At 55.6% G+C, this 181,128-nt stretch carries 176 protein-coding genes, 2 pseudogenes and 1 other annotated feature; of the genes and pseudogenes, 153 read left to right on the top strand and 25 right to left on the bottom strand.

All coding sequences use genetic code 11. From position 1 onward, the window contains the following. The 15 genes from HMPREF1207_RS07085 to HMPREF1207_RS07015 all read left to right on the top strand — a co-directional run. On the top strand, positions 1–1,240 hold a 1,240-nt coding region (locus tag HMPREF1207_RS07085), incomplete at its 5' end, for a WIAG-tail domain (protein WP_016423539.1). A 257-nt stretch (positions 1,241–1,497) separates the two neighbouring features. Further along, on the top strand, positions 1,498–2,220 hold the full coding sequence (locus HMPREF1207_RS07080) for a sugar phosphate nucleotidyltransferase (protein ID WP_036739843.1): 723 nt from the start codon (positions 1,498–1,500) through the stop codon (positions 2,218–2,220). After that, on the top strand, positions 2,220–3,236 hold the full coding sequence (rfbB, locus tag HMPREF1207_RS07075) for a dTDP-glucose 4,6-dehydratase (RefSeq protein ID WP_009674016.1): 1,017 nt from the start codon (positions 2,220–2,222) through the stop codon (positions 3,234–3,236). The genes HMPREF1207_RS07080 and rfbB overlap by 1 nt, the downstream gene beginning before the upstream one ends. Beyond that, a complete protein-coding gene (gene rfbD, locus HMPREF1207_RS07070; protein WP_009674012.1) occupies positions 3,233–4,102 on the top strand; it encodes a dTDP-4-dehydrorhamnose reductase in 870 nt (289 codons plus the stop codon). The genes rfbB and rfbD overlap by 4 nt, the downstream gene beginning before the upstream one ends. Then, entirely contained in the window at positions 4,095–5,207 is a 1,113-nt protein-coding gene (locus tag HMPREF1207_RS07065; RefSeq protein WP_009674010.1) for a CgeB family protein, read from the top strand. The genes rfbD and HMPREF1207_RS07065 overlap by 8 nt, the downstream gene beginning before the upstream one ends. Positions 5,208–5,235: 28 nt before the next feature. After that, entirely contained in the window at positions 5,236–6,354 is a 1,119-nt protein-coding gene (locus HMPREF1207_RS07060) for a CgeB family protein (protein ID WP_009674015.1), read from the top strand. A 136-nt stretch (positions 6,355–6,490) separates the two neighbouring features. Then, positions 6,491–6,871: a hypothetical protein gene (locus HMPREF1207_RS29685; RefSeq protein WP_036739561.1), complete on the top strand. Its 381-nt coding sequence runs from the start codon at positions 6,491–6,493 to the stop codon at positions 6,869–6,871. A 280-nt stretch (positions 6,872–7,151) separates the two neighbouring features. Next, on the top strand, positions 7,152–8,792 hold the full coding sequence (locus HMPREF1207_RS07050) for a glycosyltransferase (RefSeq protein ID WP_016423538.1): 1,641 nt from the start codon (positions 7,152–7,154) through the stop codon (positions 8,790–8,792). A gap of 73 nt (positions 8,793–8,865) precedes the next feature. Further along, positions 8,866–9,960, top strand: a complete 1,095-nt coding sequence (wecB, locus tag HMPREF1207_RS07045; protein ID WP_009676952.1) for a non-hydrolyzing UDP-N-acetylglucosamine 2-epimerase — start codon at positions 8,866–8,868, stop codon at positions 9,958–9,960. Then, entirely contained in the window at positions 9,950–10,936 is a 987-nt protein-coding gene (locus HMPREF1207_RS07040; RefSeq protein WP_009676948.1) for a polysaccharide biosynthesis protein, read from the top strand. The genes wecB and HMPREF1207_RS07040 overlap by 11 nt, the downstream gene beginning before the upstream one ends. Further along, a complete protein-coding gene (locus tag HMPREF1207_RS07035; RefSeq protein ID WP_009676958.1) occupies positions 10,933–11,775 on the top strand; it encodes an SDR family oxidoreductase in 843 nt (280 codons plus the stop codon). The genes HMPREF1207_RS07040 and HMPREF1207_RS07035 overlap by 4 nt, the downstream gene beginning before the upstream one ends. Further along, positions 11,745–12,767, top strand: coding sequence for an NAD-dependent epimerase/dehydratase family protein (locus HMPREF1207_RS07030; RefSeq protein ID WP_016423537.1), 1,023 nt, complete (start codon positions 11,745–11,747; stop codon positions 12,765–12,767). The genes HMPREF1207_RS07035 and HMPREF1207_RS07030 overlap by 31 nt, the downstream gene beginning before the upstream one ends. Positions 12,768–12,804: 37 nt before the next feature. Continuing rightward, positions 12,805–13,650, top strand: a complete 846-nt coding sequence (locus tag HMPREF1207_RS07025; protein ID WP_009676953.1) for a glycosyltransferase — start codon at positions 12,805–12,807, stop codon at positions 13,648–13,650. Between the two features lie 31 nt (positions 13,651–13,681). Continuing rightward, positions 13,682–14,425, top strand: a complete 744-nt coding sequence (locus HMPREF1207_RS07020; RefSeq protein WP_009676960.1) for a glycosyltransferase — start codon at positions 13,682–13,684, stop codon at positions 14,423–14,425. A 44-nt stretch (positions 14,426–14,469) separates the two neighbouring features. Then, positions 14,470–15,552 carry a glycosyltransferase family 4 protein gene (locus HMPREF1207_RS07015; RefSeq protein WP_009676941.1) on the top strand — a complete coding sequence of 361 codons (1,083 nt, stop codon included), beginning with the start codon at positions 14,470–14,472 and terminating at the stop codon, positions 15,550–15,552. Positions 15,553–15,631: 79 nt separating this feature from the next. Here the strand turns inward: HMPREF1207_RS07015 and HMPREF1207_RS07010 are convergent, their stop codons facing one another. Further along, complete coding sequence (locus tag HMPREF1207_RS07010) at positions 15,632–16,828, bottom strand: glycosyltransferase family 2 protein (protein WP_009676936.1); 1,197 nt, start codon at positions 16,826–16,828, stop codon at positions 15,632–15,634. Positions 16,829–17,034: 206 nt separating this feature from the next. On the opposite strand from HMPREF1207_RS07010, the gene HMPREF1207_RS07005 reads away from it, so the two are divergent. The 3 genes from HMPREF1207_RS07005 (at position 17,035) to HMPREF1207_RS06995 (ending at position 20,028) form a co-directional block, all read left to right on the top strand. Continuing rightward, complete coding sequence (locus tag HMPREF1207_RS07005; protein WP_009676943.1) at positions 17,035–18,261, top strand: sialidase family protein; 1,227 nt, start codon at positions 17,035–17,037, stop codon at positions 18,259–18,261. A gap of 25 nt (positions 18,262–18,286) precedes the next feature. Next, positions 18,287–19,507 carry a sialidase family protein gene (locus tag HMPREF1207_RS07000; RefSeq protein ID WP_009676937.1) on the top strand — a complete coding sequence of 407 codons (1,221 nt, stop codon included), beginning with the start codon at positions 18,287–18,289 and terminating at the stop codon, positions 19,505–19,507. A gap of 149 nt (positions 19,508–19,656) precedes the next feature. Further along, complete coding sequence (locus HMPREF1207_RS06995) at positions 19,657–20,028, top strand: hypothetical protein (RefSeq protein ID WP_009676946.1); 372 nt, start codon at positions 19,657–19,659, stop codon at positions 20,026–20,028. 134 nt (positions 20,029–20,162) lie between these two features. Here HMPREF1207_RS06995 and HMPREF1207_RS06990 read toward each other — a convergent pair whose 3' ends face one another. Further along, a complete protein-coding gene (locus tag HMPREF1207_RS06990) occupies positions 20,163–20,516 on the bottom strand; it encodes a hypothetical protein (protein ID WP_009676938.1) in 354 nt (117 codons plus the stop codon). Between the two features lie 199 nt (positions 20,517–20,715). Here HMPREF1207_RS06990 and HMPREF1207_RS06985 point away from each other — a divergent pair, with 199 nt between their 5' ends. Genes HMPREF1207_RS06985 through HMPREF1207_RS06975 form a run of 3 tightly spaced genes read left to right on the top strand, consistent with a single transcriptional unit; the run spans position 20,716 to position 23,252 of the window. Further along, the gene (locus tag HMPREF1207_RS06985) at positions 20,716–21,942 is read left to right on the top strand and encodes a glycosyltransferase family 4 protein (RefSeq protein ID WP_016423536.1); all 1,227 of its coding nucleotides are present in this window, start codon (positions 20,716–20,718) and stop codon (positions 21,940–21,942) included. A 31-nt stretch (positions 21,943–21,973) separates the two neighbouring features. After that, on the top strand, positions 21,974–22,156 hold the full coding sequence (locus HMPREF1207_RS06980) for a hypothetical protein (protein ID WP_009676939.1): 183 nt from the start codon (positions 21,974–21,976) through the stop codon (positions 22,154–22,156). Between the two features lie 55 nt (positions 22,157–22,211). Continuing rightward, the gene (locus HMPREF1207_RS06975) at positions 22,212–23,252 is read left to right on the top strand and encodes a glycosyltransferase family 4 protein (RefSeq protein WP_009676947.1); all 1,041 of its coding nucleotides are present in this window, start codon (positions 22,212–22,214) and stop codon (positions 23,250–23,252) included. 245 nt (positions 23,253–23,497) lie between these two features. Here the strand turns inward: HMPREF1207_RS06975 and HMPREF1207_RS06970 are convergent, their stop codons facing one another. Further along, the gene (locus HMPREF1207_RS06970) at positions 23,498–24,409 is read right to left on the bottom strand and encodes an NAD-dependent epimerase/dehydratase family protein (protein WP_009676963.1); all 912 of its coding nucleotides are present in this window, start codon (positions 24,407–24,409) and stop codon (positions 23,498–23,500) included. A gap of 255 nt (positions 24,410–24,664) precedes the next feature. Between HMPREF1207_RS06970 and HMPREF1207_RS06965 the strand changes: the two genes are divergently transcribed. After that, positions 24,665–25,897, top strand: a complete 1,233-nt coding sequence (locus tag HMPREF1207_RS06965; protein WP_016423535.1) for a glycosyltransferase family 4 protein — start codon at positions 24,665–24,667, stop codon at positions 25,895–25,897. 212 nt (positions 25,898–26,109) lie between these two features. Here the strand turns inward: HMPREF1207_RS06965 and HMPREF1207_RS06960 are convergent, their stop codons facing one another. Together HMPREF1207_RS06960 and HMPREF1207_RS06955 are read right to left on the bottom strand one after the other, a co-directional pair. Beyond that, positions 26,110–26,574, bottom strand: a complete 465-nt coding sequence (locus HMPREF1207_RS06960; RefSeq protein WP_009676954.1) for a hypothetical protein — start codon at positions 26,572–26,574, stop codon at positions 26,110–26,112. A 108-nt stretch (positions 26,575–26,682) separates the two neighbouring features. Next, the gene (locus HMPREF1207_RS06955; RefSeq protein ID WP_009676962.1) at positions 26,683–27,078 is read right to left on the bottom strand and encodes a hypothetical protein; all 396 of its coding nucleotides are present in this window, start codon (positions 27,076–27,078) and stop codon (positions 26,683–26,685) included. A 174-nt stretch (positions 27,079–27,252) separates the two neighbouring features. Here HMPREF1207_RS06955 and HMPREF1207_RS06950 point away from each other — a divergent pair, with 174 nt between their 5' ends. The 7 genes from HMPREF1207_RS06950 to HMPREF1207_RS06920 all read left to right on the top strand — a co-directional run bounded on the left by HMPREF1207_RS06950 (position 27,253) and on the right by HMPREF1207_RS06920 (position 32,164). Continuing rightward, on the top strand, positions 27,253–27,882 hold the full coding sequence (locus HMPREF1207_RS06950) for a DUF1796 family putative cysteine peptidase (protein WP_009676944.1): 630 nt from the start codon (positions 27,253–27,255) through the stop codon (positions 27,880–27,882). Positions 27,883–27,910: 28 nt separating this feature from the next. Then, positions 27,911–28,519: a DUF1796 family putative cysteine peptidase gene (locus tag HMPREF1207_RS06945; RefSeq protein ID WP_009676965.1), complete on the top strand. Its 609-nt coding sequence runs from the start codon at positions 27,911–27,913 to the stop codon at positions 28,517–28,519. 239 nt (positions 28,520–28,758) lie between these two features. Further along, the gene (locus HMPREF1207_RS06940) at positions 28,759–29,586 is read left to right on the top strand and encodes a glycosyltransferase family 2 protein (protein WP_009676961.1); all 828 of its coding nucleotides are present in this window, start codon (positions 28,759–28,761) and stop codon (positions 29,584–29,586) included. Further along, positions 29,567–30,829 (top strand): hypothetical protein, encoded by a 1,263-nt coding sequence (locus HMPREF1207_RS06935; protein ID WP_009676942.1) that lies wholly within the window; start codon positions 29,567–29,569, stop codon positions 30,827–30,829. Before HMPREF1207_RS06940 ends, HMPREF1207_RS06935 begins: the two co-directional genes overlap by 20 nt. Positions 30,830–30,965: 136 nt before the next feature. After that, entirely contained in the window at positions 30,966–31,256 is a 291-nt protein-coding gene (locus HMPREF1207_RS06930; RefSeq protein WP_009676955.1) for a hypothetical protein, read from the top strand. Positions 31,257–31,385: 129 nt separating this feature from the next. Beyond that, a complete protein-coding gene (locus HMPREF1207_RS06925; RefSeq protein ID WP_009676935.1) occupies positions 31,386–31,715 on the top strand; it encodes a hypothetical protein in 330 nt (109 codons plus the stop codon). Further along, on the top strand, positions 31,712–32,164 hold the full coding sequence (locus HMPREF1207_RS06920) for a hypothetical protein (RefSeq protein WP_009676956.1): 453 nt from the start codon (positions 31,712–31,714) through the stop codon (positions 32,162–32,164). The genes HMPREF1207_RS06925 and HMPREF1207_RS06920 overlap by 4 nt, the downstream gene beginning before the upstream one ends. Before the next feature lie 202 nt (positions 32,165–32,366). On the opposite strand, the gene HMPREF1207_RS06915 is transcribed toward HMPREF1207_RS06920, so the two are convergent. Continuing rightward, positions 32,367–33,350, bottom strand: coding sequence for a ketoacyl-ACP synthase III (locus HMPREF1207_RS06915; RefSeq protein ID WP_009676964.1), 984 nt, complete (start codon positions 33,348–33,350; stop codon positions 32,367–32,369). Between the two features lie 264 nt (positions 33,351–33,614). Here HMPREF1207_RS06915 and HMPREF1207_RS06910 point away from each other — a divergent pair, with 264 nt between their 5' ends. After that, entirely contained in the window at positions 33,615–34,922 is a 1,308-nt protein-coding gene (locus HMPREF1207_RS06910; RefSeq protein ID WP_009676959.1) for a purine/pyrimidine permease, read from the top strand. A gap of 320 nt (positions 34,923–35,242) precedes the next feature. Here HMPREF1207_RS06910 and HMPREF1207_RS06905 read toward each other — a convergent pair whose 3' ends face one another. Together HMPREF1207_RS06905 and HMPREF1207_RS06900 are read right to left on the bottom strand one after the other, a co-directional pair. After that, positions 35,243–36,991 (bottom strand): sensor histidine kinase, encoded by a 1,749-nt coding sequence (locus HMPREF1207_RS06905; RefSeq protein WP_009676951.1) that lies wholly within the window; start codon positions 36,989–36,991, stop codon positions 35,243–35,245. Further along, positions 36,988–37,746: a response regulator transcription factor gene (locus HMPREF1207_RS06900; RefSeq protein WP_009676945.1), complete on the bottom strand. Its 759-nt coding sequence runs from the start codon at positions 37,744–37,746 to the stop codon at positions 36,988–36,990. The genes HMPREF1207_RS06905 and HMPREF1207_RS06900 overlap by 4 nt, the downstream gene beginning before the upstream one ends. A gap of 238 nt (positions 37,747–37,984) precedes the next feature. On the opposite strand from HMPREF1207_RS06900, the gene HMPREF1207_RS06895 reads away from it, so the two are divergent. Beyond that, positions 37,985–38,983 (top strand): M23 family metallopeptidase, encoded by a 999-nt coding sequence (locus HMPREF1207_RS06895; RefSeq protein WP_009675443.1) that lies wholly within the window; start codon positions 37,985–37,987, stop codon positions 38,981–38,983. A gap of 138 nt (positions 38,984–39,121) precedes the next feature. Then, complete coding sequence (locus tag HMPREF1207_RS06890) at positions 39,122–40,042, top strand: S-layer homology domain-containing protein (RefSeq protein ID WP_231392021.1); 921 nt, start codon at positions 39,122–39,124, stop codon at positions 40,040–40,042. A gap of 588 nt (positions 40,043–40,630) precedes the next feature. On the opposite strand, the gene glpX is transcribed toward HMPREF1207_RS06890, so the two are convergent. Beyond that, entirely contained in the window at positions 40,631–41,605 is a 975-nt protein-coding gene (gene glpX / locus HMPREF1207_RS06885; protein WP_009675444.1) for a class II fructose-bisphosphatase, read from the bottom strand. A 271-nt stretch (positions 41,606–41,876) separates the two neighbouring features. Between glpX and HMPREF1207_RS06880 the strand changes: the two genes are divergently transcribed. The 8 genes from HMPREF1207_RS06880 to HMPREF1207_RS29135 all read left to right on the top strand — a co-directional run bounded on the left by HMPREF1207_RS06880 (position 41,877) and on the right by HMPREF1207_RS29135 (position 48,322). Then, positions 41,877–42,068, top strand: a complete 192-nt coding sequence (locus HMPREF1207_RS06880) for a GapA-binding peptide SR1P (RefSeq protein WP_009675441.1) — start codon at positions 41,877–41,879, stop codon at positions 42,066–42,068. Continuing rightward, complete coding sequence (gene ppdK, locus HMPREF1207_RS06875; protein WP_009675439.1) at positions 42,037–44,727, top strand: pyruvate, phosphate dikinase; 2,691 nt, start codon at positions 42,037–42,039, stop codon at positions 44,725–44,727. Before HMPREF1207_RS06880 ends, ppdK begins: the two co-directional genes overlap by 32 nt. A 90-nt stretch (positions 44,728–44,817) precedes the next feature. Beyond that, a complete protein-coding gene (locus HMPREF1207_RS06870; protein ID WP_009675446.1) occupies positions 44,818–45,429 on the top strand; it encodes a helix-turn-helix transcriptional regulator in 612 nt (203 codons plus the stop codon). A gap of 20 nt (positions 45,430–45,449) precedes the next feature. Beyond that, entirely contained in the window at positions 45,450–46,268 is an 819-nt protein-coding gene (locus HMPREF1207_RS06865) for a pyruvate, water dikinase regulatory protein (RefSeq protein ID WP_009675440.1), read from the top strand. 192 nt (positions 46,269–46,460) lie between these two features. Next, entirely contained in the window at positions 46,461–46,805 is a 345-nt protein-coding gene (locus HMPREF1207_RS06860; RefSeq protein ID WP_009675435.1) for a DUF3139 domain-containing protein, read from the top strand. 166 nt (positions 46,806–46,971) lie between these two features. Then, positions 46,972–47,310 carry a DUF3139 domain-containing protein gene (locus HMPREF1207_RS06855; protein ID WP_009675445.1) on the top strand — a complete coding sequence of 113 codons (339 nt, stop codon included), beginning with the start codon at positions 46,972–46,974 and terminating at the stop codon, positions 47,308–47,310. Positions 47,311–47,412: 102 nt separating this feature from the next. Next, the gene (locus HMPREF1207_RS06850) at positions 47,413–48,045 is read left to right on the top strand and encodes a hypothetical protein (RefSeq protein WP_009675447.1); all 633 of its coding nucleotides are present in this window, start codon (positions 47,413–47,415) and stop codon (positions 48,043–48,045) included. 136 nt (positions 48,046–48,181) lie between these two features. Then, the gene (locus HMPREF1207_RS29135) at positions 48,182–48,322 is read left to right on the top strand and encodes a hypothetical protein (protein WP_155977422.1); all 141 of its coding nucleotides are present in this window, start codon (positions 48,182–48,184) and stop codon (positions 48,320–48,322) included. A gap of 257 nt (positions 48,323–48,579) precedes the next feature. On the opposite strand, the gene HMPREF1207_RS06835 is transcribed toward HMPREF1207_RS29135, so the two are convergent. Then, entirely contained in the window at positions 48,580–48,936 is a 357-nt protein-coding gene (locus tag HMPREF1207_RS06835; RefSeq protein WP_016423531.1) for a hypothetical protein, read from the bottom strand. Positions 48,937–49,166: 230 nt separating this feature from the next. After that, positions 49,167–49,265 (bottom strand): annotated as a pseudogene (locus HMPREF1207_RS30160) (helix-turn-helix domain-containing protein); the annotation flags it as partial. Between the two features lie 193 nt (positions 49,266–49,458). Here HMPREF1207_RS30160 and HMPREF1207_RS06830 point away from each other — a divergent pair. Together HMPREF1207_RS06830 and HMPREF1207_RS06820 are read left to right on the top strand one after the other, a co-directional pair. After that, positions 49,459–50,322: a helix-turn-helix domain-containing protein gene (locus HMPREF1207_RS06830; protein ID WP_009675442.1), complete on the top strand. Its 864-nt coding sequence runs from the start codon at positions 49,459–49,461 to the stop codon at positions 50,320–50,322. Between the two features lie 519 nt (positions 50,323–50,841). After that, entirely contained in the window at positions 50,842–52,161 is a 1,320-nt protein-coding gene (locus tag HMPREF1207_RS06820; protein WP_016423529.1) for a hypothetical protein, read from the top strand. 371 nt (positions 52,162–52,532) lie between these two features. Here HMPREF1207_RS06820 and HMPREF1207_RS06815 read toward each other — a convergent pair whose 3' ends face one another. Further along, on the bottom strand, positions 52,533–52,757 hold the full coding sequence (locus HMPREF1207_RS06815) for a helix-turn-helix domain-containing protein (RefSeq protein WP_009672290.1): 225 nt from the start codon (positions 52,755–52,757) through the stop codon (positions 52,533–52,535). A gap of 431 nt (positions 52,758–53,188) precedes the next feature. Between HMPREF1207_RS06815 and HMPREF1207_RS06810 the strand changes: the two genes are divergently transcribed. From HMPREF1207_RS06810 to HMPREF1207_RS06795, 3 genes are all read left to right on the top strand, one after another. Beyond that, complete coding sequence (locus HMPREF1207_RS06810) at positions 53,189–53,992, top strand: hypothetical protein (protein WP_009672306.1); 804 nt, start codon at positions 53,189–53,191, stop codon at positions 53,990–53,992. A gap of 1,086 nt (positions 53,993–55,078) precedes the next feature. Next, positions 55,079–55,366, top strand: coding sequence for an HNH endonuclease signature motif containing protein (locus HMPREF1207_RS30730; RefSeq protein ID WP_082211300.1), 288 nt, complete (start codon positions 55,079–55,081; stop codon positions 55,364–55,366). A 143-nt stretch (positions 55,367–55,509) separates the two neighbouring features. Beyond that, on the top strand, positions 55,510–56,088 hold the full coding sequence (locus HMPREF1207_RS06795) for a hypothetical protein (RefSeq protein ID WP_016423528.1): 579 nt from the start codon (positions 55,510–55,512) through the stop codon (positions 56,086–56,088). Positions 56,089–56,559: 471 nt separating this feature from the next. Here HMPREF1207_RS06795 and HMPREF1207_RS06785 read toward each other — a convergent pair whose 3' ends face one another. After that, complete coding sequence (locus HMPREF1207_RS06785; RefSeq protein WP_170318612.1) at positions 56,560–56,889, bottom strand: helix-turn-helix domain-containing protein; 330 nt, start codon at positions 56,887–56,889, stop codon at positions 56,560–56,562. Positions 56,890–57,220: 331 nt separating this feature from the next. On the opposite strand from HMPREF1207_RS06785, the gene HMPREF1207_RS29125 reads away from it, so the two are divergent. The 4 genes and pseudogenes from HMPREF1207_RS29125 to HMPREF1207_RS30155 all read left to right on the top strand — a co-directional run. Continuing rightward, the gene (locus HMPREF1207_RS29125; protein WP_016423527.1) at positions 57,221–57,586 is read left to right on the top strand and encodes a hypothetical protein; all 366 of its coding nucleotides are present in this window, start codon (positions 57,221–57,223) and stop codon (positions 57,584–57,586) included. Beyond that, the gene (locus HMPREF1207_RS06780) at positions 57,573–57,881 is read left to right on the top strand and encodes an HNH endonuclease (protein WP_231392020.1); all 309 of its coding nucleotides are present in this window, start codon (positions 57,573–57,575) and stop codon (positions 57,879–57,881) included. The genes HMPREF1207_RS29125 and HMPREF1207_RS06780 overlap by 14 nt, the downstream gene beginning before the upstream one ends. A 183-nt stretch (positions 57,882–58,064) precedes the next feature. Next, positions 58,065–58,331, top strand: a complete 267-nt coding sequence (locus HMPREF1207_RS06775; RefSeq protein ID WP_016423526.1) for a P27 family phage terminase small subunit — start codon at positions 58,065–58,067, stop codon at positions 58,329–58,331. After that, positions 58,318–58,512, top strand: a pseudogene (locus HMPREF1207_RS30155) (terminase large subunit); the annotation flags it as partial. The gene HMPREF1207_RS06775 and the pseudogene HMPREF1207_RS30155, both read left to right, overlap by 14 nt. Before the next feature lie 99 nt (positions 58,513–58,611). On the opposite strand, the gene HMPREF1207_RS06770 reads toward HMPREF1207_RS30155, so the two are convergent. Then, positions 58,612–58,836 carry a helix-turn-helix domain-containing protein gene (locus HMPREF1207_RS06770; protein ID WP_009672290.1) on the bottom strand — a complete coding sequence of 75 codons (225 nt, stop codon included), beginning with the start codon at positions 58,834–58,836 and terminating at the stop codon, positions 58,612–58,614. A 233-nt stretch (positions 58,837–59,069) separates the two neighbouring features. Between HMPREF1207_RS06770 and HMPREF1207_RS06765 the strand changes: the two genes are divergently transcribed. After that, entirely contained in the window at positions 59,070–59,795 is a 726-nt protein-coding gene (locus tag HMPREF1207_RS06765; protein WP_009672292.1) for a stalk domain-containing protein, read from the top strand. 275 nt (positions 59,796–60,070) lie between these two features. Beyond that, the gene (locus tag HMPREF1207_RS06760) at positions 60,071–62,041 is read left to right on the top strand and encodes an S-layer homology domain-containing protein (protein WP_016423525.1); all 1,971 of its coding nucleotides are present in this window, start codon (positions 60,071–60,073) and stop codon (positions 62,039–62,041) included. Positions 62,042–62,152: 111 nt separating this feature from the next. On the opposite strand, the gene HMPREF1207_RS30545 is transcribed toward HMPREF1207_RS06760, so the two are convergent. The 3 genes from HMPREF1207_RS30545 to HMPREF1207_RS06750 all read right to left on the bottom strand — a co-directional run bounded on the left by HMPREF1207_RS30545 (position 62,153) and on the right by HMPREF1207_RS06750 (position 63,514). Beyond that, positions 62,153–62,281, bottom strand: a complete 129-nt coding sequence (locus HMPREF1207_RS30545; protein WP_009672300.1) for a hypothetical protein — start codon at positions 62,279–62,281, stop codon at positions 62,153–62,155. Positions 62,282–62,357: 76 nt separating this feature from the next. Next, positions 62,358–63,041, bottom strand: a complete 684-nt coding sequence (locus tag HMPREF1207_RS06755) for an LrgB family protein (protein ID WP_009672315.1) — start codon at positions 63,039–63,041, stop codon at positions 62,358–62,360. Further along, the gene (locus HMPREF1207_RS06750) at positions 63,038–63,514 is read right to left on the bottom strand and encodes a CidA/LrgA family protein (RefSeq protein ID WP_009672308.1); all 477 of its coding nucleotides are present in this window, start codon (positions 63,512–63,514) and stop codon (positions 63,038–63,040) included. Before HMPREF1207_RS06750 ends, HMPREF1207_RS06755 begins: the two co-directional genes overlap by 4 nt. 132 nt (positions 63,515–63,646) lie before the next feature. Between HMPREF1207_RS06750 and HMPREF1207_RS06745 the strand changes: the two genes are divergently transcribed. The 6 genes from HMPREF1207_RS06745 to HMPREF1207_RS06720 all read left to right on the top strand — a co-directional run bounded on the left by HMPREF1207_RS06745 (position 63,647) and on the right by HMPREF1207_RS06720 (position 68,360). Then, entirely contained in the window at positions 63,647–64,540 is an 894-nt protein-coding gene (locus HMPREF1207_RS06745) for a LysR family transcriptional regulator (RefSeq protein WP_009672295.1), read from the top strand. 118 nt (positions 64,541–64,658) lie between these two features. Beyond that, a complete protein-coding gene (corA, locus tag HMPREF1207_RS06740) occupies positions 64,659–65,609 on the top strand; it encodes a magnesium/cobalt transporter CorA (protein ID WP_009672298.1) in 951 nt (316 codons plus the stop codon). Between the two features lie 55 nt (positions 65,610–65,664). Continuing rightward, entirely contained in the window at positions 65,665–66,420 is a 756-nt protein-coding gene (locus HMPREF1207_RS06735; protein WP_009672302.1) for a class I SAM-dependent methyltransferase, read from the top strand. Then, positions 66,417–67,403 (top strand): MBL fold metallo-hydrolase, encoded by a 987-nt coding sequence (locus HMPREF1207_RS06730; RefSeq protein ID WP_009672291.1) that lies wholly within the window; start codon positions 66,417–66,419, stop codon positions 67,401–67,403. Before HMPREF1207_RS06735 ends, HMPREF1207_RS06730 begins: the two co-directional genes overlap by 4 nt. A gap of 323 nt (positions 67,404–67,726) precedes the next feature. Next, positions 67,727–67,927: a helix-turn-helix transcriptional regulator gene (locus HMPREF1207_RS06725; protein WP_009672314.1), complete on the top strand. Its 201-nt coding sequence runs from the start codon at positions 67,727–67,729 to the stop codon at positions 67,925–67,927. A gap of 28 nt (positions 67,928–67,955) precedes the next feature. Then, a complete protein-coding gene (locus HMPREF1207_RS06720) occupies positions 67,956–68,360 on the top strand; it encodes a hypothetical protein (protein WP_009672310.1) in 405 nt (134 codons plus the stop codon). A 303-nt stretch (positions 68,361–68,663) separates the two neighbouring features. Here HMPREF1207_RS06720 and HMPREF1207_RS06715 read toward each other — a convergent pair whose 3' ends face one another. Continuing rightward, on the bottom strand, positions 68,664–69,191 hold the full coding sequence (locus tag HMPREF1207_RS06715; RefSeq protein WP_009672297.1) for a phosphatidylglycerophosphatase A family protein: 528 nt from the start codon (positions 69,189–69,191) through the stop codon (positions 68,664–68,666). A 308-nt stretch (positions 69,192–69,499) separates the two neighbouring features. Between HMPREF1207_RS06715 and HMPREF1207_RS06710 the strand changes: the two genes are divergently transcribed. The 8 genes from HMPREF1207_RS06710 to HMPREF1207_RS06675 all read left to right on the top strand — a co-directional run bounded on the left by HMPREF1207_RS06710 (position 69,500) and on the right by HMPREF1207_RS06675 (position 76,339). Continuing rightward, the gene (locus HMPREF1207_RS06710; RefSeq protein ID WP_009672294.1) at positions 69,500–70,555 is read left to right on the top strand and encodes a GerMN domain-containing protein; all 1,056 of its coding nucleotides are present in this window, start codon (positions 69,500–69,502) and stop codon (positions 70,553–70,555) included. 386 nt (positions 70,556–70,941) lie between these two features. Further along, the gene (gene rph, locus HMPREF1207_RS06705) at positions 70,942–71,691 is read left to right on the top strand and encodes a ribonuclease PH (protein ID WP_009672305.1); all 750 of its coding nucleotides are present in this window, start codon (positions 70,942–70,944) and stop codon (positions 71,689–71,691) included. Then, complete coding sequence (locus HMPREF1207_RS06700; RefSeq protein WP_016423523.1) at positions 71,684–72,436, top strand: non-canonical purine NTP pyrophosphatase; 753 nt, start codon at positions 71,684–71,686, stop codon at positions 72,434–72,436. The genes rph and HMPREF1207_RS06700 overlap by 8 nt, the downstream gene beginning before the upstream one ends. Positions 72,437–72,690: 254 nt before the next feature. Continuing rightward, positions 72,691–73,587, top strand: coding sequence for an ABC transporter ATP-binding protein (locus HMPREF1207_RS06695; RefSeq protein WP_009674224.1), 897 nt, complete (start codon positions 72,691–72,693; stop codon positions 73,585–73,587). 16 nt (positions 73,588–73,603) lie between these two features. Then, on the top strand, positions 73,604–74,359 hold the full coding sequence (locus HMPREF1207_RS06690) for an ABC transporter permease (protein ID WP_009674210.1): 756 nt from the start codon (positions 73,604–73,606) through the stop codon (positions 74,357–74,359). Next, positions 74,360–75,511: a sensor histidine kinase gene (locus HMPREF1207_RS06685; protein ID WP_009674218.1), complete on the top strand. Its 1,152-nt coding sequence runs from the start codon at positions 74,360–74,362 to the stop codon at positions 75,509–75,511. Next, positions 75,508–76,110: a response regulator transcription factor gene (locus HMPREF1207_RS06680; RefSeq protein ID WP_009674235.1), complete on the top strand. Its 603-nt coding sequence runs from the start codon at positions 75,508–75,510 to the stop codon at positions 76,108–76,110. The genes HMPREF1207_RS06685 and HMPREF1207_RS06680 overlap by 4 nt, the downstream gene beginning before the upstream one ends. A gap of 40 nt (positions 76,111–76,150) precedes the next feature. Continuing rightward, the gene (locus tag HMPREF1207_RS06675) at positions 76,151–76,339 is read left to right on the top strand and encodes a hypothetical protein (RefSeq protein ID WP_009674227.1); all 189 of its coding nucleotides are present in this window, start codon (positions 76,151–76,153) and stop codon (positions 76,337–76,339) included. A gap of 36 nt (positions 76,340–76,375) precedes the next feature. Here HMPREF1207_RS06675 and asnB read toward each other — a convergent pair whose 3' ends face one another. After that, a complete protein-coding gene (asnB, locus tag HMPREF1207_RS06670; protein ID WP_009674228.1) occupies positions 76,376–78,220 on the bottom strand; it encodes an asparagine synthase (glutamine-hydrolyzing) in 1,845 nt (614 codons plus the stop codon). Between the two features lie 241 nt (positions 78,221–78,461). Here asnB and HMPREF1207_RS06665 point away from each other — a divergent pair, with 241 nt between their 5' ends. The 17 genes from HMPREF1207_RS06665 to ispG all read left to right on the top strand — a co-directional run bounded on the left by HMPREF1207_RS06665 (position 78,462) and on the right by ispG (position 97,828). After that, positions 78,462–78,815 (top strand): hypothetical protein, encoded by a 354-nt coding sequence (locus HMPREF1207_RS06665; RefSeq protein ID WP_009674233.1) that lies wholly within the window; start codon positions 78,462–78,464, stop codon positions 78,813–78,815. A 28-nt stretch (positions 78,816–78,843) separates the two neighbouring features. Continuing rightward, a complete protein-coding gene (locus HMPREF1207_RS30725; RefSeq protein WP_442950128.1) occupies positions 78,844–79,089 on the top strand; it encodes a DUF4023 domain-containing protein in 246 nt (81 codons plus the stop codon). Between the two features lie 89 nt (positions 79,090–79,178). Next, entirely contained in the window at positions 79,179–79,307 is a 129-nt protein-coding gene (locus HMPREF1207_RS30540) for a hypothetical protein (RefSeq protein WP_256123684.1), read from the top strand. Between the two features lie 273 nt (positions 79,308–79,580). Further along, entirely contained in the window at positions 79,581–80,780 is a 1,200-nt protein-coding gene (locus HMPREF1207_RS06660; RefSeq protein WP_009674194.1) for an ROK family transcriptional regulator, read from the top strand. Positions 80,781–80,811: 31 nt separating this feature from the next. Then, positions 80,812–81,900, top strand: coding sequence for an extracellular solute-binding protein (locus HMPREF1207_RS06655; RefSeq protein WP_009674225.1), 1,089 nt, complete (start codon positions 80,812–80,814; stop codon positions 81,898–81,900). Positions 81,901–82,043: 143 nt separating this feature from the next. After that, entirely contained in the window at positions 82,044–83,126 is a 1,083-nt protein-coding gene (locus HMPREF1207_RS06650; protein ID WP_009674234.1) for an ABC transporter ATP-binding protein, read from the top strand. 52 nt (positions 83,127–83,178) lie between these two features. Beyond that, the gene (locus tag HMPREF1207_RS06645; protein WP_369994055.1) at positions 83,179–84,885 is read left to right on the top strand and encodes an ABC transporter permease; all 1,707 of its coding nucleotides are present in this window, start codon (positions 83,179–83,181) and stop codon (positions 84,883–84,885) included. A 160-nt stretch (positions 84,886–85,045) separates the two neighbouring features. Then, positions 85,046–87,571 carry a PIG-L family deacetylase gene (locus HMPREF1207_RS06640; RefSeq protein WP_170318668.1) on the top strand — a complete coding sequence of 842 codons (2,526 nt, stop codon included), beginning with the start codon at positions 85,046–85,048 and terminating at the stop codon, positions 87,569–87,571. Between the two features lie 165 nt (positions 87,572–87,736). Continuing rightward, positions 87,737–88,483 (top strand): creatininase family protein, encoded by a 747-nt coding sequence (locus HMPREF1207_RS06635; protein ID WP_009674203.1) that lies wholly within the window; start codon positions 87,737–87,739, stop codon positions 88,481–88,483. 58 nt (positions 88,484–88,541) lie between these two features. Then, positions 88,542–90,053 carry an argininosuccinate lyase gene (gene argH / locus HMPREF1207_RS06630; protein WP_009674223.1) on the top strand — a complete coding sequence of 504 codons (1,512 nt, stop codon included), beginning with the start codon at positions 88,542–88,544 and terminating at the stop codon, positions 90,051–90,053. Continuing rightward, the gene (locus HMPREF1207_RS06625) at positions 90,050–91,012 is read left to right on the top strand and encodes an N-acetylglucosamine kinase (protein ID WP_009674231.1); all 963 of its coding nucleotides are present in this window, start codon (positions 90,050–90,052) and stop codon (positions 91,010–91,012) included. Before argH ends, HMPREF1207_RS06625 begins: the two co-directional genes overlap by 4 nt. 24 nt (positions 91,013–91,036) lie before the next feature. Next, positions 91,037–91,774 carry a PIG-L deacetylase family protein gene (locus HMPREF1207_RS06620; protein ID WP_009674207.1) on the top strand — a complete coding sequence of 246 codons (738 nt, stop codon included), beginning with the start codon at positions 91,037–91,039 and terminating at the stop codon, positions 91,772–91,774. Between the two features lie 247 nt (positions 91,775–92,021). Continuing rightward, positions 92,022–92,936 carry a hypothetical protein gene (locus HMPREF1207_RS06615; RefSeq protein ID WP_009674220.1) on the top strand — a complete coding sequence of 305 codons (915 nt, stop codon included), beginning with the start codon at positions 92,022–92,024 and terminating at the stop codon, positions 92,934–92,936. A gap of 154 nt (positions 92,937–93,090) precedes the next feature. Next, positions 93,091–94,458, top strand: a complete 1,368-nt coding sequence (tig, locus tag HMPREF1207_RS06610; RefSeq protein ID WP_009674213.1) for a trigger factor — start codon at positions 93,091–93,093, stop codon at positions 94,456–94,458. A gap of 202 nt (positions 94,459–94,660) precedes the next feature. Continuing rightward, positions 94,661–95,254 (top strand): ATP-dependent Clp endopeptidase proteolytic subunit ClpP, encoded by a 594-nt coding sequence (clpP, locus tag HMPREF1207_RS06605; protein ID WP_009674201.1) that lies wholly within the window; start codon positions 94,661–94,663, stop codon positions 95,252–95,254. Positions 95,255–95,266: 12 nt separating this feature from the next. Beyond that, positions 95,267–96,532, top strand: a complete 1,266-nt coding sequence (clpX, locus tag HMPREF1207_RS06600) for an ATP-dependent protease ATP-binding subunit ClpX (RefSeq protein ID WP_009674211.1) — start codon at positions 95,267–95,269, stop codon at positions 96,530–96,532. Between the two features lie 147 nt (positions 96,533–96,679). Beyond that, positions 96,680–97,828, top strand: a complete 1,149-nt coding sequence (ispG, locus tag HMPREF1207_RS06595) for a flavodoxin-dependent (E)-4-hydroxy-3-methylbut-2-enyl-diphosphate synthase (protein ID WP_009674222.1) — start codon at positions 96,680–96,682, stop codon at positions 97,826–97,828. A 186-nt stretch (positions 97,829–98,014) separates the two neighbouring features. Here ispG and HMPREF1207_RS06590 read toward each other — a convergent pair whose 3' ends face one another. Further along, positions 98,015–98,938 carry an N-acetylmuramoyl-L-alanine amidase gene (locus HMPREF1207_RS06590; RefSeq protein WP_009674205.1) on the bottom strand — a complete coding sequence of 308 codons (924 nt, stop codon included), beginning with the start codon at positions 98,936–98,938 and terminating at the stop codon, positions 98,015–98,017. A gap of 165 nt (positions 98,939–99,103) precedes the next feature. On the opposite strand from HMPREF1207_RS06590, the gene lonB reads away from it, so the two are divergent. The 42 genes from lonB to HMPREF1207_RS06385 all read left to right on the top strand — a co-directional run bounded on the left by lonB (position 99,104) and on the right by HMPREF1207_RS06385 (position 145,413). After that, positions 99,104–100,828 (top strand): ATP-dependent protease LonB, encoded by a 1,725-nt coding sequence (gene lonB / locus HMPREF1207_RS06585; protein ID WP_170318667.1) that lies wholly within the window; start codon positions 99,104–99,106, stop codon positions 100,826–100,828. Positions 100,829–100,977: 149 nt separating this feature from the next. Then, entirely contained in the window at positions 100,978–103,317 is a 2,340-nt protein-coding gene (lon, locus tag HMPREF1207_RS06580; protein ID WP_009674232.1) for an endopeptidase La, read from the top strand. Positions 103,318–103,386: 69 nt separating this feature from the next. Then, positions 103,387–104,028 carry a ribosome biogenesis GTP-binding protein YihA/YsxC gene (gene yihA, locus HMPREF1207_RS06575; protein ID WP_009674209.1) on the top strand — a complete coding sequence of 214 codons (642 nt, stop codon included), beginning with the start codon at positions 103,387–103,389 and terminating at the stop codon, positions 104,026–104,028. Between the two features lie 251 nt (positions 104,029–104,279). Beyond that, complete coding sequence (locus tag HMPREF1207_RS06570; RefSeq protein ID WP_231392019.1) at positions 104,280–104,972, top strand: hypothetical protein; 693 nt, start codon at positions 104,280–104,282, stop codon at positions 104,970–104,972. Between the two features lie 76 nt (positions 104,973–105,048). Next, a complete protein-coding gene (locus tag HMPREF1207_RS06565) occupies positions 105,049–105,342 on the top strand; it encodes an autorepressor SdpR family transcription factor (protein ID WP_170318666.1) in 294 nt (97 codons plus the stop codon). Further along, a complete protein-coding gene (locus HMPREF1207_RS06560; protein WP_009674236.1) occupies positions 105,323–105,991 on the top strand; it encodes an SdpI family protein in 669 nt (222 codons plus the stop codon). The genes HMPREF1207_RS06565 and HMPREF1207_RS06560 overlap by 20 nt, the downstream gene beginning before the upstream one ends. A 304-nt stretch (positions 105,992–106,295) precedes the next feature. Beyond that, complete coding sequence (locus tag HMPREF1207_RS06555) at positions 106,296–106,883, top strand: hypothetical protein (RefSeq protein ID WP_009674206.1); 588 nt, start codon at positions 106,296–106,298, stop codon at positions 106,881–106,883. A gap of 409 nt (positions 106,884–107,292) precedes the next feature. Continuing rightward, positions 107,293–107,694, top strand: a complete 402-nt coding sequence (gene speD / locus HMPREF1207_RS06550) for an adenosylmethionine decarboxylase (RefSeq protein WP_016423520.1) — start codon at positions 107,293–107,295, stop codon at positions 107,692–107,694. Positions 107,695–107,835: 141 nt separating this feature from the next. Beyond that, positions 107,836–108,369 carry a hypothetical protein gene (locus HMPREF1207_RS06545; protein WP_009674208.1) on the top strand — a complete coding sequence of 178 codons (534 nt, stop codon included), beginning with the start codon at positions 107,836–107,838 and terminating at the stop codon, positions 108,367–108,369. A 145-nt stretch (positions 108,370–108,514) separates the two neighbouring features. Then, the gene (hemA, locus tag HMPREF1207_RS06540; protein WP_009674215.1) at positions 108,515–109,912 is read left to right on the top strand and encodes a glutamyl-tRNA reductase; all 1,398 of its coding nucleotides are present in this window, start codon (positions 108,515–108,517) and stop codon (positions 109,910–109,912) included. A gap of 36 nt (positions 109,913–109,948) precedes the next feature. After that, positions 109,949–110,791, top strand: a complete 843-nt coding sequence (locus HMPREF1207_RS06535; RefSeq protein ID WP_009674204.1) for a cytochrome c biogenesis protein — start codon at positions 109,949–109,951, stop codon at positions 110,789–110,791. Next, positions 110,788–111,543 (top strand): precorrin-2 dehydrogenase/sirohydrochlorin ferrochelatase family protein, encoded by a 756-nt coding sequence (locus tag HMPREF1207_RS06530; RefSeq protein WP_009674216.1) that lies wholly within the window; start codon positions 110,788–110,790, stop codon positions 111,541–111,543. The genes HMPREF1207_RS06535 and HMPREF1207_RS06530 overlap by 4 nt, the downstream gene beginning before the upstream one ends. Before the next feature lie 81 nt (positions 111,544–111,624). Next, entirely contained in the window at positions 111,625–112,578 is a 954-nt protein-coding gene (hemC, locus tag HMPREF1207_RS06525; protein WP_009674202.1) for a hydroxymethylbilane synthase, read from the top strand. A gap of 315 nt (positions 112,579–112,893) precedes the next feature. Next, entirely contained in the window at positions 112,894–114,456 is a 1,563-nt protein-coding gene (gene cobA, locus HMPREF1207_RS06520; RefSeq protein ID WP_009674198.1) for a uroporphyrinogen-III C-methyltransferase, read from the top strand. Positions 114,457–114,552: 96 nt separating this feature from the next. After that, positions 114,553–115,548 (top strand): porphobilinogen synthase, encoded by a 996-nt coding sequence (hemB, locus tag HMPREF1207_RS06515; RefSeq protein ID WP_009674217.1) that lies wholly within the window; start codon positions 114,553–114,555, stop codon positions 115,546–115,548. Positions 115,549–115,843: 295 nt separating this feature from the next. After that, on the top strand, positions 115,844–116,908 hold the full coding sequence (gene hemE / locus HMPREF1207_RS06510; protein ID WP_009674237.1) for a uroporphyrinogen decarboxylase: 1,065 nt from the start codon (positions 115,844–115,846) through the stop codon (positions 116,906–116,908). Positions 116,909–116,911: 3 nt separating this feature from the next. Next, positions 116,912–117,856 carry a ferrochelatase gene (hemH, locus tag HMPREF1207_RS06505; RefSeq protein ID WP_009674200.1) on the top strand — a complete coding sequence of 315 codons (945 nt, stop codon included), beginning with the start codon at positions 116,912–116,914 and terminating at the stop codon, positions 117,854–117,856. A 98-nt stretch (positions 117,857–117,954) separates the two neighbouring features. Next, positions 117,955–119,448 (top strand): protoporphyrinogen oxidase, encoded by a 1,494-nt coding sequence (hemY, locus tag HMPREF1207_RS06500; RefSeq protein WP_016423518.1) that lies wholly within the window; start codon positions 117,955–117,957, stop codon positions 119,446–119,448. A gap of 96 nt (positions 119,449–119,544) precedes the next feature. Further along, entirely contained in the window at positions 119,545–119,799 is a 255-nt protein-coding gene (locus tag HMPREF1207_RS30720; RefSeq protein ID WP_442950127.1) for a hypothetical protein, read from the top strand. 70 nt (positions 119,800–119,869) lie between these two features. Then, the gene (gene hemL / locus HMPREF1207_RS06490; protein ID WP_009675067.1) at positions 119,870–121,171 is read left to right on the top strand and encodes a glutamate-1-semialdehyde 2,1-aminomutase; all 1,302 of its coding nucleotides are present in this window, start codon (positions 119,870–119,872) and stop codon (positions 121,169–121,171) included. Between the two features lie 292 nt (positions 121,172–121,463). Next, on the top strand, positions 121,464–121,607 hold the full coding sequence (locus HMPREF1207_RS29670) for a hypothetical protein (protein ID WP_009675069.1): 144 nt from the start codon (positions 121,464–121,466) through the stop codon (positions 121,605–121,607). Further along, positions 121,576–122,439, top strand: a complete 864-nt coding sequence (locus tag HMPREF1207_RS06485; RefSeq protein WP_009675063.1) for an RluA family pseudouridine synthase — start codon at positions 121,576–121,578, stop codon at positions 122,437–122,439. Before HMPREF1207_RS29670 ends, HMPREF1207_RS06485 begins: the two co-directional genes overlap by 32 nt. Before the next feature lie 102 nt (positions 122,440–122,541). Then, on the top strand, positions 122,542–124,047 hold the full coding sequence (locus HMPREF1207_RS06480) for a LysM peptidoglycan-binding domain-containing protein (protein ID WP_231392018.1): 1,506 nt from the start codon (positions 122,542–122,544) through the stop codon (positions 124,045–124,047). A gap of 968 nt (positions 124,048–125,015) precedes the next feature. Beyond that, on the top strand, positions 125,016–125,783 hold the full coding sequence (locus HMPREF1207_RS06475; protein WP_009675061.1) for a tyrosine-protein phosphatase: 768 nt from the start codon (positions 125,016–125,018) through the stop codon (positions 125,781–125,783). 147 nt (positions 125,784–125,930) lie between these two features. After that, positions 125,931–126,686 carry a YveK family protein gene (locus HMPREF1207_RS06470; protein ID WP_009675062.1) on the top strand — a complete coding sequence of 252 codons (756 nt, stop codon included), beginning with the start codon at positions 125,931–125,933 and terminating at the stop codon, positions 126,684–126,686. Next, positions 126,670–127,353 carry a CpsD/CapB family tyrosine-protein kinase gene (locus HMPREF1207_RS06465; protein ID WP_009675056.1) on the top strand — a complete coding sequence of 228 codons (684 nt, stop codon included), beginning with the start codon at positions 126,670–126,672 and terminating at the stop codon, positions 127,351–127,353. The genes HMPREF1207_RS06470 and HMPREF1207_RS06465 overlap by 17 nt, the downstream gene beginning before the upstream one ends. A gap of 84 nt (positions 127,354–127,437) precedes the next feature. Next, positions 127,438–129,273, top strand: a complete 1,836-nt coding sequence (locus tag HMPREF1207_RS06460) for a polysaccharide biosynthesis protein (protein WP_009675059.1) — start codon at positions 127,438–127,440, stop codon at positions 129,271–129,273. A 30-nt stretch (positions 129,274–129,303) separates the two neighbouring features. Then, positions 129,304–130,656, top strand: a complete 1,353-nt coding sequence (locus HMPREF1207_RS06455) for a flippase (RefSeq protein ID WP_231392017.1) — start codon at positions 129,304–129,306, stop codon at positions 130,654–130,656. A gap of 1 nt (position 130,657) precedes the next feature. Continuing rightward, positions 130,658–131,881 carry a polysaccharide pyruvyl transferase family protein gene (locus tag HMPREF1207_RS06450; protein ID WP_009675068.1) on the top strand — a complete coding sequence of 408 codons (1,224 nt, stop codon included), beginning with the start codon at positions 130,658–130,660 and terminating at the stop codon, positions 131,879–131,881. After that, entirely contained in the window at positions 131,871–133,004 is a 1,134-nt protein-coding gene (locus HMPREF1207_RS06445; protein ID WP_009675064.1) for a glycosyltransferase family 1 protein, read from the top strand. Before HMPREF1207_RS06450 ends, HMPREF1207_RS06445 begins: the two co-directional genes overlap by 11 nt. 49 nt (positions 133,005–133,053) lie before the next feature. Further along, entirely contained in the window at positions 133,054–134,316 is a 1,263-nt protein-coding gene (locus HMPREF1207_RS06440; protein WP_009675055.1) for a hypothetical protein, read from the top strand. Next, a complete protein-coding gene (locus HMPREF1207_RS06435; protein ID WP_009675065.1) occupies positions 134,228–134,830 on the top strand; it encodes an acyltransferase in 603 nt (200 codons plus the stop codon). The genes HMPREF1207_RS06440 and HMPREF1207_RS06435 overlap by 89 nt, the downstream gene beginning before the upstream one ends. Then, positions 134,808–135,995, top strand: a complete 1,188-nt coding sequence (locus tag HMPREF1207_RS06430) for a glycosyltransferase (RefSeq protein WP_009675052.1) — start codon at positions 134,808–134,810, stop codon at positions 135,993–135,995. Before HMPREF1207_RS06435 ends, HMPREF1207_RS06430 begins: the two co-directional genes overlap by 23 nt. A 4-nt stretch (positions 135,996–135,999) precedes the next feature. Beyond that, complete coding sequence (locus tag HMPREF1207_RS06425; protein ID WP_016423516.1) at positions 136,000–137,007, top strand: NAD-dependent epimerase; 1,008 nt, start codon at positions 136,000–136,002, stop codon at positions 137,005–137,007. Between the two features lie 36 nt (positions 137,008–137,043). Then, the gene (locus HMPREF1207_RS30650; protein ID WP_009672962.1) at positions 137,044–138,837 is read left to right on the top strand and encodes a sugar transferase; all 1,794 of its coding nucleotides are present in this window, start codon (positions 137,044–137,046) and stop codon (positions 138,835–138,837) included. Beyond that, positions 138,834–139,469, top strand: a complete 636-nt coding sequence (locus tag HMPREF1207_RS06415) for an acetyltransferase (protein WP_009672979.1) — start codon at positions 138,834–138,836, stop codon at positions 139,467–139,469. The genes HMPREF1207_RS30650 and HMPREF1207_RS06415 overlap by 4 nt, the downstream gene beginning before the upstream one ends. A gap of 291 nt (positions 139,470–139,760) precedes the next feature. Then, on the top strand, positions 139,761–140,999 hold the full coding sequence (locus tag HMPREF1207_RS06410; protein ID WP_009672967.1) for a DegT/DnrJ/EryC1/StrS family aminotransferase: 1,239 nt from the start codon (positions 139,761–139,763) through the stop codon (positions 140,997–140,999). Positions 141,000–141,037: 38 nt separating this feature from the next. Next, positions 141,038–141,949 carry a UTP--glucose-1-phosphate uridylyltransferase GalU gene (gene galU, locus HMPREF1207_RS06405; RefSeq protein ID WP_009672971.1) on the top strand — a complete coding sequence of 304 codons (912 nt, stop codon included), beginning with the start codon at positions 141,038–141,040 and terminating at the stop codon, positions 141,947–141,949. A gap of 1 nt (position 141,950) precedes the next feature. After that, the gene (gene tuaD, locus HMPREF1207_RS06400; protein ID WP_009672974.1) at positions 141,951–143,303 is read left to right on the top strand and encodes a UDP-glucose 6-dehydrogenase TuaD; all 1,353 of its coding nucleotides are present in this window, start codon (positions 141,951–141,953) and stop codon (positions 143,301–143,303) included. A gap of 22 nt (positions 143,304–143,325) precedes the next feature. Continuing rightward, on the top strand, positions 143,326–143,817 hold the full coding sequence (locus HMPREF1207_RS06395) for a VanZ family protein (RefSeq protein WP_009672960.1): 492 nt from the start codon (positions 143,326–143,328) through the stop codon (positions 143,815–143,817). Continuing rightward, positions 143,814–144,494: a hypothetical protein gene (locus tag HMPREF1207_RS06390; protein ID WP_009672980.1), complete on the top strand. Its 681-nt coding sequence runs from the start codon at positions 143,814–143,816 to the stop codon at positions 144,492–144,494. The genes HMPREF1207_RS06395 and HMPREF1207_RS06390 overlap by 4 nt, the downstream gene beginning before the upstream one ends. A 43-nt stretch (positions 144,495–144,537) precedes the next feature. Continuing rightward, positions 144,538–145,413: a hypothetical protein gene (locus tag HMPREF1207_RS06385; RefSeq protein ID WP_009672976.1), complete on the top strand. Its 876-nt coding sequence runs from the start codon at positions 144,538–144,540 to the stop codon at positions 145,411–145,413. Positions 145,414–145,485: 72 nt separating this feature from the next. On the opposite strand, the gene HMPREF1207_RS29665 is transcribed toward HMPREF1207_RS06385, so the two are convergent. After that, positions 145,486–145,650 carry a hypothetical protein gene (locus HMPREF1207_RS29665; protein WP_009672975.1) on the bottom strand — a complete coding sequence of 55 codons (165 nt, stop codon included), beginning with the start codon at positions 145,648–145,650 and terminating at the stop codon, positions 145,486–145,488. Between the two features lie 498 nt (positions 145,651–146,148). Between HMPREF1207_RS29665 and HMPREF1207_RS06380 the strand changes: the two genes are divergently transcribed. The 3 genes from HMPREF1207_RS06380 to murC all read left to right on the top strand — a co-directional run bounded on the left by HMPREF1207_RS06380 (position 146,149) and on the right by murC (position 151,665). Continuing rightward, on the top strand, positions 146,149–148,815 hold the full coding sequence (locus HMPREF1207_RS06380; protein ID WP_009672968.1) for a valine--tRNA ligase: 2,667 nt from the start codon (positions 146,149–146,151) through the stop codon (positions 148,813–148,815). 79 nt (positions 148,816–148,894) lie between these two features. Then, positions 148,895–150,271 (top strand): bifunctional folylpolyglutamate synthase/dihydrofolate synthase, encoded by a 1,377-nt coding sequence (locus HMPREF1207_RS06375; RefSeq protein ID WP_009672987.1) that lies wholly within the window; start codon positions 148,895–148,897, stop codon positions 150,269–150,271. A gap of 8 nt (positions 150,272–150,279) precedes the next feature. Continuing rightward, the gene (murC, locus tag HMPREF1207_RS06370; RefSeq protein ID WP_009672961.1) at positions 150,280–151,665 is read left to right on the top strand and encodes a UDP-N-acetylmuramate--L-alanine ligase; all 1,386 of its coding nucleotides are present in this window, start codon (positions 150,280–150,282) and stop codon (positions 151,663–151,665) included. A 135-nt stretch (positions 151,666–151,800) separates the two neighbouring features. Here the strand turns inward: murC and HMPREF1207_RS06365 are convergent, their stop codons facing one another. After that, a complete protein-coding gene (locus HMPREF1207_RS06365; RefSeq protein WP_009672963.1) occupies positions 151,801–152,118 on the bottom strand; it encodes a hypothetical protein in 318 nt (105 codons plus the stop codon). 152 nt (positions 152,119–152,270) lie between these two features. On the opposite strand from HMPREF1207_RS06365, the gene HMPREF1207_RS06360 reads away from it, so the two are divergent. Further along, a complete protein-coding gene (locus HMPREF1207_RS06360) occupies positions 152,271–154,109 on the top strand; it encodes an SPOR domain-containing protein (RefSeq protein WP_009672965.1) in 1,839 nt (612 codons plus the stop codon). A gap of 61 nt (positions 154,110–154,170) precedes the next feature. Here HMPREF1207_RS06360 and HMPREF1207_RS06355 read toward each other — a convergent pair whose 3' ends face one another. Beyond that, on the bottom strand, positions 154,171–155,379 hold the full coding sequence (locus HMPREF1207_RS06355; protein WP_009672983.1) for an N-acetylmuramoyl-L-alanine amidase: 1,209 nt from the start codon (positions 155,377–155,379) through the stop codon (positions 154,171–154,173). A gap of 148 nt (positions 155,380–155,527) precedes the next feature. Here HMPREF1207_RS06355 and HMPREF1207_RS06350 point away from each other — a divergent pair, with 148 nt between their 5' ends. From HMPREF1207_RS06350 to obgE, 18 genes are all read left to right on the top strand, one after another. Next, positions 155,528–155,770 carry a DUF4321 domain-containing protein gene (locus HMPREF1207_RS06350; protein ID WP_009672966.1) on the top strand — a complete coding sequence of 81 codons (243 nt, stop codon included), beginning with the start codon at positions 155,528–155,530 and terminating at the stop codon, positions 155,768–155,770. A gap of 52 nt (positions 155,771–155,822) precedes the next feature. Next, positions 155,823–156,449 (top strand): Maf family protein, encoded by a 627-nt coding sequence (locus HMPREF1207_RS06345; protein ID WP_009672981.1) that lies wholly within the window; start codon positions 155,823–155,825, stop codon positions 156,447–156,449. A gap of 86 nt (positions 156,450–156,535) precedes the next feature. Further along, entirely contained in the window at positions 156,536–156,991 is a 456-nt protein-coding gene (locus HMPREF1207_RS06340) for an RrF2 family transcriptional regulator (protein ID WP_009672969.1), read from the top strand. Positions 156,992–157,847: 856 nt separating this feature from the next. Next, a complete protein-coding gene (radC, locus tag HMPREF1207_RS06335) occupies positions 157,848–158,537 on the top strand; it encodes a RadC family protein (protein WP_009672984.1) in 690 nt (229 codons plus the stop codon). A 149-nt stretch (positions 158,538–158,686) separates the two neighbouring features. Next, complete coding sequence (locus HMPREF1207_RS06330; RefSeq protein ID WP_009672964.1) at positions 158,687–159,718, top strand: rod shape-determining protein; 1,032 nt, start codon at positions 158,687–158,689, stop codon at positions 159,716–159,718. Positions 159,719–159,754: 36 nt separating this feature from the next. Continuing rightward, positions 159,755–160,633 carry a rod shape-determining protein MreC gene (mreC, locus tag HMPREF1207_RS06325; protein WP_009672970.1) on the top strand — a complete coding sequence of 293 codons (879 nt, stop codon included), beginning with the start codon at positions 159,755–159,757 and terminating at the stop codon, positions 160,631–160,633. A gap of 2 nt (positions 160,634–160,635) precedes the next feature. Beyond that, positions 160,636–161,163, top strand: coding sequence for a rod shape-determining protein MreD (gene mreD / locus HMPREF1207_RS06320; protein ID WP_009672985.1), 528 nt, complete (start codon positions 160,636–160,638; stop codon positions 161,161–161,163). A 54-nt stretch (positions 161,164–161,217) separates the two neighbouring features. Further along, positions 161,218–161,886, top strand: a complete 669-nt coding sequence (locus tag HMPREF1207_RS06315; RefSeq protein WP_016423514.1) for a septum site-determining protein MinC — start codon at positions 161,218–161,220, stop codon at positions 161,884–161,886. Between the two features lie 63 nt (positions 161,887–161,949). Further along, the gene (gene minD, locus HMPREF1207_RS06310; protein WP_009672982.1) at positions 161,950–162,744 is read left to right on the top strand and encodes a septum site-determining protein MinD; all 795 of its coding nucleotides are present in this window, start codon (positions 161,950–161,952) and stop codon (positions 162,742–162,744) included. A gap of 7 nt (positions 162,745–162,751) precedes the next feature. Further along, positions 162,752–163,900: an FtsW/RodA/SpoVE family cell cycle protein gene (locus tag HMPREF1207_RS06305; protein ID WP_009672977.1), complete on the top strand. Its 1,149-nt coding sequence runs from the start codon at positions 162,752–162,754 to the stop codon at positions 163,898–163,900. Between the two features lie 95 nt (positions 163,901–163,995). Continuing rightward, positions 163,996–164,931 carry a M23 family metallopeptidase gene (locus tag HMPREF1207_RS06300; protein ID WP_016423513.1) on the top strand — a complete coding sequence of 312 codons (936 nt, stop codon included), beginning with the start codon at positions 163,996–163,998 and terminating at the stop codon, positions 164,929–164,931. After that, a complete protein-coding gene (locus HMPREF1207_RS06295; protein ID WP_016423512.1) occupies positions 164,924–165,799 on the top strand; it encodes a site-2 protease family protein in 876 nt (291 codons plus the stop codon). Before HMPREF1207_RS06300 ends, HMPREF1207_RS06295 begins: the two co-directional genes overlap by 8 nt. Positions 165,800–165,941: 142 nt before the next feature. Next, on the top strand, positions 165,942–167,105 hold the full coding sequence (locus HMPREF1207_RS06290) for an Rne/Rng family ribonuclease (RefSeq protein ID WP_009675457.1): 1,164 nt from the start codon (positions 165,942–165,944) through the stop codon (positions 167,103–167,105). 410 nt (positions 167,106–167,515) lie between these two features. Continuing rightward, positions 167,516–167,609: a sequence feature (ribosomal protein L21 leader region), on the top strand. A gap of 13 nt (positions 167,610–167,622) precedes the next feature. After that, positions 167,623–167,934, top strand: coding sequence for a 50S ribosomal protein L21 (gene rplU / locus HMPREF1207_RS06285; protein WP_009675460.1), 312 nt, complete (start codon positions 167,623–167,625; stop codon positions 167,932–167,934). Positions 167,935–167,945: 11 nt separating this feature from the next. Beyond that, positions 167,946–168,293, top strand: coding sequence for a ribosomal-processing cysteine protease Prp (locus HMPREF1207_RS06280; protein ID WP_009675459.1), 348 nt, complete (start codon positions 167,946–167,948; stop codon positions 168,291–168,293). 4 nt (positions 168,294–168,297) lie between these two features. Continuing rightward, a complete protein-coding gene (gene rpmA / locus HMPREF1207_RS06275; protein ID WP_009675465.1) occupies positions 168,298–168,609 on the top strand; it encodes a 50S ribosomal protein L27 in 312 nt (103 codons plus the stop codon). A gap of 168 nt (positions 168,610–168,777) precedes the next feature. Continuing rightward, the gene (locus HMPREF1207_RS28445) at positions 168,778–169,551 is read left to right on the top strand and encodes a Spo0B domain-containing protein (RefSeq protein ID WP_016423510.1); all 774 of its coding nucleotides are present in this window, start codon (positions 168,778–168,780) and stop codon (positions 169,549–169,551) included. Positions 169,552–169,556: 5 nt separating this feature from the next. After that, positions 169,557–170,864 carry a GTPase ObgE gene (gene obgE / locus HMPREF1207_RS06265; RefSeq protein WP_009675450.1) on the top strand — a complete coding sequence of 436 codons (1,308 nt, stop codon included), beginning with the start codon at positions 169,557–169,559 and terminating at the stop codon, positions 170,862–170,864. Positions 170,865–170,948: 84 nt separating this feature from the next. Here the strand turns inward: obgE and HMPREF1207_RS06260 are convergent, their stop codons facing one another. Together HMPREF1207_RS06260 and HMPREF1207_RS06255 are read right to left on the bottom strand one after the other, a co-directional pair. Continuing rightward, on the bottom strand, positions 170,949–172,319 hold the full coding sequence (locus tag HMPREF1207_RS06260) for an aldehyde dehydrogenase (protein ID WP_009675453.1): 1,371 nt from the start codon (positions 172,317–172,319) through the stop codon (positions 170,949–170,951). Between the two features lie 29 nt (positions 172,320–172,348). Next, positions 172,349–172,855, bottom strand: coding sequence for an NUDIX domain-containing protein (locus HMPREF1207_RS06255; RefSeq protein ID WP_009675466.1), 507 nt, complete (start codon positions 172,853–172,855; stop codon positions 172,349–172,351). 382 nt (positions 172,856–173,237) lie between these two features. Here HMPREF1207_RS06255 and HMPREF1207_RS06245 point away from each other — a divergent pair, with 382 nt between their 5' ends. From HMPREF1207_RS06245 to HMPREF1207_RS06215, 7 genes are all read left to right on the top strand, one after another. Beyond that, positions 173,238–173,711, top strand: a complete 474-nt coding sequence (locus HMPREF1207_RS06245) for an ACT domain-containing protein (RefSeq protein WP_009675461.1) — start codon at positions 173,238–173,240, stop codon at positions 173,709–173,711. A 54-nt stretch (positions 173,712–173,765) separates the two neighbouring features. Further along, positions 173,766–175,055 carry a homoserine dehydrogenase gene (locus HMPREF1207_RS06240; protein ID WP_009675463.1) on the top strand — a complete coding sequence of 430 codons (1,290 nt, stop codon included), beginning with the start codon at positions 173,766–173,768 and terminating at the stop codon, positions 175,053–175,055. Between the two features lie 37 nt (positions 175,056–175,092). Beyond that, positions 175,093–176,163 (top strand): threonine synthase, encoded by a 1,071-nt coding sequence (thrC, locus tag HMPREF1207_RS06235; RefSeq protein ID WP_009675449.1) that lies wholly within the window; start codon positions 175,093–175,095, stop codon positions 176,161–176,163. Then, positions 176,163–177,125, top strand: coding sequence for a homoserine kinase (thrB, locus tag HMPREF1207_RS06230; RefSeq protein WP_009675456.1), 963 nt, complete (start codon positions 176,163–176,165; stop codon positions 177,123–177,125). The genes thrC and thrB overlap by 1 nt, the downstream gene beginning before the upstream one ends. Before the next feature lie 2 nt (positions 177,126–177,127). Beyond that, a complete protein-coding gene (locus HMPREF1207_RS06225) occupies positions 177,128–178,069 on the top strand; it encodes a prephenate dehydratase (protein ID WP_009675464.1) in 942 nt (313 codons plus the stop codon). A 9-nt stretch (positions 178,070–178,078) separates the two neighbouring features. Continuing rightward, positions 178,079–178,960, top strand: a complete 882-nt coding sequence (ilvE, locus tag HMPREF1207_RS06220; RefSeq protein ID WP_009675462.1) for a branched-chain-amino-acid transaminase — start codon at positions 178,079–178,081, stop codon at positions 178,958–178,960. A gap of 303 nt (positions 178,961–179,263) precedes the next feature. Beyond that, on the top strand, positions 179,264–181,128 hold a 1,865-nt coding region (locus tag HMPREF1207_RS06215), incomplete at its 3' end, for a LysM peptidoglycan-binding domain-containing protein (protein ID WP_016423508.1).

Genomic DNA, 181,128 nt, shown 5'->3' with positions numbered 1-181,128 from the left:
CGGATCGGTGACGAGTAAAGCGCTGGCGTACGGATCGGTGACGAGCAAAGCGCTGGCGAGCGGATCGGTGACGAGCGAGGCGCTGACGAGCGGCTCGGTGACGAGCGAGGCGCTGGCGGCGGGCGCGGTAACAAGCGAAGCGCTGGCGGCAGGATCGGTGACGAGCGAGGCGTTAGCGGAAGGCGCGGTGACGAGTGAAGGGCTGGCGGCAGGAGCCGTGACAAGCAAAGCGCTGGCGGCAGGAGCCGTAACGAGCGAAGCGTTGGCGTACGGATCGGTGACGAGCGAGGCGCTTGCCGAAGGATCGGTAACGGGCGAAGCGCTGGCGCACGGATCGGTGAGGAGCGAAACGCTGGCGGAAGGAGCCGTGACCGGCGAAGCGCTGGCAAAAGGAGCCGTAACCGGCGATCACGTCCAACCGGGAACTATCACGCTGGCGCACCTTCATCCGGACGCGCTTTCGATTCGGGAGCTTGCCGATCAACGCGGCGCCCACTTGGCTCCGAAGAGCGTCACGGAAGATCACCTGGCGATGGGATCTGTGGCGAGCGGGCATTTGCAGGCTTCCTCGGTTCTGTCTCTCCTTATCGCAAATAGGGCGGTGACCGGTGAAAAGCTTGCGGACGAAGCGGTATCTTCCGCTAAACTGGCGCCATCGGCCGTGGGAAGCGTGCATTTGCAAGCCGATGCCGTGGACACGAATCATCTCGCAAACGGTTCTGTCACGGAAGACAAAATCGCTTCGGATTCGATCGGGGCGGGGCATCTCCGGAGCCAATCCGTCGAGAACGGCCATTTGGCCGAGGGCAGCGTTACTTTCAACAAAATTTCCGCAGGCGCGGTCCAGCCGATCCATCTGGCGGAAGCTTCCGTAACGGAAGCGAAGCTGGCCCCGGAATCGGTGCATGCCGAGCACCTGGCGGCAGGGGCCGTAGAAGAGAGCAAACTGGCCTTCCGGCCGGTGCAGGCTCCTTCGGGCAAAAAGGCCGTGCTTCAGCAGTTCGGTCTGACGGACTTCCGTTTCCAGGAGCAGGACGACGTACTGGAAATCGGCATCTCCTTCGAGGAACCTTTTGCGAATGCCTCTTACGTGCTTGTGGCGACAGGTAGCCATCCGGCCTGCTATGCGGTATGCAAACAGAAAACGGTGAAGACGGCCGTCCTCTCGATTGTCCGGACACAGCCGGGACTTGCGTTTGACGTTGTTCTAAACTGGATTGCGGTCGGCTCCAAGGGCTGATTGCGGCAGACGGAGTTTTTAAATGGCGTTCATTGAAAACCTTCCTTTAACGGGAAGGTTTTTTCTTTTACCACCGGGATAAATAGCGCCGTACAAAAGCCAATTTTGAGCAGAGTGGTTGGGAGTCCTTATTCGCGGAATGGGGAAAAGCATATGATTTACCATGTGATCTTCAGGTGTGAACTGGAAATTAAATCGTGAAGTTCGGCAGCGGCTTTCTTATTTTCCGGAAAGCATGCGGGAAAGGGGTGTGCCTGGTGAAAGGAGTTATACTGGCGGGTGGAACGGGAAGCAGACTGCGTCCCCTGACGAACCTGATGAATAAGCATCTTCTGCCTGTCGGGAAATATCCGATGATTCATTATTCCGTGATGAAGCTGAAGGAAGCGGGCGTGAAAGAAATTTTGCTGGTCACGGGCAAGCAATCCGCCGGTCTGTATACGGAATATTTGGGGAGCGGCTCGCAGTGGGGCGTTTCCATTACGTACGCGGTCCAGGAACAGGCCGGGGGGATTGCCGAAGCGCTTGGCCTCGCGGAGCGTTTTATCGGGCGGGATAAGAAATTCGTGATGCTGCTCGGGGATAATCTCTTTCAGGATTCTCTGGAGCCTTTTCTTCGCGATTTCGAAAGCCAGTCTGAAGGAGCCATGGTGCTGCTGAAAGAAGTACCCGACCCCGAACGGTACGGCGTGCCTGTTTTGACGGACGGAAGGATTGTCCATATTGATGAAAAACCGGCAAGGCCGAAATCCTCTTACAGTGTGACGGGGATTTATTTCTATGACGCCGAGGTGTTCCATGTTCTGAAAACGTGCCGTCCCTCCAAGCGGGGAGAGCTGGAAATTACGGACGTAAACAATGCATATGCCCTCAAAGGACGGCTTGCCTACAGGATATTGAGCAATTGGTGGGTGGATGCGGGAACTCACGAATCCCTGTATGAAGCGATCCGCCACATGTGGAAGGAGGAGGAAGGATAATGGCCGTTCTCCTTGTAACAGGCGGTATGGGGTTTATCGGAAGTCATTTTATTCGGTTCTGGCACAACCGTCATCCGCAGGACTCGCTGATTAATCTGGACCTGCTTACGTATGCGGGCAACCCGTATAACCTGACGGATCTTCAGGATTCGCCCCGTTACCGGTTTATTCGCGGAGATATCGCGGATGCCCCGTTTCTTGAGCGGCTGATGGGCGGAACCTCCATAGACGCTGTCGTTCATTTCGCCGCCGAATCTCACGTGGACCGGAGCATCCGGGAACCCGCCGCTTTCGTGCAGACGAATGTGCTGGGGACCCAGCAGCTGCTGGAAGCCGCGCGCCGTGAGGGTGTCCCGAAATTTGTCCATGTCTCCACGGACGAGGTATACGGGACGCTCGGGACCTCCGGCGTTTTTACCGAAGAGACTCCCCTTGCGCCCAACAGTCCCTATTCGGCTTCCAAAGCGGGCTCGGATCTGCTGGCGCGGGCTTACCACGAAACTTACGGATACCCGGTTGCCGTCACACGCTGCTCCAACAATTACGGGCCGATGCAGTTTCCGGAAAAACTGATCCCCACTCTCATCATCCGGGCGCTGCGGGATTTGCCGCTGCCGCTCTACGGAGACGGGGAACATGTGCGCGACTGGCTTCATGTCGGAGATCATTGTGCGGCCATCGCCGCCGTGCTCGAATCCGGCAGGCCGGGTGAAGTTTACAACGTCGGGGGAGGCAGCGAGCGCACGAACCTGGAAGTCGCCCGGACCGTCCTGAAGGCGCTTGGCAAGCCAGACACTCTGATCTCCTTTGCTCCGGACCGGCCGGGTCATGACAAAAGATACGCGATCGATGCTTCCAAGCTGACCGGCGAGCTGGGTTGGAAGCCTGCTTATACGTTTGAGGAGGGACTGCGCTCTACAGTGGACTGGTACGTCCGGAACGGGACCTGGTGGGAGCGGATTTTAAGCGGAGAATATCGGGGCCATCATCTCTTGAAAGGAGGCGGTCCCGCATGAAAATACTGATTACCGGAGCGGGCGGACAACTCGGGAGCGATCTTGTCCGGGTACTGTCCCCGCGGCATAAGCTTGCCGCATTGACCCGGCACGAGCTGGATGTGGGAGACGGAGCGGCCGTGGACGCGGCCGTATTCCGGGAACAGCCCGAGATTATTATCCATGCGGCGGCTTATACGGACGTGGACGGGGCGGAACGCGAGATCGACCGGGCCTACCGTGTAAATTCCGCAGGCACCTGGCATATGGCGGAGGCGGCTGAACGCATCGGAGCGAAGTTCGTCTACGTCAGCACGGATTACGTGTTCGACGGCTGTAAAGGCGCTCCTTATATTGAGCGGGACAAACCGAATCCGCTCAGTGTTTACGGGACCTCCAAGCTGCACGGGGAAAAATTCGCGTCGATGCTGTGCGAGCGTCATTTTATCGTCCGGACTTCCTGGCTGTACGGCCGCGGAGGCAACAATTTCGTCGCCAAAATCGTGGAGAAGGCGAGGAGGGGAGCCGAACTGAGCCTGGTGGACGATGTATTCGGATCGCCGACCTACAGCCACGATCTGGCCGTCTTTATCGGCTCGCTCCTTGAAACGGAGGAATACGGGACTTATCACGGTTCGAACGGGGGCGTCTGCACCCGGTACGAATTCGCCCGCGAGATCATCCGGGTTCTCGGGATGGAAGGCGTAAAGCTGCGCCGGGCCAAGGCCGACATGTTTCCTCTCCCGGCGGCAAGACCGGCACACTCGGCGCTGGCCGACACGGCTGCTGGGGCGATCGGCGTCAAACCGCTCCGGCCGTGGAAGGAAGCGCTCCGTCACTTTCTTCTGACGGACCTGGCGGACGGGAGAGAAGCCAGTCATGCGTGAACGGATTAAACGCGGCCGGCAACCCGTGAAAACGCCGGAGAAAGCCCGGAGCCGAGGCTACACCCGAGGCTGGGAACAAGGCTGCCGCTACGGCAGCTGCCAGGCGGTTCTGAACCGGCTTCCCGCTCCGGCCTTCGGCTTTATCGAGAAGCGGGTTCTGTTTGTCCTGCAGGGTTTCGAAGCGATCGATGCGGGAATCCAGCAGGGGCTGGCAAGCTTGACGCGGGAGCTTATCGTATGTAAGCCGGAGCATATGCTCCAGACGGCTGCCGCCTCCAGGCCGGATATGATGCTGGTGCTGAACGGACTCCATGTGTTCCCGGAGGATCATCTGGCCCAGGCGGACGGAGTCCGGAGGCTCGGGATCCAGACGGCTATCTGGTTCGCGGACGATCCGTATTTTATGGATCTCACGCCGGCGATTGTGCCTCATTACGACTACATTTTTACCCATGAGCGCAACGCGGTCGCGTACTACCGGTCCCTGGGGTGCGAGCGTGTGTTCCATCTGCCTCTGGCGGCTGCCGGGCATATTTATTACCCGCAGCCGGCGGAACCGTCCTATCTCAGCGATGTGTGCTTTATCGGGAATGCCTTTCCGAACCGTATTGATTTTATCGACGCGCTGGCTCCCGCGCTGGCGGGGAGAAAAGTGGTGCTGATCGGGGCGCTCTGGGACCGGCTGAAGCATTACAAGCAGCTGCGCGGGGGCATTCACCTGGGATGGAAGCCGATGGACGAGGCGGCGAAGTATTATAACGGCGCCAGAATCGTATTAAACCTGCACCGGGCTCCCCTCGATCCCGTGTACAGTAAAAATAAAATCGGGCTGCCCGCGGGTTCGATCAACCCGCGCACCTATGAAATAGCGGCCTGCGGCGCGTTTCAATTAACGGACCTGCGGGGGGATCTCGCGGAATTTTATGCTCCGGGTGCGGAAATAGAGACGTTCCAGTCGCCCGAAGACTGCGCAGGCAAGCTGCTGTATTATCTTCGGAATGAGGAACGAAGAAGAGAGATAGCCGTCCGGGGGATGATGAAGACGCGCGCAAGCCACAGCTTCGAGGCAAGGCTTAGCCAACTGCTTCAAATCGTTTTCGGCTAGACGGAATTTGCAGAAGGAGGTGGAGCAGATGGCTGCTCTGTCCAAAAGAGGCCGTTCTCTCGCGGTAAAACAAGCGGAAGGTTGGCAGAACGGGTACACCCTGGGCGCCCAGGCCGGTTACCGGCTGGGCCGGTGCGAATCGATTATGAACCGGATTTCTCTTGCGCCCACGGCTTTTTGGGATAAAAAAGTGCTCTATGTAACGTCCGGGAAGGGACTTCCTTATTCCCCTCTGGATACGGGGATTATCGAAACCATCCGGCCGATGGTGCGGGAACTCGTCTTTGCCCAGCCGACTCATGACTTGGCTTTGACGGCGGCCCGGGAAATGCCCGACTTTGTACTGGTGCTCGATGCGATGATGCTGCCCATGGACCAGTTGGAGCTGATCCGCAATTGGGGAATCAAAACGGCCGTCTGGCTGCTGGACGATCCGTATTATACGGACGTGACGCTGAAACTGGCTCTGTCTTTCGACTACGTGTTCACGATAGAGCTGAACTGCGTCAGCTTTTATACCGAAAGCGGGTGTCCGAACGTTCACTATCTGCCCCTTGCCGTGGATTCTTCCGTGTACCGTCCCAAAGCCGTTGCGGCAGGGAACAACAGGGGAGCCTGTTTCGTAGGGTCGGGGTATTGGAACCGGGTCCAGATTTTCAATTCCTTAACGCCCACGCTGCTCAGACACGACGTTCACTTTACGGGTTTATGGTGGGATCGGCTCGCCGCCTATTCCAAACTGTCCGGGAGAATCAATCTCAACAAATGGATGGGTCCCGAGGAAACGGCCGATTACTACAACGGTTCGAAAATCGTTATCAATCTGCATCGGGCCTACGATGATGAACAGTTCAACAACAACAGCCGCGGAATCCAAGCCGTGTCTCCCAACCCGCGCACGTTCGAAATTTCGGCCTGCGGTGTGCTTCAACTGACGGATATCCGGAACGATCTGTCCCGTTTTTACGAGCCCGGCACGGAAATCGTGACCTACGGATCGGCGGAAGAGCTCCGCGATAAGCTGGAGTATTACCTGACCCATGAGGAAGAAGGCAGGGAAATTGCCCTGCGCGGACTGAGCAGGACGATGAGGGAGCATACATTTACGAACCGGCTGACGGACTTGTTCCGGGTCGTATTCGGTTGATTTTTCCCGGGATTCCCCGCGTCAATAGGGGCGCGAGCGGAAAGCGGCGGGGACGGCAGCGGCATATAGTGAAGGAAGCGCGTAGGCGCGGCAGCCGCCTGCCCGTATCACTTACGGGGAAGGGACGAGAACTACCATGAACAAGAAGACAGGGGCCAAATCGGCATCGGTAAAAAAAAGGCGGACGGCCGGAACGGCCGCCGCAGCTTCATCGGAACCGTCGGTAAAACGGAAGGCCAGGCTAAAGAAAGCGTCCGGATCGGGAGCCGTGAAAAGCAGGAGAGCGGGGGCTGTTTCCCGGAAGGGGACCGGCGGCAGGAAGAAAAGCGCGAAAGCCGCCCGGGGAAAAAGGCTGAGGAAAAAACGCCCCTTGTCCGCTTCCGGGAGACGCAGAACCACGGTCGATGCCGCCTATAATCAGGCATTTAACGAAGGGTACGATTCGGGCTTCCAGGCCGGCTTCTCTCAGGGCGTCGCGGACGGAGAGCATGTTCTGGCAGAGGCGGCGGCCGGGTAGCGTTCCGGTGCGGATACCCGCCAGGGACTTCCTTAGGGGAAGTCCTTTTTTTGCGGCCGGATTTCGCCAACCCGCTCCGTTTCCGCGCAGGCACGGGATGTCCGCCGGGGCACTTGGGATGAGGAAGGCCGATTTTTCGTGAAAACGTCCTGTGTTTTTCCAAATTGTACGAATGCTAGGGGTTCAACTGTCGTGCCGTGTAGAATGCCCCGCTAATATATTGTACTACCCACACAGATAAGGAGGTGAACACCATATCTGATCCGCAGGTATGTATCCGATGAATGCACGAAGGATCATGCTGTTCTCGCATTTGTGCTCCAGACAGCATATAACCGGAGCCGAGAAGCTGCTGCTTTTCATGGTCCGGGAACTGAAAGAACGGCATGACTGCATCCTGGTCGTACCGGGCGAAGGTGTTCTTTCCCGGGAGGCGCGGGCGGCCGGCATTTATACCCTGGTTGTACCGTTCCCGCTCGTGTGGGAGGTGTACACCCCGGATGCCGGTCTTACGGGACAGCTGGATGGGCTGCCGGTCACGGAGCCGGGAGCTTTGGTGGAATTGCTGCGCGTGCTCGGTCAATATCGGCCTGATCTGGTCATCTCTAATACATGTGTCAACGTGCTGCCCCCTGTGGCGGCCAAGGCTCTCGGGATTCCGGTGCTCTGGATGATTACGGAAAAAATGACGGACACGGCCTTCACGCCAGTTTCGACGGAGTTTATCCACCGGCATGCGGATCTGGTAGCGGGCATCTCGGAAGCGACTTTAGCCCCCTTCGGCGTCCGGGAAGCGGAATCGCAGATCGTGATGTATCCGTCCTGGCATGCGGAAACAATGGAGAGCGGTGACTGGAGTGTGCTGCGCGAGCGGCGCAGAGCCGGGTCCGGCATCGGCAGCGGCGAAGTGCTGGCGGGCTATATCGCTTCGGACATTTATCCGCTCAAGGGATTGGATCACTTTATCGGGGCCGCGCTGGAGCTTTGTCCCGCTTACCCTCACGTTCATTACCTGATTGCGGGCAAACCGACGGACGCCGCTTTTTACCGGCAGTGCCGTAATTTGACGGTCCAATCGGGATACGGCGGAAGATTTCATTGGACCGCTTTTGAAAAAGAAGTGGCCTCGCTCTATACGGCCATGGATTTCGTTGTCGTTCCGAGCTTGACGGAAGAGGGCTTCGGCATGACCGCATTGGAAGGCATGATGTTCGGCAAGCCGGTGATCGCTTTCGATTCCGGCGGACTGCGGGAAATTCTTGGGCATACCGGGAATGCCCGTTTTCTTGTGCCGAAAGGAGATACCCGGACTCTCGCGGCACGGATGAGAGAGCTGGTCGAGGACCCGCTTCTGCGGATGCAGACCGGGGAAGCGAACCTCTCCGCAGTTCGGAGCGTCTTCGGCATCGGGGCTTACCGGTCCAGACAAGAGCAGCTTCTGGCAAGGCTGGAAAACAAGCTGGCGGTCCGTCACAACGATCCGCAGCCGCAGGTCCCGCCCGTCCTTGGCGGCGTGCCCGGGCCCCTGGTCATCGTCAGGGGCGTGCGGCCGGGCTTCTACCTGCTGCGGGACGGCATCCGTTACCCGGTGACCGAAGCGCAGCGGCTGCGGCTCGGGGCGGGCGTGGTGCGGGTTCCGGAGGGGCTCTTGGCTTCCCGGCCTGTCGGCGCGGTCCTGAGCTTCCCGGACGAAGCTGCACCGCCGCCTTGGACCGGCGCCAAGCCTGCCCGCCGCAAGAGCGTGCATGTGGCGCGCAAGAGGCGCTCCGGCGCCAAGCCGGCCCGCCGCAAGAGCGTGCGTGCGGCGCGCAAGAGGCGCTCCGGCGCCAAGCCGACTCGCCGCAAGAGCGTGCGTGCGGCGCGCAAGAGGCGCTCCGGCGCCAAGCCGGCCCGCCGCAAGAGCGTGCGTGCGGCGGCCTGACAGCCCGACCGCAGCCGGTCTGCGGTTCAAGGACTGAAGGCAATCAGCCTATCACGGAAGGAAGGTGGCACCGTTGAAAATCGTGACGTTGCTCGGCACACGGCCGGAAATTATCCGGCTGAGCCTGATCATGCGCAAACTTGACGAATTGGCGGAGAAACATGTCGTGGTGCACACGGGCCAGAACTTTACGTATACGCTCAGCGACGTGTTCTTCCGGGAACTCGGATTGCGGCAGCCTGATCATGTGCTCCAGGACCGGCAGCAGTCTCTGGGTGCGCAGCTTGCGACGATGTTCGGCGAGCTGGAGACGATCCTGAACACGGAGCGGCCCGACCGTGTCCTGCTGCTGGGCGATACGAACAGCGCCCTGGGCGCGGTACTGGCCGAGAGAATGGGCATTCCCGTCATTCATATGGAGGCGGGCAACCGCTGCTACGATCTGACCGTACCCGAGGAGAAAAACCGCCGCATTATCGATGCGGTGTCCACGATAAACATGCCGTACACGAAACAGAGCAAAGAACATCTTGTCAGGGAGGGCGTGCCGAGCCAGCGCATCGTCCGTACCGGCAATCCGATCTACGAGGTGCTGCGGCACTACAGCGGCCAAATCGAGCAAAGCGACGTGCTGGAGCGTCTGAACCTGACGCCGGGCGGGTATTTCGCGGCAACCATCCACCGGGCGGAGAATGTGGATCATCCCGTTCATCTGCGCGAAATCATGAACGGCCTGAGCGGGGTGGCGGAACGCTTCGGCAAACGCATCCTGTGCAGCCTGCATCCCCGCACCAAGTCCCGCCTGGAGGCGGAAGACAGCTTGAGCATTCATCCGCTGGTCGAGTTTCACGAGCCTTTCGGATTTTTCGATTTCGTGAAGCTGGAGAAGAATGCGGACTGCGTCCTGACGGACAGCGGGACGGTTCAGGAAGAATGCTGCATTTTCCACGTGCCTACCGTTACCGTGCGCCGGACGACCGAACGGCCTGAGACGATTGACTGCGGCAGCAATGTGGTGTCGGGACTGGATGCGAAACGCATTGTATCCGCCGCCGGCCTAATGACGCGTATGCCCCGGGAATGGGAATGCCCGGAAGGCTATCTGGACACGGACGTATCGGCAAAAGTCGTGAAATATGTACTGGGAGGGAATCTTCATGTTTCGTAATACGAGGATATTGGTAACCGGAGGAACCGGTTCTTGGGGCTATGAATTGATCCGGCAGCTTCTTCCTCAAGAGCCCAAGGAAATCATTGTGTTTTCCCGGAACGAATCGACTCAGGTGGCGATGCAGCGCTCTTTTGAAGATAACCGCCTCAGTTTCTGCATCGGGGATATCCGCGACCGCGAAGCTTTGATCCGCGCGACGGAGGAGGTGGATTATGTGTTCCATCTGGCCGCCCTCAAGCACGTTCCCGTTTGCGAGGAACAGCCCTACGAAGCGCTCAAAACCAACGTAGTCGGCACCCAGTATGTTATCGAGGCGGCTATCGAGAACAAGGTCAAGAAAGTCATCTACATCTCGACGGACAAAGCGGCGAATCCTTCCAACTTCTACGGCATGACCAAAGCGATCGGAGAGAAGTTGATCGTGCAAGCCAACCTTTTGCGGACGGATACGAAGTTTGTCTGTGTCCGGGGCGGCAACGTGCTGGGAACCAACGGCAGCGTGATTCACTTGTTCCACAAGCAGATCCACGAGAAAAATCAGATTTCGATTACGGATAAGGCCATGACCCGCTTTTTCCTGACGCTCGAAGAGGCGATTTCCCTGCTTTTCAAAGCCTCGGAAGAAAGTGTGGGCGGCGAGATATTCGTCATGACGATGCCGACTTGCAAGATTCTCGATCTGGCCGACGTGCTTATCGAAGCTTCCGGCAAGACGGGAGTGGCAATTGTGGAAACCGGAACGAGACCCGGCGAGAAGATCCACGAGATTTTGCTTACGGAATTCGAAAGCCAGACGACGGTGCTGTACGACGAGGTATATCTGGTCATTCTGCCGACTCTGGAAATTCCCGGGCTCAAGGATCACTACGCTCCGTATCCCAAGGCGGAAATCAGCAGCTTCTCGTCCAAAGACAATGTGATGGAAAAAGAGGCGATCCGCGCCCTGCTCGTTAAAGGAGGTTTTCTTGCATGAAGCTGCTCGTCACCGGCGGGCAGGGGATGGCGGGACATGTGATGGTCCGGTATCTGCGCCGTCTGCCCGGATTTCAGGTCGCTTATACAACACGGGACGGGAGCGACCGGGAAGGGCTGCTTGCCGATGCCAGGGATACGGTCCGGATCCGGGGCATTATCGAAACGTTCCGTCCCGATGCCGTCATTAACTGTATCGGTGTGCTAAACCAGTTTGCCGAAGCGGACCCCGTTAACGCCTATCGCGTCAACGGGATTTTCCCGCACGATCTGGCGGAAGCGGCCCTCGGGGCCGGGGGCCGGCTTATTCATATCAGCACGGACTGTGTCTTCTCGGGCCGCCACGGGGACCATACGGAGGATGACGTGCCGGACGGCACCAGTGTATACGGGCGGTCCAAGGCGCTTGGAGAGGTCCGGGAGGCCCCGCACCTGACGGTCCGCACGTCGATCATCGGCCCTGAAATCCGAGAATCGGGCATCGGGCTTCTCCATTGGTTCCTGAGTCGGGAGGGGGAAGTGGGCGGCTACACGAGAGCTTACTGGAACGGCGTCACCACGCTGGAGCTTGCCAAGTTTGTCGAGCACGCGCTGCAGCGTCCGGAGCTAACGGGCCTCGTACATTTGACGGCACCCGTCAAGGTGAGCAAATACGAGCTGCTGAATCTGTTCCGCAAGCAGTTCGGGCGCACGGATATAGAGGTGCGCAAGAACGCTTCCGTCCGCTTGAACCGGACGCTTAAAAATACGCGCAGCGATCTGAACTACGCCATTCCGGGGTATGAAACGATGCTGAAGGAACTGGATGAATGGATGTGTGCGCAATGCCTCGAATCCTGATCACCGGGGCGGGCGGCTTTACGGGCCGCGCCGCCTGTGATTATTTTGTCTCCAAGGGCTACGAGGTCGCCGCCGTGGTCCGGAACGCGGGAGCGGCGCACGTCAAGCCCGGAAACGGGGAGGCGCCGGTCGTGCCGGATCGCGCGGATGCTTCGGGCGTCCCGCCCGGGTCAAACGGGCCAAGTGCGGCGCAAGAGTCAGAGTCCGCTAAGCCCGGCACCGGCATGCCTGCCGGAAAGCTCTATTCCTGCGATTTGACCCGGCAGGAGGACGTGAAGGCGCTGGTCGCGGAAACCGGCCCGGACTGGGTGCTCCACCTAGCCGGGCGCAATTCCGTAGCCGAATCGTGGAAGGACCCGGCTGCGTTCCTGCAGGCGAACGTGATGGCTTCCGTGTATCTGCTGGAAGCGCTGCGTACGCGGCCCGGCACGCGGGTTCTCGTCGCGGGCTCCATGCTCGGCGCGGCCGAACCCGGCGAGCCGCTCCCGCATCCGTACGGCTTCAGCAAAATGCTGCTGCTGTACGCCGCCCGCTCCTGGCACCGGTGGTTCTCGCAGCAGATCATGGTGGCGCTGCCGTCCAACCTGATCGGCCCGGGCCCTTCCGGTGGCATCTGCGGGCTGCTTGCCCGCAAAATCGTGGCCCTGGAGAAGGGCGGTCCGCCGGAACCGTTCCGGCTGTCGTCCCTCGGCGAGGAGCGCGATTATCTCGATGTGCGGGACGCGGTCACGGCCTACGAAACCATTCTCGGCCACGGAGAGCCGGGGGCGGTCTACCGCATCGGATCGGATCGGCTGCGTCCGCTCGGCGAGATCGTCTCGGTCTTCCGCTCACTGACTCCGGCGGCGCTGCCTCTGGAGGTCGAGAACAAGCCGCGTCCGGAGCCTGCCAGGCCGATGGATGTCTCGGCCCTGAAGGCGCTGGGCTGGTCGGCGCGGATTCCGTTCGAAACGTCCCTGTCGGATGCGCTGGATTATTACAGGCGGAACTGACGACCGCTCCCACCTTTGAAGGAAAAGAGGTGAATGCATGCTGCCGAAAGTAACGGTCGTGATTCCCTTCTACAACTGTCCGTACGTGGATCAGGCGGTTTCCAGCGTGCTGAACCAGACCTATACCAACATCGAGCTGATTGTAGTGGATGATGGCTCCACGCTGCACAAAGAAAAACTGGAGCCCTATATGGACCGGCTGATTTATATCGGAAAAGAAAACGGGGGAGCCGCATCCGCTCTGAATATGGGTTTCGCTCTCGCCACGGGGGACTATGTAGCCTGGCTGAGCTCCGACGATCTTTTTTACCCGGATAAAATCGGGCGTCAGGTGCAGTTCATGCTGGAACGGAGCTCGATCTTCAGCCATACGGCCTTCGACCAGATCGACGAGGCGGGAGCCGTCACGCAGGCGAATGTGGCATCCAGATACCGGTATCCCCATGAATTTACGCGCGCCTTCCTGTCGATCTGCCCCGTCAACGGCTGCACGGTCATGATGCGCCGGGATCTGTTCGGGGCGGTCGGATATTTTGACGAGACACTCCGGTATACCCAGGATTACGAGTTCTGGATCCGCGTGCTGCTGACCGGTTTTCCGCTGGATTTCCTGGATGCCCCGCTTACGCTGTACCGCCTTCACGGCGGCATGGGAACCATGCTCTACCAGCCTGCCATCTGGGAGGAAGTATTAAGCGTCCGCAGCCGTTACCGGCCGTATTTGCTGCGGTATTCGCGAAGCCAGAGGCGGCTTCTGTCCGGAAGAAGGCACCCGGCATTGCGGCCTCGCAAACGCCCGGCTGCACGGCCTCGCAAGCGTCCGGCTAACACGCTCAAATCCCGCAAGGTGAAGGCCGGCAAAGGGGTTAAAAAGCGCAGATAACGGGCAGGCGACTGCGGAAAGGAGGTGGGAAATGCCGCCCCGGGTGAGCATCATAATCCCTTTTTACAATTGCGCCTATGTGGATCAGGCGATCGTCAGCGCGCTAAGCCAGACGTATCCCGACCGAGAAATCATCGTCGTGGACGACGGTTCGACCTTGCATCAGGATAAAATAACGCCGTACTTGCCGTGGATCCACTATTTGGGGAAAGCAAACGGAGGAACGGCCTCGGCGCTCAACCACGGAATCCGCCACGCATCGGGCGATTATATCGCCTGGCTCAGTTCGGACGACCGTTTTCACCCGCATAAGCTGGCGGTTCAGCTTAACGGGCTGGCCTCGGCGAATGCGGACATCAGCTTTACGAACTACGAGATTGTCGACGAGCACGGGCGCGTCCTGTACGCGCCTAATTTTCCTACCGATCCGGGAAATACGCAGTATTTCAATACGTCCACGAAGCTGTACACCTACATGCTCCAGTACAACCCGATCAACGGCTGCACCGTCCTGATGCACAAAAATCTGTTCCATCGCTACGGGTATTTCGATGAGACGTGCAAGTACACGCAGGACCTGGAGATGTGGCTCCGCCTTGCCGCAGCCGGGGTCCGGATCGAGTTCGTGAACGAGAAACTGACCCAGTACCGGCTTCACGGGGAGATGGGCAGCCGGAATCACCAGCCGGCAATCCAGCGCGAGGTGGATAGGCTGCGTGCCCATTACAACCCGCTGCTGGCCGCCCGCATCGCTTCCTTGGGAGCCGGGGGATAGGGGCCCCGTCCCGTCTTTTGCATCAGCTTGAAAGAAGGTGTGCCATGAAGCTTTTATTCGTGTTCTATATCCCGAGCGGAGGGATGGAGACTCTGAACCGCCAGCGGGTTATCGCGCTGAAGAAGATCGGCATCACGTGCAGCCTGCTGTACTTGCATGAAGGAACGGGGATGCAGAACCTGGACGGGGTGCCCGTTTACGTGACAAAAGACGAGAAAGAGATTACGGAGCTCGTCAACCGGGAACGGTTCGAGGCGGTTATCATCTCTACGGTGGCCGAACTGATTCTTCCCCTGCGGTCAAGCGGCTACACGGGCAAAATCATTTACGAGGCGCAGGGACTGGGGAGCGTGGAGGAGGCGGAGTTTATTCTGAAACGGATTATCCCGCTGCTCACCCTGCACGCCGATGCCGTGCTGTATCCCCGCACCCCGCACCTGATCCGGATGTTCGAGACGTACTACGCCCGGATGAAGAGGTTCAGCTTTCATAATTGTATCGATATGGAAAGCTTCCGCTTTGAAAGGCATCCCGTCGCTCCGGTTCCCATCATCGGGTGGGTAGGAAGGATCGAGCCGAACAAGAACTGGCGAAGTTTTCTGGAGGTCGGACGCTTGTTCAAAACGCGGGGCCGTCCGGTCGAAATCCGCATGTATGTGGATAATACGCTCGGATCGGAAGAGGGGGAGTTCCGTAAGCTGGTTGCGGATTACGAGCTGGGTTCCCGTTTGACGGTGCTGGCGAACCTTCCGCACAAAGAAATGGCACGGCAGTATTCCGTCATCGGCGATTCCGGCGGCGTGCTGCTCTCGACCTCGCGCGTGGAAGGATTCGGCTATGCGGTGCTGGAAGCCATGTGCTGCCGGTGTCCCGTCGTCTCGACGGATTCGGACGGAGTCAGGAGCTTTATCGCGGACCGCGTAACGGGAAGGTTCTATCCCCACGACGACCATGAAGAGGCGTTCCGCCAAATTTCGGAGCTCATGGACAACGTCCCGCTGCGGGAGGAAATCCGCTTCAGAGCGAGCCGGCATGCGGCGGAACAGTTTTCTCCGGGCCTGTACGCCCGGCAGTTTTCCTGCATGCTGGGCGCGCTTGGAATCGGGCTCGTGAAGCAGCATGGTTAAAAACGCTTGGCGGACTCCGCCAAGCGTTTTTTCGCGTACGCGCACGATAGAGACAGAGGCGGATGGAGACTGCGGCCGTCTACCGGAGCAAAAGCTCCTTCAGCTTCGCTGAACGAAACAGCTCGGTTGAGGGCATGCCCGCACGAGGATCGAAGCGGTACGCGAGATCGCTCCGGTCGCCGTTGTAGCAAACGGAATAAGCGCCTTCGGGAGCGCTGCGCAGGGCGGTCGTTAGGACTTGCAGATCCATGTATTCAAAATCCCGCTCCCGGTATGCGATCGCGGCGAACGGGGTCGCAAGCTTTTTCAGGCAGGTATGAACGGCTTCGATAGGCGGCATGCCGGGAAAGAAGCGGGTGCTAAGCAGAGGGTCCCGTATCCCGTGAAGAAGGCCGGTTGACGCTCGCTCCGGCGTCACGTCGACCACGACCACCTGAAAGTTGCTGTAGTATTGGTCCAAAAGGTGGTCGAGCCGGTCGGGAAGGCTTCCCGACGCATCGGCCACCGGTAAGTAAACGGTCGTTTCCAGAGGAATGCTTTGTCTTTCCCTGGCTTGCTTTTTGGTCAAACGGAATGCGTGACGCCAGCGGCGGTGCTGCTCGACAGACCCTTTGAGCTTGGCGGAAATGCTGAAATCCGAGTCGACCCGGTATTCGACGAGTTCTACGGGAATGTACCGCAGCTCGCACAGATGAGATAATCTCAGCCAATATTCGTAGTCTTCGACGGGTTCCATGTGGTATCCGCCGATTTTCCGGGCGTAGCACGATTTGTACATAAAAGATACGCCGACAATGCATACGTCGAGAAGTTCCTCTTTCGGCTTATTCTGATACCGGCGGAATTCCTCCTGAAAAGCCTCGTCGCGAAGCGGCAGTCCGTCCGCGTCTATCTCACGGAAACAGCTGTAGACCAGCCCGACTTCCTTAGGCGCATGCGCAAGCTCATGCCGCAGAAGCTCGATAAAATAGGGGTGGGTGCGGTTGTCGCTCGACACCCAGGTCACATAGCGGATGTCGGGATCTTCAAAAAGCCGCCGGAATCCCCGGTTCAATGAAGCGGATACGCCCAGGTTCCGTTCGTTCTCCACAATCTCCACACGCGTGTCGTGAGCGGTCAATTGCCTGATTTGCGGTCCCATTTGTTCGGATACTCCGTCGATGACGATGATAAAGCGGAAATCCGCATACGTCTGGTTAAGGATGGTTTCGATCGCTTCTTGCAAATAAGACGGCCTCTGCAAATACACCGGCATAACAATGCCGACATCACTCATGTAAAGCTCCCTTCTTTCCTGGCTGATTGCTCGGACAGACAAACTCACCGCCGTCGCGCCGGATGTTTACTTCAGTTTATTCCGCCGCATTTGACGGGTGTGGACATTGGCAGGGGAGAGGGATAATTTCCGAATTGTCCATTGCCGAGACCAATCTCCGGCATACATTGGAGTACAAGATTATTCGCATTCGTCAGGAGGCCCCTATGCCTAACTTTCAAGTGAACGCTTCGGGCAATCCGAAGCAGGAACCGTCTATCGCCGTCAATTTGCTGGATGCCAATATCATGATCGCAACGGCGACCGATTTTACGCTGGGACCGCCGCTTACCGGCGTATACCGGTCGCAGGATGCGGGAGTGAACTGGACGAATTCCTTTCTTCCCCTGCCGCCGGGGTTTACGGGAGCGGAGGCCGCCTTTGCGGCTTACGGGTTTCCGAATCTGTTCCTGATCGTGGCCCATGTTTTCCCCGGCAACTCCAGCGGTACGATTGCGGCTTACAGGTCCACGGACAACGGGCTCAGCTTCTCGGCGCCGATTATCGTGAATCCGGGATACGGCACCTTCATTAACAACGATTGGACCAAAGTGTTCTTCGACAATTCCCAATCCAGTCCGTTTCTCGGCAATGCTTATGTCACTTATAACCGCCAGTACAATGTCGACTCGGGCGGATTCTCGGTGGCCGCTTTCCAGCGCTCTCTTGACGGAGGCGTCACGTGGGAGGCCCCACTGGTTCTCTCGAATGTCAGGAGAGACACGGAACGCGCCGATATCGGCATCGATTTACAGGGCGGCCTTCATTTCGGCTGGATCGACACGACGTCTGCCCAGCCCGCGTTTTTTGTGAGGCGTTCCCTGGATGGCGGGGCGACCTTCGGTTCCCCGATCCTGGTTTCGGATGTGACGCTTGTGCCGAACGTCCTCCCTGTTCCCGGTTACGGGTTCCGGGTCCTGAACTTCTCCAACGTCATGGCGGATACCGCGCTTGTGTCCCCCGGGCGGGGCAACATTTATGCGGTCTGGCAGGATAACCGGCAGGGGTATGCGGATGTGTATTTGTCCCGATCCGCCGATCAGGGGCTGACCTGGAATACGCCGATACCTATTACGGACAGCCCGGCTGGGGCGCAAAATTTTTTCCCGGCTATAACGGTATCGCCCAAAACAGGCACCATTACCGTGATTTACTACACGAACCGTCTGAACGGCTTCGACCTCGACGTTTATGCGGCCCAGTCCAGGGATGGAGGCAGCACCTTCACGAATATTCGCGTGACGACGACTTCCTTTAACCCGAACGGAGACAGTCCGGTTCCGGTACCGCTGATCGGAGATTATATCGATGTCGATACGGTTCCGCCGGATAATTTCTATGGCGTCTGGACCGATACAAGGACCGGTTCGCAAGTAACGTGGGGCGGATTTTGACATTCACAAAAGGAGGCGGACACAAATGGCAAATTCGCAGGTATCCCCCGCCGGAACGCTTGCCCAGACACCCAGCGTGGCGGCCAATTACCTGACTGCGCTCAATATCGTGGCGTCTGCGACGGATTTTACGACAGGGGCGGCCCGGGTTGCCGTCTATCGCTCGGTTGATCAAGGCATCTCATGGGGACCTCTTATTCTGCCGCTTCCGGCAGGATATATCGGCGGCGAGTCCAACGTCGTGGCTTACGGGTTTCCGAACATATTCATCGTGGCGTCCCATGTTTTCGATGCGGCGGGCAACGGCTCGATTGCCGTCTACACGTCGACGGATAACGGAATCACTTTCGGATCGCCGGTCATTGCGGCTCAAGGGTTTACGACGTTCATCAACAATGTGCAGGTGAACGCGGTCTTTGACAATTCCCAGGTCAGTACGTATCAGGGCAGCGTTTACCTGGTCTATGTCCACCAATTCAATACGGACTTTGTGGGCGGGTCCGTAATTTTCTTTCAACGTTCGCTGGACAACGGGCAGACTTGGCTACGGCCCGCGCTTGTGTCTCCGGACGCCGATTTTGTGACGCGTGGGGACGTGGTTGCAGGGCTGACGGGAATTGTCTATGTGGCTTACATCTCGTTAACTCCGTTTACACGCTTTGAGGTAAGCCGTTCGCTGGATGGCGGGGCCACTTTCCAGACACCGGTAATCGTTTCGCCCGTCACGCTGGTACCCAGCGTCCTGCCGGTTACGGGGTACGGCTTCGAAGTGCCGACCGGCGCCAATATCGCCGTTGATAATTCGGCGCTGTCGACAAGCGGGACTCTTTACGCGGTGTGGCAGGATAACCGGCAGGGTTACGCGGACGTATTCCTTTCCCGGTCCTTCGATCAGGGACTGACCTGGACGGCTCCCGTCTCTGTTACGTCGGCTCCGGCCGGGACTCAGAACTTTTTTCCTTCTATAGATGTGTCCCCAAAAAGCGGACTGGTCACCATTCTGTACTATTCCAATCAGATTGACGGGTTTGATTTGGATACGTATGTGGCCATATCGGCGGACGGGGGGGCCACGTTTTTTAACCGGAGGGAATCCACCGCCTCCAGCAACCCGAATGCGGGCAGCGCCACACCGGTGCCGTCCATCGGAAATTACACGGACATCAGCACCATCCCGCCTTTCGGGTTTATCGGCGTCTGGACGGATACGAGAACAGGGGCGCAGGCGATTTTTTCGGGCAATTAACCGGTATGCAAGCCGAGCGGGAGATACATTCAGAAGAATCCGGGAGCAGGCGTATATCCAAAAATTCGGGCGACCACATGGTCGTCCAATCTTTTTATATCAATGAAGAATATACTGCTTGAGAGATTGACAGAGAGGGGGTGAAGAGAATGGCTTTTACGACAGGAATGCTTATTAATACGAGGGATTTCGGGACAGCCTCCGCTAATGCGGCCGTTATCATCAACAACGAAGACGCTGTGAATACGGCCCAGATTGCCGTTGAAATCTTCTATACGCTGAGCACGGGGGTTGCCAAGACGCCGCTCTATTTCCAGACGTATACGGTGCCGCCGAAATTTGTGGATATCCGCACGTTTTTTATCTCCGGTGTTCTGGCTTATGAAGTCCAGATAGCCGTCGTCGCCCCTCAGCCGGGTCTCGTCGTAGCTTCCGTATTCGGTTTGGACACTTTCAACAATATCGTGCCTGCGCATCGTGTTCTTCAATCGGAGCTGACCCCTATTCCGGCGTTGGGATGAAGTTGGTTGGTGAAGTGATTCGAACGCTTGCAACCGCCGTATCGGCAACTGCAAGCCGCTAAAGAAAACAACCCTAAAAGGCCGCTTCCGAAAGAAGGGCCTTTTTTTTTACCGGCAAATCCCGGCACTCCCAGTCAGAGCGGATCGATGACCGTCAATTCATTCGTTGTGAAGGTCGCGACAAGAACCCCTTCGTTTTTAGCGTACATAGCCATCGTCAGGGGATAAGGATTGGTCAGATTCGTGTGAATGTGGAGGGTAAAGGGCCGGTTGTGATTATATACCGTCGGCAGATGGGCAATCGAACCGGGCAGCGGAGCGGGATCGAGATGATAGAGCCCCAGGAGAAAACGGTTCTGGCCTTGATAGCCCTGTATAAGAACGTCGAAATGCCGCTGGGCGATGTTTTGAAAGACAAGATCGAAACACTGGATATAACGCGAGTCGTAAGGTCCGAACTCGTAGGCGTCAAAAAGGTAAATGGACATGGTCACCTTCCCTTCCGTTCAATCCGGCATAGTTCAGTATATGAAATTGCCGCGCAGACGTATGGACACGTACACATTTTGAGCCCGGTGAGGCAAACGACCCGTGAAGGAGGAGAATAGCCGCATATAGTGTAGGGATAAAGGCATGCCGGTGCTGAACGCAGCTTTGTGAGTCTCACGCAGAAAAGAGGGGACATTCTTGAAGATACTGCTTGCTACCTACTGGCGGTTACCGCATTTGGGCGGAGTATGGCCGCTTATGGTCAAAATGAAAGAAAAGCTGGAGGCGCTCGGCCACGAGGTCGATGTATTCGGCAACAGCGAAGATGAGAGTGTGTTTCATATGCCGTTCAGCGGCCGTGTTTTTCATAAAGAGGCGGTAAGGCCTTTTCTGGAAAAGAAAATAAGCCCCGAGCTGTATCCGGTCCTTCACTCCAGCTCCTGGCTTTCGCATTTTGAAATGAACACCTTGTGCATGGAGCTGGCCGCCGCCTATTTCGGGCTGGAGCAATATGACGTGATTCATACGCAGGACGTCCTGGCCACGCGTTCTTTCCGGCGGGTCAAATCTCCGCGGACGGGACTCGTCGCCAGCCTGCACGGCTCGGTGGCCCACGAGATCAAGCTGCATCTGGTGGAAAATAACGTCAACCTGGGGGAGTCGCTCATCTGGCGGTTCCAGTCGGCTATCGAGCATCTCGGCGCCACGAGCAGCGATATTACGATCGCCTCCTCCCAGTGGCTGAAACGCCTGCTGACCACGGAATACTCCGTTCCCGAACAGCAGGTCGAGGTGTTCCAGTACGGGTACGCTACGGGCGATTTCTATGCGCAGATGGAAAGCTCCGCCACCCCGATCTATAAACCGCCGGGGAAAAAAGCCATTATTTTCACCGGCCGCCTCATCCCGATCAAGGGCGTGTCGCTGCTTATCGAAGCGGTCGGCCTGCTCCGGACGGTGCGGGACGATTTCGTCTGCTGGATCGTGGGAGAAGGCGACCTGGAGGCGGAGCTTAACCGGCAGTGTACGGAGCTGGGGCTGCTGGACACGGTCCAGTTTCTGGGCAGGCGGAGTGACGTGCCTTATCTGCTTGCCCAGTCCGATATCTTCGTGCAGCCGAGTTATGTAGACAATCAGCCGCTGTCGTTGATTGAAGCGCAGCTTGCAGGGAAGCCGTCGGTCGTCAGCGACGCCACGGGCGTACCCGAGATGGTCGAGCACGGCCGTACGGGCCTTATCTTCCCGTCGGGCAACAGCCAGCAGTTGTTCACCCACTTGTACACGCTGCTGGAGAATACGGCTATGCGGGAAGCGATGGGCAGGGAAGCCGGGCAGTGGGGGGCCGTCCACTGGTCCATGGATCTGATGGTTCAGCGGCTTCTCGATGTATACGGTAGGGCGATCGCCAAAGCCGCTCAAGCCTGATTTTCCCTGCGGGGCAGAAAGGAGAAGGAACATGAGCGAGAAAGTGTATGTGATGGGCGACCTGTATAATTCGCTTTTTTCCGTGCAAGTGTCCAACCCCGAGTATCTCGTCGATTACAAGCTGTGGAACCAGATTAGAGCCGGACTCCCGGACAACTACCGGATGCCGGACCCGGTTATCCAGCATATTTTGAACAGCCACCCGAACGGGTAGGCGCCGGTTCGCAGAGAACCGGTGCGGCTGGCGTGTCCATGAAAGGAGGAAAAGCATGAGGCTGGTGTTTCCTATCCTCACCTTGAATTTCGGCGGGGCCCAGCGGATGCTGGCGGAAATTACGAACGGATTGGCGGACCGCGGTTATGACGTCACCATCGTGATGCCCGCTCATGCCGAAGTCAAGTTCGATATCCGGGCCCGGATTGTCCGGGGCCGTCACAGTATTACGCTGGACGCGGATGATATCCCGCCCGGAGACGTGGTGATCTCCAACTTCTACACGACCGTGCCCGCATGCGTGGAAGCGAGCGCGCGAGACCGGAGCGTTCATGCCCGGTTCAGTCTTTGCTACGAACCGACTTTTCTGCCGGACGATCATATCACGTTCCCCACGTATCATACGACGCCGCATCTTATCGTACTGTCCGAGTGGCAGCAGAAGCTGATCGAGCTCAATCACGGCATCCGCGGACATATCGTTCCGATCGGACTCGGGCCGTTCATGCAAAATCTGAACCTCCGGGAATCCACCCCGCCCGCTGTCAAAATTTCCGCTGTCGTCCGCAATTCGGAGGGAGGGATTGCCTGGCACCGCGACCAGGATTATCTGGTCAGCCAGCTCGCGTTCGTCAAACACCATTATCCCGATACGGAAATCAATCTGATCTGCCCGCCCGACGAATTTCATACCGCACCGAGTCTGCAGCGCCTTCGCGATACGGGCAGTTTTCAATTCTGCCTGCCCAATAACGACGAGGAGCTGCGCTACCTCTACAACAAAACCGATATCTACGTCAGCTCTTCGCTCTACGATTCCGGTTCGCTGCCCGGCCTGGAGGCCATGAGATGCGGGGCGGCGCTCGTCACGACGTATTCGGGCGGGAATGCGGATTATGCGCGGCACGAGCGCAACTGCCTCCTTTCCTACCGGTACCAGAACCGACTGGCGGCAGACATCGTCCGGCTGATCCACGATAAGGAGCTGCGGGCCCGTCTGGCTCTCCAGGGCCAGTATGATTCTTATCAATGGCCGTGGGCCAGAAGCGTGGATGCGTTCGCCCAAGCTATCCACGATATCTGGAACAGCCGCTGACTGTTTCGCAAAAAAGCAAGCCCCGGTATTCCGGATTATCCGGAATAGACCGGGGCTTTTTTTTCGGGCAACGACGCGGTATCGGCACCGGACCGAGACGGCATGGCACCGGTACGGGACCCCTGCGAGACATGGCAGGCACCGGTACGGGACCCGCGAGACATGGCAGGAACGACGCGACACGGCGCAGGCACGGCGCAGGCACGGCGTCGGCTTCCGTCCGGTGCCTGCAAATCGCGGCCGGCTTAAGGCAGGAACGCGGCGCAGGTTTCCCGCAGCCCGTCGGCGATGCGGTACCGGGGGCTCCAGCCCAGCTCTTCCCGTATCCGGCGGTTGTCCAGACAACTGTGCCGGATATCGCCGGGCCGGGCTTCGCCGAACAGGACGGGAACAGGCGCTGACCGGGTCTCGCGGATGAGCTCGGCCAGCTGCCGGATGGTCGTGCTCCGGCCTGTGCTGACATGGTAGAGCCCGCAGCCCGTAGATGCGGCGGCCGCCAGATTGGCCTCCACCACGTCCCGGACATAGACGAAGTCCCGGGTCTGCCCGCCGTCTCCGTGAATCGTGATGGGCTGCCCCCGGCGCAGCTGCTGCAGGAACACGGCGACTACGCCGCCCTCCCCTTTGGGCGTCTGCCTCGGGCCGTACACGTTTCCATAACGGAGAATCGTATAAGGCAGTCCGTACAGCTTGTGAAAAATCCGGATATATCCTTCCGCTGCAAGCTTCGACTGACCGTAGTACGAAATGGGCGCGGCCGGGATATCCTCCGTTAATTTTTCGTGCACGCTGTCTCCGTACACCCCGGACGTCGAAGCGAAGACGAACCGCCGCACAGCCGATTTCCGGCAAGCATCAAGGAGCGACACCGTTCCGGTAATGTTGACCTGCGCATCAAAAGCCGGATCGGCTATGGATCTCTGAACGTCGGCTTGAGCGGCCAGATGGAACACGACTTCGGGGCGGATACGTTCGACAAGCTCGTGAAGCTCCGGGCTGTTTAGTTCCAGGACATGAAGAACGGCTTGGCCGGGCACCCATTCGGCCCTTCCGCTCGACAAGTTGTCGAGCACATGGACTTCATGGCCCCCGTCCGCGAGCGCTTGCGCCAAGTGGGAGCCGATAAAGCCCGCCCCTCCGGTGACTAAGGCTTTCATAACGCACCTCTTTTCTCTGTGCTTGTATCCTCCATATGGTATGAAAGCAGGGGGGCGAAGGTCCGGGCGCAAGCGGACGAATCGGCCGGTCCTGCACGTTTCCGCCGCCTTTTTTATAGGATAGAGGCCGCTCTCCATGTCAATCCCGTTATCCCGTCCATATGATAAAAGAAGATGCTTGTTCTCCGCGCAAACGGTGCGGGCTGCAGGGACGCCGGTAAAGAAGGAAACAGAGGCGAAACGGGGGGAAGGCTCTTGAAAATATTGCTCGCGACCTATTGGCCGATTCCCCATATCGGCGGGGTATGGCCGTTCATGCTTCAGCTCAAGAACCGGCTGGAAAACTGGGGGCATCAGGTCGATCTGATGGGAAACGGACCCGACGAACCCAAATATTACATCTACGGAACCGGACAAAAGGTGATGAAAGACGATCTGATGCACATGCTTCAGGCAAAATTAAACCGGAACACGCTGCCGGTCCTCCATCAGGACCCGCTCGTGCGCCGGGTGGAAATGGACCGCTACTGCATGGAATTGGCCGCAGCTTCATTCGGACTTCAGCAGTACGACGTCATCCATGCCCAGGACGTGATTGCCTCGCTCGCATTAAACCGGGTAAGGCCCCCAAGCACCGGTCTGGTGGCGAGCCTTCACGGATCTCTGGCAAGGGAAATCAAAATCTTGTTGGATGAGGACGGCAGACTGGATTCCGAGACGCTGCGGCCGCTTGCGCACCTCTATTACCGCACGCTTGAATATCACGGCGCTATGGCGGCGGAGAAGGCGGTAACGGCCTCCCACTGGCTGAAAAACGTCCTCTCCCGGGAATACGGCGTACCCGCCGGGCATATCGAAGTATCGCCCTACGGATTCGATATGGAGCCGTTCGCGCGCAAGCTCGCCGCCGGCACCCCCCTGGTCCGTCCGGAAGGAAAAAAACTGATTGTGTGCCCGGCGCGTCTGGAAACGATCAAGGGTATTCACTTTCTGATCGGTGCCCTGGCCAACTTGAAACAAAGACGCTCCGACTGGCTCTGCTGGCTGATCGGCGACGGCGACAAACGCGATGAGCTGATCGCTCAGGTGCAGGCTGCCGGTCTTGAGGGCGATGTCCTGTTCCTGGGGCACCGGGAAGACGTGCCGGCCATCCTGGCGCTCTCGGATATCTTCGTGCACCCGAGCGTGCAGGATAACCAGCCCTTTGCCGTCATGGAAGCGCAGACGGCAGGCAAGCCGGCCGTCGTCTCCAATGCGGGCGGGCTGCCGGAAATGGTCGAGCACGGCGAGACGGGGTTTGTCTCTATGGTAGGCGACACCGATACGCTGGCCTACCACCTGGAGCTGCTGCTTGCCGACGACGAACTCCGGCTGAAGATGGGCGAAGCCGCCCGTCTATCGGGCTGTGAGCGCTGGTCCCTGGACCGGATGACGGAGCATTTCGTAAAGGCCTATCTGGAGGCCGGACACAGCCGGGGACGATTTTAGCGGACGCGGGTAATCGCCGATTGTCGCCGACAACGCCGACAAACGCAGAGAACGCCGATAATGCCGACAAACGCCGATAACGGCGATAAATGCCGATAAACGCCAAAAAACCTCGCGTTAAATGTGAGGTTTTTTTGTGTAAGCCGCAGCGCTAGATACAAAAAAGGGCAGACAGGATAGCTTCCTGTCTGCCTTTGCCGCAAAAGATTCCGTTACGGAGCGATAACGAATGCCCCGAAGTGAACGGGTCCGCGAATCGATATACTGCCCAGTCCGCGAACGGCAACGGTCAAGAAATAGGACTGCGAACCGGCCGGAACGACCGAAGCTTGAATCGAATGCTGGAACGAAACCGTCAAGATGTTGTCCGTGATGGTCGTCAGCACGCCTGTACCGATCAGGGCCGAATCGTCCGTCTCGTAAATGACGGTTCCCGTCGGACTGCCTACGCGGATTCTGACCTGCAGAATCGGGAGCAGCGGAGTGGCGAGAAGAAGGTCGGGCTGCCAGCCGATCGTTCCCTCGAAACGGAGAAGATTGGTAGTCGCCGCAGGCGTCAGGTTAATGGTGGCGACTTCGAGCTCGACGCCGCCCAGCAGCGGATTCGTCACCGGAAAAGGCAGGGAACCTCCGCCTATGAGAGCATCATTAGTCTGATAGTCCAAAATGGTAGCCATGGTATGTCATCCCCTTCTGAAAAATTATACTTACAAGATTAGTAAATTCACTTACCGGCTCTTTCGAAATGGACAAGTAGACTGATAAAAACAACCAATTCACGGGAGTCAGTTTTCTTCCAGAACAAATCCCTCGAACACAATCGGGCCTTCGATCAGCGCTTTGCCTCCGGGCGAGCGCACGGTCAGGTAATAAACCGCGATTTCGGCCGCGCCCCCTTCGTCCTCCCCTTCCATCTTGGCTGTCCCCCCGCGGAAGCGCGAATCTTCGCTGCTCTCGACAACGGGTCCGCCCGGATGGTCGCGCCGTATGTTGATTTCCAGCTCACCGATGTCGTAAGTGACGGGGTTGCTCCAGGCGATGCTCACTTTAAAAAGAATCCGGCTGCCCGGCGTAATTCCGTACAAATAGAGGGGGCACAGGAACACTTCCTGATCGCCCGCTTGAAGCGGCAGCGCATGGGTATGCGGATCTATTTCCACCTTCTGATAGTACTTGTACATGACGTTTACCTCCGTGTTCCGGATGCTCGCAGCTCACATCCTTTCTACAGAATATGCCGGGACGCGGCGGGGGATTGGATGTGCGCGTCCATTTTTCCGGGCAAGGACGGGGGTCCACGCTGAACGTCTCCTTCGCGCATTGTATACAAAAGGATGCCAAAAGGAGGGGGTACGATGCGTTTACAGGACTTGGCGGGGAGCTACGACTCCGTATTCAGCCTTGGACAAAACTGCCTGCCGGCGATTCAAATGGAAAAGCACGGCCTACGCTCTTCCGCAGGGGTGCTGGATTGGATGATGTCGGATTCGCTCGCGGACGTGAACCGGCTGCTGGGCAGACGGTTTGACGGATTTATGGAGCTTGCCCATATGAGCGTGGTGGAGCCGGTTACCCTTCAGCCTAATTATCAAGTGAAGGATTCCGCATACGGCGTCATATCCGTCCACGATTTCCCGGTGAACCGCAATTCGCCGGAGCATCTTTTCACCTACGGAGAATTCAAGGAAAAGCTGAACCGCCGGATTAACCGGTTTTTAAAAAAATTAAGCGAGGAAAAGCGTATCCTGTTCATTCGCATGCATGGAACGTACGAGGAGACGGCCGAACTGGAGCAGGTGCTGAACGGGCTTGTGACGCATGAATACAAGATCCTGCTGGTGGAATATGAACAGGTACCGGGCCTGGTCGAACTAGACTGGCCGCTGCCGCATACGTGCGCCGTCCAGGTCCCCTATGCGGATATCTGGAATTTTAACAGCGACCGCTGGTGGGATACTTTTTTTGCCGATATCAGCTTGAAATAAGGCGCGGTAGAAGGGAGAAGGGGCGTCCATGGACTTAAGCGGAATAGCCGGAAAGTACGATTTGATTTACAGCCTGGGAGAGAATTGCACCCCTTCCATTCAGTTGAAAAGAATGAACCTGCGTTCGTATTCGGGTGTATTCGACTGGATGATATCCGAATTGGAAGACATAAGCGGGGTATTGGAAAACAGATTCCAAGGCTTTATGGAGCTCCCCAATCTGAAAGCGATCGGGGTCGATTACGCAGGCGGCAATTTTCTGGTTAAGGATCGAAAATCCCGGATTATTTCAGCGCATGATTTTCCGCAAAATCAAAATCATATTTTCCATCTGGCTTCATATCCGGAATTCAGGAGCAGGCTTGACCGCCGCATCTACCGGACCCTGCATTACCTGACGTACGGCAAACGGCTGCTGTTTGTCCGCACGAACGCGTCTTACGAGGAGGCGCGGGAGCTGGAGCGGGTGCTGAACGGGCTGGTGAATTACGATTACCGGGTATTGGTGATCAATCACAGCAACGCCGACGGCATCACAGACCTGCAGTGGCCCCTCCCCCGGACGTGTGCGGTCGGCTGCTACAGCATCAACCCGGATTGTTGGGATACGCTTTTCAAAGACGTCAGCCTCGGCTAAACCCGGGGACGGGCGGTCCCTAAAGAGCCGTCCGCTCTCCGGGGGTTGTGCCGGCAGTTCGCTGCCGGTTCCGCAAGACGGGTGTCCAGGCTCATTTCAAAAGGCAGGGTCACGCTTACTCCGGCGGAAAAGACAGCCTTTTTTTTGCGCGTCTCCACATCCGCCCTCCCGATCCGGCGACCCGGCCCATACGATATGACAGAAGATGCCGCAGAGAAGAGGACGGAGGTGAGCGGCAGGTGAAGAAGAGACGGAAGACACCGCTTGCGCAAAGCAGGGGCGGAAGAAGCCTGCACACGTACCGCAACGATCCCGCTCCGAAAGTGTCCGTGGTGATTCCGGTCTATAACGAGCGGCGGTCTCTTGCGGCTGTCATAAGGGAAGCGTATCGCGTTCATCCAAGCGTGGAGGTGATAGCCGTAGTGAACGGCTCTACGGACGGTTCCCGCCGCATCGTGGAGAAAATGGGGCCGAGAATGATCGCGTTCGATACGGCGCTCGGCCATGATGTCGGCAGGGCCGTCGGAGCGCGGGCGGCCCGAGGCGATATTGTTCTTTTTACGGATGGGGATATCGTGATTCCCGCCGCAAAGCTCTCGGCTTTCGTCAAAGCCGTGGAGAACGGGGCCGATGTGGCCATGAACACCTACATCGGCCCGGTCAAGCGCGACAGCGTCCACCGCGTTGTCCTTGCCAAGCATGCGCTGACCGCCATGCTGGACCGGCCGGACCTGGCGGGAACGTCGCTGACGACGATTCCACACGCGTTAAGCCGCAGGGCGATAAGCGATATCGGGGCGGAGGCGCTCGCCGTCCCGCCCAAGGCGCTTGCGCTTGCGCTGCGTAAGGGGCTGAACGTCAAGGCCGCGGTATATGCGGCCGTGGGAGCCAAGAATCCCAGGAGGAGAAAAAGCGCCGGAAGCGATCCCGTGGGGGATCTGATCCTAGGCGATCACCTGGAAGCGCTGCATGCCTGGATCGAAGCCGCGGCGTTTTCGGAAGGGGCGGCGGAGCCTCTCCCGACAGAGATAGGGAAGGAGGGAGCGGATGAAGCGGATGACGACTAAGAAGAAGCCGTCCGGCACAGCGAGAGGGCAGAAGCCGCGAAGCCGGATGCGGACCCGCAGCGGAAATCCCGGGAAAACCGGCGCGAAGACAAAGGCGGGAACGTCCCTGAAGGGACGGCGGATTGCCGAGCTTGCGGCAGCCGGACGGAGACTTGGAGGTCTGCTGGCCGCAGGCTTACCGGTCCGGTCCGCTTCCGTAGACGGAGACGAAGCGGGCTCCTGCCGGACGGATGAAGCGGCGGCGCGCAGACAGATGAACGATCTCTGGGCCCGCCACGGCGGAGTGCTGAACGGTCTGAATCCCGCGGGACCGGAATATGCGGCTGCCGCGTCGGCTTTTGCCCAGGGCTATTGCGAGAGAGCGGGGCTGCCGGACAAGGGCTGGTTTCCGTTTCCTTCGGATCAGCGGGTTTCCGCCGTCATTCTTTTACACGGCTCGGGACCGGAAGCCTTCGCTGTGCAGGATTCGCCCTTGCTGAGACTGCTCGGGGAGCTGGAGAGGCTGGCTCTGCACGAGGTTATCCTCGCTTCGCGTGACGAGGCGGTTACCCCGCAGTTGGTTCAATCGTTTGCGGCCCCGCGCCTGGGAGCGGAAGTGAAGCTTGTTGGCGCGGGAGGCGTGTCCGCCGGGACCGTATCCGGGGGCGGAGAAGAAAGACCGGCGGCAGCGGAAGCGGCGGAAGGCGATATCCTGGTGTTCCTGGATGCGTCCGTGTCTTCTGCGGCGGAGGAAATAGCGGCGCTTGCCGGTGCGATCGCCAGAGGGAGCGATGCGGCCTTGTGCGGCATTTCCGCGCAGCTGCCTCTCTTTCACAAGCGCCCGCCCGAAGTCATGGCGAAGCAGTTCGTCAACTACGCGCTGGGCCGCCGGGATTTGCAGGCGGACAGCTTGACCGTGCTGCCCCACGCTCTGTCCCGTCAGGCGGTGACGAAGCTCGGCGCGGAGCTTGCCCATCCCGCCAAAGCGCATGGAGCCGCACTGATCGAAGGCCTCGCGGTTTCTTCCGTGCGGCTTTCCGGCGGGGATACGCGGTCCGCGAGGGGCGTCCGGCCTTTCGCCTGGCTGGACCGGAGCCGGGCGTCCGATCACCTGGAAGCGCTCGGGCTCGCCATGGAAAGGCTCGGTCCGAGGCTTTTCTATCCGGACAACTGGCGCCGCCGGGGTTACGCTGCGGGTGCGGACTCTCCGGGTATAGCGGAGGAGCCGACCGTTTCGGGAGATTTTTCACGGGAAAGCATCTGAGCGGGAATTAAGGAAGCGGGGTCCGCCGAGTCCGGTCCGACTGCAAGCGCCGTCGCTTGTCCGCGGACACCGGCGGTTCTCCGTGCATATACTTTTGAATAAAGAAATCCGGACGTTACAGGAAAGGAGGTACGGGATGGAGCGCGAAAAAGACACGCTGGTGCGGCATATTTCCAGATCCCATCTGGAGCTCGCCAAAATTCTTCATTATAAAAGCGAGGTAGCCGCGCATATGGCGGGATTGATCGGTCAAATTCCGGATAAGAACCCGGCGTTTGCGGATATCGAAACGCTTATGAACCAATCGGTTAACGTCACACGGAATGTGACGAGTTACTTGTCCTCGCTCGCGGATCTGGAGGAAGCGCTGGCGACCAACCTCGGGCTCGCCGTGAAGGAATTGGAAAGCCGCGAAGAGCACGAATAGCCTCCGGAAGACGGGAGCCGTAAGCTGAAAGACGGACGTCGGAAGGATGCCGAAAGCCGAAGCGGGAAGAGGCGGAGGACGGATACGGCAGAGTACGCAAGGCATGAAAAAGAAAGGCGGGCGGAGCTTGTGAGCAGGGAAGTCTCCTATGTACGGATTCTCCAGTCCGTGGCGCAAATGCAGGTGAGCATCGCGTCCATACTGGAAGCGAAGGCGGCGGAAGCCGAGAAATCGAAAGCGTGGATATGCAGTCATCTGACGGCGCAGCAGTTTGCCACGCATCAGGATCAGGTGCAGCAGCCGCTGGAAGTTCACGACGGTTTGATCGAGCTGATCGAGGCGATGACGAGAATGGAACAGTCGCTTGGCAAGCATCTGCAAATTGTAATCGGGGAACAGGAAAATCAGGGCGGTGGTATGGGCGATTACTCCGATTTACTCGGAGGCGGAAACAAATGAACCCGCGCCTGACGGAGGATGCCTGGAAGCTCGAGATGCTGCAGGCTCTGGCCCGCAGCCAGCGGGCGATGATGCGCGTAACCGAGGCGGCCGCCGCACTGCCGGTAGCCGCTGTGCCGGACGCGGGCTCCTCTTGCGGAGAATCGGGTACGGCGGGCGTCAATCAGCCCGCCGATCTGCTGCTTCCGCCGGAGGAGTTTCCCGGCGGCCGGCGGCCCGATTCCGCGGCCAGCGGGCTTCTTCAGACGCTGGCCGCCTATCATTTCGTGCTGCAGCGCAAAATCGACCTGCTGCTGCAGCCGCGCCGCCGCCGGTCGAAGACCGCCGCGAAGCCGTGGCTGAACACGCGGCAGCGGGTCCGTTCGGGCACGCGGGCGCTTGTCTGCCCCGGCGGGGAAGAGCCCGGGGGAAACGCTGAAGGAGCGGCGGCTTCCGCGCCGGCCGGTTGAGCCCGGCGGTAGCGGGATCCGCCGCTTGCGTCGGCATATGCGCGCCGGTGTGAGCGGGAAAGCGGGGGCGGAAGCTGGAGCGGGAGCAGGCGGATGCGCAAGCAAAAGCGCTAGAGCATGAGCTGGTGCGGAAGCGGGCGCTGCGCCGATCTGGCGGCAGATGAGAATGCAGAAGGGGCAGATGCGGCAGGCAGCGGGTTTCTCATCCCCAGCGCACGAGCAGTCCGCCATGTACCAGTCCGCCGCCGAAGCCATAAAGAAGCAGCAGATCGCCCGGTTTGATTTTGCCTTCTTTCAACCCCATATGGAGCGACAGCGGAATGGTGGCCGCCGAGGTATTGCCGTAATACTCCAGGCTGTACAGCGTTTTCTCGACAGGGAAATCCATGCGCTCGCAGACGGATTCGATAATGCGCAGATTAGCGCTGTGCGGGATAAACCAGTCTACCTCGGACATCGCCATACCGGCCGAATCCAGCAGTGCGCTTACCCCCTTGGGGACCGTGCCGGCGGCGAATTTGTACACTTCCCGGCCGTTTTGGACAAGCTTCCCGGCACCTTCCAAGATCTTCTCCCCGAGACGGTCCGCCAGTCCGGACCGGTACAAATGCACGCCGCCCGTACCGTCCGATCCCAGATGGTGCCCAAGGAAAGCGCCGGGAGCCCCGCCCTCCGCAGCCTCAACGAGAGCGGCCCCCGCACCGTCGCCGAGCAGAATGCACGTGGTACGGTCCGTATAGTCGGTAATGGCCGACATGTGATCGGCGCCGAGCACGAGAATTTTGCGGTGCAGGCCCGCCGTAATAAAAGCGTTCGCCGTATGAAGCGCGTAAACGAAGCCCGCGCAGGTCGCGTTCAGGTCGAGAGCGCCCGTCGACGGGATGCCGAAATGCGCCTGTACGAGACAGGATACCGTAGGGAAAGGAAGATCCGGCGTGTTGGTCGCCGTCAGGATCAGATCCACATCCTCCAGAGAAACCCCATATTCGGCGATCATGTTATCGATGGCGGAGATGCACATGTGACTCGTATATTCTCCGGGAGCGGCAATCCGTCTTTCCCGCATGCCGGTTCTCTGGACGATCCATTCGTCGTTCGTTTCTACCAGGCGCTCCAAGTCGGAGTTCGTCAATCTTTTCTCGGGAACATAGCTGCCGACCGCGGAAATTCGTGCTTTCGAGTTCATCCGATCACCTCATCAAAATATAGTAGTTGATATTAGTACCAGGTACTAAAATTAATGTACACTAAAAAAGACCCCTCTGTCAATCGGCTAACTTCCCGTGAAATTTCTATTTCAAATGCGGACGGATTCGTTTATTACCCGGCAAAAAGTTTTTTTCCGATTTCTTGCCAAACTTTGTCCGGGTGGGATATGATTATTTTTTTAACATACCTTAAGACTGTAAAGATTTGTTTATAGTCGAGCCCGACAAGGAGTCTTGTTCCGATGAAATTGTTTTTTTCTACGATTCAGTGGCTGGCCTTTATTCTGGCCGGGAGCCTGGTCGCTCCGCTTGCCGTAGGCAATGCGCTGCACCTGCCGCCCGCGGATATCGCGACGTTTATGCAGCGGACTTTTCTGCTGATCGGCGTCTCCGCCCTGCTGCAAACGCTTTTTGGCCACAAACTGCCGATGATGGAAGGCCCCGCCGGCCTGTGGTGGGGTATTTTCGTTGTGTACGCGGGCCTGATCTCTTCGGGTGCCCTGGCGCTCGCGGACGGTCTTCGCCAGCTTGAAATGGGCATGCTTCTGACGGGGGCGCTGTTCCTGCTGCTCGGTGCCTTGGGGTGGATCGGAAAAATCCGCAAGCTGTTCACGCCTCTCGTTACAGGCACGTACCTGCTAATTCTGGTCGCCCAGCTCAGCGGCTCTTTTATGAAAGGACTGCTTGGAATCGGCTATCTGCAGGATGCCGTGGATTCTCGGGTTGCCCTGCCGGCTTTCGCCGTGCTTCTGCTTTCGATGCTCCTACCGCGGACCCGCAGCCGGTTTCTCCGGAATTACTCGATTCTGCTTTCGCTGCTGACGGGGTGGGTCCTGTTTATGCTGCTGGGTATCGCGCCGGACGTACCGGCTTCGGATGCGGCGTTCGCCCTGCCGGGAATTTTCGAGTGGGGACTTCCCCAGTGGGATGCGGGCATTCTGCCGACGTCCGTCCTGATCGGTCTGCTGCTGCTCGCGAACCTCATTGCAAGCATTCAGGTCGTGGAAAAAGTATCCGGCGACAAAAACGCGGCCGCAGCCCCCGTGAACTACAACCGCACCAGCCTGATGATGGGCGTCTCGACGGCGCTCGGAGGCTTGTTTTCCGCGATGGGCTGCGTGCCGATTTCCGGAACCGCGGGTTTCATCCTGACGACGGGGCTGGTTCAGCGGCTGCCGTTTGTGCTGGCCTCCGCCGGCATGGTGCTGATCAGCCTGTTCCCGCCGGTCACGGCCATTTTCACTTCCCTTCCGATGCCGGTAGGCTATGCGGTCATCTTCGTGCCGTTCGCTTCGATGATCGGCCTCGCGCTGCGCGAATATCATTCGCTCAAGGGCGGCGACCGCGATTATTTTATTATCGGGGTGTCGCTTATGATCGGCATCGGCAGCTTGTTCGTCCCCGCTTCGGCGATTGCCCAGCTTCCGGGTCTGATCCGCACAGTAGCCAACAACGGGCTTGTGCTGGGTATGCTCGTCTGTATCGTCCTGGAGCAGTTTTTTCTTTACCGGGAACGTTCCGCACGTAAAAAAGACGCCACCGCGATGTAAGCCGTGCGTATGTAAAAAAGCCTCTGACAGGCCGATGCGTTGTATGCGCATCTCCTTTGTCAGAGGCTTTTTTGCTTGCCGCGCGTCAACGGCTGCGGCTCGCGCGGCCGCCCGCCTGCGCACCATCGTCCAGCCTGCGTACCATCGCCGACGCGAGAGCCGCAGGCATGTCGCCCGGGAGTGTCTGCCGCGGCGGCGCGGTCCTGCGCCGCCCGCTTGCGCCGCTGTCGCGGCCCCGCGGAGCCAGGCGCGCAGCTCCCGCCGGCTGGCGTGCAGCAGGCGGGCGACTCCAGCGCACCGCTCAGCCGCGGCAGCCGCTCCTACAGCGTCACCGTTACGGCCGTCCCCCGTCCCGGCTCGCTTTCCGCCGCAATGGAGCCGCCGAGCCGCAAAGCCAGCTGCCTGGCGATCGCCATGCCGAGGCCAGTCCCGCGGGTGGTGCCTTCCGTGTTCGTCCCGCGATAATAGCGGTCGAACAGCTTACCCAGGGTCTGCTTATCCATGCCGACTCCGTTATCTTCGACCCGAAGGGTGAAACCCCTTGGCGAGGAAGCGGCTCCCTCCGGCGCTTCCTGAAGGATTACCCGGATCTGCGTGGACGAAGGGTTATGGCGGACGGCATTGGCCACGAGGTTGTCTAGGATGCGACGGAGCGCCTGCCGGTCAACGGAACGGACAAGCGCTTCTTTTTCCGGCTCGAACGACACGTTGGCGTGGGCGAACTCCGCATCGTTCACAACCCCCAGAATGCAGCGGCGCACGAATTCGTTGAGTTCGGTTTGTTCCGCGGCCTGGGGCCTCTCGCCGTTGCTGAGACGGAAAGTCAGACTGAGATCGCCGATCAGCTCATCCATAAAATCCGCCTTATCTTTGATGATAGCCGCAAATTCCCGGATTTCCCGTTCCGTCCACGTGTAGTGGGGCGTTTCGAGCATATGGGCATACCCCTTGATGGAAGCCAGAGGTGTCTTTAAATCGTGCGAGATGCCGGAGATCCACTCGTCCCGCGTCCGCTCCAGATGCTCGCGGGCTTCCTCGGCGGAGCTTAAAGCGCCGGACAGATGCTCCATTGACTGCATCACATCGCCGTAAAGGCGGTAGCGCCGCTTCAGGCGCCCGTCCCTGCGCCGGCTCCCCGATCTCCCTTTCGCCGCGCCCGGCTCCGTATATTCTCCCCGGCTGAGCCGGTGCAGCCAAGCGAGGATATGCACGATCGGCGTGCCGAAGCGGTGACCGTACCAGAACGCCGCTCCGACGAGCAGCACAAGCAGCCCGGCGGCCAGGCCGACGAATGCCGTGAGCATGACCTGCGCTTCCGTAGCCGGGAAGACGTTCTGCTCCGCGCCGCGCGCGGGGGCATGGACGATCCAGGTGCGGCCGTCCTCCAGGCTGCGAGAAGCGGAGGCGAACCCGTAACGCTCGCTGTATTGGCGGCGGAGCGCGAGATCCTGCAGCGTATAGACCGCGGGGATCGAATCCGGCCGGTTGTACGAAGCGAGCTCCTTGCCGCTGCGGTCGAGAAGCTGGAGAACGGCGCCGGATCGGTCCAGCCGCTCCCGGATGGAAGCGGGTATCTCCGGCTGCTTGTCTCCGGGCGGACCTGCGGCGAGAATCTCGTCCAGCAGAACGTTTTCGGTGCTGCGTTTTCCGTAGAGCAGCGTATAGGTCCGGCCGTCTTTTTCTTCGATCCAGAGAAAAAGAGAATAAGGGAACGGCTTATTCCCCGTCCAGTAATCGATAAATTGCCCGGGCTCGTACTGTGCCGGAACGTCGGCAGGCGTCCCGTAGGACTGGATAACCGCCCCGGTTTCGTCCACCGCCTGCAGCCAGCCGCCGAACCGGAGCGTTTTGTCCAGCAGAGCCTCGTCGAAGATCAGCTTCCCGTTCTCTGTCCGGACCGATTGGACGAGCATGGACATGCCGGCTTTGCTGAAATCACGGTTCATTTCGAGCTTCGCCATGCCGGTGAGCATGTAGGCGACGGCTCCGCCGATCAGCAGCAGAATAAAACCGCTCACAGTGACAAGCTGGATGACAAAACGGAGAATCAGCCGTTTTCGGACCGTCACGGTACGCGTACCTCCTGCGGGGCCGCCGGGCGTACAAGCTTGTAGCCGAGTCCGCGCACAGTCACGAGAAAGCGGGGATCGCCGGGATTTTCCTCGATTCTTTCGCGTATGCGGTGAATATGCACCATCACGGTATTGTCGTCCCCGTAGCTGTCCGTTCCCCATACCTGCTCATACAGCTGCTGCTTGCTGAATATCCGGTTCGGATGACGGCACAGAAACACTAGCAGTTGGAACACGAGCGCAGGACACGGCAGGCTTTGACCCTGCACCCGGAGTTCCCCGGCCTGCACGTGAACTTGGAAACGTCCGTAGTCATAGTGTTCGGGAGTTTCTTCCGCCGACGAATAGGCAGCTCCCGGACCCCCGGCTTCCGGCGCGGTTCGGACATTTCGTCTCAAGCGGGCTTTGACGCGTGCCGCTACTTCCAGAGGGTTGAACGGCTTCGTCACATAATCGTCTCCCCCCAGGGCGAAACCGGTCAGTTTATCGAGATCCGAGCCCCTGGCGGTCAGAAAAAGAATCGGCGCATCCGTTTCGGCCCGCAGCAGCGGGCAAATATCGAAACCGCTTTTTCCGGGGAGCATGACATCCAGAACAATCAGATCATAAGTCTGCCGCTTGCAGGCCTCCAGAGCCTCCTCAGCGGTTGAGACGGTATTAATCCGCGTAAAACCTTCTTTGGCAAGAACTTTCTCCAGCATATGCAAGAGAGCCGGTTCGTCGTCGACGATCAACAGCCGGGCTTCTTTCATACAAAACCGCTCCTTTATTCCATTCTTGTTCCCATCATATCACGATCGGGTGAACCCGTCTGAAACAACACCTTAACGGAACCTTAACGAAAGAGGAAGAGGAAGGCTTTGAAAATAAGCTTCCGGTAATGCGGCATTTCGGCTGAGGTAATGTCCGCATGGTACGCTAAACGTGCCGGAGCAGACAGACGAGACAGAGGCTCCGCGTTCTTAAAAAAATCGTAAAGGAGAGGGAGAAATGAAACGAACAACGACGATCTGGGGGATGGCAGCGGTACTGCTGCTGCTTCCGGGACTTGCGGGCTGCGGCAGGACGGAGCCTTCCTCAGCCGTTTCACCTGCGCCCCCGGCAGCTTCGCCGGATGCGGAGAAAGAGGCGAAGTTTGAGCCGGAGAACCTTGCGGCCCTATTTTTGCAGGGGAAAATCAAAGAGATTTACAGCCGCTTCAGCCCTGAATTCAAGAAAGACGTGAGTCTGGAGCAGTTAAGCGAACTGGCAGGGGGCTTCAATAAAGACGTACGCGCGTATAAGCTGCAGAGCAAATTGCCTCTCGGGGAGGGGGATCGTTACGTATGGACGGACGAGTCCGGGCAAAAAGGGCTGACGGCCGCTATCGACGGCAAGGGGATCATCCGGGGGCTTCAATTCGTGCCTCTCAAGACGTATCCGGCTTCGGACGAAGCATTCAGCCGCACGGAATTTTCTCTTCCTTTCCGGGGGGAGTGGACCGTGTTCTGGGGCGGAACGAACGTGCTTCTGAATTATCATTACGAGCATGAATCCCAGCGGTACGCCTACGACCTTGTGCAAATCAAGGGAACTTCCAGCTACACGGGCGATCCGGGCAAGCTGGAGAGTTACTACGCGTACAACCAGGAAGTGATCGCTCCGGCTCCCGGAATCGTGAAGGCGGTGGAGAACGGCAATCCGGATAACGAAATCGGCAAGACCGACGAGAACAATCCCGCCGGCAATCACGTGGTCATCGATCACGGGAACGGAGAGTACAGCTTTCTGGCCCATTTCAAAAAAGGCACGATCACGGTAAAACCCGGGGACAAAATCGAACGGGGCCAGCTGCTCGGGCGTGTCGGGAACTCGGGCAATACGAGCGAGCCCCACATCCATTTTCACGTTGCGGACGGGGCGGATTTGTCCGCGTCGAAGTCGGTCCGCATCCGTTTCGAGGGGGGAGCCGCGCCCAAGCAGGGCGACGTCATAAAGGGAGTCCGTTAAGAGCCGGATGTCCTCCATTCTTTTTGTCGAAAGCCGCTCCTTTATCTATAGAAGGAATTTATGAAATCGGTTAAAATAGGTAAAAGAGATGCAACATATCGCATGAACGGCTCGTCAGAAAGAGTGGAGGTGAACATTATGAAAAAAATGACGAATATCGTCCTGTTGGCCTCGTTGCTCGTGTTCTCGCTCGGTTCCTCGGCCTTCGCGTTTTCCGATTTGAAGGGCAGTCCCGATGAGGCGGCCATTCAATCTCTGCAAGAGAAAGGAATCGTTGAAGGAATGGACGGCGACCGATTTGCACCGAATACATCGATGACGGCGGCTCAGGGCGTACAATTGATCGTTAAAGCACTTGATTTGAATCTGGGAAAAATCCGTTTCGTCCGCGCGCCCAAAGCGAGCGACAGCTTCACGAAAGCCAAGGATGACGTCTGGTATTCAGATTCTTTCATCATTGCCGCTATGAACAGTCTTCCGATCGGCCGGGATATCGATCCCCAGCAGACGCTGACACGGGAGCAGTTCGCCGAATGGCTTCATGCCGCGGTGGAGAAAACAGGTCCTTATCCGGTTGTGAACATGTTCGTGAACATCGCGGATCAGGCAGAAGTAACGCCAGGCAGCATGAACGCGATTCAGGTTCTGCTCCTGACCAAGATCGCCAAGCTGGACGATGCGTCGAAATTCAATCCGAAGAAGCCCGTTACCCGCGCCGAAGCGGCTGTAATGGCTTATAACGCGATGGAATTCGTTGCCAAGCACAGCAAAGCGGAGGAGCTTGCGACAGCTCCTTCCGAGGAAGAAGGCGTTAAGATCATCGTGGAGAAACAGAGCGATGAGCTTAACAAGGTAACCCTCTCCCGCGGTCTTCAGCCTAACCCGGGCTACAGCATTACCATTGACCGGGTTGACTACGTGTCGGATTCGGAAGCCGTAGCCTACTACACGCTGCGCAAGCCCGACCCGGACAAAATGTATCCGGCCGTCATGACCGAAGCGAAAGCTTCCGTCACGGTCAAAGCCGGTTATAAGGTAACGGCTAAGCCGTCGAAGTAAACGGCCGTGGCATAAAGTCCCGCAGGTCGGGCAGAAGGGGAGTGAAGCTCCTCAGCTGTCTCGGACTTAGGGCGATGCCTGGCATCCCGAACACCTCCCTGAAATCGGATTCCTGATTTCAGGGAGGTGTTCGGCGTTTATAAGCAGGGCGTGGTCAGCGGCGGCAGTAGAAGATAATAGAAAGGTCGCTTGGGCGGAAGCTGCGGCGGTTCTATGACGGATGAGAAACGGGGATTGATTTCGCCTGGATCGAACAAGAAAAACGGCCGATTTTTTCGCTGGCAGCAGCCGGACACACCAAGAAGGACGCGGATCATCTGATCGCGTCCTTTTTTGATGTTTATTGGTGCAAGGGAGGGGCGCTCCTGTCAGGAGTAGAGGGATTGCACCGGCCACCGGGAATCGGAGAGAGCCATCGTCAAGCTTCCCGTATCGTTGTTTCGCTTCCGGCACCGCTGCCGGGCATCCTCACCTGGAGAGTCGTGCGTCAGCCGGGAGCGAAAGTGCAAACCTGCAAACCAGTAAGCTTTGCAAACCCGAAATCGGTAACCCGAAACCCGAAACCCGAAACCCGTAGCCCGTTTAAACCTAGCCCACCACCGCCACGGCCACCGGCTTGCTCGGCAGATGGTGAATCGAGCGGACGTACCGGATCGTCCGCGTTTTCGCGCGCATGACGATGGAGTGCGTCTCGGCCCGCTCCGCGGAGAGAAAGCGCACGCCGCCCAGGAAATCGCCCGGCGTAATGCCCGTTGCGGCGAAGATGACATCGTCGTCGCCGATCATATCCGGCAGGCGCAGCAGCTTCGCCGGATCGTCGATGCCCATCGCGCGGCAGCGCGCCGCGTCTTCTTCGCCGGACGGCATGAGGCGGCCCTGCAGCTCGCCGCCCAGACAGTGCAGCGCGGCCGCGGCCAGCACGCCTTCCGGCGCACCGCCGGAGCCGATGTAGAGATCGACGCCGGATTCCGGGAACGCCGGCGCCATCGCCCCGGCCACATCGCCGTCGCTGAGCAGCTTGAGCCGGACGCCGACCCGGCGCAGCACGGCGATATGCTCCGCATGGCGTTCGCGGTCGAGAATCGACACCGTCAGATCGGCGATGTTCTTGTCGAGCAGGCGGGCCGCCGATCGCAGCGTCTTCTCCAGCGGCTCGTCCAGGCTCAGCTTTCCGCAGAGCGCGGGTCCGACGGCCAGCTTCTCCATATACATGTCGGGCGCGTGCAGGAGTTTGCCTTTATCTGCGGCCGCGATAACCGCGAGCGCGTTGTTGAGCGCCTTGGAAACGAGCTCCGTGCCTTCGACGGGGTCTACGGCAATGTCGACTTCCGGTCCGTCCCCGCTGCCTACGCTCTCACCGATATAGAGCATGGGCGCCTCGTCCATCTCGCCTTCGCCGATCACGACGGTTCCTTTCATGGAAACGGAACGGAACGACTCCCTCATAGCGGCAGTTGCGGCGCCGTCCGCCTCGTTTTTATCCCCGCGTCCCATCCAGCGGGCGGCCGCAAGAGCGGCGGCTTCCGTCACACGTACGATTTCCAAAGACAGTTCTCTCTGCATCTTCTGTTTTCCCTCCACATGTTTAATATGACTCATATATAAATTAATGTGTTGTACTAAATACTAATATATGATATAAAATAAGTGAAATCAATCCTTGTTTGAGGATTATTTTGAAATGTGCAGCCCAAATGCTGCATGTTATGCTCACGATGGGACGAACTTTCCTCTTTTTTAAAAAGAATGAAAGGGATTTCATCATGAACGGGATTATGACGTCATATATCTTCATTAAGAACCAACAACCAATCACAGAGGAGCGATGAAAACAATGAGCAAGGCGAAATCGGACGTCATGCTGGGAACTCTGCTCTGCAAATGGTGCAACGAGATCGTCGGGGAATTGGATACGGAGAAAGTGACCTTGTATTACACGCAATGTAAAGATGGCGCCTGTCGGGCAGCCGTAGACAAAGAGGGAGTGGGACACAATGAGCAAGCAATGGCTGATGCATTTTTATGAGGGAAATCAATCACTAGCGGGACTTCTTGGCGGCAAGGGCGCCAATTTGGCCGAAATGACCCGGGCGGGGCTTGCCGTTCCCCCGGGGTTCACTCTGACTACGGAAGCTTGCAGAGCTTACTATATAGAAAGCCGGCTGCCGGACGGTCTGCTCGCGGAAGTGCGCGAAGCGATGGCGGAGCTTGAACAGCGCAAAGGACAACGTTTCGGGGACGCGGCTTCGCCGCTCCTCGTCTCGGTCCGTTCGGGTTCGGTCACGTCCATGCCGGGCATGATGGATACGATTCTAAACCTTGGCCTTAACGACGACACGGTGGAAGGCTTGGCCGCCGCCACCCAAAACCCGCGTTTCGCCTATGACTGCTACCGCCGCCTGATCCAGATGTTCGGCAGCGTCGTTTTCGGAATCGAGGGAGCCTGGTTCGAGAAAAAACTTCACGCGCTGAAACAGGCCGCCGGGACGGAATCCGACCAGGATATCCGGGCGGAGGACTGGCAGGAGCTGATCGGCACGTATAAAGCGCTTATTTTGAAAAGAGCGGGCGTTTCGTTTCCGCAGGACGTTTACGAGCAGCTCCGGCTGGCCGTCGAAGCGGTTTTCCGCTCCTGGAATAACCAGCGCGCGCAAATTTACCGCCGGTTGAACGGAATCCCGGACGAACAGGGAACCGCCGTCAACATCCAGGCGATGGTGTTCGGCAATCTTAACGAAGAAAGCGGCACGGGCGTTGTGTTTACACGCAATCCGAGCACGGGAGAGAGAGTCCTGTTCGGCGAATATTTGACGAATGCGCAGGGGGAAGACGTCGTCGCGGGCGTACGTACGCCTCAGCCGATCGCCAAGCTGGCGGGGGACATGCCTGCCGTTTACGAGAAGCTTGTCGGGATGGCGGAGCTGCTGGAGCGGCATTACTCGGATATGCAGGACATCGAATTCACCGTTGAAAACGGGACGCTTTACATGCTCCAGACGCGCAACGGCAAAAGAACGGCTCAAGCGGCCATGAGAATCGCCGTGGAGCTCGTCCAGGCGGGCATCCTGACGAAGGAAGAGGCGCTGCTCCGCGTAGAGCCTTCGCACCTGGATCAGCTCCTTCATCCGAGCCTGGATGAAAGCGAAGCTCCGGCCGCGCTGGCGACGGGCCTTCCGGCATCGCCGGGGGCGGCCTGCGGACAGGCCGTCTTCACGGCGGACGAAGCCGACGCCTGGGCCCGTGCGGGCAAAGCCGTCATTCTCGTCCGCACGGAAACGACGCCGGAAGATATCCACGGCGTGCTCGCGGCGCGAGGCGTGCTGACGTCCCGCGGCGGCATGACGAGCCATGCGGCGGTCGTGGCGCGCGGCATGGGCAAGCCGTGCGTATGCGGCTGCGAGCTGCTGGCCATCGACAGCGAGGAGAAGCAGGCCTCCATCGGCGGGGTAGCGATCCGCGAAGGCGACTGGCTCACGATCGACGGCGCCACGGGGCGCGTCATGATCGGCGAAGTGCCGCTCAAGGAAGCGGATATGTCCGCCGAGCTCCAACTGATGCTGGAGTGGGCGGACGACGTGCGGCAGATGAAGGTGTACGCCAACGCGGACAATCCCGAAGACGCGGCGAAAGCGCGCAGCTTCGGAGCGGAAGGCGTCGGCCTATGCCGCACGGAGCACATGTTCCTCTCCCCGCAGCGGCTGCCGATCGTCCAGGAGATGATTCTGGCCGACTCGGATGCGGCCCGCGGAGCCGCGCTGGAGAAGCTGCTGCCGATGCAGCAGGGCGATTTCGACGCCATCTTCCGCGCGATGGCCGGCCTGCCCGTGACGATCCGGCTGTTGGACCCTCCTCTGCACGAGTTTCTCCCGAACCTGGAGGAGCTTGTGGCGCGTCATGCGCAGCTGACGGCCGCTCGCGCCGGGACTTCGGTTCCGGATGCCGAACTGCAGAAGCTGGAGTTCCTGATCCGCAAAGTCCGCGGCCTGCACGAAGTGAACCCGATGCTGGGGCAGCGGGGCTGCCGGCTGGGCATCCTGTTCCCCGAAATTTACAGCATGCAGATCGAAGCGATTTTCGGGGCGGCCCTGGCCTGCCTGAACGACGGCGTCGACGTATCGCCGGAAATTATGATCCCGCTCGTGGGTCACGCCAACGAGTTGCGCATTATGCGCGGGCTGGTCGACGAGGTCGCGGACCGCATGCTCGGCGACCTGCGCGCCCAGGTCAATTATCGTGTCGGCACGATGATCGAGGTGCCGCGGGCCGCGCTGACCGCGCCGCAGATCGTGCAGCACGCCGACTTCTTCTCGTTCGGCACGAACGATTTGACGCAGATGACGTTCGGATACAGCCGCGACGACGCGGAGGGCAAATTCCTCACGCATTACGTCGACAGCAAGCTGCTGCCGGACAATCCGTTCCAGGTGCTGGACCGCGACGGCGTCGGCCAACTGATCGAACTGGCCGTTACCCGCGCGCGCGCCGCGAAGCCGAAGCTCAAAACCGGCGTCTGCGGCGAGCACGGCGGCGATCCGAAGTCGATCCGGTTCTGCCGGGAAACCGGGCTCGATTACGTGTCCTGCTCCCCTTACCGCGTGCCGCTCGCGCGCATAGCGGCCGCGCAGGCCGAAATCGAGATGGCCGCGGAAAAAGCCGCCTCCGGGCAGCAAAGGATTGTATCCTGACCGCATTTTATATATCATGGAGATATACCCGATTCACCTGCGGGAATCCGCCCGTGAGGAGTGAGAGTCATACAGCTGTCTCAGCGCCAGATGGAAATTCTGGAATTCATTCATAAGCAAGCGCCCATAACCGGGGAGCAGATTGCCGAACAGCTTGGCGTAAGCCGTCCGACGATCCGTTCGGATCTGTCTCTTCTGGTGATGCTCGGCCATATTAACGCGAAGCCGAAGGTCGGTTATTTTCCGAACCAGTCGTTTCGCGAAGAACAGGCGGGCGGGCTGAAACTGAAAGTCAAACAGGTGCAGTCCATGCCTGTCATCGTACGCAAAACCGCTACCGTGGGCGACGCCGTCGTCGCCCTTTTTGTAGATAACGTGGGCGGGCTTGTCGTAGCGGATGAAGAAGGCATGCTGCTTGGCGTGATTTCGCCGAAAGATCTGCTCAAAGTGACGCTGGGCAACCCTGCGGCCGCCTCCATGCCGGTTTCGCTGGTCATGACGCGCAAGCCGCAGCTCGTTACGGTGACTCCCGATGACGACGTCATCGAAGCCGCCCGTAAAATGGCGGAGAACCAGGTCGATATGCTGCCTGTGGTCGTGCCGCATGAGAACGGCAGCGATACGCCGTCTCTGGAAGTGGTAGGGCGCATCTCCAAAACAACAATGACCAAAGTGCTGCTCGACGCAGCGAGGAAGTGGTAAGGAAGGGGAACACATACCGGATGGTTCAGGATGCACATGAGGCGCAACAAACGATCACAATCTGCTCCGATTCTGTCGGAGAGACGGCGGAGACGGTCGTACGCGCCACAATCCGCCAGTTTAACGGCCACAACGTCAAGATGCGGCGCATCGGACACATTAAGCATGAAGATGAAATCCGCGAGATTATGGAGGAAGTGCACCGCGAAGGCGGCTTCGTCGCTTACACGCTCGTCCAGCCTGAACTGCGGGAAATGATGAAAGAAGAGGCGATCCGCCTGGGCGTCCGCGCCATCGACATCATGGGGCCCATGATGCAGGCGTACATCGACACGTTCGACGGGGCGCCGAGCCGTAAGCCCGGCCTCATGCACGAACTTGACGACGCCTATTTCCGGCGGGTCGAGGCCATTGAATTCGCCGTCAAATGCGACGACGGGCGCGATACGACTTCGATGATGAAAGCCGACATCGTACTCATCGGCGTGTCCCGCACTTCGAAGACGCCTCTCAGCATCTTCCTGGCGCACAAAGGCTACAAAGTCGCGAACTTCCCGCTCGTGCCCGAAGTGAAGCTTCCGAAGGAGCTGTTCGAGTTCCCCGGCAGCCGCATCGTGGCCCTCACCATGAACGCGGAGAAGCTGTTCAAGATCCGGATCGAGCGGCTGAAGACGCTGGGCCTGCCGTTCGGCTCCCAGTATGCCACCATGAACCGGATCAACGAAGAGTTGGAGCATGCCAGCAGCATTGCGAAGCGGCTCCGCTGCCCGGTCATTGACGTGACGGACAAAGCCATCGAGGAGACGGCAGGTCTGATCATTGAGTTTTTGCAGGCGTAAACAAACCACCGCTTGAGCGGTTGGGTGAAGCTCCCCGGTTATGGACCGGGGGGCTTTTTTTTGTTGGGATTTTTTGTAGACAGCAAGTAGAAGGGGGAGTATTGGCTTATCCAATATTTGACATTACTTAGTTGTACCATTAGCATGAAATTATCTTGACCTGGCCCTATTGGGCGAAAAGGAGTGAAGTTCATGCCTTCTGTCCGAATCAAAAAATCCTCTGTGATCATCGGGACCGCTATCCTGCTGCTTGCGCTTTCCCCCTTTGCTTATTCCCGGTACACCCTTTATAAACTCGAAAGAGGAATTCTGGCTTATTTAACCGAAACGAAACACTACCAGGAGGAGGAAATCCTCAGCATTGAGGCAAAAATCAGCAAGATGCCGAAGTATCCGATCTATGTAAAATTCACGGACGAACCCGATGTCACGTATCTCTACATATACAGGGACGATAAGTACATTCAAGCTCCACCGGGTTTGGATAGCAATTGGCACCTGATTCTGCGCAAGCATACCGACAAAGAGACGCTATAATCCTTTTTTTTGCTTGCTTACATATGAATGGGTGGGGCTCGTCTACTTCCCCCCGCTTTTGTAGTTAGTTAGCATCTTATATCAGTGAGAAACAGTGAGAAACCATATCTTGAAGGCATTACCTTTTGAAAATTCCTTATGGTAATTGTGAAATAGGAGGCTTTTCGTGAAAAATAGAAAAATCTTTTACTTTCTAGGAGTAATAGCAGTTCTCCCGGCCTGGTATTTTATAGACATTAGAATGAATATCAACAATTACGAAAAAGAGTTAAGAAAGTACCTGATTGAGACCAAGAAGTATGCCGATGAGGAGATTTTAAGTATCAAGGGGAAGCATAGTAAAACTCCTGCGTACCCCGTCTACGTTAAATTTAAAGATGAACCCGACATAACCTATGTGTACAGCCATAACGGAGAAAAATGGAATCAACTAGAAGGGGCTCGTGATCAATATGGAAATTTGCCTAAGTACAAACATGATGAAAACCCGAGCTTGATAAAATAACAAATCAACCGGAATTATCAAAGCGGCACGGCATCACCGGGAGCAAGAGCGCGCATGCTTGACCGGAGAAAGGCTAATAGGGAGGAGATGAACTAATCTGTCATGGTCGTGTTTACTATAGATATTAGAAAAGTATACGTGCACACCCATCGTCTTCAAAAGGACGGCACATTTAAAGAGGTTAATCAAAACTTGTCCATACAAGATGGGGATGCGGTATTTAGGGATTACGATCTTGCCGAACAATGGATGAAGAACAACCCCGTAGTTTACGTGGATGATGAAAAAATTTATAACGAGTCTGAATCCTATTCGTATGGTTCACCGGCTTTCACCATCAGGCAGCATCGCACGTCCCTTCCCCAAAATATTTTCTTCACGAAAGAGGAAGTCATGAACGTTCTGGAAAATGGCGATGACGAAGTTAACCATGTTCTGGTTGTGGATTACGACGGAGTTGTACATTTACTACCGGAATGCAGCAATTTGCGCGGATACGCTGTAAGGTTTGAGACTTTTATAGCCGGAAAAGGTTATGTGGGGTCCACGGGTAATCTCCGTCATCTGGATGTAACTTACCGGGCTTTGTTAGATGCCTGGGTCGAGCATCTGCATCACGGAGATGAGGCTTACAGGGATTATGACATCGGGAAGATCACGGTAGAGGAACTGCAAAAAGAGGCGGAAGCTTTAGTTGCTAAAATGAGGACCCTGGGTTCTGAGAATGAGAGTTGATTAACTTTTGACCTATTTTATTATTTTGATACTTAACTTTATAGTAGCTTACTTTATTTATGACGATTCCAGTTTTCTTAAACCTTTAATCCATTCTATCTTTTTACTGATTTTGATGGCCGGGATGGATTTAATTTTGAAAAACAAAAAGAAAAGAAAAGAAAAGACCATTCAAGTGAAAGCACAAATAAGAAATAAACAAAGAGCCTTAACTCAAACCTCTAGCTATTCGACTCCACAGAAAGTTATGACCGAGTTCATGGGATGGGCTGATTAATTTGATAATCTTCAGGAGGTGTTCTTGTATGAAAGACATAATATATAGTGTGCTAATCGCCATCCTCATAACAATAGCCGCCTCTTACGTCGAAAGACCAGTTAGCCTTTATTTTTTCGTGATTTGCCTAGTTATCTGTTACGGTGTGGGCTGGATTGTTGAAAAGGTAAGTAAATATATTTCGAAAAATAAAAAGAACAAGCAATTTAAAAGTTAATGGAGGTTGACGGATTAAATTCAGGGAATTTATCATCCGGTCACTTTTGTAAATGACAAATAGAGAACTCGCCTTCGTAAATAGAAACATTCAATAAGGTTCCGTCTGATTTCTTAAACATGTAAGTTGCGCCCATACTTAGATCCCCTGCATAAGTCCAGCCATGTTTTTCAATTTGTCTCTTATAGCTACTTTTCAAGCCATCTGTTTGATGAATGTCCGGAGCTCTATAAACGTGTATGGTGCCTGCTGATTCCGGAATGGTTTTTTTGAGAACGGCGTTACGTGGGACTGGATATCCTTCTGGTGAAATCGTGTATTGAGCTGTTCCTGACCAAAAAAGGTAACCAACACACAAAAGAACCAAAAGTAAAGCTGACATAAAAATTTTTCTCATAGTCTACCGCCTTCTTGATTTTGTCACTATTTTTAATGCTTGTGGACATGCAACTAAAAAGAACACAGGTAAGAAGACTCTTACAAGCGATACTCCTTTAACAGCAGAAAGTTACGATTTTCATGTTTTTTTGTGCGTTATACGAAAACCACCCCCAAACAAGAAAAGACCTTCCGTTATCCCCAAAGGATGACCGGAAGGTTTTCTGTGCCTTGGCAAGGGTGGCTGCGTCAGATTTTTAGCTCCCCGAGCTTGATTAGCTCGACTACCGCCTGTGAATGACCTTTTACATTCAATTTTTGCATGACATTCGTAATATGTTTTGTAACACGCATAGTTAAAACCCAGTAACGGCGCGGTTTTGACGGTTTCAGCGTGTCCCCCGCCCGCTTCCCTACAACGTGACTTTCCTATAACGTTAACAATTCTTCACTTCATTCGTCACACAACACATTCCCCCGGCGACATATTGATTTGCGCAAGACAAGCGCAACGAAACTACATTCAATGGGGGACAATCAAATGAACACTAATGAACTACGAAACAAACGGCACGACGAGCAGCGTATTTTCTTCAAGGTTGATGTATTGGCGGTTCGCGGCGGCATAATCGCCAAGATCGGGGCAGACGGTTTTGCAACGCTTGCAACGATCGCTTCGTTTATGGACGAAGACGGCGTATGCTATCCGACGCAAGAAACACTTGCCGAAATGATGGGTGTTACCCGCTTCACCGTAATTAAGCGTATCCGCACGTTGTTAGAAACGAAGCTTGACGACGGTACACCTGTCCTTGAACGAGCGTGGAGAAATCGCACAGGCGGTGGCGTTGGGAGACAGTCTGTATATAAAGTCAACATGGCTTGCGGCGTATCAATGGGGCGCGATTCTAAAGACGTTAAAAGTATTGACGTTAAAGAATCGCACGTTAGCGAAATACACGTTGAAGAAAAGCACGCGCTAATGTTGAAAAACGGTACGAATAATGTGAACAATTTCAACGTCTCGGATGTTGTCGCAGCTTCACACAAAGAAGAACCAGTATTTAAGAAGAACCAAGAAGAAGAACCAATAAAAGAAGAAAGAAAGGACAAGCTTTCTTATCTATCTATTCCTTCGGAAAATGCCAACGACAACAATATACACTTACCCCAGGTCGTTGAGGAAGACGTCGAGCATAAATCCTTTAATTGGGGTGAGGAATGGGAAAAGGATTTCGGCGATGCAGACCGAGAACGTAGACGTAAATCCGAACGCCCATTAACCGCAAAAGAAAAGGCGGATATTGAAGAAATTCAGAATAGCCGAACGGTGACTTATTCGCTATCAGACGAAATGTTCGAAGCAGCATTCGGGGTTAAAAATAATACTTCGACTTCTTGTTAAAGTCACAATTAGTATAACTGTATATATGACAAGACGTGTACTCCTACGGGTTCGGGGTTCACGTCTTTTTATTTACCCGTAGCGTCACAAATTTTATAACGCGAGGTGACATAATGAATGCAATTGAACAATGATACAGCCCGCCTTATCCGGGCGAACACGCAAATGAACCAAGTACAATTTGCTAAAATTGTCGGGATTTCACGCGCACTACTTGCAAAGATCGAAACGAATGCGAAGCCGATTTCGAATAGCGTCGAAAGGCGTATTCGTACCGCATTCGGGCTAGACGACGAGAAAATAAGTCAACTACTTAACAATGCACTTTACAGCGTACCGGGGAGGAATTAACCAATATTACCAGACTGCCCCCCGCCAATATGAAGAACATTTTGAATGACTTTATGTAGGACTGCAATGAAACTTAATGAATTTGTTTTTGGAATCGGAGTTAACTATTTACTTATTACGCCGATATATTACAAATAACATATACTTCAATGAAGAGAGAGGTCCGCGATGCAAACGAATGGTATTTACGCATTATCAACTCCAAGCACTATAGTAGCAAAGAATAACCAGCTTGCTACTAAAGTGCTTGTCCCTGCAAGTAATAATGCTTCTGATGCAGTAGAGATGTACACCCCGAGTGTGATTGATGAAGGACAACAAGGGCTTCGTGCATTGGGAGGCCAGTGGATTGTTGGAAGGGAATTTACATCAGTTCAAGGTACGGACTACTCAAAGAATTTTCTGGATGATGTAAGTGGGTTTCTGGTAAAAAGCGCATATGAGCGTGATCTACTGCTTCAGCGTTACACAGGAGACGAATTGAGTCAGCATCTTGAGCAATACGATAAGCAAGTTCAACTCAAAATAGAGGATATCGCGCAGACAACAGTGAGCACTTTGTCTCAATATTTGAATTTTGAAAATGATTCTATTTTTGGAGGTAGCAAGGAGACACAAGGAGAGTTCCTCTCCACCTATAAGCCGATCTTCGACAAGGATGAGTTGACCGATCGTATTAAGAATATGCTACAGGAACAGTCCCGGCTTCTGGGCAAGTTACAGGAGGAGCAGGGGGACCAGTGGAAGCAGATCATGGAACAAGGCGGCAAGGGGATTACAGACTTTCGGGATTTACTGAAGGAGGAGGCAAGTAAAGCCTCTGTAGGAGAATCTACCTCTTTTCAAGATATTAGTTACCGTGATGTAGCAGGAGTATTCGATGCACTGGTACACACAACAGCTAAAGCTATGAACACGTTTACTTTTGATACGGAATGGATGGCTAACAATTTAGGGACCGCACGTCTCAAGCTGGATCTTTATTTGCAACAATCGCCTATGTCGTCAGCGATTAAGGAGCAACTCACGCAGTCCGTAGATAAGGCAATGAGTACCAAGATGGGAATCGCAGAATATGACGACTATAAATTCTCTCTTATCTCAACGCCTTCCTTCCGCAAACAATTTGCTTCACATCAAGAAATGTCATTGGAAATAAAGCGAAAGTACAGCGCCCATCTACAAGACCTTAATGCCAAGAAGTCTGTAGGAACGATCATGTGGGAGAGCATGAAGGGATTATTGAATCAGAAGCCGGAAGATCTTCTCAGTGGCCTGATGAACGCCTTCAATAGTCTGCATCACAGCCTCATATCAGCACCGAGTATGCAAGGGGATGTAGGTCCAAAGGCCAAGCTTGAATTTGCAAACCAGGTACGAGATGCGAATCTAGAGGACTGGAACAGCTTCATTTCTTCTCTGAATATTGGTCAACAGCAGAAGAGCGCGCTTACGATACCCAAGAATAGTATTGATATTAAAGTATAGTCGTGAATAACGTAGAACTTCTGTCCGGAATTCAGCCGGGTAGGGGCTCTTCATATGTGTTCTAGTTCGCAGCTTCAATTCCCGATAAGGGGAATATCAAGCCGAATATTGCGAATGAACCTGAAAATGGGTAAGAGCTAACCGTCATCAGCAGTGGACCGTGGGCATTGGCGCCATTTTCAAAAGTGAGTACGGTCTCGAGAAAATAGGGGAAACAATATATGTTAAAGTTCACGTAAGACGAAAGCGTCTAAATATATTACATACACGGTAGTGTGGGTTTTTTATAAAAATCCAAACAAGAAAAGACCTTCCGTTATCCCCCAAAGGATGGCCGGAAGGTTTTCTGTGCCCTGGCAAGGGTGGCTGCGTCAGATTTTTAGCTCCCCGAGCTTGATTAGCTCGACTACCGCCTGTGAACGACCTTTTACATTCAATTTTTGCATGACATTCGAGATATGGTTACGCACGGTCTTCTCGCTGATAAAAAGCTGCTGTGCGATATCCTTCGTCGTTTTGTCCTGTACGAGTAATTCAAAGACTTCGCGTTCACGATTTGTGAGTAAGAATTTGTTTTTATGGTCGCTGCCCTTCAAGGGCAAATATTGTTGTTCACTTACTTTCACTCCTAGTCACTCCATATCACTTATAAACACTTACTGTAACTGGGTTTGTCCTATTTTTCTTTCACTTATTTTCACTTCTCTTCACTTCGTTTCACCTGCTGTATTCTGCTCTTTTTGCATCAAAATTGCATCAAGTGCATCAATCATTCTCGTTATGAAATACAGGGCTATTTTGGACTGTATTTTCGTTCATTTGCTCATTTAATTATCCGTTGAAAATCATTCGAAAATCAAGTCATAACCGTGCGGCGTTTGCCTTTGAACGTGTTATATTTATAGCATAGGAAATAAAGAGAGCAGCCCGATGTGATCGGAGCTGCTTTTTGTTTGTCGTCAAATAAAGGAAATTTGCACAGACCCAAGAAATTAACTGTATAAATTTTCTTGGGGTGAATGTAGGTATGGAATGGTTAGATGTTGCTTGGACATGGATAGTTACTGATGGTTGGCAATTCATTGTATCTATATTAGCTGGAACGGGCGCAGCAAAATTATTCGTTGATTATAGTTTCAAAAAAAGGCTTGAACAAGATAAGCAGGTTCTAAATAAGGAGTTAGAAAGCCACAAGAAAGAATTGAATATTGAGCTAGAGAGTCACAAACAAGCTTTATCGGTTATGACTGAAAATAGCAAGTTTGATTATCAAAGGATGATGCTTGATTTTAGTTTATATAGAAATAAAAAACATGAGATATATCCTGAATTATTCAAAAAGTTATATGTTGCTGTCCGGGAACTCAGTCATCTCAGCGTAAGTTGGGATCAAGAAAATTTGGATATGTATTCCATAGTAAAAATCGAAAAATACTTGTTTGAAGAAGAGGAAATTCGTCATGTTAGTGAAGATTGTGACGAGAAGGATGTAGGTAAAATAAAAATTAAAATGATGGTGGAAGAGCTAAAGGAAGCTCAGCAAAAATTTCAAGATGCTCTAGATTACTTTACTTCCTCCCAACTCTTTATTCCTGCAGAGATAAGTAAAGATATAATTAACCTCTTAAGTTTAGGAAATGATCTCGCAACTATGAGGACACATCAAATTTTTGTGAAAACAACAAACAATAAGATTGAGCATACATCTAGTGAGGCGAAAATTCAATTTCGTTTAAATGAAATTTCAAAGATTATGTGGAGAATTGAAAGGAGCTTTAAGAAGGAACTTTCCTTGGCCGAATATGATGAAAATTTTTTGAAAAAAGCATGAAAGTATAGCTTCGTGATCGCTCAAATATCTACTCAAAAATTAACAATATAATAAACAATGTAGCCAACAAAGCTAGAAAACGCTACAATTCTTGATAAATAAAGGTTTACCGTTCCTTTCTTAAATAACCAACAAAGAGATCAACAATCGAATTAACAGGCTTCTAACAACTAACCAGAATGATCTAAGAAATACATATAAAAACATATGTGCATTTTGCACTAAATCAAATTGCACAATGATTAGAAGTCACAAAACATATTAGTTTCTGCTAACATTAACTAGGGTTTCTGCATACATTAACTACACTGCAACAATGGTTTCTGTACTGTTTTTGCTACACTAACTCGCTTCAACTGGCATTAATGTATACATTAACTACACAAAAGAAAAGAAATTAAATTAAATAAAACATACATAGTCATGACCACTCGGATCATGACTTTTTGTCATGCCTTTTAAATTGATTCTAGGACGTTTTAAGTACTGGACATGTAAATGGTCGTTTAGAGATAGAAAATGTCAAATAGACAGCATTCTGTTCGTCTAATGACGTGCTAAAGGATATGTTTGGAAGGGGAGTGAGGATATTCCACCAAAAGCGAGAAAACCGTGTTCCGTGGTAATATGAGATTAGAAATGGCGAGAACGAGACCCCGGCTCAAACGTTCGGTAAACACGGGCGGATCTCTTCCCGCCTTTCTTGTTGGGGTGATTAAAAGTCTGATGAAATAGTTACGCGCAAGGGTGCTAGGCTATGGAACGCATGTGCCGGATTTTAAAGAGAGTTCTTTTTCATGAACCCTCTATCTCCGTCTCCTGGTTCCGGCCCGCTTGGTCCTCCACCGCCACTATTTCCACCAGCTCCAGGATTGTCTCTTGGATTGTCTGGGTCTGCTGGTCCACGGGGATCGTCGTGAGGACTTTCACCGCCAGGTCCTTGTGGGTCCATATGGGGGGGGCCTTCGTTTGACTCGCCGCCGCCCTCTCCTGGGTCTACTCCTGTAAATTGAGCTGTTTTCTTTTTCATGAAAGGGTCCTCCTTGTTTAATTAGTTTCAGATAGTATTCATCATTAGGGACGGGGATATTCAAGGAATCGCAACTTCACTGGCAGCTAGTGGAGCGGGCCTCCGCTAGAGGATACGGACATAAGTGGAGGCAGGCAAGATTACAGTTCCTGCAGCAGAATCCACTATGTGGACATTGCATGGATAAGGGGAAACTTGAACCGGCTACTGTCGTTGATCATATAACGCCGCACAAAGGTGATATGGGTTTGTTCTGGGATCAAGGGAACTGGCAGCCATTATGTGCGACGTGTCATAGCATTAAAACTGCTAAAGAGGATGGAGGGTTTGCATGTTCAAAGTAACGCAGCATACAACTCCACAGTCATACGGAATGTTTACTCCGTTCAGCAGCTTGAAAAAAACGGTCGCCTCCCCTTCGCAAAATTGTTTCGTGTTAACATATATGGTAAAATTTATATGAAGGACATTGAATAGGGAGGCTTTTATGAAAAAATTGTTTGTAGGAGTATTATCGGCAAGTATCTTTTTAACGTCAGTAAGTCCGCTATATGCCAACAACGATACACAAAGTCAGAATACGGATACAAAAGTTGAAACGTCTTGGGTGGAGAATGGTGTAGAAATAACGGTCAATGATCGTCATTCTCTTAGTGAAGAGGAAAAAGCAACTTTTTCGAATTTTGCTTTACCCAATGGAAACGGAACAAATTCTATCCCTCTACCAGATCTCGGAGATGGGGATGTTATTGAAGGGCCGACAAAGCATGTATTTGATAGGAGAGTGGACAGATACATCATGGAAGGTGCCCTCAGAGGGGTTTCTCTATATGTAACTAGTAGAATCGGAAATAATTGGTTGACTGGATTGACGCAGGTTTTTTTAGGTGACGTAACTAGTAGCTTAAAAGACAAACAATATGAATACGCGACAGTTCTTACTAGAAAAGTATACACTAGCCCCGATAATAGATATGCATATTATATGACTATGGTTTATTACAGGGACTCCAGCTTTTCGACCCCATATAGAGTTAAGACCGAGTTCATGGGCTGGGCTAATTAATTCGATGATCACTAGGGAGGTGTTCTTGTATGAAAGACATAATATCTAGTATGCTAATCGCCATCTTCATAACAATAGCCGCCTCTTTCGTCGAAAGACCTGTTAGCTTTTATTTTTTCGTGATTATCATGGTTATCATTTACGTTGTGGGCTGGATCGTTGAAAAGATAAGCAAATATATTTCGAAAGATAAAAAGAGTAAGCAATTTAAAGGTTGATGGAGGGTGACGGCCGCCATTGTTTAAATGCAGCTCAAAACACGTCAATCGCATATATCAAACCAAAGTCGTCCAATCTGGCGGCTTTTTTATTTACTGCGGTGACGGAATAGGTAGACGTACTTTCGCTATGGTATACAGTACGCTGATGGGCTTGCGGGTATAAGGCTCCAGGTTGGCACGGGTCCACGCTAAAAACCCGTTAGTGAGAGGAAGCCATCATGTAGGGTGCAAATCCCTACCCGCAGATATATCACTCACCGCTTTTTGGTATCAGGTTAATTATCTGCAGAATACGCCGTTTGTCTTCTGTGCTTCTGTCCCGAAGGGCGGCAGTAACGGCAACGATAATATCGTCATCTTCTGTTCCGCTGCTATTAAAGTTTAAAAGCTCCATGACTTCAACGTTAAGAGCTTGAGCTATTTTGGCAAGGTTCTCGAGAGTGATATTACGTTCGCCTCTCTCCATGCCGCCGAGGTAAACCATGTGTAAGCCAGCTCGTTCAGCAAGAGCTTCTTGAGAAAGTCCTTGAAGCTTACGTAATTCCCTGATACGGGCTCCTGTTAGTTTTAAAATGTCCAAGTTGCTAACCTCCCTGTAGGCTAGTGTAGACAAAAGCTAAGGGGAGCATAAGCATCCTATGAGTTTTAAACGTTGAAACGTATAAGTTTATGTTGTACAATTGGGAAAAAGTTCCATGAAAGGTGAAGCCATGAACTATGATCCCAATGTATTCAGGAATAACCGATATACACGCCGTAAGCCCCCTAACTTCCGGTATTACATAAAGCTCGGCCTGTTAATTGGTTACATGATTCTTGTAATCTGCGCAGTCGTCTATTTTGCTTTCACAAGTATATGAGCAGGTCACCCGAAAGGGTGGCTTTTTATTTTGTAAGGAGGCGAAGCAAGGATGATTAAGGCAAGGGTAAAAGAACTTGCTGAACTGTTGGTCTTCAGTGAGAAGTATGAAAACATGGAGCAAGCTGAACAAGCGATATGGGATTTGGTAAATGGGCCTATGGATAAGGTAAGAGACGACATAAAGTACAAGTATCTCATCAGCGCCCGTACATACAGCGTAGCTGCAAGTATTGCGCAAGAACGAGGACTGAAACGAAGCCAGTGGCATTACGTGTCCGATCCAAGAGGTAGGTCGTCCGCACCTGGTGGCGTGAGAACAACAAGGGATAGGTTAATCGGCAGGTTCAATGAGCAGGAGATATGTAGTCTTACTGGATGGGCAGAATCCAGAAAAGTGTGCGATGAAGAAAGTTAACCCATTCTACAAGACCTCGGCATGGCTCAAGTGTAGAGAAGTAGCATTGATTCGGGATAACTATCTATGCCAGTCGTGTTTGAAGAACGATCGTCTTGTATCTGCTGAGGTTGTCCACCATATCAAAGAGCTGGAGCTATACCCGGAGCTTGGGCTAACACTGGATAACCTAGAGAGTATATGTGCATCGTGCCATAACAAGCTGCATCCAGAGAAGGGAAGAGGGAAGAAGCCTGATGTTAAGAAACGCAGGGCAAGAGTGATCGAAGTGAAAGCAAACATTGAGAGGTGGTGACCAGATGTTCGACGCTCAGAATTGATTTGTAAGGCGCTCTGATGTTCAGAGGAATAAATACCATTCCCATAACGTTGCAAGTCCCCCTGTCCCTAATTCTGGAAGCGAGGGGCCCTAGGGACCGGGGGCGGTGCTTCGTTCGTTACGCGGACCATTTTTTCATGAAAGGGGGGGGGTAAGCCGGTGGCTGTACCTACTGCAAAACGGATTCGCGAATACTTGGGCGACTCATATAAGGAGTCAGATGAAGAGTTGATCAAGCTCTATCTGGAGACTCATCAGTTTTACAGGCGACTTCAAGCTGAGGTGAAAAACTCCAAGCTCATGTATGAGTATACGAACAAAGCAGGGGCCACAAATTTGGTGAAAAACCCCCTGTCAATTGAGCAAGCTAAGACCGTTCAAACGCTTAATAATCTGTTAAAATCCCTGATTCAGAGAAAATCATAAAGGTATCTTCCTTGCCAAAACATTTAGTCAAATGGAGCCATGAGCTTCAGACAGCGAGAAGCCTAACGGTGTGAATAAGCATCTTAGAATCTTTGACGAGATGCACGAATTTAAGGATTTCAAGCTTATCAATGTCAACAAAAACTCATTGGGTTTCCGACAGCAGCCCTTAATCATGTTTTAAAACTATATATGCCCACACCCCCAAACAAAAAAAGACCTTCCGTTATCCTTAGAGGATGACCGGAAGGTTTTCTGTGCCCTGGCAAGGGTGGCTGCGTCAGATTTTTAGCTCCCCGAGCTTGATTAGCTCGACTACCGCCTGTGAACGACCTTTTACATTCAACTTTTGCATGACATTCGAGATATGGTTACGCACGGTCTTCTCGCTGATAAAAAGCTGCTGTGCGATATCCTTCGTCGTTTTGTCCTGTACGAGTAATTCAAAGACTTCGCGTTCACGATTTGTGAGTAAGAATTTGTTTTTATGGTCGCTGCCCTTCAAGTTGTCATCCCTCCTTGCTCGGGTTTTGGAGTAATTACAAGGGTAAGGGATACAGTCAACTTAGTGTATGAAGGGCGCTTACCAATGGTGCGATGGCGGGGGAAAAATAGGCGAGAACAGGGCTGTTTTAATATCAGTGATTCCGCATCCCGATTTTGATAATCGTTTGTAACAAATCCCGGCCGTCTCTGCTGTAAAATGTTCTGTAGAGCATTAGGGAGGAGATTCAAGCCATGCGGAAAAGTTGGGCAGCAGCGGGAATGACGGCGGCGCTTCTGGTCGGCATTACGGCCGGAGCTTACGCGACGAGTAATCTGAAGGAGATCAAAGCTTTTTTAAACCCCGATTTGCAGGTGGATTTGAACGGCGTTACGTTTACGCTGAAAGATGAGCAGGGGAACGATCTGGTCCCTATCACGTACGAAGGCAATACGTACCTGCCTCTCCGCGATCTTGCGCAGCGGCTTGATTTGAGTGTGACTTGGGACGGCACCAACAATAAGGTCTTTCTGAAAAACAAGCCATACATGGAATTTTCCGCAGAGGACGAGGCCTTGCTTGAGAAATACGGATACGGAGTCCGGGTTCCGAGATGGCTGGAGAATGTGATGGTGAGCGTCATACCGGAGGAAAACGTGAAAACGTCCATCGAAGAGGGCCGTTTGGATAAACGGGCGCAGGCGTTGACGCTGATCCATTATATGGTTCAGGATGAGGATTTGCACCGTCTGCACGACGTGGTGGCCCGGATTGAAGTGTACAAGAAAGAAGACTGGCCCGAGGTGAAGAAAACGGCAGCGGGTGTGGAAGTTCTCGGCGAGAACGACCGGTACGTTTATATCGCGAAGAAGGCCGCGGAGAATCCCTACGAGCCCGGAACGCTGGATGCGGAAGGTTTCGGGGATTTGCGGGACTGGCTGGATCTGCACGACTATTACTTTACTTTGAGCGGCAAATAAGCGGGCAAGCACTTATTTTATAGGCGGAAAATGAAACGTCTCCGGGAGGGGGCGTTTTTTTGGTTTTTCCATATGGAAATTTTACCATGCGGCAAGAAAGTAGTTCTATAGTAATAGTTATCAAAGGGAGAATCAAACAAATATATACAAATATTTCCCTTTAGGCTATATAATATAGGAGTAATTACCTATATAAATCAGAAGGAGAAGAGAAACGAGCCCGACAGAAACGGGCAGCCAGGTCATACTATTCATTCGGGAAAGAAGGCATTTTTTTGAGACACTTACATAAGCTGTTGAGTTTAATGATGATCGTCTGCTTGCTGCAAATCAGTCCTTTGGTGCACGCGGAAGCGATTCTCCAGAATCAGGCGGTGAACGGCGGGACGATTAACCAGAATATCGTTTTCATTGATGTAAACAATCATTGGGCGAACGACGCTATCTACGATATGGCGAAGAAAGGCATCATCAGCGGTTACGAGGATTCCTCCTTTAAACCGGAGAAATCCATCACTCGCGAAGAATTTGCCAAACTGATCGCGCTGACGTTTTCGATCAATCTGCAAACACCGGCCGAGCCGACCTTTGCGGATTTGAATCCGGACAAGTGGTCGTTCGGTTACGTCGAATCCACGAAAGAATTTTTGACCGGCTATTATCCACCGAAAGGCAAGCCGTTCTTCAGCCCGGATACCAAGGCAACTCGTGAAGATGTTGCCGTTGCGCTCGTCAAAACGATGGGTTACACGACCGACGATTTGCGGAGCAGCAGTACGCTCGGAAGAAATTTCAGCGATGTGGACGAAATTTCCTATAACCTTCGGGACTATGTCGCCATTGCGACGGAAAAGCAGCTGATCGGCGGCTACGAGGACAGCACGTTCAGACCGCAGAAGCCGATCACAAGGGCGGAGGTAGCCACTCTTCTTTTCCGGGTCATTAAATCTTCCGCTCAGGATCAGGCCGACGGACCTTCCCTGGAAGTGACCGTACCGGAGAAGACGGAAAGCGGCACGTTCTATGTTTCGGGCAAAACACATCGCGACGCCAAGGTTCAGATCAACGACAAGGCGGTATCGACCGACGAAGGCTCTTTTAAGGAAGGCTACCGTCTGGAGAAGGAAGGCGCGTATGAGATCCGGGTTACGACCAAGCTTCCGAGCGGCAAAACGACAACCGTAACCAAAAAAGTAACGTACCAGGTGAACGGTCCGGACTTGAAGGTGGACAACACGCCGGACACGGTTACGAAGGGGTCTTTGACCATTTCGGGCAAGGTGAAAAAGGATACCAATTATTCGTACCCGACCGTCTATCTCAACGATGAGAAAATGTACGTCAGCAGCTGGGACGGCACCTTCTCCAAAGATGTAAAGCTGGCGGAAGGCGAAAACACGTTCACCGTTAAAGCGGAAAACGAAGCGGGAAAAGAAACCGTCGTTACGAAGAAAGTCACCTTTAGCTCCGGTGGTCCCGAGCTTAAGGTAAACTCCATTCCGGACAGCTCGCAGGTCGCTTCGATCAAGGTTTCGGGTACCGTTAAGGATGCCAACGATTCCTATCCTATCCTGTATATCAACGACAAGAAAGTATATATGTACGGCGGTTCTTTCAGTGAGTCCATCAGATTGGAAGAAGGCGAGAACACGCTGACATTCAAGGCGGAGAACCAGAACGGAAAAGTGACGGTCGTGACCAAAAAAGTGACCTTTAACGTCAACGGGCCGACCCTGAAGCTGAATGCAACCCCCGAGAAAACCGCCTCTAAAACCTTGACGGTTTCCGGGTATGTAACGGATAAGAACGACAGCATGCCGACTCTCAAGATTAACGGGAAGAAAGTGTACTACACCTCCTACGCCAGCGGATCGTTCTCCGAAGAAATCACGTTGTCGGAAGGCGAGAACACGCTCGTTTTTGAAGCGACCAATTCAACGGGAAGAAGTACGACCTTGACCAGAACGGTCACCCTGGAAACCGATGCGCCCGTTATTCAGGTCAGCTATCATCCGGGCAGCACGACGCTCAGCTACATGACGATTTCGGGAACCGTAAAGGATAAGAACGACAGCTATCCGGTGGTTTACTTGAATGACCGCAAAATTTATTGTTCTTCTTATGACGGGACTTTTTCGGAATGGTTGGATTTGAAAAAAGGCGCCAATCCGTATACGATCGTCGTGTCCAATAAATACGGCAAAACGGCGACGGTAACCGGAAATGTTTACCGCGTCGATCGGTAGGCCCATTTGGGCGAGGCATTTGCCGCTCTCTGACGAACGTTGCGAAATAACCTCTCTCGTGGTTACATGAGAGAGGTTATTTTTGTTCTTCCGGCAGGGTAAAGCTGCCCATTAAACGAGCTCGGCCGCGAAGGAAGCGACCCCCTGCGGCCTTGCGGCATCTTCTGCCGCTCCGATTGCGGAAAAAGCGCAATTGCGGGCCCCCCACTCGCCCGCGGGAAAAGCGCCGCTGCCGGTCACCCGCCGGCCGCCGACCCGTCGCCGGAACCAAAACAGACCGCCTCCCGAAGGAAACGGTCTGTAACCGGCGCCGCCGTCACAGGAACGGCGCCATGATCGGCTGGATCAGCCCCAGCGAGAACAGCGCGGCCAGGATCATCGCGACGCTGGCGATGGCCCCTTCCTCGCTGCCGAGCTCGTGGGCCTTGCTCGTGCCGGCGCCGTGGGCGCCCATGCCGAGCAGCAGGCCCCGCGAGATGCCGCTGCGGATGCGCAGCGAGCGGATGACCAGCGGCCCGATCACCGAGCCGCAGATGCCCGTCACGACCACGAACACGGCCGTGATCGAAGGAATGCCACCGAGCGAACGCGACACCTCCATGGCAATGGGAGTCGTGATGGAGCGCGGCGCCACGCTCTCGATCATCTGCGGGCTGGCGTGAATCCAGCCCGCAGGCAGCACCGACGTGAGCACGGCGACGACGGAGCCGCACAGCACGCCCGCCACAAGCACCATGGCGTGCTTGCGGAGCAGCTTGAACTGCCGGTACAGCGGGATCGCGAACGCCACGGTGGCGGGCTGCAGCAGATCCGTCAGCGGCTTCGTGCCGGCGTTGTAGGCTTCAACCGGCGTATCGGTGAAGAACAGACCGGCGATAAGCAGAACCGGCGCGACGACGAGCGGCGACAGGTAGGCTTTGCCTGTCTTCCGGTACAGCCGGTTGGCCGCCCAGAAGACGACGATGGTGATCAGCAGGTACAGAAGTCCGGTTCCGGTCATGAGGCTGCTTCCTCCTTCTTGTCTTTGCCGGCGCGTCTGCGCCCCAGAAATTCCGCTACGAGCCCCGTGCTAGCCATAACGAAGAACGTGCTGATAATGATGATGAGCAGGTACCCGCTCCCCGATACCGAGAACATTTCCTTATACTCCAAAATGCCGACGGCAGGCGGGACGAAGAAGAGCAGCAGCATCGACAGCAGAAAATCGGCGCCCTTCTCGATCCATTCCAGCCGGACCCAGCCGAAGTGAAGCGCGGCGAAGACGATGAGAATGCCGACGATGCTTCCCGGCACCGGCAGGTGCAGCCGCTCGGACACGAGGCGTCCCAGATAGGCGAACGCGATCAGCAGGCCGATCTGGCCGCAGGTGACGAGCGCCCGCCGGACGTGAACCGGGGCAAACCGGTCCGGCGGCCAAACGAAACGTAGTTTTTTATGAGGACCGCTTAAAGGTGGTGCGGGTTGTTTGTTCATCCGGATAATCCCCTTCCATAATTCCGAGTATACGTAGGGGACAAGGATAGGTAAAATACATATATCGAATAGTTTTCATTCCTTTTCTCTATGGAAGGGGAACCAATGCAGAAGGCTAAAGGAGGCGATGACTTGGACGTTCGGCATCTGCAATATTTTCTGGAGACGGCTAAGCGCAGAAGCTTCACCAAAGCGGCGGAAGCTCTGCACGTCACTCAGCCCACCATCAGCAAAATGATCCGCATCCTGGAGGAGGAACTCGGCGTCGAGCTGTTTGACCGCACGGCCCGTCAGATTGTATTGACGGATGCGGGTGAAGCCGTAATGATCCAGGCGCAGCAGATTGTCCGCTCTCTGGAAAATCTCTCCGTCGATCTCGAGGACGTGACTTCCATGCGCAAAGGGCAGATCCGGATCGGCCTGCCGCCGATGACCGGAGCGCCTTTCTTCCCGGAGCTGATCGCCGCTTTCCATAAGCTGTATCCCGGGATCGGGATCCGGCTGATCGAGGAAGGGGCCCGCACGGTCGAACGCGAGGTGGAGAGCGGGAGTCTCGATCTCGGCGTCGCGGTGCTTCCCGTCGATGCGGAGCGCTTCGAGATGTTTGCCTTCGTCAAGGAAGAGCTCCGGCTTGTCGTGCATCACGGGCACCGGCTCGCACACAGGCAGACCGTCCGCCTTGCGGAGCTCAGCGGCGAGAAGTTCCTTATGTTCCGCGAAGGCTTCACCCTGCACGAGAGCATTCCCGAAGCCTGCATCCAGGCGGGATTCAAGCCCGACATCATCTACGAAAGCTCCCAGTGGGATTTTCTGAGCGGGATGGCGGAAGCGGGCCTCGGCGTCGCCCTGCTGCCCGAAACGATCTGCCGCAAGCTGAGTCCGGACAAAGTGGCCACGATTACCCTGGTTTCTCCGCGGATTCCGTGGCATCTTGTTATGATTTGGCGCAAAGAGGGTTACTTATCTTATGCCGCCCGCGAATGGCTGCGGTTTTCGAAGGAGTGGCTGTCCCGGCCGAACCGCTAAGGAGACAAGGAGGCCGGCTCCAATCGCTTCCGCGCCAAGCACCGTTTTGTTTCCAGGCAAAACATGGTACGATATACCCAATGCTTTCACCCTGATCACGGACGAAATGAGGACCTTTATGATTCGCACGGTCGCCGTTACCCGCAGCGGAGAACTGGTCTTGGACCTGCCTTTGCAGGAGCTGGACAGAGATTCTATCGACTGGTACTGGGTAGACTTCAACAACCCGACTCACGAAGAAGCTTTGCTGCTCGATACCCATTTTCATTTTCATCCGCTTGCGGTTGAAGACTGCTTTCATCTGCTGCAGAGGCCGAAGCTGGACCACTATGAGGATGTCCATTTTTTCGTGCTGCACGCCATTCATCCACAGACGCTGGAAGCCGATGAGGTCGATCTTTTCGTCGCGCCCCGCTTCCTTGTTTCTTTCCATTTCACCGAGCTCAAAGAGATCAACGACGCCTGGCAGAAGCTTCAAGCCGAACCGGACAACTGGAAAAGAGGCTCTTCCTTCGGCGCGTATCTCGTCATGGACAAGCTCGTGGATGAATATTTTCCTTGTATACATATGCTGGAAGACGAGATGAACGATTTCGATTCCGACCAGAAAGGCACGTCCATTCACGCGCTTATGCGCGGCGTGTTCGACATCCGCTCCAAGCTGGCGCATCTGAGGCGGTCGATCATTCCCATGCGCGACCTGCTCTACCGGGTCGTCAATTCGGACAAGCTGCCGAACGTGCGTGAGCAGCAGATTTATTATGCGGACATTTACGATCATCTGCTGAAGCTGGCGGAAATGATCGACTCGATCCGGGACACGACCGCGGACATGCGGGAAAATTTCATTTCATTGAATTCTTACCGGATGAATACCATTATGAAAACGCTGACTGTCATCACGACGATTTTTATGCCGCTGACGTTTCTCGCGGGAATTTACGGAATGAACTTTGACAACATGCCCGAACTTCATTGGCCCTACGGTTATTTTATTGTTCTTTTGATTATGTTCGGAATCGGGTTTGCCATGTATGTCTGGTTTAAGCGCAAAGGCTGGTTCGATTGAGAAACCGGCCGCTTATTTATAATCCGTACTAAAAAAAGATCGGGAGGATGCGGGCATGAAAGTTAAAAGCGCGTGGTACCGGGAAAGCTTCGGAAAAGACTATCTGCTGGTGTACAAACACCGCAATTTCGAAGGAGCTTACGCCGAGGTCAAACGGATGATGAACTGGCTTCATCTACCCGAAGGCGCCCGTGTGCTGGACCTGTGCTGCGGCATGGGCCGCCATTCGCTGGCGCTCGCCGATTTCGGCTATACGGTGACGGGTATCGACTTGTCGGATACCCTGCTTGGGGAGGCGCGGAAGCAGGACCCGGAGGAGCGGGTAACCTGGCTGCACGGAGATATGCGGCGGGTTCCGAGCGAGGAATCTTTTCACGCCGTGGTCAATTTGTTCACTTCCTTCGGATACTTCGAGCAGGAGGAAGAAAACCGCCTGGTGTTGTCGGAAATCGAACGGCTTCTGCGGCCGGACGGGAAATTTATTATTGACTATTTAAATCCCGCTTATGTCAAAACGAACCTCGTTCCCCATTCAAGCCGCGAGGAGAACGGCCTTTTTATAGAAGAGACACGCTCCATCGAGAACGGGTATGTCCGCAAACAAATTTGCATCACGGATGAACAGGACGGCCCGCGGCATTATTCGGAACAGGTGCGCCTGTACAGCTGCGAGGCTTTTGTCGATATGCTGTACGCGGCGGGTTTGCGGGTCGACCGGATCTACGGCAGCTATGACGGTAAGGATTACGACCGGGAGTCGTCTCCCCGGATGATTTTTGTCGGAGGAAGGGAAGGAGAAAGCCTGCAATGAGTCATTCAACAACGGTCATCGCTTTACGGGAGGGGCTTTGGCAGATCAAAGTCCCTCTGCCTTTTCCCCTGCGATGGGTCAACAGCTATCTGCTTAGGGAGCCGGACGGGAGCCTGACGGTGATCGATCCGGGCCTGCGCACGGAAGCCGCGGAGGCGCTGTGGAACGAAGCGCTGGAGGGGCTCGGCTTCGGGTACGACCGCATCTCGCAGGTCGTACTGACCCACCACCATCCCGACCACTACGGGATGGCGGGCTGGTTCCAGGAGCGCACGGGCGCGCCGGTTTACCTGTCGGAAACCGGCATCGGTCAGGTGCGGCTCCTGTGGGGCGACGGTCAGCCGATGACATCGCTGCTGACCGGACTTTTCGCGCGGCACGGCATGGATGCCGCGCTGTGCGGGGAGCTGGCGAAGCATATGGACAGCTTCGTCCCGCAAGTTTCGCCGCAGCCGCAGCTGACCGCGCTGCGGGCGGGAGACCGCGTGCGTCTGGGCGGCGCAGTGTACGAAGCGATCGAGACGCCCGGACATGCGGCCGGGCATCTGTGCTTCTACGACGCACAGACGCGCGAGATTTTCTGCGGCGATCATGTGCTGCCGCAAATTTCGCCGAACGTGAGCTTTATGCCGGGCGTCGAAGACGACCCGCTCGGCGCGTACATGGGCAGCCTGCGGGAGATCGCCCCGCTGCCCGTCGAAATGGCGTACCCGGGCCACCGGTCGCCCTTCGCCGCCTTCGGCCAGCGGGCGGAAGAGCTTGTCCGCCATCACGAGGAGCGGCTTGCGCTCATGGCGGACAAGCTGCACGAGCCGATGACGGCTTACGCGCTCTGCCGCGATACGTTCGGCGACCGGCTTACGCTGCATCAGCTCCGCTTCGCCATGGCGGAGACGATTGCGCATACGGTGCGCCTTGCGCTTGACGGCCGAGCGGCCGAGAGCGAGAGGGAAGGGATCATCGTGTACCAGGCGCGGTTTTGAGCGGTCGCCCGTCCCTCGCGTTTTCTCGCGGAGTTCAAGCGTGGCGATGCGATGCTTCGTGAGGCTTCGTAAAGACGGAGCTGATCGCGGACGGTGCCTATGCCGTACAAGCTCGTTTCTGGTTTCACTGCGAACCCTCGCATCGGGGGCATTCCTATTTAGGTGTTTCCAGTGCCCAAACAAACAACCATACAGCGGACTCTCCGGTAAGGGGGTCCGTTTTTTATGCACCGCTGTACATGCTTTATGTAAAAAATATTTGACATTTCCAACGCTTCTTTTTACAATCAAGATGTAAAAACATTTTGACATTGGAGTCTGCTATGGAAAATCGGATTCATGAGCTGCGCAAACGAATCAGGCTGTCTCAGGAAGATCTCGCCAAAGCGTGCGGCGTGTCCAGACAGACCATTAATGCCATTGAAAACAACAAGTACGATCCGAGTCTCCAACTGGCTTTTCATCTGGCCCGTACGCTGGGCGTCACGGTGGATGACTTGTTCCAGGCAGACAAAGACACGTAAAACGGCAGTATACAAGGAGGCGGAAACTGTGACCGGACGGAAAACATCGAAGCAGCGGCTCATTGCTGCGGGTTTCGGACTTACCTCACTGGTTGTCATCGGATTTACGCTTAAAAAGTACGCGTCCGGAGAACCGGTCGGAACGAGCGAATTAACGAGCATAGCGGCTGCCCTGGCCGCGATGTTCGGCGCTCTGACCTGGGGGAACAAGGAGGACGGGGAAGGCATTACGCAGGAGGAAGAGATGGGCAGGCACATTACTTTCGTTAGCGCCAAAGCGGCCTATTTCATTATGCTTGCCGCTTCCCTAATCGTCTGTATAGTGGAAAAACTGGCTTTCGGCCGGGATAATATGGCTGTGCTGATTTTACTGGGACTGGGTATCGTGCTCCTTCCGGCGGCGGAATATATCGTTGCCCGGAGATACCGGTGACCGGACAGGAAGCTGCATGCTGCGTATGTAAGGGGAACGGACAAGAGGGAAGCCTCGGCAATCTTGGGATGAAAAAGGGAAATGGAAAAGGGAACCGCCGTCATGGGGTTCCCTTTTTGTGTCGGCTCCTCTATTCGGAGCGTCCTTGACGACAGCCGGAAAACAACTCTGACGGACTGTTCGTCCGCTCTATTCCGTTTCCCCCTAAGCTGTTCGTCTTCTCACACTGCTCGCGGCTCCCCGCAGCGCACGGTGTTTGGCGCCGTATAACGGGGGAACACATCCCGGTTTAGGAAAGGCCTCTCAGCTCCCGGGAGCGTCGCCTTTCTTTTCGGCTTCCGATTGCTTGCGGTGGGCAATGCGGGAGCTCGCGGCAGCGGCGATGGCGCCGACGATATCGTCGAGAAACGTATGCTTTTCGTAGGTGCTTTTATCATTGAGCTTTTTCAGGATGCCCGGTTTCAGCTTGTCGATATAGCCGAAATTCGTGAATCCGATGCTCCCGTAAACGTTCACGATCGACAAGGCAAGGATCTCGTCGCAGCCGTACAAGCCTTCGTCATGCTGAATCATCTCCTGCAGAGGGGAGATCAGCTTGCCTTCTTCCGCAAGCATGTCCAGCTGAATGCCGGTCAGGACGGCGTTTTGTACTTCCCTTTTGGCCAGGACGGATTCCACGCTCGCCAGACACTGCTCCAGGGTCAGCGATTCGAAATAATCTTTTTGCAGAAAATAGGTCAGTTCGGCGATTTGAGACGTTTGAACGCCTCTTTTTTCAAGCAGCTCGCGGGTAGCCGAAGCTACTTTTTCACTATCCAGGGAATATTTCACGATGGGCTTCTCCTCCGTTGTCAAATGAAAGCAGATACCCTAGTATACCCTTTTTTTAGGAAAGAGTATCGCTTTGGAACGGATTTGTCTTTGGAAAAGGTGGACGGAAAGGGAACAAGCCCGGAAATTGTCCCGTTTTTTCGGACAACTCGGGCATAAAGCAGGCAGGCCCCCTGTATACATAGGAGTACGAAGGACAAACGTCATCCGGACCGGCAGGAAACTCCCGAAAGAAGGCGCTGCCGGCGGCGGGCCCCAGGTCATGCCGAACCTTTGCGCAAGGCACATACGAACAGGAGGGGATGGAAATGAGAAAGGTACGCTGGCTTCAGGCGGCAGCCATGACAGGAGCGATCGCGATTCTCGGGACGGGATGTGGTATGTGGGGGTCGGAGTCCAAACCGATCGACGCTCCGCCGCCCGGTACCGAAACCGCGATGGAGACGGGAACCGGTACGGGGGGAACCGGAGCGGACGCAGGCGCCAAAACGTCGCAAACCGCCAAAATGACCGTCTATGCGAAAGATCCGAAAGGCTTCGTCGTTCCGGTCAGTCTGGATTTGCCGAAGACACAGTCGGTGGCGAAGACCACGCTGGAATATATGGTGGCCAAAGGCCCGGGCGAAAGCCAGCTTCCCGCCGGGTTTGCCTCTCTGCTGCCCGAAGGGACTACGCTGACGGTGGACATAAAGGATAAACTGGCCACGGTCAATTTCAACCAGGCCTTCAAAAAATACGACGCCAAGGAAGAACGCAAAATCATGGAGGGGATCACCTGGGCCATGACCGGTTTTTCAACCGTCGAGCAGGTGAAGATCAAAATAAACGGGCAGGAGCTTAAGGAAATGCCGGTGGCCCGCACGCCGCTGGACGAACCGCTTTCGCGCAAAATCGGCATTAACCTGGAGAAGCAGGAAGGGGTCGATTACGGCCAGTCCACGCCGGTGACGCTGTACTTTACGAATGCAACGGCGCAAAACGGCAAATATTATGTACCGGTTACACGCCTGGTAAAAAGGACCGATGACGTCGCCAAGGCGGTCATGGACGAACTTTTGAAAGGCCCCAACACGTCGAAGGGCCTGCAGCCGGTATTGAACGCTTCCGCCAAGGTGCTGGATGTGAAGAAGACGTCGGACACGGTGCTGACGGTAAACTTCTCCGACCAGCTTCTGGACGGTAACAAAAAAGCGCCCGCGGACGGGCTCCAGTCGGTTATTTTGTCTCTGACGGAAAATACGAACGCCGCCAAAGTTCAAATAACGGTGAACGGCAGTCCGAAGGTGGAAACCTCCGATTCCCAAACCTACAGCCAGCCCGTCTCCCGGCCGCTTCATTTGAACCCGAACCCGGAAAAACTGTAAAAGGTTTAGCCGAGGGGGAGTCCGCCGCGTGACAGGCCGAAACGCGGGGCTTCGTGAAGCCCAAGCGTAAACGGAGGGTGCAAAGCGGTGTGGCCTGCCGTTATGCGACGCCTTAACCCACATCGGGAGATCCGGGGGCAAGCGCCGTTATGCGGCTCCTAACCCCTCTAGGGGGAACTTCCGGGCAAAGCGGGGCGGACGTTTTTAAAACTTGGCTTCCGGTCCTTAGGTCGGGAAAGCCGCATTGTCGGACCTTACGGAGGTTTGAGGGGAGAGAAGAGCTCTCCCTTTTTTCGTCGAAACCCGCGGTGCTTTTGCTCGGCTCCTTTGTTTGCTACAATAGGAAGGATAGAAATGGATGCTATGATCGTACAGGAGGATACAGAATGCGAGCCGATGGAAGACAGAATGACCAGCTAAGACCGATGAAAATTACGCCGCACTATATCAAACATGCCGAAGGTTCGGTTCTAATAGAAGTCGGGGAGACGAAAGTCATTTGTACCGCAACCGTGGAAGAGCGTGTTCCTCCCTTTATGAAAGGCCAGGGCAAAGGCTGGGTAACCGCCGAATATTCGATGCTCCCGCGCGCTACCCAGGTCCGCAACCAGAGAGAAGCGGCCAGAGGAAAGCTCGGCGGCCGCACGATGGAAATCCAGCGGCTGATCGGACGCGCGCTGCGCTCCGTCGTTAACTTGGAAGCGCTCGGAGAGCGTTCCGTAACGCTCGACTGCGATGTGATCCAGGCGGACGGCGGGACGAGAACGACTTCCATCACGGGAGCCTTCGTAGCAATGGCGCTTGCCATGGAGAAGCTGGTGGCCAGCGGCAAGCTGAGCAAGCTGCCGATTACGGATTACCTTGCCTCCGTCAGCGTCGGGATCGTGAACGGCAAGCCCCTGCTGGACTTGATGTACACGGAAGATTCCCAGGCGCACGTCGATATGAACGTGGTCATGACCGGAACCGGGAAGTTCGTGGAAGTACAGGGGACGGGAGAAGAGGCGCCTTTCTCGCGCGAGGAGCTGAACACCCTGCTGGCCTTGGCCGAAGGCGGCGTCTACACAATGGTCGAGGAGCAGAAAAAAGCGCTTGGACGCGTAAGCGGCCTGATCGGAGCGGGTGTCCGTGCCTGATCTTTCCGCTTCCGGCGTCGTGGTGATCGCCACGCGCAACAAGGGTAAAGTGCGCGAGTTTGCCCATTATTTCGCCCGCTTCGGCAAGGAAGTGCGCAGCCTCGACGATTTCGACGATATGCCCGACATCGTCGAGGACGGCGCGACCTTCGCGGCGAATGCCCGGATCAAGGCGTCGGCGATTGCAGGCAGGCTGAACCTGCCGGTACTGGCCGACGACTCCGGGCTGTGCGTCGACGCGCTCGGCGGCGATCCGGGCGTATACTCCGCCCGGTATGCGGGCGAGCACGCCGCCGACGCGGCGAACAACGCCAAGCTGCTGCGCGAGCTTGGCGCGGTCTCGGCCGCAACCGGACGGCCCGGGCCCGGCGCTGCCGGGCAGGCGGCGTCCGCCGGCGAGCCGTCCGCGGCGGACCGCGGCGCCGCACGGGCGCCGGGCCTCCCGGACGGCCCGAAGGCCGCGGACGCGGCTGCGCCGCAGGTGCTGAGCACCGCGCGCTTTGTATGCGCGCTGGCGCTGGTCGACCCGCTCCGCGGGGACACGCTCGAGGCGGAGGGGACCTGCGAGGGTGTCATTATCGCGGAGCCGCGCGGCACGGACGGGTTCGGCTACGACCCGCTGTTTTATCTGCCGGAGCGGGGAGTGACGATGGCGGAGCTGCCGCTCGAAGAGAAAAACGCGATCAGCCACCGGGCTGCGGCGCTCGAGCAGTTTTTCGAGCGCCATTCCGGCCGCTTGACTTAACCGAATAAACAACGTGTCCGCTTGGCGGACACGAACCAAACCGGTTTCCGATTCGATTCGGAACCGGTTTTTTCGTTGTTTCACATGTCATAGCGGGTCCGGCGGACGAAGGTGACAATTGTCATCCGGAAAAGGTTACGGTTGTAGGTAGGGAGGAAATCCGCCGCGCGGTATGATGGATTCAGGTTAAAGAGCTTAACGAAACGATGAACGATGAAACGGAAAGACCACATAACAGAAGGAGCTGAACCCCTGTGACAACAGCTATCGAATTGATGCAGGTTACGAAACAATTTAAAGGCAAAAAGGCGGTCGACGGGTTAACGCTGACCGTGGAACAAGGAACGGTGCTCGCACTGCTCGGTCCGAACGGGGCGGGCAAGACCACCACGATTTCGATGATTCTCGGCCTTCAGGAGCCTACGAGCGGGACCGTCAAGCTGCTGGGAGGCCATCCGAAAGACCAGCGGGTTAGGGACCGGATCGGAGCCATGCTTCAGGATGTCAGCGTGATCGACAATCTGAAAGTAGCCGAGACGATCGACCTGTTCCGCCATTATTACGCGAATCCGCTCTCGCTGGAGCAGCTTCTGCTCATCTCCGGCCTGGAAGCCGAGCGGAATAAGATGGCCTCGGCTCTTTCCGGCGGACAGCAGCGCAGATTGGGCTTCGCAATGGCCGCGGCGGGAGACCCGGAAATTATTTTCCTGGACGAACCGACCGTCGGCATGGACGTGACATCCCGGCAGTTGTTCTGGGATACGATCCGCGCCATGGCCGCAAGAGGAAAAACCGTCGTTCTGACGACTCATTATCTGGAGGAAGCGGATCAGTTGGCCGACAGAGTCGTCGTGATCAATAACGGCAAGCTGGTTGCGGACGGGACGCCGAGCGAGATTAAAGCGGAAACGACGGGGAGAGTCATTTCTTTTACAGCGGGCGCGGGGGTTACGCATGATCTGCTGAGGGCTTTCCCGGGAGTCAGCGATATCAAGTGGAACGGACGGCGCGTCGAAATGTTCGGACCGGACACGGACCGGCTGCTTACCGCGCTGATCGACAAACGCATCGATATGAAAGATATCGAAGTTCGAAGCGGCGGACTGGAAGACGCCTTCCAGACTTTAATTCAAAATACGAATGCAGGCTGAAGGGGAGATAACGAATATGAATGCGACGATTCTGAAAGCGACTATGGCCCAGTGCCGCGCGGAGCTGCTGCGCACCTTCCGTAACAAACGATTTATTTTCTTTTCGATCGTTATGCCGGTGGCCTTTTATTTTCTGTTTACGAGTACGATGGGAAGCGATACGAAGATCGGCAGTGTGGACTGGACATCCTACTATCTCATGTCCATGACGGTATATGGCGTTATCGGCGCCAGCCTGACTTCCTTTGCCCAGCGGATTTCAAGGGAACGCACCCAGGGCTGGGTCCGCCTGCTCAGCATTACGCCGCTGCCTTCCTGGTCTTACATGGTATCGAAGGTAGCCGCTCAAGGCGTTATTAATTTATTTATCATTCTGATGATGTTTATTATCGGAGGGCTCGGCAAACAGGTTGATCTGCCGGTTTCCGTATGGATCGAAAGCTTCCTCTGGATTTGGATCGGCGGTTTCTCGTTCATGGCTCTAGGTACGCTGCTCGGTTCCATGCGCAACCCCGATGTGGTTCAGGTGCTGACGATGATTCTGTATATGGGTCTATCCATTTTGGGCGGGTTATGGTTCCCGACCGCGTCCATGTCCGGGACTCTTCAGACGATCGCCAAGTTCACGCCGACCTACCGGTTGGGGCAGGGAGCCTGGAATTTGATCGGAGGCGGTTCGATCGACTGGACGGGCGTGCTTATTCTGGCTGTGTACGTCGTCGTATTTGTGATATTATCTTCCTATATCATCAAGAGACAGGAAGCGGTTTAAATGTTTCGTCGGCAACCGGCAAGGCCCCGCGAGGGGCCACCTTTTATTTTTACGATCATCTGGCTGGTGTATCTGATCTTTCCGGTCGTTTCGGTTCTGCAGCTTCCTTTTCCGGAAAAAATACTGGGTTCGGGACTGCTTATCGCCTTTGTGGCGGCTTATTTGACTTCTTTTAACCAGGCGGCGGGAAGGTACTGGTTCATTCTGTTTCAGACTATCGTTATCGGCTTTCTGGCGATCCGGTACAACGAGAACTTTATTTACCTGGCGTTTTATCCGTCACCGGTGATCGGGATGCTGCGGAGCGTCAGGCAGATGGCCGCCGCGATAGCGGGTTTGTTTCTGATGTTCGTGGCGGTAGGCTGGCACTACAAGTTAATGAACGATGTCGATTTGTTTTTGCAGCTTCTTCCGGCTCTTATCATTATCCTGATCATGCCGGTTGCGATGCGCATCGGACGCAGGTCGAAGGAGCTCCGGGGCAAACTTCAACTGGCTAACGAAGAAATTGCCCGTCTGTCCAAAATCGAGGAACGCCAGCGGATATCCCGCGATTTGCACGATACGCTCGGGCATACTTTGTCTCTCATCACGCTCAAGGGCGAACTGGCGGAGAAAATGATTCCGAAAAATCCGGAGAAAGCGGTCCGGGAAGTTCAGGATATCCAGGCGACCTCGCGGGCGGCGCTCAAACAGGTGCGCGAGCTTGTATCGGATATGAATATGGTCACGATCCGGGAAGAATTCGACCGGGCCAAGCAGATTCTTGCGGCGGGCGGCATTGTGCTGGAATTGAAAGCCGGAGAAGGCGCCGAAGACGAAGCTCCCCCGCTGATCGGCAACATTCTCGGCATGTGCCTGCGGGAAGCGGTGACGAACGTCGTCAAGCACAGCAAAGCGAAGGTGTGTATCGTGGAATGGGCCTCCGATGAGGAGGGGTACAGGCTGATCGTGTCGGATAACGGAGTCGGCTTCGAGAGGGACGAAAGGCAGCCGGACTTGGGTACGAACGGGCTCAGAGGCATGAAAGAGCGGCTTAAGCTGGTGGACGGGCACTGCACGTTCGAATCGGCGGCCGGCCGGGGCACCCGGGTCGTTTTTACGATTCCTAAAGTGACCAAAAAGGGAGAAAAGGAGGCGGGCGGCGAATGAAGGTCATTGTCGCGGAAGATCAGGGCATGCTCCGGGGAGCGCTGAGCGCCCTGCTGGATTTGGAGGACGATATCGAAGTGATCGGCCAGGCGGCGGACGGCGCGGAAGCGCTGGAGATGATCCGTACGCTCCGGCCGGATCTTTGCATCATGGATATTGAGATGCCGAAAATGTCGGGCCTTGATGTGGCCGAGGCGCTCCAGAAAAGCAAGGATCCGTGCGGAGTCGTTATATTGACGACCTTTTCCCGATCCGGCTATTTTCAGCGGGCCATGCGTGCGGGAGCGCGCGGCTTCCTGCTCAAAGATTCGCCGGTAAGCGAGCTTGCTGCCGCGCTCCGCGATGTGCAGGCGGGCAGGCGCGCGGTCAGCCCGGAGCTGGCGCTCACGTTCTGGGAAGCCGAGAATCCGCTGACGGAACGGGAGCGCGAGGTGCTCAAGCTTGCCAGAGAGGGGCTTTCGTCCGGGGAGATTGCGTCGCGTCTGTTCCTTTCGGGCGGCACGGTCCGCAATTACTTGTCGGAGGCGATCCAGAAGCTGGAGGCCAAGAACCGGATCGACGCCATTGCCGCGGCCGAGAAGAACGGCTGGCTCGATTAGGCCGGAGATTCGGCGCTGGGACCGGGAGCACGGACTCGGAATGCGGACACGAAGGCGTGGTCCGGCAACGGTTGCGGAAGAGGCTGCGGCAGAGGAAGAGGAAGAGATACAGAAACTCCCGAGCTCGGGTGAAACGTTCAAAACCTCCAGTGCCATTGAGATGGGGGCTGGAGGTTTTTTTGAAGTTCCCGGTGCGCTTGGAAACCGGTTTGCGTTTAAACAGATGTAAGTTTAGACACGCATAGACAGACGTGCGGGAAGAACCTTAACGGATCGATACCTTATATTCGCGCAGCCACGTGTCCACCTGGATCAGATACGCGAACATTTGCGGACCGGACATGAGCTGGCCGAACCAGGGGAACTCGGTCGATTCGGCTCCCGGAGCCGCCATGGCGCGCAGCGTTTTGGCATCCACAAAAGGAAGAAGCGGCGACGAGGGATCGCTTAAAATTTCAAGCGCCTGTTGTTTGACCGCGGTCGCATAATTCGGGTTGTGCGTTTTGGGATAAGGGCTTTTTTTGCGGGCCAGCACATCTTCCGGCAGTACGCCTACGAGCGCCTTCCGCAGGATGCCTTTTTCACGCTCACCCGCCGTTTTGATATCCCACGGGATGTTCCACACGTATTCCACGAGCCGGTGGTCGCAGAAGGGAACCCGGACCTCGAGCCCGACGGCCATGCTCATCCGGTCTTTGCGGTCAAGCAGGGTCGGCATGAAGCGGGTGATGTTCAGGTAAGACATCTCCCGCATCCGGTTCTGCTCCCGCGTTTCCCCCGCCTGACGGGGCACCTCGGCCAGCGCCTGCTCGTAGCGGCCGCGGACGTATGCCTCGGGCTTGATCCAGTCGGCGAAATCGCGCGACAGAATACCGACCCGCTGAGGCAGCGAAAGCGACCACGGGAACGTGTTCGCGTTAAGGGCGTCTTCCCGGTGGAACCAGGGGTAGCCGCCGAAGATCTCGTCGGCCGCTTCGCCGGAAAGCGCCACGGTGGCGCCTTTCTTGATTTCGCGGCAGAACAGGTAAAGAGAGCCGTCGATGTCGGCCATTCCGGGCGTGTCGCGGGCGAGTACGACGGTGCGGAGCGATTCGAAGAGTTCAGGCGTGTCGAACTCGATGTAATGATGCTCCGTGCCGAGGTACTCCGTCATCCGCTTGATCCACGGGGCGTCGGAGTTGGGCTGGAACGCGTTCTCCTTGAAGTTCTTGTCGTTGTCGGCATAATCGACGGAGTACGTATTCAGCACGCCGCTGCCGCTGTCCCGGTAATGATGGGCGGCGAGTGTCGTCAGCGCGCTGGAATCCAGCCCGCCCGAAAGCAGGGTGCAGACCGGGACGTCCGAGACGAGCTGGCGCCGGGCGGTGTCGGCCAGGAGCTCGCGGATATGGAGCGCCGTTTCCTCCACATTTTCCGTATGGGGCCGGTTTTCAAGCTTCCAGTAAGGACGGATCGTCAGCCCGCTGCGGTCGTAAACCATAAAATGGCCCGGCTTCAGTTCGGCCAGGTTGCGGTAAATGCCGTGACCGGGCGTGCGCGCGGGTCCGACGGCGAAAATCTCGGCAAGGCCTTCGGCGCCTACCTCGGTTTTGATATCCGGATGGGCGAGTATAGCCTTCGGCTCCGAGCCGAACAGGAAGGCGCCGTCCGTGTGGCTGTAGAATAGAGGCTTGACGCCAAGACGATCCCGGGCAAGGAACAAGGTCTGCTCCTGTTCGTTCCAGGCCGCGAACGCGAAGATGCCGTTCAGCCGCTCCACGCAGCTCCGGCCCCATTCGACGAAAGCGGCCAGCAGAACTTCGGTGTCGCAGGAGGTCGCGAACCGGTGGCCCCGGTGTTCCAGCTCGCTGCGCAGCTCGGGAGCGTTATACAATTCCCCGTTATATACGATGGAGTACGTCCGGTCCCCGTCCTTGCGGATCATGGGCTGAGCGCCGTTAAGCGGGTCCATGACACTCAGCCGTCTGTGCCCCAGGGCGCAGTGGCCGGATATCCACGTGCCGGAAGCGTCAGGACCGCGGTGGACCAAGGTTTCCGTCATATTTTCGAGAATGGATGAAGATGTGGTCAGATCTTTGCGCCAGTCTATCCATCCTGTAATTCCGCACATGATATTCACCCTTTCGAAATACGTTCTAAGCGAGCCTTTCGAGAAGACTGCCGAATGCGATGATTAAAGGGTATGCGGCGCCGGCAGCGAAAATGTCTGTCCACCCCGGAAGGACCGGAAGAACTGGAAGGGCGAAATCGGTTTTGTTTCCAGAAAAATTTTGTTACAATAGAATCTGGTAGAAGAAAACTCCCCCTGCAAGCGCTATCGGGGAAATCATGCTAAAGGTGGACTGTTATTGATGAAACGTAAATACGCCAGGGCGCAAATCGATTATTTGGCGGCCAAAGAACAATTTCTCGCAGCCAGCCAGCAGGCTGACAAGAAACTGAACGACATGAGACAAAACGGTGCGGAAATCGGTCAGAAAGAAATGGAAGATGCGATTGAACGCAGCGGTTTCCATAAAGCTTTCAATGAGCTTCGCCATGCGGAGAACCGTCTGATCGAGTGGAGTCATTTCACGATCAAGAACGAAGGCGAGTTCAAAGAAAACAAAGCGGCTTTCGAGAAGCTTTACAACGAAGTGAAAACGAAGCCGGAAGCGCGCGCGGTTCTGGTTGACATGGCCATGAGACTGGAAGCGGAAGCTTAAGATCTTTCCTAAACGGACAAGCACTTATATGTATAGAGAACCGAGGAGCGCCGGGAGGTGCTCTTTTTCTTTTTTTCGCGGGACCCGGCATGCTTCCCCCTTAAGCCCGGACATACTAAGACGGCTTCACGAAACTTATTTCTCGGGGAGGCTTGCGGAGATGGATAGTCACTTCATCAGCAAACTGCATGACACTCAGCGTAAAGACGAACGCAACCGGAGGACACAAGGCAAAAACCGCCCGGAAAAACGGCTCCCGAACAAACAGCACTGAGCAGTGCCGCTTTAAGTATTCCGGTTCACCGTCCGTTTGCGGCGGAGGCCGGAACAGAGGAAATCGACAACCGGGCGGGGGTGATGAACATGGCGAAGGTTTCGAAAGCGACCAAAGGCAAAAAGTACGAAGTAAACGCGGAATTTGCCGAGGAGATGGAGGCCAAAAACGTCAAGCACACGGCCCAGAACAACCTCAGTCACGGTACGGAGAAGTAAGCGTAAGGAAGACGAAAGCCTGCTGCGGCTGCAGCGGGCTTTTTGACGCGGACGCATAAGGAGGCGGAAAAGGAAATAAACTGAAGGGAAGAATAAGCGCTTTTTAAGGTTGAAAAGGGATAAAAATATATGAAATTATTAATAATAATACGATTAAAACTTATTTTCTATGACTAATTTCACTTTTTATATTGACATCATGTAAACGTATACATATACTTGATTTAATTAGTTTGTTAGTCATTTTAACTAAGTAAGGTGGTGATTGGGCTTGTGATCGGCAAGGGGAAAACGGGAAATACGAAATTAGTAAAGCAAATGAACCGGGAAGGCATTCTGTACCAACTGCGCCAGCATCCCCGCTTGTCGAGAGCCGAATTGTCGGTCCGGACCAAGCTGAGCAGACCCTGCGTCTCCTCTCTCGTGGACGAAATGATCCATGAAGGACTTATTCATGAAGTGGGAACCGGGGAGTCGAAGGGCGGGCGCAAGCCGATTCTCCTTGAATACAACGTTCAGGCGTATACGGTCGTCGGGGCCGTTTTTGAAGGCAGTGAGCTGGAAATGGCCATTGCCGATATGAAAGGCGAGCTGCTGCATCATGTGCATACCCGCCTGGAGCAGCCGGTTGACGGCGATTCCGCTCTGGAAGCGCTCAAGACTAACCTGGATACGCTGCTTGAGAAAAGCGGGTTCGGCCGCGACCGCGTTATCGGGATCGGCGTCGGCCTGCCGGGTATTACACAGAAGCGCAGCGGCACCGTCAGCTACGCGCCGAGCACGGGTTGGATGAACCTGCCGGTCGGGAAGGAAATCGAAGAACGGCTCGGCATTCCCGTTATTCTCGACAACGACGTCAATATGATGACGATGGGCGAATTTTACGAGGGCGCCGGCTCGGGGGTTTCCAGCCTGGTCTACATGTATGTGGGCACCGGGATCGGGGCCGGGATTATCATCGACAAGCAGTTTTACAGAGGCAGCAAAGAGGCTGCCGGCGAAATCGGCTACATGCTTATCGGCGGCGACCGGCTCCGCAGACAAGGCGAATTCGGCGTTTTCGAGAAGAACTACTCCGTTATCGGCATCGGCGACAAAGCGAAGGCTGCCGGTCTGACCGTCGATCCGGGGCGCAGCATCCTGCGGCAGTTGGGCGAACAGGCGGATCAGGGAAGCCGCCAAGCCCGGACGCTGCTCGAAGATGTTTACATCCATTGGGCGTCCGGGATCGCTAATACCGTCAGTGTGCTGGACCCGGAGCTGCTCATTCTGAGCGGCGAAATGGTTCATCTGAGCGAAAGCGGCCTGGCCCGCATCCGCGAGCTGCTTGCGCAGTGGGTTCCGGTGCTGCCGGACATCCAACTGGCGGGGCTGAGGGAGCGGGCAGGTTTGCTGGGGGCCGTCCACAGTGTGCTGGAAGCGTTTCCGTCCGCCCAGCCGGCCAGATCCTCCGGATCTGCCGGCGCGGATTAAACGATACAATCTAGAACTAGGGGGAGTACAAGTGAAAAAGAAGATGACCAAATGGACCAGTTTGACTCTTATCGCGGCAATGGCTGTCGGCCTGTCGGCCTGCGGCGGCGGTGACGACGGTGCGAAGAAGGGTGCCGAAGGCGCCGGCGGAGGAGCCGCTTCCGGTTCCCAGAAGCTCGTGATTTACACCGCCCGCGACAAGAACGTGGTAGACGAAATTTTGCCGAGATTCAAAGAAAAGAATCCGGGCATCGACGTGGAAGTCATGACGATGGGCGGCCAGCAGGTTCTGGAGCGTATCCGCGGCGAGAAATCGAATCCCCAGGCGGACTTCTGGTGGGGAGGCACACAGTCCTCTTTCATAACCGGAGCCGAGGAAGGTCTTCTTGAGCCGTATAAGCCGACCTTCGCGGATAACGTCGCGGCCGAGAACAAAGACGCCCAGGACCGCTGGTACGGCGAAATGCTCCTGCCCGAAGTGATCATGTACAACTCCCAGGCGCTGAAGAAAGAAGATGCTCCGAAGGACTGGGATGAGCTGCTGGACGCGAAATATAAAGATAAGCTTCTGATCCGCGGCGTTATGGCGTCCGGTACGATGCGCACGATCTATTCCTCTATGATTTACCGCCAGGACCCTGCGGATCCGCAGAAGGGCTACGACTGGCTCAAGAAGCTGGACGCGAACACGAAGGAATACACGCAGGATCCGACCAACCTGTATCTGAAAATGGCTCGTCAGGAAGGTACGCTTTCCCTCTGGAACCTCCAAGATATCCTGATTCAGAAGGAAATGAAAAAGCAGCCGTTCGATTTCATTTATCCGGCCAGCGGCGCTCCGATCCTCGTAGACGGAGTGGGTATTGTCAAAGGCGCCAAAAACATGGACGCCGCCAAGAAATTTTACGAGTTCCTTTTCGATAAAGAAGAACTGAAGAAGAAAGCGGAAAAGCTGTTCCAGATCCCGACTCGGACGGACATCAACAAGGATGAATTCCCGGCTTGGCTGAAAGGAATCGAAACGAAACCGCTGCAGCTCGATTGGAAAGTACTGGCCTCCAAAGAAAAAGAGTGGATGCAGTACTGGGATGAAAACATTAAGGGCAAAGGCAAGAAATAAAGCCCGAAGCCTGACAGATCCGGGTGGGGGAAGCCCCATCCGGGCCCGTTTAGGCCGGGCACATGATACGATTTGTGCCTTTGTGCCGGCGGGAGAGACGTACGGATAGGTAGGGAAGTTTTACTTTCTAGGAGGGATTCCACTTGATAGAAGTCAAGCTCGATAAAGTAAGCAAACAGTTTAACGGCGCACGCGGCGTTGAAAACGTCGACATCCACATCCAGCCGGGCGAATTCTTCACGTTTCTCGGACCCAGCGGCTGCGGCAAAACGACAACGCTCCGCATGATCGCCGGTTTCTATTATCCGACGGAGGGACGGATCATGTTCGGCGAGAACAACGTGACGTATACGCCTCCGAACAAACGCAACACCGGTATGGTGTTTCAGAACTACGCCTTGTTTCCGCACATGACCGTGTTCGAGAATATTGCTTTCGGTCTCCAAGTCCGCAAACAGTCCAAGGCGGAAATTATGGATAAGGTGACGCGCGCCCAGAAGCTCGTCCACCTGGACGGATACGGCGACCGCAGAATCGACCAGTTGTCCGGCGGGCAGCAGCAGCGGGTGGCACTGGCCCGAGCCTTGGTGATCGAACCGAATATTCTCCTGCTTGACGAGCCGCTGTCCAACCTCGACGCGAAGCTGAGGGAAGAGACGCGCCTCGAAATTAAGCGCTTACAGCTGGAGCTCGGCATTACGACGATTTATGTCACGCATGACCAGGCCGAGGCCATGTCCATGTCCGACCGGATCATGGTCATGAAAGACGGCGTCGTGCAGCAGATCGGCACTCCGCACGACATTTACAACCGTCCCGTCAACCGGTTCGTCGCTTCCTTTATCGGGGAGTCGAATCTGTGGGAAGGGACCGTGGAGCGCCTGGAAGGCGACACGGTGTACGTCCGAACCTCGTCCGACACGCTTATCACGGGATTTGCCGCCAACGCTTCGCCCGAGTGCCGGTTGGCACAGGGCAGCAAGGTGACGGTTTCGGTCCGTCCGGAATCGATCCGCGAGGCCGCGGCTTCGGAGAGAGGCCTGGAGAACATTCTGGCCGGCAAAGTGCTGATGTCGGAATTTACGGGCGTGAGCGTCAACTACGTCGCGCAGGTCGGCACGCTGCCGATTAAAGCGATGTTTATCGGCCCCGGCCAGCGCATGCGCCACCGTGATGAGGATATCGCTTTTGCCGTCCCGAAGGAAAGCGTCTATTTCGTAGAATAAGGAGGGTGCGCCCGTGCAGACGAACAAACCGCAAGCCAAGCAGCAGCCGGCCATCCGTCCGAACAGCCGATGGACCACGATCACGACGTCGCCTTACTTCGTCTATGTGCTCATCGCGCCGTTGTTTCTGATTTTGCTTGCCTATGTCATTTATCCGTTTTTTCAGACGTTTTTACAGAGTGTGAAGCTGGAAGGGGCTTTTTCGTTCAAAAATTATGCCCGCTTCTTCAGTCTTGATCATACATCGAATCTGGAAGCGCTGTGGAACAGCGTTTACATCTCCGTACTCAGCGTGATCACCTGCGGTATCGTCGGTGTCGCGATGGCGTTCCTGCTGGAGCGCTACGAGTTTCCGGGACGCAAAATTTTGTCCGTCCTCGCGATTGTGCCGATGGCTCTTCCGCCCCTGATCGGGGTGCTGTCCTTCTCGTTCCTGTACGGGGACAGCGGCATTATCCCGCGCGCGCTGCAGAAGCTTTTTGACCTGGATCACGCGCCGCTTGCGCTTAAGGGCATCTGGGGGGTCATCGTCGTCCATACGTTCACGATGTACACCTATTTCTATATGACGGCGTCCACCGCTATCAGAGGTCTGGACCCGTCGCTGGAAGAAGCGGCGGCCAATCTGGGCGCCGGACGCCTGCTTATCTGGCGCAGAGTCATCCTGCCGATGCTCACGCCGGCCATTATCGCGGCTTCGCTGCTCGTCTTCATGATCTCGATGGCGTCCTATACGGCGCCGCTCGTGTTCGGGATCGACCGGACGCTCACCATGCAGATTTACTTGTCCCGAACGAACGGGGACCTGGACATGGCGGCGACTCAATCGACCCTGCTGTCGATCGTGTCGATCCTGTTCCTGATCATGATGCGCTGGTACCAGAACGCGCGGAACTATCAGAACATGAGCAAAGGCGTCAGCGTCCACCGGACCGAAGTGAAAAGCAAGGCGGGCAAGTACACGGCGATGGTGCTGTCCTTTATCGCCACTCTTGTGCTGATGCTGCCGATTCTCGTCATCGTCCTGCTTTCCTTCTCCGAAGACAGTACATGGACGGTCCAGGTCCTTCCGCCGGAGTATACGCTCCAGCACTTTAAAGACCTGTTTACCGATCCGAAAACATGGCGCCCGATCGCCAACAGCTTCAAGATGAGCTTCGTGGCGACCATCGGCAACCTGCTCTTCGGCGTTGCGGCGGCTTACGCTATCGTCCGGATGAAATTCAAGGGCAAAACGCTGCTCGACATCCTGATCATGCTGCCATGGGCGCTGCCGGGTACGGTCGTAGCCGTCAACCTGATCACGGCCTTCAGTGAGCCGAACGTATTCTCGTTCAACCAGGTACTGATCGGCAGCTTCTGGATTTTACCGCTCGCTTATTTCGTCCGTCATCTGCCGCTGATCTTCCGGTCGACATCCTCGACTCTGATGCAGATGGACAGCTCGGTAGAGGAAGCGGCGCGCAACCTTGGAGCGTCCTGGTGGTACAGCTTCCGGCGGGTTGTCTTCCCGATGGCCCTGAGCGGTATTCTCGCGGGAACGCTGCTGGCCATGGTGGAGGGCCTCGGCGAGTTCGTAGCGTCGATCCTTCTGTACACGAATAACACGACACCTATGTCGGTTGAAATTTTCCAGCGCATGTACGCGTTCGAATTCGGTACGGCATGCGCCTACGGAGTCTTGCAGATTGTCATGATCATTCTCGTTCTTTTCGTTTCCAGGAAGCTGACCGGCGGCAACGCCGGGTCCGCTATCTGACCCGAGCTACGGTTCATTATCGTAAGGTCGCGGCCGTTCCCCCGCGGAACGCCGCGTCCGCCGCGATTTTGATAAAGGCAGGGAGTCATGCAGGATTCCTGCCGCCACTTTTACGCCTGAGGAGGAGAAGCGATTGAGTCAAGCAAGTGCAAACAGATGGATGAAAAAGTGGGTGGCAGCCGCCGTCTCGCTGACGGTTGTCGGAACCGTCGCCTTACCGGCGGCGCCGCAGACAGCGTCGGCCGACAGAGGGGTTGTCGATCTCTGGAAATCAATCAAGCCGCTCACCACAATCGCCAGTGCCATGAATACGGGGGCTCACCCCGACGATGAGCACAGTGCTACACTCGCGTATGTATCTCTCGGTCAAGGGGTCGACACCTCCAGTGTCATCGCCAACCGCGGAGAGGGCGGACAGAACGAAATCGGCAGCGAGCTCGGCAATGCCCTCGGCATTATCCGGACCCGGGAACTGCAGGAAGCTTCCAAAATCACGAACATTACGCTGGCGAACCTTAGCGTGAAGCTCGACGATCCGATCTACGATTTCGGCTTTTCCAAAAGCCCGGACGAAACGCTGGAGAAGTGGGGCGAATCCGTCGCCTACGAACGGTTGATCCGCCAAATCCGCCAGAAACGGCCGGACATCCTGATTCCCGCTTTCCTGAACGAAGATTCCACTCACGGTCATCACCGGGCCATCAACGTTCTGACGGTACGGGCGTTCAAAGACGCGGGCAATCCGGCTATTTTCCCGGCGCAGCTTAAAGAAGGCCTCGCCGTATGGCAGCCGAAGAAACTGTACCTGCCGGCCACGGACAAGGATTACGATGTCGCCCTTCCGGTCGGTGACTATAACGAAATTTACGGAGCTTCCTACTCGCAGTTGGGGGAAGAATCGCGTTTTATGCACAAAAGCCAAGGCATGGGCCGCCATGTAGATGAAGGTCCCGGCAATTCTTATTACAAGCTGGCAGGGACCGCCGGGGATAACAAGACAGCCGTTTCAAAAAGCAGCTCGCTCTTCGACGGCATTTCCTTTACGTTCGAAGATCTTGCCAAAGAGCTGGACACCAAAGGCAAAGACAACAAGATCGTCAAAGATCTGAAAACCCTGCAGCAGGATGCCAATGAAGTCATCGCCGCCTATCCTAAATTCGCGAACGTCGCACGCGAGGTTCATGAAATGAAGGCGGACGTGAAGTCAGCGATTGAAAATGTGGAAAAATCCACTTTAGATTCTTCAGTTAAAACTGATCTCCTTCATAGGCTGCAGGTGAAAACCGATCAGCTTAACAAAGCGAGCATGGAAGCGGCCTCTCTGACCGTTAAAGTGAAGCCCGTATCGGGCGAGCTTGTAGCCGGACAAACGGCGAAGGTGGCAGTCACCGCACACAGCGGCGGCAGCGTGGATATCTCGGACATCGCGATGAAGCTGAATGTTCCCGAAGGCTGGACAGCCAAGCCGGCGGGCGACGCCGAGTTCAAGAAACTGGGTTACAACCAGACGGTCAAAACCGAGTTCGAAGTGACCGTTCCGGCGAAAGTCGCCGACTTCAACCCGTACGCCCTGCCGCTCATCAGCGCTGATGTTACATACACAGCCTACGGCACGCAGGCAGCGGTCCATGCGGTACCGGACAATGCGGTTGCCGTTCTTCCGGCAACGTCCTTGACCCTCAGCCCGGAAGCGGCCGTGTTCAACACGCTTAAGCCGGACGAAGCCGTACCGGTTAAAGTAACCGCCCGCAATTACGCGCCGGGAGCTTCCAAAACGACCGTTGCGCTGAAAGCTCCGGAAGGCTGGACGGTCGAGCCCGCTTCCCAGGACGTAAGCTTTGCGGCGAAGAACGAAACGAAAGCCATCGAGTTTACCGTTAAAGCGCCGAAGGGCGTGAAACCGGGCAAGGTGGACATTTCCGCCGTGGCCAAAGAAGGCCAGACCGACACAAGCCGGACGGTGCAGGTCATTACGTACCCGCATATCGGAACGACTTATTACGTGAAACCGGCGACTTTAACGATTCAAGCTTTTGACCTTAACGTGTCGAAGGATCTTAAAGTCGGCTATGTTTCCAGCGGTTTTGACAATATCGACGCCGTTCTGCGCCAGGTAGGCGTTAACGTGACGAACCTGGATGCGAAAGCGATCCAGTTCGGGGATCTGTCCCAATACGATACGATCGTGCTCGGCATTCGCGCTTACGCGTTCCGTCCGGAACTGATTCCGAGCAACCAGCGTCTGCTTGATTACGCGAAAAACGGCGGCAACCTGGTCGTTCAGTATCACAAGCCGGAAGACAAATGGACGCCGGACCTCGCGCCGTACCCGATCAAAATCGGCCAGCCTCTCATTCAATGGAGGGTAACGGACGAGAATTCGAAGGTAACCATGCTGGCGCCGGATCACAAGATCTTCAATACGCCGAACAAAATTACGGACGCCGACTGGCAGAACTGGATTCAGGACCGTTCGGCCTACAATCCGGCTGAGTGGGGTAAAGAATACACCGAACTGATTTCCAACGGCGATCCGGGCGAAAAAGAATTTACGGGCACCTTCCTGTCCGCCGATTACGGCAAAGGCACGTATACGTACAGCTCGCTTGTCTGGTACCGTGAAATGCCGAGCCTTGTTCCGGGTTCCATCCGGATGTTCGTGAACATGATCAGCTTGAAGCAGTAAGCTTGGCAATTGAACTTATACCGTTCTTTTATTTCAAAAAGCCCGATGATTCACTCCTTATTTAAATGAAGAAAGACCGCAGCGGGGGATCTTCCGATCCTCCGTTCTATCGCGGTCGGCTTGATCCGGCAGCAGGAACAAACCAAAGAAACCGGAGGGGACAACATGAAGGCCCTAGATATCCACGGAAGGCATGCCGAGTCCGCTTTCAGGAATGCCGCCTTTGCGGTCGTTCCGCTGGGAAGCTTCGAGTACCACGGTCCGCATTCTCCGCTGGGGACGGATTTTTTTCTCGCCCAAGGCTTCGCGGGACTTATTGACCCGGGGTTAAAACCCCTCGTTTATCCGGCCATTCCTTACACGGCATGTCCGGGCAAAACGGGGGATTATCCCGGCACCATATCCATCGATCCGGCCGTGTTTCACCGGTATTTGAGCGATGTGCTGGAAGGCATCTGCCGTTCGGGATTCAGACGAATCGTGCTGCTCAACGCCCATGACGGCAACATTGGAGCCTCCAGGACGGTTGCCGAGGAAGTAACTTCCCGCTGGAAGGATGCAAGCTTTCTCCTGATCAACTGGTGGCAGCTGGCTGCTGCGGACGCTCCGGAAAAGCTCGGATTTTTTCAAGGGACGACAGGAAGAGGACACGGCGGGCCTTACGAAATGTCCGCTGTCAAAGCGTTCCGTCCCGACCTGGTTCATGTATCGGAAGAAGATGCGGAATTGACTCCGCCTCCTCCGCTTTCCCCGATGCCTTACGTATTGGTGGAAGGCACGCCGGAAGGCTGGGCGGGCTACACGGGTCACATCCGTCAGACTTCTCTTCAAGCGGGCGATTGGATTGTAGGCGAGGTCACGGCCAACATGAACGCCCTCATTGCGAACTGGCTAGGCCGGCCCGCTCCCTGAACCACACCGCTTGCCTGTCATAAACATATAGAAAGTACCACTAGGAGGAATGGACCGCATGAGAAACCGCGAACAGATTTTACAGGAAGAAGGCGCCGTCTTTCCCGGGCTGACCTATACGGAAGCTGTGCTTAAACCCGCTTTCAATGAAGCGAAAGCAAGTCTTCTCGGCCCGATGATGGCAATCAATAAAGCGCACCTGATTATGCTTAAAGACCAGGGGCTCGTTACCGAAGAGGAAGCGTCGCAAATTGCGGACGCGATCCGCGGACTGAATCTGGAAGGGCTGCGTCAAGCCGAGTACACGGGACAGTTCGAGGACCTGTTCTTCCAAGTGGAAAGCGACCTGCTGGAAGCGGCCGGAGACATCGCCGGCAATCTCCATCTGGCCCGCAGCCGCAACGATATGGGCATCTCGATTTACCGGATGGTGCTCCGGGAGAAGCTCCAGACGACGATCCGGGGAGCGCTTGCCCTCAAAAGCCAACTGCTCGCATTCGCCGAGGAACACGCCGAAACGATCATGATCGGCTACACGCACACCCAGCAGGCGCAGCCGACAACGCTCGCTCATTACATCATGGCGGTGGCGGATTCGCTCGACCGGGATGTGCGCCGTCTGCAGGCCGCCTACGCCAACTGCAACCGCAGCAGCATGGGCTCCGCCGCTTTGACCACTTCCGGGTTCAATATCTCCCGGGAGAGAATGCAGGAACTGCTCGGCTTCGACGAGCTGATCTATAACTCCTACGACGCCATCGGCGGGGCCGATTATGTCGGTGAGATTGCGACGGCCGTACAGCTGGCCGCCATTAATCTCGGCCGCTCTTCCCAAGATTTCCTGCTGTGGTGCACACAGGAATTCGGTGTGCTGCGCGTAGCCGACCCGTACGTCCAGATTTCGTCGATCATGCCGCAAAAACGCAATCCCGTCTCGTTCGAACACATGCGCTCGCTTCTTTCGAGCTGCGTGGGGAACACCCAGACCGTACTGACGATGATGCACAACACGCCGTTCGGCGACATCGTCGACACCGAAGACGACATGCAGCCGTACGCATGGAAAGCTCTGGCTGTCCTCGATCAGATGTACCGCCTTCTATCCTGCGTCATCGGTACGATTCACGTGGACAAAGATGTGCTGCGCAAGCGGACGGAAGGCAGCTTTGCTACGGTGACCGAACTTGCCGATACTCTGGTGCGGACCGACAACCTGTCTTTCCGCAAAGCCCACCACATCGTCAGCGGAGTCGTGAAACGCGCGGTATCCGAAGGGCTGGCCGCCAACGAAATATCGCTGGATATGGTTAACGAGATTGCCCGTCAGGTGATCGGCCGCGACTTGTCGATTACAGAAGAAGCGTTCCGCAGCTCGCTGGACCCTGTCCATTTCGTCTACATCCGCACCCTGCCCGGGGGACCTGCCCCGGACGAAATCCGCAGCACGATCGCAGACCGCCGCAGCCGTCAGCAAACCCAGGAAGCCTGGCTCCGGGATTCGCAGAGCAAAACGGAAGAGGCGCTGTCGCACCTGGATGCGGCGCTTGAAGGATGGAGCTCCGGTCAATGAAGGGGCGCAGCATTCCGCTGCTTGCCGTAGACGGCGGTGGAACCAAGTGCCTGGCTGTTTTTACCGATAGGCAGGGAAAAATAGAAGGAACCGGCCGGGGAGGCTCCTGCAATTACCAGACGACAGGCAAGGAAGCCGCCGTGGATGAGCTGGTGCGGGCCATGAAGATCGCCAGGGAGGATCTGACGGAACCTCCCGCTCCGGACGAAACGCTGCGCGTCGAATGCGCGGTCTTCGGGATGGCCGGGCTCGATACCGGCTACGACCGGCAGATCATTGAAGGGCTCGTCCGTGAAGCCCTCTCCAGGGCGGAGATTCAGGCGGACCGGGTCGTCGTGGAGAACGACGGACTTGCCGCGCTGCTCGGAGCGACGGACGGCAAGCCGGGCGTCCTGCTTATCGCGGGCACCGGCTCCATCGTTTACGGCGTCAACGGACAGGGACGCAGCGCCCGGGCGGGGGGCTGGGGCTACCGGGTCGGGGATGAGGGGAGTGCCTACTGGATCGGCAAACAGGCCCTCACCGCTATCCTGCAGACCCTGGACGGCAGGCAGGGGCCGACGATTCTCGCCCGCAGAGTCCTGCCCTATCTCGACCTCCGTTCGGAGGAGGAGCTGTACAACTGGGTGTATTCGGCCGACTACCGGGTAGACACCGTTGCGGAACTGTCGCTGCTTGTCAGCGATTCCGCGCGGGAGGGAGACGCATCCTCCCTGCGTATTCTAGAAGCCGCCGCGGATGAGCTTGTTTACGGGGGACGGGCCGTTATCGAAAAGCTTGGAATGAAAGACACTTCCTTCACTTTGATCCTCCAGGGAGGGGTTCTCCAGAATAATGAGTTTGTGCGGAGCCGTTTGACGAAAAAATTGCGCGAATTCGCCCCTTCATGTAATCTGGAAGAAATAAAAAAAGAACCGATTTACGGAGTGATCGCCCAGGGACTCAGCCTGCTGCCGTAAATCCGGGGGAGGGTGGGGGACGTTATGAGGAAAACGCTGCTCTTTGTGTTTGCGCATCCGGACGACGAATCGTTTGCCTGCGGAGGCACGATGGCCAAATATGCGGAGCGTGGACATGCTGTCCATTTGGCCTGCGCCACATCCGGCTGCAAGGGCAAAACGGGGGAGTACACGTTTACCTGCAGGGAAGAAATCGCGCTGTACCGGGAAGGGGAGCTCCGCCGGGCCGCCGCCGTTCTCGGCGTCGAGCGGGTTCACTTCTACCGTTATCCGGACGGAGGCCTGGCCGAGGTCCGTGAAGATCTCCTGGCCGCCCGTGTGGCCGCGACGATTCTGGACCTGCAGCCTCATCTCGTCGTCACGTTTCCTCCGGACGGAGTAACGGGGCATCCCGATCATATCGCCATCTCCAAGGCGGTGCTGCGGGCGGTCGAGGAATTGGACGCGGACGGCGGGGCGGCGCCTGACCTTTATTACGCCTCCATTCCGAACTATTACGACCACTGCGGCGACTGCGGCCCGTCCGAGTGCTGCCCCATTACGTCACGCGTGAATATTTCGGAATTCCGCAGCCGCAAGGGAGAAGCGCTCCAGGCGCACAAAAGCCAGGTGTATTCCGTGGACCGGGCCTACCCCGGCGTCATGCACGGCGACTATTCGGTGATCGGGCGCTACGAATACTTTACGCTTGTGCGGCGGGGCGGACAGCCAACGGGATTAAACAAATGCGCTGGTGAAATTCCGGTCGTTGAACTGGTCTGATATTCTTTTTTATTAAGCAGCTCAATAAACGAGGTCAGCTTTCCTTCGACAGGAGGCTGGCTTTTTTTACGTGTCCGGCCGTACGGAAAGACGCCGGAAGCAGCGAGGGCGAGGGGACCCGCCCAAATCCCGTTCTTTGATTTCCTCTCGCTAATCCGGTACACTTTATGGATGATCTTTTGCAGGAGGAACTGCGGGAGAATATTTCAAAATCAGCCGGGACGAGTCCGGCTTCGAGGTGGAACCTTTGACTCATTCCTACGATAATGTAGTTTTATTTCCCAAAACGGCCGCTTCCTACGAGAAGCAGATGACCCAACTGCTGGAGCAGGAGCGCTATGAAGAGGCGGTGCGCCTGCTTCGTTATCTTCTGCAGTTCGCCAGGGACGATGCGGAGAAACAAGCCCAGTGGAGAGCTCTTCTACAGTGGCTGGAAACGATGTTCCCGGAAACTCTGTACGACGATGCCGTCATGCAGGAGGGCGGTGAAGAGGAGGAAATTACCGAGGAAGACCTCAAGCGCCAGTCGGTGGCCGGGAAGTCCGCGGAAGGCCGGCAGTATGTCGGGAGTCTGCTGGACATGCTTGAGGACGGTACGGATATGGAGCGTCAGATGATCGCTCTGGAGCAGCTTGCTTTTGCGGAGGACGACCGGATCGACGAGTTTGTAAAAGAGTGGCTCCATACGGCCCCGAGCCATCCGTTCGTCCAATTCAGAGCCCTGCAGATGCTGAAGCAGCGGGGAGGCAAGGGCCCTGTCGTGCTTGCGCGCGCGCAGAACAAAATGGTGCTCCGCATCGAGGATACGCCCCTGAAGCTCGAAGAATTCCCGGACCGGATACGCGAAATGGTATACCGGGTTCAGCAGATCAGCGAGTCGGAGCAGCCGGACTTCGGTTTTTTCGCCGAGCAGACGTGGCTGGAATTTCTCAAAACGGTGTACGGCACGGAATTGTACACGTCCATGAGCAGCTGCCGGGAAGAAGAGGTGGACGTCTGGGCGAGCGCGCTGCATACCGTTCTTCACGAATCTTTATTCGGGAGCGCGGACAGGGAGCATCTGCGGGAGCAGTACGGAATCACCGCTTCCATGCTGCAGGCGTGGGGCGAAGCTTACGCTTGTCTGCAATCTTTTATCCAGGCTTTGTACACGGGCGGCTAAAATAAAGCCATTCCAGTCATTCGCTTGAAAAAGCAAGGGTTTGTGGTATACTAGAATGGTTATAATGGCCACTAAAAGGCTTACGGGCTTAATTATGAGGTCAGAACGTGAAAAAATACTTGTCAGGGTACATTTTTGGAGGGGAAAGCATAAAATGAAAGCAAGCTGGGAAAAAATAGAGAAGAACACTGCAGTTCTTGATATCGAAGTGGAAGCGGAGCAAGTTGCCGACGCTCTCGACAGAGCTTTTAAGAAAGTCGTAGCCAAAGTAAACGTTCCGGGATTCCGTAAAGGTAAAGTGCCGCGGTCCATCTTTGAAAAGCGCTTCGGCATCGAAAGCCTGTACCAGGATGCGCTGGACATCATTCTGCCGGAAGCTTACATGCAGGCCGTTCAAGAAACGGGCATCGAGCCTGTTGACCGTCCTGAAGTGGACGTTGAACAATTCGGCAAAGGCCAAGCCCTGAAGTTCAAAGCGAAAGTAGCCGTGAAGCCGGAAGTGGAACTCGGCGACTACAAAGGCATCGCGATTCCTGCAGCGGACAGCGCGGTAACTCCGAAGGAAATCGACGAAGAGCTGGAACGCCTGCAGCAAAGACACGCTGAGCTTGTCGTGGTTGAAGAAGGCGCGGCGGCAAACGGCGACATCACGATCATCGACTTCGAAGGTTTCGTGAACGGCGAAGCGTTTGAAGGCGGCAAAGCGGAGAAGTACTCCCTTGAGCTGGGCTCCAACAGCTTCATCCCTGGTTTCGAAGAGCAAATCGTCGGCATGACCAAGGACGAAGAGAAGGACATCGAAGTGACATTCCCGGAAGAATACCACTCCGAGCAGCTTAAAGGTCAAGCGGCTACTTTCAAAGTGAAGCTGCACGACATTAAGCGCAAGAACCTTCCTGAGCTTGACGACGAGTTCGCTAAAGACGTAAGTGAATTCGACACGCTCGAAGAGTACAAGCAGGACATCGCGAAGAACCTGGAAGAGAAGAAGAAGCAGGATGCTGAAGTTCAGCGCGAAACAGCTGTGGTCGAGAAGGCCGCTGCCAACGCGAACGTTGAAATTCCGGCTTCCATGATCGAAACCGAACTCGACCAGATGGTAAGTGAATTCGAAAGACGTCTGCGCATGCAGGGCATGACGCTGGATCTGTACTTCCAATTCTCCGGCCAGAACGTGGACGTGCTGAAATCTCAAATGAGAGAAGACGCCGAGAAACGCGTTCGCAACAACCTGGTTCTCGAAGCGATCGCGATCGCAGAGAAAATCGAAGCGACGGACGAAGACGTGAACGCCGAGCTGGATCGTCTTGCCGAGCAGTACCAGAAATCCGTTGAAGAGCTTCGCTCGATCTTCGAAGCTAACGGCAGCCTGGAAGGCATCAAGCAGGATCTGGCTGTTCGCAAAACCGTAGACTTCCTGCTCGCCAACAGCACGGAAGAGAAAGAAAAGCCGGCTAAGAAAGAATCGAAAGCTAAAAAAGCAGCGAAAGAGGAAGCCAAAGAAGAAGAAGCGGCCGAGTAATCGCTTCGCCTTCCCAGGCACTGCACGATCCCGACAAAAGCTGTATAATAGGACACATACAAAGGCACGTAATCCAAAGCGTGCCTTTGTTTTACCCGAAAACAGCCGCGGAAGCGATATTTAGCGGGATTTATCCTAAAAATGACTTTACCTTTTAAACATGGTAAAATGAAAAGTAAGTACCCGCAAAGGAGTTGGTCCAATGAGTCTTATCCCTATGGTTGTGGAGCAAGAAGCCCGTGGTGAGCGTTCCTACGACATCTATTCTCGCCTGCTCAAAGACCGTATTATCTTTATCGGCAGCGCGATTGATGATGATGTGGCTAACCTTGTCATTGCCCAACTGCTGTTTTTACAGTCCCAGGACGCAGAGAAAGACATTCACGTATACATTAATTCTCCGGGTGGCTCGGTAACGGCCGGACTCGGAATTTACGATACGATGCAGCACATCAAACCGGACGTGTCGACGATTTGCGTAGGCATGGCAGCGAGCATGGGTTCCCTGCTTTTGACGGCCGGTGCGCCCGGTAAACGTTTTGCCTTGCCGAATAGCGAGGTTATGATCCATCAGCCGCTGGGCGGTGTCCGGGGGCAGGCGTCGGACATCAAAATTCACGCCGATTGGATCATCAAAACGAAGCAGAAGCTGAATAATATCTATGTGAAGCATACCGGCCAGCCGTATGATAAAATAGATCGCGATACAGATCGCGATAACTTTATGAGCGCGGAAGATGCGAAGGCGTACGGATTGATCGACGAAGTCATCACTCGAAGCGACCTGAAATCTTAAAGGAGTGATCCAATGTTTAAATTCAACGATGAAAAAGGTCAGTTGAAATGTTCTTTCTGCGGAAAGTCCCAAGATCAAGTCCGCAAACTCGTTGCGGGTCCCGGCGTTTATATCTGCGACGAGTGCATTGAATTGTGCACGGAAATCGTGGAAGAGGAGCTCGGGCACGAGGAAGAGCTGGATCTCAAAGACATTCCGAAGCCGAAGGACATTTGCGGCATTCTCGATCAATATGTAATCGGCCAGGATCAGGCGAAGAAATCCCTGTCCGTTGCCGTTTACAATCACTATAAGCGGATCAACTCCCAAAGCAAGCTGGAAGAAGTGGAACTGCAGAAGAGTAACATCATTCTTGTAGGTCCTACGGGAAGCGGGAAAACCCTTCTTGCCCAGACGCTTGCCAAAATTCTCAACGTTCCTTTCGCCATCGCCGATGCGACTTCCCTTACGGAAGCCGGCTACGTGGGCGAGGATGTCGAGAACATTCTCTTGAAGCTGATCCAAGCAGCCGACTACGATGTGGAGAAAGCCGAACGCGGCATTATCTACATCGATGAGATCGATAAAGTAGCCCGCAAGTCCGAGAACCCGTCGATTACACGCGACGTGTCCGGCGAAGGCGTACAGCAGGCCCTTCTGAAAATTCTGGAAGGTACGGTCGCTTCCGTACCGCCGCAAGGCGGACGCAAGCATCCGCATCAGGAATTTATCCAGATCGATACGACGAACATCCTGTTCATCTGCGGCGGCGCGTTTGACGGCTTGGAACAAATCATCAAACGCAGAATCGGGAAGAAAGTCATCGGCTTTAGCTCCGATGGTCTGAAAACCGATTTGAAGCCGGGCGAGTACCTCTCCATGGTACTGCCGGAAGACCTGCTGAAATTCGGATTGATTCCGGAGTTCGTAGGACGTCTGCCGGTTGTCTCCACGCTGGAACCGCTGGACGAAGCCGCTCTCGTTCGTATTCTCACCGAACCGAAGAACGCCCTCGTGAAGCAGTATCAGAAGATGCTGGACATGGATAACGTCAAGCTTGAATTCGATGCGGAATCGCTGGATGCTATCGCCAAAGAAGCCATTAAGCGCAACACCGGCGCCCGCGGTCTTCGTGCTATCATTGAAAGCATTATGCTTGATGTGATGTTCGACGTGCCGTCCCGCACGGATGTAACGAACTGCACCGTTACGAAAGATTCGGTTCAGGACAAATTGACCCCTATTCTTTCCTCTCAGGAAGGTCAGGAAGTCAACAAGAAGAAAGAAGAAAGCGCCTGATCTCGGTTGAGACAGGAGCTCATACTATAGAGTAACCGACAGCCTCCAAGCTGCCCGGCCTTGGCTGCCCGCTTCATCATTTGAGGCCGGCGCGGCTTATGCCGGTGCGGCGCGGAGGATGTTTGGTTCATGGGAGAGAAGACACGTATGTTTCACAGAAAAGATACGAGACCCGTTCGTGTCGGAGATTTAACGATCGGCGGCAGCGACGAGGTTATCATTCAAAGTATGTGTACGACGAAAACGGCGGACGTCAAAGCGACGGTAGCCGAAATCCACCGGCTGGAAGAAGCCGGCTGCCAGCTCGTTCGTGTGACCGTCAACAATATGGAAGCGGCGGACGCCGTCAAGGAAATCAAGAAGCAGATTAACATTCCGCTTGTATCCGATATCCATTTCGACCATCGCCTCGCACTGGCGGCCATTGAGAACGGCATCGACAAAGTCCGGATCAACCCGGGTAACATCGGCCGCCGTTCGAAAGTCGAAGCCGTTGTGAAGGCTTGTAAAGAGCGGGGAATTCCGATCCGGATCGGCGTAAACGCGGGTTCTTTGGAAAACCACCTCTTGGAGAAGTACGGATATCCGACGCCTGAAGCGATGGTGGAAAGCGCCTTGTTCCACATCGGCATTTTGGAAGAACTCGATTTCCACGACATTATCGTGTCCCTGAAGGCGTCCGATGTGCCGATGGCTATCGCCGCGTATACCCAGGCTGCTCAGGCATTTAATTACCCGCTTCACCTCGGCATTACCGAAGCCGGAACACTGTTCTCCGGCACGGTGAAGAGCGCTGCGGGGCTCGGTGCGCTGCTCAGCATGGGCATCGGCTCCACGATGCGGATCTCGCTCAGCGCGGATCCGGTCGAGGAAGTGAAAGTCGCCCGCGAGCTGCTTAAAACGTTCGGCCTCATTACCAATGCCGCGACGCTTATTTCGTGTCCGACCTGCGGACGTCTGGACATCGACCTCTTTTCCATCGCGAACGAAGTCGAGGCCTACATTGCCAACCTCAAGGTGCCGATTAAAGTTTCCGTACTCGGCTGTGCCGTGAACGGACCGGGCGAAGCTCGCGAAGCCGATATCGGAATCGCAGGAGCGAGAGGCGAGGGCTTGCTTTTCCGCTACGGGGAGATGGTCCGCAAGGTACCGGAAGCCGAACTTCTGAACGAGCTGAAGAAAGAAATCGACATCATTGTCCACGAATTCAACCGTACGGGTGAAATTCCGGGACGCCGCCAGCATCAAGAACGTATCGAGCTCGCTCAAAAACAGGCTCAAGCTCAGCATTCCTGATGCATAAAGGATTCACCCCGGCTAGGGCTGGGTTCAGCCAACCGGCGTACTCCGCTTAAAAAATCAAAAGTCACGATCCCCTAAGGATCGTGACTTTTTTTGTGGGAGCTTAATCCTGCAAGTTGCCGGGGGACTTTTGTCCTTCGCAAAAAATCGATTTCTCCTGAAGGCGAAGCGGGCTGTCCGTCATTTTGCCGGTGCGGAACCGTTGTTCTGGCTGCCTCCGGGCCCGGGGCCTAAATCCCCATGGGCGATATAAGCGGCAACGGCATCCCGGATCGCCGCTGCGATTTTTTGCTGGCCTTCGGCGCTCGTCATCCGTGACCGGTCATCCGCATTTGTGATAAACCCGATTTCCACGATGACCGACGGGCTCTGGGCTCTTTTCAGAAGGTAATACGTTTTACCAAGGATAGGGAGATGCCGGGTTCCTGAAATGGCGTTCAACCGTTCTTGGATCTGAGTGGCAAGAAAAAGGGAACCGGCGCTGTTTTGATGCAGCACATAGGGCCCTTTTTTGGAGCGGCTGAACGAAGAATTCACATGAAGCGAAATGAGCAGCTTCGGTTTAAGGTCGTTGGCCATCTGCATCCGTTGGGCAAGGTCCCGGATATGCCGGCTGCGGTTATTAAGCCATTTGTTGTCGTCGCTTAGAGCGTAGTCCTTGTCTCTGTTCAAAACGACCCGATAGCCCGCTTCCGTCAGCAGTTGATAAGACTGTTTGGCTACGGCCAGGTTGATGTCTTTCTCGAGCAGATCGCCGTGAACGGCCCCGCCGTCAATGCCTCCGTGTCCGACATCAATCAGCACATCGGGCGGATTTATATGGCTGTTGGTCTTGGAAGCGGATTTGGGAGGTTGCGCGTTGAGTGGGGAGTCAGGTGTCGTCGCCGGTTCCATTATATCGGGCAGCGATTCCGCATGGGCTTTTCCCGTAGTAAGCGATTTTTTGGCATCGGCTGCAAGCTTGGATGCCTGCAAGGCGGTACCGCTGGTATGAGGGGTGGTTTCGGCGAGCTGGTTTGGCGTTCCGCAGGCCACGGCAAGCAAAGAAAGGCCGGTTATGCAAGCGGCCAGACAAGAGCCCGTTAGTAAGCGTTTGGTAAACATCCGGTCCATCCTTTCCGGAGTAGGTTAACCGTAGTTTTCTACGACGGCCGTCCTCTCATTCATGATTAGCCGAGAAAACATTTGGACGGCATGATTATTCCTTCACAGGAGGGGAATACTGCCATGTATGAGATCGGACCGGAAAGGACTGAAGATAAAATGGATATGAGCTTTAGTATGATTTTAATGTTGATTCAGGTGTTTTTTGCAGTTGTCATCGGGATGTACTTCTGGAATTTGCTGCGCAACCAGCAGACCAACCGGTCTGCCATCGATAGAGAATCAAAGAAAGAGCTGGAGAAACTGAGAAAGCTCCGATCCGTTTCGCTGACCAAGCCTCTGGCGGAAAAAACGCGGCCTTCCAGTATGCAGGATATCGTCGGGCAGAAGGAAGGGCTTAAGGCGTTAAAAGCCGCTCTGTGCGGTCCCAATCCCCAGCATGTGCTTATATACGGCCCTCCGGGTGTAGGGAAGACGGCGGCGGCTAGGGTCGTCCTGGAAGAAGCGAAGAAAAATCCGCAATCGCCTTTTCGCAATGAAGCGAAATTCACGGAAATCGACGCGACCACGGCCCGTTTCGACGAGCGGGGCATTGCCGATCCGCTGATCGGCTCCGTTCACGACCCGATTTACCAGGGCGCCGGTGCAATGGGCGTTGCCGGAATTCCGCAGCCGAAGCCGGGTGCCGTTACGAAAGCTCACGGCGGTATCCTGTTCATTGACGAAATCGGGGAACTCCATCCGATTCAGATGAATAAATTGCTCAAGGTGCTGGAAGACCGCAAAGTGTTCCTGGAAAGCGCCTATTACAATTCGGAAGACAACAACATTCCGAACTTTATCCATGATATTTTTCAGAACGGGCTGCCTGCGGACTTTCGTCTCGTCGGCGCGACGACGCGCACGCCGAATGAAATTCCTCCGGCCATCCGTTCCCGTTGTATGGAAATCTTCTTCCGTCCGCTCCTGCCGGAGGAAATCGGCGAGATTGCGGCCAATGCGCTGGCCAAAATCGGGTTCCCGGCGAACGAATCCGCCATCGGTGTCGTCAAACGCTATGCGACCAACGGCCGTGAAGCGGTCAATGTGATTCAGCTGGCGGCCGGACTCGCTCTGACGGATAAGCGCGAAGAAGTGACCGCGGCCGATATCGAGTGGGTCGTCAACAGCTCCCAGATCCAGCCCCGACCGGAACGGAAAATCCCTTCGGAGCCGCAGGTCGGCTTTGTAAACGGGCTTGCGGTATACGGTCCGAATTTGGGCACGCTATTGGAGCTGGAAGTTATCGCAATCCCCGCCGCCCGTCCGGGAAGCGGTTCGTTCAACATCACCGGGGTCGTCGACGAGGAAGAGATGGGCGGCGGTTCCCGCACGCTGCGCCGCAAAAGCATGGCCCGCGGGTCCGTGGAGAATGTGCTGACGGTTCTGAAGCGCATGGGGCTGCGCACTTCGGACTATGATCTGCACATTAATTTCCCCGGCGGTACGCCGATCGACGGACCGTCCGCGGGAATCGCCATGGCAACGGCAATCGCATCGGCCCTTCACCAGATACCCGTGGACAACAAGCTCGCCATGACCGGCGAGATGAGCATACACGGGAAAGTGAAGCCGGTCGGCGGCGTTGTCGCCAAGGTGGAGGCCGCCTTCCAGGCGGGGGCGACGCGCGTGTTCATTCCCAAGGAAAACTGGCAGGAGCTTTTCGCGGATCTGCCCGGTGTCGAAGTCATCGCGGTGGAATCGGTCGAAGAAGTGCTTTCGCTTGCCCTCGGCCTCCAGATCGCCAGCAATGTCATTCCGATGCCTGCGGCGGGAGAGCAGATGATGCCGGGCACGATGCCGTTCCTGCATGCGGGGCCGACCGATGGATCGGAATCCGCCAAATCGTAACATTTCCGTCTCCGGGCAGAAGCGGCTTTCGGCAGGGAGAAATTCCTTTCCGGGGGCCGTTTTGTGCCCAATTGGTGTTTTGCAGACAATTTTGTTAAAATGTTATCTACAGCATTAGCCCACCAGTAAAAAAGTGGAGGTGTCGGAACATGGGGCCTAATAAAACGCGGATACGCCGCCTGCCGTTATTGCCTCTCAGGGGACTGCTCGTATATCCGAGCATGGTACTGCATCTGGACGTAGGCCGGGAAAAGTCGGTCAAAGCCTTGGAAAAAGCAATGATCGAAGACAGCATGATCCTGCTCTGTTCCCAGGCCGAAGTGAATATAGAAGAACCCGCCAAGGAAGATATTTACCGGGTGGGGACCATTTCGAAAGTGCGTCAAATGCTCAAGCTTCCGAACGGAACGATTCGCGTACTGGTAGAAGGAGTCGTGAGGGCGGAGATTGCCGAGTATATCGCCAACGACGAGTTTTACGAAGTCAACGCGAAAGAGCTTCCCGAAGAAGAAGTGAACGACGCCGAAATCGACGCACTGATGCGTACGGTGCTCAATCAGTTCGAGCACTATATTACGCTGTCCAAAAAAGTAACGCCGGAAACATTGGCTGCGGTATCCGATATTGATGAGCCGGGGCGACTTGCCGATGTCATCTGCAGCCATCTTTCCCTTAAAATCAAAGACAAGCAGGACATTCTCGAAACGGTGGACGTGCGAAGCCGTCTGGAGAAGCTGCTTAGTATTTTGAACAACGAGCGCGAAGTGCTTGAACTGGAACGCAAAATCAGCCAGCGCGTGAAGAAGCAGATGGAGAAGACACAGAAGGAATACTATCTGCGGGAACAGATGAAGGCGATTCAGAAAGAACTCGGCGATAAAGAGGGCCGGGCCGGTGAGATCGAAGAACTCCGCAGCCAGCTTGCCGCCTCGGAAGTGCCTGAGAACGTTCAGGAAAAAATCGAGAAGGAAATCGACCGTCTCGAGAAGATGCCTTCCACATCGGCGGAAGGAAGCGTTATCCGCAATTATATCGATTGGCTGCTTGCTCTCCCGTGGACGAAGAAGACGGAAGACGATCTGGATATCCATAAAGCGGAAGAAATTTTGAATGCCGATCATTACGGACTGGAAAAACCGAAAGAACGCGTGCTGGAATATTTGGCCGTTCAGAAGCTGGTCAAGAAGCTGAAAGGGCCTATCCTCTGTCTCTCGGGTCCTCCGGGAGTAGGTAAAACGTCCATCGCCCGCTCGATCGCGAAATCGATGAACCGTGAGTTCGTCCGCATCTCGCTCGGCGGGGTACGGGACGAGGCCGAAATCCGCGGCCACCGCCGCACGTATGTCGGAGCGATGCCGGGCCGCATTATTCAGGCCATGAAGACGGCGGGCAGTGTGAATCCGGTGTTCCTGCTCGATGAAATCGACAAAATGGCGATGGATTTCCGCGGAGACCCGGCTGCCGCGCTTCTTGAAGTGCTGGACCCGGAACAGAACAACACGTTCAGCGACCACTTCATCGAAGTGCCGTTCGATCTCTCTAACGTGATGTTCATTACGACGGCCAATGCGCTGCACAACATTCCGCGGCCTCTGCTCGACCGGATGGAGGTTCTGTACCTTCCGGGCTACACGGAAATCGAGAAGCTTGAAATCGCGGACAGCTACCTGCTGCCGAAGCAGAAGCGCGATCACGGACTTGAAGACGGCCAGATGGTGATGAACCGCGATGCTCTTCTTCAGGTGATCCGCGAATATACCCGTGAAGCGGGCGTCCGCAATCTGGAACAGCAGCTTGCCGCGATCTGCCGCAAGACCGCCAAGAAGATCGTCTCCGATCCCGGCCGCACGGTCGAGGTTACGGTGGACACCGTCAAAGAAGACCTCGGTCCGCCCAAATTCCGCTATAATATGGCGGAGGAGCAGGATCAGATCGGTGCGGTCACGGGTCTGGCCTGGACGGAAGTGGGCGGCGATACGCTGGTCATCGAAGTCACGGTCATGCCGGGCAGCGGCAAACTGACGCTGACGGGCAAGCTCGGCGACGTGATGAAGGAATCCGCCCAGGCGGCATTCAGCTACACCCGCTCGAGAGCGGAGCAGCTCAAGATCGCGCCGGATTTCCATGAAAAGAATGACATTCATATTCATATTCCGGAAGGCGCGATCCCCAAAGACGGACCGTCGGCAGGGATTACGATGGGAACAGCGCTGATCTCTGCGCTGACGAACATCCCCGTGTCCAGCCAGGTGGCCATGACCGGCGAGATTACGCTGCGCGGCCGCGTCCTTCCTATCGGCGGACTGAAGGAGAAGGCGCTGGCCGCACATCGTGCGGGAATCCGCACCATCCTCCTGCCGAAGGACAACGAGAAAGACATCCGGGATATTCCCGAAAGCGTCCGTAACGATCTTACGTTTATTCCGGTCGCTCATATGGACCAGGTACTGGAACACGCGCTCGTCAAGGAAGTGGATCTGAAGGCTTAAGCCGGTCGGGTATATCTTCCTGTCTTCCAAGCAGAGACCGGGCGCATATCGATGAAAAGAGTGTGAAACATGAAGGTCAACCAGGCTGAATTTATTATCAGTGCGGTGGGACCGGGACAATACCCTGAGGATGCCTTGCCGGAGATTGCTTTGGCAGGGCGTTCCAATGTGGGTAAGTCTTCGCTCATCAACCGCATGATTTCCCGTAAAAATCTGGCCAGGACAAGTTCCCAGCCGGGCAAAACGCAAACCCTCAATTATTACCGCATTAATGACGACTTATATTTCGTCGATCTTCCCGGTTACGGCTATGCCAAGGTTTCCAAAACGAAACGTGCCGAATGGGGCAAGTTTATCGAAAATTACTTGCTAAAGCGGGAACCGCTTAAAGCGGTTATGCAGCTGGTCGACCTGCGTCACCCGCCGTCTAAGGACGACCAGGCCATGTATACCTGGCTGAAGCATATGGATGTGCCGGTAATTGTCGTTGCGACCAAAGCGGACAAGGTGCCCAAAGGCAAATGGCAAAAGCACGCCAAGATCATCAAGGACGATCTGGAGTTTGACCGTTCGGGTCCCTTCATTATTTTCTCGTCGGAAACGGGAATGGGGAAGGACGAGCTGTGGGAGATTCTGGAGTCCGCGATCGGTTGGGGACAGCCGCAGCCGGATAGCGAAGCTTTGCCGGAATCGGCTCCTTCGGAGGAATAATAACCGCGGTCTCTCGTTAGCCCGCGGCTGCAGGGTGTAAACCGTCTCATTACGGGACGGTTTTTTTGCTGTCCACCGGGTGGAGGCTGACCATCGTCATGGAACGCTAAGCACCGCGCGCCGGGGGCCTCGGTGCGGTCGCAATAAGAAGGGCGGAGGGGTCTCTTGACGGAATGGGGAAAACCTTGTATTCTTTATTTAGAAGTTTATCTAAATATCTAATTAAGATCGATAAAGGGTGTGCATCGAACGTGAACCAGACTACTGATTTAAAGCGGCTTCAGGAGCACCACATCCGCTTGTCCCAGCTGATGTCTCCGCTTTACCTCCTGATACCGCTCGTCTTCTGGGCGTTTTTCGATTATCAGGGAGTGGGCGTAACCGTAAAACCGGTCCTGCTGGGCGCAGCGGGCTGGATCGCGGCTCTCGCTCTCAGAGGGCCGGTAAGTCTTCTTGCAGCCCGCATGCCCGCAGAAAAAGGGCGCCTGCTTCTCGTATCGTCATCCGGACCTTTGGAAGAACTCGTCCGCCTGGTTACGCTGCTCGCAGCGGGCTTGACGATCGGCTCCGCGGCTTCGATAGGCATTGGCTGGGCCGCTATCGAGATTGTGTATACGCTCGTAACCCTTTTCGCGGTAGCCTCTCTCTCCAAACGCACGGATGAGAAAGCGATGCAGGCCAAAGCCATGCTGGAGGCGCAGGGGACGTACGGAGCCCACCCGGCATGGGGGCTCATCGAGCGGGTTTTCGCCAGCGCTTACCACATCGGCGCTGCCTTGTGTATAGCCCGTTATCCCTGGTCGGCCGTGATTCTGATTCCGCTTCATTCCCTGCTCAACCTGGCCGTACTGGCAGCCGCCAAAAAGTCGCTGGCTCAGGCCGAAGCCATCGCCGCATTCGTCGGAACGACGGTACTTGCGATCGGCTGGCAGCTCTACCTGTAACCCGAAGGCTGCCGCGGCATGATATCTGCTTTTTTCAATCGGAATTCAAACAAGTTTTCATGAGGAGGTGAGGGTGGTGAACGATACCTTTAAAGCCCTGTCGGACCCGACGCGGAGACAAATCCTGAAATTGTTGAAAGAAAAGGATTTATCCGCGGGCGAAATCGCCGACCATTTTCAAATGTCCAAACCGAGCATCTCCCATCACCTGAGCGTCATGAAGCAGGCTAAGCTGGTGCTCGACGAACGCAGAGGCCAAAGCATCATCTATTCGCTGAACACGACCGTTATCCAGGATGCCCTGGGATGGCTGATGGATTTTACGCACAAAGACGAAGGAGGAAATCAACATGACAAACGCGATTCGTAAAACGCCGAGATGGACGTGGAAAGACACCTTGCTGCTGATCATCGCCGCGGCGCCCATTCTCTACGCTATAGGGGTCTACGGCAAATTGCCCGAGATAATGGCGGTCCACTTCGGAACGGGCGGGGAAGCCAACGGCTATCAGAGCAAAGGCTCCTTCCTCATTCTGATGTCTGCGCTAAATCTGGCTCTGCCTCTGCTGATGAAGTGGGCCCCGTCTCTCGATCCGAAACGGAATAATTACGAAAAATTCCAAGGTTTTTACGATCTTCTTCGAATTTTAATGACCGTATTCTTAAGCGGTGTCTTTTTCATTACAATCCTGACCAATCTTGGATACGATATACCCATCAACTTCTGGGTTCCGCTTGGCGTCGGCGCTCTTTGGATGGTGATCGGCAACTATATGGGACGCGCTCGTCCCAACTATACGTTCGGAATCCGGACTCCCTGGACGCTGGCCGACGAGGAAGTATGGCGCCGGACCCACCGCATGGCGGGTCCCATCTGGATGCTGGCGGGAATCGTATTTATCGGAGTGTCGCTGTTCCCGTCGGTCGTTCCCGCCTGGTTCGGAATTGTGGTTATTCTGCTGAGCGTGCTCGTCCCGACCTTGTATTCGTACATCAAATACCGGGAGCGAAAAAATTAAATTTTCACCAAAGGTTAATAAACAGCAAGCGCGGATTCCGCGCTTTTTTTGTTTAATCGGAAGCATGGACGGGTAAAAAGCCGTATGGAAGACTATTTTAAGAAGTGAGCATGGAAAGCGATGAGTTTTCAAGGCAATTGGAGACTATACGGTGCTGATAGCCAATTTTTTCAGGCAGGAGAGCGTTTTTTCCGTTTTTCGCCGGATTTTCATGCATCGTACGCAGGAATATTAAGTCTTGATGTAGTATAATATGAAGTAGGCAAGATCAAAGGCGTTGAAAAAATAGAATTGAGGGATTTCCATGGCACAGAGGTTAGCGACTGAATATGTCAAAACCCGCCTGCAATTAACGGAAGCCGAAATGTCCAAATTTGTCCAAATGTTTGCCGATCAGCAAATCACGGCTCAGGTCAAAGTCATCGAGAACGGAAACCAGGAGTTTGTCTTTCAGGAAGAGGCGGGAGAAGAGATTGTTCTTTCGTTTGAACGCGTCGGTAAGCAGTATATTAGCTCGGGATCCTGCCGTGTAACAAGTCTGCGTTTGACTAATCTTATGCGCAAGGCGATAGCCGAATTCAAAGGTTCAGCCATCGTTAAGCGGATATACGCTACGTTTGTGATGATGTATACCTACGAGAACGGGAAAGTCGTCAAAATCGTCGAGATCAAAGGACAGCATACGAACGTCGTCTATGAGTATCACGATACGCTCGGCCAGCTGGAGAACCTTTTCCGCCGGACGGAGATCGAAAGGGAAATTGGCATGATCCAGGATCAGATCAACCATCTGCTGGATATGCGCAACGAAGTTCCCTGTCCTTCGCTCAAGCGTGATATCGACGACCGACTGAAAATGCTGACCCGCCGTTTGTTCGTACTCGAAGCGTAGGATTTGCTCAAACCCGGCAGTAGGCATATTATTTTACGTGCAAGTTAAGCTCTATATACAGAAGCGAAGAGCCTGTCCACAGGCTCTTTTTTTATTTTTTTGTGAAGATAAAAAAATGGATTCGTCCGATCCGCTTTGGCAGACACGAAGCGGCGCGCCGTTACATAGTGTATTACGGACAGAATCGCAAGCGGGGCATTCCGAAAATGAATCTTGCGAATGTGAAAAAAACTATTGCATTTCTGTTCAATAGATGTTATTTTTAATTTCGTTGAAAACAATATAGGAACCAGGATTCACTCAGGACATTGAATGTTGCGAGAGATTATTCCCTCGGGAAGTGAATGACGTAGGTCCTAGCGGATGAAATGCGAGAACAATTTTATTCCTAGGAAGGGGGAACCGGAAGATGGAATATTCAACTTTCGGAAGACACGTTGCTGTAGATACTTGGGGAGTAGATTTTGAACTTTTGAACAATGCAGAGTGGCTGCAAGCCCAAATGGTAGACGCAGCTGAAGCGTGTGGAGCAACGGTCATGTCTGTTCAGTCCAAGCAATTTGAGCCACAAGGTGCCACAGTACTAGTACTGCTGTCTGAGAGTCATCTTTCCATTCATACGTATCCTGAGAGAGGTTTTGCCGCGCTGGATTGCTACACTTGCGGTGAAACGGTAGATCCTCAATTGGCTATCGACCACATGATCTCGCTGCTTAAGCCGGAGAAGGTCTATGCCAAGAAACTGGTTCGCGGAATGGGCGAGTTTGAAGTCGAAACGCCGGAAATCAAGCAAGCCGTATTGGCTAAGTAAGTTTGTTGTTTTAGTATACAAGATAAGCTTTTATATAAGTAAGGTAACCACGGAGTCCGCATTCCGTGGTTATTTGTTTGTCAGGCCTCTCATACAATGGTACGGGTCTTCTTAACCGGGACCCGGAAGGAGAGAGGTGCCGTGCGAAGCCAAATCAAATCGAAGCTCATCCTGTTTGCGCTGGCAGCCGGGCTGGTTGCCTGGCCGCTTGCCGGCTTATATGGCTATGTGACGAAAGGCTCGGATAAGCCGGATGCGGAGCGTCTTTTGTTCCAGGTTTCTTTGTTCCAGATCGAGCTGCTGAACCGTTTTCTGCAGGATGCCGCACGTTCGGCCGATACGCGGGAACTCGATTCGCTTAAACAGGCGCTGTACACGGCCAGTTATACGCACGAGAGACTCGTACTTGCGGAAGGGAGCGAGAAGCTGCATACGCTGGGCAGTTTGCCTCAACTGATGCAGTACATACTGAGGCTGCAAATAGGCGGAGAGCGCGCTCTGAAAGCGGATGAGCAGGGCGTCCTGCAGGAATCCGCCAAGCTCTACGCGCAGCTCTACGAAGCCTACGGCAAGCTTATGACTTCCTCGGGGAGCGTCGTTACTTCGCAAAGCGAAGCCGTGTCGAAAAATGATGAAGCATTAAGAGAACTGCTTGAAAAAAAGCTGCTCCAATAATCGGTATATCTACAAGAAACATAGACCACACTAGGCATAGCGGCTTCCGGCAGCATTCAAAATTTAGTCAAAATATTTGTCGGTTACGACGGTCGGCTATGTTATAATAATTATTGTTAGCTGCAAAGAAAGGTAGGTGTGCCCCATGCATATTGTCGTCGTCGGATTAAATTACCGGACAGCTCCCGTCGCGATTCGCGAGAAGTTTACTTTTACGCAGGAAGAGTTGTCACAAGCGCTCGTGGAGCTGAGGCAGACAAAAAGCATACTGGAATGTGTTGTCGTGGCCACTTGCAACCGTACTGAAATCTACGCCGTGGTCGATCGTGTACACATTTGCGGGCACTACATTCGCAAGTTTATGGAAGAGTGGTTTGAGATTCCGCGGACGGAATTCAACAACCATCTGTATATATATGAACATGACCGGGCCATTGAGCATTTGTTCCGTGTCGCAAGCGGTCTTGACTCGATGATTATCGGCGAAACGCAGATTTTGGGGCAAGTGAAGGACGCATTTTTGGAAGCCCAGCGCCTTGGAGCCACGGGCACAATATTTAATACGCTGTTCAAACAGGCCGTAACGATGGCCAAGCGCGCTCACTCGGAGACTTCGATCGGAGAAAATCCGGTTTCCGTCAGCTATGCCGCCGTTGAGCTGGGCAAGCGGATTTTCGGAAGCTACGAGGGTAAGAAAATTCTGATCGTGGGCGCGGGCAAGATGAGCGAGCTGACGGTGAAGCACCTGTACGCGAGCGGCGCCGAGCGGGTTGACGTCGTCAACCGCACATATGAGCGGGCTTTGGAGCTGGCCGGGAAGTTCAACGGCCACGCGTATCCGATGGAGCAGCTTTACGAACGGCTGGCCGAAGCGGATATCGTCATTTCGTCCACGGGATCGAGCGATTACGTGCTGACGAAGAAGCAGCTCCAATCCGTGCTGCCCAAGCGGAAGTCCCGTCCGTTGTTTATGATGGACATTGCGGTTCCGCGCGATCTTGATCCGGACATCAGCGATCTTCCGGACGTTTTCCTGTACGACATCGACGATCTGGAGGCTATCGTGGACAGCCATCTCAAGGAACGGAAGAAAGAAGCTGTCAAAATCGAGGAAATGATCGGCGCCGAGATTGCGGCTTTCGACCAGTGGACGAAGACGCTCGGAGTGAGCCCGGTTATTCACGCGCTCCAGGCCAAAGCGAATATGGTGCATCAGGAAACGATGGAAAGCTTGTTCAAAAAGCTGCCGGACCTGGATGAGCGCGAGATGAAAGTGATCCGGAAATTAACCAAAAGCATTGTCAACCAGATGCTGAGAGACCCGATTCTGGCTATTAAAGAAATGGCTGCGGAGAAGAAGGGCGACGAGGCGCTTGAAATGTTTACTAAAATGTTCGCTTTAGAGGAACTTATGGCGGAGCAGGCACAAGCCGAAGCTTTGGAACAAGCCAAAGCGGAAGCGGTTCAGACGGCTGCCCAGAAGCATGCCAAAGAAGAGCTGACCGGCGGTTTTACGATGCAGCCGGCGCTTGCACGCTCCTGATTCCCGGTTCTCCGAGATAGAGGAAGGAGAAATGCCGTGTTCACTCGCAGCTTTCTGTACGATGCGATAATTTATTTATATGCCCTGAGCCTGCTGTTTTACTTCTCTGATGTTGCGCGCGCGAATCGGAGTGCGAAACGGATGGGTACGGGGCTGCTTTCTTTTGTATGGGTTTTGCAGACGGCCTATCTGGGCTACAATTTATATGAACACCTGGGACGATGGGTGTTCTCCATGTTTGAGACACTCTTTTTATTTTCCTGGGTGCTCGTTACGGTATCGCTCATTATGAGCCGGTTTTTCCGGATTGAACTTGTGGTCTTTTTCGTCAATTTATTCGGGCTTGCCGTATTGGCCTTAAATTTCTTCAGCGATTCCAATGTCTCTCCCATGATTGATTCCTGGAACGTCAACGACGAGCTGCTGTTCATTCACGTCTCTCTCGCTGTCGGCAGTTACGCGGCCTATACGATCTCGGCCATTTTCTCGGGCATGTATTTGTTCCTGCATCGTAAGCTAAAGCAGAAGAGCTGGACGAATACGATGAAAAGGCTCCCTTCTCTGGAAAAAATCGAACGTTACACCTATGTGAGCGTCGTGATCGGAACGCCGCTGCTCATGCTGGCGCTGGCTCTGGGAGTGGTGTGGGTGCTTATCGAAAAGAACGTCAACGTGCTGTTCGACTCGAAAGTCATCAATTCGCTGCTGGTGCTTTGCGCGTACGGGTTCTACCTGTTCCAGCATCATTCGCTAAGCATGTCGGGTCCGAAGCTGGCGAAGTGGAATTTGGCGGCTTTTGTCATCGTGTTGCTGAACTTTATCCTCTCCAACGTGTTTTCCGGGTTTCATAACTGGCAGCAGACGGGGGTTGGAGGATGAAGGAATATCCGGCGATGCTCAGGCTCGAAGGCAAGCGCTGCCTCGTTGTAGGCGGCGGAGCCGTAGCCGAAAGAAAAATCGCTTCCCTGCTGGAAGCAGGCGCGCTCGTTACGGTGATCAGTCCTGCGGCTGCCGCGGCCGTCGAGAAGTGGGCGGAAACCGGACGGATAACCTGGCGCTGCGGGCGCTACGGAGAAGCGGGTTATTCTTACACAAAAGATAGAGAAGGTTCGGATAAGGGCAGGCCGGGAACGGAGGCCTCCTTATATCCGGACCTCTCTCCATATCTTATTGTTTTTGCGGCGACGGACAATCCGCAGGTCAACGAGCGGGTTCTGGCCGATGCCGACAAGGCCGGTAAACTGGTCAGCGTGGCGGACAAGCCCGACAGTGGAAATCTGATCGTGCCGGCCGCGGTAAGGCGCGGCAAACTTACACTGGCCGTATCGACGTCAGGAGCAAGTCCCGCGCTGTCCGCTAAAATCGGCCGTGAGCTGCAGGAGAGGTACGGACCGGAGTACGAGATCTACCTCGACTTTCTGGCGGAGCTGAGAGAGCTCGCCCGCAGCCGGGTCGGCGATATGCCTCTGCGGCATGAGCTGCTCCGGCGGCTTCCGAACTGGCGCGTCCTGGACCGTATCGCCGCCGGTACATACGAAGCGTGGAGAGCCTCTCTGCTGGGCAGGTTCCAGGCGGCGCAGGATTCGGAAGAAGCTTTTGCCGCGATATGGATGGAAGCGGATCAACAATAGAGCCGGCACCCGTTTACGGGCCCGGCATTGGAATCAAGGTAACATCTTCACGGCTTCATAGAAGAAACGGAGGAATTACATATGCGTACGATCGTTGTGGGCACCCGTCAGAGTGCACTGGCCCTCACTCAAACGAATCAGGTTATCGACGAATTAAAGGAACTGAGCCGGCAATCCGGCATAGAATGCGAGTTTGAACTTCGCAAGATTGTGACCAAAGGGGACCGGATTCTGGATGTAACGCTGTCCAAGGTCGGAGGCAAAGGACTGTTCGTCAAAGAAATCGAGCAGGCGATGATGGACAAAGAAATCGACATTGCCGTACACAGCATGAAGGACATGCCGTTCGAGCTTCCCGAAGGGCTCATGGTCGGCGCGGTGCCTAAGCGCCAGGACCCGCGTGATGTACTCATCACGAAAGGGGAGAAGTCGCTGGACGAGCTGCCCCAGGGCGCGCTCGTCGGCACGAGCTCGCTGCGGCGCTCCAGCCAGCTGCAGCACAGCCGCCCGGACCTGCGCATCCAGCCGGTCCGCGGCAACATCGATTCGAGGCTGCGCAAGCTCGAATCGGAAGGCTTCGATGCGATCGTACTGGCCGCTGCCGGTATGCACCGGATCGGCTGGCAGGATCGCATCAGCGCCTACGTTCCGCCCGAAGTGTGTGTGCCTGCCGTTGGGCAGGGCGCGCTGTGCATCGAATGCCGGGCGGACGACGAAGTCGTCTTGAATCTGCTGAGCAAGATTCAAGATGACGATACGGCGCTCGCGGTCAGAGCCGAGCGCAGTTTCCTCGGCAGACTCAACGGAGGCTGCCAGGTGCCCCTCGGCGCGTACGCGACCGTCGAGCGTACCGGCGGCGGTACGGAGCTGTCGCTGACGGCGATGGTCGGCTCGCCGAACGGCGCCGAGCTGCTGAAGGAGACGCTGCGGGGCAGCGATCCGGAAGCGCTCGGCAGAGAAGCCGCGGAGAAGCTTATCGCCCGCGGCGCGGACCGCATTCTGGCCGAAGCGTACGAGAGCGGCCGGATCGAATAGTCGTACGGCGGCTTTAGCGAGAGGCGTCGGCGGGTGTATATCTGCCGGGCCGTATAGCTCCGTACGCGCGTGATTAATGCCTGGCCGCCGCGGTTATGACGGCTGCTGCGAGCTTGGTCGGCACGGTTTTGCTAGTACAAATAGAGGCTGCCTGGGAAATACGGCGGCTTTTGCGGAATAGCGGCTTAGGGATAGAGGTACGAACAGCAATAGCGGGAGAAAGCTTCCGATTGAGAAGCGGCAGAAGGACCACAGGAGAAAGAAAAGGTGGCCTTTCCCGCAAGGGGATGGAAGCAGCTGAGAGGGAGTGGGCGAGTGGAGAGAGGGAAAGTTTATTTAGTCGGCGCAGGACCCGGCGATCCGAAGTTAATTACGGTTCGGGGACTCCAGGCGATTGAGCGGGCCGACGTGATTGTCTACGACAGGCTGGCGAGCCCCAGGCTGCTCAAACACCGCAAACCGGATGCGGAGCTGGTGTTTGTAGGGAAACTTCCGGATAAACATATGATGAAGCAGGAAGACATTAACCGTCTGCTCGTTGATCTGGCCCTCCAGGGCAAGGTCGTGACCCGTCTGAAAGGCGGCGATCCGAGCGTATTCGGCCGTGTCGGGGAAGAAGCCGAGCTTCTGGCCGATCATGAAGTTCCGTTCGAAATCATTCCCGGTATTACTTCCGCCATAGCGGTTCCCGCTTATGCAGGCATCCCCGTCACACACCGGGATTTCACTTCTTCGGTTGCCATCGTAACCGGGCATGAATATCCGAACAAGACGTATACGAAGCTCGATTGGGAGCATCTGGCCAAAGGAATCGGCACGCTCGTGTTCCTGATGGGCGTAGCGAATCTGGAGCAGATCAGCGAGCAGCTGATCCGGTACGGAAAGCCTGCCGACCTGCCGGTCGCGCTGATCCGCTGGGGCACATGGACGGAGCAGCAGACGCTGACCGGCACGTTGTCCGACATCAGCGCCAAGGCGAAGGAAGCCGGTTTCAAATCACCGGCCGTCATTATCATCGGCGAAGTGGTGAAGCTGCGCGAGAAGCTGGCCTGGTTCGAAAAGAAGCCTCTTTTCGGCAAACGCGTACTCGTTACGCGGGCGAGGAGCCAAGCCAGCGAGCTCGTTGCGATGATCGAGGAGCTTGGAGGGGAGCCGGTCGAATTTCCGGTGATCAAGCTCCAGCCGCCGAGCAGCCCGGATGCGCAGCGTCTACTGGACGAAGCGCTCCGCGGGCTCGCGAATTACAATTGGGTCGTGTTTACGAGCACGAACGGGGTGGAGTTCTTCTTCCGCCGCATGCGGGAGCTGCGCCTTGATATACGCGGTCTGGCCGGCGTGCGGATCGCGGCAGTCGGACCCAAGACCGCGGAAGCTCTGGAAACCCGGGGGCTGCTCGTCGAGACGCTTCCCGGGGAGTTCCATGCGGACGAGCTGCTTGCGGAGCTGGGAAAAGCGGTCCGCCCGGGAGAACGCGCACTGCTGCCCACCGCGGACATTGCCCGCAACGCACTTCCGCAGGGTCTGCGTTCGCTCGGTCTCGAAGTTAACGAAGTGGATGTTTACGAGAACGTACCCGAAGTCGAAGGCGGCGAAGACGTGGTCCGGCTGCTGGAAGAAGGGCAGGTTCACATCACGACGTTCACGAGCTCCTCGACGGTCACGAATCTGATCGGAGCGCTTCAGAAGCTCGGGGTCCAAGACCCCGTATCCCTGCTGAAAAACACGGAGATCGCCTGCATAGGTCCGAAGACGGAAGCGACGCTGGCTCATTACGAGCTGGCGGCCGCCTATATGCCGCCGGAAGCGACCATCGCGTCCCTCGTGGAAAGCATTGCCGCAGGCCGGGCCGTTAAAACAGGAGAGCCTGCGGGCTCTTGACTCTACTAAACTTTTCGTTATGCGGCGGGAGCGGCCGGGCTCGAAGTTTCGGGGGTCCGCTGCCCTGCCGGCATGGATTAAAAGGAGGAAGTTACCATGAGTTTCCCATTAGTGCGCCACCGCCGTCTGCGCGGTTCGGCTGCAATCCGCAACCTTGTGCGTGAAAATGCGTTGTCCGTTAACGATCTGATTCAGCCGGTTTTCGTGGAGGCCGGTCATAATATCAAATCCGAAATTCCGTCTATGCCGGGCGTTTACCATTTTTCCCTGGACCGTCTGGAAGAAGAAATCCGCGAGATTTCCGAGCTGGGTATCCAGGGCATTCTTCTGTTCGGTGTTCCCGAGACGAAAGACGCGGTCGGAACGTCGGCTTTTCATGAGGAGGGTATCGTCCAGCAGGCATCGCGCCTGATCAAGAAGATCAACCCGAATCTGCTCATTATTGCGGATACCTGCCTATGCCAGTTCACGGATACCGGTCACTGCGGCGTTGTGCATCATAACCCGGAAACGGGCTGCACGGATATCGCCAACGACGAATCGCTGGAGCTGCTCGTTAAAACAGCCGTTTCCCAGGCGAAGGCGGGCGCGGACATTATCGCTCCGTCGAACATGATGGACGGCTATGTGCATGCCATCCGGGCGGGACTGGATGCGGAAGGTTTGGAACATGTGCCGATTATGGCTTACTCGGTCAAATATTCTTCCGCTTACTACGGCCCGTTCCGTGAAGCGGTGGATTCGGCGCCTCAGTTCGGGGACCGCAAAACCTACCAGATGGATTCGGCGAACTCCCGCGAAGCTCTCCGCGAAGCCGAGAGCGACGTCCTGGAAGGCGCGGATTTCCTCATGGTGAAGCCTGCGCTTGCATACATGGACATTCTGCAGCTGCTTAAGCAGAACTTCGATCTTCCGCTCGTGGCTTACAACGTAAGCGCGGAATATTCGATGGTAAAGGCTGCGGCCCAGAACGGCTGGATCAATGAAAAAGAAATCGTGCTGGAAACGCTGCTTGGCTTTAAGCGCGCGGGAGCCGATATTATTTTGACCTACCATGCCAAGGATGCGGCGCGCTGGCTGAAAAACGTTTAACCGAGGTATACCGTACCTTCTTTCTCCGCAGGAGCCCGGCCGGGAAACTGCGGAGCGTTTTTTATCCGGGTAAAAAGGGCGGTAAACGGATGAAGCAACCGTTTACGTATGAAACCGTACCTCCGGGAAATACGGTTTCAATTCTCTTTAAAGAAGGTAAGAGCACGGAGGAAAGCCCGCTCCCGGCGGCTTTGTCAAACATTTGTCGGAAGTCGGGACGCGGTTCCGGTTGTGACCGGGGTATAATTAGGGCATAATGGTAACAAATCATGACAGGGTCAGGAGAAGGTGTCTTGTGATAAATAATGACCGTTTTATTCGAGCCTGCCGCAAGCAGGAAGTAGACCGGCTGCCCGTGTGGTACATGCGTCAAGCCGGACGCTATGATCCCGAATACCGCAAGATCAAAGAAAAATACTCACTGCTTGAAATATGCGAACAGCCGGAACTGGCTGCAGAAGTCACGTTGATGCCGGTAAAGAAGCTCGGTGTGGATGCGGCTATTTTGTATTCCGACATTATGAATCCCGTAGCGTCGCTCGGCATTCAATTCGATATTGTTAAAAACGTGGGGCCGGTGATCGAGAATCCGATCCGTTCCCGTGAAGATGTGATGAAGCTGAAGCCGATCGACGTGGAAGGCGACTTGTCCCATGTCATCGAAACGATCCGGATTTTGGACCGCGAGCTGACGGTTCCGCTCATTACGTTTGCCGGAGCGCCTTTCACCATTGCAAGCTACTTGATAGAAGGTCGTCCTTCGAAAAGCTACATTCGGACGAAAGAACTCATGTACGGAAATCCGGAAGTATGGCACGCGCTGATGGATAAGCTCGGAGACATGGTCATTACATATTTGCGGGCTCATATCGCGGCAGGCGCGAAAGCGGTCCAACTGTTCGATTCCTGGGTCGGCGCGCTTGCGCCGGAAGATTTCCGGGTGTTCGTCCTGCCTACGATCCAGCGGATTTTCCGCGAACTCGGCGATCTGAAGCAGCCTAAGATTTATTTCCCTGGCGTGAGCTCGGGCGAACTGCTTCCTCTGCTTGGCGACCTCCAGGCGGATGTGATCGGCCTCGATTGGCGCGTATCCATTCCGGAAGGACGGAGAAGAACCGGAGGACGCTTTGCCGTCCAGGGAAATCTCGATCCTTACCTACTTACGGCGCCGATGCCGGTCATTCAGGAACACGCGAAGCGCATTATCGATCAGGGGATCACGGAGCCGGGTTATATTTTCAACCTGGGTCACGGCCTGTTCCCGGAAGCGTCTCTGGATAAATTAAAGGAACTCACTGATTTTATACATGCCTATTCTGCCGAGGCTCTGGCCGGGCGGAACGCGGGCAAGGGGGTCTGAACCATGAGCAGGAAGAAAGTCGGCGTACTGGTGATGTCTTACGGCACTCCTCAGAGCATGGAGGATATCGAAGCTTACTACACGCACATCCGGCGGGGCAACAAGCCGAGTCCGGAACAGCTGCATGAGCTGACCAGCCGTTACGAAGCGATTGTCGGAGGTGTTTTTCCGCTGCGGGAAAATACGGACAATCAGGTGGCGGGTCTGCAAAATGCGCTGGCTTCCGAGCATGACGACGTGGAATTCGTCTGTTTCCAAGGCTTGAAACATGCACATCCTTTCATCGAAGACGGCATTGAGCAAATGGCTCAGAGCGGAATCACCGAAGGAGTGGGCATCGTTCTCGCTCCTCACTATTCGACGATGAGCATCGGCAGCTACAACAAGCGCGCACGCGAAAAGGCGGCCGAGCACGGCATTGCCATGACGTTTGTCGACAGCTACCATCTGCATCCGAAGCTGCTTCAAGCTCTGACCGAGCGGGTGGAACGCGCGCTGGGCAAGTTCGGAGAGGAGAACCGTTCCTCCGTCCGCGTCCTGTTCTCGGCGCACAGCCTGCCGGAGAAAATTCTCGAGCTGGGCGATCCGTACCCGGAGCAGCTGCTTGAAACTTCGCGCGCGATCGCGGACAAAGCCGGCATCGAGAACTGGCAGTTTGCGTGGCAGAGCGCGGGGCAAACGGCTACCCCTTGGCTTGGCCCGGACATCCTGGATGTACTGCGTACTCTCGCGAAGGAAGACGTGAAGCGCGTACTCGTGTGCCCGATCGGATTCGTTTCGGATCACCTGGAAGTGCTGTACGATCTGGATATAGAGGCACAGCAGCTCGCCAACGAAATCGGCCTGCACCTCGAACGTACGGATTCGCTTAATACCGACCCGCTGTATATGCAGACGCTCAGCGATGCCGTATGGAAGCAGTACGGCGAACTGACGAAACAAGCTTAGAGCAAGACGACAAGGGAGCGCAGACATTCGGATGCGCCTCTTTGCGATTTTATAATCCGGGCGGCCTTAAGATGCCGTCCGGGCGGAAAGGACGTTGCATGATGAACGAGGCCCGTAAAGTAATCGTTGTCGGAGGAGGCATCACCGGTCTCACCGCCGCTTATTACGTGAATAAGCGATTGAAGGAGGCCGGATGTACGGCGGATGTTACCCTGGTTGAAGGAGCCGAAAAGCTTGGCGGCAGAATCCATACCCTGCGTAAAGAAGGATTCGTCATTGAGAAGGGCCCGGATTCTTTCCTGGCCCGGAAGCTTCCGATCATTGAGCTGAGCCGCGAGCTCGGGCTGGAAGGGGAACTCACGGGTACGAACCCGGAGGCGAAGAAGACCTACATCCTGCGGGACGGCACCCTGCACCCGATGCCTGCGGGACTGGTGCTCGGCATTCCGACGGACATCGAACCGTTTATGAGAACGGGTCTCGTTTCCGCGAAAGGCAAGGCGCGTGCGATGATGGATCTCGTGCTGCCCAAGAAGGAAGACGACAGCGATGAATCTCTCGGCCATTTCCTTCACCGGAGACTGGGCAAAGAAGTGCTGGACCAGATCGTCGAACCGCTGCTGGCAGGCATCTATGCAGGCGATACGTATGCGCTCAGCCTGCAGTCGACCTTTCCGCAGTTCGGCGAAATGGAGCAGCAGTACCGGAGTCTGATCTACGGCATGATATCGAATCGCAAGAAATCCCAGCAGGAGGCTTTGAATTTGCCGGCTCCCGGCCGCAACTCCACCTTCCTGACCTACAAGAACGGCCTGCAGACGCTGGTTGAGCGGCTGGAGGAAGTACTGCGGGAGGAAGGCGTGACGATCCGGACGGGCACGAAAGTGACGGAACTCCGCAAGGAAGGGGACCGCTACGAGGTCGGATACGAAGGCGGACAGGGGGAAACGGCCAACAGCGTCATCCTGACTCTGCCGACGTATCATTCCGCGGAGCTGCTCGGCGACCATCCGGCCGTCGACAAGCTGAAGGCGATCAATTACGTGTCGGTTGCGAACGTAGTGATTGCTTACCGGGAAGAAGACGCGAACGTCAAATTCGACGGATCGGGTTTCCTTATCCCGAGATCCGAAGGGCGCTCGATCACGGCATGCACCTGGACGTCCACCAAGTGGCTTCACACGGCGCCGGAAGGTCACGTCCTGCTTCGCTGCTATGTCGGGCGCTCTGGTGAGGAAGACTGGGTGCATCTTACGGACGAAGAAATCGTGGCAAAAGTCCGCAAAGATGTTGCGGAACTGATGGGCATCACGGCGGAGCCTCTGTTCTACGAAGTGACCCGCCTGTACCGGTCGATGCCGCAGTATCCGGTTGGCCATCTGGATCATGTCCGGGAGCTCCGGAGCAATCTTGCCGAGCGTATGCCGGGCGTGTACGTGACGGGCGCGGGCTTCCATGGCGTGGGTCTGCCGGACTGCATCCGGCAGGGACGGGAAGCGGCATTCGAGGCCGCGGATCGCTTGACGGGCGCGGCTGACGGATCGGCGGCGAAAGCTTCGGCGGAAGGCACGAAGACGGCTGCGAAGGTCTAGTCGCGGAGACTAGAGCCGAGGACGAAACGGCGAAAGCAAACGTAATCGCGAGTGCCTTGGTTAAATCCAAGCATACGGCACCCTCACGTGACGCTTATGGACGAAGTCGACGTGAGGCAGCTCGTTGCGCTCCGCACTAAAACGAAACCGTTTGCCGATAAGAAGCAGATGCTGACTAATCTCAAAGCGAACGTACGCGGTGCGGCGGCAGCTAAGGCCGTGTGCCTATTAAAGCAATCCCATGCGGAAGCGTGTATAATAGAAACAACTGACAAGCAGAAGCCGGGACGCCTTTGTTCGTTTGAAGCGTTCCGGCTTTTGTCAAGACGGGAGGCGGCGGACCGCGTTTAACCGCATCCGCCTGACGGCGCCCGCCCGATTAAGTTTACTGATAACTGAAACCAGGAGGTATCCGGCTATTATGGAACTGAATCACAAACGCAACGATACGAAGTCCGCGGCTGCTTTTGCCGAAGCTAAACAAGTGATCCCCGGAGGGGTGAACAGCCCGGTCCGCGCTTTTAAATCGGTCGGTCTGACTCCGATGTACATGGAGCGCGCAAGCGGCTCGCGGGTGTACGACATTGACGGGAACGAATATATCGACTATATCGGTTCTTGGGGACCTCTCATTCTCGGCCATGCCCATCCCGAAGTGATCGAAGCCGTGAAATCGACGGCGGAAAAAGGAACGAGCTTCGGAGCGCCTACGCTGATCGAGACGGAAATGGCCAAGCTGGTCGCGGAGCGCGTACCTTCTATCGATATCGTGCGCATGGTGAATTCCGGTACGGAAGCGACGATGAGCGCGCTGCGTCTGGCTCGCGGTTTCACCAAGCGCAACAAGATTTTGAAATTCGAGGGAAGCTATCACGGCCACGCCGATGCGCTTCTGATCAAAGCGGGCTCGGGTGTAGCGACGCTTGGGCTGCCGGACAGTCCGGGCGTGCCGGAATCGGTCGCGCAAAATACGCTGACGGTTCCCTACAACGATCTGGAGACCGTCAAGGTAGTGTTTGAAAAATTCGGCGAAGATATCGCCGCTGTCATCGTCGAACCGATTGCGGGGAACATGGGCGTCGTGCCCCCTCTGCCCGGTTTCCTGGAAGGACTGCGCGAGGTGACTTCCAAATTCGGCGCTTTGCTTATTTTCGACGAAGTGATGACCGGCTTCCGCGTCCATCTTAACTGCGCGCAGGGATTGTACGGCGTGACGCCGGATCTGACCTGTCTCGGCAAAGTAATCGGCGGCGGGCTGCCCGTCGGCGCTTACGGCGGACGTAAGGACATCATGGAGCAGATCGCTCCAAGCGGTCCGATCTATCAGGCGGGTACGCTGTCGGGAAATCCGCTCGCGATGGCGGCGGGTTATACCACCCTTAAGCTGCTCGGACAGCCGGGCGTCTATGAGGAACTCGAACGCAAATCCGCCCGGTTGGCGGAAGGCTTCCTGGCCAATGCCAAGGAAATCGGCGTGCCGAGTACGCTGAACCGTGTCGGGTCGATGGTGTGCCCGTTCTTCACGGAGCAGAAGGTAGTCAATTACGACACGGCCAAAACGTCCGATCTGTCCGTATTCAACCGGTACTTCGGTCATCTGCTGGATCTGGGTGTCTCGGTAGCCCCGTCCCAGTTCGAGGGCATGTTCGTTTCGACCGCCCACACGGATGAAGACATCGAAGCGACCATCGAGGCGAACCGCGAAGCTTTGAAACGGTTGTAGGCTTTAGCCGGCTGTTTTGCATGGTGTTTGTCCTGTTGTACGATGAATCCCCGGTCTGTCAGGACCGGGGATTTTTTTGTGCGTATTGGTGCGGACGCAAGGAACGGCGATTGGGCTTGCATCCGGCTGCGCGAGATAGCCTCGCGAGACAGCCTGGATCTCCTGCCGGGAAGCGGGCCGGTGGCGTTAATACAAACGAGGGGCCAGATCCGGGACCTGCTTGTTTTCTTTTAAAAGGCGGAGATGATAAAATGGGAAAGACTTTCGATGACGAACGGAGCTGTTTATTCGCATGAAACGCTATTATTTCTTCGATTTTCCGATTGATCTGATCTTTATCGTATTCGTGTTTGTCGTGCTGCTTGCCGCTTTGGCAGTCGTGCTGCGGAAGGGAGGGCGCTATCGTGACGGGCAGAAGAAAAGGGGAATGGATTGAGCTGACGCTGCCGGGCGATGCGTGTGCATGGGAAGAGGTCCACGCGGTGCTGCCGGTTCCGCTTAAGCTGTGGCGCAAGCTGGAACGCGAAGGCGGAATCCGCCGGCAGGGGAAGAAAGTTCTGTTGAAGGTATTTCCCGATGAGCCTTCACCCGTGCCCGGGGAATGGACCGACCTGCAAGTCTTGTTCGAGGATGACTACCTGCTTGTCGTTAACAAACCGGCGGGGATGGCGGTTCATCCATCGGAGCCGGGGCAGCGAGGGACACTGGCGAACGCGGTGGCCGGCTATTACGAATCCACCGGCCAAAGCTGCGGCGTCCGGCACATTCACCGGCTGGATCAGGATACAAGCGGAGCCGTGCTGTATGCGAAGTACGAACTGCCGCACCTTCTGCTCGATGAAGCGATGCGGGAGAAAGCGATCGGGCGCATGTACGCGGCCGTCTGCGGCGGACTGCCGGCGCCTCCGGCCGGAACGATTTCAGCCCCGATCGGAAAAGACCGTCATCACCGGGCGCGCCGCCGGGTGTCTCCCGGAGGGGACGCGGCGGTGACCCATTACCGCACGGTAGAGAGCTTCAGAGACGCGGCCCTGCTGGAGCTGCGCCTCGAGACCGGACGGACGCACCAGATCCGCGTACATATGAGCCATATCGGCCATCCGCTGCTCGGAGATGCGCTGTACGGCGGACGGATGAACGCTTTCGGAAGGCAGGCGCTGCACGGCGCACGCCTTCTATTCCGTCACCCGGTCACCGGAGAGGAGCTGGCTGTCGATGCTCCTTATCCGGATGATTTCCGGGAGCTTCTTGCGGCATTGAACGCATAAATGCGAAAATGCAGTCATGCCGTCCTCCTTCTATCATATACATAGTAAAGAACGGAGTCCCGCGATAAGGCGCAGCTTTACTAGAGGACAACCGAAGGGAGGATGGCAACGTTGACGGAAGAGCAGAACGGTCTGCGATTCGACATCTACGAACGCGTACATTTGGCGGAAGGAGCCGCCGGCATACGGGATTTGGACGATGTGGAACTGATTCCCCGCATAGAGGTGATTCCCCAGCAGGAACAAGCTTTGTTGAAAGGCAGCCTGCTGCTGAACGGAAGCTATCTGGATGAGCAGGAAACGAAACGGTCGCTGGAGCATTCCATTCCGGTGGAGATTACGCTGCCGCTCAGCCGGGTGCATCGGATCGAGGATATTTTGGTCGATATCGAAACGTTTGATGTGGATGTACTGAATTCACGGAGCCTGAATGTGACCGGGGTTCTTTCTCTGCACGGGGTGGAGATGGCTTATGAAGCCGGCGGCTGGAGCGAAGAGGACGAAGAGGTTGTTTTCGTGCATGAAACGGCTTCCGCCCCGCAAAATACTCCGGCAGAGCAGAGGAGCGAACCTGTCGGCGGAGCCGATGAACTCGAACTTCGCCAGCAGACGGAATATGCGGCTGCGGCGGACGGGCAGGCGAAGCTGCAGCCGCCGACGACATCGGCACAGCCTCAGTACCAGGCCCAGCCTCAGGCTCCGGTTTATCCGGGCAGCGCGTACAAGGCCGATAACCCGTGGCTGCGCGAGACGCGGACAGAGCAGCCCGAGGTCCAGGCTGCGGCGCCGTCCGGGCCGGCGCCAAGCGCCTGGGACCGGCTGGCCGCGCCGAAGTCCCCTCCGCCGCAGGCGGATTCGTCCGCTTCGTATGCGGACCGGTCTTTCGGCGAACTGACGATGAACCAGCTCTCGTCCGAGCGCTCTTACCGCAGCGCGGGCGAGGAAGAGGCGCAGGAGCAGCGCACGCCGTCTGCGGCTGCGGGGCAGCAGCCGCTTGCCCAGGCGGCGGCCCCTGCTTCGGCTTCCCCGGCGGAGCAGGAGGCGGCCGGTCAGGCGGAGCGGGAGGAAACGGCTCCGACCTTCGGCATCGAGGCGGAAGTTATCGAGCCCGACAGAGAGCCGGTGATTGCTTCCGCTCCCGCCGAGGAGAGCTTGGAAGTATTCGCCGATGAAGAGCCTGCCGTGCAGGAAGAAACGAAGGAACTGAAGGTGGCGTTCGGAAGCAAGAAGCAGCAGGACTCGCCGTCGTCCGGAGGTTCAGGTCTTCAGTCGCTCTTCGCAAACGGTGCAGGCAGCGGTGCATCTTCTTACGAACGGACCGAAAAGGATGAGCGGGAATACGCCTCGGCCGCGGGTTCGGAAGAATCCAAAGCGGATGCCCTGGAGTGGAAAAAACTTTTTATCCAAACAGAAAAAGAGGATCAGCAGTTCCGCAAAGTGACGATGTGCATCGTTCAGAAGGAAGATTCACTGGATCTTATCGCCAAACGGTATGAGATCAATCCGAGAGAGCTTCAGCTCTACAACCGGCTGGAGGATCAGGAAGTCAGCCCCGGTCAAATCCTGTATATCCCCGGGAAAGCCGTGTTTACTTCCTCCGACCAGTAATCCGGCAGGCAATCCGGCAAGTTCCGATAAGTTCCGATAGCATGGACGAACAGAATAATTGGGGTTGAAAGAGAAGCCGCCGCGCGCGGCTTTTTTCTTTTGACCGGCCGGAAGCCGGGCGTGCTTTTGGATACTAAAAGGAAAGTACAGGAGAAGCCCCTAAAATTTTGAATGGAAACGCTTGCAAAAAACAGCTCTTGAGACCGTGTCGGATTGGGCTGAAAGAAGGAAGGCGCACGCCTCCTTGTGTCCAAAGTCACTGCCCGGAAGCAAATATAACCTGAACCGGCCGAAAAATGGCGGTTTCCGCGGGGTTGAGTCTTCACGAGAGAGCCCGATGTCGGCTTTTCCGCATGCAAAGCTCGCGCCGGCCGGGAATTTAGTAGCGGTATTGCCCGGAAGACTGGGACGAAATATCGGATTTTGTCCCGGTTTTCGGAAAAGGTAGGTACAGGCCGGGACTATTCCAAGTGAAATTGTGGGAATTAAATCCGCTTCCTTTTCAGCCCCTAAATCCATCCCTAAGACCTAGGTTAGTTACCCCGTCCCACCCTTAAATCCGAAATTGAGCCGAACGGCTTTCCCTGGGACCTGTCTTTGGTATCAACTGTTAAAAATTCGTTTACGACCCCCCGAAAGCCCGCGGAGCCAGTCTTTTAAAAGCATTAGGGGGCTTTTCGAGTGGAAAAAAAGCATGAACGGACTGTGACCTTGTAGAGATAAAGGTCTGATTCGTTGTACCTTGCAAGCGGCAGAAGAAAGCATTTTAATCGTAAAATACCGCTTAATAATTATAAATAACTGGAAAAAGAGATAAATAAAAACAAAAACAAACAGGAAATCCAGCTCATACTTTGCTTTGTAAAATAAGCAAGAGTAACTACATGAATTTATAACTATACACCCTCATGCAATCCATACGTTTTGTGACATAATTTTAGTAACATTCGGATCTGGAGGGAAAATGAATGATCGATATCCATACACACATCCTTCACGGTCTGGATGATGGGCCAAGCAGCCTGGAGCAATCACTCGAAATGGCGCGAATGGCGGTGTCGAATGGAATATCGACGGTTTTCGCTACGCCTCATCACCGGACGAGCCGCTATTTCACCCCCTCCGCAGATATTGAAGAAGCGGTAGCCGGGCTGAATGCGTCCTTATTGGAGCACGGCATTCCGCTTCACGTTAAAAGCGGCCAGGAGATCCGCGTTACCCCGAATCTGATCAATGACTGGTACGAGGATACTTTGCTCACGCTTGGGGGAACCCGTTATCTGCTGATTGAATGTCCCGCTTACTCGCTTCCTGCGGAGTTGGCCGAGATCTGCCATGAATGTTCGGTTTTGGGACTCGTGCCCGTAATTGCGCACCCCGAGAGGAATGCGGAGGTTGCGGGAGATCCGGACAAGCTGCTGCAGCTTGCGGAATGGGGAGCGGTATTTCAGCTCACCTCGGATTCTATCCTGGGCACATTCGGCTCGAAAGTACAGTCGCTCGCCTATGAGCTTTGCTCCCGCCGGTTGATTCATCTGGTTGCGTCGGATGCGCACGATCTGGTCCGCAGGCCGTTCAGGCTGAGTGAAGCCTATGAGAAGATAGAGGCGAAGATAGGCGGGGATTACGCGGAATACTGCCGCCGGAACGCCATCCGGGTAGCGAACGATCTTCCTTTGGAAAAAAGGGAACCGGTCGCAGGCAGGCCCCGAAGGATTTTTGCGATGTTCCGTTGAATGGCGCACCTCTATACTTTAAGGTTACAAAGCGGCAATTAGACATTGTTTTAATGCGGTGAAGTATGGAAAAAGCAGCTTGCTGTTCGCAGGCCCTCATCGGGCCGCGTCATACGGATACCAAAGGAAAGCGAGGGATTCAGTTCGGTGAGTATAGATTTTGAAATTAAACGGTATTTGGCTGTCCTCCGTAAAAGGCTCTGGCTTATTCTGCTGATCGTGGCGGCGGGCTGTCTGATTACCGGCGTCGTAAGCAAATATTACTTAAAGCCCGTTTACCAGGCTTCCACGAAGCTGATCGTCAACTCCCCTGCGGATAACCAGGGAATGCTGCGGCTCGATATGAATGCGATCAACACGAATATTTCCCTGATCCACACTTACAAAGAAATTATCAAAACGCCGGCGATTATGGATCTTGTCGTCAAGGAACATCCGGAATACGGAGTTACCTCCGACGATCTTATGCGGCGTATCCAGTTCAGTTCGGTCAGCGATACGCAGATTTTTACGCTGAGTCTTGAAGATGCTTCCTACTCCAAAGCCGCTCAGATGATTAACACGGTGGCGCAGATGTTCCAGAAACAGATTCCGAACATTATGAAAATCGACAACGTCTTCGTGCTCCATGAGGCGGACCCGGCCAAAACGCCGGCGCCGGTCAAACCGAATGTGCCGCTGAATGTGGCCATCAGCTTCCTGGCTTCGCTCATGTTCGCGATCGGACTCGTTTTCGCACTCGAATATTTTGACGATACCCTGAAAACGGAGGAAGACGTGGAGCACTATCTCGGCCTTCCGACCCTTGTAGCGGTCCCTGAAATACGGGCCGGAGATATGAAGCCCAAACGAACCCCAATCGGGAAGAAAGTAGGTGAAGCATCCGGTGTCCCCATCCAATAAGCAGCGACCGATTATCGCTCACAGCAATCCCATGTCGCCGATATCCGAAACGTACCGCACGCTGCGGACGAACATTCAGTACTCCGGGGTGGATGGAGAAATCCGGACGCTGATGGTCACCTCCGCAAGTCCCTGGGAAGGGAAGTCCACCACCATCGACAACTTGGCCGTCGTGTACGCCCAAACGGACAAAAAGGTGCTGCTCATCGACGCGGACCTGCGCAAACCGACGGCTCACCGCACGTTCGGCCTCTCGAACCGGACCGGATTGACGGATGTGCTGACGCGCCAGGCTGAAGTGGAGGAAGCGCTCAAGGAGACGGATATCCCGGGCCTGTATGTTATGACCTGCGGCACCGTACCGCCCAACCCGTCCGAGATTCTCGGTTCCCGGCGGATGACGGATCTCCTGGAGCGGCTCAAACAGGAGTTCGACGTGATTCTGGTCGATACGCCTCCCGTCCTCGCCGTCAGTGACGCTCAGGTCGTGGCGACCCAGTGCGACGGCGTCGTGCTCGTCGTTAACGCGGGCGGAGTCAAACGCGAGCTGGTGCAGAAAGCGCGGGACAGCCTGCAGTTCGTCCATGCAAGGATACTGGGCGTCGTGCTGAACAAAGTCGCCCGCAAGGATGCCAAGATGAACACGTATTACGACTACAGCAGCTGATTTGCTTGGGAAACGGCGGCTTCATCCATTTAGATTCATCATCCTTTTATCAAAACGGTTTCCAACACTAAGGGAGGGGAAAAGATGAGTTATTCTAAACGGACGCCCATGCTTGTCCTGATTGACATGATTATCGTATGGGCGAGCATTTATCTGACTTTCTTGGCGCATTTCCGGGGCGGCATTCCGCAGGAAGTCATGAGTGTCATTATGCTCTACACACTGGTATCCGGTATCTCGCTGGCGTGCGCGATGTTCTACTTCCAGCTCTATAACCGGATCTGGCAGTATGCCAGCGTCGGTGAAATGGTAGCGATCGCCAAAGCGGTCATCGTCTCCTGTCTGATTTCGTATGCGGTGACGTCATTCCTGTCCGCCGGTGAGATCACGCTGTATATGTTCCTCCAGAATCTGAACGGTATCCTGCTTATGCTGGGCGGTTCAAGGTTTGTCTGGCGCGTGTTCTGCGACAATTTTTACGGCAGCTCAAGGTCCCGGGGCGGCAAACCCGCCCAAAGGACGCTTGTCGTCGGAGCGGGGAGCTGCGGAGTCATGTTCGTGAAGGAGCTTGCGCACAACGACAGCTTCATGATGAAGCCGGTCGCCTTCGTGGATGACGATCCCTACAAACAGAAGCTTCAGCTTCACGGCATTCCGGTCATGGGAAACCGCCTTGATATTCCCCGGATCGTGGAAGAGCAGCGGATCGACGATATTATTATCGCGCTGCCTTCGGTGTCGAAGACGCAGATTTCGGACATTATCAATATTTGCAAAACGACGAAAGCCCGTCTGAAAATCATTCCGCACATCCAGGAATACATCCAGGGTAAAATGGCGGCCAACCAGATGCGCGACGTGCAGGTGGAAGACCTGCTGGGACGCGATCCCATCCAGACGGACTTACAAAATATCGCCGATTACGTGCAGAACAAAATCGTGCTGGTCACCGGCGCGGGCGGGTCTATCGGCTCCGAGCTCTGCCGCCAGGTAGCCCCGTTCAAACCGGCCCGGCTGCTCCTTCTCGGCCACGGCGAGAACAGCATTTACGGCATTGAGATGGAAATGCGCCGGCTGTTCCCGAATCTTCCGATCGAAACCGTGATCGCCGATGTGCAGGACCGGACCCGCATTGCGGACGTGTTCCGCGAATTCGGCCCGCAGGTCGTCTTCCACGCCGCAGCGCACAAGCACGTGCCGCTCATGGAGCGCAACCCGTCGGAAGCGATCAAGAATAACGTATTCGGCAGCAAAAACGTGGCGGAGTGCGCGGACGAATTCGGCGCGGAGCGTTTCGTGCTGATTTCCACGGACAAAGCCGTCAACCCGACGAGCATTATGGGGACGACCAAACGGATCGCGGAAATGTTTATCCAGAGTCTGGACAAGCACAGCAAGACGAAGTTCGTGGCCGTCCGCTTCGGGAATGTACTGGGCAGCCGGGGCAGCGTGATCCCGAGATTCAAGGACCAAATCGCCCGGGGAGGCCCGGTGACGGTAACCCATCCCGAGATGGTGCGTTATTTTATGACCATTCCGGAGGCGGTGCAGCTTGTGATTCAGGCCGGAGCTTTCGCCAAAGGCGGCGAAGTGTTCATTCTCGACATGGGCAAACCGGTTAAAATCGTCGATCTGGCGACCGACCTTATCCGGCTTTCCGGCTATGAACCGAACGTCGATATCGATATCGAATTTTCCGGTATCCGCGCGGGCGAGAAGCTGTACGAGGAGCTGCTGACCAGCGAGGAAGGCATGTCTTCCACGATGCACGACCGGATATTTATCGGGAAGCCGATGAATATCAACCGGACCGAGCTGGAGTTCGAAATGCGCCGGCTTGAACGCGTGCTCGGCAGCGACCCCGAGGAAATCCGTGCGCTGCTGCAGCATCTGGTGCCGACCTACCGCAATGTTTCTTAAAACTCAAGCAGGAATGGAATTGAATCCGGGATGAGTATGAATACAACCGCGAAACCACTCACACAACGTTCTTTATCGAAAATGCTGATGAAAAGCAGCTCGCTGTCCTTCCTGGTCAACGTGGGGGGAATCGGCATCGCGCTGATTCTGCAAATCCTGCTGGCCCGTCAGCTGGGCGCCGTCAGCTACGGCTACTATTCGTTCGTCACCACCGTAGTGACGTTCCTTGTTTTCCCGACGAAGCTCGGGTTCGACACCGCCATCGTCCGCTACGTTTCGTCCTACCGGGCGCACGGGCAGTGGGCGGAGGTGAAAGGCCTGCTCCGCCGGGCGAATCAGATCACGGCGGGACTGTCGCTGGCCGTAACGGTCATTTCGCTCCTCGTCGTGCTTCTGATGAGTGGAACCATGAACGGCGAACTGCTCTACACTTACATAGCCGGTCTGCTCGGCATTCCGGTGATGGCCTTGGCCCTGCTCCGCCAAAGCTCCCTTCAGGCGCTGAAGGAGATGCTGCACGCGCAGCTGCCGGAGAAAATCATCCGTCCGGTCGTGTTCATCGCGCTGCTGTTTCTCTACAATGGCATTGCAGACACGAAGGCCGGAGCGGGAGAGGCCATGCTGCTCTTCCTGGCCGCCATGGCCGTGTCCTACGCCATAGGCGCATGGGTGCTGAAGCGCAGGCTGACTCCGAAGATCCAAGGGGCGGACACCGCCTACAACACCCGCGAGTGGGTGAACGTCTCCCTGTCGCTCATGTTCGTCTCGGGCATGTACCTCGTGCTGGGCCAGCTCAACGTGCTGATGCTCGGCTGGATGGAGGGGACGACCGAGGCGGGGATTTACGGGGCGGCCGTCCGGATCGCAACGCTCGTTTCGTTCGGTCTGACGGCTATCAACATGACGGCGGCTCCTTTCATCTCGGAGTCCTACGCCAAGAAGGACGACAAGCAGCTCCAGCATGTGCTCAGCCTGAGCAATTTGGCGGGATTCTTGTTTGCGGGCGTCATCTATGTCGCCTTCCTGTTTCTGAACGATCCCATTCTCGGCCTGTTCGGAGAAGAGTTCAAACGGGGATCGCTGGCGCTGCTGATTTTGTCCACCGGCCAGCTCGTCTCCGCGTTCAGCGGGCAGACGGGTACGCTGATGACGATGACGGGGCAGCAGAAAACACTGGGCCGGATTTTGGCCGGTTCCGCCGTGCTGAACATCGTGCTGAACCTTGCCCTGATCCCCGCCTTCGGCATGCTGGGGGCCGCTATTACGAATCTGCTCTGCACCGTCTGCTGGAAAACAGCCATGGTGATCGTTATCCGGCGCAAGCTTAATATCTCGATCGGGATGTTTGCCTGGATGACCGCCAACAAAAAGCGAGGGAACTAACGTGAAACATATATTGCTTGCGGGCGTGCCCCATTCGACGAACCTGGGAGACGGTCTTATCGCGTTGACCGTCAACCAATTGATCCGCACCTGCGGGGAATATACCGTCACCAACTTTGATTTGACGGCCGGTCTGTACAGAGAGACCCCGGCCCGCAGCGGTTCCGTTCAGCGAACGGATGGAGGACCCGCTCTAACCCGCGACTACAAACTGAACGAAGTCAGCGTGAAAAAAAAGCTGACGCCGGATTTTCTGCGTTACATGAAATCGTACTCGGTCCATAAACGTAAAGACGCCGTGCTCGGCGAGCAGATCCGCGAACTTGTCACGCAGGCGGATGCGGTGCTGATCGGCGGAGGACATTTGTTTATCGACACTTACTTGTCGTTTCCCATCGCCATGCGCCGTCTGGTCCGGGAAGTAAAGAGACAGGGCAAGCCGCTTCACGTCGTGTTCGTCGGCATGAGAGGGCCTTGGAGCTTTCTGGCCCGGAAGTGGTTTACCGATATTTTGCATTACGCCAAAACGATTTCAGTCCGCGACGAAGATTCGCTGGCTTATTTACTTTCCATTGCCCCGTCTCTGGCCCACAAAGCCGTGGCTTTATCCGATCCGGCGCTCGTTACCCTGGAAGCATTTCCGGGAAGGCATGCAGCCGGGGGCGCAAGGTCCGCTTCCGTCCATACCGTCGGGCTCGGCATCATGGACCCCAACGAAATGAGGCGGCATTCCCCTTACGTATGGGAACGGGACGATTGCGCCGATTGGTGGTACAGCCTGGCGAAAGGGGCGACCGACGGCGGCAGCCGCGTCCGGGTCTTTACGAACGGGGCGGACACCGACAACGCCTTCGTGGAACGTTACGTCAAACCGCGGCTGGCCGGAATGCCCGGTGTGGAATTCGCCCCTTATCCGGGCGATGTCGGGGATCTGGTCGAGAGCATCCGGGACTGCGATACGGTTATCGCCCAGCGCCTGCATGCGTGCATCCCGGCCATCTCCTTCGGCAAGCCGACCTACGGCATCGCCTGGGACAAAAAGCTGGCGAGCATTTTTAAAGATCTGGGCCTCTCCGGGCACGTGCTCGATTTCCGCACGGACCCCAAAGTAGTGCTTGCCGGGCTAGTCCCGGAGAAGAACCGTCACGAAGGCTCCGTACGGATCGTCAACCAGAAAAAACGGGAGCTTGTTACTTACGTCGGGAGGATTCTGCATGAAGCCTAAAACGAAAATTCTTCACGTCGTCGGAAAAATGCATCCCGGCGGGATCGAAACGCTATTGATGAACCTGTACCGGACGATAGACCGGGACAAGTATGAGTTTCATTTTGCCGTACAATTTGAGGAAAAAGGATTTTACGATGACGAGATCATCGAGCTGGGAGGCCGTATTTTCAGACAGCCCCATCCGAAAAAAGGGCTGCGCGCCTTCCGCCGTGCTTTCCTCGCCAACTTGAAGGAACACGGGCCGTATCAGGTCGTGCACAGCCACATCTACCAGTTCAGCGGCTACGTGCTGAAGCTTGCCGGAGAGATGAACGTGCCGGTCCGAATCAGCCACAGCCACAACACGCACGACAGCAAGCGGGAATCGTGGCTGCGTAGCCTCTACCGCAAGTACATGCGGGGACTGATCCGCAGCAACTCCACGACGATGCTCGGCTGCTCCCGCTCCGCCTGCGAAGCGCTTTTCGGGCCCGACTGCTGGCGGGACGAGCGGGTCGTCGTGTTCCCGAACTCGATCCAGGTCCAGCCCTACGGGCAGCTGGAGAGAGACCGCTCGGCATACCGCAGAGCGGTCGGGGTCACGGACCCTCATGTGCCCGTGATCGGGCACATCGGAAGATTCAGCGAGCAGAAGAACCACCGGTTTCTGCTCGAGATCTTTGCCCGCTTCCTGCGGATCCGTCCGGACGCCCAGCTTGTGCTGATCGGGGAAGGACCGCTGCGCAGCGAGATGGAAGCCCGGGTCCGCGAGCTGGGAATCGCGGACCAGGTGCACCTGCTCGGGGTGCGCAAGAACATCCCCGAGCTGATCGGAGCCTTCGACCTGTTCCTGCTGCCTTCGCTGTACGAAGGACTCGGCATCGTGGTCATCGAGGCGCAGGCTGCGGGCGTTCCGTGCCTCATCTCCGATCAGGTGCCCGCGGAAGCGGACCTGAACCTGGGGCTGGTCAGCCGGCTGTCCCTGAACGAATCGGCCGATTCGTGGGCGGGGGCGATCCGGGAGAAAACCGCCGGATCGCGGCTGGACTGGCCCGTCCGGCTGGAGGCGCTGCAGGAGTGCGGATACGACATTCAGACAAGTGTGCGGAGACTGGAGCGGATGTACGCTGCGGCGCCATAGCCCCGCAGCCGGGCTGCCGAAGGGAGCGCCTCCCCTTCGGAACCTGTTCGTGATCGGCTATGTACTCCTTATGCTGCTTCTGGAAAAAGGAATTTTTTTGCTGGATGAGCGCATGGGGATCATTTCTTTTTTCGTGCTGCTTCTGCCGCTTTTCTGCATGATCCGCTGGCCGGATCAGCCGTTCCTGCTGTATATCGGCTTTTGCGTGATGCTGATCGGGAAGTTCGTTTATGCGATTACGGCGACTCCCTTGGCCGGACCCGACGAAAATCATTATTACGAGCAGGTCGTCACGTACCTGGGACTGGGTGATTTTCTGCATTACGCCTTTGAGCATATTTCGACTTATCTGTTCAATTCATCGGCCTACCCGATTTTCGGGCTGATGTATATGCCGTTCTTTAAATTTCTCGACGTGTCCGATCCGCTTGTCATCATTACGTACAATTCGGTGATGCTGATCTGGATCGCTTATCTGATCTATGCGCTGAACCGGTCGTTTTTCGGCTATGAGCAGGCAAACCGCCGCATGTACGAAGGCTGGATCATTCTGGGGCTGTTCGTCAGCCCGTCGTTCATGATGATGACTTCGCTTTTTGCAAAAGACGTCACCTGCGTGGCGCTCGGCCTGTACTGCACGTATCTGCTGCTGAAGCGGAAGTATGTTTTGTTCCTGCTCGTGATGTTGTACGCAACCGGCCTGCGGGATTATGCCATCGTGTACACACTTTGTTTTTACCTGCTGTTTACGAAAAGATTCAAAACCGCGGTCGCCATGCTGGTCGTATCGGCCGGCGTGCTCGCCGTCAAAATCGGCGGACTGGGCATCGTCAACGCGGTATTGCTGACGGCCTTCCTGTTCCTGAGCCCCAATCCCGTTAATCTAGAAAATTGGGAAACGAACGTGATGTACCGTTCCATGGAAGCCGTCGCGATGCTCGTGGCGCTTGCTTTTGCGGTGCTGATGTTTATCCGATATAAAGAGACGAGGGCGTTTTACGGAATTGTCGTGGTGCTGCTCTTTGCTTATGCCTGCACGCTGGTGCTCGTCGGCTACATGACCGTAACGGGACGCGATCTGGAATACGGCGTCGGCACGATCGGGGATAACATGGTGCGCAAGAAGCTGCCCATTCTGCCCCTGCTGTATATGTTTCAAGCTTATACGGCCAGCTGGACGCTGAAATGGCTAAAGTCTATCCGCGACAAAAGGAGAGGAATTCATGAGAGGCCGAGACCGGTTTCACAAATTCAAAACGGTGCTGGACATCGTCATCCGCATTCTCCGTCTCTTCCCGAGGCCGGCGCTTAAATACGCCTGGACGCTGACCGATCTTCTGCCGGACACGGCGGGGGTGGCGATGCGGTACTGTCTGCTGAAGTGCCTGACGCTTAGCTGCGGAGACAATGTCTTCGTCGGCAGGTCGGTGGAGATCAAATACTGGGAGCGCCTGCGGATCGGCAGCAATGTCAGCATCCACAAGCAGTGCTACCTGGACGCGTGCGGCGAGATTCAGATCGACGACGAAGTGTCCATCGCGCACCAGAGCTCGCTGATCTCCTTCCAGCACAGCTGGGAGGACGAGTCTCTTCCCATCCGCGACAATCCGGTCGTCTGTTCCAAAATCCACATTCACCGGGATGTCTGGATCGGCTGCGGATGCAGGGTCTTGGCGGGCGCAAGCATCGGAAGCCGTTCTATCGTCGCTGCGGGGGCGGTCGTAACCAGACCGGTTCCCTCCATGACAGTGGCGGCGGGTGTGCCGGCCAAAATCATTAAGTCAATCAGAAAAGAGGGTCACTATGAACGTTCTGTGGGCACATGATCATACGTTTTACTTTACGGATTCGGGGAAATTTTACTCAAGCGGCAAGCTGCCTTACGCCGTATGGGAGAGGTATCTTTCCGTATTCGACTCTCTCACGGTCGTGTCCCGGGGCAAGAGAATGACCTCCGCCCATGAAATGGAGAAGAAGAGCTTGTCGAGCGGAGCGGGCGTCAACTTTATCGTCCTGCCCTCCCTCAGCAATCCCGTTAATAAAATTACGAAAAAAGGCTACGTCGAGCGCGTGCTGACGGAAGCGGTCATGAAAGCGGACGCGGTGATCGCCCGGCTGCCGAGCGAAATCGGCTCCGAAGCGATCGCCATTGCCAAGAAGCTGGGCAAACCGTTTGCGGTCGAAGTTGTAGCCTGCGCCTGGGACGGTCTGTGGAACTACGGCAGCGTGCAGGGCAAGCTGTACGCGCCGATCGCCACGTGGAAAACGAAGTCCGACGTCAAGGAAGCCCCCTACGCCATCTACGTCACCGAGCAGTTTTTGCAGAAAAGGTACCCGTGCCCGAGCGGCCGCACCCAATCGTGCTCGAACGTCGAGCTTCCCGAAATGGGCGAGGACGTGCTGCAAAGAAGGCTGGAGCGGATCCGCAGCATGAAAACGCCGGTCACGATCGGTTTGATCGGTTCGTTAAACGGCAAAACTAAGGGCATCGACACGGCCCTGAATGCTCTGGCGCGGATCAAAGGCCAGCTGCCCCCGTTCAAGTTCCGCATTCTGGGGGACGGGGACAAGTCGCGCTGGATCGCGATGGCGGGCAGCCTCGGGCTGCAGGAGAACGTCCAGTTCGACGGCATCCTTCCAAGCGGCAGCGCGGTGTTCGGCTGGCTGGACAGCGTGGACATCTACATCCAGCCGAGCTTCCAGGAAGGACTTCCCCGCGCCACAATCGAAGCGATGGGAAGGGGCTGTCCCGTCATCGGCTCGACGGCCGGAGGCATTCCCGAGCTTCTCGATCCGGGCTGCCTGTTCAAGCCGGGCCAGGATAAACAATTGGCCGCTCTGCTTACGGGAACGGTTATCAACCGGGACTGGATGCTGGAGCAGGCGAGCCGCAATTTTGCCAAAGCGGCTAATTTCACCAAAACGAAGCTGGACCGCGATCGAAGCGAGTTCTGGCAGTCTTTTCATCAATATGTAAGCAGGGGAGTGTAGGCAGGTGTCCATTCTGATCACCGGATCAGCCGGGTTTATCGGCTATCATTTGGCTTTAAGGCTGCTGGAAAGCGGGGCGAAGGTAGTCGGTTACGATAATCTCAACGATTACTATGCCGTAACGCTGAAACAAGACAGGCTGAAGCAGCTTCAAAATTACCCGAATTATCATCATTATACGGCCGATTTATGCGACCACGAGCAGCTTAACCGGGTGTTCGGCGAGCATGAAATCCGGGTGGCCGTCAATCTGGCCGCTCAAGCGGGCGTAAGGTACAGCCTCCAGAATCCGAGGGCTTACGCGGATTCGAATCTGACCGGATTTCTGAACGTCCTGGAAGCATGCCGGACTTACAAAATCGACCATCTCATCTACGCGTCTTCCAGCTCGGTGTACGGCGCCAATACCAAAATGCCGTTCTCGACGGACGACCCGGTCGACCATCCCGTCAGCCTGTATGCGGCTACCAAAAAAGCGAATGAGCTGATGGCCCATTCTTACAGCCACCTGTACGGGATACCGGTGACGGGGCTGCGCTTCTTTACGGTATACGGACCGTGGGGGCGCCCGGATATGGCGTATTTCTCTTTTACCCGCAACATTCTCGAAGGCAAGCCCATTCAAGTGTTCAATGAAGGCAAAATGCGGCGAGACTTTACGTATATCGACGACATCGTCGAGGGCATCGTGAGGCTGCTGGACCGCCCGCCCGCGCCGAATAAGGACTGGGATAGGGAAAATCCCGATCCGAGTACGAGCTATGCGCCTTATAAAGTGTATAACATCGGCAACAATTCGCCGGTTGAGCTGATGACGTTTATCCGGACGCTGGAAGAGAGCCTGGGCACGAGGGCGGAAATCGAATTCAAACCCATGCAGCCGGGTGATGTGCAGGCGACTTTCGCGGACATTGACGCTCTTCAGAGAGATGTCGGATTCCGTCCGTCGACGCCCATCTCGGAAGGGCTTCGCAAGTTCGCCGACTGGTATGTCGGGTATTACGGGTCTTAAAGCAAACGCATCTTAGACGGAAAGGGGAGGCTTCGCTTGAGCAAAATCGCCCATATTTGTACGTCGGCTATCTCTCACAAAATTTTGGCGGACAAAATGTCCGTCCTGCGGCAGGCCGGGCATGAAGTCCATCTGATTTCATCCCCGGAAGGCTACGATGAGCAGGCGATGAAGAACAGCGGACTCAAACTGAAGTTCGTGCAGATGAACCGCAAAATACGTCCTGTGGAAGATGTGCGTTCGATCCTCCGGATGAGAAGGCTTATCAAGCGCGAAGGCTATGACATCGTCCATACCCATACGGCCAAGGCGGGGATTATCGGACGAGCCGCCGCCTGGCTGGCCCGCACTCCGGTCATTATGCACACGAGCCACGGCCTGCCGTTCTATGAAGGCCAGTCAAAGACGGCTTATACGGTTTACCGGACACTTGAAAAAATCGGCACGTACTTCTGCGATGCGCTTGCTTCCCAGAACCGGGAAGATATGGCGAAGCTTCAGTCGCTGAACGCGGGCAAGATCGTGTACTACGAAGGCAACGGCGTCGATCTGGACAAGCTGGACAAGGCGGCCGGCAGAATCAGCCGGGAAGAGCTGGAGACGTTAAAGGCGACTTACGGCGTCCCGCAAAATAAGACCGTTCTGCTCATGGGAGCGAGAATGGAGCCGGTGAAGGATCATCATTTTCTGCTGGACGCGCTCGCCCTGCTGAAAAGCCAGGGAATCACGGATTTCGTGTGTCTGCTAGCCGGCAAAGGTCCGCTGGAAAAGCAAATCCTCGAACGGATCGCCGAGCTCAGCCTGCAAAAAGAAGTGCTGCTGATCGGGCACCGTTCCGACCTGTATGCCTTTCTGAAAATGGCCGACATCGTCGTGCTGACTTCCGAGAAAGAAGGAATTCCGCGTTTTCTGATGGAAGCGATGGCTTTTTCCAAACCCGTGGTCGCAAGCGATGTGCTCGGTACGCGGGAGCTGGTCCGGCATGAGGATACGGGTCTGCTCGTTCCTTACAAAAATACGGGGGCGCTCGCCAAAGCCTTCCGCACCCTCATCGAGAACAAAGCGTACGGCACCTTGCTGGGACAAGGCGGACGGCGCAGAATCGAACAGGAATTTACCGAGCAGATTGTCGTCCGAAGGCTGGAAACGATGTACCAAGAGCTTCGTACGGGCACAAGAGAAAAGGGCCGCATCGGAAGATGGCTTGGGCATACCGTCCTGCGTACGGCGGATCTTGCTATCGCACTGCCTCTGGTGCTCCTGCTGCTTCCGGTCTACGCGGTCGTCGGGCTTCTTGTCCGCATGAAGCTGGGTTCGCCGGTGCTGTTCAAACAGAAGCGGCCGGGACGATTCGGACAGCCGTTCCACGTCTACAAGTACCGGACGATGACAGACAAGAGAGATTCATCCGGGAATCTGCTTCCGGACGAAGTCAGGCTGACCGCTTTCGGCAAGCTGCTGCGCAAGCTCAGCCTGGACGAAATTCCGCAGCTTTTGAACGTGATCAAGGGCGATATGAGCCTTGTCGGTCCCAGGCCGCTGCTGATGGAATATCTGGAGTTGTATACCGACGAGCAGAAGCGGCGCCACTGGGTACGCCCCGGGATTACGGGATGGGCGCAGGTGAACGGGCGGAACGCGATTTCGTGGGAAGACAAGTTCAAACTCGACGTGTGGTATGTCGACAACCGGTCCTTCCGCCTTTACGTCAAAATACTTCTGCTGACCGCCGTTAAAGTCGTCCGCAGGGAAGGCGTGTCGCAGGAAGGGCAGGCCACGACGACCAAGTACACCGGAAGCGCCGCATCCGGTATCGGAAGCCCGTCGTGAGGAGACTTCTCCTGATCGGCGACGGGGGCCACGCCAAGGTCGTGCGCGACATCGCGCGGGCCGGCAGGCAGTATGAGCTTGCCGCCGTGCTCGACGACCGGTATGCGGTCCCGGCCTCCGGGGCGGACGGCCTGCCCCGCGGACCGGTTGCGCTGGCCGCCCGCATGCTCGCGGAAGACGAAGACCTGCACGTCTTCGTCGCCATCGGCAGCTGCGCGGTCCGCCGCAGGGTCGCCGAATCGCTCGGCGCGGAGCCCGGCCGCTTCGCGCTGCTGATCCATCCCCGCGCCGTCGTGAGCGGGGACGCGAGCCTGGCGCCCGGCACAGCCGTGATGCCGGGCGCGGTCGTCAACGCGGGGGCCCGGATCGGCGCCCACGCGATCGTCAACACCGGCGCCGTCGTGGAGCACGACTGCGTGATCGGCGACTACGCGCATGTGTCGCCGAACGCGGCCCTGGCCGGCGGTGTTGACGTGGGAGCGGGGGCGCACATCGGCATCGGCGCCTCCGTGATCCAGGGGCTCGCCGTCGGCGAGTGGAGCACGCTGGGCGCCGGAGCCGTGGCGGTGCGCGATGTCCCCGCCGGATGCACGGCCGCGGGCGTCCCTGCCCGGGTGATCCGGCAGGCGTGAGCGGCTGAACGGTCTGAACGCCGCGCAGGGCCGCAGGCGCGAGCCTGGGATTCGCGCGCGTTGAGTTTACCCGTCGGGGGCGGCGAGCAAGTTGCCCGGAATCAGCCGATATGCGGGTGACCGACGTCATGCTGCACCGCGGCGTGCACCGGAAGCTGAGCTGCGCTCGGTGTTACCCGGATTTAGCGAAATGATTCGTATTTCATTCAATCAATCGTATTCCGTCAGGTACATAAACACGCTCTTATTCCATTTGACCGAATGACCGGATCAATCAAAGGAGGACCGAATATGGCTGCTCAACTTCAAACTCATGCTTCACCGGCCCGCGCTGCACAGCTTCAACCAGGGGCCGCCCCCGGAACAGCGGATGGTCTGCCGGGAACCGGCCGGAGCCGTATTCTCCTGTCTCCTCCGCATATCGGCGAGGAGGAGCAGAAGTTCGTCCGCGAAGCGTTCGAGACGAACTGGATCGCTCCGCTCGGACCGAACGTGGACGCGTTCGAGGACGAGCTGGCGGCCTACACCGGCTCGAAGGGAGCCGTGGCCCTCAGCTCCGGCACCGCCGGTATCCACGAGGCGCTGCGTCTCCTTGGCGTAGGCCCGGGCGACCGCGTCCTGTGTTCCTCGCTCACGTTCGTCGCCAGCGTCAACCCGATCGCGTACCAGGGTGCGGAGCCCGTGCTGATCGACTCGGACGAAGCGACCTGGAACATGTCGCCGGCCGCATTGGAGCGGGCTCTCGCCGAGTCGAAGCGGGAAGGACGGCTGCCCAAAGCGGCGGTCGTCGTCAACCTCTACGGCCAGAGCGCGGACATGGTGCCGCTCCTGGAACTGCTCGACGCCTACGGCGTTCCCGTTGTCGAGGATGCGGCCGAGTCGCTCGGCGCGACCTATTCCGGCAAGTCGAGCGGAACGCTTGGACGTTTCGGCGTCTACTCGTTCAACGGCAACAAGATCATTACGACTTCCGGCGGAGGCATGCTGGTGTCGGACGATCTGGAAGCCTTGGAGAAAGCCCGCTTCTGGGCCACGCAGGCAAGAGATCAGGCTCCCCATTACCAGCACAGCGAGGTCGGCTACAACTACCGGATGAGCAACATTCTCGCCGGTGTCGGTCGCGGGCAGTTGCGTGTGCTGGATGAACGCGTGAACGCCCGCCGGGCCGTGTTCGACCGGTACCGCGAGGCGCTTGGCGCCATCGAAGGCATCACGTTTATGCCCGAGGCGCGGTACGGCCGTTCCACGCGCTGGTTGACCGCATTGACGGTCGATCCGGCCTTAGCCGGCATCACGACGGAAGAGCTTATCGCGCGCCTGGCCGCGGAGAATGTGGAGTCCCGGCCGGTCTGGAAGCCGATGCATCGGCAGCCGCTGTACGGTAAGTGCGCTTACTACCCGCACGAAGAGGGAACAAGCGTGTCCGACCGCCTCTTCGAACAAGGGTTGTGCCTGCCTTCCGGTTCCAGCCTCAGCGAATCGGATCAGGATTTTGTCATCGGCATTCTGCTTCATGCTTTGAACGCTTAGAGCCACCCGCAGTTAACGACCATAAGGAGGAATGAATCATGAAAGTGCGTAAAGCGATAATTCCGGCGGCAGGTCTCGGTACCCGGTTTCTGCCAGCTACGAAAGCCCAACCGAAGGAAATGCTCCCGATCGTGGACAAACCGACGATCCAATACATTATCGAGGAAGCCATTTCGTCCGGCATCGAAGATATTCTGATTATCAGCGGACGGGGCAAGCGCGCGATTGAAGATCATTTCGACAAGTCGTTCGAACTGGAAGAAACCCTGGACAAAAAGGGCAAACACGGAGAACTTAAACAAATTCAGGCCATCTCCGACATGGCGAATATTCATTATATCCGGCAAAAAGAACCGAAAGGCCTCGGTCACGCCATCTGGTGCGCCCGCAGCTTCGTCGGCAACGAGCCGTTCGCCGTTCTGCTCGGCGACGATATCGTGCAATCCGAGGAGCCCTGCCTGAAGCAGCTGCTCCGCATTCATTCCCGTTACTCCTCGTCCGTCGTGGGCGTGCAGCGGGTCAGTGACGAAGACGTTTCCAAGTACGGCGTCATCGCGCCGAGAGGCTCCTCCATCGAACCGGATGTCTTTTTCCTGGAAACGCTCGTGGAAAAGCCTTCGCGCAAGGCGGCTCCTTCCAATTATGCGATTATGGGGCGTTACGTGCTGACCCCGGAAATCTTTGAAATCCTGGAAAATCAGGCGCCCGGAGCGGGCGGCGAAATCCAGCTGACGGATGCGATCCGCAGGCTGAACGAACAGAAGCCCGTTGTCGCCTACAACTTCTCGGGCGTCCGTTACGATGTGGGGGACAAATTCGGCTTCATTAAAGCCACCCTCGACTTCGCTCTGCAGCGCGAGGATTTACAGCAGGATTTGCTGGGATACATTCAATCGGTTCACGAGCAGCACGCTGCGCTTCACAATCCTATCAGTAAGGTGGCGAAGTAGAATGGAAAAAATTACAGTAGTCGGCAGTGGTTATGTAGGGCTTGTTTCCGGAACTTGTTTCTCTGAAATCGGCAACCGGGTCATCTGCTGCGACGTCGATCCGTTCAAAATCGCGATGCTGCGCAAAGGCGAGATTCCGATTTACGAGCCGGGTCTCAAAGAACTGGTGAAGAAAAACGTCGATGCCGACCGTCTGTTTTTTACTTCCGAAATCGGCGACGCCATCGAAGCGTCGGACATCATTTATATCGCGGTCGGCACGCCGATGGGCGATAACGGCGAAGCCGATATGCGCTACGTGCACGAGGTTGCCCGGACGATCGGCCAGCATTTGAACAGCTACAAAATTATCGTGAACAAAAGCACGGTTCCCGTCGGAACCGGTGAGCAGGTCCGGCAGATTATTATGGAAAACCGGAAAAACCGTTTCGTCCAGTTCGACGTCGTTTCCAATCCCGAGTTTTTAAGGGAAGGCTCGGCCATCGAGGACTGCATGAACATGGAGCGCGCCGTCATCGGCGCCACGAGCGACAAGGCGGCCAAGCGGATCGCCGATCTTCACGCCCCTTTCCGCACCCGCATTTTCCAGACGAATCTGGAGAGCGCGGAAATGATCAAATATGCGGCCAATGCTTTTCTGGCCACCAAAATTTCTTTTATCAACGGAATCGCCAACGTCTGCGAACGTGTCGGCGCGGACGTCACCTCCGTTGCCGCAGGCATGGGTCTGGACAGCCGAATCGGCGCGAAGTTTCTGCAGGCGGGCATCGGTTACGGGGGAAGCTGCTTCCCCAAAGATACCTTTGCGCTTTCTTATATCGCCGAAGAAGCGGGATTCGATTTCTCCTTGCTGAAATCGGTTATCGCAGCCAACGACGAACAGCGCTTAGTTGTCGTGGACAAGTTGAAACAGGCTCTGGGCTGTCTGGAAGGCAAAAAGATCGGCGTACTCGGACTTGCCTTCAAGCCGAACACCGACGATATGCGCTACGCCCCTTCCTTGACCATCATTCCGGAACTGGTCCGGCTCGGCGCCTCCGTACGCGCCTACGATCCTATCGCGATGCAGGCCGCGCGCAATCAGATCGCCGAGTATTACGAAGATTTCGAGACGCTTGAAGAAGCATTGGAAGGCTGCGATGCCTGCCTCATTTTGACGGAATGGAGCGAGATCGTCGAAATGGATCTGGCCCGGGTGAAACAACTGCTGACGGCTCCGATTATCGTGGACGGGCGCAACTGTTTCTCCGTCCGGGAAATGAAAGAGCGGGAGTTCGTCTATTATTCCGTCGGGCGTCCCGCCGTCACAACCGGCAGCGCAAATGCCAGTGCGGCCAAAACCGTCTCGCTCTAAGCTTTTATGGATTTTGCCTGTATTGCTGTGGACGCTGCTCGTCTTCCATTGGTCTCATCAGTCGTTTCGCGAGCAGAGCATACAGCCTTTATTGCATAAACTTTTCACAAAGGAGGAGATTCATGCCTATATCCCGCAGGTGACGGTGCGCTACCATCATACGATTATTCGAGCGCAGTCCGATCCGATGCGGTTCATCGAATTTATTTTCCGTAAAACAGCCCATCTGGTTGTTTATGCCGTACTTGCCGCACTTGCGTATCAAGCTCTTTCTCTCTGGAGGAGCCGGCGGAGGAAGCGGGCGCTCTTTTCCCTGCTGTATGTCGTCGCGATCGCGATGGGGGATGAATGGGTTCAATCGGCCGCAGCCATGCGTACCAGCGCAATACAGGATGTTGTCTTGGATACAGCCGGAGGCTTGGCGGGACTATCAGCAGCCGTGTGGGCGGCGCCTTGGGGGATTCGGCTTTGGCGGACAAGCATCCGGATTAAAAGGCGGGAGGCCGGGAGATGAACAAACGACGCCGCTTGTTCCTCTGGGTGGGGACAGGCATCCTTATAACGGGAATGGCCGGGAGTTTTGCGGCCGTCCGGATTTCGGATGAAATGATCCGGACGGCGGCTTCCTTAAGTATTGGGCAGGCAGCCGACGAAGCTGACGCTGCGGGCAAGGAAGCGCCGGAAGGCCGCCCGGTTCCGGGTGGCGGGGCGCCGGCTTCGCCCGGTGCGGATGCACAGGACGGCTCCCGTCCGCAGGAAGCTTTCCCGGCCGTAAAGGCCGCGCCGGGCAGCGGGAAAGCTCCTGCATCTGCGGCGCCGTCCGCCCGGCCGGACCCGGGGCAGGCGGGACATCAGGCAGCCGGATCGGCGGAGGAGGGCAGCGGAAGCGCGAAAAGCCGCCCCAAAGACCCGGCAGCCATACCGGCGGACCGGGCCGAGCGCCTGAGCGGGGAGATTTCCTGGTCGGAGCGGATGAAGATTACATCCGTTCTGCTGAAGCGGCTGCAGGCAAGCGACATCAAGCAGCTAAGCCTCCTGATGAAGGACGGCGTGTCACGCGAGGAAAAGAAAAAGGCGAAAGCGATCATCATGGCCAAGCTGAGCGAAAGCGAGTATAACGAGCTGATCGCCATTGCGGGCAAATATGGCTTGAGCAAAGGCAAGTCGTATCAGCAATCCGTTAACGAGTGAGCTGCGGTTTTGTCAGAACGCCCGCCAAGAGGAGAGTGAAATTGTGAAAAAGTTAAATAAAGCGCTCGTGGCCGCACTGCTGCTGGCTCTGTTGTCCCCGGCTTTCCAGCCGGGCCAGGCGAATGCGCAAGCGGCGGTGAATCAGAACGCCCGCGCGAGTTTTGATCAGCTTGCCAACAATGTATGGGGCTTCCTGAACGAATATCTGCTCCCGATTCTTACGGGCGGCAATCAGAAGTTTCCTGTCCCTAAGCCTGAACCTAAGCCAGACCCGACCCCGGTTCCAACACCTGTTCCAACACCTGTTCCGGATTCCGGTAACGGGAAGGGCCAGAACAACGGCGGCGGTCAAGGCAACGGAAACGGCCAGGACAAAGGCCAGGACAAGAACACCGACAAAGGCAACCAGGCCGGCGGTAACGGTAAGGGTAACGGCCAAGATAAAGGCAACAACGGAAACAACGGAAACAATGGAAACAATGGAAACCAAGGTAACGGCCAAGGGAATGGCCAGGGCAATGGTAACAACGGAAATGGCAACAACGGCAACGGCCAAGGAAATAACGGTAACAACGGCAACAACGGCAATGGCGGCAAGGACCGCGATGACCGTTACGATTCCATCAACAAAGAAACGATTCAGAAGCTGAATGCGCTGAAATCGGCGTGCCAGCGTGACCTCGTTTCTTACGCGATGCAGTTTTCCCGGGCGACGACAACGCACCAGAAATCCACTCTTTATAAGGAAGCTTCCGAGCGCTTCGCCCAGTGCGTGTCCGATTTCAGGGATATTGTGGGCAGTGCCCAGAATACGCTTCAGAATGAAGGATTCAGCACCGACATTATCAATCAGTATCAGCGTGAGTACGATCTTCAGATGGAAACAGGCCGCATGCTGCTTGATACCATTGTGAAGTAAGGAAGGTACGGCCGGTGACGCATCCAGCGTTGCCGGTTTTTTCCGTCCTGTTTTTTTGCAAACCTACTATTATTAATAGACGTCCAGAAGAAAACCGAGATAGGCGAGAAAAAGAACGAACAAGAGAAAGACATCGAGGCCGTTGGGAAAAATCAGCGTGCGGACAAATTGAATGCAGATGAGCGGGAAAAGCACGCCCCGAACGGTGAACCGGGTTTTCCACCACCATTTTTGCATGAGTATCCCCCTCAAATAATAAAAATTTCCGCTACCAGTTTATGCGGGCGCCCCCTTGGATATGATGGGTAATAGCCCTTTTCGTATTGAAAAGATTGACGTTTTTGGTCCGTTTGGTTTATCATAAAGTGTAATTTAACGGTTTGCTTTACAAACATTTTTCATTACGTTGAATCGACGTGGATGGGGAGTAGTAGACGGCGAGCCCTTCAGAGAGTGGAATTGCAGCGCTGGAAGGTTCCACAGGGAGATAAACGGCCGTTCGAAGTCGCCCCGGAGTTGTTTGCGTGAGCACTTATCCGCTTTAAGGCGGTAAAGTATAGCGTGAACCGGCCCGCACCGTTATATGCGTCTCAAGTGTCACGTTCCGCTCGTTTCGGGAGCAGGCGTGAAATGAAGGTGGTACCACGGAAGCACATCCTTTCGTCCTTTGCGGCGAAGGGATTTTTTTGTTAGCTGGAGCAGCTGCGCAAGGTACTTGAATGGAGGAAATGGACTATGGCAGAAACAAGCGATAAAAACTCGGTATCCATGCCGACAACCTACGATCCCTCGCAAAGCGAGAAAAAATGGTACGATTACTGGATTTCTAACGGATTTTTCCGTGCGGGGCAACGTCCGGACGCGGAAACCTATACGATTGTAATCCCGCCGCCGAACGTAACGGGAATGCTGCACCTGGGTCACGCGCTCGATTTTACGCTGCAGGATATTCTGGTGCGCACGAAGCGGATGCAGGGCTATGACGCGCTCTGGCTTCCGGGTTCCGACCACGCAGGTATCGCCACACAAACCAAGGTGGAGCAAAAGCTGCGCGAAGAAGGGCTTTCCCGCTACGACCTCGGACGGGAGAAGTTCCTGGAGAAAGTGTGGGAATGGAAAGACCTGTACGCCGAAACCATCCGCGAGCAATGGGCGAAAATGGGCTTTTCCCTCGATTATTCGCGTGAACGGTTTACGCTCGACGAAGGTTTGTCCAAAGCCGTGCGCGAAGTTTTCGTGAGCCTGTACAACAAGGGCCTGATTTACCGCGGCAAATATATCATCAACTGGGACCCGAAAGCGCGGACCGCTTTGTCCGACATCGAGGTTGAATATAAAGAAATACAAGGCAGCTTGTACCACCTTGTGTATCCGCTCAAAGACGGCAGCGGCTCCATTACGGTAGCGACTACCCGTCCGGAAACGATGCTCGGCGATACGGCCGTTGCCGTTCATCCGGAAGACGAGCGTTACAAGCATATGATCGGAAAAATGCTCGTGCTGCCGGTGGTCGGCCGTGAAATTCCGGTTATCGCCGACGAGTACGTCGAGAAAGATTTCGGAAGCGGCGCGGTTAAAATTACACCGGCGCACGATCCGAACGACTTCGAAGTGGGCAAGCGCCACGACCTGCCGCAAATTCTCGTGATGGACGAATCCGGCACGATGAATGCCAACGCGGGCCCTTACCAGGGGCTGGACCGTGCGGACTGCCGCAAGAAAATCGTCGCCGACTTGCAGGAGCAGGGGGTCCTCGTCAAAATCGAGGAACACGTCCACCAGGTCGGACACAGCGAGCGCAGCGGCGCCGTTGTAGAGCCTTACTTGTCCACGCAGTGGTTCGTGAAAATGCAGCCGCTTGCCGAACGCGCCATTGAAGCGCAGAAGAACGGCTCCGGCGTCAACTTCGTTCCGGACCGTTTCGAGAAGATCTACCTGCAGTGGATCGAAAATGTACGCGACTGGTGCATTTCCCGCCAGCTTTGGTGGGGGCACCGCATTCCGGCGTGGTACTGCGCGGACTGCGGCGAGGTGACCGTCGCTCAGCAGGACGCTCATGCCTGCGGGCACTGCGGAAGCGAAAATATCCGTCAGGACGAAGACGTCCTCGATACCTGGTTCTCCTCCGCGCTTTGGCCGTTCTCGACACTCGGCTGGCCGGAGCAGACCGAAGATTTGCAGCGCTACTATCCGACGAATGTGCTTGTCACCGGCTATGACATTATTTATTTCTGGGTAGCCCGCATGATTTTCAGCGGCCTGGAATTTACGGATCAAGTTCCTTTCAAGGACGTGCTGCTGCACGGTCTCATCCGCGACTCGGAAGGCCGCAAAATGTCCAAATCGCTGGGCAACGGCGTCGACCCTCTGGAAATTATCGAAAAATACGGCGCGGATGCGATGCGGTATATGCTCTCGACTTCGAGCACGCCGGGACAGGATCTGCGCTTCCGCATCGAACGCGTGGAGCAGACACGCAACTTCGCGAACAAGATCTGGAACGCTTCGCGTTTTGCATTGATGAATCTCGAAGGATTCACGGCGGCGGACATCGACCTGAGCGGCAAGCTCGGAACGGCCGACCGCTGGATTCTACACCGTCTGAACGAAACGGCACGCGATGTAACGCGTCTAATCGACCAATACGAATTCGGCGAAACCGGCCGTCTGCTGTATAACTTCATTTGGGACGATCTGTGCGACTGGTATATTGAATTCAGCAAGCTCTCCCTGTACGGGGAGGATGAAGCGGCCAAGAAAACGACGAAATCCGTTCTGGCCTATGTGCTTGACCGGACGCAGCGCCTGATTCACCCGTTTATGCCGTTTATTTCGGAAGAAATCTGGCAGCATCTGCCTCACGAAGGCGATACGATCACACTGGCCGCCTGGCCGGTGTACGATGCGCAGTTCGAAGCGCCGGAAGCGGTGCGCGATATGGAGCTGCTCATGGACATTATCCGCGCCGTGCGCAACATCCGTGCGGAAGTGAACGTTCCGATGAGCAAGAAGATCGAGCTGCTCGTCAAGCCTTCCAGCCAGGACGTAGAGACGATTCTTTCCCGCAACGAAGAGTACCTCCGCCGTTTCTGCAGCACCTCGGAGCTGAGCATTTCCGCGGAGCTCGCGTCGCCCGATAAAGCGATGACGGCTGTCGTGACGGGAGCGGAGCTGTTCCTGCCGCTCGCGGGACTTATTGACATCGCTCAGGAAGTGGCCCGTCTGGAGAAAGAAATGCAGACGCTCATCGGGGAAGTGACCCGGATCGAGAAGAAGCTTTCCAACGAAGGCTTTATCGCCAAAGCTCCAGCCAAGGTCATAGAAGAAGAAAAAGCGAAAATGGCCGACTACGCGGATAAGCGCGACAAAGTCGTTGCCCGTCTGGCCGAACTGAAAGCCTAAGCCTGCATTATATCGCGGTGCACCCCGTCCGGTTTGACGAGGAGCACCGCGATTCACATCAATCAAAGGGATGATAGTCATGGAACAACACACAGAAGCGGCTTCCCCGTTCAAGACTTATACCGAAGCAGTGAACTGGATCACCGGACTCGTGCCGGTCGGCATCAAACCCGGACTCAAACGAATGGACCTGCTGATGGAGAAACTCGGTCATCCTCACCGGAGACTGAAGTTCATACACGTCGGCGGCACGAACGGCAAAGGCTCGACCTGCGCCTTCCTGACGAAGGTGCTTATCCGCAGCGGATACGATGTCGGAACCTTCACGTCCCCATATCTCGAAAAGTTTACGAACCGTATACAGTATAACGGTCAAGATATTGAAGAAGAGGCTCTCCTGCTTCTGGCGAACCGGCTGAAGCCGATCGCCGACGAATTGGCAGAGACCGAACTGGGTTCCCCGACGATGTTCGAAATTTGCACGGCGCTGGCGCTCTTGTATTTCGGCACGGTCACGTTCCCGGATTATGTCGTCCTGGAAGTGGGGCTCGGCGGCCGTCTCGACTGCACCAACATCGTCTCGCCGGTCATTTCCGTTATCACGAACATCGGTCACGATCATATGGATATTCTCGGCGATACGTTGGAGCAGGTGGCGCTTGAGAAGGCGGGCATCATCAAGCCCGGCGTGCCCCTGGTTACAACCGTGGAACAGCCCGAGCTTGCGGAATTGTTTCTTCGGGATGCGAAGAGCAAACGCACGACCGTTTATCTCCTGGGCAAGCAGTTTACTTACGAGCCCGTATCGACGGAGCTGGACGACCAGAAGCTGAACTTCACGGGACCGTTCCGTTCGATCGAGAACGTGCCGATCTCCCTCAACGGGGCGCACCAGCTGAAAAATGCCGCCGCGGCATTGATGACGCTCGAAGTTCTGCGCCAGTATAACGCGCTCATCGTGGACGACGAAGATCTTTTCGCCGCCATGAGCGAAACGCAGTGGCCCGGCCGCCTTGAGATGGTTTCCGACAATCCGCGGATTCTGCTGGACGGAGCCCATAATCCCGAGGGGGCGCAGACGCTGGCCGCCGCCCTGAAAGACACGTATTCCTATAAGAAACTGCATTTGATGGCCGGCATGTTGTCCACGAAGAATCAACCCGGCTATTTCAGGCATATACTACCAATGGTGGATACGCTTATCCTTACGGAACCGGATTTTCATAAAAAAGAAAGTGCGTCCCGTCTGGCCGACCGGGCCCGGGAGACCCTCCGGGAACTGGACGTGAACCGGGATATCGATATCGTGGTGGAACCGGATTGGAAGAAAGCCCTGGAACAATTGAAACAGCGAACGGGACAGGATGATCTGGCGGTCGTATCCGGCACGCTCTACTTGATTTCTGATGTTCGTTCTTGGCTCTTATACACGACCGACTCTGAAAAAGGATGGTGAGAACGACATTGAATACCCCAGAACACGTACATTTTATCGGCATCGGCGGCTACGGTATGAGTGCGATCGCCAAAGTGATGCTGGAAATGGGCTACCAGGTGTCCGGCTCCGATCTGGCCCAGCAGGAACTGACGGAAAAGCTGAGGGCCAAAGGCGCCCGCGTCTATATCGGGCATGAAGCCCAGAACGTGAACGGAGCGGACCTCGTAGTCTACTCCACGGCGTTGTCCAAGGACAATGTGGAAATGGTCGCGGCCGGAGAGCAGAACATTCCGGTCATTCACCGCTCGCAAATGCTGGCGAGATTGATGAATGAGCGCAAAGGGATCGCGGTAGCCGGAGCGCACGGCAAAACGACCACCTCTTCCATGATCGCGCTTGTCATGGAGCGCTGCGGAACCGACCCGACGTATATCATCGGCGGCGAGATCATGAACATCGGCTCGAATGCCAAAGCGGGCAAAGGCGACTACGTCGTAGCCGAAGCGGACGAGAGCGACGGCACTTTTCTGCAGTATCATCCGACGCTCGCCCTTGTGAATAACATCGAAGCGGATCATCTCGAGAACTATGACGGAGATTTCGAGAATCTGAAAAAAGCCTATGCCCAGTTCCTCAGCCAGGTGAGAGAAGACGGCAAGGCGATCATCTGTCTCGATGACGAATATTTGCGGGGCATGCTTCCGCAGATCAAAAGCGAGACCCTTACTTACGCCATCGACCGGGATGCGGACTATGTGGCGACAGACATCGAGCTGGGCGACCGGAAAGTGTCCTTCAGCGTCCGCCGCGGCGGCGAGACGCTCGGCAAGGTGCGCTTGTCGGTTCCGGGCCGGCACAACGTATACAATGCGATGGCTACGCTGATTACGTGTCTGGAAGCAGGCCTTACCTTTGACCAGATCGCCGAGGCGATCGAGGAGTTCCGCGGCGCCAAACGGAGGTTTCAGGTGCTGGGCGAAGTGAACGACATTCTCGTGATCGACGATTACGCCCATCATCCTACGGAAATCGAGGCGACGATCTCTGCGGCCAAAGCGACCGGCAAGCATCTTATCGCGGTGTTTCAGCCCCAGCGCTACACGCGTACGTTTTACTTATTCGAACAGTTCAGCCATGCGTTCAAAGAAGCGGACGAGGTGCTGATCACCGACATCTACTCACCCGCGGGGGAGAAGCAGATCGAAGGAATCAGTTCCGAGAAACTCGTCGAACTGATCCGCAAGAACAGCAATCCGAATGTCACCTACATTCCGACCCGCGGCGAAGCGGAAGTCTATTTGACGGACCGCGTTAAACCGGGTGATCTCGTCATCACGATGGGAGCCGGAGACATTTGGAAAACGGCGGACGGTCTCGCGAAAACGCTTCGCGCCCGCTATGAGGCGGAATAAAGAAGTTTTTTCGACCTAACCAAACAAAACATACTGCACGACGCAGTACGAAAACCTTCCTCAGCCTGCGCTGACGGGAGGTTTTTTTATGGGGAAAATAAGAGGATGCCGGGAAGCGCTTTGCGAGTTAAACGCCTAGTTGCTTTTCTTTCTCAGGCTCTCTAGTTCCGTAAAATCGTTAGTTATCCCGAGTAGCTCCTGCGTTTTGGTTTTTACTAGAACGTATGTAGGGTACGACGTGATTTTAAACTTATCCATAGGCGGATTGTAAGAGATCACGTCAATATCGAGCCCCTTAAACTGCTCCTCGGTCAAAGGAACATGGGGATTAAATACGTATAGAGTAGTGGATTGGTTGGAGTTTGTCAGGTTTGACGTAAAAGCGAAAAAGCCCAAGACAGCGAGTATACTTGCAAGCAGCGGCAAAGAGTTTCTTTTGTTGTTCAGGGTCATGATTCGGCTACCTCCGTTTATTCACTTCACACGTATACCATATACCCATATTTAGGCAAACTCCACTCTAGTAAAATTTACAGAGGCCCGGACATATTTTTCCGCTTCCGTTCATAGGCTGATAGCAGAACGCGGATAAGGAGATGGGCCGTATGAATAAAGCGAGAATTTCTTACCGTATAGACGGAAACGACCGGACAAACCGTAAAGAAGATAAATCGGGCGGCAAAATTATTCCTTTAACGAAAGAGGAGTTTTCGGTTTCGGAAGCTCTTTGGAGAGACGCGGAGGCGGATCGAGCGAAAAAAGCCCGGCAAAACCGGAGGGACACGGAAGCGGGACCCCGGAACCGGGAAGGACTGAATGAATATACGGCCGACTTCGGTACATGGCAGAGTCCTTATGATGCCGAAACGGAACGGATCGCCAAGCTTATCCGGGAATCCGAACCGGGTTACCGGGGAGATTCCGGTTATTTTGAGAGCACGATTAACGAACGCTTCAGGGAAGAAAAAGAAAGAAGACAGGAATACGAGGATTTGGACCGGACATCGTACAAGGAACGCAGAGACGAAGAAGCGGCCGCACGGCAGTTGAGGGACTTTGAGGGGCCCTCCGAGCAGGAGGACGAATATACGGATGACCGGTTTCGGGAGAATCCGGCCGCAGGGCGCGGCAATTCAGGTGAACGGGAACGCGAGGAACGCTATCCGCTTCCGCCAAACCTCGGCTGGCCGGAGGATCCCAGCGGCTTTATCGATCACGGGACGGCCTCCCTGCCCGGCTATAACAGCCTGCGCGCAGCTGAAGAAGACGAGCTGGAGGATGCCGGCTATGCGCGTCCCTTAAACGGCGGCGTACCGGTGCCGGATACGAGGGAGAGAAGGACGTCTGGAGAGAGGGATTACTATGAACGGCAGCTTGCGCAAGCGCCTCCTCCCGGGCAGAACCGGAGCCGGAACCGGAACGAGTACGCGTACTACGAGGACGAACCGCCGGGATACCGCAGGGAACCCGTCTACGAGGGTCCGTATAACCGCCTTCATTGGGAGGAACCCGAAAAGTCGGGCGTGCGCATTTCCCGTTCCGGCCGCGGCGGTTTGCTGCGCATCGCCACATCGGTTGCGGGGGCGATGGTAACCGGGGCGGCTTTCGGCTATTTTGTCCTTTCCATGTTCTCGGGAGGGGCGGAGAAACCCATCACGATCGACGCGGGTCCGGCCGCGACCGCCCAAGCTCAGCCGAGCCCCGGGGCTGTCACGCCGCTGAAGCCGGATGCCTCCGCCCCGGCCGCTTCGGCTCCGTCCGCGGGCACGGCCGCCGTCGCCGCCCCGCCGGTCGGAGGGCCGACTGCGGAGGCCTCCATCCCGGCGCGCTCCTACACCGTGCTGCAGAACGGCATCTTCAGCACGCCGCAGAGCGCGGAGACCGCCCGCGCCGACGCGCGGGGCAAAGGCGCCGCGGCGGTAGCGGAACCCGGCACGAAGACGACGGTGTATGTCGGATTGGCCGGGAGCAAGGAGGACGCCGCGAAGCTGAAAGCCGCCCTTGCCGCCAAGAAAATCGAAGTCTTCGCGAAGCCGCTCGATCTTCCCGCTGTCGGCAAGGTGTACTGGAAGAGCGGCAGCGCCCAGCCGCTCGCGGATTATCTCGCGCAGGGCGCGAAGGTCGCCGGCACGGCCGGCAGCCTTTCCGCCGCGAAGATGGCGGAGACTTCGCCCGGCGCGATCGACGCGGCTTCGCTGCAGCCGCTCGACGCCGCCGCCAAGGCGTGGGCGGCTCTGCAGCCGGCGGTAGCCGCGGGAATCCCCGACGCGGCCAAGCCGCAGGTCGAGGAGATGAACGCGGCTCTCGCCAAGGCGGTCGCGAAGCTCGGCGAGTACGGCAAGTCGCCGTCCGCCCCGCTTCTGGCCGAAGCCCAGGAGGCGCTGATGCAGTACGTCGTCGCCGAGAAGCGCCTGATGCAGCAGCTGACGGCCGCATCGGCGTAGGCGCAAACCGCCGCTCCATCACGCAAAAACACGGCCTGCGAATTCGCAGGCCGTGTTGGTTTTAGGGCTGAAGCTTGGAATAACGGTCCATCATGACGGCGATTTCCGCCCGGGTTATGTAACGGTTCGGTTTGAATTCCGTCGGGCTTGTCCCGTCGACGATGCCGGCTTTCGTCAGCGTATAGACGGCGCCGGCGCACCACATGGAGGCGGGAACGTCGGAGAAAACGTCCTGCCCGGCCGGCGGCGTTAGAGCCGGGGTGCCTTTCATTTCGCGAAGCCGCTGAAGAATGGCGGATACCTCGCCGCGGGTGACCGCCTGGTTCGGTCGTACGGTATGATCCGCGTAGCCGTCGAGAAGTCCGAGGCGGACGGCTTTTGTCATCACCGGATAGGACCACTGGGTCGATTTCAAATCGCTAAAAGCGGGTGCGGGTGCGGAATTTCCCGTCCCGAGCAGGCCGTCGAAACCGAAGACGCGGTCCATTACGGTTACGAATTCCGCGCGTGTCAGCGCCCGGTTAGGCTCGAAATAGTTTCCGATGCCTTCCATCCAGCCTTTGTCTTTGATGCGCAGGATGGCTTCGCGTGCCCAGTGCCCGGCAGTATCCGGGAAAACCGGCGGCTGGTAAGAGACGACCCCGTCGGCGATCGCTTTTGCCATTTTGGTGCGGAACGCCGGATCGGCCAGTAAATCCGCTTCTTTTTTGTTGCTCAAAAAGCCGGTTTCGACAAGGATGCTCGGGATTTTTCCTTTGCGGACGACATAAACCGCGCTCGGCACCAGGCCTTGATCCTTCAATCCGGTTTGTGACAGAACGGAGCTTAATACCTTTTGGGCCAGCAGCTTGCTGGAAGGTGTAAGGGCTTCCATTTCCGGACTGGCGGGATAATCGTCCTGGGGATAGCGGCTGTCGTAATACAGCACCTGCGATCCGTTTGCGGTCGAGCTTGGATTTGAATTGGCATGCACGGATACGAAAACGTCCGCGTTCTGGGCATTTGTAAATTGAACTCGTTCGTCAAGGGATAAATAACGGTCGTCCGACCGGGTCATCACGACTTCGACGCCCTTCTTCTTGAGCTCGTCGCGGAGCTTCAAAGAAACGTCGAGGTTGACCGTTTTTTCATTGAGACCGTTTACACCGATGGCTCCCGGATCTTTCCCGCCGTGACCGGGATCGACGACAACCTTGTAGGCCATCGCCTCGTAAGGAAAGACCAGCAGAAGCGCGAGGGTCAGCCCTGCTAATTTTGTAGTTTTTTTCATCGTGTTTTCCCCTCCCGTTTCCAATTGTACAGGTACTTTCCAGGTTAGTAAGCCGGAAATATGTTACAATTTGTTGTTTGTTCGGATTGATGCGAAACCTGCCGCTCCGTATAATAAGGGAGAAACAAGGGAAGAGAGAGGATAACGGATGAAGAAAAACGGCTTCACCCTCGTTCTGTTTTTAGTGATCGGTCTTGTCGTCGGCATCATTGTGGGACAACTGCTAGCACCGGTCAAAGCACTGGCGTTCCTGACCAAAACGACGGATATCGTCTGGCAGCCCAAAGCGGACCTGCAGGTCATCCAGTATGATATCCTTTTGCAGATTAAACTGAATTTGTGCAGCATTATAGGCCTAGCAGCCGCTTTCTGGCTGTACCGCAAGGTGTAGCCCGTGAGAAGACGAAAGTAAATTTTTAAAAGAAAAGTGGAGGCATACCGCTATGAGCCAAGACGGCAGCGCGCCCTATGAGCAGGGCATTAAACTGATTCTCGCATCCTCTTCGCCAAGACGGCAGGAGCTGCTGAAAGGGATGGGGTTGGATTTTGAAATTATCGCCAGCGATGCGGATGAAACCGTGGAGGAGAGCCTGGGTCCCCGGGAGATCGTCGAGACGCTTGCCGTGCGCAAAGCGGAGGCGGTATCGGCCTCTTTACCGGGTTCATACGCCCCGGACAGAACCGTCATCATCGGGTCCGACACGATTGTGGTTCTAGGCGGGGAAGTGCTCGGCAAGCCTAAAGACGAGCGGGACGCTCTCCGCATGCTGTCCGCTTTGCAGGGCCAAACTCACGAGGTATTCAGCGGAGTCGCCTGCCTGAGCGCGGACCGCAGGAACGTTTCGGTGAGCCACCGCCGGACGAAAGTCACGATGAAAGCGATGGACGAGCAGCGGATTCTCCGGTATATCGGGACGGGCGAGCCTTCGGATAAGGCGGGGGCATACGCGATTCAGGGGATCGGAGCCACATTGATCGAGGGAATAGAAGGCGACTATTTCAATGTCGTCGGTCTTCCGGTGTCTCTTCTGAGCGAGATGCTCGAGCCTTTCGGCATCCGCGTCATCTAGGTAAATGTCCCCGGCCCTGAACCGTTTTCATTAAGAGTCGATTCTGCTACAATAGAGAGAACATCAGGAGAAAGGAGGGCTATGTCATGAACAGCGAGTTTACGATTGCCGTGCACAGTCTGGTGCTTCTTGCCCATTTACCGGAACACATGGCTTCTAGCGATGATATTGCTTCCAACGTTTGCACCCATTCCGCGCGCATCCGCAAAATTATGGGCTGTCTGCGCAAAGCCGGATTTGTTCGCACCAAGGAAGGATGCGGAGGCGGATTTATTCTCAATCACGACCCGGACGAGATTACGCTCGGCGACATTTATCAGCTAACTTCGCTCGGCACCCTCAAACCGAACTGGTGTTCGGGTGATCAAGGAAATGAATGTCTTGTTTCTGCGAACATGCAGAATGTGATGGACAACATGCTGGATGGAGCCGAACAGAATATGATTCAATATTTGAAAGGCGTGACAATCGGCAGCATGCTCCGTACCTTGAACGAGACGGAGAAGAGAGCCGCCGATGCCGAGAAGAATCTGATTTCCTGAAGCGGCGCCTGCCTTTGCTAAGCGCTCAAGGACATGCAGGCGCCCGCTTTATTGTAACGATACATGAGGAAAGACACCCGGTGCTGCGGGGGCGGCGCGGACCCAGCTTTCACAAGGCGCGATTTCTCCCGTTAGGGAGACGCTTTGCCGGTCCGTCCGCCTGTCTTCTTGGGCCTTGGACGCCGCCGCTTTCCTTGCCGTTTCCTCAATCGCCGAGCCGGTTAAATGGCTAAGCTTGATTTTACCCTTTCATGCACCTCGATTTCTTTCCGCTTTCGGGCCCTTGCGCTCTTGCTTTTTTACTCTCCCATTTCCTTTTCTTCTTCATGAGTTTACTGCTTGCCGCTTGTCTCTCCCGTATTCCGTTTTAATTTTCCTTCTCCGCTGACGCATCTTGTTTTCCGCTCCGTTCTTTCCTTTACTGCTGCCTTCCCTATTACACCGGCTTTTTGATCCTGCTGTTAGAAAAATCCCTCTAAACCTATCTTCAGAACCGGAAACCCGTCGTAAAATTTTTATTTGTGAGTCATCTTTTGTATTTTTTGTCGAGGTATGCAGACTTTTTTGGGACCTGTATCGTCCTATTTAACAGTCCCTCTGACCTTTGTATGGTTTTGTGCGGTTTTATGTGATGACCGCATAGGTATAAACGAATGATCTCTGCCGATTTTCACAGGCATTTCCGTTCCGGTCACCCCGCTCTTATTGTTTGGGGATGCTCCAGTTAAAACCGGACCGCACAGTGGCCGAATGAAGACGACAAAAGCCCGGCAGACGGCGCTTTTCGGACGTTCGGTGCCGGTTTTAAAGGAAATGTTGGAAATTGGCCTAAGAACATACCGGAAGAGGGGAATATATGATATCATCAATTGTCACCTTGCGTGAAATTCCGCCGGAAGAGAGACCCCGCGAAAGAATGATGCAGCTCGGGGCTTCATCGCTCAGCAGTGCCGAACTGCTGGCTATCCTGGTTCGTACGGGAACCTATTCCGAGTCTGCTTTGGCGCTCGCACAGCGGATTCTTTCCGAAACGGGAGGACTCCGGGGGTTAGTCGAAGCCAGCCGGGAAGAGCTTGTTCGAATCAAAGGGATAGGCGACGCCAAGGCGCTCCAGGTTATGGCCGGAATCGAGCTGGGAAGACGGATTTCCCGGACCCGCACGGAAGAAATCACGACGGTGCGCTCTCCGTTTGATGTTTTCGATCTGCTTAAGGACGAACTGCGCTATTTGCAGAAAGAACACTTCGTTTGTTTGTTCCTCAATACGAAAAACCACATCATCGGACGCGAAACGCTGTCCATCGGAAGTTTGAACGCCTCCATTGTGCATCCGCGCGAAGTTTTCCGCGCCGCGATTCAGCGCAGCAGCGCCTCCATCGTTTGTGTACATAACCACCCCAGCGGGGATCCAACGCCAAGTCCACAGGACATTGAACTTACGCACAGGCTGACAGAAGCCGGTGATATCATAGGGATCGAAGTCCTCGATCATATTGTCATCGGAGATGACCGCTATGTCAGTTTGAAGGAGCATGGTCATATGTAATATAATAAAGATTATGTTCGTGGAAAGACCCCTAATTTCGACAATGACTACGAAAACTATGACGAAACAATAAACCGTCGGTATTTTTCTGCTGCCATTTAAGCAGTTAATCAGAGAGAAGATGGATTTTGGGAAGGAGCCGTTTTATTATGTTCGGAGGTTTTACAAAGGATTTAGGTATCGATTTGGGTACTGCCAATACATTGGTGTATTTGAAGGGCAAAGGAATTATCGTGAGGGAGCCGTCGGTAGTCGCCATCCGCACGGATACGAAAACCATTGAGGCTGTCGGCGACAACGCGAAGAAAATGATCGGACGTACGCCGGGCAACATCCGTGCCATTCGTCCCATGAAAGACGGCGTAATCGCGGATTTCGAAACGACCGCCACGATGATCCGTTATTTCTTACGTCAGGCACAGAAGGATCGTTTCATGTTCCAGCGCCATCCGAATGTTATGGTCTGCGTACCGTCCGGCATTACGGCGGTTGAGAAGCGCGCCGTGGAAGACGCGACCAAGCAGGCCGGCGCACGTGACGCTTATACGATCGAAGAGCCGTTCGCGGCCGCAATCGGTGCGGATCTTCCGGTCTGGGAACCGACGGGAAGCATGGTTGTGGACATCGGCGGCGGTACGACCGAAGTGGCCGTTATTTCCCTCGGGGGAATCGTGACGAGCCGTTCCATCCGCATCGCGGGCGATGAGATGGACGAAGCCATCACCCAGTACATCAAACGTACCTATAACCTGATGATCGGCGAGCGCACGGCCGAAACGCTGAAAATGGAAGTGGGTTCCGCCCTGCCGATGGAACAGCCGGAGTTTCTTGAAATCCGCGGCCGCGATCTCGTGACAGGTCTGCCGAAGACGATTTCCGTCACTTCCGACGAAATTACGGAAGCGTTGACCGACACCGTGAACGCCATTATCGATGCGGTTAAAGTGACGCTGGAGAAATGTCCTCCCGAGCTGGCCGCCGACATTATGGACCGCGGTATCGTGCTGACGGGCGGGGGAGCCCTTCTGCGCAATCTCGATAAACTGCTTGCAGGCGAAACCGGGATGCCGGTTATCGTCGCGGACAATCCGCTTGATTGTGTAGCCATCGGGACCGGCCGCGCCCTGGACCACATCCATCTGTTCAAAGGTGCCAAATCCGGCGCCAAATACAGACGCTAGTCTGACACTGTGCCGACGTGAGAAGGTGTTGAATTGTTGAAATTCATGGGGAACAAGAGGCTGATGGTTCTGCTTGTGGGTCTCATCTGTTTTTTCATTCTGATGGGACTTACACTTAGCGGACGGACGAAATTTTACTGGCCGGAAAAATTTCTGAAAGATTCGATCGCCTGGACGCAGAGCGTATTTTACAGACCGGCAGCGGGCGTGGCGGGCTTCTTTGAAGACGTCGGCAAGCTTAAAACCATCTATGACGAGAATCAGATCTTGAAAAAAAGACTGACCGACTACGCACTCGCTACCCAGCAGCTGAACGCGCTTGAAGATGAGAACAAACGGTATAAAGAAGCTCTGGGGTTCACGGAGCGCCAGAAACAAGTGTCCAATTATAAATACCGGATTGCCGACGTGATCGCGGCAAGTCCCGACCCTTATAACGGGACCATCACCGTAAATCTGGGTGAGAAAGACGGCATCAAGCCCAATATGGCCGTTATTAACGTGGACGGTCTTCTTGGCCGGGTCCTCACCGTAACGGAATTCACCTCCAATGTGCAGCTTCTTACGGATTTGAGCGATACCAACAACAAGGCGCCCGCTATTTCCGCAACCGTCAAAGGCAAGGAGTACAAATCCGCCGAAGGCCAAGGTTCTTACGGGATCATTGAGTCGTACGACAAGGAAAAGGGTCTGCTCGTGATGAACAAAATCGATCAGAACGACAAGCTTGCGGTCGGCGACACCGTCATTACCTCCGATATCGGCAAAGTATTCCCGAGCGGTATTCCGGTAGGTACGGTCGTTTCCCGCGAGCCCGGGGATTTCGGGATTACCCAGAAAGCGATGATCAAACCTTTCGCTGATTTCAGACATATCCGGGAAGTCTTTATCATCGAAATACCCGAGGTGAAATAGCCATGGTACGCAACTCGCTCTGGCTCATTCTGTTCTCGCTGCTCATATTGGAAGGATCGCTCATTCACTGGCTGATTCCGGATTCCTGGCAGCAAAGCGTCCGGATTTCTTCCAATTTCATGCTGATCATTATTTTGTATATCGGACTTTATTTAAACCGGCATTCTGCACTGCTGTATGGCCTCGGTTTCGGGCTGCTTCACGATTTCGTCTATTTCGGACACATACTCGGCGTCTACTCCTTCGGATTCGGATTGGTCGGCTACATAGCGGGGCTTCTTCCCCGCAGGCAGACGAACCTTATTTTCACGACTTTGATGACGATGGGAGTCGGCGTTCTTATTTTCGAGATTATCAAATTCGGAATCAACCGTTTATTTAACATTGTAACGGTGAATTTTCAGTTTGCGTTTACCCATATTATGCTGCCGAGCGTGCTGCTCAACATGCTGTTCGCCCTGGCGGTATACATTCCGATGCGCAAGCTTATGGAAGCCCTCCAAGGCCAAGGATCCAGAGCGGAACATTAATTTTGACCGTTCTTTTTCACCCGGCAGGAAAACCCGGACAGCAGGCCGAATTGTATGGGGTGGGAGGTTGGAACGTTTATGACGACGGCAGGTAAACATCATGTGATTATAAAAGGAGTCAAAGACGGCCTGAACTTTCTTCTCGACGATTCATGCGAGCTTGCGACTGTCCTGGAAGAACTGCGGCACAAGGTGGAGAGTACTCACGACCGCATTCTGACCGGACCTATCGTGCGTGTTCAAGTCAGACTCGGTAAGCGCAGCGTCAGTGACGAGGAGAAGGAAGAAATCCGCGCCATCATCGGACAGAAGGGCAACCTGCTCATTCAGTCCATTGAATCCGATGAACCGGAGCCGCTTGTCGGAACGGCTGCTCCCATTACCATGCTTAAAGGGATGGTCCGGTCGGGACAGACACTTAAACATGAAGGCAATCTGCTGTACATGGGGGATGTCAATCCCGGAGGCACTATACTGTGCACCGGCAGCATCTACATCATGGGTTCCTTGCGGGGAATGGCACATGCGGGTGTGGACGGGGACGAGGCTGCGATCGTTGCGGCATCCCATATGCGTCCGACTCAACTGCGCATTGCCGGCGTAATCAGCCGGCCTCCGGATGAATGGGGATTCCAGGAGGCATTTATGGAATACGCCTATATCAAAGACGGGCGTATGGAAATTGATAAATTGAACGGTCTGCACCGTATGGTGCTTGCTTAATAGCCGGACGGCCTTTTGCAAGCCGGCAGCACGCAATTATCGTAACGCTGAGGAGTGAATACCATGGGAGAGGCAATCGTTATCACTTCCGGAAAAGGCGGCGTCGGCAAAACGACCACGTCGGCCAATGTGGGGACAGCACTCGCTCTGCAGGGCAAGAAAGTATGTATGGTCGATACCGACATCGGACTGCGCAACCTGGATGTGGTTATGGGGCTGGAGAACCGGATCATTTATGACCTGGTTGACGTTGTGGAGGGACGCTGCAGGCTTCCTCAAGCGCTGATCAAGGATAAGAGGTTCGAGGAACTGTATCTGCTCCCTGCCGCACAAACCAAAGACAAGCATGCCGTTTCCCCGGAGAGCGTCAAGGATATCGTCCTGGAATTGAAAAAAGATTTCGATTTCGTCATCATCGACTGCCCTGCCGGAATCGAGCAGGGCTTCCGCAATGCGGTGGCCGGAGCCGACAAAGCGATTGTCGTTACGACCCCCGAGAATGCGGCCGTCCGGGATGCGGATCGGATTATCGGCCTGCTGGAGAACGAGAAAATCCATGCTCCGAAACTGATTATTAACCGCATTCGCCAGAACATGGTCAAAAAAGGCGAAATGCTCGATATCGACGAGATCTGCTCCGTACTGGCCATCGACCTTCTGGGAATCGTGCCGGATGACGAGCATGTCATTAAGGCGGCGAATTCCGGCGAACCGACCGTGATGAATCCGACTTCACGGGCAGCCATCGCTTACCGCAATGTCGCACGACGCATACTGGGTGAATCGGTCCCGCTTATGCCGCTTGACGAAAAGCCGGGTATGCTGGCTAAATTGAAAAAGTTTTTTAAATTAGGATGAGTGCGATATGCTTGCCAAATTAAAAAAATTAGATTTGACCATCATTTTTTTGTTGATGGTGCTAATTACCATCAGTTCCTTTTTGGTATACAGCGCGGATATAGACGACCCTCACATTAATGTAAATTGGACGAAAACGATCATCATTTATGTTATTGCTTTATTCGCCCTGACCGCATGCAGCTTTTTGGATTATAGAATCCTCATCCGATTTTGGATATTTCCTTATTTGATCAGCATCGCGCTGCTTGTCTTTGTACTCAAAGTAGAGGCGATCAATGGGGCAAGCGGGTGGATCAGTATTGGGGACTTTTTATTTCAGCCGGCCGAGCTTTGTAAGCTATGTGTCATCATTGCACTTGCTGCCTGGCTCCGTAGAAAGAATGAGGAAGACCTCCAACTCTTTAAAGATGTGATCCCGATGGGGTTATTAACCTTACTTCCTTTTGCTTTAGTTTTTATTCAACCCGACTTGGGAAATGCGATCATCCTGATTGGGGTTCTTATCGGAATGCTATGGATAGGGAACGTTAAATATTCTCATGCGCTCATCGGTCTTATTGTTTTCGGTGGCGGCCTGTTTGTATTCTTCTATTTCTATTCGATGCATCCGAAAGAGATCAGTGGGTATTTGATTGAGAATTTCCATTTTAAACAGCACTGGTTTAAACGGATCGACACGTTTTTAGATCCGTCTACCGCAAGTTTGAACGACCGTTATCAGATGGAGAACTCCTACAGAGCGATCGGATCCGGCGGTCTGACGGGTGAAGGCTACTTGAACGGAAGCTCTATCCATTCTAACTTTATTCCTTACGCGTATTCGGATTCCATCTTTGTCGTGGTTGGGGAAGAATTCGGCTTCCGCGGCGCAGCCGTGCTCCTGATGCTTTACTTTTTCCTTATCTACAGAATGATCCTGATAGCCATTCAAAGTAAGAACCGAATCGGTTCCTATCTGGTTGTCGGAGTTGTAGCCATGTATGTCTTCCAGATATTTGAGAATATAGGCATGTTGATTGGGCTGATGCCTTTGACCGGTATCACGCTTCCTTTTATCAGCTACGGGGGGACGTCTTTGTTAATTAATATGCTCTGTATAGGAATGGTATTGAGCGTTAAAATCCATGATCATGCCATAGAAGACGATAAATAAACAGGCCCGTGAGGCCTGTTTTTTGTATGCTCATATTTCGTACAAGCCGTACATATGCTGTAGTAAACAAGCCCCGCCTCACAGGAGGTCAAGTCATGGAGAACAAGCATAACGTGCGCCAGCGCAGACTGGAAAAAATCAGGGAGCTGCAGGAGAGCCCTCCTGGTAAAGCTCCTCGGCACCGGCAGTCAAGAGAACTTTTGCCCCTCGGTAATCCGGCTTCGGAGGTGGAACCGGCGCCTGACATGCTGCCTTTAGTCCGCCGGGATCAAGAGTTTGACGACAGATGGAACGACCCCGAATATGTATGGAAGCAAAAAATGCAGCGCGAGCTTCAGCTTCCCGCCGCTTACTATGCCCGGAGACCCGGCGCTATGGATCCGGAAGATGGAGACGGGGGCGGATACCACCCTCGTATTCCTTACCGTATCCGGTTTCTGCGGCAGCTGGTCGCCAGTGCCATGCTATTCGGTCTTATCTGGGGCATGTTTCAGCTTCAGCATCCCTTGATTGAACGTGGGAAAGGGATTGTCGCGACGGCCCTAAGTGAGCCGCTCGATTTTCAGCAGCTGTCGGCCTGGTATCAGAAAACGTTTGCCGGGGCGCCTTCCTTTATTCCGGCTTTTCATTCGGATGAAGAAAATCCGGCTGTAAAAGCGGATGCCCAGAAACGCTCCTATTTTGTACCGTTGAAGGGAAAAATCCACCAAACCTACACGGCTGACAAGCCTTTCGTAAGCGTAGCGGCCGAGCCCCATACCCCCGTGTACGCACTTGATGCGGGACAAGTCACCTTTGCGGGTCCCAAAGACGAGACAGGCTACACGATCATCATCCGCCATCCGGGGGGCCTGCAGTCCGAGTACGGGCAGATCGAGCAGTCCCGCGTCGAGGTCAACGACTGGATCAAAGGGGGCGAAGCGATCGGTCAAGTGTCCAGAGACAGCAAGAGCGACAAAGGGCTTCTCTATTTTGCCGTCCAAAAGGAAAGCCGTTACGTCGATCCGGCGAGTGTGATCCCGTTTGAATAACCGGCTGCAGGTACGTTTCCGCTTTCATCCCCTTTTTACAATGGTGATGCTGCTTTCACTGGCGACCGGACATTTTTTGGAATCGGCCACGTTGTTTGGCATCGTTTTTCTCCATGAGCTCGGTCATTTCGGAGCCGCGGCCGCTTTCGGCTGGAGGGTGCGGGAGGTTCGCCTGCTGCCGTTCGGAGGCGTACTTGTCGTCGACGAGTTGGCATCCGTTCCTCTGCGGGAAGAAATGATCGTCGCGTTGGCGGGACCGCTCCAGCATCTCTGGCTGATCGCTCTCGGCTTCTTCTGCCGCTTTCTCGAAGCGGGGGAACCGGAGTGGTGGTCCTATTTTATCGAAATCAACGCGGTTATCGCCTTGTTTAATCTGCTGCCGATTTTGCCGCTTGACGGGGGAAAACTGCTGCAGGGGTTGCTCAGCTTGGGCTTGCCTTACCAGCGCACTCTGGTGTGCACTGTCTGGGTGTCTATCGTACTCGGATTGATGATGACCGTCATCGCCATCTGGCCTGCGGGGACGGGACAGATTCACATGAACGTCCTTATCGTCGGCTTGTTTCTGCTCTATCAAAATTGGGTGAGCCGCAGACATCTGCCTTTTTATTTTCTCCGGTTTTTGATGAACCGCGAAGCGAATGCGGAGCGCCTCATGCAGAAGGGAACGCAAGCAAGGCCGATTGCGGTCGCAAGGCAGCGGAAGGTCGGAGAAGTGGTGAAGCTTTTTATGCGTGAAAAATATCATCCCGTCTACGTGATGGGCAGCCGGGGAACGATCGAAGGGATCCTCCCGGAGCAGCAGGTGGTCGATACTTATTTGACGCACCAAAACCGTTCGTGCACGGTATCCGAATTGCTGCCTTGAAGGGCGGAAACGGATCGGGAACAGTTTCCTGACTTGTTCACCCTGGTGTGCGGGGTTTCGGTGTCTAACTCGCTTTTCTGCTTTTATTCAGTAAAGTGCGAAACATCTCTCCTTCATGTACAATAATGATGGGGTGAACGCCATGAAACAACTGATCGTAAGCTGCGAGGCGGCTTCGCTTCAGGCGGCTCTGCTCGAAGATCGCAAGCTCGTGGAATACGAGGCTCAGCATCCTAGCGAGACGCAGCGTGCCGGAAGCATCTACATCGGCCGTGTCGTAAACGTACTGCCTGGCATGCAGGCGGCATTTGTAGATATCGGATTGGATAAGAACGCTTTTTTATACATAGATGACGTGCTGCCTGTCAACATGCAGAAGCAGCCTAAGACGAAACCGCCTATCGGAGAACTTCTTCAGCCGGGCCAGCGTGTGCTTGTTCAGGTCGTCAAAGAACCGGAAGGGTCCAAAGGGGCGCGTGTCACGACCCATTATTCCATTCCCGGCCGCTGGCTGGTGTATATGCCCGGAGCGGGGTACACGGCCGTCTCCCGCAAAATCGAAGCGGACGAAGAGAAAGTCCGCCTGAAGCAGGTGGCGGACAGCCTCCGCTGCGGTGAAGAAGGACTCATCCTCCGCACGGTGTCCGAGGGGCGCAGCGAAGAGGAGCTGCGCCGCGACCTGCTCGATCTCCGCGAGCTGTGGACGGTAGTCGAGCAGAGGGCGGAGGCCGGCGCCGCGCCGGCGTGCATCTACCAGGATCTCGAGCTGCTCCCGCGCCTTGCGCGGGATGTGATCACGGAGGACGTGCTCGAGATCTGGGTGGACGACGAAGCCGTCCGCGCGGAGCTGCAGGGGCTGCTGCGGCAGCGCAGCCCGGAGCTTGCGGCGCGCGTCCGCCTGGACGGCGGCGATGTCCCGCTCTTCGAGCGGTTCGGCATCGCCGAAGAGCTCTCCCGCTCGCAGCGCCGCAAAGTGTGGCTGCCGAGCGGAGGCTATCTCGTCATCGACCCGACGGAGGCGCTGACGGTCATTGACGTGAACACGGGAAGGTTCACAGGGACTTCGTCCCTGGAGCAGACCGTGTTCCGTACGAACATGGAAGCGGCCGCCGAGATCCCGCGGCTGCTGCGGCTGCGCAATTTGCGCGGCATCATCATTGTCGATTTCATCGACATGGAGCAGTCCGCGCACCGCGACCGCGTGCTGGAGTGTATGGCGGAGGCGGTCAAGAAGGACCGCTCCAAAACGATACTCCTCGGCTGGACGAAGCTTGGCCTGCTGGAAATAACGCGCAAACGCAAATAGGAATCGGCAGCATTAATCCTCTCGCGTACGTGGCGGCATATCGGCTTTCGAACCTGAAGGCTGCACGGTGTACAAGCACTCCGTACAAGCAAGCAATATCATCAAACGTTAAGCCTATAGCATGACAACGGCCGTTATCCGGAACTCTTGAACCGGATTGGTCCGGTAATCGGCACGGCATGCGGCACAGGCACGGATAAAAACCGGCCAGCGGGAAACTTTCGCTGGCCGGTTTGTTTTACGTATGGCTGAAGCTTCCCGCCTCAAGCGCAGCATTCCAAGACTTTACCGATCAGAGATATAATCAGTCAGGGAGATTAAGAAGAGAGCATCGCCGTCCTGAGCTGTTGAATAAAACGTTGCAAAGGAAGAACCCTTTTGCTATACTACTATGAGTGCGTTGCTTTAGGCATGCGCTGTAACCGCACGGATCGGGTTTGTGAAGCACGGGCAGAGGCTCTGCCGCTGAACGTCACCTGGATATTGGCGAGTCTGAGACATGAGGAGGTGCAACGAAATGTACGCAATTATTGAAACAGGCGGCAAGCAATACAAAGTACAACAAGGCGATGTTCTTTACATCGAGAAGTTGGAAGCCGGCGCAGGCGATGTGGTCACTTTTGACCGTGTTCTGGTTGTTTCTGGCGACAACGGTCTTCAAGTAGGAGCTCCAGTCGTAGAAGGTGCTAAAGTTTCCGGCAAAGTCGAGAAACAAGGCAAAGGACGCAAAATCATCGTTTACAAGTACAAGGCGAAAAAGAACTACCGTCGTAAGCAAGGTCATCGTCAACCGTACACGAAAGTCGTAATCGAGAAAATCGAAGCTTAAGAGGCCATCAGATGATCCACGTTACGGTTTCAAGACGGTCTGAACAAGACCCGACGATAGAAGCGTACCAAGTCGAAGGCCATGCGGAATTCGACGTTCCCGGCAAAGACCTTGTCTGCGCCGCGGTATCGGCCATTACGGTCGGGACGGTCAATTCGATCGAAGCGCTAACCGGAGTTGTACCGGGTACAGAGATGGAGAAAGGCTGGCTTGACGTTATCCTTCCTCTTGATTCGGAACCGGCACAGATGGCTCAAGTTCAGCTGATCATCGAGTCTATGATCGTGATGCTTCATACTATTGCAAGTTCCTACAGTGACTATATAGCAATTCATACAGCCTATAATGAAGGAGGTTGACACCATGTTGAAATTGGATCTTCAGCTGTTCGCATCCAAGAAGGGTGTAGGTTCCACAAAGAACGGTCGTGACAGCATTGCAAAACGCCTTGGCGTTAAGCGTGCAGACGGTCAAACCGTTACCGCAGGCAGCATTCTCGTGCGTCAGCGCGGAACGAAAATTCACCCGGGCAACAATGTGGGCATCGGTTCCGATGACACACTGTTTGCTAAAGTGGAAGGCGTTGTTAAGTTCGAGCGTTGGGGTCGTGAGCGCAAGAAAGTTAGCGTCTACCCGGTAGAAACCGCTCCAGTAGCGGCTACTGTAGAAGCATAAGTTAAAAATTCATGCATGTACAGCCCTGGCGACGTAATGTTTGCTGGGGCTTTCTTGCTTTTTAGAGGCATCCAACCGGAACCTGCGGCCATTTATGCGCGGATGCGTTTTGGGACCGGAAATGGTATAATGTGCTAATGGGAAGTCGGAAACGGAGCGTATGCGTACATGGGGAACAGGTTGTGGATACCGGCAGCCTTGCTGGGTCTGCTCGGTTTGATAATGCTGGCTGCCGCGCCTTTGACGGCAGAACTTCGTCTGGCTGCGGGAGCCGTTACCGCCGCAAGTTTTGCAGCGGTTCTGTACATCCGGCACCGGATGAAGCTTAAGGAAGCGGAAGAAGAGCGTGCGCGGATTCAGCAGCTCGCTCAGCAGGAGATGCTTCTGACGATCAATCATCTTCGGCACGATTGGATGAACGATATCCAGGTGCTTCTTGGATATATTCAATTGAAGAAATACGATCATCTTCACGGGGTGGTTGCCGGTGTGATGGGAAAGCTCCAGCATGAGAGCTTTATGGCCAAGCTGGGCGATCCGGGTCTGATCGTGTTTCTGCTCACCGCGAAAGCGGGAGGCAGGCACATGAAGCTGGAGGTCGAGCTTGACCAGGAGGTCAACATCCGCAAGCTGGCGCTGGACGGCGACGCCGTCTGCAAGTTGATTCCCGAGCTTATCGAGGGTTTCAAACAAGCGTCTGCTGGAGAAAATGAAGAAGGCGGCATGCTTAGCATGCAGCTCGTTCCCGAAGAGGGTTCGCTGCTGCTCGATTTTGTATATCAGGGACCGTATAACCGGAGCCTTCTGGAAGAGGCTTTGTCGCTCGCATTGGAATCGGGGACAGGCCGTACCTTGGCTGCGGTTGTGGAACAGAATGACTATCAGGAACAGGAGGCGGCCCTCGCCCTGCGGCTGCCTTACCGGACATCAGTTGAGGTGTGATGCACATGTTTGTAGATAAAGCGAAGATTTATGTAAAAGGCGGCGACGGTGGCGACGGTCTTGTCGCGTTCCGCCGCGAGAAATATGTACCCGAAGGCGGCCCTGGCGGCGGCGACGGTGGCGATGGCGGCGATGTGATCTTCCGCGTGGACGAAGGACTCCGGACGCTGGTGGATTTCCGCTACCAGAAGCATTTCAAAGCCAAGCGCGGCGAGAAAGGCCGCAACAAATGCCAGCACGGAGCCAATGCGGACGATATGGTCGTTCGCGTTCCTCCCGGCACGCTTGTCATTGATGACGACACCGGCGAGGTTATTGCCGACCTGACGCGTCATCAGCAGGAAGTGGTCGTTGGGAAGGGCGGACGCGGCGGACGCGGGAATATGCGCTTCGCAACGGCGAAGAATACCGCTCCGGAAATCGCGGAGAACGGCGAGGAAGGCCAGGAACGCTGGGTCGTTCTCGAGCTTAAAGTGATGGCCGACGTGGGCCTCGTCGGATTCCCGAGCGTGGGCAAGTCGACGCTGCTATCCGTCGTGTCGGCGGCGACTCCGAAGATCGGCGCCTACCATTTTACGACGATTACGCCAAACCTGGGCGTCGTCGATCTCGGCGAAGGCCGAAGCTTCGTCATGGCCGATCTGCCGGGTCTTATTGAAGGCGCCAGCCAAGGCGTCGGGCTCGGCCACGAGTTCCTGCGCCATGTGGAGCGGACACGCATCATCGTGCACGTGGTCGATATGGCAGGCACAGAGGGCCGCGACCCGTATGAGGACTGGAAGAAGATCAATGAGGAAATTAAGCTGTACAACGCCAAGCTGGAAGAACGTCCGCAGGTGGTAGTCGCCAACAAGATGGACATTCCGGAGGCCGAAGAAAATTTGGCCGCTTTCCGCAAGCAGCTGGAGGAAGACGGCAAATCCGTTGAAATCTTCGCCATCTCGGCCGTCACCAAGGAAGGCATTCAGCCCCTCCTGTACCGCGTAGGCGATATGCTGGACGCGATTCCCGACGCTCCGCTTCTTGAAGAAGTGCAGGAAGTCGAAGAACGCAAAGTGTACCGGATGGAGAAAAAGAACGAATATGACAACGATTTCGTTATTCGCCGCGAGAACGATATATTCGTTGTAGAGAGCCCGAGCATCGAGAAACTGATGAAACGGACCAACTTTACCACGGAAGAAGGCGTGCTTCGCTTTGCCCGGATTCTGCGGAATATGGGGATCGATAAGGCACTCCGTGAACGCGGCGCAGTCGACGGCCAGACGATCCGCCTGAACGATTATGAATTCGAATTCGTAGAGAAGTCTTAATGGAAAACCCCCTTGCCGGCAGGCACGGGGGTTTTTGGCGTTGTGCAATTTATTCAAACGTTCAGATCGTTCAGCTTGTTCGGGTTATTTATAAACGCTTCTTAATCTTTTCAAAGCGTTTTTGGCGTTCGGATAGCGGAAAGGCAGGTCGAAGCGGCTCGTCTGCTTCAGCACGCTTTTACGGTGAGTGAACACCTCGAAGCTCGCTTTGCCGTGATACCCGCCCATCCCGCTGTTCCCGACGCCTCCGAAAGGGAGGTAAGGTGTGGCGATATGGAGGATCGTATCGTTGATGCAGCCTCCGCCGAACGAAATCGAGTGGATGATCCTCTGCTGGATTTCTTCGCTTTCGGAGAAAGCGTACAGGGCGAGCGGCTTCGGACGGGCGTTTACTTCCCGGATCACGTCCTCCAGATTGCGGTAGGTGAGGACCGGAAGAAGCGGTCCGAAAATTTCCTCCTGCATAACCGGGTCCTCCCAGCCGACTTCGCCGATAAAAGCGGGCTCGATCTTAAGAGACCGCTCGTCCGTTCTTCCGCCGTATACCAGCTGTCCGGCTTCCATCAGGCTTTTAAGCCGGTTGTAGTGGCGGGCATTAATGATGTTCGGGTATGGACTGCCTTCCGCAAGCGGATCGCCGTAGAAGGCGTCTACCACTTCCTTCATCCGCTTCAGCAGATCGTCCTTTACGCTCTCATGGACGTATAAGTAATCCGGAGCGATGCAGGTCTGCCCCGCATTCAGCGTTTTACCCCACACGATGCGCTTGGCCGCGTGCTTGATGTTGGCGTCGGCATGCACGATGCAGGGGCTTTTGCCGCCAAGCTCCAGCGTGACAGGTGTCAGATGCTTGGCGGCCGCTTCCATGACAATCCGTCCGACCCCGACGCTTCCCGTGAAAAAAATCGTATCGAACTTCTCCGCGAGCAGGGCATTGCTCGTTTCGACGCCGCCTTCGATAACGGCCACATATGCTTCGTCGAAGGTCTGACCGAGAAGCCGGGCGAGCAGGGCGGAAGTATGCGGCGCAAGCTCGGAGGGCTTCAGGACCGCGCAGTTTCCTGCGGACATGGCCCCAATCAGGGGCGAGATTGCCAACTGGAACGGATAGTTCCACGGCGAGATAAGAAGCGCAATGCCGTAAGGCTCCGCATAAATGCGGCTCTGCGATCCGATATGCGTAAGGGGCGTTTTAACCCGCCGCGGCTTGCTCCAGCGCTTGAGATGTTTAAGCACATGGTTGATTTCTTCAAGCAGAATGCCGATTTCCGTAGCGAACGCTTCAAAGTCGGATTTTCCGAGATCAAGCTTCAGCGCTTCCATAATCGCGTCCTCATGATCCCGGATCATGGCTTTTAACCGGCGCAGCTGTTCCGTGCGGTAGTTCAGCGGTTTGGTCGCACCTGTTGAGAAAAAGTTTCTCTGCTTATCGAGAAGCGCGTGTATCCGATTCAAGGGGCTTCGTCCTTTCCGGGTCTGCTGACTCAGGTTCTTTCGGGATCTTGGAGCGGAGTCCAGCTCACTTCGGGAATGCCGGAGGAGCCTGGAACAGCCGTTCCGATCCATGTATGGGGAGTGTCTCCGTAAGACAAATAATGTTCAAGCGCATAGCGGAAAATAAACGGAAGCTCCCGGTTCAGAATCTCGGTACGGGGAATCCAGTGCAGATCGCCCTCGGAGGTCCGGATTCGGGGAGATACATCCGTGTGTCCGACATAAATAAACTGCTGCCGGATATCTTGATCTTTTAACCTTATTAGAATGTACTGCAAACGGAGTCCCGAAATTTCGTCCTCGCGTATTCCGGTTTCTTCCTCGATTTCACGCAGGCAGGCTGCCCGGGGACGGGCCATTTCAAAGCTTTCCAGATGGCCGCCTACGGCCGCCCACATACCGGGCGAGAGCGTCCTTTTCATGGATCGTTTCATCATAAGCAGTTCGCCTTGGGCGTTGAACAAAAGAGCCGCGGATATTAATCGCAACGTGATCAAAACGTGTCGCCTCCTTGCTGATTTTCAGCTTACCATAGGGGGAGAAGGACAAGCAAACCCCCGCCCGGAAAGCATTTTGACGCATTCCGTATCTTAGCGGCGCGTTCTTTTTTCAAACGGATGACAGAAAAACCGATAATAAGAGAGAAGCCTGAAAACTTTTCCGGCTATAACGAAGAATGAACGCAGATCATCTTGCAAAATCAACGGCTGCGTGCCCGGTCGGATCGAAGCCGCGGCGGGGAGTTTCTCATTTTGAAACCGGTGAAAGCAGGGCGAAAAGGAAGGATGCCATTTTCCTATTGCCGAAATTTGTAGAGTTGAAGTATAATGTCCTCTATATAAGAACAAACGTCTTTCTGGAAAGGACGGACTTTCTGTGATGGAACCTAAACAGGCCGCCGGTTGGAGCGAGTCCGGCTTTTATCTCGTAAACGAGCAGATTTTGCCCGAAGGCATTCTGAAAACGGTGCAGGCCAAAGAACTGCTGGCCCGGGGAGAAGTAAAAACGATCCACGAGGCGGTTGAGCAGGTAGGATTGAGCCGGAGCGCGTTTTATAAGTACAAAGACGGCGTATTTCCCCTGAATAAGCTGGATAAAGAGCGCATTGTCACCATCTCCATGAATTTGGAGCACCGCTCGGGCATTTTGTCCCGGGTGCTGGCGCTTATTGCCGGACAGGAAGGGAATGTGCTGACGATCAATCAGAGCATTCCGCTGCAGGGAATGGCGAACGTGGTTATTTCCGTGGAAACGTCCCTGATGGGCGATAAAGCGAAAGAGCTGGTTCAATTGCTGGAATCGCAGGACGGGGTCAAAAAAGCCGCCGTGATCGGACAGGGAAGCTCGATTTAACGTAAAGCTAGAAAACAGAAAAAGAACAGCACGTATACGGGAGGAATTGTGACTATGAAAAAACCTATTAAAATCGGCTTGCTGGGACTCGGAACCGTCGGAACGGGCGTCGTCCGGATTGTGGAAGGCCACCGGGAAGATCTCGAAAAGCAGACGGGCTCCGCCATCGTAGTGGAGAAGGTGCTGGTGCAGGATTTGAGCAAGCTGCGCTCCGTTACCGTCGACCGCGACAAACTTACCGACCAGCCTTGGGATATTATCCGCAACCCTGAAATCGACGTTGTCGTCGAAGTGATGGGCGGCGTTCAGGATACGAAAGCGTACATTCTGGAAGCGCTGGAGCAAGGAAAGCACATCGTGACCGCGAACAAGGATCTGATGGCCATGCACGGTCCCGAGATTCTTGCCAAAGCCGCCGAAAAAGGCTGCGATGTATTCTATGAAGCAAGCGTGGCCGGGGGAATCCCGATTATTCGTACGCTGGTGGAGGGCTTTTCTTCGGACCGGATTACGAAAATCATGGGGATCGTCAACGGAACGACGAACTATATCCTGACCAAAATGAGCCAGGAAGGCGCCGCCTATGCGGACGTGCTCAAAGAAGCGCAGATGCTGGGCTATGCCGAGTCCGATCCGACTTCCGACGTGGAAGGGCTGGACGCCGCCCGTAAAATGACCATTCTCTCCACGCTGGGCTTCCATTCGGAAGTGGCGCTGACCGACGTGAAGGTCAAAGGGATCTCCAAGGTCAGCAAAGAAGACATCCAGTACGGCAAAAAGCTCGGCTACGAAGTGAAGCTTCTCGGCATTGCGGAAAAGCATGACGAGCATATTTCCGTATCGGTCGAGCCGACGATGGTCAAAACGTCGCATCCGCTCGCTTCAGTCAACGGAGTGTTCAATGCCGTGTACGTGTACGGCGAAGCCGTGGGCGAGACGATGTTCTACGGGCCGGGTGCCGGTGAAATGCCGACCGCGACTTCCGTCGTGGCGGATCTCGTGGCCGTCGTGCGCAACCTGAACCTGGGTGTAAACGGCCAGCATAGCACGGCGCCTTACTTGGAGAAGAAATTGAAAACGGACGAGCAAATTTCTTCGAAATATTTCGTGCTTCTCCACGTGGAGGACAAAGCGGGCGTTCTTGCGCAAATCACACAAATTTTCGCCAAGCACGAAGTCAGTCTGGAGTCCGTGTTCCAGCATCCGAACGAGCATAATCCGAAAGCGGAAATCATTATCATTACCCACGACGCCAGCCAGGCCGGCATGAATAAAGTTCTGGCCGAATTCGAAAGCCTGGATGTCATCCAGACGATCCAGAGCGTTTACCGCGTCGAAGGCTAAATTATAATATTTTCAAGAAAAGAGGCTGCAGAAGAAAATGAGATACATGGGCTTGCTGCATCAATATAAATCTTACCTTCCGGTTACGGAAAAAACTCCGCTGCTTACCCTGCACGAAGGAAACACTCCGCTTATCCGCGCGGAAAAATTGTCCGAGGAGCTGGGGCTCGACCTTTACGTCAAATATGAAGGGCTGAACCCGACGGGTTCGTTCAAAGACCGCGGCATGGTGATGGCCGTGGCCAAAGCGATGGAGGAGGGAAGCTCCACGATCATGTGCGCTTCCACCGGCAATACGTCGGCGGCCGCTGCCGCCTACGCCGCTCGCGGCGGGCTGAACTGCATCGTGCTTATTCCGAACAACAACATCGCGCTCGGTAAGCTGGCGCAGGCCATCATTTACGGGGCGAAAGTGATCGCCATCGAAGGCAATTTCGACCGGGCGCTGGAGATCGTCCGCGAAATTACGGCGAAGCAGCCGATTACGCTCGTCAATTCCGTCAATCCCTACCGGATTGAAGGCCAGAAGACCGCCGCTTTCGAGGTGTGCGACCAGCTCGGAAAAGCGCCGGATTATCTGGCGATTCCGGTCGGCAATGCGGGCAACATCACGGCGTACTGGAAAGGATTTAAGGAGTATCAGGCGGCAGGCAAATCTTCTTCCCTTCCTAAAATGATCGGATTCGAAGCGGAAGGCGCCATGGCGATCGTCAAGGGAGAGCCGATCCTCAATCCGGAAACCGTGGCGACCGCCATCCGGATCGGAAACCCGGCCAGCTGGGACGGAGCCGTAAACGCGGCCAGCGAATCCGGCGGTCAGATCAACTATGTCACGGATGACGAGATTTTGGAGGCTTACCGCAAGCTTGCTTCGCAGGAAGGCATCTTTGCCGAGCCGGCGTCGGCGGCATCCCTTGCCGGCGTCATCAAGCTGAAGCGGGAAGGACACTTCCGGCAAGGACAATCCGTCGTGTGCGTGCTGACCGGTAACGGCCTTAAAGATCCGCATAACGCGATTCAGAGCGTAAAAGCCGAGCCGCTCGTCGTGGAAGATTCGGAAGCGGCCGTGATGGACGCGATCCGGCAGTTGGAGCAGGTGGGCAGCTAATGGCCCCCGCTGCGGTACGCGTCCGCGTTCCTGCCAGCACCGCCAATCTGGGACCGGGCTTCGATGCGCTCGGCATGGCCCTTGATTTGTACGCCCGGATTGAGATGAGTGAAGCGGACCGGACACAGATCGAACTTTTCGGAAACAATATGCAGGGAATTCCGACGGACAAGACGAACCTGATCTATAAAGTGGCCCGCACCTTGTACGACCACGCGGGTCTGCCCATGCCGGAGCTGAGTATCCGCATGGACAGCGACATTCCGCTCACGCGCGGCCTGGGCAGCAGCGCCTCCGCTATCGTAGGAGCGCTTGCCGCGGCAAATGCGCTGAGCGGAGCGGATCTTCCGCCGGACGAGCTTTTCCAGATCGCCTCCGGCATGGAAAAGCACCCCGACAACGTCGGCGCCTCGCTGTTCGGCGGCATTATCGCGGCCTACTGGGACGGCCGTGAGGCGAAGCACGTGCGCATCGAGCCGCACGAGCGCCTGGAGGCACTGGTCGCCGTGCCGGCGTTCCAGCTCTCCACGGAGCATGCACGCCGCGTGCTGCCGGATCAGGTGCCTATGAAAGACGCCGTCTTCAACATCGGCCACTCGTCTCTGCTCGTCGCGGCCCTCGCCGCCGGCGAGCTGGGTATGATCCGGCACGCGATGAAGGATGCGCTGCATCAGCCGTATCGCGCGGCTCTCGTTCCCGGGATGGAGAAGATTTTCCGGGAAGCGGCCGATCACGGCGCGCTGGGAGCTGCGCTCAGCGGAGCGGGACCGACTCTTATTGCGTTCGCCGATAAGAGCGAGGGACGCCAGGAGGAACTGGAAGCGTTCCTCCGGGAAACGTTCCGCGCCGAAGGAATCGAGGCGGAAACGAGATGGCTTCAGCCATCCCGCGAAGGCGTCCGCGTCTGGAAGCTGGCGGGCGGGGAACCGTCCTTCGAGGAATTTGCGGGAGGAGCGGAATAGCCATGGCGAAGAAGCAACGGATTGCGATGCTGGGACCGGGCACCTTCTCCGAAGAGAGCGTGCACCATTTCCTCGGGAGGGACCGGTACGAATATGTGCCGTTCAAGCTTATCTCCGACGTATTCCTGGCGACCGCTTCGGGAGAAACGGATTACAGCGTCATTCCGATCGAGAATACGATCGAGGGTTCCGTTACCCTGCATATCGATTGGCTTGTCCACGAGGTGGATTTGCCGATGCAGGTGGAATGGGTTTATCCTATAGATATGAACCTGATCGGTCTGCCCGGTAGTGCCCACCGGTCGGCCGATGACAAGAACGGCTTGGCGAGACTGGAGAACGGGGAATTGGCAAGCTCCCCGCCCGTCTCTTGGTCGAGCATTACCAAAGTGCTGTCCCACTCGGTCGCGCTTGCCCAATGCCGGAAGTTTCTGCGCACGTACATGCCGCAGGCCGAGATCGAGCAGACGGGTTCCAACGGGGAGAGCGTCCGCCTTGTCAGCGAGCTGGGAGATCCGAACGTGGTGGCGATCGGGACGACAAACGCCGCCGGCATGTACGGAATGGAGCTTCTCGCGTCGAAAATACAGGACAACCCCGACAATTCGACCCGTTTTATTTTGATCGGGCGTGAAAAGCTTGACCTGCCGGTCTCCGGCCATACAAAGACGACCATTCTGGTCACACCGCCCGAGGATTATCCGGGAGCGCTGCACCAGGTGCTGTCGACCTTCGCCTGGCGCCGGATCAACTTGTCGAGGCTCGAATCCCGGCCGACGAAACGCAAGCTCGGCAAGTACTATTTTTATATCGATGTAGAAGGCTCACTGGAATCGGTTCTCGTCCGCGCCGCATTTGAAGAAATCGAAGCGATTGGCTGCCAGGTGCGGATTCTGGGCTGCTACCCGACGTACCAGTACGAAACCCAAACCCCGGAGGTGTAAGAACGAATCATGGCACAGCAATGGATTTACCTGGATGGAAGCTTCGTTACCAAGGAAGAAGCCAAAGTATCCGTCTACGATCACGGTTTTTTGTACGGGGATGGAATTTTTGAAGGCATCCGCATTTACGGCGGCAACATTTTTAAATGCAAGGAGCATCTCGACCGCCTTTACGATTCGGCCAAATCGATTATGCTCAACATTCCATTGAGCTATCAGGAAATGCAGGACGCCCTAGTGGAGACGATCCGCCGCAACGAGCTTCGTGACGGATACATCCGTCTCGTCGTTTCCCGCGGTCCCGGCGACCTCGGACTCGATCCGCGCCGTTCGCCGAAAGCGAGCGTCATCATTATCGTCGAGCAGTTGTCGATTTATCCGGAAGAAGCATACATCAACGGTCTCAAAACTGTTTCGGTCTCAAGCCGCCGCAACATTCCCGACGCGGTCAATCCGAAAATAAAATCGCTCAACTACTTGAATAACATTCTCGTCAAAATCCAGTCCAACCTGGCCGGCGTGGGCGAAGCGATCATGCTGAATTCGCAGGGATATGTGGCCGAAGGTTCTTCGGATAACATTTTTATCATCAAAAGAGGCGTCGTATTCACCCCGCCTTGCTACATCGGTGCGCTGGAAGGCATCACGCGCGCGGCGATCATCGAGATTTGCGAGCGCAAAGGCTATACCTTGAAGGAAGAGCCGTTTACCCTTCATGACGTGTATGTGGCCGATGAAGTGTTCTTTACGGGCACAGCCGCCGAAGTTATCGCGGTTCGCGAAGTGGACGGCCGTATTATCGGGGAAGGCAAAGCCGGCCCGATTACGACGAAACTTTTGCAGGAATTCCGCAGCATGGTGACTGTCGACGGGGTCAAAGTTTACGAATAGGCCGTCACGTACGGTTCGTTTCATTTCATTTAATTCATGATCGGTGCCGACTTTCTATCGGTTGGACCGGTTTTTGCCAAAACGACTCTTTAAACTCTCAGAAAACCGTTTCCGGGGAAGGGGCACTTCCTGCGGCAGCGGTTTTTTTTATGCCCGGAATTGCTGTATTTGCGCCTGTCCTCCGGAATTTTCCGCGGCTTTTTTTCGTCCGGGGATGTCAAATGCCCATAGGTCTGCATAAGATGTAATGTCAATCGGATTGGGGAAGACGGATATGTACTTAGAAGAAGGAGGTAAGACCCGTTGAAAATCCATATGGTTAAAAAAGGGGATTCGCTGCATAAAATCGCCCAAAAATACAACGTCGATCTCGATAAAGTGATCGAAGCGAATCCTCACATCGCGAACCCGCACCAAATCAACGTCGGCGAAAAGGTGAAAATTCCGGGAACGCCGACGAAGCCCCATCATCATGATGGGCAGCATCACGAAGGGCACCATCACGAAGGGCATCATCACGAAGGGCACCATCATGAAGGGCACCATCATGAAGGGCATCATCATGAAGGGCATCATCACGAAGGGCATCATCATGAAGGACACCATCATGAAGGACACCATCATGAAGGGCAGCATCATCTGGTAAAGCACATTGTGCAGCAGGGAGATACGCTGTGGAAGCTCTCGAAGGCATGGGGAATTCCGCTGAAGGAAATGATTGAGGCCAACACCCAACTGAAAAACCCGAGCGTACTGATGACCGGTGAAACCGTCTATATTCCGAAAAAGGGTCACAAAGAGCAAGAAGGTGGTCAAGGGTATCAGCCTCATCACGGTGGGACAGCTCACGGCAAGAAGAATACTGCCCCGATCCAGCCGGCAGTCCCCGCACCCGAAGTAGTGGAGCAAAAGCCGGAAGCCGTTCAAATTCCCGAATTACCGGAAATTAACCAAATAACGAAGATAACGGAAATTAACTTAAATCTGGCGAAGGTGACAGAGCACAAAGAGGAAGTGAAGATCGAACTTCCCATACAGCCTAAGCCTCAGGTACAGCTGCCGGTTATCGAGCAGCCTCCCTTGCAGCCGGCTCCGCAGCCGCCGGTGCCTGAATACCAGTTGCCCCAACTGGTGCTGCCGCAGATCGAGCTGCCGTCTTATACACCGCAGCCTCCGCCCCAGCACCCTTGCGAGCCCGTTGTTCCGGCTCCTTATCCCGCTTATGTAAAAGAGGCGGAGGCTATTCCGGACTGCGGAGGTTTTCCGGAAATTCTTCCGATGATTCAGCCGTGCCCTCCTTATGCGCCTTTTGTGTCTCCATACGGGCATCATCATGATATGTGGAAAAAAGAACCGTGCGGATGCGAAGGTGAACTGCCCGTCCCTTATGGCCATCACGGAGCATACGAAGGAGGCTGGGGACATCCGCAGACGCTGCCGTATCCGAATGTGGAGATTCCCCAGGGCATTCCGTCCTATCAGGCAATGGTCGCTGCCCAAGAAGAATTCATCCAGCCGACCGGGCAGATTCAGGTACAGCCCTACCCGTCCCAGCCGTGGTTTCCGAGCCAGCCCGGTTTGTACGGAGGCGCGGGAGTCGGTCCGGATTTAAATACCCCTTACACGGACGGAGCCTATTGTCCGGAAAAACCGGTATTCGGACAGCAGCCGGGCTGGCCCGAGCCATACGCGCCATTCAGCCATGGGGGCTTTGAGCATGGAGGTCACGGTCACGTAGGCGGATGGCCGCAGAGCTACGAGCAGGGAGGCGTCTGGCCCCAGGGCTACGCATCCCCGCAGGAGGCGGAGCAAGCCGTGTATGCGGCTGGCGGCTTTGAGCATGGGGGCGCCTGGCCGCAGGGCTATGCGCCGCAGCATCAGCCGGATCATGGCCAGTACGCGCCCGGAGGCTACGAGCAAGGGGGCGCCTGGCCGCAAGGCTTCGCGCCGCATCAGCAGCCAGATCATGGCCAGTACGCGCCCGGAGGCTCCGAGCAAGGAGGCTCCGAGCAAGGAGGCGCCTGGCCGCAAGGCTTCGCGCCGCAGCAGCAGCCGGACCATGGCCAGTATGCGCCCGGAGGCTCCGAGCAGGGAGGCGGATGGCCGCAAGGCTTCGCGCCGCAGCAGCAGCCGGATCATGGCCAATACATGCCCGGAGGCTACGAGCA

It is taken from the genome of Paenibacillus sp. HGH0039 (genome assembly GCF_000411255.1).
GTDB lineage: Bacteria > Bacillota > Bacilli > Paenibacillales > NBRC-103111 > Paenibacillus_F.
Note: the sequence above shows the minus strand (reverse complement) of the source record. Positions and strands in the feature narration are given on the sequence as shown.

Bases quoted from the DNA above. Each gene is read 5' to 3' on its own strand.
- rfbB (WP_009674016.1), top strand. From the start codon at position 2,220: ATGGCCGTTCTCCTTGTAACAGGCGGTATGGGGTTTATCGGAAGTCAT.
- rfbD (WP_009674012.1), top strand. From the start codon at position 3,233: ATGAAAATACTGATTACCGGAGCGGGCGGACAACTCGGGAGCGATCTT.
- HMPREF1207_RS07065 (WP_009674010.1), top strand. From the start codon at position 4,095: ATGCGTGAACGGATTAAACGCGGCCGGCAACCCGTGAAAACGCCGGAG.
- HMPREF1207_RS07060 (WP_009674015.1), top strand. From the start codon at position 5,236: ATGGCTGCTCTGTCCAAAAGAGGCCGTTCTCTCGCGGTAAAACAAGCG.
- HMPREF1207_RS29685 (WP_036739561.1), top strand. From the start codon at position 6,491: ATGAACAAGAAGACAGGGGCCAAATCGGCATCGGTAAAAAAAAGGCGG.
- HMPREF1207_RS07050 (WP_016423538.1), top strand. From the start codon at position 7,152: ATGAATGCACGAAGGATCATGCTGTTCTCGCATTTGTGCTCCAGACAG.
- HMPREF1207_RS07040 (WP_009676948.1), top strand. From the start codon at position 9,950: ATGTTTCGTAATACGAGGATATTGGTAACCGGAGGAACCGGTTCTTGG.
- HMPREF1207_RS07035 (WP_009676958.1), top strand. From the start codon at position 10,933: ATGAAGCTGCTCGTCACCGGCGGGCAGGGGATGGCGGGACATGTGATG.
- HMPREF1207_RS07030 (WP_016423537.1), top strand. From the start codon at position 11,745: ATGGATGTGTGCGCAATGCCTCGAATCCTGATCACCGGGGCGGGCGGC.
- HMPREF1207_RS07025 (WP_009676953.1), top strand. From the start codon at position 12,805: ATGCTGCCGAAAGTAACGGTCGTGATTCCCTTCTACAACTGTCCGTAC.
- HMPREF1207_RS07020 (WP_009676960.1), top strand. From the start codon at position 13,682: ATGCCGCCCCGGGTGAGCATCATAATCCCTTTTTACAATTGCGCCTAT.
- HMPREF1207_RS07015 (WP_009676941.1), top strand. From the start codon at position 14,470: ATGAAGCTTTTATTCGTGTTCTATATCCCGAGCGGAGGGATGGAGACT.
- HMPREF1207_RS07010 (WP_009676936.1), bottom strand. From the start codon at position 16,828: ATGAGTGATGTCGGCATTGTTATGCCGGTGTATTTGCAGAGGCCGTCT.
- HMPREF1207_RS07005 (WP_009676943.1), top strand. From the start codon at position 17,035: ATGCCTAACTTTCAAGTGAACGCTTCGGGCAATCCGAAGCAGGAACCG.
- HMPREF1207_RS07000 (WP_009676937.1), top strand. From the start codon at position 18,287: ATGGCAAATTCGCAGGTATCCCCCGCCGGAACGCTTGCCCAGACACCC.
- HMPREF1207_RS06995 (WP_009676946.1), top strand. From the start codon at position 19,657: ATGGCTTTTACGACAGGAATGCTTATTAATACGAGGGATTTCGGGACA.
- HMPREF1207_RS06990 (WP_009676938.1), bottom strand. From the start codon at position 20,516: ATGTCCATTTACCTTTTTGACGCCTACGAGTTCGGACCTTACGACTCG.
- HMPREF1207_RS06980 (WP_009676939.1), top strand. From the start codon at position 21,974: ATGAGCGAGAAAGTGTATGTGATGGGCGACCTGTATAATTCGCTTTTT.
- HMPREF1207_RS06975 (WP_009676947.1), top strand. From the start codon at position 22,212: ATGAGGCTGGTGTTTCCTATCCTCACCTTGAATTTCGGCGGGGCCCAG.
- HMPREF1207_RS06970 (WP_009676963.1), bottom strand. From the start codon at position 24,409: ATGAAAGCCTTAGTCACCGGAGGGGCGGGCTTTATCGGCTCCCACTTG.
- HMPREF1207_RS06960 (WP_009676954.1), bottom strand. From the start codon at position 26,574: ATGGCTACCATTTTGGACTATCAGACTAATGATGCTCTCATAGGCGGA.
- HMPREF1207_RS06955 (WP_009676962.1), bottom strand. From the start codon at position 27,078: ATGTACAAGTACTATCAGAAGGTGGAAATAGATCCGCATACCCATGCG.
- HMPREF1207_RS06950 (WP_009676944.1), top strand. From the start codon at position 27,253: ATGCGTTTACAGGACTTGGCGGGGAGCTACGACTCCGTATTCAGCCTT.
- HMPREF1207_RS06945 (WP_009676965.1), top strand. From the start codon at position 27,911: ATGGACTTAAGCGGAATAGCCGGAAAGTACGATTTGATTTACAGCCTG.
- HMPREF1207_RS06935 (WP_009676942.1), top strand. From the start codon at position 29,567: ATGAAGCGGATGACGACTAAGAAGAAGCCGTCCGGCACAGCGAGAGGG.
- HMPREF1207_RS06930 (WP_009676955.1), top strand. From the start codon at position 30,966: ATGGAGCGCGAAAAAGACACGCTGGTGCGGCATATTTCCAGATCCCAT.
- HMPREF1207_RS06920 (WP_009676956.1), top strand. From the start codon at position 31,712: ATGAACCCGCGCCTGACGGAGGATGCCTGGAAGCTCGAGATGCTGCAG.
- HMPREF1207_RS06915 (WP_009676964.1), bottom strand. From the start codon at position 33,350: ATGAACTCGAAAGCACGAATTTCCGCGGTCGGCAGCTATGTTCCCGAG.
- HMPREF1207_RS06910 (WP_009676959.1), top strand. From the start codon at position 33,615: ATGAAATTGTTTTTTTCTACGATTCAGTGGCTGGCCTTTATTCTGGCC.
- HMPREF1207_RS06900 (WP_009676945.1), bottom strand. From the start codon at position 37,746: ATGAAAGAAGCCCGGCTGTTGATCGTCGACGACGAACCGGCTCTCTTG.
- HMPREF1207_RS06895 (WP_009675443.1), top strand. From the start codon at position 37,985: ATGAAACGAACAACGACGATCTGGGGGATGGCAGCGGTACTGCTGCTG.
- HMPREF1207_RS06890 (WP_231392021.1), top strand. From the start codon at position 39,122: ATGAAAAAAATGACGAATATCGTCCTGTTGGCCTCGTTGCTCGTGTTC.
- glpX (WP_009675444.1), bottom strand. From the start codon at position 41,605: ATGCAGAGAGAACTGTCTTTGGAAATCGTACGTGTGACGGAAGCCGCC.
- HMPREF1207_RS06880 (WP_009675441.1), top strand. From the start codon at position 41,877: ATGAGCAAGGCGAAATCGGACGTCATGCTGGGAACTCTGCTCTGCAAA.
- ppdK (WP_009675439.1), top strand. From the start codon at position 42,037: ATGAGCAAGCAATGGCTGATGCATTTTTATGAGGGAAATCAATCACTA.
- HMPREF1207_RS06870 (WP_009675446.1), top strand. From the start codon at position 44,818: ATGGAAATTCTGGAATTCATTCATAAGCAAGCGCCCATAACCGGGGAG.
- HMPREF1207_RS06865 (WP_009675440.1), top strand. From the start codon at position 45,450: ATGGTTCAGGATGCACATGAGGCGCAACAAACGATCACAATCTGCTCC.
- HMPREF1207_RS06860 (WP_009675435.1), top strand. From the start codon at position 46,461: ATGCCTTCTGTCCGAATCAAAAAATCCTCTGTGATCATCGGGACCGCT.
- HMPREF1207_RS06850 (WP_009675447.1), top strand. From the start codon at position 47,413: ATGGTCGTGTTTACTATAGATATTAGAAAAGTATACGTGCACACCCAT.
- HMPREF1207_RS06835 (WP_016423531.1), bottom strand. From the start codon at position 48,936: ATGAGAAAAATTTTTATGTCAGCTTTACTTTTGGTTCTTTTGTGTGTT.
- HMPREF1207_RS06830 (WP_009675442.1), top strand. From the start codon at position 49,459: ATGAACACTAATGAACTACGAAACAAACGGCACGACGAGCAGCGTATT.
- HMPREF1207_RS06820 (WP_016423529.1), top strand. From the start codon at position 50,842: ATGCAAACGAATGGTATTTACGCATTATCAACTCCAAGCACTATAGTA.
- HMPREF1207_RS06810 (WP_009672306.1), top strand. From the start codon at position 53,189: ATGGAATGGTTAGATGTTGCTTGGACATGGATAGTTACTGATGGTTGG.
- HMPREF1207_RS06795 (WP_016423528.1), top strand. From the start codon at position 55,510: ATGAAAAAATTGTTTGTAGGAGTATTATCGGCAAGTATCTTTTTAACG.
- HMPREF1207_RS29125 (WP_016423527.1), top strand. From the start codon at position 57,221: ATGATTAAGGCAAGGGTAAAAGAACTTGCTGAACTGTTGGTCTTCAGT.
- HMPREF1207_RS06780 (WP_231392020.1), top strand. From the start codon at position 57,573: ATGAAGAAAGTTAACCCATTCTACAAGACCTCGGCATGGCTCAAGTGT.
- HMPREF1207_RS06765 (WP_009672292.1), top strand. From the start codon at position 59,070: ATGCGGAAAAGTTGGGCAGCAGCGGGAATGACGGCGGCGCTTCTGGTC.
- HMPREF1207_RS06755 (WP_009672315.1), bottom strand. From the start codon at position 63,041: ATGACCGGAACCGGACTTCTGTACCTGCTGATCACCATCGTCGTCTTC.
- HMPREF1207_RS06750 (WP_009672308.1), bottom strand. From the start codon at position 63,514: ATGAACAAACAACCCGCACCACCTTTAAGCGGTCCTCATAAAAAACTA.
- corA (WP_009672298.1), top strand. From the start codon at position 64,659: ATGATTCGCACGGTCGCCGTTACCCGCAGCGGAGAACTGGTCTTGGAC.
- HMPREF1207_RS06735 (WP_009672302.1), top strand. From the start codon at position 65,665: ATGAAAGTTAAAAGCGCGTGGTACCGGGAAAGCTTCGGAAAAGACTAT.
- HMPREF1207_RS06730 (WP_009672291.1), top strand. From the start codon at position 66,417: ATGAGTCATTCAACAACGGTCATCGCTTTACGGGAGGGGCTTTGGCAG.
- HMPREF1207_RS06725 (WP_009672314.1), top strand. From the start codon at position 67,727: ATGGAAAATCGGATTCATGAGCTGCGCAAACGAATCAGGCTGTCTCAG.
- HMPREF1207_RS06710 (WP_009672294.1), top strand. From the start codon at position 69,500: ATGAGAAAGGTACGCTGGCTTCAGGCGGCAGCCATGACAGGAGCGATC.
- rph (WP_009672305.1), top strand. From the start codon at position 70,942: ATGCGAGCCGATGGAAGACAGAATGACCAGCTAAGACCGATGAAAATT.
- HMPREF1207_RS06690 (WP_009674210.1), top strand. From the start codon at position 73,604: ATGAATGCGACGATTCTGAAAGCGACTATGGCCCAGTGCCGCGCGGAG.
- HMPREF1207_RS06685 (WP_009674218.1), top strand. From the start codon at position 74,360: ATGTTTCGTCGGCAACCGGCAAGGCCCCGCGAGGGGCCACCTTTTATT.
- HMPREF1207_RS06680 (WP_009674235.1), top strand. From the start codon at position 75,508: ATGAAGGTCATTGTCGCGGAAGATCAGGGCATGCTCCGGGGAGCGCTG.
- HMPREF1207_RS06675 (WP_009674227.1), top strand. From the start codon at position 76,151: ATGCGGACACGAAGGCGTGGTCCGGCAACGGTTGCGGAAGAGGCTGCG.
- asnB (WP_009674228.1), bottom strand. From the start codon at position 78,220: ATGTGCGGAATTACAGGATGGATAGACTGGCGCAAAGATCTGACCACA.
- HMPREF1207_RS06665 (WP_009674233.1), top strand. From the start codon at position 78,462: ATGAAACGTAAATACGCCAGGGCGCAAATCGATTATTTGGCGGCCAAA.
- HMPREF1207_RS30725 (WP_442950128.1), top strand. From the start codon at position 78,844: ATGTATAGAGAACCGAGGAGCGCCGGGAGGTGCTCTTTTTCTTTTTTT.
- HMPREF1207_RS30540 (WP_256123684.1), top strand. From the start codon at position 79,179: ATGGCGAAGGTTTCGAAAGCGACCAAAGGCAAAAAGTACGAAGTAAAC.
- HMPREF1207_RS06640 (WP_170318668.1), top strand. From the start codon at position 85,046: ATGAAAAAGTGGGTGGCAGCCGCCGTCTCGCTGACGGTTGTCGGAACC.
- HMPREF1207_RS06635 (WP_009674203.1), top strand. From the start codon at position 87,737: ATGAAGGCCCTAGATATCCACGGAAGGCATGCCGAGTCCGCTTTCAGG.
- argH (WP_009674223.1), top strand. From the start codon at position 88,542: ATGAGAAACCGCGAACAGATTTTACAGGAAGAAGGCGCCGTCTTTCCC.
- HMPREF1207_RS06625 (WP_009674231.1), top strand. From the start codon at position 90,050: ATGAAGGGGCGCAGCATTCCGCTGCTTGCCGTAGACGGCGGTGGAACC.
- HMPREF1207_RS06620 (WP_009674207.1), top strand. From the start codon at position 91,037: ATGAGGAAAACGCTGCTCTTTGTGTTTGCGCATCCGGACGACGAATCG.
- tig (WP_009674213.1), top strand. From the start codon at position 93,091: ATGAAAGCAAGCTGGGAAAAAATAGAGAAGAACACTGCAGTTCTTGAT.
- clpP (WP_009674201.1), top strand. From the start codon at position 94,661: ATGAGTCTTATCCCTATGGTTGTGGAGCAAGAAGCCCGTGGTGAGCGT.
- clpX (WP_009674211.1), top strand. From the start codon at position 95,267: ATGTTTAAATTCAACGATGAAAAAGGTCAGTTGAAATGTTCTTTCTGC.
- ispG (WP_009674222.1), top strand. From the start codon at position 96,680: ATGTTTCACAGAAAAGATACGAGACCCGTTCGTGTCGGAGATTTAACG.
- HMPREF1207_RS06590 (WP_009674205.1), bottom strand. From the start codon at position 98,938: ATGTTTACCAAACGCTTACTAACGGGCTCTTGTCTGGCCGCTTGCATA.
- lonB (WP_170318667.1), top strand. From the start codon at position 99,104: ATGAGCTTTAGTATGATTTTAATGTTGATTCAGGTGTTTTTTGCAGTT.
- lon (WP_009674232.1), top strand. From the start codon at position 100,978: ATGGGGCCTAATAAAACGCGGATACGCCGCCTGCCGTTATTGCCTCTC.
- yihA (WP_009674209.1), top strand. From the start codon at position 103,387: ATGAAGGTCAACCAGGCTGAATTTATTATCAGTGCGGTGGGACCGGGA.
- HMPREF1207_RS06560 (WP_009674236.1), top strand. From the start codon at position 105,323: ATGACAAACGCGATTCGTAAAACGCCGAGATGGACGTGGAAAGACACC.
- HMPREF1207_RS06555 (WP_009674206.1), top strand. From the start codon at position 106,296: ATGGCACAGAGGTTAGCGACTGAATATGTCAAAACCCGCCTGCAATTA.
- speD (WP_016423520.1), top strand. From the start codon at position 107,293: ATGGAATATTCAACTTTCGGAAGACACGTTGCTGTAGATACTTGGGGA.
- hemA (WP_009674215.1), top strand. From the start codon at position 108,515: ATGCATATTGTCGTCGTCGGATTAAATTACCGGACAGCTCCCGTCGCG.
- HMPREF1207_RS06530 (WP_009674216.1), top strand. From the start codon at position 110,788: ATGAAGGAATATCCGGCGATGCTCAGGCTCGAAGGCAAGCGCTGCCTC.
- hemC (WP_009674202.1), top strand. From the start codon at position 111,625: ATGCGTACGATCGTTGTGGGCACCCGTCAGAGTGCACTGGCCCTCACT.
- hemB (WP_009674217.1), top strand. From the start codon at position 114,553: ATGAGTTTCCCATTAGTGCGCCACCGCCGTCTGCGCGGTTCGGCTGCA.
- hemH (WP_009674200.1), top strand. From the start codon at position 116,912: ATGAGCAGGAAGAAAGTCGGCGTACTGGTGATGTCTTACGGCACTCCT.
- hemY (WP_016423518.1), top strand. From the start codon at position 117,955: ATGATGAACGAGGCCCGTAAAGTAATCGTTGTCGGAGGAGGCATCACC.
- HMPREF1207_RS30720 (WP_442950127.1), top strand. From the start codon at position 119,545: ATGGACGAAGTCGACGTGAGGCAGCTCGTTGCGCTCCGCACTAAAACG.
- hemL (WP_009675067.1), top strand. From the start codon at position 119,870: ATGGAACTGAATCACAAACGCAACGATACGAAGTCCGCGGCTGCTTTT.
- HMPREF1207_RS29670 (WP_009675069.1), top strand. From the start codon at position 121,464: ATGAAACGCTATTATTTCTTCGATTTTCCGATTGATCTGATCTTTATC.
- HMPREF1207_RS06480 (WP_231392018.1), top strand. From the start codon at position 122,542: ATGGCAACGTTGACGGAAGAGCAGAACGGTCTGCGATTCGACATCTAC.
- HMPREF1207_RS06475 (WP_009675061.1), top strand. From the start codon at position 125,016: ATGATCGATATCCATACACACATCCTTCACGGTCTGGATGATGGGCCA.
- HMPREF1207_RS06460 (WP_009675059.1), top strand. From the start codon at position 127,438: ATGAGTTATTCTAAACGGACGCCCATGCTTGTCCTGATTGACATGATT.
- HMPREF1207_RS06455 (WP_231392017.1), top strand. From the start codon at position 129,304: ATGAGTATGAATACAACCGCGAAACCACTCACACAACGTTCTTTATCG.
- HMPREF1207_RS06445 (WP_009675064.1), top strand. From the start codon at position 131,871: ATGAAGCCTAAAACGAAAATTCTTCACGTCGTCGGAAAAATGCATCCC.
- HMPREF1207_RS06435 (WP_009675065.1), top strand. From the start codon at position 134,228: ATGAGAGGCCGAGACCGGTTTCACAAATTCAAAACGGTGCTGGACATC.
- HMPREF1207_RS06430 (WP_009675052.1), top strand. From the start codon at position 134,808: ATGAACGTTCTGTGGGCACATGATCATACGTTTTACTTTACGGATTCG.
- HMPREF1207_RS06410 (WP_009672967.1), top strand. From the start codon at position 139,761: ATGGCTGCTCAACTTCAAACTCATGCTTCACCGGCCCGCGCTGCACAG.
- galU (WP_009672971.1), top strand. From the start codon at position 141,038: ATGAAAGTGCGTAAAGCGATAATTCCGGCGGCAGGTCTCGGTACCCGG.
- tuaD (WP_009672974.1), top strand. From the start codon at position 141,951: ATGGAAAAAATTACAGTAGTCGGCAGTGGTTATGTAGGGCTTGTTTCC.
- HMPREF1207_RS06390 (WP_009672980.1), top strand. From the start codon at position 143,814: ATGAACAAACGACGCCGCTTGTTCCTCTGGGTGGGGACAGGCATCCTT.
- HMPREF1207_RS29665 (WP_009672975.1), bottom strand. From the start codon at position 145,650: ATGCAAAAATGGTGGTGGAAAACCCGGTTCACCGTTCGGGGCGTGCTT.
- HMPREF1207_RS06380 (WP_009672968.1), top strand. From the start codon at position 146,149: ATGGCAGAAACAAGCGATAAAAACTCGGTATCCATGCCGACAACCTAC.
- HMPREF1207_RS06375 (WP_009672987.1), top strand. From the start codon at position 148,895: ATGGAACAACACACAGAAGCGGCTTCCCCGTTCAAGACTTATACCGAA.
- HMPREF1207_RS06365 (WP_009672963.1), bottom strand. From the start codon at position 152,118: ATGACCCTGAACAACAAAAGAAACTCTTTGCCGCTGCTTGCAAGTATA.
- HMPREF1207_RS06360 (WP_009672965.1), top strand. From the start codon at position 152,271: ATGAATAAAGCGAGAATTTCTTACCGTATAGACGGAAACGACCGGACA.
- HMPREF1207_RS06355 (WP_009672983.1), bottom strand. From the start codon at position 155,379: ATGAAAAAAACTACAAAATTAGCAGGGCTGACCCTCGCGCTTCTGCTG.
- HMPREF1207_RS06350 (WP_009672966.1), top strand. From the start codon at position 155,528: ATGAAGAAAAACGGCTTCACCCTCGTTCTGTTTTTAGTGATCGGTCTT.
- HMPREF1207_RS06345 (WP_009672981.1), top strand. From the start codon at position 155,823: ATGAGCCAAGACGGCAGCGCGCCCTATGAGCAGGGCATTAAACTGATT.
- HMPREF1207_RS06340 (WP_009672969.1), top strand. From the start codon at position 156,536: ATGAACAGCGAGTTTACGATTGCCGTGCACAGTCTGGTGCTTCTTGCC.
- radC (WP_009672984.1), top strand. From the start codon at position 157,848: ATGATATCATCAATTGTCACCTTGCGTGAAATTCCGCCGGAAGAGAGA.
- HMPREF1207_RS06330 (WP_009672964.1), top strand. From the start codon at position 158,687: ATGTTCGGAGGTTTTACAAAGGATTTAGGTATCGATTTGGGTACTGCC.
- mreD (WP_009672985.1), top strand. From the start codon at position 160,636: ATGGTACGCAACTCGCTCTGGCTCATTCTGTTCTCGCTGCTCATATTG.
- HMPREF1207_RS06315 (WP_016423514.1), top strand. From the start codon at position 161,218: ATGGGGTGGGAGGTTGGAACGTTTATGACGACGGCAGGTAAACATCAT.
- minD (WP_009672982.1), top strand. From the start codon at position 161,950: ATGGGAGAGGCAATCGTTATCACTTCCGGAAAAGGCGGCGTCGGCAAA.
- HMPREF1207_RS06305 (WP_009672977.1), top strand. From the start codon at position 162,752: ATGCTTGCCAAATTAAAAAAATTAGATTTGACCATCATTTTTTTGTTG.
- HMPREF1207_RS06300 (WP_016423513.1), top strand. From the start codon at position 163,996: ATGGAGAACAAGCATAACGTGCGCCAGCGCAGACTGGAAAAAATCAGG.
- HMPREF1207_RS06290 (WP_009675457.1), top strand. From the start codon at position 165,942: ATGAAACAACTGATCGTAAGCTGCGAGGCGGCTTCGCTTCAGGCGGCT.
- rplU (WP_009675460.1), top strand. From the start codon at position 167,623: ATGTACGCAATTATTGAAACAGGCGGCAAGCAATACAAAGTACAACAA.
- HMPREF1207_RS06280 (WP_009675459.1), top strand. From the start codon at position 167,946: ATGATCCACGTTACGGTTTCAAGACGGTCTGAACAAGACCCGACGATA.
- rpmA (WP_009675465.1), top strand. From the start codon at position 168,298: ATGTTGAAATTGGATCTTCAGCTGTTCGCATCCAAGAAGGGTGTAGGT.
- HMPREF1207_RS28445 (WP_016423510.1), top strand. From the start codon at position 168,778: ATGGGGAACAGGTTGTGGATACCGGCAGCCTTGCTGGGTCTGCTCGGT.
- obgE (WP_009675450.1), top strand. From the start codon at position 169,557: ATGTTTGTAGATAAAGCGAAGATTTATGTAAAAGGCGGCGACGGTGGC.
- HMPREF1207_RS06245 (WP_009675461.1), top strand. From the start codon at position 173,238: ATGGAACCTAAACAGGCCGCCGGTTGGAGCGAGTCCGGCTTTTATCTC.
- HMPREF1207_RS06240 (WP_009675463.1), top strand. From the start codon at position 173,766: ATGAAAAAACCTATTAAAATCGGCTTGCTGGGACTCGGAACCGTCGGA.
- thrC (WP_009675449.1), top strand. From the start codon at position 175,093: ATGAGATACATGGGCTTGCTGCATCAATATAAATCTTACCTTCCGGTT.
- thrB (WP_009675456.1), top strand. From the start codon at position 176,163: ATGGCCCCCGCTGCGGTACGCGTCCGCGTTCCTGCCAGCACCGCCAAT.
- HMPREF1207_RS06225 (WP_009675464.1), top strand. From the start codon at position 177,128: ATGGCGAAGAAGCAACGGATTGCGATGCTGGGACCGGGCACCTTCTCC.
- ilvE (WP_009675462.1), top strand. From the start codon at position 178,079: ATGGCACAGCAATGGATTTACCTGGATGGAAGCTTCGTTACCAAGGAA.